The organism is Pseudomonas sp. BF-R-19 (assembly GCF_019956445.1).
In the GTDB taxonomy this organism is placed as follows: Bacteria; Pseudomonadota; Gammaproteobacteria; order Pseudomonadales; family Pseudomonadaceae; genus Aquipseudomonas; species Aquipseudomonas fluorescens_BH.
In genome coordinates this window covers 1-226499 of the sequence record NZ_JAHBDN010000048.1, presented here as the reverse complement: position 1 = coordinate 226499, position 226499 = coordinate 1, and the positions used below count along the sequence as shown (strand labels likewise).

The 226499-nt window shown below is 60.8% G+C and carries 206 protein-coding genes, 1 pseudogene and 1 riboswitch (1 of these 208 running past the window's edge); of the genes and pseudogenes, 94 read left to right on the top strand and 113 right to left on the bottom strand.

Features of this window, described 5'->3' with window-relative positions; translation table 11 throughout:
* The 7 genes from purU to KGB28_RS12720 all read right to left on the bottom strand — a co-directional run.
* Positions 1 to 353, bottom strand: the 5' portion of a protein-coding gene (gene purU / locus KGB28_RS12750) for a formyltetrahydrofolate deformylase (protein ID WP_223445533.1). 505 nt of this gene lie to the left of the window's left edge; the window shows 353 of its 858 coding nt (coding positions 1-353); its start codon is at positions 351 to 353; the stop codon falls past the left edge of the window.
* Positions 354 to 503: 150 nt separating this feature from the next.
* Positions 504 to 1136: a sarcosine oxidase subunit gamma gene (locus KGB28_RS12745; protein ID WP_223445531.1), complete on the bottom strand. Its 633-nt coding sequence runs from the start codon at positions 1134 to 1136 to the stop codon at positions 504 to 506.
* Positions 1137 to 1290: 154 nt separating this feature from the next.
* Positions 1291 to 4308 carry a sarcosine oxidase subunit alpha gene (locus KGB28_RS12740; RefSeq protein WP_223445529.1) on the bottom strand — a complete coding sequence of 1006 codons (3018 nt, stop codon included), beginning with the start codon at positions 4306 to 4308 and terminating at the stop codon, positions 1291 to 1293.
* Positions 4305 to 4634 (bottom strand): sarcosine oxidase subunit delta, encoded by a 330-nt coding sequence (locus tag KGB28_RS12735; RefSeq protein ID WP_046039383.1) that lies wholly within the window; start codon positions 4632 to 4634, stop codon positions 4305 to 4307. The genes KGB28_RS12740 and KGB28_RS12735 overlap by 4 nt, the downstream gene beginning before the upstream one ends.
* Positions 4635 to 4648: 14 nt before the next feature.
* Positions 4649 to 5899 (bottom strand): sarcosine oxidase subunit beta, encoded by a 1251-nt coding sequence (locus tag KGB28_RS12730; RefSeq protein ID WP_223445527.1) that lies wholly within the window; start codon positions 5897 to 5899, stop codon positions 4649 to 4651.
* A 23-nt stretch (positions 5900 to 5922) separates the two neighbouring features.
* Positions 5923 to 7176: a serine hydroxymethyltransferase gene (gene glyA, locus KGB28_RS12725; RefSeq protein ID WP_223445525.1), complete on the bottom strand. Its 1254-nt coding sequence runs from the start codon at positions 7174 to 7176 to the stop codon at positions 5923 to 5925.
* A 282-nt stretch (positions 7177 to 7458) separates the two neighbouring features.
* Complete coding sequence (locus tag KGB28_RS12720; protein ID WP_223445523.1) at positions 7459 to 8211, bottom strand: TraX family protein; 753 nt, start codon at positions 8209 to 8211, stop codon at positions 7459 to 7461.
* Positions 8212 to 8343: 132 nt separating this feature from the next.
* On the opposite strand from KGB28_RS12720, the gene KGB28_RS12715 reads away from it, so the two are divergent.
* The gene (locus tag KGB28_RS12715) at positions 8344 to 9384 is read left to right on the top strand and encodes a low specificity L-threonine aldolase (protein WP_056726578.1); all 1041 of its coding nucleotides are present in this window, start codon (positions 8344 to 8346) and stop codon (positions 9382 to 9384) included.
* Positions 9385 to 9584: 200 nt separating this feature from the next.
* The gene (locus tag KGB28_RS12710) at positions 9585 to 10409 is read left to right on the top strand and encodes an SDR family oxidoreductase (protein WP_223445521.1); all 825 of its coding nucleotides are present in this window, start codon (positions 9585 to 9587) and stop codon (positions 10407 to 10409) included.
* 143 nt (positions 10410 to 10552) lie between these two features.
* Here the strand turns inward: KGB28_RS12710 and gbcB are convergent, their stop codons facing one another.
* Positions 10553 to 11653, bottom strand: coding sequence for a glycine-betaine demethylase subunit GbcB (gene gbcB, locus KGB28_RS12705; RefSeq protein ID WP_223445519.1), 1101 nt, complete (start codon positions 11651 to 11653; stop codon positions 10553 to 10555).
* A 283-nt stretch (positions 11654 to 11936) separates the two neighbouring features.
* Here gbcB and gbcA point away from each other — a divergent pair, with 283 nt between their 5' ends.
* Together gbcA and KGB28_RS12695 are read left to right on the top strand one after the other, a co-directional pair.
* Complete coding sequence (gbcA, locus tag KGB28_RS12700; RefSeq protein ID WP_223445517.1) at positions 11937 to 13232, top strand: glycine-betaine demethylase subunit GbcA; 1296 nt, start codon at positions 11937 to 11939, stop codon at positions 13230 to 13232.
* A 147-nt stretch (positions 13233 to 13379) separates the two neighbouring features.
* On the top strand, positions 13380 to 13748 hold the full coding sequence (locus KGB28_RS12695; RefSeq protein WP_223445508.1) for a hypothetical protein: 369 nt from the start codon (positions 13380 to 13382) through the stop codon (positions 13746 to 13748).
* A gap of 261 nt (positions 13749 to 14009) precedes the next feature.
* Here the strand turns inward: KGB28_RS12695 and KGB28_RS12690 are convergent, their stop codons facing one another.
* From KGB28_RS12690 to KGB28_RS12660, 7 genes are all read right to left on the bottom strand, one after another.
* Complete coding sequence (locus tag KGB28_RS12690; RefSeq protein ID WP_223445506.1) at positions 14010 to 15155, bottom strand: retropepsin-like aspartic protease; 1146 nt, start codon at positions 15153 to 15155, stop codon at positions 14010 to 14012.
* A 299-nt stretch (positions 15156 to 15454) separates the two neighbouring features.
* A complete protein-coding gene (locus KGB28_RS12685; RefSeq protein ID WP_223445504.1) occupies positions 15455 to 16225 on the bottom strand; it encodes an electron transfer flavoprotein subunit beta in 771 nt (256 codons plus the stop codon).
* A 15-nt stretch (positions 16226 to 16240) separates the two neighbouring features.
* Complete coding sequence (locus KGB28_RS12680; RefSeq protein WP_223445502.1) at positions 16241 to 17461, bottom strand: electron transfer flavoprotein subunit alpha/FixB family protein; 1221 nt, start codon at positions 17459 to 17461, stop codon at positions 16241 to 16243.
* Positions 17461 to 19407, bottom strand: coding sequence for a dimethylglycine demethylation protein DgcB (dgcB, locus tag KGB28_RS12675; protein ID WP_223445500.1), 1947 nt, complete (start codon positions 19405 to 19407; stop codon positions 17461 to 17463). The genes KGB28_RS12680 and dgcB overlap by 1 nt, the downstream gene beginning before the upstream one ends.
* A 161-nt stretch (positions 19408 to 19568) precedes the next feature.
* Complete coding sequence (gene dgcA, locus KGB28_RS12670; protein WP_223445499.1) at positions 19569 to 21629, bottom strand: dimethylglycine demethylation protein DgcA; 2061 nt, start codon at positions 21627 to 21629, stop codon at positions 19569 to 19571.
* 15 nt (positions 21630 to 21644) lie between these two features.
* Positions 21645 to 22175 carry a DUF5943 domain-containing protein gene (locus tag KGB28_RS12665; RefSeq protein ID WP_008048169.1) on the bottom strand — a complete coding sequence of 177 codons (531 nt, stop codon included), beginning with the start codon at positions 22173 to 22175 and terminating at the stop codon, positions 21645 to 21647.
* 78 nt (positions 22176 to 22253) lie between these two features.
* Entirely contained in the window at positions 22254 to 23231 is a 978-nt protein-coding gene (locus tag KGB28_RS12660; protein WP_032829497.1) for a dipeptidase, read from the bottom strand.
* 235 nt (positions 23232 to 23466) lie between these two features.
* Here KGB28_RS12660 and KGB28_RS12655 point away from each other — a divergent pair, with 235 nt between their 5' ends.
* Positions 23467 to 23868: a lysozyme inhibitor LprI family protein gene (locus KGB28_RS12655; protein ID WP_223445497.1), complete on the top strand. Its 402-nt coding sequence runs from the start codon at positions 23467 to 23469 to the stop codon at positions 23866 to 23868.
* A 40-nt stretch (positions 23869 to 23908) separates the two neighbouring features.
* On the opposite strand, the gene KGB28_RS12650 is transcribed toward KGB28_RS12655, so the two are convergent.
* Positions 23909 to 24082 (bottom strand): hypothetical protein, encoded by a 174-nt coding sequence (locus KGB28_RS12650; RefSeq protein ID WP_223445495.1) that lies wholly within the window; start codon positions 24080 to 24082, stop codon positions 23909 to 23911.
* Here KGB28_RS12650 and KGB28_RS12645 point away from each other — a divergent pair.
* The 3 genes from KGB28_RS12645 to KGB28_RS12635 are packed head-to-tail and all read left to right on the top strand — an operon-like array spanning position 24081 to position 25092.
* A complete protein-coding gene (locus KGB28_RS12645) occupies positions 24081 to 24335 on the top strand; it encodes a type II toxin-antitoxin system RelE family toxin (RefSeq protein WP_223445493.1) in 255 nt (84 codons plus the stop codon). The genes KGB28_RS12650 and KGB28_RS12645 overlap by 2 nt on opposite strands.
* Complete coding sequence (locus tag KGB28_RS12640) at positions 24319 to 24642, top strand: helix-turn-helix domain-containing protein (RefSeq protein ID WP_056726566.1); 324 nt, start codon at positions 24319 to 24321, stop codon at positions 24640 to 24642. The genes KGB28_RS12645 and KGB28_RS12640 overlap by 17 nt, the downstream gene beginning before the upstream one ends.
* Before the next feature lie 33 nt (positions 24643 to 24675).
* A complete protein-coding gene (locus KGB28_RS12635; protein ID WP_223445491.1) occupies positions 24676 to 25092 on the top strand; it encodes a DUF3010 family protein in 417 nt (138 codons plus the stop codon).
* Between the two features lie 140 nt (positions 25093 to 25232).
* Here the strand turns inward: KGB28_RS12635 and KGB28_RS12630 are convergent, their stop codons facing one another.
* Positions 25233 to 26177 carry a GlxA family transcriptional regulator gene (locus KGB28_RS12630; RefSeq protein ID WP_150756180.1) on the bottom strand — a complete coding sequence of 315 codons (945 nt, stop codon included), beginning with the start codon at positions 26175 to 26177 and terminating at the stop codon, positions 25233 to 25235.
* A 225-nt stretch (positions 26178 to 26402) separates the two neighbouring features.
* Here KGB28_RS12630 and KGB28_RS12625 point away from each other — a divergent pair, with 225 nt between their 5' ends.
* The 6 genes from KGB28_RS12625 (at position 26403) to KGB28_RS12600 (ending at position 31888) form a co-directional block, all read left to right on the top strand.
* Entirely contained in the window at positions 26403 to 27347 is a 945-nt protein-coding gene (locus KGB28_RS12625) for a choline ABC transporter substrate-binding protein (RefSeq protein ID WP_223445489.1), read from the top strand.
* A gap of 95 nt (positions 27348 to 27442) precedes the next feature.
* Positions 27443 to 28330, top strand: a complete 888-nt coding sequence (locus tag KGB28_RS12620) for a 3-keto-5-aminohexanoate cleavage protein (RefSeq protein WP_223445487.1) — start codon at positions 27443 to 27445, stop codon at positions 28328 to 28330.
* A 141-nt stretch (positions 28331 to 28471) separates the two neighbouring features.
* Positions 28472 to 29437 carry an L-carnitine dehydrogenase gene (locus KGB28_RS12615; protein ID WP_095964145.1) on the top strand — a complete coding sequence of 322 codons (966 nt, stop codon included), beginning with the start codon at positions 28472 to 28474 and terminating at the stop codon, positions 29435 to 29437.
* A gap of 137 nt (positions 29438 to 29574) precedes the next feature.
* Positions 29575 to 30051: a thioesterase family protein gene (locus KGB28_RS12610; protein WP_223445485.1), complete on the top strand. Its 477-nt coding sequence runs from the start codon at positions 29575 to 29577 to the stop codon at positions 30049 to 30051.
* Positions 30052 to 30064: 13 nt separating this feature from the next.
* Positions 30065 to 31228: a gamma-butyrobetaine dioxygenase gene (locus tag KGB28_RS12605; RefSeq protein ID WP_223445483.1), complete on the top strand. Its 1164-nt coding sequence runs from the start codon at positions 30065 to 30067 to the stop codon at positions 31226 to 31228.
* A gap of 393 nt (positions 31229 to 31621) precedes the next feature.
* Positions 31622 to 31888, top strand: a complete 267-nt coding sequence (locus tag KGB28_RS12600) for a hypothetical protein (RefSeq protein ID WP_223445482.1) — start codon at positions 31622 to 31624, stop codon at positions 31886 to 31888.
* Positions 31889 to 31983: 95 nt separating this feature from the next.
* On the opposite strand, the gene KGB28_RS12595 is transcribed toward KGB28_RS12600, so the two are convergent.
* Positions 31984 to 33087 carry a GlxA family transcriptional regulator gene (locus KGB28_RS12595; RefSeq protein ID WP_007975492.1) on the bottom strand — a complete coding sequence of 368 codons (1104 nt, stop codon included), beginning with the start codon at positions 33085 to 33087 and terminating at the stop codon, positions 31984 to 31986.
* A 538-nt stretch (positions 33088 to 33625) separates the two neighbouring features.
* The gene (locus KGB28_RS12590) at positions 33626 to 35002 is read right to left on the bottom strand and encodes an L-serine ammonia-lyase (protein ID WP_223445480.1); all 1377 of its coding nucleotides are present in this window, start codon (positions 35000 to 35002) and stop codon (positions 33626 to 33628) included.
* Between the two features lie 435 nt (positions 35003 to 35437).
* Between KGB28_RS12590 and KGB28_RS12585 the strand changes: the two genes are divergently transcribed.
* From KGB28_RS12585 to choV, 3 genes are all read left to right on the top strand, one after another.
* Positions 35438 to 36382: a choline ABC transporter substrate-binding protein gene (locus KGB28_RS12585; RefSeq protein WP_223445478.1), complete on the top strand. Its 945-nt coding sequence runs from the start codon at positions 35438 to 35440 to the stop codon at positions 36380 to 36382.
* A 66-nt stretch (positions 36383 to 36448) separates the two neighbouring features.
* Positions 36449 to 37294, top strand: coding sequence for a choline ABC transporter permease subunit (choW, locus tag KGB28_RS12580; protein ID WP_102700684.1), 846 nt, complete (start codon positions 36449 to 36451; stop codon positions 37292 to 37294).
* Positions 37291 to 38469, top strand: coding sequence for a choline ABC transporter ATP-binding protein (choV, locus tag KGB28_RS12575; protein ID WP_223445476.1), 1179 nt, complete (start codon positions 37291 to 37293; stop codon positions 38467 to 38469). Before choW ends, choV begins: the two co-directional genes overlap by 4 nt.
* Before the next feature lie 212 nt (positions 38470 to 38681).
* On the opposite strand, the gene KGB28_RS12570 is transcribed toward choV, so the two are convergent.
* The gene (locus tag KGB28_RS12570) at positions 38682 to 40622 is read right to left on the bottom strand and encodes a BCCT family transporter (RefSeq protein ID WP_223445723.1); all 1941 of its coding nucleotides are present in this window, start codon (positions 40620 to 40622) and stop codon (positions 38682 to 38684) included.
* A 381-nt stretch (positions 40623 to 41003) separates the two neighbouring features.
* On the opposite strand from KGB28_RS12570, the gene betI reads away from it, so the two are divergent.
* The 9 genes from betI (at position 41004) to yccS (ending at position 54884) form a co-directional block, all read left to right on the top strand.
* Positions 41004 to 41597 (top strand): transcriptional regulator BetI, encoded by a 594-nt coding sequence (gene betI, locus KGB28_RS12565; RefSeq protein ID WP_223445474.1) that lies wholly within the window; start codon positions 41004 to 41006, stop codon positions 41595 to 41597.
* 62 nt (positions 41598 to 41659) lie between these two features.
* The gene (gene betB, locus KGB28_RS12560) at positions 41660 to 43132 is read left to right on the top strand and encodes a betaine-aldehyde dehydrogenase (protein ID WP_150725111.1); all 1473 of its coding nucleotides are present in this window, start codon (positions 41660 to 41662) and stop codon (positions 43130 to 43132) included.
* Between the two features lie 182 nt (positions 43133 to 43314).
* Positions 43315 to 45015 carry a choline dehydrogenase gene (gene betA / locus KGB28_RS12555; protein WP_223445472.1) on the top strand — a complete coding sequence of 567 codons (1701 nt, stop codon included), beginning with the start codon at positions 43315 to 43317 and terminating at the stop codon, positions 45013 to 45015.
* A 274-nt stretch (positions 45016 to 45289) separates the two neighbouring features.
* Entirely contained in the window at positions 45290 to 46732 is a 1443-nt protein-coding gene (locus tag KGB28_RS12550; protein WP_223445463.1) for a TldD/PmbA family protein, read from the top strand.
* On the top strand, positions 46732 to 48069 hold the full coding sequence (locus KGB28_RS12545; RefSeq protein WP_223445461.1) for a TldD/PmbA family protein: 1338 nt from the start codon (positions 46732 to 46734) through the stop codon (positions 48067 to 48069). Before KGB28_RS12550 ends, KGB28_RS12545 begins: the two co-directional genes overlap by 1 nt.
* Positions 48070 to 48238: 169 nt before the next feature.
* Complete coding sequence (mdtD, locus tag KGB28_RS12540; RefSeq protein WP_223445459.1) at positions 48239 to 49675, top strand: multidrug transporter subunit MdtD; 1437 nt, start codon at positions 48239 to 48241, stop codon at positions 49673 to 49675.
* Between the two features lie 105 nt (positions 49676 to 49780).
* On the top strand, positions 49781 to 51118 hold the full coding sequence (gene dbpA / locus KGB28_RS12535; RefSeq protein WP_263296697.1) for an ATP-dependent RNA helicase DbpA: 1338 nt from the start codon (positions 49781 to 49783) through the stop codon (positions 51116 to 51118).
* 141 nt (positions 51119 to 51259) lie between these two features.
* The gene (locus KGB28_RS12530) at positions 51260 to 52438 is read left to right on the top strand and encodes an NAD(P)/FAD-dependent oxidoreductase (protein WP_223445455.1); all 1179 of its coding nucleotides are present in this window, start codon (positions 51260 to 51262) and stop codon (positions 52436 to 52438) included.
* Positions 52439 to 52700: 262 nt separating this feature from the next.
* Positions 52701 to 54884 carry a YccS family putative transporter gene (yccS, locus tag KGB28_RS12525; protein ID WP_223445453.1) on the top strand — a complete coding sequence of 728 codons (2184 nt, stop codon included), beginning with the start codon at positions 52701 to 52703 and terminating at the stop codon, positions 54882 to 54884.
* A 155-nt stretch (positions 54885 to 55039) separates the two neighbouring features.
* Here the strand turns inward: yccS and KGB28_RS12520 are convergent, their stop codons facing one another.
* Positions 55040 to 55777, bottom strand: coding sequence for a substrate-binding periplasmic protein (locus tag KGB28_RS12520; RefSeq protein ID WP_223445451.1), 738 nt, complete (start codon positions 55775 to 55777; stop codon positions 55040 to 55042).
* A gap of 257 nt (positions 55778 to 56034) precedes the next feature.
* Here KGB28_RS12520 and KGB28_RS12515 point away from each other — a divergent pair, with 257 nt between their 5' ends.
* A complete protein-coding gene (locus KGB28_RS12515) occupies positions 56035 to 56487 on the top strand; it encodes a GNAT family N-acetyltransferase (RefSeq protein WP_223445449.1) in 453 nt (150 codons plus the stop codon).
* A 123-nt stretch (positions 56488 to 56610) separates the two neighbouring features.
* Here KGB28_RS12515 and KGB28_RS12510 read toward each other — a convergent pair whose 3' ends face one another.
* Genes KGB28_RS12510 through KGB28_RS12500 form a run of 3 tightly spaced genes read right to left on the bottom strand, consistent with a single transcriptional unit; the run spans position 56611 to position 59604 of the window.
* Positions 56611 to 56907 carry a helix-turn-helix domain-containing protein gene (locus tag KGB28_RS12510; RefSeq protein ID WP_090178776.1) on the bottom strand — a complete coding sequence of 99 codons (297 nt, stop codon included), beginning with the start codon at positions 56905 to 56907 and terminating at the stop codon, positions 56611 to 56613.
* Between the two features lie 36 nt (positions 56908 to 56943).
* The gene (locus tag KGB28_RS12505; protein ID WP_223445447.1) at positions 56944 to 57435 is read right to left on the bottom strand and encodes a YgjP-like metallopeptidase domain-containing protein; all 492 of its coding nucleotides are present in this window, start codon (positions 57433 to 57435) and stop codon (positions 56944 to 56946) included.
* Positions 57436 to 57480: 45 nt separating this feature from the next.
* Entirely contained in the window at positions 57481 to 59604 is a 2124-nt protein-coding gene (locus KGB28_RS12500; RefSeq protein ID WP_223445445.1) for a putative bifunctional diguanylate cyclase/phosphodiesterase, read from the bottom strand.
* Positions 59605 to 59927: 323 nt separating this feature from the next.
* Here KGB28_RS12500 and KGB28_RS12495 point away from each other — a divergent pair, with 323 nt between their 5' ends.
* Entirely contained in the window at positions 59928 to 60596 is a 669-nt protein-coding gene (locus tag KGB28_RS12495; RefSeq protein ID WP_223445443.1) for a polysaccharide lyase family 7 protein, read from the top strand.
* A gap of 193 nt (positions 60597 to 60789) precedes the next feature.
* Here the strand turns inward: KGB28_RS12495 and fba are convergent, their stop codons facing one another.
* From fba to tkt, 6 genes are all read right to left on the bottom strand, one after another.
* A complete protein-coding gene (gene fba, locus KGB28_RS12490; RefSeq protein ID WP_007981624.1) occupies positions 60790 to 61854 on the bottom strand; it encodes a class II fructose-bisphosphate aldolase in 1065 nt (354 codons plus the stop codon).
* Between the two features lie 234 nt (positions 61855 to 62088).
* Positions 62089 to 62418, bottom strand: a complete 330-nt coding sequence (locus tag KGB28_RS12485) for an MliC family protein (RefSeq protein WP_223445441.1) — start codon at positions 62416 to 62418, stop codon at positions 62089 to 62091.
* Between the two features lie 56 nt (positions 62419 to 62474).
* Positions 62475 to 62696 (bottom strand): hypothetical protein, encoded by a 222-nt coding sequence (locus tag KGB28_RS12480; protein WP_150725097.1) that lies wholly within the window; start codon positions 62694 to 62696, stop codon positions 62475 to 62477.
* A 35-nt stretch (positions 62697 to 62731) separates the two neighbouring features.
* Positions 62732 to 63895, bottom strand: a complete 1164-nt coding sequence (locus KGB28_RS12475) for a phosphoglycerate kinase (protein ID WP_150755134.1) — start codon at positions 63893 to 63895, stop codon at positions 62732 to 62734.
* A 12-nt stretch (positions 63896 to 63907) separates the two neighbouring features.
* Positions 63908 to 64960, bottom strand: a complete 1053-nt coding sequence (gene epd, locus KGB28_RS12470) for an erythrose-4-phosphate dehydrogenase (protein ID WP_223445439.1) — start codon at positions 64958 to 64960, stop codon at positions 63908 to 63910.
* 180 nt (positions 64961 to 65140) lie between these two features.
* A complete protein-coding gene (gene tkt / locus KGB28_RS12465) occupies positions 65141 to 67138 on the bottom strand; it encodes a transketolase (RefSeq protein ID WP_223445437.1) in 1998 nt (665 codons plus the stop codon).
* Positions 67139 to 67399: 261 nt separating this feature from the next.
* On the opposite strand from tkt, the gene KGB28_RS12460 reads away from it, so the two are divergent.
* The 4 genes from KGB28_RS12460 to KGB28_RS12445 all read left to right on the top strand — a co-directional run bounded on the left by KGB28_RS12460 (position 67400) and on the right by KGB28_RS12445 (position 72031).
* Positions 67400 to 68395: an ArsR/SmtB family transcription factor gene (locus KGB28_RS12460; RefSeq protein ID WP_223445426.1), complete on the top strand. Its 996-nt coding sequence runs from the start codon at positions 67400 to 67402 to the stop codon at positions 68393 to 68395.
* A gap of 18 nt (positions 68396 to 68413) precedes the next feature.
* Entirely contained in the window at positions 68414 to 69604 is a 1191-nt protein-coding gene (gene metK, locus KGB28_RS12455) for a methionine adenosyltransferase (RefSeq protein ID WP_008050251.1), read from the top strand.
* 255 nt (positions 69605 to 69859) lie between these two features.
* On the top strand, positions 69860 to 71539 hold the full coding sequence (gene ligB / locus KGB28_RS12450) for an NAD-dependent DNA ligase LigB (protein ID WP_223445424.1): 1680 nt from the start codon (positions 69860 to 69862) through the stop codon (positions 71537 to 71539).
* A 96-nt stretch (positions 71540 to 71635) separates the two neighbouring features.
* Positions 71636 to 72031, top strand: a complete 396-nt coding sequence (locus KGB28_RS12445; protein WP_057712960.1) for a DUF1090 domain-containing protein — start codon at positions 71636 to 71638, stop codon at positions 72029 to 72031.
* A gap of 159 nt (positions 72032 to 72190) precedes the next feature.
* Here KGB28_RS12445 and KGB28_RS12440 read toward each other — a convergent pair whose 3' ends face one another.
* Positions 72191 to 72640, bottom strand: a complete 450-nt coding sequence (locus KGB28_RS12440) for a c-type cytochrome (protein ID WP_150755131.1) — start codon at positions 72638 to 72640, stop codon at positions 72191 to 72193.
* Between the two features lie 128 nt (positions 72641 to 72768).
* On the opposite strand from KGB28_RS12440, the gene KGB28_RS12435 reads away from it, so the two are divergent.
* Positions 72769 to 73953 (top strand): murein transglycosylase A, encoded by a 1185-nt coding sequence (locus KGB28_RS12435; RefSeq protein WP_223445423.1) that lies wholly within the window; start codon positions 72769 to 72771, stop codon positions 73951 to 73953.
* Positions 73954 to 74098: 145 nt separating this feature from the next.
* Here the strand turns inward: KGB28_RS12435 and KGB28_RS12430 are convergent, their stop codons facing one another.
* Together KGB28_RS12430 and KGB28_RS12425 are read right to left on the bottom strand one after the other, a co-directional pair.
* On the bottom strand, positions 74099 to 74482 hold the full coding sequence (locus KGB28_RS12430) for an MAPEG family protein (RefSeq protein ID WP_008003453.1): 384 nt from the start codon (positions 74480 to 74482) through the stop codon (positions 74099 to 74101).
* Between the two features lie 49 nt (positions 74483 to 74531).
* A complete protein-coding gene (locus KGB28_RS12425) occupies positions 74532 to 75365 on the bottom strand; it encodes an EamA family transporter (protein WP_057712956.1) in 834 nt (277 codons plus the stop codon).
* Positions 75366 to 75680: 315 nt separating this feature from the next.
* On the opposite strand from KGB28_RS12425, the gene KGB28_RS12420 reads away from it, so the two are divergent.
* Positions 75681 to 76850, top strand: coding sequence for an MFS transporter (locus KGB28_RS12420; protein ID WP_223445421.1), 1170 nt, complete (start codon positions 75681 to 75683; stop codon positions 76848 to 76850).
* A 3-nt stretch (positions 76851 to 76853) separates the two neighbouring features.
* Here KGB28_RS12420 and KGB28_RS12415 read toward each other — a convergent pair whose 3' ends face one another.
* On the bottom strand, positions 76854 to 77750 hold the full coding sequence (locus tag KGB28_RS12415) for a formate/nitrite transporter family protein (protein WP_223445419.1): 897 nt from the start codon (positions 77748 to 77750) through the stop codon (positions 76854 to 76856).
* Between the two features lie 175 nt (positions 77751 to 77925).
* Positions 77926 to 78330, bottom strand: coding sequence for an acyl-CoA thioesterase (locus KGB28_RS12410; protein WP_046039304.1), 405 nt, complete (start codon positions 78328 to 78330; stop codon positions 77926 to 77928).
* A gap of 198 nt (positions 78331 to 78528) precedes the next feature.
* A riboswitch (S-adenosyl-L-homocysteine riboswitch) is annotated at positions 78529 to 78628 on the top strand.
* A 23-nt stretch (positions 78629 to 78651) separates the two neighbouring features.
* Between KGB28_RS12410 and ahcY the strand changes: the two genes are divergently transcribed.
* From ahcY to KGB28_RS12390, 4 genes are all read left to right on the top strand, one after another.
* Positions 78652 to 80061, top strand: a complete 1410-nt coding sequence (ahcY, locus tag KGB28_RS12405) for an adenosylhomocysteinase (protein WP_223445417.1) — start codon at positions 78652 to 78654, stop codon at positions 80059 to 80061.
* Positions 80062 to 80221: 160 nt separating this feature from the next.
* Entirely contained in the window at positions 80222 to 81067 is an 846-nt protein-coding gene (metF, locus tag KGB28_RS12400; RefSeq protein WP_223445415.1) for a methylenetetrahydrofolate reductase [NAD(P)H], read from the top strand.
* A gap of 193 nt (positions 81068 to 81260) precedes the next feature.
* Positions 81261 to 82076, top strand: coding sequence for a substrate-binding periplasmic protein (locus KGB28_RS12395; RefSeq protein WP_150725085.1), 816 nt, complete (start codon positions 81261 to 81263; stop codon positions 82074 to 82076).
* Positions 82077 to 82299: 223 nt separating this feature from the next.
* Positions 82300 to 84168 (top strand): DEAD/DEAH box helicase, encoded by a 1869-nt coding sequence (locus KGB28_RS12390; RefSeq protein ID WP_223445413.1) that lies wholly within the window; start codon positions 82300 to 82302, stop codon positions 84166 to 84168.
* Positions 84169 to 84356: 188 nt separating this feature from the next.
* Here KGB28_RS12390 and KGB28_RS12385 read toward each other — a convergent pair whose 3' ends face one another.
* From KGB28_RS12385 to KGB28_RS12375, 3 genes are all read right to left on the bottom strand, one after another.
* On the bottom strand, positions 84357 to 84944 hold the full coding sequence (locus KGB28_RS12385) for a YceI family protein (protein WP_150755123.1): 588 nt from the start codon (positions 84942 to 84944) through the stop codon (positions 84357 to 84359).
* Between the two features lie 32 nt (positions 84945 to 84976).
* Entirely contained in the window at positions 84977 to 85528 is a 552-nt protein-coding gene (locus KGB28_RS12380; protein WP_223445411.1) for a cytochrome b, read from the bottom strand.
* 263 nt (positions 85529 to 85791) lie between these two features.
* Positions 85792 to 87525, bottom strand: a complete 1734-nt coding sequence (locus KGB28_RS12375) for a flavin monoamine oxidase family protein (protein WP_223445409.1) — start codon at positions 87523 to 87525, stop codon at positions 85792 to 85794.
* A gap of 224 nt (positions 87526 to 87749) precedes the next feature.
* Here KGB28_RS12375 and KGB28_RS12370 point away from each other — a divergent pair, with 224 nt between their 5' ends.
* Both KGB28_RS12370 and KGB28_RS12365 read left to right on the top strand, forming a co-directional pair.
* Positions 87750 to 89156, top strand: a complete 1407-nt coding sequence (locus KGB28_RS12370) for an adenosylmethionine--8-amino-7-oxononanoate transaminase (protein WP_223445407.1) — start codon at positions 87750 to 87752, stop codon at positions 89154 to 89156.
* A 151-nt stretch (positions 89157 to 89307) separates the two neighbouring features.
* On the top strand, positions 89308 to 90027 hold the full coding sequence (locus KGB28_RS12365) for a 16S rRNA (uracil(1498)-N(3))-methyltransferase (protein ID WP_223445405.1): 720 nt from the start codon (positions 89308 to 89310) through the stop codon (positions 90025 to 90027).
* 106 nt (positions 90028 to 90133) lie between these two features.
* Here KGB28_RS12365 and KGB28_RS12360 read toward each other — a convergent pair whose 3' ends face one another.
* From KGB28_RS12360 to KGB28_RS12350, 3 genes are read right to left on the bottom strand one after another with little or no spacing between them, the layout of a single operon-like run.
* Positions 90134 to 91036 (bottom strand): transporter substrate-binding domain-containing protein, encoded by a 903-nt coding sequence (locus KGB28_RS12360; protein ID WP_223445403.1) that lies wholly within the window; start codon positions 91034 to 91036, stop codon positions 90134 to 90136.
* 32 nt (positions 91037 to 91068) lie between these two features.
* Entirely contained in the window at positions 91069 to 91419 is a 351-nt protein-coding gene (locus KGB28_RS12355; RefSeq protein ID WP_150755117.1) for a RidA family protein, read from the bottom strand.
* A gap of 27 nt (positions 91420 to 91446) precedes the next feature.
* Positions 91447 to 92688 (bottom strand): D-amino acid dehydrogenase, encoded by a 1242-nt coding sequence (locus tag KGB28_RS12350; RefSeq protein ID WP_223445401.1) that lies wholly within the window; start codon positions 92686 to 92688, stop codon positions 91447 to 91449.
* 109 nt (positions 92689 to 92797) lie between these two features.
* Here KGB28_RS12350 and KGB28_RS12345 point away from each other — a divergent pair, with 109 nt between their 5' ends.
* Positions 92798 to 93715 (top strand): LysR family transcriptional regulator, encoded by a 918-nt coding sequence (locus KGB28_RS12345; protein ID WP_223445399.1) that lies wholly within the window; start codon positions 92798 to 92800, stop codon positions 93713 to 93715.
* On the opposite strand, the gene trhA is transcribed toward KGB28_RS12345, so the two are convergent.
* The gene (trhA, locus tag KGB28_RS12340) at positions 93712 to 94329 is read right to left on the bottom strand and encodes a PAQR family membrane homeostasis protein TrhA (RefSeq protein ID WP_223445397.1); all 618 of its coding nucleotides are present in this window, start codon (positions 94327 to 94329) and stop codon (positions 93712 to 93714) included. The two genes, KGB28_RS12345 and trhA, sit on opposite strands and share 4 nt — an antisense overlap.
* A gap of 131 nt (positions 94330 to 94460) precedes the next feature.
* Here trhA and KGB28_RS12335 point away from each other — a divergent pair, with 131 nt between their 5' ends.
* On the top strand, positions 94461 to 95375 hold the full coding sequence (locus tag KGB28_RS12335) for a LysR substrate-binding domain-containing protein (protein WP_223445395.1): 915 nt from the start codon (positions 94461 to 94463) through the stop codon (positions 95373 to 95375).
* A 112-nt stretch (positions 95376 to 95487) separates the two neighbouring features.
* Here KGB28_RS12335 and madM read toward each other — a convergent pair whose 3' ends face one another.
* From madM to pilG, 15 genes are all read right to left on the bottom strand, one after another.
* A complete protein-coding gene (gene madM / locus KGB28_RS12330) occupies positions 95488 to 96252 on the bottom strand; it encodes a malonate transporter subunit MadM (RefSeq protein WP_223445393.1) in 765 nt (254 codons plus the stop codon).
* Between the two features lies 1 nt (position 96253).
* Positions 96254 to 96670, bottom strand: coding sequence for a malonate transporter subunit MadL (gene madL, locus KGB28_RS12325; protein WP_223445382.1), 417 nt, complete (start codon positions 96668 to 96670; stop codon positions 96254 to 96256).
* Between the two features lie 65 nt (positions 96671 to 96735).
* Positions 96736 to 97647 (bottom strand): malonate decarboxylase subunit epsilon, encoded by a 912-nt coding sequence (gene mdcH / locus KGB28_RS12320; RefSeq protein ID WP_223445379.1) that lies wholly within the window; start codon positions 97645 to 97647, stop codon positions 96736 to 96738.
* The gene (locus KGB28_RS12315; RefSeq protein ID WP_223445377.1) at positions 97644 to 98264 is read right to left on the bottom strand and encodes a malonate decarboxylase holo-ACP synthase; all 621 of its coding nucleotides are present in this window, start codon (positions 98262 to 98264) and stop codon (positions 97644 to 97646) included. Before KGB28_RS12315 ends, mdcH begins: the two co-directional genes overlap by 4 nt.
* On the bottom strand, positions 98258 to 99061 hold the full coding sequence (gene mdcE / locus KGB28_RS12310; protein ID WP_223445375.1) for a biotin-independent malonate decarboxylase subunit gamma: 804 nt from the start codon (positions 99059 to 99061) through the stop codon (positions 98258 to 98260). Before mdcE ends, KGB28_RS12315 begins: the two co-directional genes overlap by 7 nt.
* Positions 99058 to 99909, bottom strand: a complete 852-nt coding sequence (locus tag KGB28_RS12305) for a biotin-independent malonate decarboxylase subunit beta (protein WP_223445373.1) — start codon at positions 99907 to 99909, stop codon at positions 99058 to 99060. Before KGB28_RS12305 ends, mdcE begins: the two co-directional genes overlap by 4 nt.
* A complete protein-coding gene (locus KGB28_RS12300) occupies positions 99902 to 100201 on the bottom strand; it encodes a malonate decarboxylase subunit delta (RefSeq protein WP_007975424.1) in 300 nt (99 codons plus the stop codon). Before KGB28_RS12300 ends, KGB28_RS12305 begins: the two co-directional genes overlap by 8 nt.
* Positions 100201 to 101091 carry a triphosphoribosyl-dephospho-CoA synthase gene (locus KGB28_RS12295; protein ID WP_223445371.1) on the bottom strand — a complete coding sequence of 297 codons (891 nt, stop codon included), beginning with the start codon at positions 101089 to 101091 and terminating at the stop codon, positions 100201 to 100203. The genes KGB28_RS12300 and KGB28_RS12295 overlap by 1 nt, the downstream gene beginning before the upstream one ends.
* On the bottom strand, positions 101091 to 102761 hold the full coding sequence (mdcA, locus tag KGB28_RS12290; protein ID WP_223445369.1) for a malonate decarboxylase subunit alpha: 1671 nt from the start codon (positions 102759 to 102761) through the stop codon (positions 101091 to 101093). The genes KGB28_RS12295 and mdcA overlap by 1 nt, the downstream gene beginning before the upstream one ends.
* A gap of 232 nt (positions 102762 to 102993) precedes the next feature.
* Positions 102994 to 103455 (bottom strand): chemotaxis protein CheW, encoded by a 462-nt coding sequence (locus tag KGB28_RS12285; protein ID WP_223445367.1) that lies wholly within the window; start codon positions 103453 to 103455, stop codon positions 102994 to 102996.
* Positions 103448 to 109354 carry an Hpt domain-containing protein gene (locus KGB28_RS12280; protein WP_223445365.1) on the bottom strand — a complete coding sequence of 1969 codons (5907 nt, stop codon included), beginning with the start codon at positions 109352 to 109354 and terminating at the stop codon, positions 103448 to 103450. Before KGB28_RS12280 ends, KGB28_RS12285 begins: the two co-directional genes overlap by 8 nt.
* Before the next feature lie 37 nt (positions 109355 to 109391).
* The gene (locus KGB28_RS12275; protein ID WP_411740585.1) at positions 109392 to 111452 is read right to left on the bottom strand and encodes a methyl-accepting chemotaxis protein; all 2061 of its coding nucleotides are present in this window, start codon (positions 111450 to 111452) and stop codon (positions 109392 to 109394) included.
* Positions 111453 to 111620: 168 nt separating this feature from the next.
* On the bottom strand, positions 111621 to 112160 hold the full coding sequence (locus KGB28_RS12270; protein ID WP_223445356.1) for a chemotaxis protein CheW: 540 nt from the start codon (positions 112158 to 112160) through the stop codon (positions 111621 to 111623).
* A 10-nt stretch (positions 112161 to 112170) separates the two neighbouring features.
* Positions 112171 to 112536, bottom strand: coding sequence for a twitching motility response regulator PilH (gene pilH / locus KGB28_RS12265; protein ID WP_101209186.1), 366 nt, complete (start codon positions 112534 to 112536; stop codon positions 112171 to 112173).
* 57 nt (positions 112537 to 112593) lie between these two features.
* A complete protein-coding gene (pilG, locus tag KGB28_RS12260) occupies positions 112594 to 112998 on the bottom strand; it encodes a twitching motility response regulator PilG (RefSeq protein WP_223445354.1) in 405 nt (134 codons plus the stop codon).
* A 340-nt stretch (positions 112999 to 113338) separates the two neighbouring features.
* Here pilG and gshB point away from each other — a divergent pair, with 340 nt between their 5' ends.
* From gshB to KGB28_RS12225, 7 genes are all read left to right on the top strand, one after another.
* The gene (gene gshB / locus KGB28_RS12255; RefSeq protein ID WP_056726500.1) at positions 113339 to 114292 is read left to right on the top strand and encodes a glutathione synthase; all 954 of its coding nucleotides are present in this window, start codon (positions 113339 to 113341) and stop codon (positions 114290 to 114292) included.
* A gap of 64 nt (positions 114293 to 114356) precedes the next feature.
* Complete coding sequence (locus KGB28_RS12250) at positions 114357 to 115256, top strand: energy transducer TonB (protein WP_223445345.1); 900 nt, start codon at positions 114357 to 114359, stop codon at positions 115254 to 115256.
* Positions 115257 to 115436: 180 nt separating this feature from the next.
* Entirely contained in the window at positions 115437 to 116009 is a 573-nt protein-coding gene (locus KGB28_RS12245; protein WP_057712922.1) for a YqgE/AlgH family protein, read from the top strand.
* Complete coding sequence (ruvX, locus tag KGB28_RS12240; RefSeq protein ID WP_108229625.1) at positions 116009 to 116446, top strand: Holliday junction resolvase RuvX; 438 nt, start codon at positions 116009 to 116011, stop codon at positions 116444 to 116446. Before KGB28_RS12245 ends, ruvX begins: the two co-directional genes overlap by 1 nt.
* 79 nt (positions 116447 to 116525) lie before the next feature.
* Complete coding sequence (gene pyrR / locus KGB28_RS12235) at positions 116526 to 117029, top strand: bifunctional pyr operon transcriptional regulator/uracil phosphoribosyltransferase PyrR (protein WP_150725061.1); 504 nt, start codon at positions 116526 to 116528, stop codon at positions 117027 to 117029.
* A 27-nt stretch (positions 117030 to 117056) separates the two neighbouring features.
* The gene (locus tag KGB28_RS12230) at positions 117057 to 118061 is read left to right on the top strand and encodes an aspartate carbamoyltransferase catalytic subunit (RefSeq protein WP_007939362.1); all 1005 of its coding nucleotides are present in this window, start codon (positions 117057 to 117059) and stop codon (positions 118059 to 118061) included.
* The gene (locus tag KGB28_RS12225) at positions 118058 to 119329 is read left to right on the top strand and encodes a dihydroorotase (RefSeq protein ID WP_223445343.1); all 1272 of its coding nucleotides are present in this window, start codon (positions 118058 to 118060) and stop codon (positions 119327 to 119329) included. Before KGB28_RS12230 ends, KGB28_RS12225 begins: the two co-directional genes overlap by 4 nt.
* 114 nt (positions 119330 to 119443) lie before the next feature.
* On the opposite strand, the gene KGB28_RS12220 is transcribed toward KGB28_RS12225, so the two are convergent.
* On the bottom strand, positions 119444 to 119872 hold the full coding sequence (locus KGB28_RS12220; protein ID WP_150725059.1) for an NINE protein: 429 nt from the start codon (positions 119870 to 119872) through the stop codon (positions 119444 to 119446).
* A gap of 251 nt (positions 119873 to 120123) precedes the next feature.
* On the opposite strand from KGB28_RS12220, the gene KGB28_RS12215 reads away from it, so the two are divergent.
* Entirely contained in the window at positions 120124 to 120744 is a 621-nt protein-coding gene (locus tag KGB28_RS12215; RefSeq protein ID WP_223445341.1) for a C40 family peptidase, read from the top strand.
* A 131-nt stretch (positions 120745 to 120875) separates the two neighbouring features.
* Here KGB28_RS12215 and KGB28_RS12210 read toward each other — a convergent pair whose 3' ends face one another.
* On the bottom strand, positions 120876 to 121910 hold the full coding sequence (locus KGB28_RS12210) for a type IV pilus twitching motility protein PilT (RefSeq protein ID WP_223445339.1): 1035 nt from the start codon (positions 121908 to 121910) through the stop codon (positions 120876 to 120878).
* A gap of 56 nt (positions 121911 to 121966) precedes the next feature.
* On the opposite strand from KGB28_RS12210, the gene KGB28_RS12205 reads away from it, so the two are divergent.
* From KGB28_RS12205 to KGB28_RS12160, 10 genes are all read left to right on the top strand, one after another.
* Positions 121967 to 122653 carry a YggS family pyridoxal phosphate-dependent enzyme gene (locus tag KGB28_RS12205; protein ID WP_223445337.1) on the top strand — a complete coding sequence of 229 codons (687 nt, stop codon included), beginning with the start codon at positions 121967 to 121969 and terminating at the stop codon, positions 122651 to 122653.
* A gap of 34 nt (positions 122654 to 122687) precedes the next feature.
* A complete protein-coding gene (gene proC / locus KGB28_RS12200) occupies positions 122688 to 123506 on the top strand; it encodes a pyrroline-5-carboxylate reductase (protein ID WP_223445335.1) in 819 nt (272 codons plus the stop codon).
* A gap of 10 nt (positions 123507 to 123516) precedes the next feature.
* The gene (locus tag KGB28_RS12195) at positions 123517 to 124107 is read left to right on the top strand and encodes a YggT family protein (RefSeq protein WP_223445326.1); all 591 of its coding nucleotides are present in this window, start codon (positions 123517 to 123519) and stop codon (positions 124105 to 124107) included.
* Positions 124108 to 124111: 4 nt separating this feature from the next.
* Positions 124112 to 124405, top strand: coding sequence for a DUF167 domain-containing protein (locus KGB28_RS12190; protein WP_223445324.1), 294 nt, complete (start codon positions 124112 to 124114; stop codon positions 124403 to 124405).
* A 184-nt stretch (positions 124406 to 124589) separates the two neighbouring features.
* On the top strand, positions 124590 to 125729 hold the full coding sequence (metX, locus tag KGB28_RS12185; RefSeq protein ID WP_223445322.1) for a homoserine O-succinyltransferase MetX: 1140 nt from the start codon (positions 124590 to 124592) through the stop codon (positions 125727 to 125729).
* A 7-nt stretch (positions 125730 to 125736) separates the two neighbouring features.
* Positions 125737 to 126357: a methionine biosynthesis protein MetW gene (gene metW, locus KGB28_RS12180; RefSeq protein WP_223445320.1), complete on the top strand. Its 621-nt coding sequence runs from the start codon at positions 125737 to 125739 to the stop codon at positions 126355 to 126357.
* A 26-nt stretch (positions 126358 to 126383) separates the two neighbouring features.
* Positions 126384 to 126818 carry a DUF4426 domain-containing protein gene (locus KGB28_RS12175; RefSeq protein WP_223445318.1) on the top strand — a complete coding sequence of 145 codons (435 nt, stop codon included), beginning with the start codon at positions 126384 to 126386 and terminating at the stop codon, positions 126816 to 126818.
* On the top strand, positions 126815 to 127411 hold the full coding sequence (gene rdgB, locus KGB28_RS12170) for an RdgB/HAM1 family non-canonical purine NTP pyrophosphatase (RefSeq protein ID WP_223445316.1): 597 nt from the start codon (positions 126815 to 126817) through the stop codon (positions 127409 to 127411). Before KGB28_RS12175 ends, rdgB begins: the two co-directional genes overlap by 4 nt.
* Entirely contained in the window at positions 127408 to 128613 is a 1206-nt protein-coding gene (gene hemW / locus KGB28_RS12165; protein ID WP_223445314.1) for a radical SAM family heme chaperone HemW, read from the top strand. Before rdgB ends, hemW begins: the two co-directional genes overlap by 4 nt.
* Before the next feature lie 9 nt (positions 128614 to 128622).
* A complete protein-coding gene (locus KGB28_RS12160; RefSeq protein WP_223445312.1) occupies positions 128623 to 128946 on the top strand; it encodes a DUF3392 domain-containing protein in 324 nt (107 codons plus the stop codon).
* 131 nt (positions 128947 to 129077) lie between these two features.
* Here KGB28_RS12160 and trmB read toward each other — a convergent pair whose 3' ends face one another.
* The 4 genes from trmB to KGB28_RS12140 form a co-directional block, all read right to left on the bottom strand.
* Complete coding sequence (trmB, locus tag KGB28_RS12155; RefSeq protein ID WP_007975392.1) at positions 129078 to 129803, bottom strand: tRNA (guanosine(46)-N7)-methyltransferase TrmB; 726 nt, start codon at positions 129801 to 129803, stop codon at positions 129078 to 129080.
* Positions 129804 to 129812: 9 nt separating this feature from the next.
* Positions 129813 to 130607, bottom strand: a complete 795-nt coding sequence (locus tag KGB28_RS12150) for a thiazole synthase (protein WP_223445310.1) — start codon at positions 130605 to 130607, stop codon at positions 129813 to 129815.
* A gap of 190 nt (positions 130608 to 130797) precedes the next feature.
* Positions 130798 to 130998, bottom strand: coding sequence for a sulfur carrier protein ThiS (thiS, locus tag KGB28_RS12145; RefSeq protein ID WP_162184594.1), 201 nt, complete (start codon positions 130996 to 130998; stop codon positions 130798 to 130800).
* 178 nt (positions 130999 to 131176) lie between these two features.
* The gene (locus KGB28_RS12140) at positions 131177 to 131545 is read right to left on the bottom strand and encodes a DUF423 domain-containing protein (protein ID WP_223445308.1); all 369 of its coding nucleotides are present in this window, start codon (positions 131543 to 131545) and stop codon (positions 131177 to 131179) included.
* Positions 131546 to 131619: 74 nt separating this feature from the next.
* On the opposite strand from KGB28_RS12140, the gene mtgA reads away from it, so the two are divergent.
* Positions 131620 to 132342: a monofunctional biosynthetic peptidoglycan transglycosylase gene (gene mtgA, locus KGB28_RS12135; protein ID WP_223445305.1), complete on the top strand. Its 723-nt coding sequence runs from the start codon at positions 131620 to 131622 to the stop codon at positions 132340 to 132342.
* A gap of 162 nt (positions 132343 to 132504) precedes the next feature.
* On the opposite strand, the gene rpoH is transcribed toward mtgA, so the two are convergent.
* The 4 genes from rpoH to ftsY all read right to left on the bottom strand — a co-directional run bounded on the left by rpoH (position 132505) and on the right by ftsY (position 136687).
* A complete protein-coding gene (rpoH, locus tag KGB28_RS12130) occupies positions 132505 to 133359 on the bottom strand; it encodes an RNA polymerase sigma factor RpoH (RefSeq protein ID WP_007975386.1) in 855 nt (284 codons plus the stop codon).
* Positions 133360 to 133479: 120 nt separating this feature from the next.
* Positions 133480 to 134502, bottom strand: coding sequence for a permease-like cell division protein FtsX (gene ftsX, locus KGB28_RS12125; protein ID WP_223445303.1), 1023 nt, complete (start codon positions 134500 to 134502; stop codon positions 133480 to 133482).
* Entirely contained in the window at positions 134499 to 135170 is a 672-nt protein-coding gene (gene ftsE, locus KGB28_RS12120; protein ID WP_007975383.1) for a cell division ATP-binding protein FtsE, read from the bottom strand. The genes ftsX and ftsE overlap by 4 nt, the downstream gene beginning before the upstream one ends.
* Entirely contained in the window at positions 135167 to 136687 is a 1521-nt protein-coding gene (gene ftsY / locus KGB28_RS12115) for a signal recognition particle-docking protein FtsY (RefSeq protein WP_223445295.1), read from the bottom strand. Before ftsY ends, ftsE begins: the two co-directional genes overlap by 4 nt.
* A gap of 343 nt (positions 136688 to 137030) precedes the next feature.
* Here ftsY and KGB28_RS12110 point away from each other — a divergent pair, with 343 nt between their 5' ends.
* From KGB28_RS12110 to KGB28_RS12075, 8 genes are all read left to right on the top strand, one after another.
* A complete protein-coding gene (locus KGB28_RS12110; RefSeq protein WP_223445288.1) occupies positions 137031 to 138386 on the top strand; it encodes a M16 family metallopeptidase in 1356 nt (451 codons plus the stop codon).
* Complete coding sequence (locus KGB28_RS12105; RefSeq protein ID WP_223445286.1) at positions 138379 to 139869, top strand: M16 family metallopeptidase; 1491 nt, start codon at positions 138379 to 138381, stop codon at positions 139867 to 139869. Before KGB28_RS12110 ends, KGB28_RS12105 begins: the two co-directional genes overlap by 8 nt.
* On the top strand, positions 139869 to 140465 hold the full coding sequence (gene rsmD, locus KGB28_RS12100) for a 16S rRNA (guanine(966)-N(2))-methyltransferase RsmD (RefSeq protein ID WP_223445284.1): 597 nt from the start codon (positions 139869 to 139871) through the stop codon (positions 140463 to 140465). The genes KGB28_RS12105 and rsmD overlap by 1 nt, the downstream gene beginning before the upstream one ends.
* A 127-nt stretch (positions 140466 to 140592) precedes the next feature.
* On the top strand, positions 140593 to 141939 hold the full coding sequence (locus KGB28_RS12095; protein WP_223445276.1) for a M16 family metallopeptidase: 1347 nt from the start codon (positions 140593 to 140595) through the stop codon (positions 141937 to 141939).
* Complete coding sequence (locus KGB28_RS12090; RefSeq protein WP_223445274.1) at positions 141932 to 143383, top strand: M16 family metallopeptidase; 1452 nt, start codon at positions 141932 to 141934, stop codon at positions 143381 to 143383. The genes KGB28_RS12095 and KGB28_RS12090 overlap by 8 nt, the downstream gene beginning before the upstream one ends.
* 158 nt (positions 143384 to 143541) lie before the next feature.
* Entirely contained in the window at positions 143542 to 144813 is a 1272-nt protein-coding gene (locus tag KGB28_RS12085) for a M16 family metallopeptidase (protein WP_223445272.1), read from the top strand.
* Between the two features lie 196 nt (positions 144814 to 145009).
* A complete protein-coding gene (locus KGB28_RS12080) occupies positions 145010 to 145996 on the top strand; it encodes a hydrolase (protein ID WP_223445270.1) in 987 nt (328 codons plus the stop codon).
* A gap of 3 nt (positions 145997 to 145999) precedes the next feature.
* A complete protein-coding gene (locus tag KGB28_RS12075) occupies positions 146000 to 146839 on the top strand; it encodes a helix-turn-helix transcriptional regulator (protein ID WP_223445269.1) in 840 nt (279 codons plus the stop codon).
* Positions 146840 to 146960: 121 nt separating this feature from the next.
* On the opposite strand, the gene KGB28_RS12070 is transcribed toward KGB28_RS12075, so the two are convergent.
* Complete coding sequence (locus KGB28_RS12070) at positions 146961 to 147815, bottom strand: sulfurtransferase (protein ID WP_223445267.1); 855 nt, start codon at positions 147813 to 147815, stop codon at positions 146961 to 146963.
* A 35-nt stretch (positions 147816 to 147850) separates the two neighbouring features.
* Positions 147851 to 148522 carry a TetR/AcrR family transcriptional regulator gene (locus KGB28_RS12065; protein ID WP_223445265.1) on the bottom strand — a complete coding sequence of 224 codons (672 nt, stop codon included), beginning with the start codon at positions 148520 to 148522 and terminating at the stop codon, positions 147851 to 147853.
* Positions 148523 to 148667: 145 nt separating this feature from the next.
* Here KGB28_RS12065 and KGB28_RS12060 point away from each other — a divergent pair, with 145 nt between their 5' ends.
* From KGB28_RS12060 to KGB28_RS12040, 5 genes are all read left to right on the top strand, one after another.
* Positions 148668 to 150098 carry a coniferyl aldehyde dehydrogenase gene (locus tag KGB28_RS12060; RefSeq protein WP_223445263.1) on the top strand — a complete coding sequence of 477 codons (1431 nt, stop codon included), beginning with the start codon at positions 148668 to 148670 and terminating at the stop codon, positions 150096 to 150098.
* Positions 150099 to 150126: 28 nt separating this feature from the next.
* Positions 150127 to 150672: a twin-arginine translocation pathway signal protein gene (locus KGB28_RS12055; RefSeq protein WP_223445261.1), complete on the top strand. Its 546-nt coding sequence runs from the start codon at positions 150127 to 150129 to the stop codon at positions 150670 to 150672.
* 127 nt (positions 150673 to 150799) lie between these two features.
* Positions 150800 to 152395: a GMC family oxidoreductase gene (locus KGB28_RS12050; protein ID WP_223445259.1), complete on the top strand. Its 1596-nt coding sequence runs from the start codon at positions 150800 to 150802 to the stop codon at positions 152393 to 152395.
* Between the two features lie 115 nt (positions 152396 to 152510).
* Positions 152511 to 152990 (top strand): pantetheine-phosphate adenylyltransferase, encoded by a 480-nt coding sequence (gene coaD / locus KGB28_RS12045; RefSeq protein ID WP_046039203.1) that lies wholly within the window; start codon positions 152511 to 152513, stop codon positions 152988 to 152990.
* 206 nt (positions 152991 to 153196) lie between these two features.
* The gene (locus KGB28_RS12040) at positions 153197 to 153448 is read left to right on the top strand and encodes a YfhL family 4Fe-4S dicluster ferredoxin (protein ID WP_003195146.1); all 252 of its coding nucleotides are present in this window, start codon (positions 153197 to 153199) and stop codon (positions 153446 to 153448) included.
* A 144-nt stretch (positions 153449 to 153592) separates the two neighbouring features.
* Here the strand turns inward: KGB28_RS12040 and mutM are convergent, their stop codons facing one another.
* On the bottom strand, positions 153593 to 154405 hold the full coding sequence (gene mutM / locus KGB28_RS12035) for a bifunctional DNA-formamidopyrimidine glycosylase/DNA-(apurinic or apyrimidinic site) lyase (protein WP_223445257.1): 813 nt from the start codon (positions 154403 to 154405) through the stop codon (positions 153593 to 153595).
* Positions 154406 to 154447: 42 nt separating this feature from the next.
* Complete coding sequence (locus tag KGB28_RS12030) at positions 154448 to 155317, bottom strand: HDOD domain-containing protein (protein ID WP_223445255.1); 870 nt, start codon at positions 155315 to 155317, stop codon at positions 154448 to 154450.
* Between the two features lie 154 nt (positions 155318 to 155471).
* On the opposite strand from KGB28_RS12030, the gene KGB28_RS12025 reads away from it, so the two are divergent.
* The 4 genes from KGB28_RS12025 (at position 155472) to ilvD (ending at position 160954) form a co-directional block, all read left to right on the top strand.
* Positions 155472 to 156668, top strand: coding sequence for a class I SAM-dependent rRNA methyltransferase (locus KGB28_RS12025; RefSeq protein ID WP_046039197.1), 1197 nt, complete (start codon positions 155472 to 155474; stop codon positions 156666 to 156668).
* Between the two features lie 234 nt (positions 156669 to 156902).
* Entirely contained in the window at positions 156903 to 158099 is a 1197-nt protein-coding gene (locus tag KGB28_RS12020) for an MFS transporter (RefSeq protein ID WP_223445253.1), read from the top strand.
* 192 nt (positions 158100 to 158291) lie between these two features.
* The gene (locus KGB28_RS12015) at positions 158292 to 158750 is read left to right on the top strand and encodes an REP-associated tyrosine transposase (protein WP_223445251.1); all 459 of its coding nucleotides are present in this window, start codon (positions 158292 to 158294) and stop codon (positions 158748 to 158750) included.
* Between the two features lie 362 nt (positions 158751 to 159112).
* On the top strand, positions 159113 to 160954 hold the full coding sequence (ilvD, locus tag KGB28_RS12010) for a dihydroxy-acid dehydratase (protein ID WP_056726462.1): 1842 nt from the start codon (positions 159113 to 159115) through the stop codon (positions 160952 to 160954).
* A 178-nt stretch (positions 160955 to 161132) separates the two neighbouring features.
* On the opposite strand, the gene KGB28_RS12005 is transcribed toward ilvD, so the two are convergent.
* Complete coding sequence (locus tag KGB28_RS12005; RefSeq protein ID WP_223445249.1) at positions 161133 to 162188, bottom strand: haloacid dehalogenase-like hydrolase; 1056 nt, start codon at positions 162186 to 162188, stop codon at positions 161133 to 161135.
* 243 nt (positions 162189 to 162431) lie between these two features.
* On the opposite strand from KGB28_RS12005, the gene KGB28_RS12000 reads away from it, so the two are divergent.
* The gene (locus tag KGB28_RS12000; RefSeq protein ID WP_223445247.1) at positions 162432 to 163823 is read left to right on the top strand and encodes an L-cystine transporter; all 1392 of its coding nucleotides are present in this window, start codon (positions 162432 to 162434) and stop codon (positions 163821 to 163823) included.
* A gap of 117 nt (positions 163824 to 163940) precedes the next feature.
* On the opposite strand, the gene KGB28_RS11995 is transcribed toward KGB28_RS12000, so the two are convergent.
* Entirely contained in the window at positions 163941 to 164453 is a 513-nt protein-coding gene (locus KGB28_RS11995) for a dihydrofolate reductase (RefSeq protein ID WP_223445245.1), read from the bottom strand.
* A gap of 85 nt (positions 164454 to 164538) precedes the next feature.
* On the opposite strand from KGB28_RS11995, the gene KGB28_RS11990 reads away from it, so the two are divergent.
* Both KGB28_RS11990 and KGB28_RS11985 read left to right on the top strand, forming a co-directional pair.
* The gene (locus KGB28_RS11990) at positions 164539 to 165909 is read left to right on the top strand and encodes a DUF2868 domain-containing protein (RefSeq protein ID WP_223445243.1); all 1371 of its coding nucleotides are present in this window, start codon (positions 164539 to 164541) and stop codon (positions 165907 to 165909) included.
* Positions 165902 to 167266, top strand: coding sequence for a GTPase/DUF3482 domain-containing protein (locus tag KGB28_RS11985; protein WP_223445241.1), 1365 nt, complete (start codon positions 165902 to 165904; stop codon positions 167264 to 167266). The genes KGB28_RS11990 and KGB28_RS11985 overlap by 8 nt, the downstream gene beginning before the upstream one ends.
* 153 nt (positions 167267 to 167419) lie before the next feature.
* Here KGB28_RS11985 and KGB28_RS11980 read toward each other — a convergent pair whose 3' ends face one another.
* From KGB28_RS11980 to KGB28_RS11950, 7 genes are all read right to left on the bottom strand, one after another.
* On the bottom strand, positions 167420 to 167977 hold the full coding sequence (locus KGB28_RS11980) for a phosphonate degradation HD-domain oxygenase (RefSeq protein WP_223445239.1): 558 nt from the start codon (positions 167975 to 167977) through the stop codon (positions 167420 to 167422).
* Positions 167977 to 169110: a TIGR03364 family FAD-dependent oxidoreductase gene (locus tag KGB28_RS11975; protein ID WP_223445237.1), complete on the bottom strand. Its 1134-nt coding sequence runs from the start codon at positions 169108 to 169110 to the stop codon at positions 167977 to 167979. The genes KGB28_RS11980 and KGB28_RS11975 overlap by 1 nt, the downstream gene beginning before the upstream one ends.
* Positions 169111 to 169238: 128 nt before the next feature.
* Positions 169239 to 170264 carry a putative 2-aminoethylphosphonate ABC transporter substrate-binding protein gene (locus tag KGB28_RS11970; RefSeq protein WP_223445235.1) on the bottom strand — a complete coding sequence of 342 codons (1026 nt, stop codon included), beginning with the start codon at positions 170262 to 170264 and terminating at the stop codon, positions 169239 to 169241.
* Positions 170265 to 170303: 39 nt separating this feature from the next.
* Entirely contained in the window at positions 170304 to 172028 is a 1725-nt protein-coding gene (locus tag KGB28_RS11965) for a putative 2-aminoethylphosphonate ABC transporter permease subunit (RefSeq protein ID WP_223445233.1), read from the bottom strand.
* Positions 172028 to 173104, bottom strand: coding sequence for a putative 2-aminoethylphosphonate ABC transporter ATP-binding protein (locus tag KGB28_RS11960; protein WP_223445231.1), 1077 nt, complete (start codon positions 173102 to 173104; stop codon positions 172028 to 172030). Before KGB28_RS11960 ends, KGB28_RS11965 begins: the two co-directional genes overlap by 1 nt.
* 228 nt (positions 173105 to 173332) lie before the next feature.
* A complete protein-coding gene (locus tag KGB28_RS11955; RefSeq protein ID WP_223445229.1) occupies positions 173333 to 174196 on the bottom strand; it encodes a LysR family transcriptional regulator in 864 nt (287 codons plus the stop codon).
* A 16-nt stretch (positions 174197 to 174212) separates the two neighbouring features.
* The gene (locus KGB28_RS11950) at positions 174213 to 176474 is read right to left on the bottom strand and encodes a heavy metal translocating P-type ATPase (protein ID WP_223445221.1); all 2262 of its coding nucleotides are present in this window, start codon (positions 176472 to 176474) and stop codon (positions 174213 to 174215) included.
* 93 nt (positions 176475 to 176567) lie between these two features.
* On the opposite strand from KGB28_RS11950, the gene cadR reads away from it, so the two are divergent.
* Positions 176568 to 177017 carry a Cd(II)/Pb(II)-responsive transcriptional regulator gene (gene cadR, locus KGB28_RS11945; RefSeq protein WP_223445207.1) on the top strand — a complete coding sequence of 150 codons (450 nt, stop codon included), beginning with the start codon at positions 176568 to 176570 and terminating at the stop codon, positions 177015 to 177017.
* 141 nt (positions 177018 to 177158) lie between these two features.
* On the opposite strand, the gene KGB28_RS11940 is transcribed toward cadR, so the two are convergent.
* From KGB28_RS11940 to KGB28_RS11930, 3 genes are all read right to left on the bottom strand, one after another.
* Positions 177159 to 178130: a thymidylate synthase gene (locus tag KGB28_RS11940; RefSeq protein WP_007995514.1), complete on the bottom strand. Its 972-nt coding sequence runs from the start codon at positions 178128 to 178130 to the stop codon at positions 177159 to 177161.
* Positions 178131 to 178179: 49 nt separating this feature from the next.
* Positions 178180 to 178986 carry a prolipoprotein diacylglyceryl transferase gene (gene lgt, locus KGB28_RS11935; RefSeq protein WP_057712873.1) on the bottom strand — a complete coding sequence of 269 codons (807 nt, stop codon included), beginning with the start codon at positions 178984 to 178986 and terminating at the stop codon, positions 178180 to 178182.
* A gap of 97 nt (positions 178987 to 179083) precedes the next feature.
* The gene (locus KGB28_RS11930) at positions 179084 to 179866 is read right to left on the bottom strand and encodes a sulfite exporter TauE/SafE family protein (RefSeq protein ID WP_150725009.1); all 783 of its coding nucleotides are present in this window, start codon (positions 179864 to 179866) and stop codon (positions 179084 to 179086) included.
* A 134-nt stretch (positions 179867 to 180000) separates the two neighbouring features.
* Between KGB28_RS11930 and KGB28_RS11925 the strand changes: the two genes are divergently transcribed.
* Positions 180001 to 180747, top strand: coding sequence for an NRDE family protein (locus tag KGB28_RS11925; protein WP_223445205.1), 747 nt, complete (start codon positions 180001 to 180003; stop codon positions 180745 to 180747).
* 131 nt (positions 180748 to 180878) lie between these two features.
* Here KGB28_RS11925 and ptsP read toward each other — a convergent pair whose 3' ends face one another.
* A complete protein-coding gene (gene ptsP, locus KGB28_RS11920; protein ID WP_223445196.1) occupies positions 180879 to 183158 on the bottom strand; it encodes a phosphoenolpyruvate--protein phosphotransferase in 2280 nt (759 codons plus the stop codon).
* Positions 183159 to 183180: 22 nt separating this feature from the next.
* Positions 183181 to 183660 (bottom strand): RNA pyrophosphohydrolase, encoded by a 480-nt coding sequence (locus tag KGB28_RS11915; RefSeq protein WP_003229203.1) that lies wholly within the window; start codon positions 183658 to 183660, stop codon positions 183181 to 183183.
* Between the two features lie 143 nt (positions 183661 to 183803).
* Between KGB28_RS11915 and KGB28_RS11910 the strand changes: the two genes are divergently transcribed.
* Positions 183804 to 184460, top strand: coding sequence for an HAD family hydrolase (locus tag KGB28_RS11910; RefSeq protein WP_223445194.1), 657 nt, complete (start codon positions 183804 to 183806; stop codon positions 184458 to 184460).
* 122 nt (positions 184461 to 184582) lie between these two features.
* Here KGB28_RS11910 and KGB28_RS11905 read toward each other — a convergent pair whose 3' ends face one another.
* A complete protein-coding gene (locus KGB28_RS11905; protein WP_150755057.1) occupies positions 184583 to 185008 on the bottom strand; it encodes a DUF2269 domain-containing protein in 426 nt (141 codons plus the stop codon).
* Positions 185009 to 185048: 40 nt separating this feature from the next.
* Complete coding sequence (ilvA, locus tag KGB28_RS11900) at positions 185049 to 186563, bottom strand: threonine ammonia-lyase, biosynthetic (RefSeq protein WP_223445192.1); 1515 nt, start codon at positions 186561 to 186563, stop codon at positions 185049 to 185051.
* Positions 186564 to 186708: 145 nt separating this feature from the next.
* Here ilvA and rpiA point away from each other — a divergent pair, with 145 nt between their 5' ends.
* Positions 186709 to 187383, top strand: a complete 675-nt coding sequence (gene rpiA / locus KGB28_RS11895; protein ID WP_046039153.1) for a ribose-5-phosphate isomerase RpiA — start codon at positions 186709 to 186711, stop codon at positions 187381 to 187383.
* 161 nt (positions 187384 to 187544) lie between these two features.
* On the opposite strand, the gene KGB28_RS11890 is transcribed toward rpiA, so the two are convergent.
* From KGB28_RS11890 to KGB28_RS11875, 4 genes are all read right to left on the bottom strand, one after another.
* A complete protein-coding gene (locus KGB28_RS11890; RefSeq protein ID WP_223445190.1) occupies positions 187545 to 188462 on the bottom strand; it encodes an SdiA-regulated domain-containing protein in 918 nt (305 codons plus the stop codon).
* A gap of 106 nt (positions 188463 to 188568) precedes the next feature.
* On the bottom strand, positions 188569 to 189495 hold the full coding sequence (locus KGB28_RS11885) for an SdiA-regulated domain-containing protein (RefSeq protein WP_223445188.1): 927 nt from the start codon (positions 189493 to 189495) through the stop codon (positions 188569 to 188571).
* A gap of 271 nt (positions 189496 to 189766) precedes the next feature.
* On the bottom strand, positions 189767 to 190432 hold the full coding sequence (locus tag KGB28_RS11880; RefSeq protein ID WP_150755054.1) for a fumarylacetoacetate hydrolase family protein: 666 nt from the start codon (positions 190430 to 190432) through the stop codon (positions 189767 to 189769).
* 38 nt (positions 190433 to 190470) lie between these two features.
* Positions 190471 to 191865 carry an FAD-binding oxidoreductase gene (locus KGB28_RS11875; protein WP_223445185.1) on the bottom strand — a complete coding sequence of 465 codons (1395 nt, stop codon included), beginning with the start codon at positions 191863 to 191865 and terminating at the stop codon, positions 190471 to 190473.
* 206 nt (positions 191866 to 192071) lie between these two features.
* On the opposite strand from KGB28_RS11875, the gene serA reads away from it, so the two are divergent.
* A complete protein-coding gene (serA, locus tag KGB28_RS11870) occupies positions 192072 to 193301 on the top strand; it encodes a phosphoglycerate dehydrogenase (RefSeq protein WP_150725000.1) in 1230 nt (409 codons plus the stop codon).
* Between the two features lie 61 nt (positions 193302 to 193362).
* Here the strand turns inward: serA and KGB28_RS11865 are convergent, their stop codons facing one another.
* Positions 193363 to 193785 carry a DUF4399 domain-containing protein gene (locus KGB28_RS11865; RefSeq protein WP_150724999.1) on the bottom strand — a complete coding sequence of 141 codons (423 nt, stop codon included), beginning with the start codon at positions 193783 to 193785 and terminating at the stop codon, positions 193363 to 193365.
* A gap of 135 nt (positions 193786 to 193920) precedes the next feature.
* On the opposite strand from KGB28_RS11865, the gene KGB28_RS11860 reads away from it, so the two are divergent.
* A complete protein-coding gene (locus KGB28_RS11860) occupies positions 193921 to 194505 on the top strand; it encodes a transporter substrate-binding domain-containing protein (RefSeq protein WP_223445183.1) in 585 nt (194 codons plus the stop codon).
* A 141-nt stretch (positions 194506 to 194646) separates the two neighbouring features.
* On the opposite strand, the gene KGB28_RS11855 is transcribed toward KGB28_RS11860, so the two are convergent.
* Positions 194647 to 195132 carry a DUF523 domain-containing protein gene (locus tag KGB28_RS11855; protein ID WP_223445180.1) on the bottom strand — a complete coding sequence of 162 codons (486 nt, stop codon included), beginning with the start codon at positions 195130 to 195132 and terminating at the stop codon, positions 194647 to 194649.
* 2 nt (positions 195133 to 195134) lie between these two features.
* Positions 195135 to 195767 carry a 2OG-Fe(II) oxygenase gene (locus KGB28_RS11850; protein WP_150757513.1) on the bottom strand — a complete coding sequence of 211 codons (633 nt, stop codon included), beginning with the start codon at positions 195765 to 195767 and terminating at the stop codon, positions 195135 to 195137.
* Positions 195768 to 195875: 108 nt separating this feature from the next.
* Here KGB28_RS11850 and KGB28_RS11845 point away from each other — a divergent pair, with 108 nt between their 5' ends.
* Positions 195876 to 196628, top strand: a complete 753-nt coding sequence (locus KGB28_RS11845; RefSeq protein WP_223445178.1) for a DUF2059 domain-containing protein — start codon at positions 195876 to 195878, stop codon at positions 196626 to 196628.
* A 143-nt stretch (positions 196629 to 196771) separates the two neighbouring features.
* Here KGB28_RS11845 and KGB28_RS11840 read toward each other — a convergent pair whose 3' ends face one another.
* Complete coding sequence (locus KGB28_RS11840) at positions 196772 to 197719, bottom strand: alpha/beta hydrolase (RefSeq protein WP_223445162.1); 948 nt, start codon at positions 197717 to 197719, stop codon at positions 196772 to 196774.
* Positions 197720 to 197815: 96 nt separating this feature from the next.
* On the opposite strand from KGB28_RS11840, the gene KGB28_RS11835 reads away from it, so the two are divergent.
* Positions 197816 to 198397 (top strand): DUF6436 domain-containing protein, encoded by a 582-nt coding sequence (locus KGB28_RS11835; protein WP_223445160.1) that lies wholly within the window; start codon positions 197816 to 197818, stop codon positions 198395 to 198397.
* A gap of 103 nt (positions 198398 to 198500) precedes the next feature.
* Positions 198501 to 200900 (top strand): penicillin acylase family protein, encoded by a 2400-nt coding sequence (locus KGB28_RS11830; protein WP_223445157.1) that lies wholly within the window; start codon positions 198501 to 198503, stop codon positions 200898 to 200900.
* Between the two features lie 141 nt (positions 200901 to 201041).
* Here KGB28_RS11830 and KGB28_RS11825 read toward each other — a convergent pair.
* Positions 201042 to 202007: pseudogene (locus KGB28_RS11825) on the bottom strand (GlxA family transcriptional regulator).
* 291 nt (positions 202008 to 202298) lie between these two features.
* Here KGB28_RS11825 and KGB28_RS11820 point away from each other — a divergent pair.
* Entirely contained in the window at positions 202299 to 202940 is a 642-nt protein-coding gene (locus KGB28_RS11820) for an HD domain-containing protein (protein ID WP_223445155.1), read from the top strand.
* A gap of 142 nt (positions 202941 to 203082) precedes the next feature.
* Here the strand turns inward: KGB28_RS11820 and KGB28_RS11815 are convergent, their stop codons facing one another.
* The 7 genes from KGB28_RS11815 to KGB28_RS11785 form a co-directional block, all read right to left on the bottom strand.
* Positions 203083 to 203973, bottom strand: a complete 891-nt coding sequence (locus KGB28_RS11815) for an ABC transporter permease subunit (protein ID WP_057712854.1) — start codon at positions 203971 to 203973, stop codon at positions 203083 to 203085.
* Positions 203970 to 204851 (bottom strand): ABC transporter permease subunit, encoded by an 882-nt coding sequence (locus KGB28_RS11810; RefSeq protein ID WP_191622238.1) that lies wholly within the window; start codon positions 204849 to 204851, stop codon positions 203970 to 203972. The genes KGB28_RS11815 and KGB28_RS11810 overlap by 4 nt, the downstream gene beginning before the upstream one ends.
* Before the next feature lie 35 nt (positions 204852 to 204886).
* Complete coding sequence (locus KGB28_RS11805; protein WP_223445153.1) at positions 204887 to 206029, bottom strand: ABC transporter ATP-binding protein; 1143 nt, start codon at positions 206027 to 206029, stop codon at positions 204887 to 204889.
* Between the two features lie 72 nt (positions 206030 to 206101).
* Positions 206102 to 207199: a polyamine ABC transporter substrate-binding protein gene (locus KGB28_RS11800; protein ID WP_317853300.1), complete on the bottom strand. Its 1098-nt coding sequence runs from the start codon at positions 207197 to 207199 to the stop codon at positions 206102 to 206104.
* A 188-nt stretch (positions 207200 to 207387) separates the two neighbouring features.
* Positions 207388 to 208500, bottom strand: coding sequence for a polyamine ABC transporter substrate-binding protein (locus tag KGB28_RS11795; RefSeq protein WP_008048745.1), 1113 nt, complete (start codon positions 208498 to 208500; stop codon positions 207388 to 207390).
* 188 nt (positions 208501 to 208688) lie between these two features.
* Positions 208689 to 210053, bottom strand: a complete 1365-nt coding sequence (locus KGB28_RS11790) for an aspartate aminotransferase family protein (RefSeq protein WP_150755040.1) — start codon at positions 210051 to 210053, stop codon at positions 208689 to 208691.
* A gap of 58 nt (positions 210054 to 210111) precedes the next feature.
* Positions 210112 to 211470 carry a glutamine synthetase family protein gene (locus KGB28_RS11785; RefSeq protein WP_150755039.1) on the bottom strand — a complete coding sequence of 453 codons (1359 nt, stop codon included), beginning with the start codon at positions 211468 to 211470 and terminating at the stop codon, positions 210112 to 210114.
* A 667-nt stretch (positions 211471 to 212137) separates the two neighbouring features.
* Here KGB28_RS11785 and KGB28_RS11780 point away from each other — a divergent pair.
* Together KGB28_RS11780 and KGB28_RS11775 are read left to right on the top strand one after the other, a co-directional pair.
* Complete coding sequence (locus KGB28_RS11780) at positions 212138 to 213514, top strand: glutamine synthetase family protein (protein ID WP_150716318.1); 1377 nt, start codon at positions 212138 to 212140, stop codon at positions 213512 to 213514.
* Positions 213515 to 213659: 145 nt separating this feature from the next.
* Positions 213660 to 214298, top strand: coding sequence for a TetR/AcrR family transcriptional regulator (locus tag KGB28_RS11775; protein ID WP_150724984.1), 639 nt, complete (start codon positions 213660 to 213662; stop codon positions 214296 to 214298).
* Between the two features lie 176 nt (positions 214299 to 214474).
* On the opposite strand, the gene KGB28_RS11770 is transcribed toward KGB28_RS11775, so the two are convergent.
* The 9 genes from KGB28_RS11770 to KGB28_RS11730 all read right to left on the bottom strand — a co-directional run bounded on the left by KGB28_RS11770 (position 214475) and on the right by KGB28_RS11730 (position 223508).
* Complete coding sequence (locus tag KGB28_RS11770) at positions 214475 to 214690, bottom strand: molybdopterin-binding protein (protein WP_007967989.1); 216 nt, start codon at positions 214688 to 214690, stop codon at positions 214475 to 214477.
* Positions 214691 to 214723: 33 nt separating this feature from the next.
* Entirely contained in the window at positions 214724 to 215530 is an 807-nt protein-coding gene (ssuB, locus tag KGB28_RS11765; protein ID WP_223445150.1) for an aliphatic sulfonates ABC transporter ATP-binding protein, read from the bottom strand.
* The gene (gene ssuC / locus KGB28_RS11760) at positions 215527 to 216309 is read right to left on the bottom strand and encodes an aliphatic sulfonate ABC transporter permease SsuC (RefSeq protein WP_057712846.1); all 783 of its coding nucleotides are present in this window, start codon (positions 216307 to 216309) and stop codon (positions 215527 to 215529) included. Before ssuC ends, ssuB begins: the two co-directional genes overlap by 4 nt.
* A 9-nt stretch (positions 216310 to 216318) precedes the next feature.
* Complete coding sequence (ssuD, locus tag KGB28_RS11755; protein ID WP_223445149.1) at positions 216319 to 217467, bottom strand: FMNH2-dependent alkanesulfonate monooxygenase; 1149 nt, start codon at positions 217465 to 217467, stop codon at positions 216319 to 216321.
* Between the two features lie 25 nt (positions 217468 to 217492).
* A complete protein-coding gene (locus KGB28_RS11750; protein WP_223445147.1) occupies positions 217493 to 218473 on the bottom strand; it encodes a sulfonate ABC transporter substrate-binding protein in 981 nt (326 codons plus the stop codon).
* A gap of 90 nt (positions 218474 to 218563) precedes the next feature.
* Entirely contained in the window at positions 218564 to 219157 is a 594-nt protein-coding gene (gene ssuE / locus KGB28_RS11745) for an NADPH-dependent FMN reductase (RefSeq protein ID WP_223445137.1), read from the bottom strand.
* Positions 219158 to 219490: 333 nt separating this feature from the next.
* Positions 219491 to 220129: a peroxiredoxin gene (locus KGB28_RS11740; protein ID WP_223445135.1), complete on the bottom strand. Its 639-nt coding sequence runs from the start codon at positions 220127 to 220129 to the stop codon at positions 219491 to 219493.
* Between the two features lie 292 nt (positions 220130 to 220421).
* Positions 220422 to 221765 carry an OprD family porin gene (locus KGB28_RS11735; RefSeq protein WP_223445134.1) on the bottom strand — a complete coding sequence of 448 codons (1344 nt, stop codon included), beginning with the start codon at positions 221763 to 221765 and terminating at the stop codon, positions 220422 to 220424.
* Between the two features lie 411 nt (positions 221766 to 222176).
* Entirely contained in the window at positions 222177 to 223508 is a 1332-nt protein-coding gene (locus KGB28_RS11730) for an OprD family porin (protein WP_223445132.1), read from the bottom strand.
* A 362-nt stretch (positions 223509 to 223870) separates the two neighbouring features.
* Between KGB28_RS11730 and tauA the strand changes: the two genes are divergently transcribed.
* Positions 223871 to 224860 (top strand): taurine ABC transporter substrate-binding protein, encoded by a 990-nt coding sequence (tauA, locus tag KGB28_RS11725; protein WP_223445130.1) that lies wholly within the window; start codon positions 223871 to 223873, stop codon positions 224858 to 224860.
* 100 nt (positions 224861 to 224960) lie between these two features.
* Here the strand turns inward: tauA and argA are convergent, their stop codons facing one another.
* Positions 224961 to 226259, bottom strand: a complete 1299-nt coding sequence (argA, locus tag KGB28_RS11720; protein WP_223445120.1) for an amino-acid N-acetyltransferase — start codon at positions 226257 to 226259, stop codon at positions 224961 to 224963.
* Positions 226260 to 226499: the final 240 nt, after the last annotated feature.

The window sequence follows — 226499 nt, the reverse complement described above, 5'->3', positions numbered from 1 at the left end:
TCCATCGACAACTGGCCGATACGCTGGCGATAGAGCAAATCGTTGAGGCAGTGATCGGCCTTGGAGACCATGATCACCACTTTCGGCCGATAGTTCGGCGCGGTCAGTTCGAAGATCATGCCAAAGTCATCGCCGCGCTCGGCCAGGCCCGCGCGGAACGACTGCTCGTCGAAGCCGTCAGGCTGGCGGAATTCCACACGAATGAAGAAACGGCCCGAGAGCCGGTCATCGAAGGAGTGATGCTCGGTGACGTAGCAGCCCTGCTCGAACAGAAAGCGGGTCACCGCGTCCACGGTGCCGAGCACGCTGGGGCAGTCGGCGGTCAGAATCCATGTGTCTGGGGCGCGGCTCATAGTGCGGTGACTCCTGAGAAATCGGTGGATGCCTACTGTAGGAGCGAGCCCTGCTCGCGATGGAGGCCAACGATGACGCGTACTTTCTGATTCAACGCGTTGCCTTGAAGTCCATCGCGAGCAGGCTCGCTCCTACAGTGACGGTGGTGATCAGGCCTGCACGCTCAGGCCGTACTCGGCAGAAGCATCCTGCAACCACAGCCACCAGTAATCCGAGAAGCTGCGACGAATCAGCAGTTCCCAGGTGTCTTCGGCGGTGTGACGGATCATCAGTTGCGACTTGGCGAACACCGTGCCGACGGCTTTGCCCACCGGGAAGTTGTTCGGGTGCACGTCGTAGCTGGTGGACTTCATCAGCACCTGGCGCACGTTCGGGCCGCTCAGTTCGAGGACCTGCTGGCCGCCGCTGACGTTGACGATTGCAATGTGCAAATCGCCCAGTGCCTTGCGCAGTTTTTGCTCGGCGGCCAATTCTTCACCGGTCGGCACGATCAGCAGCCACTCATCCGGCCCCATCCATTGCAAACTGGTTTCGCCTTTGACGATGACAGTCAGCGCACCCGGCAACTCGATGCCCAGGGCCTTGTGCACGCCCGCGGCAAACGCGGCATCGTGGCCATCGCCACGAATGGTCAGGTGGCCGAGGAGTTTTTTCTCACGCACGGTCACGCCGGCGTTCTTGCGACCCTTGCCCACCAGGCTGGCGAGGTCGGCGTGATGCAGCGACGACTCGGCCTTGGCCCCGGAGGTTGGGCGTTGTTGGTAAACATTGGCTGCGGTCATAAAGCACCTTTCCTGAATTCTGTTGGTTCTAGCCTTGTGGTGGCTGAACTACCGCCTTCGCGAGCAAGCCCGCTCCCACATTTGACCGCATTCCCCTGTGGGAGCGGGCTTGCTCGCGAAAGCGGCAGCCAGCACACCACAGGACCCGAGGTCATTAAACGTTCTGGCGTTCGCCCTTCGGATCGAAGAACACCGAAGAAACAATCTCCGCCTCGATCACGCTGCCATCCGCCAGCGGTGCAAACACACGCTCGCCCATGCGGTTCAGGCCGCCCTTGACCACGCCCATGGCAAACGAATAGCCCAGGGAGTTGTGCAGGTAACTGGAAGTTACGTGACCAACCATGGTCATCGGGATCGCCTGCTTGGTGTTGAACACCAGTTGCGCGCCTTCCGGCAGCCATTTGTTCGGATCGATCGGCTTCAGGCCAACCAGTTGCTTGCGCTGATCACGCACGCAGTCTTCACGGTTCATGCCACGCCAGCCGATCCACGAGAACGGTTTGGTGCGACCGACACACCAGCCCATGTTCAGGTCGTCCGGGGTCATCGAGCTGTCAGTGTCCTGACCGACGATGATGAAGCCCTTCTCGGCCCGCAGCACGTGCATGGTTTCAGTGCCGTACGGGGTCAGGTTGTACTTCTTACCGGCGTCGACGATTTTTTCCAGCACGCCCATGGCGTAGTCGGCTTGCACGTTGACTTCGTACGACAGTTCACCGGTAAACGAAATCCGGAATACCCGCGCCGGCACACCACCGACCAGACCTTCTTTCCAGGTCATGAACGGGAAGGCTTCATTGCTCAGGTCGATGTCGGTGACTTCAGCGAGCAACTTGCGGCTGTTCGGCCCGGACAGGGTCATGGTCGCCCAGTGGTCGGTGACGGAGGTGAAGTACACCTTCATGTCCGGCCATTCGGTCTGATGGTAAAGCTCCAGCCACTGAAGTACGCGAGCGGCGCCGCCGGTGGTGGTGGTCATGACGAAATGGTTGTCGGCCAGGCAAGCCGTCACGCCGTCGTCGAAGACCATGCCGTCTTCTTTGCACATCAGGCCGTAACGGGCCTTGCCCACATCGAGCTTGGTCCAGGCGTTGGTGTAGACACGGTTGAGGAACTCGCGCGCATCCGGGCCCTGGATGTCGATCTTGCCCAGGGTCGAAGCATCCAGCAGGCCGACGCTGTCGCGCACGGCTTTGCATTCGCGCTTAACCGCGGCGTGCAGGTCTTCACCGGATTTCGGGAAGTACCACGGACGTTTCCACTGGCCGACGTCTTCGAACTCGGCGCCGTTTTTCAGGTGCCATTGATGCAGTGCGGTGTAGCGCACCGGCTCGAAGATGTGCCCACAGTGACGACCGGCCACGGCGCCGAAAGTCACCGGCGTGTAGTTCGGGCGGAACATGGTGGTGCCCATCTGCGGGATGGTCACGTTCAGCGAGCGGGCAGCGATGGCCAGGCCGTTGACGTTGCCGAGCTTGCCCTGATCGGTACCGAAGCCCAGCGCGGTGTAGCGCTTGACGTGCTCGACCGACTCGAAGCCCTCGCGGGTCGCCAGTTCGATGGCGGCGGCGGTGACGTCGTTTTGCAGGTCGACGAATTGCTTCGGCGCCCGTGCGGTGTTCTTTTCATGGGGCACCTGGAACAGCGCCAGGGTCGGCTCTTCGAGACGGCTCAGGGCTTTTGGCAGCACGCCTTCGACCGACTGGAAGCCGGCTTCGGCAGCAGCGCGAACGCCACCTTCAAAACCGTCGGCCAGGGAATCGCCAAGGCCATAGACGCCGTTGATGCCACCGACGCACACGCGTTTCTGCGGTGCTTCACCCGGTACGAAACCGAGGATGTCTTCGCGCCAGATCGGCTTGCCACCCAGGTGCGAAGCCAGGTGAACCACCGGACTGTAGCCACCGGAACTGGCTACAACGTCGCATTCAAGCCATTCACCAGGACTGGTCACGGTGTGGGCTTTGACATCGATTGCGGCCACACGGGCAGCGGTCACGTGCTTGCTGCCACGGGCCTCGATCACGGCGCTGCCGGTAAGGATGCGGATGCCTTTGGCGCGTGCTTCTTCCACCAGCGCACCACGCGGATTGCTGCGGGCGTCGGCGATGGCCACCACTTGCAGGCTGGCATCGAGCCAATCCAGGGCAACGCGGTAGGCATGGTCGTTGTTGGTCGACAGCACCAGCTTCTTGCCCGGTGCCACGCCGTAGCGGCGAACGTAAGTCGAGATGGCGCCGGCGAGCATGTTGCCCGGCACGTCGTTGTTGCCATAGACCAGTGGACGCTCGTGAGCACCGGTTGCCAGTACCACGCGATTGGCGCGGACCCGGTGGATGCGCTGACGCACCTGGCCAATCGGTGCGCGGTCGCCGAGGTGATCGGTCAGGCGCTCGTGAATGGTCAGGAAGTTATGGTCGTGGTAGCCGTTGACGGTGGCGCGCGGCAACAGCAGCACGTCCGGAGTGTTCTTCAGTTCGTCGATAACGCTGGCCACCCACTCCATCGCAGGCTTGCCGTCGAGGCTTTCGCGGGAGTCGAGCAGGCTGCCGCCGAACTCTTCCTGTTCGTCAGCCAGAATTACACGGGCACCGCTGCGCGCAGCCGCCAGTGCAGCGGCCAGGCCTGCAGGGCCGGCACCGACGATCAGCACGTCGCAGTGCTGGTTCATGTAGTCGTAGGTGTCCGGATCGTTCTCGGTCGGCGAACGGCCCAGGCCGGCAGCCTTGCGGATGTACTTCTCGTAGGTCATCCAGAACGATTGCGGATACATGAAGGTTTTGTAGTAGAAGCCCGGTGGCATCAGCTTGCCGCCGACCTTGCCGAGAATCCCCATCATGTCGTTGTTCACGCTCGGCCAGCCGTTGGTGCTGGTGGCGACCAGGCCTTGATACAGCGCCTGTTGCGTGGCGCGCACGTTCGGGATCTGCGTGGCTTCGGTGGCGCCGATCTGCAGCACCGCGTTCGGCTCTTCGGCACCGGCGGCGAAGATGCCACGCGGACGGGAATACTTGAAGCTGCGACCGATGATGTCGACGCCGTTGGCCAGCAGTGCAGCGGCCAGGGAATCGCCTTCGAAGCCTTTGTAGTTCTGGCCATTGAAGGTGAAGGTCAAGACTTTGTTGCGGTCGATCCGTCCGCCATTGGACAGGCGATTGATCTGGCTCATACCTTCTCTCCCAGAGCCGTGCTGGCCGCTTTCGGGCTATCGGTCTTGTCGGTGAATTGTGGCTTGGTGCCGATCTTGTAGGTTTCGAGAATCTCGTAGGTCACGGTGTCGCGGGTGACGTTGAAGTACTGACGGCAACCGGCGACGTGATCCCACAGTTCGTGGTGCAGACCGCGCGGGTTATCGCGGAAGAACATGTAGTCGCCCCACTCCTCGTCGGTGCAGGTGTTCGGATCCAGTGGACGCGGGATGTGCGCCTGGCCGGATGCATGGAATTCCTCTTCGGAGCGCAGTTCGCCGCAGTGAGGACAGAAGATATGCAACATGGGGATTTCTCCTGTTAGTGGGCAACCGCAGCAGCGCCGTGTTCATCGATCAACGCACCGTTGTGGAAACGGTCGATGGAGAAAGGTGCGGCCAGTGGGTGCATTTCACCCTTGGCCAGGCTCGCGGCAAACACGTTGCCCGAGCCAGGTGTAGCCTTGAAGCCGCCGGTGCCCCAACCGCAGTTGAAGAACATGTTCGGTACCGGGGTTTTCGAAATGATCGGGCAGGCATCCGGCGTGGTGTCGACGATGCCGCCCCACTGACGGTTCATGCGTACCCGCGACAGCACCGGGAACATCTCGACGATGGCCTGGATGGTGTGCTCGATCACCGGGTACGAACCACGCTGGCCGTAGCCGTTGTAGCCGTCGATACCGGCACCGATCACCAGGTCGCCCTTGTCGGACTGGCTGATGTAGCCGTGCACGGCGTTGGACATGATCACGCTGTCGATAATCGGCTTGATCGGCTCGGACACCAGCGCTTGCAGCGGGTGGGACTCGATCGGCAGGCGGAAACCGGCGAGCTTGGCCATGTGCCCGGAGTTACCGGCGGTCACTACACCGACGCGCTTGGCGCCGATGAAGCCCTTGTTGGTTTCAACGCCGATGCACACGCCGTTTTCCTTGCGGAAACCGATCACTTCGGTCTGCTGGATCAGGTCCACGCCGAGGGCGTCAGCGGCACGGGCAAAGCCCCAGGCCACGGCATCGTGACGGGCCACGCCGCCGCGACGCTGGACGGTAGCGCCCATCACCGGGTAGCGAGTGTTCCTGGAGCAGTCGAGGTACGGAATCTCGTCGGCAACCTGTTTGGCATCGAGCAGTTCACCGTCGACGCCGTTGAGGCGGTTGGCACTGACCCGACGCTCGGAATCACGGATGTCCTGCAGGGTGTGGCACAGGTTGTAGACGCCGCGCTGGGAGAACATCACGTTGTAGTTCAGGTCCTGGGACAGGCCTTCCCACAGTTTCATCGCGTGTTCGTACAGGTGCGCCGACTCGTCCCACAGGTAGTTGGAGCGAACGATGGTGGTGTTGCGCGCGGTGTTACCGCCGCCCAGCCAGCCTTTCTCGACCACGGCCACGTTGGTGATGCCGTGTTCCTTGGCCAGATAGTAGGCCGTTGCGAGACCATGCCCGCCACCACCGACGATGACCACGTCGTAGACCTTTTTAGGGGTCGGCGTGCGCCACATTTTCTGCCAGTTTTCATGATGGCTGAGAGAGTGTTTGAAGAGGCCGAAGCCCGAGTAGCGTTGCATAGTCATTTACTCCAAAACCGCACTCAGCGATAAACCGGGAAGTCCGCGCACAGGGCTGCCACTTGCTCGGCGACATTGGCCTCGACATCGGCGTCGCCGAGGTTGTCGAGGATGTCGCAGATCCAGCCGGCCAGCGTGACGCACTGGGTCACCTTGAAGCCGCGAGTGGTGACCGCCGGGGTGCCGAGGCGCAGGCCGGAGGTCACGAACGGCGACTGTGGATCGTTCGGGACAGCGTTCTTGTTCACAGTGATGTGGGCGCGACCGAGTGCTGCATCCGCCTCTTTGCCGGTCAGGCCCTGACGGATCAGGCTGACGAGGAACAGGTGGTTGTCGGTACCGCCGGACACTACATCGTAGCCGCGTTTGATAAACACGCCGGCCATGGCCTGGGCGTTGTCGATCACTTGTTGCTGATAAGCCTTGAAGCCTGGCTCCAGCGCTTCCTTGAAGCACACCGCCTTACCGGCGATCACGTGCATCAGCGGGCCGCCCTGGGCACCCGGGAACACTGCCGCGTTGAGCTTCTTCTCGATTTCTTCGTTGGACTTGGCCAGGATCAGGCCACCACGTGGACCGCGCAGGGTCTTGTGGGTGGTGGTGGTGACCACATCGGCGTAAGGCAGCGGGTTCGGGTACAGGCCGGCAGCGACCAGACCGGCAACGTGGGCCATGTCGACGAACAGCAACGCACCGACCTTGTCGGCAATCTGGCGGAAGCGCGGGAAGTCGAGGGTCTTGGAATAGGCCGAGAAGCCGGCAACGATCATCTTCGGCTTGCACTCAACAGCCAGGCGCTCGACTTCGTCGTAATCGATCAGACCGGTTTTAGTGTCGATACCGTACTGCACGGCGTTGTACAGCTTGCCCGAGGACGACACTTTGGCGCCGTGGGTCAGGTGACCGCCGTGGGCCAGGCTCATGCCGAGAATGGTGTCGCCGGCTTGCAGCAGGGCCAGGTATACGGCGCTGTTGGCCGAGGAGCCAGAGTGGGGCTGGACGTTGGCGTAATCGGCGCCGAACAGTTGCTTGGCGCGCTCGATGGCCAGCGCCTCAACCTTGTCGACGTGCTCGCAGCCACCGTAGTAGCGCTTGCCCGGATAACCTTCGGCGTATTTGTTGGTCAGGCCGCTGCCTTGCGCTTCCATCACGCGCTTGCTGGTGTAGTTCTCCGACGCGATCAGCTCGATGTGATCTTCCTGACGTTGCTCCTCGGCATTCATCGCCGCCAGCAGTGCATCATCGTAACCCTGGATCTGGTCTTGCTTGCTGAACATCGCGTCTCTCCCAGCGGCGGCGGTGCGCCATTCGTCTCGGTGAGGCACTGGCGTTTCGGCAGTGCCCTTTGGTAGCGATGGTATGACTGGCTTGGAGTCGTCAAATGCCTACGGGCGCCACGCAAAGGTGCGTTTACGACATGACGGGAAATGGCATGCCGAACACAAACCTCAAATCAGCATGGATCCCTTGTGGGAGCGGGCTTGCTCGCGAAGAACGATTACGCGGTCTGTCTGAAATACCGCAGTGCCTTTTTCGCGAGCAAGCCCGCTCCCACAGGGTCAGGCGATGACCTGTCGCACTGCGAGCAACACCAGGAAATGCAAGGGATACAGCGCATACGCCCAGCGCCGCATCGGTGGTGGTTTTACGCCCTTTGCATGTCGCAACAAGAACAGCCCGAGCCATGGCGCAATCAGACACATGACGATGGCCGGAATCGCCGCGACATTGCCTAGGCGAGTGGCGTGATACAGCACCTGCCACTGATTGGCCGCCAGGCATACCAACCCCGCCAACAGTGCGAAGTACCAGGGGCGTTGCAGTACCAGCAGCATCGCCAGCGGCAACAGCACGCCAAAGAACCCGAACATCAATCGCTGGGAGAAAAACCCTGCCAGCAACACCGCGCCAACGGCTAGCAGACGCGACGCCAGCACCGGCTGCTGCCAGCCACGAATCACCAGCAAGCCCAGGGCAAGGGTGGGCAGCACGTTCAAGGTGTCGGGATTGGGAATGTACATCCGGTAAGGAATTTCACTCACCGCACTAAACAGCAACAACCAGCCCAGATAGCGCCATTGCCCAGCGCTCACCACAACAGGCTTGCGCGCCAGATTGGCCGCCATCGCCAGGCAGAACCACGGAAACGCCAAACGCCCCGGCACATACAACAGATCGGCGGAATAACCGACATATCGCAGGTGATCGAGCACCATGCTGAGCAGCGCCAGCCACTTGAGCAGATCCAGTGCCCCGTCGCGCGGCTTTAAGTGCATGGCCTTGTGCATGATCTTGTACGTTGTCACGTGCATAATTGCCCTTCGACACTGTATTTTCCCGACAGCGACATCCTGTGCGCTCCACCTGACGATCTTGGGTACAGTGCGCACCCTCATTGACCACGGGACGCTTCACCATAGGCATCTCGACCACGGAAGCAGGCCATGACCGACAAGAGCCAACAATTCGCCAGCGACAACTATTCCGGCATCTGCCCTGAAGCCTGGGCGGCCATGGAACAGGCCAACCACGGCCACCAGCGCGCATACGGCGACGACGAGTGGACCGCACGCGCCTCCGACGGATTCCGCAAGCTGTTCGAAACCGACTGCGAAGTGTTTTTTGCCTTCAACGGCACCGCCGCCAACTCGCTGGCGCTGTCGTCGCTGTGCCAGAGTTACCACAGCGTGATCTGCTCGGAAACCGCCCACGTCGAAACCGACGAATGCGGCGCCCCGGAATTTTTCTCCAACGGCTCCAAACTGCTGATCGCCCGCACTGAAAACGGCAAGCTGACCCCGGAATCGATCCGCGAGGTCGCGCTCAAGCGCCAGGACATCCACTACCCGAAACCTCGTGTCGTGACCCTGACTCAGGCCACCGAAGTCGGCAGCGTCTACACCCCGGACGAAATCCGCGCCATCAGCGCCACCTGCAAAGAGCTGGGCCTGAACCTGCACATGGACGGCGCACGCTTCTCCAACGCCTGCGCCTTCCTCGGCTGCACCCCGGCTGACCTGACCTGGAAGGCAGGCGTCGACGTGTTGTGCTTTGGCGGCACGAAAAACGGCATGGCGGTGGGTGAGGCGATTCTGTTCTTTAACCACAAACTGGCCGAAGACTTCGATTACCGCTGCAAGCAGGCCGGGCAGCTGGCGTCGAAAATGCGCTTCCTGTCAGCTCCGTGGGTCGGGATCCTGGAAAACGACGCCTGGCTCAAATACGCCAACCACGCCAACCACTGCGCGCAATTGCTCGCCGAACTGGTCAGTGACATTCCCGGCGTGGAACTGATGTTCCCGGTACAGGCCAACGGCGTGTTCCTGCAACTGTCGGAACCGGCCATCGCCGCACTGACCGCCAAGGGCTGGCGCTTCTACACCTTCATCGGCAACGGCGGCGCACGCTTCATGTGCTCGTGGGACACCGAGGAAGAGCGGGTGCGGGAATTGGCGCGGGATATCCGTGAAGTGATGTCTCACTAACACCACAATCCCTGTGGGAGCGAGCTTGCTCGCGATGAGGCCAGCACATCCAACATTGATGTCGACTGACAATCAGCTATCGCGAGCAAGCTCGCTCCCACAAAAGCCAACCCAATCTCCTCTCATCGTACGCACCTGAAGACTTCGTCTACATTGTTTGTCGAGCCCGTGCTCACATAAAAACAATCAGGAGCGTCAGCATGTCATTGCAAGGCAAAACCCTGTTCATCACCGGCGCCAGCCGAGGCATCGGCCGCGAGATCGCGCTGCGGGCCGCACGCGATGGGGCCAACATTGTGATCGCCGCCAAAAGCGCCGAACCCCACGCCAAGCTGCCAGGCACGATTTTCAGTGTGGCCCAGGAAGTGGAAGCCGCAGGCGGCAAGGCGCTGGCCTTGCAGGTAGATGTGCGTGAAGAGGATGCCGTACGTGAGGCGCTGGCCCAGGCCAACGAACATTTCGGTGGCATCGATGCACTGATCAACAACGCCGGAGCGATCAAGCTCACCGGGGTCCAGCACCTCGAACTCAAGCGCTTCGACCTGATGCACCAGATCAACACCCGCGCCGTCCTGCTGTGCAGCCAGGCTGCGTTGCCGTACCTGAAGAAGTCCGGCGGCCACATCCTCAACCTGTCCCCGCCGCTGAACCTGGCCACCAAGTGGTTCGCCCAATACAGCCCCTACACCGTGACCAAGTACGGCATGAGCATGCTGACTTTGGGCATGAGTGAGGAATTCAAGAACTACGGGATCAGCGTCAACTCGCTGTGGCCACAGACGATGATCGCCACAGCGGCCATCGAGTTTCAGCTAGGGTCGAGGGAATCGTTCAAGCATGCGCGCCTGCCTTCGATCATGGCCGATGCCGCTCATGTGATTCTGAGCAGCACAAACCGCAGCCTGACCGGGCGCTTGCTGATTGATGAGGAGATTCTGCGGGAAAGCGGTGTAACGGAGTTCGAACACTATCGGTTCGCGCCCGACAGCAGCGACAAGCTAATGACTGACCTATTCGTTGACTGAAAAAACACTCTACCTGTGGGAGCGAGCTTGCTCGCGATTGCGGTCTGACACTCAGAATTGATGTCGACTGACACTCCGCTATCGCGAGCAAGCTCGCTCCCATAGGGGACCTCACTGCTTTCAGAGCTGCATTCCCACCCGGATCAATATTCGATCCGCACATCCCCCTTCGGCACGCTGCAGCACGACAGGATGAACCCTTCCGCTTCGTCCTCCTCGGTGATCCCGCCGTTGTGATCCATCTCCACTTCGCCACCCAGCTTCAGCACCTTGCAGGTGCCGCAAATCCCCATGCCGCAGGCTTTCGGAATCATCAGGCCGACCTTGGCCGCCGCGGCATGCACGGTCTCGCCCGGGGCCACGCGGATGCTCTTGCCGGAGGCGGTGAATTCCACTTGATGCAAGTCCGCGGCGTCGACTTCCGGTGCCTCGGCCGCTTGTTCGGCGTGTTCCACGGCGTCAGCGCGCGCCTCTGGCGGGGTCGCACCGAAGGATTCTTCGTGATAACGCGACATGTCGAAGCCAGCGGCTTCCAGCAAGCGTTTGACCGCATTCATATACGGTGTCGGGCCGCAGCAGAATACTTCGCGCTCAAGGAAGTCCGGCGCCATCAATTCAAGCATTCTGTGGTTCAGGTAACCGCGATAACCGGCCCAGGGCTCACCCATACCGTGCTTCTCGCAGATCAGGTGCAGGCTGAAGTTGTCGATCCGCGACGCCATGTGTTCCAGCTCACGGTGGTAAATGATGTCTTTAGGCGAACGGGCGCTGTGGATAAACACCATGTCGACATTGCCGTTGGTGTCGTAGAACCAGCGCGCCATGGACATGACCGGCGTGATACCAACGCCGCCGCTGAGGTAGAGCACCTTCGGCGCGGTGAAGTCCATGGCATTGAACAGCCCGACCGGCCCGTGCACCGCCAGCTCCTGGCCTTCGTGCAGGGTGTCGTGCAGCCAGTTGGACACCTTGCCGCCCGGCACGCGCTTGATGGTCACCGAAAAGCTGTACGGCACCGATGGCGAGCTGGAAATGGTGTACGAACGCATGATCGGCTGGCCTTCAATCTCCAGCTCCAGGGTGACAAACTGCCCCGGTTTGAAGAAGAACAGGATCGGCTGGTCGGCCATGAAGCAAAAGGTGCGCACATCCCAGGTTTCCTGGATGACTTTGACGCAACGGACGATGTGTCGACCATTGGCCCAGGTCTGGGTGGTTACCGGGTTCAGGAAGCTGTTGGACATGCTGATCTCCACGGCCGACTGCCGGCCTTCATGTTGGCGATTCTGCGTATAGCGCGAACCACCCATTTACCTATCTGCGACATTGACATGCTTATCGCGACCAGCCCCCAGCTACCGGGGCTTGCGCGTCGGGAACAGATTGCACCATGTCGCCCATGGATAAGGTTCCGGCCAGCGCCGGCCCCACACTCGCTTCAACAGATAACTGCTGTTTTTTGTCTTGCGTCGCACAACCGTAGCCACATTTCGCCGGCCACACAGAATGGCCATGAGGACTAAATCGATGGACGTCACTACTACCCTGAGCCTGGGCGATCCGCTGGAATCCGCACGCAAGGCCACCGCACAGATGCTGCAAGAGCGCGAGCGCACGTTCTCGCTGCCGCAGCCGTTTTACTCCGACGACCGCCTGTTTGATATCGACATGCAGGAAATCTTTCAGAAAGAGTGGTTGATCGCCGGCATGACCTGCGAAATCCCTACCAAGGGCAACTACCTGACCCTGCAAATCGGCAAGAACCCGATCATCGTGATCCGCGGCGCCGAAGGCGTGGTGCATGCGTTCCATAACGTCTGCCGTCACCGTGGCTCGCGCCTGTGCACCAGCGACAAGGGCAAGGTCGCCAAGCTGGTCTGCCACTACCACCAGTGGACCTACGAACTCGACGGCCGCCTGCTGTTCGCCGGCACCGAAATGGGCGCCGACTTCGACATGAAAGAGTACGGCCTCAAGCCAGTGAACGTGAAGACCGCCGGCGGCTACATCTTCATCAGCCTGGCGGAGAACCCGCCAGCCATCGATGACTTCCTGTCGACGCTCAACCATTACATGGAACCGTACGACATGGAGAACACCAAGGTGGCGATCACCACCACCTTGATGGAAAAGGCCAACTGGAAACTGGTGCTGGAAAACAACCGCGAGTGCTACCACTGCAACGCGTCGCACCCGGAACTGTTGAAAACCCTGCTGGAATGGGACGACGTTACCGACCCGCGCGCCGACCAGGCCTTCAAGGACCACGTCGCCGCCTCCGCCGCTGCCTGGGAAGCCGAGAAGATCCCTTACGCCCACGCCAGCTTCGGCCTGCGTAACCGCATCGTGCGCATGCCGCTGCTCAAGGGCACCGTGTCGATGACCATGGACGGCAAGCAGGGCTGCGCCAAGCTGATGGGCCGCATCCAGAACCCGGACCTGGGCTCGATGCGCATCCTGCACCTGCCGCACTCGTGGAACCACTGCATGGGCGACCACATCATCGTGTTCACCGTGTGGCCGATCAGCGCCCAGGAAACCATGGTCACCACCAAGTGGATCGTGCACAAGGACGCGGTAGAAGGCGTGGACTACGACGTGGAGCGCATGCGCCAGGTCTGGGACGCCACCAACGATCAGGACCGTCGCCTGGCCGAAGAGAACCAGCGCGGCATCAACTCCACCGCGTACCAGCCTGGTCCGTACTCCAAGACCTATGAGTTCGGCGTGGTGAACTTCGTAGACTGGTACAGCGAGCGTCTGCTGAGCAACCTCGGGGCCGAGCCTGCGCCGTACCTCAAAGGGGTTCCGGTTCAGGGTTAAATCAAAAGCAAAAGCTTCGCGAGCAAGCCCGCTCCCACAATGGATCGGTGGCGCACACAAATTCTGTGAACGCCTCGGTCATTGTGGGAGCGGGCTTGCTCGCGAAAGCGGCCTCACTTTCCCCGATCATTTAGAACTGTACGAAATATGACCTATCTCGTTCAGGCCTATGCCCGCCGCACCTCCCAGCCTTCCGCGAACAAGTTATCCACATCTCCACCCACAGCTATTGGGGACAACTGTGGAAAGGCTGCAAAATTTCTCCACAAAACCCAAAGAAAAACCGTGACTTATCCAGAAGCATACTTCCACGATCGAGCTGGTCATTTTTTGATCAGAAGCCTAGAAGGCACGGAATACAAGGCTTACAGAGGATGGCAAACACCTTATCCACAGAAGCGCCAACAGACTTTGGGGTTAACTTCGAAGGCTCTGTGGAAAACCGCTGCAACCCGTAAGAAACCGGTGTTTGCGTGGAATTCCATGGCTCAAATACACCAATTGATCGCTTTTTGATCGAAGCCATGAAAGCCGCTGTTTATAAGGCCCACAGCCGATAGCAAACATCTTATCCACAGAAGCGCCAACAGAGATTGGGGGCAAGTCTGCATCGACGGCAGCACTTATCCCCTTGAAAAAGCTTGGGAAAACCACGAACCAGACTGGTTGTTTTTTGAACGACGCCTCGCAAGGCTTGATTTGTATGGGGTGTAGCGAGGGGCGAACATGTTATCCACAGAACCACCAACAGGGATTGTGGGTAAACACCGAAGTTGTTCAGATTTTATTGAGGCATGAATGACCTGAATCCAGATCCAGGTTCAATTCAAAGTCTTTGAAAGCGCGCCATCCGAGCAATATCGACGGGACGTATTGCCCGCCGATCAGCGACGGCGGGATGGTAAAGCCCGGGTAGTATTTGTAGGTGACCGCCATGGTATTGCCTTGCAGGGCCAATACGCCGTCGAAGCGTTGGAAACGCTTGCTGTCGTTGGTGGAAACGCTCGAGCTTCCGGGTGTCAGCGCCTGCACAACGCTGAGCTGCCTGCCGGGCGACGAGGCCGTCAGGTAGTCGACATTTCCGGTATCGATGATGGCCTGCGTTGCCCGACGATCCAGTTGTGCGGCCACCACCAGCCGTTGATTGAGATCCAGGCGGCTAATGACAATCGACGCATCACAGCGTGTGGCAGGCGGCGGATTCAGCTCCAGTGTTCTGCTGGTGATCTTCAAGCGCCCCAGCTTGCTGATCAGATCCAGCCCCAACAGATTATCCCGGTCGCTGACAAAGACCAGGACGTTCCTGAACTCGCGGGTGCCGACTTTCAGCGACCGGAGAATTCCCAGCCTCGCGGCCAGGCCCTTTTCGCCATAAAACGTGCTGTAGCGATAAAAAGCATCGGGCAACAACTTGATGCCCATCTGTTTCGCAGTGTCGATGTTGACCCGGGTTTGCGGTGCGCCGGTGTCCAGTACAAAACGCGCCGAGACACCATTGGCCGCGCCGACCTCGATAAATGGCAGCACTTGTTCAGCGATGTAGAAGTCGTCGGCATACGGATGGAGCGGCAGCACCTCATGCCGCACCGAACCGCTGACCGAGAAATCGCCGGTCGCCGCCAGGACAGCCAGCGATTTGCTGCCAAAGGTGGAGAACAGAGGCTTCAGATAGGCGTTGGCCGCAATCGCCTGGGCATGCCTGGCCTTGATCGCCAGATAGTATTCGGGGAGTTGGTTGGCGGCCTTGGCTTCGAGCAATCTGGCGAAGACCGTCACCGAACAGCTGAGGTGTCTATCGGCATCCAGCACCTTGTCGCACTGTTGCCGCAGTTGCTCCAGGGACGCGCTACGGCCCTGTTCGGAGTCTATCCAGCGATAAAAATCCTGGTCAGTCTCAGACGCTTTTGTCTGGACGGCAGACATCAAGCCTGTGGATACCCACAGGCTTGATGTAAAGAGCGCCAGAAGAGCGAAAGTCTTCATATTCAGGCCAGTCATAAAAACAGGGTTTTATGAGTCAGCGCTGAATGTCTGAAAGCTCCCGAAAGCGTGCCGCACCCTTGATCAGCGCATAGAAAACTGTAGCTCACCGGGCTGACGGGTGTGGTGCGGGACGAAGAGATCCTGTGGGAGCGAGCTTGCTCGCGAAAGCGTCTTAATAGGCAACATTGATGTCGACTGACACACCGTCTTCGCGAGCAAGCCCGCTCCCACATTGATTGTTAGCGGACCACACCTTCTTCAATCAGCAATTTGAGGATGGCCTCGGCGCCGGCTTGCGCCGTCACGCCCTTGAGCACCTGCCCGCCTCCACCACTAGCCTTGGCCGTCGCGGCTTTCATGCGGTCGGCGCCGCTCTTGGCCTTGATCACCTTCAGGCGCTTGGGCCGTGGCTTGGCCGGCTGCAGGGTGGCGACCGCGAGCAGTTCATCGTCGATGACCTCGACGTCCTGCGCTTGCAGCACGCCGCGTCGAGCCGGGCCGTAAGCGCTCTGCCGAGGCTTGGGGGCGGCGTTATCCACCGTCGCGAGAAACGGCAGGCGCACCTTCAGCCGACGACGTTGACCGCGGGGCAAGGCTTGCAGCACCAGCGCCGAACTGCCATCGATGGACTCGACCTGCGCCAGCCCCACCACCAGCGGCCAGCCCAGGCTTTCGGCCAGCAGGAAGGGCAACATGCCCGAGCCTTCACCGGTTTCCGCCTGACTGCCGGTCAACACCACCTGCGCCCCGGCATCGCGCAAATAGTCGGTCAGCGCCGGTAGCGCGTCGGCGCCTTGGGGTTGTTCCAGCACATGCAGTTGCTCAAGCCCCATGCCCAGGTAAGCGCGCAAGGCAGGCTCGGCGATGTCGCCGGCATGCAACACCTGCAGGTTATCCCCAGCCAATTGCAGGCCCAGTTCCACCGCCCGCGCATCCTGCTCCGCGCGACGCGGCCGACCGGAGGTCGGGTGGGCGCCAATGGACACCAGGCTGATGATTTTCGTGCTCATAACCCTTTCCTTCCCTTAAGCCGCATCGCGCTTGGCGTCGTTGCGGTAAGCCTCTACCGCCTCGATCAAGGCTTGAAGAATCTCCGCGCTCTCGCCGATCACCGAGAGGTCCGCGCGCTTGATCATGTCGCAGCCGGGGTCAAGGTTGATCGCCACCACCTTGTCGCAGGCACCGATGCCCTGCAGGTGCTGGATCGCCCCGGAAATTCCCACCGCCACATAGACCCGTGCGGTGACCCAGGTGCCGGACGCGCCGACCTGACGATCGCGGGCCATGAAGCCGTCGTCCACCGCCACCCGCGAGGCGCCTTCGGTCGCGCCGAGGGCTTCGGCGGTTCTGTGGAAAAGTCCCCAGTCCTTGACCCCGTTGCCGCCGGAGAAAATGAACTCGGCTTCGGCCATGGGAATTGCCGCCGGATCGACGGCCACCGCGCCCAGATCTTCGATCCGCGACAGGCTGCGCGCCACGGTTGTGGATAACTCCACCGGCAAGGCTTCGTGTCGGGTTTCGCTGACTGGTTCGGCGCACTCGACAGCCGCCAGAATCAAACGCGCCAGCGGCCGGGCAAGGTCTTGCAGACCCGCGCCAGCGCGGCCGATGCACTCCTGATCCTTGACCTGCCAGACCCGCGTGGCCGGGCGCTCGCCCAGTGCCGCGGCAAAACGTCGGCCGAGTTCGCCACCACCACTGCGGCTGTCCGGCAGCAACCAGTGACGCGGGCTGAACTGGTTATCCACAGCCCGCAGGCCCTGGACCCGTTGTTCCGGTGCATAACCGTTGAATTCTTCGCCTTCCAGCAGCAGCAGGCGGTCGACACCCGCTGTGGCGAAAGCGCTTTCCTTGTGTTCGCCGAACACCACGGCCAGCACTGCGCCGTCTGTGCCGGCCAGTTGATGGGCCAGGCCCAGCAGGTCGCGGTCGTGACTGCTCAAGCGACCACCGACCATGTCCGGCACCACGCTGATGTAAAACGCTGGCGCGGCCACCTGATGCAGCGGCAATTGCACTTCGACGGCAGCCGAGCGTTTGGTCGCCCCGCCCTGCTGGGCGCCACTGCGGTCGATGCGCTTGATGCCGTTGGGGCCGATAAAGCCAATGCCATGGGGATTCTTGCGGATGACACCGTTAGGCCCCATCCAGCTGTGTTGCGCCGGCTGCATGGCTGCGTGCAGCGGGTGCAGACGGTTGCGGGCAATCCATTCGGCCCGAGGGTCGCGGCGGATAATGTCGCTCATCAGTGGGCCTCCGCAGGTTCACGTTGGGCCGGTGTAGAGGGCTTGGACGCGGCTTCTTCCAGCAACGCGTCGGCCACCAGTTCGGCAATGTCCTTGATCATCGGCCGGGGCTCGACCACGCCTTCGAGCATCGCGGTGCATTGTGGACAACCCACGGCCACCAGTTCGGCGCCGGTTTCGCGGATGTCTTCCATGCGCATGTCGGGAATGCGTTGTTTGCCGGGAATGTCGGTGATCGGCGCGCCGCCACCACCGCCGCAGCAGCGCGAGCGGAAACCGGAACGTTGCATCTCTTTCACTTCAATCCCGAGCGCGCGCAGGACCTGACGCGGTGCCTCGTATTCGCCGTTGTAGCGGCCGAGGTAGCACGGGTCGTGATAGGTCACGCTGTCGCCTTTGTGCTGACCGAGGTTCAGCGCGCCGGCCTGAATGATTTCCGCCATGTAGGTGCTGTGGTGCTGCACCAGGTAGTTGCCATCGAAGGCGCCGTATTCGTTTTTCAGCACGTGGAAGCTGTGCGGATCGCAGGTGACTATGCGGTTGAAACTGTATTTGGCCAGGGTCTGGATGTTGCGCTTGGCCAACAGCTGGAAGGTCGCTTCGTCGCCCAGGCGCCGGGCCACGTCACCGCTGTCGCGCTCTTCGAGACCGAGCACGGCGAAGTCTATTTTCGCTGCTTTCAGCACTTTGACGAAGGCGCGCAGGGTGCGCTGGTTGCGCATGTCGAAGGCGCCGTCGCCAACCCAGAACAGTACGTCGGTGGATTTCTTTTCGCTGAGCAGGTTGAGGTTCAGGTCAGCCGCCCAGTTCATCCGCCCGCCCGGCGCGAAACCGCCCGGGTTGTCGGTGGCGATCAGGTTTTCCAGGACTTCGGCACCCTTGTTCGGGGTCGCGCCTTTTTCCAGGGTCAGATGGCGACGCATGTCGACGATGGCATCGACGTGCTCGATCATCATCGGGCATTCCTCGACGCAGGCGCGGCAGGTGGTGCACGACCACAGGGTTTCGGCGTCCACCAGACCGTTGACGATCGGTTGATGCGGATTGCCCCCGTGTTCGCCTATCGGCTTGCCCGGATATGGGCTGCCAGCGAATTTTGCATCGGTGCCACCGGCCAGGCCGACGACCATGTCCTGGATCAGTTTTTTCGGGTTCAGCGGCTGGCCGGCGGCGAACGCCGGGCAAGCTGCTTCGCATTTACCGCACTGCACGCAGGCGTCGAAACCGAGCAACTGGTTCCAGGTGAAATCCTTGGGTTTTTCCACGCCCAGTGGCGCGGTCGGGTCGTTCAAGTCCAGAGGCTTGAGGCCCGTGGAACGACCGCCGCCGAAGCGCTCGGCGCGACGGTGCCAGGCCAGGTGCAAGGCACCGGCGAAGGCGTGTTTCATTGGCCCGCCCCATGTCATGCCGAAGAACAGTTCCGACACGCCCCACAACACGCCAACCCCGAGAACCGCCGCCAACAGCCAGCCACCGAAGTTTTCCGGAAGGATCCCGGCCACCGGCAGGGTCAACAGGAAGAACGAGGCCGAGAACGCCAGCAGGCTTTTCGGCAGGCGCATCCACGGGCCTTTCGACAGGCGCGCCGGCGGGTTGCGCCGACGCAGGTAAACAAAGATCGCGCCAACGAACATGATCGCCGTCATCAGCAACAGCGCATAGCCGAGGAAGCGGTTATGCAGGCCGAAACCATGCACCAGAATCGCCAGCACGATGGACGCCACCGCACCGCCAGCCGTGGCGACGTGGGTGTTGGCAATGTATTTGTCCCGCGCGACCACATGGTGCAAGTCGACCATGTAGCGCTTGGGCATGGCGAACAGGCCGCCGATCAGGTCGACTTTCGAAGCCCGGCCCCGGCGCCACATGGCCACCCGCCGCAACGCGCCCAGGACACCAAGGCCCAGGGCTGCGAACAACAGGATTGGAAGAAGGGTGTTCAACATAGGTGTTGCTCCCAAGACCTCGGGTCTTGCAGGTCGAGATGCCTTACTCGGTTCCTGTGGGAGCGGGCTTGCTCGCGAAAGCGGTGGGTCAGTCTATTCATGTGCGACTGACAAAATGCATTCGCGAGCAAGCCCGCTCCCACAGGGTCATGTGCAAGCCTTTAGAAGTCTTTGCACAACCGCAGCGCGTCATAGATCGCAGCGTGTGTATTGCGCTGGGCCACGCAGTCGCCGATACGGAACAGCAAGTAGCCGTCACCCGTGGTGCTCAGCGAAGGTTGCGGCTTGATCGCGAACAAGGCTTCGATGTCCATCTGGCCTTTGTTGCGCGAGCCTTCCTTCAACGAGTAGTAGATTTCTTCGTCCGGACGCACGCCGTTTTCCACCACCACCTGGTCGACCACCCGCTCCTCTTTGGCGCCGGTGTATTCGTTTTCCAGCACCGCCACCAGCTTGTCGCCTTCGCGGTAGACCTTCTCCAGCATCATGTCGCCGGTCATGATCACTTCTTTGGGGTACATGCTGCGGTAGTAAGTCGGGAACGACGTACCGCCGATGGCCACACCCGGCTTGATGTCGTCGGTGACGATCTCGACCTGGCTGCCCTTGTCAGCCAAGTAGTCGGCAACCGACATCCCGGTGAACTCGCAAATGGTGTCGTAGACCAGCACGTTCTTGCCCGGCGCCACCTTGCCGTCGAGCACGTCCCAGCTGCTGACCACCAGGCCTTCAGCCGCGCCCCAGTGTTCGTTCTGCTCCAGGAACGGATGACCGCCCACCGCCAGCACCACCACATCCGGACGCAGGTCCATGATGGTCGCCGCATCCGCCGCGGTACCCAGGCGCAGGTCGACTTTCAGCCGCGCCAGCTCCAGCTGGAACCAGCGGGTGATACCGGCGATCTGGTCCCGTTGCGGGGCTTTCGAGGCGGTGGTGATCTGCCCGCCGATGAATTCTTTCTTCTCGAACAGGGTCACGTCGTGGCCGCGTTCGGCCGACACACGAGCGGCTTCCATCCCGGCCGGGCCGGCACCGACCACCACTACCTTGCGTTTGACGCCGGTGGTTTTCTCGATGATGTGCGGCACGCCCATGTATTCACGGGAGGTCGCGGCGTTCTGGATGCACAGCACGTCCAGGCCCTGGTACTGACGGTCGATGCAGTAGTTGGCGCCAACGCACTGCTTGATCTGGTCGACCTGGCCCATCTTGATCTTGGCAATCAGGTGCGGGTCGGCGATGTGAGCGCGGGTCATGCCGACCATGTCGACGTAGCCGCCCTCCAGGATACGGGTGGCCTGGTTCGGGTCCTTGATGTTCTGCGCGTGCAGCACCGGGGCCTTGACCACTTCCTTGATACCGGCCGCCAGATGCAGGAACGGCTCCGGTGGATAACTCATGTTGGGGATAACGTTGGCCAGGGTGTTGTGGGTGTCGCAACCCGAACCCACGACACCGATGAAGTCGATCATGCCGGTGTCGTCGTAGTACTTGGCGATCTGCTTCATGTCCTCATGGGACAAGCCATCCGGGTGGAATTCATCACCGCACAGACGGATGCCGACACAGAAATCCGGACCAACTTCCTTGCGCACCGCCTTGATCACTTCCAGGCCGAAACGCATGCGGTTCTCGAAGCTGCCGCCCCATTCGTCGGTACGCTTGTTGACCCGCGGGCTCCAGAACTGATCGATCATGTGCTGGTGCACGGCCGACAGTTCGACGCCGTCCAGGCCACCGGCCTTGGCCCGCGCCGCAGCAGTGGCGTAGTTGCCGATCACCCGCCAGATTTCTTCCGGCTCGATGGTCTTGCAGGTCGCACGGTGCACCGGTTCACGGATGCCCGACGGCGACAGCAGGGTTGGCCAGTGCTCGCCGTCCCAACGGGAACGACGTCCCATGTGGGTAATCTGGATCATGATCTTGGCGCCATGCTTGTGCATGGCATCGGCCAGATTCTGGAAGTGCGGAATGATCCGGTCGTCCGCCAGGTTCACCGACTTCCACCAGCCTTGCGGGCTGTCGATGGCCACGCTGGAGGAGCCGCCGCAAATCGCCAGGCCGATCCCGCCCTTGGCTTTCTCTTCGTAATACTTGACGTACCGATCGGTAGTCATGCCGCCGTCGGTGGCATAGACCTCGGCGTGCGCGGTGCTGAGCACGCGGTTGCGGATGGTCAGTTTGCCGATCTGGATCGGCTGGAACATTGCTTCGAAAGCCATGGCGGGTTCCTCGACTTACAACGGCTTGACGGTGAACAAGCCGTCTTCGTGGCCCTCTTCGGAGCCACCGTAGACTTGTTCGGCCACGGTGCGGATCTTGCTGCCGCGAGCGGCGAGGATCTGGTCCATGGCCCCTGCAAACCAGCCAGTGAACATGTAGTCGACCTTGCGCCCGACCTTGCCGTACACATAGACGAATGCCGAGTGTTCGAGCTTGACGCTGGCGGTGCCTTTGTCGAGGTCGATGTCCTGGATCTTGAACAGGCCCCAGCCGCGCTGCGACAGGCGCTTCATGTAGTGTTCGAACACCGCGACGCCTTCCAGGCCGTGGCATTCGGCTTCTTTTTCACACCAGTGCCAGGCGGACTTGTAGCCGGCCTTGTAGAGGATTTCGGCGTAGGCTTCAGCGCCCAGCACTTCCTCGATGCCCATGTGGTTGTTGACGAAGAAATGGCGCGGCACGTAGAGCATCGGCAGGGCGTCGGAGGTCCAGACACCGGTTTCGCTGTCGACTTCGATTGGCAATTGCGGGGCGATCTTGGCCATGGAAACTTAACTCCAGAAAATTCGTTGTGTTGCCCGCTGCACGGACGGCAGCGGGAAAGGATTCAGAGATGCGGCGGCTTATTCGCCCCAAACGTCCTTGAGGACGTTCACCCAGTTCTCGCCCATGATTTTGCGCACCACGCGCTCGGAGTGGCCGCGCTTGAGCAGGGTCTCGGTCAGGTTTGGGAACTCGCCCACGGTGCGGATGCCCAGCGGGTTGATGATCTTGCCGAAGCTGGTCAGACGGCGGGCGTAGCCCTTGTCGTGGGTCAGGTATTCGAAGAAGTCCTGGCCGTGGCCCTGGGTGAAGTCGGTGCCGATGCCTATGGCGTCTTCGCCGACGATGTTCATCACGTACTCGATGGCTTCGGCGTAGTCGTCGATGGTCGAATCGATGCCCTTGGCCAGGAACGGCGCGAACATGGTCACGCCGACAAAGCCGCCGTGGTCGGCAATGAATTTGAGCTCTTCATCGGACTTGTTGCGCGGGTGCTCCTTGAGCCCCGACGGCAGGCAGTGGGAGTAGCAGACCGGCTTCTTCGATTCGAGGATGACTTCTTCGGAAGTCTTGGAACCGACGTGGGACAGGTCGCACATCACGCCAACCCGGTTCATCTCGGCGACGATTTCGCGACCGAAGCCCGACAGGCCGCCGTCACGCTCGTAGCAACCGGTGCCCACCAGGTTCTGGGTGTTGTAGCACATCTGCACGATGCCGACGCCGAGCTGCTTGAACACCTCGACATAGCCGATCTGGTCTTCAAAGGCGTGGGCATTCTGGAAGCCGAAAAGGATACCGGTCTTGCCCTGCTCCTTGGCCTTGCGGATGTCGGCGGTGGTGCGGACCGGAATCACCAGATCGCTGTTCTCGCGGATCAGCTTCTGGCTCGCGGCGATGTTGTTGACGGTGGCCTGAAAGCCCTCCCACACCGACACGGTGCAGTTGGCTGCCGTCAGACCGCCCTTGCGCATGTCTTCGAACAGCTCGCGGTTCCATTTGGCAATGATCAGACCGTCGATAACGATGCTGTCGGCGTGTAATTCGGCTGGGCTCATCAGGCTGTCCCCTATTAGCGATTCATGCGCCGAATCGTCTGCCGGCGCTTTGGGGCCAGCATATGCCTCGGTGCGGGGGCAGCCGGGTGCAAAAACGACAGGGGGTTTGCCGAAAGCGTCAATCCGCGACAAAGGGTCGTCGCCAGGCACAATCACCGACCTGTTCAAGGCCTTCGGCTTGGGCCAGAATTCGCCGCATCACTGGATGCTTCACTGGACAAGAGCGGCGACGATAATGAAATCGATCATTCTGGCAATGGCACTGATTGCGACCGGCGTACACGCAGCGGAGGTGTCCGACGACAACCCGTGCGACAAAGTCGAAAACGACGTCCAGACACTGGAATGCTCGGCCTTCAGCAAAACCTCCGCCGAAGACCTGCTCAAGGAGAACCTCCAGGGCCTGACCGAGCGCATGCAGTCGCAGTACGGCAAAACCCCGTCGCAACTGGCCGACATCACCGCCAAGATCAAAGCCGCCCAACAGCAATGGCTGAAGACCCGCGACGCAGACTGCGCCGTTGAAGCCTTCCCGGCAACCAACGGCAGCAAGGCGTTCAGCATTGTCCAGAACGATTGTGTGGCGCGGATGAGTGATGAACGGTCGGAGTTTTTGGAGTCGATTGGGCAGGAATAGTCCTGAATATCCCGCTGAAAGCTGGCACTACCACCAGCTTTCAATCGCCAAAAACCCTTTTCCCACAAAGCACTCTGATCTGACCTACAGCTTCTGTCCAAAGCCGCTGTTCTGCGGACTTTTCACGCAACATGCCGACAAATGTTGTTGATGGCCAACCATAAAAATATAAGTAAAGATTCGCAAATCTTATAAAAGACTTATATTCTTCCATGAACAGCATTCACTGGACTCGAAAGGCCGTTAAGCAACTCTTGAGATTGCATTCCGTTCACCAGATTCGGGTTCGTGATGCCATCACGGCGCTCGCTGGCATGCCTGAGGCAGGCAATGTCAAAGCACTGGTCGGTCATGACTACGCTTATCGGCTGCGTGTCGGTAATTACCGGGTCATGTTTGATTGGGATGGCGCGATCAAAGTGGTCAGTATTCAAGAGGTCAAAAAACGCGATGAACGCACCTACTGACATTCAAATCATCAACGACGCCGAAGGCAATCCAGCCTTCGTGGTCATTCCCTATGCACAATACGTGGCGCAAAAAATCGAGCCCGACTTGATCCCCCATGAGGTGGTGAGCCGTATCGTCGATGGCGCTACTCCTATCCGCGCCTGGCGCGAACACTTGAACCTTACCCAGGATGAAGTGGCCAAACGCATGGGCATAACCCAGCCTGCCTTTGCCCAACAGGAAACAGTCGCCAAGCCCCGTAAAGCCACTCGCGAAAAAATCGCTTTGGCGTTTGGCATCACGGCCAGCCAGCTTGAGCTGTAAGCTGCACACCCTCTGTCACTAATTGGATTGAACATGAAAGTCTGCGGCATCGAAATCAAAGGCAGCGAAGCGATCATCGCCGTGGCCACGCTGGACGGTCAGGCGCTGAGCCATGCCGCGCTCGCCACCAAAAAAATTGCCCTGGACGATGACGACGAAGCCGCCAACGTCAAAGTGTTCGCCGCTCAGGTCGCTTCGTTTGTCCGCGAGAACTCCATCGACCGCATTGCGATCAAGAAGCGCAGCAAGAAAGGCGAGTTCGCTGGCGGGCCGACGACATTCAAGATCGAAGGGGTTTTCCAATTGCTGGAGAATTGCGAGGTGATGCTGTTGTCACCACAGACCATTACCGCGCAGTGCAAGAAGTTCGCAGTTGAGCTGCCGGAGACGCTGAATAAATATCAGCATGAGGCGTACAAGGCGGCTTGCTCGGCGTTGTTGAAGAAGTAACCTGATCCTCCAAGCACCAAAGATCTTATGTGGGAGCGAGCTTGCTCGCGATGGCGGCCATTCAGTCGACGACTATGTTGAATGTGCTGGCCTCATCGCGAGCAAGCTCGCTCCCACAGGTTTCTCCAGTGTTTTCAGAATCATGCCTTGGCGGTACGCCGGTCCTCCCGCGGACAGCGCTCATACTTCGCCCGATAACTGCGGGTGAAGTACGACGGCGATTCAAATCCGCAGGCAATGCTCACTTCCAGCACACTCATGTCCGTCTGCCGTAGCAACTGCCGGGCCTTTTCCAGCCTTAATCGCAGGTAGAAATTACTCGGTGTGTCGTTCAGATGCAGGCGAAACAGGCGCTCCAGCTGTCGCCGCGTCACCTTGATCGATTCCGCCAGTTCCAGCGTGCTCAGCGGCGGTTCGCTGTGCTGTTCCATCTCGCCGATCACATGCACCAGTTTCTTGTTGCTGATGCCGTAGCGCGTGGCGACTTCCATGCGCTGGTGGTCTTTGCGCGGGCGGATGCGGCCAAGCACGAATTGCTCGCTGACCTGGATCGCCAGTTCGGGACCGTGGGACTGGGCGATCAGATCCAGCATCAGGTCAATGGAAGCGGTGCCGCCGGCGGAAGTGATGCGTCGGCGGTCGATCTCGAACAGCTCCTGGGTGACGCTGAGCTGTGGATAAGACTCCTTGAAGGCGTCAATGGCTTCCCAGTGCAGGGTCAGGCGATGGCCATCGAGCAGGCCGGCTTCCGCGAGGATGAAACTGCCGGTGTCGATGGCGCCGAGGGTCACGCCTTCGTTGTCCAGCCGGCGCAGCCAGTGTTCCAGTGCTGGGGTGGTGAATTTCAGGGGTTCGAAACCGGCGACCACCAGCAGTGTCGCGCCTTTCTTGAGCGGCTCCAGCGCCGCATCGGCGTTGACCGACATGCCGTTACTGGCCAGTACCGCCCCGCCATCCGCGCTCAGCACATGCCAGCGATACAGCTCGCCGCGAAAGCGATTGGCGACCCGCAACGGCTCGATGGCCGAGATAAATCCGATGGCCGAGAAACCCGGCATCAACAAGAAGTAGAAATCCTGGGACATGGAGCGCACTCGCTTAGCAGGTAACAAGAGGCAAGGTAACGAGAGGGCGGGCAGCGTAGGGATGTTGATACGCCAGTTGCGAGCGGCATTCAAGAGCACAGGTCGCTGCAGTGCAAGAGCTGGTCGCCGCAGTGCGCTTTCATCGGTGCTTTGCTGCGTAACTTGGCATCACCGGCGCATCAGACACCGGAACTCACAATAAACGACCTGCCGAGGAACCTGAGAATGAAACGACTGATCAGCAGCTGTGTTCTTGCACTCAGTGGTACCGCTTTGCTGAGCGCCAGTGTCATGGCCGCCGAACCCGCCGCGTGCCAGAACGTGCGCATGGGTGTAGTGAACTGGACCGACGTGATCGCCACCAGTGCCATGACCCAGGTATTGCTCGATGGCCTCGGCTACAACACCAAACAAACCAGCGCCTCCCAGCAAATCATCTTCGCCGGGATCCGCGACCAGCGTCTGGACCTGTTCCTCGGCTACTGGAACCCGCTGATGACCCAGACCATCACTCCGTTCGTCGATGCCAAACAGGTCAAGGTGCTTGATGCGCCAAGCCTGCAGGACGCCCGCGCGACCCTCGCCGTGCCGACCTACCTCGCCGACAAGGGCCTGAAAACCTTCGCTGACATCGCCAAATTCGAAAAAGAACTGGGTGGCAAGATCTACGGCATCGAGCCTGGCTCGGGCGCCAACACCCAGATCAAGGCGATGATCTCCAAGAACCAGTTCGGCCTCGGCAAGTTCCAGCTGGTCGAATCCAGCGAAGCCGGCATGCTCGCCGCCGTGGATCGCGCCGTACGTCGCAACGAAGCCGTGGTGTTCTTCGGCTGGGCGCCGCACCCGATGAACGTCAACGTGAAAATGACCTACCTCACCGGTAGTGAAAACGCCCTTGGCCCGGATGAAGGCAAGGCCACGGTATGGACCGTCACATCGCCGACATACGCCGAACAATGCCCGAACATCGGCCGCCTGCTGACCAACCTGACCTTCACCGCCGAAGACGAGAGCCGGATGATGCAGCCGCTGCTGGATCACAAGGACGCTTTCGAGTCGGCCAAGCAATGGATCAAGGATCACCCGCAGGACAAAAAACGCTGGCTTGAAGGGGTCACCACCTTCGATGGCAAACCGGCCGCTGAAAACCTGAAACTGACCAGTAAATAAACCCGAACGAACCACCGAGTCGCAGCCCCGACGGGCTGCGAACGGGATCACTACGCCTGGTCAAAACCAAAAACTCGCCTGTAAGGAACCGCCTCATGAACCACGACGTCATCATCACCTGCGCACTCACCGGTGCTGGCGACACGACCAGCAAGAGCCCACACGTGCCGGTCACCCCGAAACAAATCGCCGCTGCCGCCGTGGAAGCCGCCAAGGCCGGTGCCACCGTGGTTCATTGCCATGTGCGCGACCCGCAAACCGGCAAGTTCAGCCGTGACGTGGCGCTGTACCGCGAAGTGATGGAGCGCATCCGCGAGGCGGACGTGGACATCATCGTCAACCTCACCGCCGGCATGGGCGGCGACCTGGAGATCGGTGCCGGCGAGAACCCGATGGAGTTCGGCCCGAATACCGACCTGGTCGGCCCGTTGACCCGCCTGGCCCACGTCGAAGAACTGCTGCCGGAAATCTGCACCCTCGACTGCGGCACCCTGAACTTCGGCGACGGCGACACCATTTACGTCTCCACCCCGGCCCAGCTGCGTGCTGGCGCCAAACGCATCCAGGAGCTGGGCGTGAAAGCCGAGCTGGAAATCTTCGACACCGGTCACCTGTGGTTCGCCAAGCAGATGATCAAGGAAGGCCTGCTCGATAATCCGCTATTCCAGCTGTGCCTGGGCATCCCTTGGGGCGCGCCGGCGGACACCACCACCATGAAAGCCATGGTCGACAACCTGCCGGCCGACGCGGTCTGGGCTGGCTTCGGTATCGGTCGCATGCAGATGCCGATGGCGGCGCAAGCGGTGTTGCTCGGCGGCAACGTACGGGTCGGGCTGGAAGACAACCTGTGGCTGGACAAGGGCGTGCTGGCGACCAACGGCCAGCTGGTCGAGCGCGCCGGCGAAATCCTCAGCCGCCTCGGTGCCCGCGTCCTGACCCCGGCTGAAGGCCGGGCAAAAATGGGCCTGACCAAGCGCAGCTAATCAAACCTACGCATACCCCTGTGGGAGCGGGCTTGCTCGCGAAGAGGCCGGTACATCCGGCACATCTTCAGCGGTAGAACCACCGCTTTCGCGAGCAAGCCCGCTCCCACAAGGGATCACCGAACTCTTCAGGAAATTGCCATGAGCTTTATCACCGAAATCAAAACCTTCGCAGCGCTGGGCAGCGGTGTCATCGGCAGCGGTTGGGTGTCCCGCGCCCTCGCCCATGGCCTGGATGTAGTGGCCTGGGACCCGGCCCCCGGCGCCGAAGCCGCCTTGCGCAAACGCGTCGCCAATGCCTGGGGCGCGTTGGAGAAACAAGGCCTGGCGCCCGGTGCATCGCAGGATCGCCTACGCTTTGTCGCGACCATCGAAGAGTGCGTGCGCGATGCCGATTTCATCCAGGAGAGCGCCCCGGAACGGTTGGAGCTGAAACTGGACCTGCACAGTAAAATCAGCGCGGCGGCCAAGCCCAATGCATTGATCGGTTCCAGCACCTCTGGCCTGCTGCCGAGCGAGTTCTACGAGAGTGCCACGCACCCGGAACGTTGCGTGGTCGGTCACCCGTTCAACCCGGTTTACCTGCTGCCGTTGGTGGAAGTGGTCGGCGGCAAAAACACTGCCCCTGAAGCGGTGCAAGCGGCGATGAAGGTCTATGAATCCCTGGGTATGCGCCCGCTGCACGTGCGCAAGGAAGTACCGGGTTTCATCGCCGACCGTCTGCTCGAAGCGCTTTGGCGTGAGGCGCTGCACCTGGTCAACGACGGTGTGGCTACCACCGGCGAAATCGACGATGCAATCCGCTTCGGCGCAGGCTTGCGCTGGTCGTTCATGGGCACGTTCCTGACCTACACCCTGGCCGGAGGCGATGCCGGCATGCGCCACTTCATGGCCCAGTTCGGCCCGGCGTTGCAATTGCCGTGGACCTACCTGCCGGCGCCGGAGCTGACCGATAAACTGATCGACGACGTGGTCGATGGCACCAGCGATCAACTGGGCAAACACAGCATTTCGGCGCTGGAGCGCTATCGTGATGACTGCCTGCTGGCGGTGCTGGAGGCGGTGAAGACCACCAAAGAGAAGCATGGGATGGCTTTCAGCGAGTAACTCCCAGGCCTTGGGGCCAGCAACACTGGCCTCTTCGCGAGCAAGCCCGCTCCCACATTGGAATGCATTCCCCCTGTGGGAGCGGGCTTGCTCGCGAAAGCGGCAGTCCAGTCACCTAATTTCTTGGATCAGTCATCATGCCCACCCTCACCACCTACCAAACCACCATCATCCCCGACTGGGTCGACTACAACGGCCACCTGCGCGACGCCTTCTACCTGTTGATTTTCAGCTACGCCACCGATGCCCTGATGGATCGCCTGGGCCTGGACAGCAACAGCCGCGAGGCCAGCGGCAACTCGCTGTTCACCCTCGAACTGCACCTGAACTACCTGCACGAAGTGAAGCTCGACGCCCAAGTCGAAGTGCACACCCAAATCATCGCCCACGACAGCAAGCGCGTGCACCTCTATCACAGCCTGCACCTGGTCGGTGATGCCCAGGAACTTGCTGGCAACGAACAGATGCTGCTGCACGTGGATCTCGCCGGGCCGCGTTCGACGCCGTTCAGCGAACAGTCCTTGAGCCGCCTGCAAGCCATCATCGCCGAACAGGCGGACCTGCCAGCGCCCGAGTACATTGGCCGAGTGATCGCATTACCCCCAAAAAAATAACAAGGAGATCGCCATGAACACCGCCGCTGCATTTGCCGACTTTCGTACCTATCCGTTGATCAGCGCGTTGACTGGCGTGCAGACCTTGGCGGACCGTGTTCTGGTGAAGTGGGCCGACAATCGCGTCAGCCCTTTCCACCATCAATGGCTGCGGGATAACTGCCCGTGCCCGCAGTGCGTCTACACCGTGACCCGCGAGCAAGTGCTGGAAATCGTCGATGTGGCTCAAGACCTGACGCCTGAACAAGTGCACATCGACACCGAAGGTTGCCTGTCGGTTGACTGGCAGGACGGTCACAGCAGCCGCTTTGACCCCGGCTGGCTGCGCGCCCACGCCTATGACGACGAGTCCCGCGCCGAGCGTCAGGCACGCAAGCCGAAAGCCAGGCTCTGGCACAGCGATTTGCAGTTGCCGGTGTTCGAGTATCAAGCGCTGATGAACGACTCCGACGCCTTGTTGCAATGGTTGTTGGCGGTGCGGGATGTCGGACTGACCCAGGTCCGTGGCGTGCCCACCGAACCTGGTTCTCTGAAGCTGATCGCCCAACGCATTTCCTTCATCCGCGAGAGCAATTTCGGCGTGCTGTTCAACGTGCAATCCAAGGCCGACGCCGACAGCAACGCCTACACCGCCTTCAACCTGCCGCTGCACAGCGATTTGCCGACCCGGGAGTTGCAACCGGGGCTGCAATTTTTGCATTGCCTGGTCAATGACGCCGAGGGTGGCGAGAGCATTTTCGTCGACGGTTTTGCCATTGCCGACACCTTGCGCCGGGAAGACCTCGAATCCTTCAAAAGCCTCTGCGAAATCCCCGTGGAGTTTCGCAACAAGGACCGTCACAGCGACTACCGCTGCCTGGCTCCGATCATCGCCCTGGATGCCTTGGGGCAGGTGTCGGAAATCCGCATGGCGAACTTTCTGCGCGGACCGTTCGATACCTCGGTGGAGCAGATGCCCAAGCTGTATCAGGCCTACCGGCGCTTTATCGCGATGACCCGCGAGCCTCGATTCAGGTTGATGCAGCGGCTCAATCCCGGGGAGCTGTGGTGCTTCGACAACCGCCGCACCCTGCATGCCCGCAACGCCTTCGACCCCGCCACCGGGGCGCGGCATTTCCAGGGCTGCTATGTCGACCGGGATGAGTTGTTGTCGCGGATTCTGGTGTTGCAGCGCTAGACCGCGTCATCGTTCTTCGCGAGCAAGCCCGCTCCCACAGGTTTGGCGTCGTTCGACAAATCTGTGGTGCCCCCGATCCTGTGGGAGCGTGGCTTGCCCGCGATGGCGCCAGTCCAGACACCGCATATCTCCCGGACTCACAAACAAAAAAAAGCCCCGATCAAGCCGTGACAGGATCGAGGCAGAGGGTACTGTTGAGGAGCTGCCGTGCGAGGGTGACCAAACCTTCGTGAAGCGAGCTGAGTCCAGTGTGCCCACTCCCCCGCGAACCAGGTTAGCCGAAAACGACATGTTCATAACCAATTGAGCCATTGCGACAATTCGTCCTTGCCGACACCCGGCACCCCTACCAGAATCGAACCACGACACCGTTCCCTGAAGAAGGATTGCGTCATGATGCACGCCGATTTGATAGACCAGGAAGACCTGTTGGGCCAGCTCAAGTCGTTGGGATTCAACGTGCCCAATGGAGCCACTGCCGAGCAGGCTTGCGAGTGCGTGGTAAGGGGCTTGGACGATGCTCGAGCGTACGAACTTCGCAAGATGGTCAAGGAGATGTACACAAGCAGTGCGACGATCCTGCCGGCAGTGCGCCAGGCCATCGACAAACAATTGCTGCCAGCGTTGTCGGAGTACCAGCAAAACCACACCGCCCGATAAAACGCCTTCGCGAGCAGGCTCGCTCCCACATTGGTTCTGTGAACAACACAAATCAAATGTGGGAGCGAGCTTGCTCGCGATGAAGGCGCCTCGGTCTAGAGCCTTACACTGGCAAACGTCGACTCATTACGCGCCTGGCTCAGCGCCGACAACGGCCCGGACAACGGCGACAGCACCAGCGCTTGTGGCAAAGGCATCATCGCCACTTGCTGGGTGGTGTTGGACCCTACGCGCTCGTCACGCGGCGGAATGCCGAAGTATTCGCGGTAGCACTTGGAGAAGTGCGGCGTGGACACGAAGCCACAGACCGACGCCACTTCGATGATCGACATCGGCGTTTGCTTGAGCAGCTGGCGCGCGCGGATCAGGCGCAGCTTGAGGTAATAACGCGACGGCGAACAGTGCAGGTATTTCTGGAACAACCGCTCGAGCTGACGACGGGACACCGCGACATACACCGCCAGTTCGTCCAGGTCGATCGGTTCTTCGAGGTTGGCCTCCATCAACGCGACGATTTCCTGCAACTTCGGCTGGTTGGTGCCGAGCATGTGCTTGAGCGGCACACGCTGGTGATCCTGCTCGTTGCGGATGCGCTCGTAGACGAACATTTCCGAAATGGCTGCCGACAGCTCACGACCGTGATCGCGGCTGATCAAGTGCAGCATCATGTCCAGCGGCGCGGTGCCGCCGGAGCTGGTGAAACGGTTACGGTCGAGGGTGAACAAGCGGGTGCTCATCGCTACACGCGGGAAAGCTTCCTGCATCGCTGCCAGACATTCCCAGTGCACACTGCAATCAAAACCATCGAGCAGGCCGGCGCAGGCCAGGGCCCAGCTGCCGGTGCACACCGCACCGAGGCGGCGGGACTGGCGGGCCTGGCTTTGCAGCCATGACACGTGTTCACGGGTAACAGTGCGCTGGATGCCGATACCGCCGCACACGATGACGGTGTCCATTGGCGGGGCTTTGTGCATGGAGGCGTCGGGGGTGATCTGCAGGCCGTCACTGGCCCAGACCTGGCCGCCATCGACGGTGAGGGTGGTCCAGCGATACAGCTCGCGACCGGACAACTGGTTGGCCATGCGCAGGGGTTCCACTGCGGAGGCCAGAGAAATCAGCGTGAAATTGTCCAGCAGCAGAAAGCCGATGGATTGAGGCGCACGGTTCTGGGGTTGGGCCCCGGAGTTGAACGTCGTCATCGCGGTATCTCCTCACACAAAGCGGGTGATGGCCTCAGGCGGAGGCTCTTTTTATTGCCATCGTTCTCGCGTGGGAGACGGGCTTTGTAATGACAGAGCAATTGCCATGCCTAAATTTGAATGCGCGTTCAATAACTCCTAAAAACGACGTCGGAATGTGTCTATATATGTCTTGCAAGGCAGGGGGATTTAAATGGCCATCAGGACTGGCAAGCGCCTCGGCCCACAAGCCGTGAGCAATTCGGTAGCACTTGTGGGAACGGCGTTGCGCCGCGATGGAAAGGAGTGTCACCGCAAGCACGGGTGACAGGCGGTCGAAGGCCGGCTGGCCCCCGATCAGCGGCAAGGCGATTTATCTGTGAGCGACGCGCTAAAAGGTGGCGCGTTTTCGAGCGGGTGTTCACTTAGCGCGCAGTTTTGACTGGTCTGGCGCTATCGCGAGCAAGCTCGCTCCCACAGGGATTGAGGTGAACACAATTTTTGTGACCGACGCAAAACCTGTGGGAGCGAGCTTGCTCGCGATGAAGGCGACTCGGTCTCAGCACTCCACCGCACTCACCGCCAACCCACCCCGCGATGTCTCCTTATATTTGTCATGCATGTCGGCACCGGTATCACGCATGGTGCGGATCACCCGATCCAGCGAAATGAAGTGCTGACCATCACCGCGCAATGCCATTTGCGCGGCGTTGATCGCCTTCACCGCGGCAATCGCGTTGCGCTCGATGCACGGCACCTGGACCAGCCCACCCACCGGGTCGCAGGTCAGACCGAGATTGTGTTCCAGACCGATCTCCGCCGCGTTACACAATTGCTCTGGCGTGGCGCCAAGAATTTCCGCCAGCCCGGCCGCCGCCATGGCGCAGGCCGAACCGACTTCGCCCTGGCAACCGACTTCGGCACCGGAGATCGAGGCGTTCTTCTTGCACAGGATTCCCACCGCCGCCGCGCTGAGGAAATAGTCGACGACATTGGCGTCGGTCACGGCCTCGCTGAATTTCATGAAGTAGTGCAGTACCGCCGGAATGATCCCCGCCGCGCCGTTGGTCGGTGCCGTGACCATGCGCCCACCGGCGGCGTTTTCTTCGTTGACCGCCAGGGCGAACAGGTTGACCCATTCCATGGCGCTCAAGGTCGAGCCGATCACGTTGGGTTTGTTCAGTTCCTGCAGGCTGCGATGCAGCTTGGCCGCGCGGCGGCGTACGTTCAGCCCGCCGGGCAGGATGCCTTCGTGTTTGAGGCCCTGTTCGACGCAATCCTGCATGGCGCGCCAGAGCTTCATCAGGCCGCTGCGGATTTCCTCTTCGCTGCGCCACACCCTCTCGTTAGCCATCATTAATTCAGCTACGCGCAGATTGTGCTTTTTACATAGCTCCAGCAGCTCGGCAGCGCTGGAAAAGTCATAAGGCAGCACAGTGCGGTCGAGGTCGACGATACCGCTGGAGGCCTGAGCCTCATCGACGACAAAACCGCCGCCGACCGAATAGTAGGTGTCGCGATACAACTCGCCGTCATCACCCTCGACAATCAGGGTCATGGCGTTGGGGTGGAATGGCAGGTTCTCGTCGATCAGGCGCATGTCCCGGGCCCAGATGAAGGGCACCGGCAAGCGACTGTCGAGCAGCAGCGTATCGGTCTCGCGCAGGGTGGCGATACGAATGCCGATTTGCGACGGATCGATCGCATCCGGCCACTCGCCCATCAGGCCCATGATCACGGCATTGTCACTGCCGTGGCCGATGCCGGTGGCCGACAACGAGCCGAACAGCTGGACTTCGACACGCCGCACCTGCTCAAGCAGCCCGCGCTCGCGCAGGCCCTGCACAAACAACGCCGCCGCCCGCATGGGTCCCACGGTGTGTGAACTGGAAGGGCCGATGCCGATTTTGAACAGGTCGAAAACACTGATAGCCATTACTGCCGAACTCCTGGATGGACCCACTGCGCACGCAAAAGCGCACGGTGACGGAGCTGCTACGCTCAAGCTGCAATCCGCCGAGATGACCGCATCATCAAGCTTTTATCCAGTTGTTCGACGTCTCTAACCGACGCACTCATGCCCACCAGCGCCGCGTGTCTTTTACGCCGTGTTTTCGCCGTTTTTTTGCGGTTCAGAGGGAGAAAACGGGCTGAAAAAATCTGTAAACGACGTCACCGACACTGGATGCGACCATCCCTGTACTGGATACGACGCACCCTGTAGGCGTCAGATTTTCACTGGTACATGATCATATCGACTCGATTGCAAGGCGCCGCGGTAGAGCTGTCTCCAGAACGCCATCCAACCGCAACCTATAAGTGCGGTGGTCCAGTCGGAACACTGCCAAAAAAAACACCAAGGAGTCCATCCATGAAAGGTTCCCCGTCGTTGTTGTTGGCCGCCATGCTTAGTCTGCCGGTTCTGGCGCAAGCCGCAGAACCGGCCCAATGCAGCACCGTAAACTTCTCCGATGTCGGCTGGACCGACATCACCGCGACCACCGCGACTACCAGCGTCGTGCTCAACGCCCTCGGCTACAAGACCAAGACCACCATGATTTCCGTGCCCGTGACCTACAAGTCCCTGGCCGACGGCAAGAACATGGACGTGTTCCTGGGCAACTGGATGCCGACCATGGAAAACGACATCAAGGCCTACCGCGATGCCGGCACCGTGGAAACCGTGCGCACCAACCTCAAGGGCGCCAAGTACACCCTCGCCGTCCCTCAGGCGCTGTACGACAAGGGCCTGCATGACTTCGCCGACATCGCCAAATTCAAGAAAGAGCTCGACGGCAAGATCTACGGCATCGAGCCTGGCAACGACGGCAATCGCCTGATCCAGAGCATGATCGACAAGGATGCCTTCGGCCTGAAGAGCGCCGGTTTCAAAGTCGTCGAATCCTCCGAAGCCGGCATGCTGTCGCAGGTCGACCGTGCACAGAAACGCGACACCGCCGTGGTATTCCTCGGCTGGGCGCCGCACCCGATGAACAAGCGCTTCAAGATTCAATACCTGACCGGTGGTGATGACTTCTTCGGCCCGGATTTCGGTGCCGCCACCGTGGCGACCAACACCCGCAAGGGTTACGCCCAGGAGTGCAGCAACGTTGGCCAGTTGCTGAAGAACCTGGAGTTCACCGTCGACATGGAAAGCGAACTGATGGGCAACATCCTGGACGACAAGATGAAGCCTGACGCGGCCGCCAAGGCCTGGCTGAAAAAGAATCCACAGGTGCTCGATACCTGGCTCGCTGGCGTGACCACCATTGACGGTAAACCTGGCCTGGAGGCCGTGAAAGCCAAACTGCAGTAATCGTTTATGCCGGGCAGGTTCGCCTGCCCGGGCTGTTTATTTCCTTGCATGCGGACGTTCACTACCATGCTGATTGATCAGAAAATACCCTTAGGCCAGTACATCGCAGGCTTCGTTGAATGGTTGACGCAACACGGCGCCAACACCTTCGACGCCATCGCCGTGACACTGGAAACGATGATCCACGGCGTGACGTTTGCGCTGACCTGGTTCAACCCGCTGGCATTGATCGGCCTGATCGCACTACTGGCACACTTCATTCAACGCAAATGGGGCCTGACCGCATTTGTCGTTGCCTCCTTCCTGCTGATCCTCAATCTGGGGTACTGGCAGGAAACCATGGAAACCCTCGCCCAGGTGCTGTTCGCCACCCTGGTCTGCGTGCTCATCGGTGTGCCATTGGGCATCGTCGCCGCGCACAAGCCGATGTTCTATACTGTAATGCGTCCGGTACTCGATCTGATGCAGACCGTACCGACCTTCGTGTACCTCATTCCTACCCTCACCCTCTTCGGACTGGGTGTGGTCCCGGGCCTGATCTCCACGGTGGTGTTCGCGATTGCCGCGCCTATCCGCCTGACTTACCTGGGTATCCGCGATGTTCCGGAAGAATTGATGGACGCCGGCAAGGCCTTTGGCTGCTCGCGACGTCAGCTGCTCTCGCGAATCGAACTGCCCCACGCCATGCCAAGCATCGCGGCCGGTATCACCCAGTGCATCATGCTGTCCCTTTCGATGGTGGTGATTGCGGCACTGGTGGGCGCCGATGGCCTGGGCAAACCGGTGGTCAATGCACTGAACACTGCTGATATCGCCTTGGGCTTCGAAGCAGGCCTGGCGATCGTACTGCTGGCGATCATGCTCGACCGTATCTGCAAACAACCCGACGCCAAAGTAGGGGGTGACGCATGAGCATTATTCGCTTCGAGAACGTTGACGTTATCTTCTCCAAGGATCCACGCGAGGCGCTCAAGCTGCTGGATCAAGGCATGACCCGTAACGAGATCCTGAAAAAGACCGGGCAGATCGTGGGGGTCGAAAAGGCCAGCCTGGATATCGAAAAAGGTGAAATCTGCGTACTGATGGGCTTGTCCGGCTCCGGCAAGTCCAGCCTGCTGCGCTGCATCAACGGCCTCAACACCGTCAGCCGCGGCAAGCTGTTCGTCGAGCACGAAGGCAAGCAGATCGACATTGCCTCGTGCACGCCGGCAGAACTGAAAATGATGCGCACCAAGCGCATCGCGATGGTGTTCCAGAAGTTCGCCCTGATGCCCTGGTTGACCGTTCGCGAAAACATCAGCTTCGGCCTGGAGATGCAGGGTCGTCCCGAGAAAGAACGGCGCAAACTGGTGGACGACAAGCTTGAGCTGGTGGGCCTGACCCAGTGGCGCAACAAGAAACCCAACGAGCTGTCCGGTGGTATGCAACAACGCGTGGGCCTGGCCCGTGCCCTGGCGATGGACGCCGACATTCTGCTGATGGACGAACCGTTCTCGGCCCTCGACCCGCTGATCCGCCAGGGCCTGCAAGACGAACTGCTGGAACTGCAACGCAAGTTGCACAAGACCATCGTCTTCGTGAGCCACGACCTTGATGAAGCGCTGAAACTCGGCAGCCGTATCGCGATCATGAAAGACGGCCGGATCATCCAGTACAGCAAACCGGAAGAAATCGTCCTCAACCCTGCGGACGACTACGTGCGGACCTTCGTGGCCCACACCAACCCGCTGAACGTGCTGTGCGGCCGCAGCCTGATGCGCACCCTGGACAACTGCAAACGCATCAACGGTTCGGTATGCCTCGATCCGGGCGGCGATTCGTGGCTGGACCTGGCTGAAGGCAACACCATCAAAGGCGCACGCAAGAACGGTTCGAACATGGACCTGCAGAACTGGATGCCGGGGCAAGCCGTCGAAGGCCTGGAACGCAAGCCGACTCTGGTGGACTCCAGCATCGGCATGCGCGATGCGTTGCAGATTCGTTATCAGACCGGCAACAAACTGGTGCTGCACGATAACAACAAGGTGGTGGGGATCCTTGGCGACAGCGAGCTGTATCACGCACTGCTCGGCAAGAACCTGGGGTAAGGCAACAGATGCAAAAACGCCGCGAGAGATCGCGGCGTTTTTGTTTATGGGATATCGGGTAATGCAGCTTTGATGCTGATGACCCCTTCGCGAGCAAGCCCGCTCCCACAGGGGAATGCATTCCAAATGTGGGAGCGGCGGTGCGACGATTCGACTTGCTCGCGAAGAATGCGACGCGGTGCTTCAGACAGAAACACCGCGTCACTCACACCTTAGCTATAAACCCGGCCAAGGAGCTGCCGATGGCTTTCAAACTGATCGAGCACGTCACGGGTTATCTGATCCTGGGTGAAGCCCATCAAGTCGTAGTCCTGGCTGCCGTTGTGCAGGTACACCTCGGCACGATAGAAACGCTGACGCGCTTCATCGACCTGCGCCGACTCGGTCGGCGTGGCCAGGTAGCCGTCCAGGCTCACTTCGTAGACGAAAGGGTTGCCCTCTTCCATCTCCACCCGTACGCCCATGCAACGCTTGGACTTGCCCAGCAGTGTCTGCACTTGCAGGCCTTGAGCACGCATTTGCGCCGTCGCATCCTCCAGCGCCGGACTCACGTGCTTGTCCATGAAGCGCTGCACCACCGACTGGCTCGGTTGCAGGTCAAGCTGAGTCAAACGCTCGCTGAAACCACGACGACCGCGTGCCGCCAGTTCCGCTTGCTCCTGTTCGATCTGCACGTCCTGGCGCATGGCCTTGTGCAAGCCGAACATGAAGAACACCAGCACCACCGAGAACGGCAGACCGGCCAGCACCACCATGGTTTGCATGGCTTCGAAGTTGCCGGCGAACAGCAGACCGATGGTCACCAGGGTGATCACCGCCGACCAGAAAATCCGCAGCCAGTGCGGCGCGTCTTCGTCGACGTTGCCGCCCTTGCACGAAAGGTTGGCCATCATCACCGCGCCGGAGTCCGCCGGGGTCAGAAACAGCACGAAACCGACAAAGATCGACACGCCGATCACAACCTTCGATGCCGGGTAATGCTCAAGCAACTGGTAGATCGCCATGGACGGCTGTTCCAGCGCCGTCTTCCCGAGTTCCACCGCCCCATGGTTCATCACCAGGTCCAAAGCCGAGTTACCGAAGATCGACAGCCACGCCAGGGTGAAACCCAGCGGAATCAGCAGCACGCCGGCTACCAGTTCGCGCACGCTGCGACCACGGGAAATACGCGCGATGAACATGCCCACGAATGGCGCCCAGGAAATCCACCAGGCCCAGTAGAACAGGGTCCACAGGCCCAACCAGCGGTCAGACTTCTCACTGTCGCCTTCGTACACATACAGATCGAAAGTCTTCAGCACCACGCCATTCAGGTAGTCACCGACGTTCTGTACGAAGCCGTTGAGCAGGTGCAGGGTCGGGCCGAACAACAGGACGAAAATCAGCAGGCCGCTGAACAGTACGATGTTCAGGTTGGACAAACGACGGATGCCGTTTTCCACGCCCGACACAGCGGCGATGGTCGCCACGGTGCTCATCACGATGATCACGATCAGCAGGTTGGTGTTGCTGTGCTCCATGCCGAACAGGTTTTCCAGCCCCGATGACACTTGCAGCGAACCGATCCCCAGGTTGGTCACCAGCCCCAGCAGGGTCACGAACATGCCGAAGCCGTCTACCGCATGCCCGGCCGCGCCCTTGACCCAACGCTCGCCCACCAGCGGATACAACGCCGAACGCAACGCCAGCGGCTGGTTATGACGGTAAGCAAAGTAGGCAACGGCCAGACCAACCAGCGCGTAAATCGCCCAGCCGTGCAGGCCCCAGTGCAGGAACGTCAGCTGAACCGCCTGACGGGCGGCAAGGTTGCTACCGGCCACGCCTTCCGGTGGATTGAAGTAGTGGTCCAACGGCTCGGACGCGCCGAAGTACAGCAGCGAAATGCCGATACCCGACGAGAACAGCATCCCCGCCCAGGCGCCGTAGCTGAAGTCCGGGGTGTCGTCCTTGCTGCCGAGCTTGAGTTTGCCGTAGGACGAAAACGCCAGGCCAACGACGAAAATCAGGTAGGCGGCAATCACCACCATGTAGTACCAGCCGAAGCTGCGGGACAACCAGGCTTGCGCCGTACCCAGCATTCTGCCGGCCTCTTGCGGGGCGATGATCAGAATGGCGGTCAACAACAGAATCAACGCGGTAGAGGTGTAGAACACCCAACCGTTGACCGTCACCTTCTCGGGTGGGGTCTTTATTAGCGAGGCAGAACTCATGGCACAGATGCTCCGGGCAGTGCGAGAGAAGAACGCAAGACAAACGGGTTACCCGGCCAATCGGTTAGTGGGCAGCCGACCGGCGGGTGATATAAAGACAGCCCGAAAAAAGCCCGAAACCCCTGGAGCGCCGCAGCGCGTAGGTTTCGAGCAGTTTCGGAAGTCGTTTTTTCCGCCGCTACATGTAGGAAAAATCTGTAGGCAGCGACGATTTGTCGCAGATCTTATTCTTTGTTGATTGAACGTTCAATCAAAACAAAATAGACTGGCCTTCAACCCGGTAGCCGTCCTACGTCCACCGGAAGGCCTAAGGAGATGTGCAAGATGCCCAAGGTCGGTATGCAACCCATCCGCCGCCAGCAATTGATCGAAGCCACTTTGCAGGCGGTCGATCAAGTCGGAATGGGGGACGCCAGCATTGCGCTGATCGCCCGTTTGGCCGGTGTCTCGAATGGCATCATCAGTCACTACTTTCAGGACAAGAACGGCCTGATTGCCGCCACCATGGGGTACCTGATGACCGTCCTGAGCGAGAACGTCACCCTGCGCCGACAGGCGCTGAAAGATGACAGCCCGCGGGCGCATCTGCAGGTGATCATCGAAGGCAACTTCGACGCCAGCCAGGTCAATGGCCCGGCAATGAAAACCTGGCTGGCCTTCTGGGCCACCAGCATGCACCAGCCGTCTTTGCACAGGTTGCAGCGGATCAACGATCACCGTCTGTATTCCAACCTGTGCTGCCAGTTCCGCCGCGTGCTGCCGCTCAATGATGCGCGCAGTGCCGCCCGAGGCCTGGCTGCGTTGATCGACGGCTTGTGGTTGCGCGGCGCGCTGTCGGGAGATGCTTTCGACACCGGGCAGGCGCAACAGATTGCTTACGAATACATGGATACCCAACTGGCCAAGCGGGTGAGTTAGAGCACACATAAACGCTCAACCACCGAACCGCGCCAGCCACTTAATGCTCTTGCGAGGACTTTATGGCCCGTTTCGAACTGCAAAAACTCTACATCGATGGCGCGTACAGCGACGCCAGCAGCGACGCCACTTTCGAAGCCATCAACCCGGCTAACGGTGAAGTCCTCGCAAAAGTGCAACGTGCGACCCAGTCAGACGTCGAGCGCGCTGTGGTGAGCGCCGAAAAGGGCCAGAAAATCTGGGCCGCCATGACCGCCATGGAGCGTTCGCGCATCCTGCGTCGCGCCGTGGAAATCCTGCGCGAGCGCAACGACGAACTGGCCGCCCTGGAAACCCTGGACACCGGCAAGGCCTACTCCGAAACCCGCTACGTCGACATCGTCACCGGCGCTGACGTGCTGGAATACTACGCAGGCCTGGTACCGGCCATCGAAGGCGAGCAGATTCCGCTGCGCACCACTTCGTTCGTCTACACCCGTCGCGAGCCGCTGGGCGTCGTGGCCGGTATCGGCGCGTGGAACTACCCGATCCAGATCGCCCTGTGGAAATCCGCACCAGCCCTGGCGGCCGGTAACGCGATGATCTTCAAACCAAGCGAAGTCACCTCGCTGACCACCCTGAAACTGGCCGAGATCTACACCGAAGCCGGCGTGCCAAACGGCGTGTTCAACGTCCTGACCGGCAGCGGCCGCGAAGTCGGCACCTGGCTGACCGAACACCCGCGCATCGAGAAAGTCTCGTTCACCGGCGGCACCGACACCGGCAAGAAAGTCATGGCCAGCGCTTCGAGCTCTTCGCTCAAGGACGTGACCATGGAACTGGGCGGCAAGTCGCCGCTGATCATCTGCGACGACGCCGACCTCGATCGCGCTGCCGACACCGCGATGATGGCCAACTTCTACAGCTCCGGTCAGGTTTGCACCAACGGCACTCGCGTGTTCGTACCGGCTCACCTGAAGGCCGCTTTCGAAGCCAAGATCGCCGAGCGCGTTGCACGCATCCGCATCGGCAACCCGCAAGACGAAAACACCAACTTCGGTCCGCTGGTCAGCTTTGCGCACATGGAAAGCGTGCTGGGCTACATCGCCAAGGGCAAGGAAGAAGGTGCCCGCCTGCTGTGCGGCGGTGAGCGCCTGACCGACGGCGAATTCGCCAAGGGTGCGTTCGTGGCGCCGACCGTGTTCACCGACTGCACCGACGACATGACCATCGTCCGTGAAGAAATCTTTGGCCCGGTCATGGCGATCCTCTCCTACGAAACCGAGGAAGAAGTGATCCGCCGCGCCAACGACACCGACTTCGGCTTGGCCGCCGGTATCGTCACCAAGGACCTGAACCGCGCCCACCGCGTGATTCATCAGTTGGAAGCCGGTATCTGCTGGATCAACGCCTGGGGCGAGTCCGACGCGAAGATGCCGGTTGGCGGCTACAAGCAGTCGGGTGTCGGCCGTGAGAACGGCATCAGCTCGCTGAACAACTTCACCCGCATCAAATCGGTACAGGTCGAGCTGGGCGATTACGTCTCGGTGTTCTAAGACCCGAGACCTGTATTGCTCGCGAGGGCCTCTTCGCGAGCAAGCCCGCTCCCACAAGGGGCCAGTGGCGGACACAGATCCTGTGTACACCAGAGATCAAATGTGGGAGCGGGCTTGCTCGTGAATCGAGTGCGCAGCACTCGTCAGGCCAGACCTGACCAACATCAAAGAGGGTGCATTCAATGTCCCAAGAATTCGACTACATCATCATCGGTGCCGGCTCGGCCGGTAACACCCTGGCGACCCGTCTGACCGAAGACGCAGGCGTCACCGTCCTGCTGCTCGAAGCGGGCGGCCCGGACTACCGTTTCGACTTCCGCACGCAGATGCCGGCCGCTTTGGCGTTCCCGCTGCAAGGCCGTCGCTACAACTGGGCCTACGAAACCGATGCCGAGCCACACATGGACGGCCGTCGCATGGAATGCGGTCGCGGCAAGGGCCTGGGCGGTTCCTCGCTGATCAACGGCATGTGCTACATCCGCGGCAACGCCATGGACTACGACGGCTGGGCGAAACTGCCAGGCCTTGAGGACTGGTCGTACCTGGACTGCCTGCCCTACTTCCGTAAAGCGGAAACCCGCGACATCGGCCCGAACGACTACCACGGCGGCGACGGCCCGGTCAGCGTGACCACGCCGAAAGCCGGCAACAACCCGCTGTTCCACGCCATGGTTGAAGCCGGCGTGCAGGCCGGTTACCCGCGCACCGAAGACTTGAACGGCTACCAGCAGGAAGGCTTCGGCCCGATGGACCGCACCGTGACCCCGAAAGGTCGTCGTGCCTCCACCGCCCGTGGTTACCTGGACGTGGCCAAGAAGCGTTCGACCCTGACCATCGTCACCCACGCCCTGACCGACAAGATCCTGTTCGAAGGCAAGCGTGCGGTCGGCGTGCGTTACCTGGTCGGTACCGCTGAAGAGCGTGTTGAAGTCAAGGCGCGCAAGGAAGTGCTGCTGTGCTCCGGCGCCATCGCTTCGCCGCAGATCCTGCAACGCTCCGGCGTCGGCCCGGCCGAGCTGCTGAACAAGCTCGACATTCCGCTGGTCCACGACCTGCCGGGCGTCGGTGAAAACCTGCAGGATCACCTTGAGCTGTACCTGCAATACGCTTGCACCCAACCGGTCTCGCTGTACCCGTCGCTGCTCTGGTACAACCAACCGGCCATCGGTGCCGAGTGGCTGTTCAACGGCACCGGCATCGGCGCCAGCAACCAGTTCGAAGCCGGCGGTTTCATCCGTACCCGTCCGGAATTCGAATGGCCGAACATCCAGTACCACTTCCTGCCGGTGGCGATTAACTACAACGGCAGCAACGGTGTGAAAGAGCACGGTTTCCAGGCGCACATGGGCTCCATGCGTTCGCCGAGCCGCGGGCGCATCCAGGCCAAGTCCAAGGACCCGCGCCAGCACCCGAGCATCCTGTTCAACTACATGGCCACCGAGCAGGACTGGCAGGAGTTCCGCGACGGCATCCGCCTGACCCGGGAAATCATGCAGCAACCTGCACTGGACGCCTTCCGTGGTCGCGAAATCAGCCCGGGCATCGACGTGCAGAGCGATGAGCAACTGGACAAGTTCATCCGCGAGCATGCCGAAACCGCGTTCCACCCGTCCTGCTCGTGCAAGATGGGCACCGACGAAATGGCCGTGGTCGATGGCGAAGGTCGCGTGCACGGCATGCAAGGCCTGCGTGTAGTCGATGCGTCGATCATGCCGATCATCACCACCGGCAACCTCAACGCTCCAACGATCATGATGGCCGAGAAAATCGCCGACAAGATCCGTGGTCGCAAGCCGTTGCCGCGCAGCACTGCCACTTACTATGTGGCGGGTGAAGCGCCGGTGAAGGGCAAGCCGGTGCGGGAATTGAGCCAGATCGCTTAAGGCGTTACACCGCGTTACGGCTATTCGCGAGCAAGCCCGCTCCCACACTTGATCTCCAGTGGACACAGATTTTGTGAACACCCGGGATTGAATGTGGGAGCGGGCTTGCTCGCGAAGAGGCCCGACCAGACACCACACATCTCCCGGCAAGCCTTCTCGACACCGTCTTACCCTTGATCCTCCCCCCTCGCAAGCCTAATCTAGCGCCACGCAATCGTTTCACCCCCCCTCGCAGCACCGCTCCACCGCCACTCCATACCCAGGAGGTTCACGAATGTTCGATTTCTACCCCCAGCTCAAGCAGCGCTTCGCTGCCTTGCGCACGGGTGCCGAATTCTTTTCCCTGCGTTATGTGCGCGAATCCGGGCAGTACCTGTCGGTGCGCAAGAACGTCGCCGAACCGCCGAGCCTGAGCCGTGACGAAGGGGCGATGCTGACCGTGCGGGTCAATGGCGTCGAGGCCTATGCGGCCACCAACGACCTGTCGCAACAGGGCCTGCAGGCCGCCCTCGAACGCGCCGAACTCCAGGCCCGCCGGCTCAAACCCCACGCCCTGCTGGACCTGCGCGAGCAGGCTGTTTCCAGTGACCGCGCCGATTACTTTTCACCCAACCTCGACCAGGCCTTCCCGTCCCTGAGCGACTGCTTCCAGTTGCTCGGCACCGAATCCGCCGCCGTGCCCAAGGACGAGCGCCTGGTGAACTGGCAAGTCAGCCTCGGTATCACCCACGTCGAGCAGATCTACCTCAACAGCGCCGGCGCCGAACTGCGCCAGGCCCAACGTTTTGTCTACCCCGGCCTGGACGTCACGGCCTACGACGGCAACGACAGCCAGACCCGCAGCCTTGGCCGCGAGAACTTCGGCCAGCAAGGCGCGGCGGACGTCATCAGCCGCTGCGGCCTGATCGGTGCCGGTGCCCAGGTGGCCGATCAGGCCCTGCAATTGCTCCTGGCGCCGAACACCCCGCAAGGCCAGCGCGACCTGCTGCTGATGCCCGACCAGATGATGCTGCAAATCCACGAGTCCATCGGCCATCCGCTGGAACTGGACCGCATCCTCGGCGACGAGCGCAACTACGCCGGCACCAGCTTCGTCAAAGCCAGTGATTTCGGCCGCCTGCAATACGGTTCCGGCCTGCTCAACGTGACCTTCGACCCGGACATCCCCGAGGAGCTCGCCAGCTACGGCCATGACGACGACGGCACGCCCGCCAGCAAACAGTTCCTGATCCGTGAAGGCCTGTTGCTGCGCCCGCTGGGCGGTGCGTTGTCGCAATTCCGCGCTGGCATGGACGGCGTCGCCAACAGCCGCGCCTGCGGCTGGAACCGCCCACCGATTGACCGCATGGCCAACCTCAACATCGAAACGGGGGATCAGTCCATCGAGCAGTTGATCGGCGGTATCGAACACGGCGTGCTGATGTCGACCAACCGCTCATGGTCGATCGACGATGCGCGCAACAAATTCCAGTTCGGCTGCGAATGGGGCCAACTGATCGAAAACGGCGAACTCAAGGGGGTGGTAAAGAATCCCAATTACAGGGGCATCTCCGCGCAGTTCTGGAAAAGCCTCAGCGCCGTCGGCGATGCCAGTACCTTCAAGGTCCTCGGCACACCGAACTGCGGCAAGGGCGAACCGAACCAGGTGATCCGCGTCGGCCACGCGTCACCGGCCTGTGTATTCAGCAACGTTGATGTATTCGGAGGAGACGCCTGATGAATCCTTCAAACAGCCAGTCCGCGTCGTTCAGGGCGCTGGTCAACAGCCTGCGTGCAACGCTTCACGAGCCCGAGCAGTTCACCCTCAGCTACGCCGCCGAATCATCGGCCTTCGTGCGTTTCAACCACGCCAGGGTGCGTCAGGCCGGTCAGGTGCAGCAGGCCAGCATCGGCCTGAAACTGATCAACGAAGGCCGCCATGCCGACCTGAACATCACCCTGGCCGGCGATCCCCAGGTTGATCTGCGACGTTTGACCGAAGGCCTGCAACAGCTGCGGGAAACCTTGCCGCTGCTGCCTCAGGATCCTTATTTGCTGCTCAACCACAATGGCTGGCAGAGCAACAACGTGCAGTCGCATCCGCTGCCGGACACTGAAGAGGTGGTCGCGCAAATCACCCAGGCCGCCGAAGGCCTGGATCTTGTCGGTTTCTACGCTGCCGGCCCGATCAGTCGTGGCTTTGCCAGCTCTTCGGGCGCCTTCGGCTGGCATCAGGCCAACAGCTTCAACTTCGACTTCAGCCTGTTCCACGAGAACGGCCAGGCCGTGAAAGCCAGCTACGCCGGGCACGACTGGAACAGCGAAGGCTTTGCCAGACGTTTCCAGCAAGCCCGCGAGCAGCTTGAGTTTCTGGGCCGGCCGCTGCGCACTTTGCCGCCCGGCCAGTACCGCGCCTACCTGGCACCGGCGGCGCTGGAAGAAATCATGGGCATGCTGTGCTGGGGTGGTTTCTCGGCACAGTCGATTGCCAGCAAAAGCAGCCCCCTGCAAAAGCTCTACGGTGGCGACAGCGCCTTCAGCCCGCTGGTCTCGCTGGATGAAAAAGTCAGCGGCTCACTGAGCCCGGCATTTTCCGATGAAGGTTATCCGCGCAGCGATCTGGGGTTGATCGTCGACGGCAAGGCCGGGGCACGACTGGTCAGCTCGCGCAGCGCCGCCGAATACGGTTTGACCGCCAATGGCGCCAGCGGCGGTGAATCGCCGAGCGCGCTGAACATGAAAGCCGGGGCATTGCATGATGCGGACATCCTCAAGCAACTGGGCACGGGGTTGTACATCAGCAATCTGTGGTACCTGAACTTCTCGGATCAACCGGCCGCACGCCTGACCGGCATGACCCGCTTTGCCACGTTCTGGGTCGAGAACGGCGAGATTCAGGCACCGGTCAGCACCATGCGCTTCGATGACAGCGCCTTCAGCCTGCTCGGTTCGCAGCTGGAAGCGTTGACCGAGGAGCGGGAGTTGTTGTTGTCGGCGAGTACCTACAGCCAACGGGCGACGGCTTCGGCGTTGTTGCCGGGGGCGTTGGTCAGCCGATTGACTCTGACGCTGTAAACACAAGTCTCAAGTGCACAGCAAACCTGTGGGAGCGGGCTTGCTCGCGAATGCAATCTTTCAGCTGATCTATTTGGTGACTGATACACCGCTTTCGCGAGCAAGCCCGCTCCCACATGAATCTCGACCCACCATGACCTTGCATTAACTTCATCAATCCAGAGGTCCCATGCCCAACCGCCCACCTCTCGACGCTGTAACCGCCCGCTGGATACCCTGGGTCGTCGCCATTGCCTTCTTCATGCAGTCCCTCGACGGGACGATCCTCAACACCGCCCTGCCGGCCATGGCCCGCGACCTGGCCGAAGATCCACTGCGCATGCAGGGCGTGATCATCGCCTACATGCTCACCGTCGCCTTGCTGATTCCCGCGTCCGGCTGGATCGCCGACCGCTTCGGCACCCGGAAAATCTTCTTCAGTGCGATTTTGCTGTTCAGCCTCGGCTCGCTGCTCTGCGCATTGTCGACCAGCCTGACCCAGTTGATCGGCGCCCGGGTGATCCAGGGCCTGGGCGGCGCGTTGATGCTGCCGGTCGGGCGGCTGGTGGTGTTGCGCGCCTACCCGCGCTCGGAACTGGTGCGGATCATGGGCTTCATCACCATTCCCGGGCTGCTCGGCCCCTTGATCGGCCCGACCATGGGTGGCTGGATGGTGCAATACCTGACCTGGCACTGGATCTTCCTGATCAACCTGCCGGTGGGGCTGGTCGGTTGCTACGCCGTGTGGAAATTCATCCCCGACCTGCGCGGTTCCGAGCGCACCCGTTTCGATAGCCTGGGCTTCGTGCTGTTTGGCGCGGCGATGATTCTGATCACCATCGCCATGGAAGGCCTGGGTGAATTGCACCTGCCGCACCTGCCGCACCTGCGGGTGATGTTGCTGCTGTTCGGTGGCATGGCGTGCCTGGCGGCGTACTGGCTGCGCGCCGGGCATATCGAGAACCCGTTGTTCGCGCCGTCGCTGTTCAAGACCCGGACCTTTGCCGTGGGCATTCTCGGCAACCTGTTCGCCCGCCTCGGCAGTGGCGCCCTGCCCTTTCTGGTGCCGTTGCTGCTGCAAGTGGCGCTGGGCTATTCGCCGTCCCAGGCCGGGATGAGCATGCTGCCCCTGGCGGCGGCGGCGATGATCGCCAAGTGGGTGGCGCGACCGCTGATCGAGCGCCTGGGTTACCGCATCGTGCTCACCGGCAACACCCTGGCGCTGGGGATCATGCTGGCGAGCATGGGCCTGGTCAGCGAGCAGACGCCGTACTGGCTACTGCTGTGTTTGCTGGCGATCCTTGGCGCGATCAACTCCTTGCAGTTCACCGCGATGAACACCGTGACCCTGATCGACCTCGACGATGCCAGCGCCAGCAGCGGCAACAGTTTGCTGTCGGTGGTCGCACAATTGTCCCTGAGCCTGGGCGTGGCCTGCGCCGGTGCGTTGCTCGGTGGCTTTACCGCGGAAATTGGTAATGATGGCGTGGACACGGTCCTGGGGGCATTCCAATTGACCTTCGTGACCGTAGGAATCATGGCGATGCTGGCCGCTACGATCTTCTCGCAACTGTCAAAAAATGACGGACGGCGAGTTAAGCGTCCGGAAGAACACATAGAGCCTTAGGGCGAATGGCCACCGGACTGGTACACTGCGCGACATTTTGTTTTGCAGGCCAGTCCCGTGACCACCATCGCCACCGAATTTAATACTTTGCCGCTGTCCGCCGCCATGCTGGCTAACCTCGACTCCCTCGGTTATGCCCAGATGACGCCGATCCAGGCGCAAAGCTTGCCGGTGATCCTCAAGGGGATGGACCTGATCGCCCAGGCCAAGACCGGCAGCGGCAAGACCGCCGCCTTCGGCATCGGCCTGCTGAACCCGATCAACCCGCGCTACTTCGGTTGCCAGGCGCTGATCCTGTGCCCGACCCGCGAGCTGGCTGACCAGGTCGCCAAGGAAATCCGTCGCCTGGCCCGGGCCGAAGACAACATCAAGGTCCTGACCCTGTGTGGCGGCGTGTCCCTCGGCCCGCAGATCGCTTCGCTGGAACACGGCGCGCACATCATCGTCGGCACCCCGGGACGCATCCAGCAGCACCTGCGCAAGGGTTCTCTGGTGCTCCACGGCCTGAACACCCTGATCCTCGACGAAGCCGACCGCATGCTCGACATGGGTTTCTACGATTCCATCGAAGAAATCATCATGCAGGCCCCGGAGCGTCGCCAGACCCTGCTGTTCTCCGCCACCTACCCGGTAGGCATCAAGCAGTTGGCCTCCAAATTCATGCGCAACCCGCAGCAAGTGAAGGCCGAGGCGTTCCACGACGACACGCAGATCGAGCAGCGCTTCTACGAGATCTCCCCGGATGACCGCATGAGTGCGGTGACCAAGGTGCTTGGCCACTTCCGTCCGGCGTCCTGCGTGGCCTTCTGCTACACCAAGCAGCAAGTGCAGGAAACCGTTGATCACCTGTCCTCCAAAGGCATTTCCGCCGTCGGCCTGCATGGCGATCTGGAACAGCGCGACCGCGATCAGGTGCTGGCAATGTTCGCCAACCGCAGTACTTCGGTACTGGTGGCGACCGATGTCGCTGCGCGCGGCCTCGATATCGATTCCCTGGACATGGTGATCAACGTCGAGTTGGCCCGTGATTCGGAAATCCACATTCACCGCGTCGGCCGTACCGGTCGTGCCGGTGAGAAAGGCCTCGCCATCAGCCTGGTGGCGCCGTCCGAAGCGCAGCGCGCCCAGGCCATCGAGCAATTGCAGAAGACCCCATTGACCTGGGACCAGGTGGACAACCTCACCTCCAAGGGTGGTGGCCCGCTGTTGCCGCAGATGAGCACCCTGTGCATCGCTGCCGGCCGCAAGGACAAGGTTCGTCCGGGCGACATTCTTGGCGCACTGACCGGTGACGCCGGCATCCCCGGTGCCCAGGTCGGCAAGATCGCGATTTTCGACTTCCAGGCCTATGTGGCCGTGGAGCGCGGCGTCGCCAAGCAGGCCTTGCAGCGTTTGAACGACGGCAAGATCAAGGGCCGTTCGTTGCGCGTTCGCATTTTGTAAGAACAACGCACATCCCTGTGGGAGCGGGCTTGCTCGCGAATGCAATCTGTCAGTCGATCTATCAGGTGACTGATACACCGCTTTCGCGAGCAAGCCCGCTCCCACATTGGTTTTGTGGTGATACATCAAGAGGACACCGTTTTGCGCTCTACCGAAGTCGTGATCATTGGCGCTGGCGCCGCAGGGTTGATGTGTGCACTGACCGCCGCCGGGCGCGGGCGCAAGGTGTTGTTGCTCGACCATGCCAACAAGGCCGGCAAGAAAATCCTGATGTCGGGCGGTGGCCGCTGCAATTTCACCAACATGTACACCGAACCGAGCAATTTCCTCTCGCAGAACGCGCACTTCTGCAAATCCGCCCTGGCCCGTTATACCCAGTGGGATTTCATCGGCATGGTGGCCAAGCACGGCGTGCCGTACCACGAGAAAAAACTCGGCCAGCTGTTCTGCGATAACAAATCCAGCGACATCCTTGAGATGCTGCTCAACGAGTGCGATCAGGTCGGCGTCAGCCTGCACCTGGACACCTCGATCCAGACCATCGAGAAGCTCGAAAGCGGCTACCTGCTGGACACCACGCTCGACCAAATCACCTGCGAATCCCTGGTGATCGCCACCGGCGGCCTGTCGATCCCGACCCTGGGCGCCACCGGTTTCGGCTATCAAGTGGCCAGGCAATTCGGCCACGAACTGCTGCCGACCCGCGCCGGCCTGGTGCCGTTCACCATCACCGATCAGCTCAAGGCCTTGTGCACTGAGCTGTCCGGTACGTCGGTGGATTGCCTGGTGAGCTGCAACGACCAGAGCTTTCGCGAGAACATCCTGTTCACCCACCGTGGCCTGAGCGGCCCGGCGATTTTGCAGATCTCGTCGTTCTGGGAGTCCGGCGATACCGTCGAGATCAACCTGCTGCCGGATCACGACGTGCCGAGCTGGCTGCAACAGCAGCAGGCCGAACGTCCCAACAGCGAGCTGAAAACCCTGCTCGGGGAAATCTTCACCAAGAAGATGGCCAACCTGCTGGCGGACAACTGGTTCGTCTCCAAACCGATGAAGCAGTACACCCACGCCGAACTGGCCGATATCGCGGAAAAACTGGCGAGCTGGAAAGTCGTGCCCGCCGGCACCGAAGGCTACCGCACCGCCGAGGTGACCCTGGGCGGCGTCAACACCAATGAAGTGTCGTCCAAGACCATGGAATCGCTGAAAAGCCCTGGGCTGTACTTCATCGGTGAAGTGCTGGACGTGACCGGGCATCTGGGCGGGTTCAACTTCCAGTGGGCGTGGGCTTCGGGCTACGCAGCTGCGCAGTACGTCTGATTCAAAAATCAACACAACCCCCTGTGGGAGCGAGCTTGCTCGCGATGGCGGCCTATCAGTCAACATCTCTGTTGAATGTTATGGCCTCATCGCGAGCAAGCTCGCTCCCACAGGTTTCTCGACCAGCCACAAAACTTGTGATCAACCCTGATCACCAATGCCCAAAGGAACAGATTTTGCTGTCTGATGTGATCGGCGCCATTGCGTCGGCGTCATTAGTGGCTCAATTTAGCGTCATTGCCTCGGAAGGCCTTCGCATTTCATGTCATCGACTTCGTTCCGCCAGTCTCTGCGTCGCCTTTGGGCGCTAGATAAATTCAGCTACAGCGTGCGGGTATTCATTGCCCTGACCGGCACCATGGCGCTGTGTTGGTATCAGGATGAAATGGGCCTGCTGATCCCGTTGTTCCTGGGGATTATCGCCAGTGCCCTGGCCGAAACCGACGACAGCTGGCAGGGCCGTATCAACGCGCTGGCCGTGACGCTGGTGTGTTTCGCGGTTGCCGCCCTGTCTGTCGAACTGCTCTTCCCCTACCCCTCGCTGTTTATCATCGCCTTCGCCCTGGCCGCGTTCTGCCTGACCATGCTCGGTGCCCTCGGCGAACGCTATGGCGCGATTGCCTCAGCGACGCTGATTCTGTCGGTCTACACCATGATCGGCGTGGACCAGCGTGGCGGTGCGGTCAGCGACGTCTGGCACGAGCCGTTACTGCTGGTGGCCGGTGCTGCCTGGTACGGCTTGCTGTCGGTGGTGTGGCAGGCGCTGTTTTCCAATCAGCCGGTGCAGCAGAGCCTGGCGCGGTTGTTCCGCGAGCTGGGCTTTTACCTGAAGCTGAAATCCTCGCTGTTCGAGCCGATCCGGCAGATGGACGTGGAGGCGCGGCGCCTGGAATTGGCCCAGCAGAACGGCCGGGTGGTGGCGGCATTGAACGCCGCCAAGGAGATCATCCTGCACCGGGTCGGCAACGGTCGCCCGGGGTCGAAAGTCAGCCGCTACCTCAAGCTGTACTTCCTTGCCCAGGACATCCACGAGCGCGCCAGCTCATCGCACTACCCTTATAACGCCCTGGCCGACGCCTTCTTCCACAGCGACGTGCTGTTCCGCTGCCAACGCCTGTTGCGTCAGCAAGGCAAGGCCTGCCGGGCCCTGGCCGAATCGATCCAGATGCGCCAGCCGTTCACCTATGACGCCAGTTTCGCCGAGGCCCTGAGCGACCTGGATGCCTCTCTCGAACACCTGCGCATCCAGAGCAACCCGGCCTGGCGCGGCTTGCTGCGTTCACTGCGGGCACTGGCGGCCAACCTCGGTACTCTCGACCGCTTGCTCAGCGATGCCAGTAACCCCGACGCCCTGGCCGACGCCACCGACAGCAGCCTGCTCGACCGTTCGCCGCGCAGCCTCAAGGACGTGTGGCTGCGCTTGCGCACGCAGCTGACGCCGACCTCGCTGCTGTTCCGCCATGCCCTGCGATTGCCCCTGGCCTTGAGCATCGGCTACGCCATGGTGCATTTGATTCACCCGTCCCAAGGCTACTGGATCATCCTCACTACGCTGTTCGTCTGCCAACCGAACTACGGCGCCACCCGCCGCAAACTCGGTCAACGGATCATCGGCACCGCCATCGGCCTGACCCTGGCCTGGGCGCTGTTCGACCTGTTCCCGAACCCGCTGATCCAGTCGTGTTTCGCCATTGCCGCCGGGGTGGTGTTCTTTACTAACCGCACCACCCGCTACACCCTGGCGACGGCCGCGATCACCCTGATGGTGCTGTTCTGCTTCAACCAGGTGGGTGACGGTTACGGGCTGTTCCTGCCACGGCTGTTCGATACCTTACTCGGCAGCCTGATTGCCGGGCTCGCGGTGTTCCTGTTCCTCCCGGACTGGCAGGGCCGACGCCTGAACAAAGTGCTGGCCAACACCCTGGCCTGCAACAGCATTTACCTGCGCCAGATCATGCAGCAATACGCGGCGGGCAAAAGCGACGACCTGGCCTACCGCCTGGCCCGTCGCAACGCGCACAACGCCGACGCGGCGCTGTCGACCACACTGGCCAACATGCTGATGGAGCCGGGACACTTTCGTAAGGAAGCGGATGTGGGCTTCCGCTTCCTGGTGCTGTCCCACACGCTGCTCAGTTACCTGTCGGGCCTGGGCGCGCACCGGGAAACCCAACTGCCGGCGGACGTGCGCGAGCATTTGATCGATGGGGCCGGGGTGAAACTGGCCGCCAGCATCGACGAGATCGCCCAAGGGCTGGCGAGCAAATCTTCGATCGAGATTCAGAGCGATGAAGAAGAAGCACTGGCCAATGGACTGGAACAGATGCCTGATGAAATCGATGAGGGGCAGCGGTTGGTGCAGACGCAACTGGCGCTGATCTGCCGGCAGTTGGGGCCGTTGCGGACGTTGGCGGCGCATCTCATCAAGGACACCAGCGAGGATTGAGATCCCGGCTGAATGTACCGGCCCCTTCGCGGGCAAGCCCGCTCCCACAGTGGGCGAAGGTGAACACAAATCTTGTGACCATCAGATAACCCTGTGGAAGCGGGCTTGCTCGCGAAGAGGCCATCAGCAACAGCACAGAATCTGGATCAACTCACTTACATCCCATGCTGCCTCATCAACTTGTCATAACTCCCGTCCGCCTTCATCGCCGCGATCTCGCGGTCGAAACCGGCAACGATCCGTGCATGCTCGGGATTCTTCAGGCTGACCAGAATGTGCAGGCTGTTCTCGCTCAACGCCTTGGGCAGGAATTCCACGGCATTACGCACCTTGGGCGACTCGCGAGCCAGGTAATAGCGGGCGACGAACTCATCTTCCAGCGTCAGCTTGACCCGGTCAGCCGCGAGCATGCGCACCGCCATGGCGAAACTGTGCACAGGGATTTTCTGCAACGAATTGTCGTTGTCGAACGAGGGCGAATAGGCGTATCCACGCACGATGGCAATCGGATAAGTGTGCAATTGCTGCAGGTTATTGAATTCGATGGGCGCGTCCTTGCGCTTGAGAAAGCGCACGCGATTGAGCAGGTACTCGCCGGAAAACTGGCCAAGCCTGGTCCGCTCCTCCGAGTACCAGGCGTTGACCAGCACGTCGTATCGGCCCTCGCCCAATCCCATCAAGGCCCGTGCCCAGGGCACCTGCTCGAATTCACTGGCATAGCCGACCCTGGCGAGCGCGGTACTGACAATGTCCGTGGCCAAACCACCGTTGACGAGCGTGGCGTCGGTAAAGGGTGGCCAGGCATCAGCGACCAACCGCAGTTTTTCTGCCGCCGCTCCCTGAACCAGCAACAGCAACCCAATCAAGGCCAAAGCTCGATGCAACCGCGGCATGCCAGAAAATCCTTAGCGGGCGGGTTGCCCGACGTGTTTTCAGCTAAAACCCCAAGGCCCCTTACCGGCAGGACCCGGGTACTCAACATCAGCTCATCGAAGCCACAGCACAGCGCTTCGATCCAGATTACACAAAGAAGACATCCGCGCGAAAAATGAATGATGGCATTTTGGCCTATATCACAGACTCTTCCGCCATAAAGACTTCTGGCGTGAGTGCGCTTAGTATCGGAACGACGTTTTCAGGGAATCAAAACATGACAGTCGATTGGATCTGCAAACACCACAGCGACCTGGGCAAGGAGCAGCTGTACGCCATTTTGCAGTTGCGTGCGCAAGTGTTCGTCGTCGAGCAGCAATGCGCTTATCAAGACGTGGATGGCCAGGACCTGGAAGGTGACACTTGTCACTTGATGGCCTGGGACAGCAATCAACTGGTGGCCTATCTGCGGCTGCTCGACCCGGAACTGCAAGGCGGGGACGTAGTGATCGGTCGGGTGATCATTGCTCCACACGCACGAGGCGCCGGGCTTGGACATGAGTTGATGGACCAGGCGTTGAAGCAGATTGAAGAACGCTGGCCGCAAACGCCGATCTACCTCTCGGCCCAGACGCATTTGCAGGGGTATTACGGGCGGTACGGGTTTGTCGTGACGGGCGAGGAGTTTGTCGAGGATGGCATTCCGCATATCGGGATGCGTCGTCCGTAAGGGCCTCTTCGCGAGCAAGCCCGCTCCCACAGGTTTCCGGTTGGATTGAATAATTTTGATCCAACCGGAAACCTGTGGGAGCGGGCTTGCTCGCGAAGGCGTCAGTCAAACCACTGAAAGATTTCAGGGATACTCCAACACCGCCTTGATCTGCCGCAGATTACGCTCGATCCACCCGCGATCGATCGCCCCCCACTCGCGAATCCGATAGCGCCCCGCATGGTTACGCGCACCCTCTTCCTGCTCGAACTCACAAATGATATCCAGATCCGCCAACGCCGCGATGGTGTCCTGCGCCGTGCGCCGGGGCATGCCGGTCACTTCAGTCAGCGCCGGGACGCTGCTGGCCAGCCCGCTGTCGATCAGGTACGCCACGTACAACCGACGATAGAAGCTGCTCTTGGTCTTGCTCACGTCCATCTACACACTCCTTGTTGCGATTCTCGGCGGCGATAACTACTGCATGTCCCGCCACGTCAGGTACACCCGCACATCGAATTCCACCTGGTGATAACCCGGCAGCATGTGCTCGCACAGTTTGTAGAAGGCCTTGTTGTGGTCCGATTCCTTGAAATGCGCCAGCTCATGCACCACGATCATTTTCAGGAACTCGCAAGGCGCTTCCTTGAACAGCGAAGCGATGCGGATTTCCTTCTTGGACTTGAGTTTACCGCCTTGCACCCGGGAGATCGTGGTATGCAGGCCGAGCGCGCGATGAGTCAGGTCCAGGCGGTTGTCGAACAGCACCTTGTCGATGGCCGGGGCATTACGCAGGTATTCCTGCTTGAGGTCCAGGGCATAGGTGTACAGCGCCTTGTCGCTCTGCACCCCGTGCTTTTGCGGGTAACGCTGGCTCAGGTAATCGCCCAGCCGACCGTCGGCGATCAGCTGGCGCACCTGATCCTGCAAGGTGGCGGGATAGGCCTGGAGATATTTCAACACGGTCATCGGGGCGGCAATACAGGTCACTAAAAGTTCGCCAGTGTAGCGAATTCAGCGGGCCAGCGCGCTCCAGTCAAACGGTTGGACAAAGACCCCGGTGTCTTCGGCCATCATCGGCCGGGCCACCAGAAAACCTTGCACATATTCACAGCCATTGGCTTGCAGCCATTCATACTGCGCGACGGTTTCCACCCCTTCGGCAATCACCAGCATCCCGAACTGCTTGCACAGGTCGATCACACTGCGCACCAGCGCCGCATCCCGTACCGACTCCGGCAACCGGGCGATCAAATGGCGGTCGATCTTGAGGGTATCCAGCTCCAGGTCGCGCAAGTGCGTCAGGGAGCAGGGGCCGGCCCCGAAGTCATCCAATGCCACTCGTACGCCCAGATTGTGCAGCAGGCGCAATTGCTTGCGGGTTTCTTCGGGGTTGTGCATCAAGGCCTCTTCCGTGACCTCGACTTCCAGATGACGCGGTTGCAAGCCATGGCGCTCCAGCACCTGGCGCAACTCGGTGACCAGGTTGGGCATGCCGAACTGCGTACTGCTCAAGCTGACGCCGAGCACCAGGTCCTCGGTAAACAGAGCCCCCCAGGCTTTGCGCTGCCCGATGCTGCGATGGTAGATCCAGCTGCCCAGGCGACTGATCAGCCGCGCCTCCTCCAGCAATGGCAAAAACAGCCCCGGGGGGACATCGCCAACGCTCGGATGCTGCCAGCGCAACAAGGCCTCGAAGCCACGAAGCCGCCCGTCGGCAATCGCCACCTGAGGCTGATACACCAGATTGAAATCGCGGTTCTCGATGGCTGTGCGCACACTTTCTTCCAGCATCAGCCGCGTGCGCGCCCGGCCGTTCATTTCATGATCGTAGAAGCGATATTGCTGGCGGCCGGCACGCTTGGCTTCGTACATGGCGATGTCGGCCGCCCGCAGCATCCCGTCGAGGTTGGCGCCACAATCGGGGAACGTGGCGATGCCAATGCTGGCACCCAGCACGATATCGAGGCCATCGATCTGCTGACAGATCGACACTCGCTCGATGAGTTTCTCGGCAATCTTCGCCGCCTGCTCGGGGTACTCCAGATCCAGCAGCACAGTGAATTCGTCGCCGCCCATCCGCGCCAGAATGTCGAAGGGCCCCAGGCAAGCCTTCAACTGTTCGCAGACCCAGCGCAGCACCCGATCGCCAGCATCGTGCCCGAGCGAATCATTGACTCGCTTGAAGCCGTCGAGGTCCAGGTACATCAAGACCCAGGAACTGTCGGAACGCTCACCGCGCAACAGCAGGTTCTCTACGGTCTGGTAGAGCCCCCGGCGGTTGAGCAATCCGGTCAGCGGATCGGTGACCGCCTGAAACTCCAGTTGCTGATGCAGATGGCGCACCACCGACATGTCCAGCACGGTCACCACCATCGCCTGTTGCTCGGCGGGCAATGGCGCGCAGGACAAGGCCACCGGCACCTGCTGGCCGGGCGCCGTCCGTAGCAGGGCATCGTGCAGGCGCAGGGTTTCGCCGCGTTTGTATCCGGCCAGCAACTCGGAATCGGCCCAGATCGGGATATGTGGTTTTTGCAGGTAGTCCACAAACTCCTTGCCTTGCAGTTCCTGCACCGTGGCATTGAGCAACCGTGACATCGCCGGATTGGCAAAACGAATCAGACCGTCCTCCCCCAAGACCAGAATGCCTTCGGCTGCGTTATCCAGCACCGACGCATTAAAGGCACGAGCCGCTTCCAGATCATGACTCAGGCGCTGCAAGGCCCGGCGGTTACGCTGGTGCTCGAGCAACGCCTGGACCCTGGGCGTGAAGATCTGCGGGTCGAACGGCTTGAACAGGTAATCCACCGCACCACTGGCATAGCCCTTGATCACGGCGTCCCGGGACTGTTCGTTGGCGGTCAGGAAAATGATCGGTGTGAGGCGGGTCCGCTGGCTACCGCGCATCAGGCGCGCCACTTCATAGCCGTCCATGCCCGGCATCTGCACATCCAGCAGTACCAGGTCGATGTCGTGTTCAAGTAACAAGCCGAGGGCCTCGAAACCCGAGGCGGCAGTAATGACCCGCCAGTCCTGGCGCTGTAACAACGCGCGCATGCTGATCAGGTTTTCAGGGTAATCGTCGACGACTAAAAGGGTTGAGCCGCCGTCTACTGGCGTGGGTTGCGCGCATTCCATGCTGCTTCTCTAATTGCGGGGTGTCAGGCCGGCTTCTCGTGAAAACCGGACAAATACGGTGCCATCACTCTAGACCCGGTTCTGCAAAAGCAGAAGGTGTCAGTAGGCCACCATCTAATCATTGTGTCTTTTTACCGACTAACGGTCGATGGTTCAGCCCGGTGGAGCCCGGGAAAGATGGCATTTCGACAGGATGTTGACGTCAACCACCCGTCAGGCGGGCATTAACAAAATCCCCCGCTACGCTTATAAAGGCCGCCCCAAAGGTGCGATCTAGAGCTTCTGGCACGCCCATTCTGCATGATCCCAGTGGAAGAACCGACATGATCGACCTCGCAACCTGGAACCTCAGCGTCCCCGTTGGCAGCCCGCCGTACACCGTCGAAACCGCCAAACTGGTGGATGGCTTCAAGGATCAATACTTCCATTCAGATACCGGCACATTGTTTTTCTGGACGCCCGTGACCGGCTCCCGTACCGAAAACGCGATTTACCCACGCACCGAACTGCGTGAAACCTACAGCAACGGCACGTTGAAAAACTGGTATTACCCGGAGGCCGACAATTTGTTGTATGCCACTCTGGCAGTGAACCAGGTGCCGAGTTCCGGGAAGATCGTCATCGGCCAGATCCATGCCTATCAAAGCCAGAAACCTCTGGTGAAGGTCGAATACCAATACAAAACCAGTACAGGCACCGGCAATATCGTTGCCAAGGTCCGGATGCATCCCGATGACGATACAGGCCGGGTGATCATCGTTGCGACGGGGGTGAAACTCGACCAGGAGTTCAACTACCTCATTCACCTCAGCCCCGGTGGCGCCTTGGGCATCAGCGCGGCAGGTTATCAGTGGGATACGCAAATCAGCACAACCTGGCGCGACAAACCGCTGTACTTCAAGGCCGGGGTCTATGTGCAGGACAACACCGGGTACACCACTGAAGGCGGCAAAGTGACCTTCAGCAAGCTGGATATCGATCACAATCAATGATGTCGAGGCATCGTTGACACTGTGGGAGCGGGCTTGCTCGTGAAGGCGTAGTGTCAGATGACATTAACACTGAATGACACACCGCTTCCGCGAGCAAGCCCGCTCCCACACTGACCGCGCAGGCCTTAGATCATCGCCCACAAAAAACCCGCCTCTCGGCGGGTTTTTCATCAAGGCAGTTTAACGCTCAGGCTTAGTTGACCTTGGCGTTCAACTCACCTTTCAGGTAACGCTGATACATGCCTTCCAGCGAGATCGCCTTGATCTTCGAAGCATTGCCGGCAGTGCCGAAGGCTTCGTAGCGAGCGATACATACGTCGCGCATGGCGGTGACGGTGGCACCGAAGAATTTACGCGGGTCGAACTCGCTCGGGTTGGTAGCCATCAGGCGACGCATTGCGCCAGTGGATGCCAGGCGCAGGTCGGTGTCGATGTTGACCTTGCGCACGCCGTGCTTGATACCTTCGACGATTTCTTCAACCGGTACGCCGTAGGTTTCCTTGATGTCGCCGCCGTACTGGTTGATGATCGCCAGCCACTCTTGCGGAACCGAAGACGAACCGTGCATCACCAGGTGAGTGTTCGGAATACGCTTGTGGATTTCCTTGATGCGGTCGATGGCCAGCACGTCGCCGGTAGGCGGCTTGGTGAACTTGTAGGCGCCGTGGCTGGTACCGATGGCGATGGCCAGGGCATCCACCTGAGTGCGTTTTACGAAGTCAGCGGCTTCTTCCGGGTCGGTCAGCATCTGGCTGTGATCCAGAACGCCTTCGGCGCCGATGCCGTCCTCTTCACCGGCCATGCCGGTTTCCAGCGAACCCAGGCAGCCCAGCTCGCCTTCTACCGAAACGCCGCAGGCGTGAGCCATGGCCACGGTTTGTTGGGTCACACGCACGTTATAGTCGTAGTCAGTCGGGGTCTTGCCGTCTTCGCCCAGGGAACCGTCCATCATCACCGAGCTGAAGCCCAGCTGGATGGAGCGCTGGCAGACGTCAGGGCTGGTGCCGTGGTCCTGGTGCATGCACACCGGGATGTGCGGGAATTCTTCGATGGCTGCCAGGATCAGGTGACGCAGGAACGGTGCACCGGCGTATTTGCGAGCACCGGCCGAAGCCTGGACGATCACCGGGGAGTCAGTCTTGTCAGCGGCTTCCATGATGGCGCGCATCTGCTCAAGGTTGTTGACGTTGAAGGCTGGAACGCCGTAGCCGAACTCGGCTGCGTGGTCCAGCATCTGGCGCATGCTGATAAGTGCCATTGTGTATATCTCTCCCGGTTGAGGGTCGTTAATCGTGCCAGCCTGCCGTAGCGGCGGCGGCTATTCAAGTTTTTGCAGATCGGGGGTTGGCCCGGGCTGCGGATTCGGTGTTGCATCAACTCTAAAACGTCGGTCCCTCTGTGGGAGCGAGCTTGCTCGCGATGGTGGCCCAGACAATGCGGGCATTCAGGCACCCAGCGTCATCGTTAACGACCATCGCGAGCAAGCTCGCTCCTACAGGTGACAGCCACGGCCAATCAAATCATTGGTGGCGACCCAGTAAACCAGGCCTTCCTCACCTTTTATGTGAAACGCCAGCATGTCATTGCTATACAGCGAACCCGATGCACCCGGTTCCTGCTTCAGGCGGTAGACCTGATCGGCACCGCCCAGGCGCACGTCGACCTCCCTAAGGCTGTCGTCAGTGTAGCGCCACAGCACTTTGGCCTGGCTGTCGCAGGTCCAGGTGGTCCAGTTATCCACAGGCGCGGACGACTGGAACAGGTTCAACTGAGCACAACCCGCCAACAACGCCAATGCCGCAACTGCGATAAAACCTTTCATCCGTGCCCCTCGACTGACGGCGCACGCCGCCAGCCCTGAGTAAAGAGTCAGACCCGTCAAGGACATCCATGTTCCTTGGCGGGTGCCTGGGTCTCGTATTTGTCCAGGCCCTCGGGACCTGCGCGCTTGTTGAGCACCGGATTGGTTTCCGCCTGCCAGTCGGCCTGGTAGCAACCGCTCTGTGGCGCAGACGGCGCAGGTTCCGGCGTGGCTTTCGGATTACTCCCGCAAGCCGCCAGTGAACCTGCGACGATCAACAGCGCTAGCGTCTTGACCATTTCAACACTCCCTTGCCTGGTCAAACGGGCGACCCTCAGGCCTTGGCCCGGCTTTCCAGGACTTCAACGGCTGGCAACACTTTGCCTTCGACGAATTCGAGGAACGCGCCACCGCCGGTAGAAATGTAGGAGATCTGCTCGGCAACGCCATATTTGTCGATGGCCGCCAGGGTGTCGCCGCCGCCAGCGATAGAGAACGCTGCGCTGTCTGCGATGGCCTGGGCCAGCACCTTGGTGCCATTACCGAACTGATCGAATTCGAACACGCCGACCGGACCGTTCCACAGGATGGTTTGCGACGACTTCAGCAGCTCGGCGAAATTCGCCGCGGTCTGCGGGCCGATGTCCAGGATCATGTCGTCGGCAGCAACGTCAGCGATCAGCTTGACGGTCGCAGCGGCGCTTTCAGCGAACTCCTTGGCAACCACCACGTCCACTGGCAGCGGTACGCTGACCTTGGCGGCGATGGCGCGAGCAGTGTCCAGCAGGTCCGGCTCGTACAGCGACTTGCCGACCGGGTGACCGGCAGCAGCCAGGAAGGTGTTGGCAATGCCGCCGCCGACGATCAACTGGTTGCAGATCTGGCTCAGGCTGTTCAGCACGTCGAGTTTGGTCGACACCTTGGAGCCGGCGACGATGGCCGCCATCGGCTGGGCCGGGGCGCCCAGGGCTTTGCCCAGTGCGTCCAGTTCAGCGGCCAGCAGCGGGCCGGCAGCAGCGACTTTGGCGAACTTGGCCACGCCGTGGGTCGAACCCTCGGCACGGTGAGCGGTGCCGAAGGCGTCCATCACGAACACGTCGCACAGGGCGGCGTATTGCTGGGCCAGTTCGTCGGCGTTCTTTTTCTCGCCTTTATTGAAGCGCACGTTTTCGAACAGCACGATGTCGCCCGCTTTCACGTCGACACCGCCCAGGTAATCGGCCACCAGCGGCACTTCACGACCCAGAGCACGGCTCAGGTAGTCAGCGACTGGCTTGAGGCTGTTCTCGGCCGAGAACTCGCCTTCGGTCGGACGGCCAAGGTGCGAGCAGACCATCACGGCCGCGCCTTTTTCCAGGGCCAGCTTGATGGTCGGCAGCGAGGCCAGGATACGCGCATCGCTGGTGACAACACCGTCCTTTACTGGGACGTTGAGGTCTTCGCGGATCAATACGCGCTTACCTTGCAGATCGAGGTCGGACATCTTCAACACGGTCATGGGTCGCACTTCCTACGGTTTTTTTGAAATGGCTGTTTGCAGATAATGTTCTGCAACGTCCAGCATTCGGTTGGCAAAACCCCATTCGTTGTCGAACCAGGCCAGGATGTTCACCAGCCGAGGGCCGGAAACGCGGGTCTGACTGGCATCGACGATCGCCGAATGTGGGTCATGGTTGAAATCACAGCTTGCGTGGGGTAGCTCGGTGTAGGCCAGCAGGCCTTTGAGCGGGCCGCTGGTGGCGGCTTCGCGCAGGATCCGGTTGACCTCGGTGGCGTCGGTCGCGGTGGCGGTCTGCATCGTAATGTCGAGGCAGGACACGTTGACCGTCGGCACCCTCACGGCTTTGGCCTGAATTCGTCCGGCAAGTTCCGGCAGCAGGCGTTCGATACCACGCGCCAGACCGGTGGACACCGGAATCACCGACTGGAACGCCGAACGGGTGCGGCGCAGGTCTTCGTGGTGGTAGGCATCGATGACCGGCTGATCGTTCATCGCCGAATGAATGGTCGTGATCGACACGTAGTCCAGGCCAATGGCCTGATTCAGCAGGCGCAACAGCGGCACGCCGCAGTTGGTGGTGCAGGACGCGTTGGACACCAGCAACTCGTCGCCGGTCAGGCAATCCTGGTTCACGCCATAGACGATGGTCGCGTCGACGTCCGTCTCGCTGGCCATCGGCTGGGAAAACAGCACACGCGGGGCGCCGGCGTCGAGGAAACGCTGGCCGTCTTCGCGGGTGTGGTAAGCGCCGGAGCACTCCAGCACCAGATCGACGTCCAGGGACGCCCAATCGATGCCTTCGGGGGTGGCACTGCGCAGGACCTTCACGCAGTCGCCATTGATATGCAGACAATCGCCGTCGACCTTCACTTCGCCGGGGAACCGGCCATGGGTGGAGTCGAAGCGTGTCAGGTATTCGATGCTGGCCATGTCTGCCAGATCGTTGATCGCGACAATCTCGAACCCGGCCTTGTCGCCTCGCTCGAACAACGCACGCAAGACGCAACGACCAATCCGGCCATAGCCGTTGAGTGCAACTTTGTAAGGACGCGGTTGAGGCATGGGGTTCTCGATTACCGTGGTGAATCCGTTAGTGCGATGGCGCCTGGACCATCGCTTTCGCGAGCAAGCCCGCTCCCACAGGGGATTTGTTGTGAGACACAAATAGTGCTCACAACATTGACCCCATGTGGGAGCGGGCTTGCTCGCGAAGACGTCAGTCCAGACGACATCTTTTCTGGATCAGTCTTCCAGCAGCTCTTCAGCCTGACCCAGGATGTTTTCCAGGGTGAAGCCGAACTCTTCGAACAAGGCCGGCGCAGGCGCCGACTCGCCGTAAGTGGTCATGCCGATCACGCGGCCTTCCAGGCCCACGTACTTGTACCAGTAGTCCGCATGGGAAGCCTCGATGGCGATACGGGCGCTGACTTGCAACGGCAGGACCAATTGCTTGTAGCCGGCGTCCTGGGCATCGAACACGCTGGTGCACGGCATGGACACCACGCGAACCTTGCGGCCTTGCTCGGTCAGTTTGTCGAAGGCTTGAACAGCCAGACCGACTTCGGAACCGGTAGCGATCAGGATCAGCTCAGGCTCGCCCGCGCAGTCCTTGAGCACATAGCCACCACGGCTGATGTCGGCGATCTGGCCGGCATCACGGGTTTGGTGCTGCAGGTTCTGACGCGAGAAGATCAGGGCTGAAGGACCGTCCTTGCGCTCCAGCGCGTACTTCCAGCTCACCGCCGATTCAACGGCGTCGGCTGGGCGCCAGGTGTCGAGGTTCGGCGTGCAGCGCAGGCTGGCCAGTTGCTCGATTGGCTGGTGAGTCGGGCCGTCTTCGCCCAGACCGATGGAGTCGTGGGTGTAGACGTGGATCACACGCTGCTTCATCAGGGCCGACATGCGCACCGCGTTGCGCGCGTATTCCATGAACATCAGGAAGGTCGCGCCGTAAGGCACCAGGCCGCCGTGCAGGGCAACGCCGTTCATGATCGCGGTCATGCCGAACTCGCGCACGCCGTAGTACATGTAGTTGCCGCTGGCGTCTTCGGCGGTGACGCCTTTGCAGCCTTTCCACAGGGTCAGGTTGGAACCGGCCAGGTCAGCCGAACCGCCGAGGAACTCAGGCAGCAACGGGCCGAACGCGTTCAGAGCATTCTGGCTGGCTTTACGGCTGGCGATGGTTTCGCCCTTGGCGGCCACTTCGGCGATGTAGGCCGAGGCTTTTTCGCTGAAGTCAGCCGGCAGGTCACCGCTCAGACGACGTACCAGTTCGCTGGCTTCAGTCGGGAACGCGGCGGAGTAGGCAGCGAAACGCTGATCCCACTCGGCTTCCACAGCTTTACCTGCTTCCTTGGCATCCCACTCGGCGTAGATATCGGCCGGGATTTCGAACGGACCGTGGTTCCATTTCAGCGCCGCACGGGTCAGGGCGATTTCCGCGTCACCCAGCGGGGCGCCGTGGCAGTCTTCCTTGCCTTGCTTGTTCGGCGAACCGAAGCCGATGGTGGTCTTGCAGCAGATCAGGGTTGGCTGCTCGCTTTTGCGTGCAGTGTCGATCGCCGTCTTGATCTCTTCCGGGTCGTGACCGTCGACATTGCGGATCACTTGCCAGTTGTAGGACTCAAAACGCTTCGGGGTGTCGTCGGTGAACCAGCCTTCGACTTCGCCATCGATGGAGATGCCGTTGTCATCGTAGAAGGCAATCAGTTTGCCCAGGCCCAAGGTACCGGCCAGGGAAGCGACTTCGTGGGAAATGCCTTCCATCATGCAGCCATCACCCAGGAACACATAGGTATGGTGGTCGACGATGTTGTGGCCAGGACGGTTGAACTGCGCCGCCATGACTTTTTCAGCCAGGGCAAAACCCACGGCGTTGGCCAGGCCCTGGCCCAGTGGACCGGTGGTGGTTTCTACGCCCGGGGTGTAACCGAGTTCCGGGTGGCCCGGGGTGCGGCTGTGCAATTGACGGAACTGCTTCAGGTCGTCGATCGACAGGTCGTAGCCGGTCAGGTGCAGCAGCGAGTAGATCAACATCGAGCCATGGCCGTTGGACAGCACGAAGCGGTCACGGTCGGCGAACGATGGATTGCTCGGGTTGTGCTTGAGGTAGTCGCGCCAAAGTACCTCGGCGATATCCGCCATACCCATCGGGGCACCGGGATGGCCGCTGTTGGCTTTTTGCACGGCATCCATGCTGAGGGCACGAATGGCGTTGGCACGCTCACGACGGCTAGGCATCGCTGTTCTCCTGGGGGCTTGAATAAAACGAAACGGAAAAAAGGCGAGCATTTTCCCTCACCGGGACGCCTCGGGGCAATGACAGATAGTCATCTGAAGGCGTTTTTCCAATGGATAACGACGGTTTCGCTTGGTGAAACCTTTCCGCCGTCCGTTTGTTGACTGAAGCTAACGTTCAGAAGTGCCATCTATCGAGCAATATCAAAACTTTTTGATATTGCTCTTGCGATGCCTTCGACCCGTGACTAGACTGCCGGCCTTATGAATTTACGCGTGCCCTCCATTCAACATGACGATTGCGATGAGCTGGCGGCCTTGTGCAAGGCTGGCGGCGATCCCCTGCGTTTGAATGTTTTGCGCGCACTGGCCAACGACTCGTTCGGTGTGCTGGAACTGGCGCAGATCTTCGGCATCGGCCAGTCAGGCATGAGCCACCACCTCAAGGTACTGGCCCAGGCCGACCTGGTGGCGACGCGCCGCGAAGGCAATGCGATTTTCTACCGTCGCGCCCTGCCCCACACCGAACTGCTGGGCGGCAAATTGCACGCAGCACTGCTCGAAGAAGTGGACAACCTGACGCTACCGGCCGACGTACAGTCGCGCATCACCCAGGTTCATGGGCAACGGGCGGCCGCCAGCCAGGACTTTTTCTCACGGGTTGCGGAGAAGTTTCGCGCCCAGCAAGACTTGATCGCCGGCCTGCCGCAATACCGCGAAAGCGTGGTGGCCCTGCTCGACAAGCTGAGCTTCGACAAAGACGCCACGGCCATTGAAGTCGGCCCCGGCGATGGCGCATTCCTGCCGGAACTGGCGCGCCGCTTTGCGCAGGTCACGGCGCTGGATAACAGCAGCGCGATGCTCGAACTGGCGCGCCAGGTCTGCGAACGTGACAAGCTGACTAACGTTAGCCTGCAACTGGCCGATGCATTGAACGGCGTCAGCCTCAAGGCCGATTGCGTTGTACTGAACATGGTGCTGCACCATTTTGCCGCGCCGGCCGATGCGCTCAAGCACATGGCCAATTTGCTGCAATCAGGCGGTAGCCTGTTAGTGACAGAGTTATGTAGCCACAACCAGAGTTGGGCCAAGGAGGCCTGCGGTGATCTCTGGCTGGGGTTTGAACAGGACGATCTGGCCCGTTGGGCCACCGCTGCGGGACTCGTTCCCGGGGAAAGCCTCTATGTAGGCTTACGTAATGGTTTCCAGATCCAGGTCCGCCATTTTCAGCGGCCGGCTGGCGACACTCACCATCGGTAATTTCAGGAAAACATCGAGATGAGCGAATACTCCCTTTTCACCTCCGAGTCCGTGTCTGAAGGGCATCCGGACAAAATCGCCGACCAGATTTCTGATGCGGTGCTGGACGCCATCATTGCTGAAGACAAGTTCGCCCGTGTGGCGTGCGAGACTCTGGTGAAAACGGGCGTGGCGATCATCGCCGGCGAAGTCACCACTTCCGCCTGGGTTGACCTGGAGCAGATCGTTCGTGACGTGATCACCAACATCGGCTACACCAGCTCCGACGTCGGCTTCGACGGCGCGACCTGCGGCGTGATGAACATCATCGGCAAGCAGTCCCCCGACATCAACCAGGGTGTCGACCGTGCCAAGCCTGAAGATCAGGGCGCCGGCGACCAGGGCCTGATGTTCGGCTACGCCAGCAATGAAACCGACGTGCTGATGCCTGCACCGATCACCTTCTCGCACCAGCTGGTACAGCGCCAGGCCGAAGCCCGTAAATCCGGCCTGCTGCCTTGGCTGCGTCCGGACGCCAAGTCGCAAGTGACCTGCCGTTACGAAAACGGCAAGGTTGTCGGTATCGACGCCGTCGTTCTGTCGACCCAGCACAACCCGGAAGTGTCGTACAACGACCTGCGCGAAGGCGTGATGGAGCTGATCGTCAAGCACGTGCTGCCTGCCGAACTGCTGAGCAAGGACACCCAGTTCCACATCAACCCGACCGGCCAGTTCATCATTGGCGGCCCGGTGGGTGACTGCGGTCTGACCGGTCGCAAGATCATCGTCGACAGCTACGGCGGCATGGCCCGTCACGGCGGTGGCGCGTTCTCCGGTAAAGATCCATCGAAGGTTGACCGTTCGGCGGCCTACGCCGGTCGTTATGTGGCCAAGAACATCGTTGCCGCCGGCCTGGCCGAGCGTTGCGAGATTCAGGTGTCCTACGCCATCGGTGTTGCCCAGCCGACGTCGATTTCGCTGAACACCTTCGGCACCGGCAAGATCAGCGACGACAAGATCGTCAAACTGGTCCGCGAAGTGTTCGACCTGCGTCCATACGCGATCACCACCATGCTCGACCTGCTGCACCCGATGTATCAGGAAACCGCTGCGTACGGCCACTTCGGTCGCACCCCGGCAACCAAGACCGTGGGTGACGACACCTTCACCACGTTCACCTGGGAAAAAACCGACCGCGCCGACGCTCTGCGTTCTGCTGCCGGCCTGTAAGACTTCCCCGCAACACCCGAAGCCCCGCACGGTTCGCGCCTTGCGGGGCTTTTTATTGGGATTCGCTTTACACCGCGTCGCAGCCTTCGCGGGCAAGCCCGCTCCCACAGTTGATCTTTGAACTCCCTGTGGGAGCGAGCCTGCTCGCGATGAGGCCAGCACAGCCACCAGGAAATACCCGGCAAAATACCCCCTCTGCGCGCCACCCCATACTGACCTAGCCTTCACGCACCTCACCGAGCAAGGACGCTCAAGATGCTTCCCGACCTGCGCCTGTTTTTCGCCGTTCTACTGACCTTTGCCCACCTGACCGCCAACGCCGCCAAGTGCCCGGACTGGCCATCCGAACGCGCCCAGAACGAAGTCGGCAAACTGCAACAGCAAATCGACCTCTGGGACGACAGCTATCACCGTCAGGGACGCTCACTGGTCGCCGATGAACTCTACGACCAGTCCCGCGCGCGACTCACCCAATGGCGCCACTGCTTCAACCTGAGCCCGTCCGCAGACCCCTTGCGCACTGCGCGCGGCACGCTGCCCCACCCCATCGTCCACACCGGCCTGGACAAGCTGCACGATCGGCCCGCCGTGGAAAAATGGCTGCGTGACCGGGTGGACGTCTGGGTCCAGCCTAAAATCGATGGTGTGGCGGTGACCCTGGTTTATAGCAACGGTCTGTTGGCCCAGGCAATCAGCCGCGGCGACGGCGAGAGCGGTCAGGACTGGACGGTTCCTGCGCGGCAGATTCCGGCCATCCCGCAACAGCTATCGCAGACCCGGGACTTGATCGTGCAAGGTGAACTGTATTGGCGCCTGACCGATCACGTGCAGGCCCGGGCCGGTAGCCTCAATGCTCGTGCCTCGGTGGCCGGTCTGATGGCACGCAAGTTCTTGAGCGCCGAACAGGCCGCCGGCATCGACCTGTTTGTCTGGGACTGGCCCCAAGGGCCGGCGAGCGTGCCCGCGCGTGCCGCGGCGCTGACTACGCTGGGCTTCCCGAGTACCACGGCATACAGTCAGCCAATCGCCTCCGTCATCGATGCCGAACGCTGGCGCGAACACTGGTATAGCTCCGCCCTGCCCTTTGCCAGCGACGGCGTGGTCCTGCGCCAAAACCAGCGCCCGGCCGCCGAACGCTGGCAGGCCAAGTCACCCTACTGGGCCATCGCCTGGAAATACCCCTTCGCCCAGGCACTGGCCGATGTCCGCAAGGTTCATTTCAGGATCGGCCGGACCGGGCGAATCACTCCGGTACTTGAACTGACCCCGATAAAGCTCGATGACCGGCAGATCAAACATGTCAGCGTCAGTTCATTGCAACGCTGGCAGGCGCTGGACATACGTCCGGGTGATCAGGTTGCCATCAGCTTGGCCGGGCTGACCATTCCCAGGCTCGATAGCGTTGTATTGCGCAGCAGCGAACGCGCCGAATTGAACGTGCCGCTGGCAGCAGACTTCCATTTATTGAGTTGCTGGCAACCGACTCCGGGCTGCGAGAGCCAGTTTCTCGCGCGCCTGACCTGGCTCAGCAGCAAACAGGGTCTGGCGCTGCCCAATGTGGGTCCGGGCACCTGGGAAAAACTTCTTGCAACAGGTCGCCTGAACGGTCTGCTGGATTGGTTGACCCTCGATGCCCAAGAGCTTGCTACCATTGACGGTTTCGGCGAGCGCAGCGCGGCTCGCCTTGCAGACAGCTTCAACCGAGCCCGGCAACGCCCGTTCGCACACTGGCTGAAAGCCTTGGGATTGCCGCCGACAGGCCAGGCGCATCTCGGCGATTCATGGCAGGTACTGGCGCAGCGAGACATCGAACAATGGCGGGCCGAGGCCGATATCGGGCCAGGGCGCGCGGCGCAACTGAACGCTTTTTTCCGCGATCCGCAGGTCCAGGCCTTGAGTGAAACGTTACGTGATGCGGGAATTGACGGCTTTTAGCTGTCAGCCCTGCGCCCACCGGGAACCCCAGGGGACCGCTGGGCTCCAACAAGCCATTGCCACACCGGCTTGCTTGCTTTCCTACATGGAGCTTTTATGAAATTTCTTTCACCGCTCGCCCTGTTGACCCTTTGCAGCGTGCTGGCCACCCCGTTGATGGCGGACGAGGAAGCGCCGGGGCTGACCGGTTGCGCCGCCAAGAAGCAAGGTATCGTCAACCAGATCGAATTGGCCAAGGTCCATGGCAATGCCGACCAGCAGGCAGGCCTGGAAAAGGCCCTGAGCGAAGTCGAAGCGAACTGCACCGACGCCTCGCTGAAGAAGGAACGGGAAAACAAGGTGCTCGACGCCAAGCACGAAGTCAGCAAGCGTCAGGCGGACCTCGACAAGGCCATGAGCAAAGGCGACCCTGACAAGATCAACAAGCGCAAAGACAAACTCGCCGATGCCCGCAAGGAATTGCAGAACGCGCTGGATGAGCTGGATAAATAAGAACAGATAACGAACAAAGATCTTTGGTGTTGTCGAAGCAGTCTTCGCGAGCAAGCCCGCTCCCACATTTGACTCTCGGTTGACACAAATGCTGTGTTCACTGAAGAACCAATGTGGGAGCGGGCTTGCTCGCGAAGGCGTCAGACCGAGCAACACCAATCAATGATCCCGAAACGCCTTATGACAAGCACTGCAAGCATCTTCGACTTTCTGCACCGCCGGCCCCAGGTTGCTGGCCTTGTAGGGTTGAACCTGGCTGGCGATCACCAATTCACCGGTGGCGCTTTCAAGGTCGCGGGCCATTGCCTGAAAGCGTGTCTGTTGCTCCCAGACATCGCTCTTGGCGCTGGTGTGATCTTCCTCGCGCACTTGCGGAAAATGCTGCCACGGCTCACGGGACAACGCATCGAGTTTCACCGCGCCTTCGGCGAACTTCGGGCCATCGAACGCAATGCGCCCACGCAACATGCCGCCCAGGTCTTCGCCAGTATTGAGCATCTGCTTGAAAATCGCCTTGCGCTGGCCGAGCGGCGAGTTGGGGTCGATGCCGCCACAAGCGGACAACGTCAGGCAGGCCAGCAATACAACAGAAAGTCTTTTAAGAGTCATGGTGGCTTCAGGTCACGGGAAACGGCGGCCAGTATCCTCGCGTCATCGGCAAAGACCAATAGCCCTATTATCAACAAGGGTTGTTTGAACGCATGGAGCGCTCAGGCAACCGGCAAAGGAATCACTCCATGAACAGCCGTTTCAAGGCATGGCGTCACAGCCTGGCCTGGACCTTGCCGATGGTGGCCCTGCTCGCAGGCTGCACCGGCGGCGACAAACAACAACCGAAAACCCACGCCCTGGCCACCTACTCCAGCGCCACATGGGAAGCGCTGCCGGCGGTGTCCGACAGCGACCTGGTCGCCGGCTTCGGTTCGTGGCGCAGCGCCTGTACCCGACTCAAGTCCGACCCGGTCTGGGGTGGTACCTGTGCCGCGGCTGCCAACGTGCCGCAAACCGCCAGCGACATTCGCGGTTTCCTCAAACAGAACCTCGATGTCTATGGCCTGCGCGCCGCCAACGACAGCCCCAACGGCTTGATCACTGGCTACTACGAACCGGTCTATCCCGGGAGCCTGACCCAGACCGGCGTTGCCAATGTCCCGGTCTATGGCGTCCCCGAAGACATGATCATCGTCGCCCTCGACAGCATTTACCCGGAACTCAAGGGCAAACGCCTGCGCGGTCGACTCGAAGGTCGCGTGCTCAAGCCATACGACGATGCGGCAGCCATCGAAACCAAAGGGGTCAAGGCGCCGGTCGTGGCCTGGCTGACCGATCCGATGAACCTGCAGTTCCTGCAAATCCAGGGTTCGGGTCGTATCCAGCTCGACAATGGTCGCCAGTTGCGCATTGCCTACGCCGATCAGAACGGCCATCCGTATCGACCGATCGGCCGCTGGCTGGTGGAACAGGGCGAGTTGAAAAAAGAAGACGTGACCATGGGCGCCATCAGCACCTGGGCCAAGGCCAATCCGTCGCGGATTCCCGAACTGCTCGGCAGCAACCCCAGCTACGTGTTCTTCACCCGCAACCCGGACAGCAACGAAGGTCCGCGCGGCTCGCTGAACGTACCGTTGACCGCCGGTTACAGCGCGGCGGTGGATCGCAAGGTGATTCCGCTGGGCAGCCTGTTGTGGCTGTCCACCACCAAACCGGACGGCACAGCCCTGGTTCGCCCCGTGGCAGCACAGGACACCGGCGGCGCCATTGCCGGCGAGGTTCGGGCGGATCTGTTCTGGGGCACCGGCGATGCGGCCGGACAACTGGCCGGAGATATGAAACAGCAGGGGCAGATCTGGATGCTCTGGCCCAAAGGTGCTGCGCTGCCACAAGTACCGCAGGTGGCCGATGCGGTTAAAGCCAATCCTTGAGTCCCGCATCGCCTGACAGACAGCTTTCGTGAGCAAGCCCACTCCCACATAGGTTCACCGTCGAACACAAATTTTGTGTCCACTGAAAATCAAATGTGGGAGCGGGCTTGCTCGCGAAGAGGCCGGTGAGAACCCTGAAGATCTGTCAGACCGACACCACAAAGAAACTCACGATCAACGCCATCCCCACGAACCACACCAGCGACCGCAGCGTCGCCCAGTCCGCCAGGTAGCAAATGATGTAGAGCAGGCGGCTGGTAATGAACAGCACGGCCAGCACATTGATCGTCACCAGTTCGGCATTGCCGGCCAGGTGCGCCACGATCACCGCCGCGGCGAACGCCGGGGTCACTTCAAAGCTGTTCAGTTGCGCCGCATTCGCGCGCCTGCCCAAGCCGTCCAGCGAATCGAGAAAATCCCGGGGATCATGGTTGTCTCTCAACCTGAACCCGCCACTGATCTTGGCCACGCCCACACACACATACGGCAGGAAGATCGCGATCAAAATGCACCACAGAGCAACCGTCATTACGCAGTCCCTTCTTCAAGTTTTAGAAAATCGAATCCATCAACGGCGATCAAAACTTCATCACCAGTATGCCGATCAGCACCAGCCCACAGGCTAAGAGGCGCGGCCCGCCAAAAGGTTCTTTGAGGTAACGCATGCCAAACAGCACCACCAGAATTACGCTGATCTCTCGCAACGCCGCTGCCTCTGCAATCGAGCCCAACTGCATCGCCCACAGCACCAGAGCGTAGCTGAACAACACGCAGAACCCGACGGCCAGGCCCAGTCGCCACTGCTCGCGCCAGAACAACATGAACGCGGGTCGTTTGCGCACCAATGCCAACAACGGAAACGGCCAGGCACTGAGCAAGGTGACCCAGACCAGGTAATCCAGTGGATGGGACCAGCGCCGCAACGCCTGCCCGTCGATGTAGGTGTAGCAACCGATGCACAGGCCGATCAACGCCACCACCGGTAGCATCGACCATGGAAGGCGCGCTCCGCCGCCGCCCTGCCAGAGCAGGCACAGCATGCCGAACGGGATTAGCAGGATGCCGAAAATCTGCTGATGGGTCAGTACTTCCCCGGCAAAGATCAGCGTCAGCGCCAGCACCACCAAGGGTGACAGGCCGCGCATCAATGGATAGACCAGCCCGAGGTCGCCGACCCGATAGGCCTGGATCAGCAAATAGCGATAGAGCAACTCGAACGCCGCCGAGGCCAGGATCCACGGCCAGATCTCCAGCGGCGGTACGCTCAGGAACGGCAACATCAGCACGACAAAGAGCAGCGCCACGCTGTCCATGCAGGCCACCACCAACAGCCGCTCCGCACTGAACTTGATCAGGGTATTCCACGCCGCATGCAACAGCGCCGCCACCAACACCAACGCCGTCGCAAGCACGGCCTACTCCTTTTTTTGACCCTGCCCTTTGTAAGAGCGAGCTTGCTCGCGAAAAACGTGAGGGCACCGCAGCCAACCAGTGAATACACGTCTTCGTTCACGTCCATCGCGAGCAAGCTCGCTCCTACAGGGGCCAGGTACAGAATTGATTCGCCATATTTCAGTGGCTGTTTATACTGCAAGCGACCACGCCGCACTCAGTTGCGCACAGACTAATTCCTATAAAAATTCTGCCCGGCCCGCTCTCATCGAGAACGGTCGTCGGCCTGCGTATGCCTGATCACAGCGTCAAGACTACCGACAGAGACCTTGCGCATGCCACTCGCTTTGCTTGCCCTCGCTGTTGCCGCGTTCGGCATCGGCACCACTGAATTCGTCATCATGGGTCTTTTGCCCGATGTCGCCCGCGACCTCAGCGTGAGCATTCCCGATGCCGGATTGCTGATCACCGGCTACGCCCTGGGCGTGGTGTTCGGTGCACCCATCCTCGCGGTCGGCACCGCCAACATGCCGCGCAAGGCCACCCTGCTGGGCATGACGCTGATGTTCATCCTCGGCAACATGCTTTGCGCACTGGCACCTAACTACGCCACGCTGATGGCCGCGCGAGTGATCACGGCACTGTGCCACGGCGCATTTTTCGGCATCGGTTCGGTGGTGGCCGCCGGGCTGGTAGCGCCCAACAAACGGGCTCAGGCGATTGCCATGATGTTCACCGGCCTGACCCTGGCCAATGTGCTCGGCGTGCCCCTGGGCACCGCACTCGGGCAATACGCAGGTTGGCGCTCGACCTTCTGGGCGGTGTCGGTGATCGGGGTTCTGGCGGCGATTGCGCAATGGGTCTGGCTGCCGAAAAACATCGCGATGGATAAAGCCAACCTGGCCAGCGAGTTCAAGGTACTGGGCAAGGCCAATGTACTGCTGGCCCTGGGCATGAGTGTGCTGGCCTCGACCAGCCTGTTCAGTGTGTTCACATACATTGCGCCGATCCTGCAGGACATCACCGGTGTCAGCCCCCACGGCGTCACCATCATGCTGCTGTTGTTCGGCGTGGGCTTGACCGCCGGCAGCATGCTCGGTGGTCGTCTGGCGGACAGCCGCTTGCTGCCATCACTGGTGGGCATGGCGCTGGCGGTGCTGGTGGTGCTGGCGGCATTCACGCAAACCAGCCATTCGGTGATCCCGGCGGCAATCACACTGGTGTTGTGGGGGACGTTTGCCTTCGCCCTGTGCCCGATCCTGCAACTGCTGATCATCGATCAGGCCCACGAGGCACCGAACCTGGGTTCGACCTTGAACCAGAGCGCCTTCAACCTGGGCAACGCGGCCGGCGCCTGGATCGGCGGGCTGGTGGTGGCCAGCGGCGCCGACCTGTCAGACCTGCCTTGGACCGGCGCGCTGGTCAGCGGGCTGACCGTACTGACCGCGCTGTATTTCATCTATCGCCAGCGTCGCGGTGCGGCTGCGCTTGATGTGGCGGGCTGAGGATCAGCTTGATTGTTTTTTGATCACCTGCGGATCGGGCGCTTCGCTCTGATCCGCCGATTTCTTCGGCGGCCCGCTTTCGCTGCGAATCTGCGCATGGCTGATCAGCGCGAAAATAAAACTGCCGCCGATGATGTTCCCCGCCAGCGTCGGCCCGGCGAACACCAGCCAGAAATCACTCCACGGCAACTCGCCGGCAAATACCAGATACGAAACCTCCAGCGAACCGACCACGATGTGGGTGAAATCCCCCAGCGCCATGAGGTAGGTGATGAGGATGATGATCCACATCTTGGCGCTCTCCATGGACGGGATCATCCAGACCATGGTGGCGATCATCCATCCGGAAATGATGCCCTTGGCGAACATCTGGCTGGCGTGGTTTTCCATGACCTTGCGGCCGATGTCGAGGAACGCGACATCGGTCTTGCTGTCGAAAATCGGCAGCTCCAGCATCACGTACGCCACCAGCAAGGTGCCACAGAGGTTGCCGACCAGCACCACCGTCCACAGCCGTAGCAGCCGGCCGAAGTTGGCCAGCGTCGGCTTGGTCATCACCGGCAGGACAGCGGTCAGGGTGTTTTCGGTGAACAGTTGCTGACGGGCCAGGATCACCGCGAGAAAACCGGCGCAGTAACCGAAACTCGCGATCACCTTGAATCCTTCCCCATCCGGCAGACGCGAATTGAGCAACCCCATGCCCATCAGCGACAGGCCCATGGTCAACCCCGCCGCCAGCGCCGACCACCACAACGCGGCAATGCTGCGCTCCAGTTCCTGGTCGCCCTGGGTACGGATGATCTCGTGCAACACCGCGGCACGGGGTGGCTGGCTCTTTTCGACTTCGTGCTCTTCTTGCGCCGAAAGGTTCGGGGTCTTGCCGTCTTGTGCCGAGTTCATGGGATGCGCAACCGGTGGCGGGCTATTTAGCTACGACACGCGGGGTTCACGGCTGTTCAGTACTCAGACAATTCTTCGGTGAATACAGAACCGCTTTCGCGAGCAAGCCCGCTCCCACATGGACGGCGCTGTACCTGTGGGAGCGGGCTTGCTCGCGAAGAAAGCAACGTAGATGTTACTGACCGGCGTCATCATCCTTGAACTGATCCTTGACGTACTTGATCTCGGTCCGGCCGTGGGGCGCCGGCAAGCCGTCTTCACCGAGGTTCACGAACACCATTTTTTCAACGGTGAGGATGCTCTTGCGGGTGATCTTGTTGCGCACTTCACACGTCAGGGTGATCGAGGTGCGGCCGAACTCGGTCGCCGTGATGCCCAACTCGATGATGTCGCCCTGGCGCGAGGCGCTGACGAAGTTGATTTCGGAAATGTACTTGGTCACTACACGCTGGTTGCCCAACTGGACGATGGCATAGATCGCCGCCTCTTCGTCGATCCAGCGCAGAAGGCTGCCACCGAACAGCGTACCGTTGGGGTTGAGGTCTTCGGGTTTTACCCATTTGCGGGTGTGGAAATTCATGTTCACTCCTGAGCGTCTTGCCGAATGATGCTGACCATCATGGCAGAGCCCGACCTAGAGCTCTATCGAGCATCGTCTATGGTCTCGATTACCGTTCGGACATTGACCGACAGAAACGCTTTGGAAGATCGGCATAGCCCGCTATAATCGCCACCGTTTCAAAACGGTAACCTCTACTTGATACCGTTTTCCCGCCACCTGTCCGAGGGGCGCTGCAGCAGGTTCGACCTGTCAGGCTCGGATGGGGCGTTGTCTGGCCTTAAGCCAGACACTAAACGCACAACGGCGCCCATTCGCATACATTACGAATGGAGGCTCTTCATGAGCGCTGTTATCACGCCTGCAGATTTTAACGATTACAAAGTCGCCGACATGTCCCTGGCTGCCTGGGGCCGTCGCGAAACCATCATCGCCGAATCCGAAATGCCAGCCCTGATGGGTCTGCGTCGCAAGTACTCCGAAGAGCAACCGCTCAAGGGCGCGAAGATCCTCGGCTGCATCCACATGACCATTCAGACTGCCGTGCTGATCGAAACCCTGGTTGCCCTGGGTGCCGAAGTGCGCTGGTCGTCCTGCAACATTTTCTCGACTCAGGATCAGGCCGCCGCGTCCATCGCCGCTGCCGGCATCCCGGTTTTCGCCTGGAAAGGCGAGACCGAGCAAGAGTACGAGTGGTGCCTGGAGCAGACCATCCTGAAGGATGGCCAGCCTTGGGACGCCAACATGATCCTCGACGACGGTGGCGACCTGACCGAGCTGCTGCACAAGAAGTACCCACAGGTTCTGGATCGCGTCCACGGCGTGACCGAAGAAACCACCACCGGCGTTCACCGCCTGCTGGACATGCTGACCAAGGGCGAGCTGAAAATCCCGGCCATCAACGTCAACGACTCGGTGACCAAGAGCAAGAACGACAACAAGTATGGCTGCCGTCACAGCCTGAACGATGCGATCAAACGCGGTACCGACCACCTGCTGTCCGGCAAGCAAGCGCTGGTTATCGGCTACGGCGACGTGGGCAAGGGTTCGGCCCAGTCCCTGCGTCAGGAAGGCATGATCGTCAAAGTCTCCGAAGTCGACCCGATCTGCGCCATGCAAGCCTGCATGGACGGTTTCGAACTGGTTTCGCCGTTCATCGACGGTATCAACGCCGGTACCGAAGCAAGCATCGACAAGGCGCTGCTGGGCAAGATCGACCTGATCGTGACCACCACCGGCAACGTCAATGTTTGCGACTCGAACATGCTCAAAGCCCTGAAGAAGCGTGCTGTTGTCTGCAACATCGGTCACTTCGACAACGAAATCGACACCGCTTTCATGCGCAAGAACTGGGCATGGGAAGAAGTGAAGCCGCAGGTTCACAAGATCCACCGTACCGGCGCTGGCGATTTCGACCCGCACAACGACGACTACCTGATCCTGCTGGCCGAAGGCCGTCTGGTTAACCTGGGTAACGCAACCGGCCACCCGAGCCGCATCATGGACGGTTCGTTCGCCAACCAGGTTCTGGCTCAGATCTTCCTGTTCGGCCAGAAGTACGCCGACCTGTCGCCAGCCCAGAAGGCCGAGCGCCTGACCGTTGAAGTACTGCCGAAGAAACTCGACGAAGAAGTGGCCCTGGAAATGGTCCGTGGCTTCGGCGGCGTCGTGACTCAACTGACCAAGACCCAGGCCGACTACATCGGCGTGACCGTCGAAGGTCCGTTCAAGCCGCACGCTTACCGCTACTGATCGGATCTGCTGCCTGCTCTCCCTGTGGGAGCGGGCTTGCCCGCAAAAGCGATTTATCATTCAACATTAATGTCGACTGACCCACCGCTTTCGCGGGCAAGCCCGCTCCCACACGGGATGTGCAAGCCTCACAGGCTTACGCGTTTTCAAGGGTATTCCCATGTCCCAAGATCGTCGCTACAGCTTCGAGTTCTTCCCTACGAAGACCGATGCTGGGCAAGAAAAGCTGCTCGCCACTGCTCGCCAGCTGGCCGCCTACAACCCCGATTTCTTCTCCTGCACCTACGGCGCCGGCGGTTCGACCCGTGATCGCACGCTGAACACCGTGTTGCAGCTCGAAAGCGAAGTCAAAATCCCTGCCGCTCCGCACCTGTCCTGCGTGGGCGATAGCAAAGCTGACCTGCGTGGCCTGCTGGCCCAGTACAAGGCCGCCGGCATCAAGCGTATCGTCGCCCTGCGCGGTGACCTGCCTTCGGGCATGGGCATGGCCAGCGGTGAAATGCGCCACGCCAATGACCTGGTTGAATTCATTCGTGAAGAAACCGGTGATCATTTCCACATCGAAGTCGCCGCTTACCCGGAAATGCATCCGCAAGCGCGCAATTTCGAAGACGATGTTGCCAACTTCGTGCGCAAGGCCAACGCTGGCGCCGACAGTGCGATCACCCAGTACTTCTTCAACGCCGACTGCTACTTCTACTTCGTGGAACGCGTGCAGGCACTGGGTGTGAACATCCCGATCGTGCCGGGCATCATGCCGATCACCAACTACAGCAAGCTGGCGCGCTTCTCCGATGCCTGCGGTGCGGAAATCCCGCGCTGGATCCGCAAGCAACTGGAAGCCTACGGCGACGACACCCAGAGCATTCAGCGCTTTGGCGAACAGGTCATCACCGAGATGTGCGAACAACTGCTGCAGGGTGGCGCTCCAGGGCTGCACTTCTACACGCTGAACCAGGCTGAAGCGAGCCTGGCGGTGTGGAACAACCTGAAGTTGCCGCGTTGAAGCAGCTGCAAGTTTCAAGCTGAAAGCTACAAGCAAGATCAAAGGATCGCATTCTTCGGCAGCTCCTGTAGGAGCTTTCGCAGGCTGCGATCTTTTGCTTTCAACGCACTATTAATGTGCGGCAATCCACGGAGTTAGAGCATCTGCGGTCAGTTTCTGGCTCTTTCCGGATTCTCGTCGTAATCTCAAGCCCATGCCTTTGATCACGCAGTTAGTCGCCGCGCTTGTCTTCACTTGCCTGAGCTTCGCCGCCCGGGGCGAGAAGCTGCGCATTGTCACGGAGCCGTGGGCGCCTTATGTGTACGAAGACAACGGCAAATCCCTGGGCCTGGACTACGAAACCACCGCCATTGTCTTCAAGCGCCTGGGCATCGAAGTGGAGTGGCAGTTCCTGCCCTGGAAACGCTGCCTGTCGATGCTTGAATCAGGCCAGGCCGACGGCGCGCTGGACATCTTTCACAGCGACGAGCGCGATGCGACCCTGCTCTACCCCAGCGAACCACTATCTGAAGTCCAGTTCGTGATGTTCTACGCTAATGAACGGCCCCATCCGTTTCGCACCCTCGATGACTTGCAAGGCCTGACCATCGGCACCTCGCCGGGTTATCTGTACAGCAAGGATTTCAGCGATTCGACGCTGTTCACCCGCGAGCCGGCTCCCACCCATGAAGCCAACTTCGGCAAACTGGTACGCGGGCGGATTGACCTGTTGATTACCGACCGCCGGGTCGGCCAGCATTTGCTCGACGAGCTGGGCATCCGCGACAAGATCACCGAAAACCCCACGATCATCAGCCAGCAAAGCCAGTTTCTCGCGGTGCGACGCAATGCGGGCATGGATCTGTTGGTGCAGCGTTTCGGCGCCGAACTCAAACGCTTCAAGCGCGAGCCCGCCTACGCTGAACTGAGTGCCCGCTACGGCGCGGAACCGGCAGCCAGCGTGAAGACTGAAAAGACCACGGCCGCCACGGAAAAAACCGTTGAGCAGCAGGAAAGCGGCGCACAGTGATTGCTCTGTTATACTCCGGCCTTCCCGCCAGGCTCACGCCCGGACGCTCGGAATCGTTAAAGGCATCTCAACCCCGCTACTGCGCAGCTTTCAGCCCGCGCGAGCGCTTGCAGACGAGCCTTCGAGACCCAGCAGGACCGGACGGGATTGCGTCCTCTTAAACGCCATTCGCGCCAGGCAAGACTCCCATTGGGCCAAGCCCTAACTTAAAACAGGATTACTCATGTCCTTTGCTTCCCTCGGTCTCTCCGAGGCTTTAGTCCGCGCCATCGAGGCAGCGGGCTATACCGAGCCTACTCCGGTGCAACAGCGGGCCATTCCCGCCGTGTTGCAAGGTCGCGACCTGATGGTCGCGGCACAGACAGGTACTGGTAAAACCGGCGGCTTCGCCCTTCCGATCCTGGAGCGGTTGTTCCCCAACGGTCACCCGGACAAATCCCAGCGTCACGGCCCGCGCCAGCCGCGCGTACTGGTCCTGACCCCGACGCGCGAACTCGCAGCCCAAGTGCATGAAAGCTTCAAGGTCTATGCCCGTGACCTGAAGTTCGTCAGCGCCTGCATCTTCGGCGGTGTCGGCATGAACCCGCAGGTTCAGGCCATGGCCCGTGGCGTAGACGTGCTGGTGGCCTGCCCTGGCCGCCTGCTCGACCTGGCCGGTCAAGGCAGCGTCGATCTGTCCCACGTGGAAATCCTCGTACTGGACGAAGCCGACCGCATGCTCGACATGGGCTTCGTCCATGACGTGAAAAAGGTCCTGGCCCGTCTGCCGGCCAAACGCCAGAACCTGCTGTTCTCGGCGACCTTCTCCAAGGACATCACCGACCTCGCCGGCAAGCTGCTGCACAACCCGGAACGCATCGAAGTCACGCCGCCGAACACCACGGTCGAGCGTATCGAACAGCGCGTATTCCGTCTGCCGGCCAGCCACAAGCGTTCGCTGCTGGCGCACCTGATCACCGCTGGCGCCTGGGAACAGGTACTGGTGTTCACCCGCACCAAGCACGGCGCCAACCGCCTGGCCGAATACCTGGACAAGCATGGCCTGAGCGCCGTCGCAATCCACGGCAACAAGAGCCAGAACGCTCGCACCAAAGCCCTGGCCGACTTCAAGGCTGGCACCGTGCGCATCCTGGTGGCCACCGACATCGCCGCTCGCGGCCTGGACATCGACCAGTTGCCACACGTGGTCAACTTCGAGCTGCCGAACGTCGATGAAGACTACGTGCACCGCATCGGCCGTACCGGCCGTGCCGGTCGTTCGGGCGAGGCGATTTCGCTGGTAGCCCCGGACGAAGAAAAACTGCTGAAAAGCATCGAACGCATGACCCGGCAGAAAATCGCCGACGGCGACCTGATGGGCTTCGATGCGAGCGCCGTGGAAGCCGAGAAACCTGAAGTGCGCGAGCGTCCGGACATGCGTAACCCGCGCAATCCACGCGGCCCGCGCGGCGACGGCCCGAACGGCAGCGGTGGTGGTGGCGGTCGCAAGGACAAAGGCAAGGACAAGGGCAAGGAAAAACCGGCCGGCGAACGCGGCGAGCGCCCTGCCCGCCAGCAAAAGCCACGCGAAGGCACTCCGGCTCGCGAACAGCGTCCGTCGCAGCCTCCTCGTGCCGCCGCTGACCGTGCCCCGGACGAGTTCCTGGACGACGATATCGATAACTTCGGCAACCGCGTCGACTACGTGCCGCAGCAGAAACCCGCGCAAGGCCGTGGTCGCCGTCCGGGTGCTCCGGCACAAGGCACCGCGGCAGGTTCGGGCGCTCCACGCTCCGGCAAGCCACAAGGTCGCCAGAACGGTCCGCGCAACAGCGATGGCGCCAGTACCGGCACCCCACCGGCCAAGCGTAGCGGCCCTCGCAGTGGCGCACCGCGCGACGGCCAGGCTCGCCGCGAAGATTCGCGCAATCGCCGCCCGGCCCGTGACGACCAGCCGCGTTCGGAACCTGCCGTACAGAACCCGCGCGGCCCCGCGCCGAAGATCATGCACAAGGAGTCGAAGGCTGACCGCTTCCCGACACCTGAGCAGCTGGATCAACTGCCAAGCCGTCCTCGTGGTGAGAAACCAGCGCTGCTGACCCGCAATCGCTGAGTTATCGCTGCAATGAAAATGCCCCGGTTCGAAAGAGCCGGGGCATTTTTTTGTACGACGCAAAAACCTGTGGGAGCGAGCTTGCTCGCGATGAGGCCAACAAATTCAACATAGATGTTGAAGGTTAGGCCGCCATCGCGAGCAAGCTCGCTCCCACAGGGTTTGCGTTTTTGTGTCAGGCGCGAATGTTATTTCGCTTTGACACCTTCAAAGGTCACGTACATCTCAACCGCATCGGACGATGGGCCCAGGTCTTTCTGCTTGCCGAAATCGGAACGCTTGAGGCTGAAAGTACCCTCAAAGCCTGCACGGTAGCCGCCCCATGGATCCTTGCCTTCGCCCAGGAAAGTGGCCTTGACCACGATTGGCTTGGTTACACCGAGGATCGTCAGGTCGCCAGCTACGTCAGCAGTGTCCTTGCCAGCGGCGTTTTTGCCGGTGGGTTTGACGCTGGTGGAAACAAACTTGGCTTTGCTGGCGTTCAGGAAGTCTTTGCTGGCGATGTGCTTGTCGCGCTCGGCGTTGTTGGTGAACACGCTGGCGGTGTTCACGTTGAACTCGATCTTGCTGTCTTCAGGCTTGGCAGCGTCGAAGCTGAACTTGCCGTCGATGTCCTTGAAAGTACCGGTGATGAAGCTGTAGCCCAGGTGGCTGACCTTGAAGTCAACAAAGGCGTGCTGGCCTTCTTTGTCGACCACGTAGTCAGCGGCCATTACGTTACCGGCGGACAACAGGGCGGAGCCGATTGCCAGAGCGGCCAGAGTCTTTTTCAACATGCTTTGTTTTCCTTTGGAGTCGAGGTTGAACTTCAGGCTTTGCGACCCAGCATTCGCTTGAGGGTCACATCACGATCGATAAAGTGGTGCTTCAATGCTGCCAACGCATGGAGGCCGGAAAAAATTACCAGCACCCACGCCAGGTAGAGGTGAATCACGCCAGCGGTATCTGCCTGGTCCGGCAGTCCGGATACCAGCGCTGGGACTTCAAACAGGCCAAACACCGGGATACCGACACCTTCTGCGGTGGAAATCAGGTAACCGGCAATCAACACGGCAAACAGACTGAGATACAGAAAGCCATGGCCGAACCTGGCGCCGAGGCGCGTCATGCGGCTGTAGCTGGACAGGGTCGGTGGCGGTGGGCTGATGAAACGCCACAGCACCCGCAGCAGCATCACACCCAGCAACACCAGGCCGATGCTCTTGTGCAGGTCCGGCGCGTCTTTGCGCCAGGTACTGTAGTAGTCGAGCCCGACCATCCACAGCCCAAGCGCGAACAGACCGAAGACCGCCAGTGCCACACCCCAGTGAATGACGATACTGACCCAGCCGTAGCGGGAAGTAGAGTTACGTAGCTGCATTGCCTAGATCCTGTAAGTGCTGGCCCAAGACTATCGAGTTATCTATCGAATTAAAGCGGAAAAATTTGCTTTGAAATATCGAAAAATGCGATCAAGAGTCTGAAGCCTGCGAGTTAAGGAAAGATTAAAGTCGAAATTGTGAGAAAAAGTGAATACAAACCAGAGAACACCTGTATCAAAAGGTTTATTCGATTCTGGTCCCGGTTTTCTCCAGGCAAAAAAAAGCGCGGCCTTGAGCCGCGCTTTTTTACGCCTGAACGTTACTACGCCTTGGCATCCGTTGTCGGAGTCGCCGCGGGTTTAGCCACTGGCTTCTTCGCCGGCTCGGTTTTCTTGGCCGGGGCTTTTTTCGCCTCGGTCTTGGCAGCTGGCTTCGCCGGAGCCTTTTTGGCCGCCTCGGTTTTTACCGGGGTCGCAGGCTTCGGTGCTTCCACCGGGGCCGGCGCGACGGTCGGGGCTGGAACCGGAGCAGGCGGGGCAACGGGCTCAGGTGCCTTGACCGGCTCTGGTTTCTTCTCGTCATCCGAGCCGCCGAACAGGTTGCTGAAGAAATTGCCTTTCTTCGCCACCACCGCACCAACGCCCACCGCTGCGGCAGCCGGCCCCACTTTCGCCGGCTCGAACGACTTGCCCGCCGCCAGGTCTTCAACCTGGCTGGCTGCACGCTGACCGGTACGCAGCGCGCCTTCCAGGGTGCCCGGATACAGGGTATCGGTGTGTTCGCCAGCGAAGGTTACGCGCTGAATCGGGCGTTCCCACAGGCGCCAGAACTTGCTGATCTGGCCCGGACCGAAGGCCAGGTAGGCGCCGCCAGTCGACGGGTCGGTGCTGTAGCGACGGATTTCATAACCGGTGAACGAGCCACGCGCCTGTGGATAGAACGCGTGCAGACGGATCAACACCTGATCGACCATCTGCTTGTCGCCGAATGCCTGCATCACCCGCGCGTTGTCGCCGGACAGGTTGATCACCACGTTGGCGCCCCCCTTCAGGGCAGGCTCGACCCACAACATTCCCAGGCCGGCGTTGCTGTAGATCTCGCCGGACATGCGCGCCTTGCTTTCCCACACCGGCGTCTTGAACTTGAGCATGATCTGGTCGCGCCAACCGTAGTTGGTGCCCTTGATCGCCGCGAGGTGCTGGGCGTCAAACGCCGGGGTCATCTGGATCTTGTTCAGGGCGCGCAGTGGCACGGCCAGCACCACGTAGTCCGCCTGATAGCTGACGTTGTCGACTTTGACGGTCACGCCGTCCTTGTCCTGAATGATCGACGAGACCCGAGAATTGGTCTTGATGGTTTTCAGCTGTTTGACCAGGGCCTGGGCCAGCACCGGGCTGCCACCAACCAGGCGCGAAGCACGCAGGTCACGATCGGAGACGCCACGGTAAACGCGGCTCTGCTGCGCGAAGTACAGCAGCGACAAGCGCGAAGGTTCGTCGTAGCGGGTGCGGATCTGCTGGTTGATCAGCTGGCGAGCGGTGGCCGGCAGGTTCTGCTTGTCGAGCCAGCTCGACACGTTCATCTGGTCCAGCGCATGCAGCGTGTTGTTGGCGGCCGGGTTCTGCGGGTCGTCGATCGAGCGCGCCAGGTCGTCCACGGTCTTGTCGAAGCGCTTGAGCGCCTCGGCGGTGGCCGGCTGTTTGGTCGCCAGGTCGGCGGCGGAGAAATACTCGCCATCGATCAGGTAGCCTGGGGTCCGCACGAACTCAGGGGCCGGCGTGGTGCTCAGCTTGAAATTCGATACGTACTTGTTCAAAACCGGTTGGACCTTGTCGTTGCCGATCCACTCGCTGGTGGCCATGCCGGAACGGCCGCCCAGGCTCGACCTGGCTTCCAGCAAGGTGACCTGCCAGCCCTTGCTCTGCAGCTCATACGCGGCAGTCAGGCCCGACAGGCCGCCGCCGATCACGATCGCGGTTTTATCCTTGGCCAGCGCAGACACGCTGAACAGCCCCAACATCACCAGCGCACAGGCGCGCAGCCAACCGACAGACATTCAGCGAACTCCGGAATCACACGAGGAAAACAGTAGTTTTTTGCGAGCCAGACGGCTCAAGAACCGCGAAGGATACGTCAGCCTTCAGACGCCCGCCAGCAACGTCTATCGGCCTGTACAAAGTAGCTGATTCGACACAATGGGTTGTCCCCGTGGCACGCATTGCATAGGCTTGCGCGATTGTTTGTCCGCGCTGGTCACGGACCGTCTCCAGGAGAGTGAAAATGGGCCTGAATAATCAGTGGATGCAACGCGATCTCGCCGTGTTGTGGCATCCCTGCACCCAGATGAAAGATCACGAACAACTGCCGCTGATCCCGATCAAGCGCGGGGAAGGCGTGTGGCTGGAAGACTTCGAAGGCAAACGCTACCTCGATGCGGTCAGCTCCTGGTGGGTCAACGTGTTCGGTCACGCCAACCCGCGGATCAACCAGCGCATCAAGGACCAGGTCGACCAGCTCGAACATGTGATCCTTGCCGGCTTCAGTCATCAGCCGGTGATCGAGTTGTCCGAGCGCCTGGTGAAGATGACGCCGGAAGGCCTGACCCGGTGCTTCTACGCCGATAACGGCTCGTCCTGCATCGAAGTCGCGCTGAAAATGAGCTTTCACTACTGGCTCAATCGCGGTGCGCCTGCCAAGAAGCGCTTCGTCACCCTGACCAACAGCTACCACGGCGAAACCATGGCGGCGATGTCGGTGGGCGACGTGCCGCTGTTCACCGAGACCTACAAAGCGCTGTTGATGGACACCATCAAGGTGCCGAGCCCTGACTGCTACCTGCGCCCCGAGGGCATGAGCTGGGAAGAGCACTCGCGCAACATGTTCGCGGCCATGGAGCAGACCCTGGCCGAAAACCACGACACGGTCGCGGCAGTGATCGTCGAGCCGCTGATCCAGGGCGCCGGCGGCATGCGCATGTACCACCCGGTGTACCTCAAGCTGCTGCGAGAAGCTTGCGACCGCTACGGCGTGCACCTGATCCACGACGAAATCGCCGTCGGCTTCGGCCGTACCGGGACGATGTTCGCCTGCGAACAGGCCGGCATCCGCCCTGATTTCCTGTGCCTGTCCAAGGCCCTGACCGGCGGCTATCTGCCGCTGGCGGCGTGCATGACCACCGACGAGGTCTACAGCGCGTTCTACGACGACTATCCGACCCTGCGCGCCTTCCTGCACTCCCACAGCTACACCGGCAACCCGCTGGCGTGCGCGGCGGCCCTGGCGACCCTGGATATTTTCGAGGAAGACAACGTCATAGAGAACAACAAGGCCCTGGCCCAGCGCATGGCTTCGTCGACGGCGCACCTGGTCGATCACCCGAACGTGTCAGAAGTGCGCCAGACCGGCATGGTGCTGGCCATCGAGATGGTCAAGGACAAGGCCAGCAAGGAAGCTTACCCATGGCAGGAACGTCGTGGCCTGAAGGTGTTCCAGCACGCTCTGGAGCGCGGTGCTTTACTGCGCCCATTGGGCAGCGTGGTGTACTTCCTGCCGCCGTATGTGATCACCCCGGAGCAGATCGACTTCCTTGCCGAAGTGGCCAGCGAAGGGATCGACATTGCAACCCGTGACAGCGTCAGCGTGGCAGTGCCGAAGGACTTCCACCCGGGGTTCCGTGATCCGGGTTGATTTGATTTATTCAACATTTGTGGTGCCTGGACTGCCGCTTTCGCGAGCAAGCCCGCTCCCACAGGGAAATGCATTCCAATGTGGGAGCGGGCTTGCTCGCGAATGAAGTCGACACCGATTCATCTGATTCACATCTTTCCCGAGAACCAAAATGAGACTCTCCCGCTTCTTTATCGACGCCCCCCTGAGCATCGGCGAGCACGAGTTGCCCGAAGCCCAGGCCCATTACATCAGCCGCGTGCTGCGCATGGCCGAGGGCGATGCGTTGCAGTTGTTCGACGGCTCGGGCCAGGAGTTTCGCGCCGCACTGGTCGAAGTCGGCAAAAAACGCGTGGTGGTGCAGATCGATGAAAGCTTCGCCGGGCAGGTTGAATCGTCGCTGCAAATCCATCTCGGCCAGGGCCTGTCCCGGGGCGAGCGCATGGACTGGGCGATCCAGAAAGCCACGGAACTGGGCGTCACTGAAATCACCCCGATCTTCACCGAGCGCTGCGAAGTCCGGCTCAAGGACGAGCGCGCCGACAAACGCCTGCTGCACTGGCGCCAGGTGGCGATCAGTGCTTGCGAACAATGCGGGCGCTCGCGAGTGCCGGTGATTCATCCGCCGCTGTTGCTGACTGACTGGCTGAAGCAAACACAAGCCGAGTTGAAGCTGGTGCTGCATCCGGTGGCTGAGCCGTTGGTGAGCCATGCCAAACCTTCAAGCCTGGCATTCCTGATCGGTCCGGAGGGTGGTTTGTCCGATGCCGAAGTCGATCAGGCCAAGGCCAGCGGCTTCCACGCCGCCCGCCTCGGTCCACGGGTGCTGCGCACCGAAACCGCGCCGGTTGTTGCACTGGCGGTGGCCCAGCAACTCTGGGGTGACTTCTAGTGCCTCTTCGCGAGCAAGTCGGATCGCCGCACCGCCGCTCCCACAGGGGAATGCGTTCCAATGTGGGAGCGGGCTTGCTCGCGAAGGCAGCGCCTCGGTCTGCACACTACTGCACCGGATCACTCACCGGTTTGGCAATGATCGCCTTGAGTTCGCTGGTCATCGGGAACTCAAGGTTCAAACCCTTCGGCGGGATCGGCTGCTCGAACCAGCGCTTGTAGATGCCATTGATCTCGCCCGAACTGTACAGATCCGCCAACGCGCCGTTGACCAGCGCCAGGAACTGCGGATCGTCCTTGCGCACCATGCAGCTGTAGATCTCCCGCGATTGCTCCTCCCCGACCACCACCCACTTGTGCGGGTCATTGGCCTTGGCGCGCTCGCCGTAGAGCAGCGCGTCGTCCATGTAGAACGCCACCGCCCGGCCCGATTGCAGCATCTGGAAGGCTTCGCCGTGGTCCTTGGCGCTGATCACGAACATGTCGATCTTGTGATCGACGTTGTAGCTTTTCAGGAAGCGCTCGTTGGTGGTGCCAGCGGTGGTCACCACGTTCTTGCCGCGCAGGTCGGCGAAGCTCTTGATCCCGCTGTCCTTCGCGGTCAGCAACTGGCCTTTGACGTAGATGAAGCCATAGGAGAACGCCACCTGTTTCTGCCGTTCGGCGGTCACGCCGGTGGAGCCGCACTCCAGATCCACGGTGCCGTTCTGCACCAGTGGAATGCGGGTTTGCGAGGTCACCAGGTTGTACTTCACCTTCAAGTCCGGCAGCGCCAGTTGCTGCTGGATGCGCTCGACGATCTTGCCCGCCAGATCCACCGAGTAACCCATCGGCTTGCCGCTGTGATCGCCCACGTAGGAGAACGGCACCGAAGCATCGCGATAGCCCAGGGTGATGCTGTTGGCGCTGGCTATCTTGCTCAGGGTGCCGGTCAGCGGCACTTCATTGGCCTGAACCTGACTGCCAAGCAACAGGCCAAGCGTACAAGCGAGCAACGTGATTTTTTGCATTGTTATTCTCCGTTGTTGTGGGTGTTGGTTTATCAGACGCGTGCAGCGATGACGGTGATTTCCACCAGCACCTGCGGGCGGGCCAGTTCGGCCTGCACAGTGGTGCGGCTCGGTGCCTGCCCCGGCGATAGCCAGGCCGACCAGACCTCGTTCATCGCGGCGAAATCCTCGGTGATGTTCTTCAGGTAAATGGTCGCACTGAGCAGATGATCCTTGTCGCTGCCCGCCTCGGCCAGCAAGGTATCGATTTTCGCCAGCACTTCGTGGGTCTGGCCGCTGGCATCCCGGGCATCGCCCGGCACCTGCCCGGAGAGAAACACCAGGTCGCCAAAGGTCACGGCGCCAGACAGGCGCGGGTTGCTGTGCAGTCGGGTAATGGTCATTGCAGTGTCCTCTTCAGAAATCGGTGTTCAGACGGCCCGGTGGTTGAAACCACGCAGGTCAATGGAAGGCCGGCGCTCGCCGATCAGCTCACTGAGCAAGCGCCCGCTGCCGCAGGCCAGGGTGAAACCCAGCGCGCCGTGGCCGAGGTTGAGCCACAGGTTGCGATACGCCGTCGCGCCCAGCAACGGCACGCCGCTGGGGGTGGCCGGGCGCATGCCGGCCCACTCGACGGCTTCGTCATAGGCGCCGGCATTTGGAAAGGTGTCATGGGCCTGACGCTTGATCAGCGCCAGGCGCTTGGGGTCCAGCGCAGGGTCGAAGCCGACGATGTCGACCATCGCCGCCACTCGCAATTGCTTGCCGATGCGGGCATAGACGATCTTGCGGTCGTAGTCGGTGATGCTCATGTCCGGCGCCCGGTGACCGGCACCGATCGGCACGGTCAGGCTGTAGCCCTTGAGCGGATAGAGCGGCAGTTGCAGCCCGGGAAGCGCCAACAGCGGACTGCGGTGACCGGCGGCGATCACCAGTTGTTCGACCGGCAGCACGTGTTCGCCCAGTTCGATGGCATTGACACTGCCGTTGCTGTGGCGGATGCCGGTCACCGCTTGTCCGAGACGAAACTCGCAACGGCCGGACGCTTGCAGCCGGGCGGCCAGTTGCTGGCAAAAGCCGTGGCAGTCGCCGACCTCTTCGTCCGGGGTGTAGATCGCCCCGACAAAGGGCGCATCGAGCAGCGCCGGTTCCAGTTGCACGCATTCGGCCGGCGACAACACCTGCTGTTGCTGGGGATCGGCCAGGCCCTGGCGCGCATGCTCGAAGCTGTTGTTCTGGCGGAAAGTCACCAGTTTGCCATTGCGCCGCCACTGGAATCCCGCCAATCCATCGTCCTCGCGCCAGGACTTCAACGTGTCCTGGCTGAACAGCGCCAGACGCAGCAAGTGCGCGGCGTTCTCGCGGTTGACCGAGCGGCGGCAGGCGCCGAGGAACGACGCCATCCAGCGCCACTGGGCCGGGTCGAAGCGCGGGCGCAGCTTCAGCGGTGAGTCGCCGCGCAGCATCCAGCCGATAGCTTGCCAAGGCACACCGGCGTCGGCCAGGGGCGCGACATAGCGATAGGACAACTGGCCGCCGTTGGCGAAGCTGGTTTCGCTGCCCAGCGAGCCCCGCGCCTCGACCACCGTCACTTCGAAGCCGTCGCGCACCAGCGCATAAGCCGTTGCCAGGCCAATCACGCCGCCACCGATGATGCACACACGCTGAGCCATGTCCGTCCTTAAAACCGTTGTGAAGACGAGGCCAAGGTTAGAACCTGGTGACAGACCTTGAACAATGCATAAAGATGGCAAACCCATAAACAAAGGTTATGGACTTGCCATGCGCCTTCGCCATATCGAGATTTTCCAGGCCATCCGCCAGACCGGTTCGATCAGCGCTGCCGCGCAATTGCTGCACGTCTCGCAGCCGGCGGTGAGCAAGGTGTTGCAGCACGCCGAGCAACAATTGGGTTTTCCGCTGTTCCTGCGGGTGCGCGGCAAGTTGCAGGCGACGCCGGAAGCGCTGGAACTGGAGCGCGAAGTGGACAAGGTCAGCGAAAGCCTGCAAGGCGTGCGACGCCTGGCGCAGAGCCTGCGCCGCGAGCCTGGCCACAGCCTGCGCATCGGTGCCACCCCGGCGCTGGCCCTGTCATTGCTGCCGCCGGCCATTCACGAATGGACCGGGCGTTACCCGGACATCGTTTGCGAACTCTCCAGCGCCCACAGTCGCGAACTGGTGCAGAACCTGTTGATGCGTGAAGTGGATGTCGCCCTGACCCTGCAACGCCCGGATCACCCGGGGCTCAAGGCCCAGGCGCTGGCGTCCAGCGTGCTGGTGGCGCTGGCGCCGAGTGGTTACTGGCCTCAGGAAGAGGCAGGTAAACCGTTGCCGCTGATGGCGCTGGCGGATGCGCCGCTGATCGGTTTATCCAGCGCTGATCCGCTGGCCGCGCGACTCGACAGTTACCTGGAAGCGGTCGAACCGCCGCCCCGGGTACGCATCGCCGTGCAAACCTACTCACTGGCACGGGCGATGGTGGAATCCGGCGCGGGCCTGGCGGTGATCGATCCGTTCACCGCCCTTGGCGCCTCTTGCGCCAGCACAACCATCCGCCCTCTGGCACCGCCGCTACCCATCATCCTGTACGCAGTGACCCGCGCCGCCGAACCACCGCCCCACACCTTGAACGACCTGTTGCAGGTGTTCAGCCGTCGAGCCCGGGAGCAGCTGGATCGCCTGGTCCCGGTACAGCCTTAAAGGACATAAAAGAAAATCGCCACAAAGTGCAGCAAACTCCCGGCGATCACGAACAGATGCCAGATCCCGTGGGCATGGCGCAGGCGATGATCGAGGGCAAAAAAGATAATCCCCACCGTGTACAGCACCCCGCCCGATGCCAGCCACGCAAACCCGGCGGGGCCCAGCGCTGCGAGCAGCGGCTTGACCGCCACCAGCACGATCCAGCCCATCACCGCATAAATCACGATCGACAGAATGCGTGCTTCCGAACGCGGCTTGATCTCTTGCAGGATGCCGATCAGCGCCAGGCCCCAGACAATCCCGAACAACGTCCAGCCCCACGGCCCGCGCAGGGTCACCAAGCAGAACGGCGTGTAGCTGCCGGCGATCAACAGGTAGATCGAAAAGTGATCGACCTTCTGCATGATCGCTTTCTTGCGCCCGCGCACGCTGTGGTACACGGTCGATGCGCTGTATAGCACTAGCAAGGTAAGGGCGTAGATCGCCATGCTGACAATCTTCCACGGGCTGCCGTCGAGGCTGGCCAGCACAATCAGCCACACCCCGCCGACAAACGCCGCCACGGCCCCGACCAGATGCGTCCAGGCGTTCAGTCTTTCCCCGTGATACATGCGTTGCTCACCTCGAATTTCATTGTCGCAGAGCGCAAGGCTCAGGCTTGAAGCGTAAAAGCGCAATGTTTCTGTACGACGGGCCCGGCGTAATTGGGCACAATCGAATCATTCCAAAAAGAGTCCGCCCCATGCTGATCGATGAAGAGTTGACCCTGAAAAAACTCGAGGTGTTCCTGGCTTTCATGCGCACCGGCAACCTGGCGCGGGCCGCTGCCGAATTACAGACCAGCAACGTCAGCGTGCATCGGGCGATCCATTCCCTGGAAAGCGCCCTGCGCTGCCCGTTGTTCAAGCACGAAGGCCGCAGCCTGACGCCGCTGGAAAGCGCTTATGTGCTGGAAGAGCGGGCGCAGAAGTTGATTCAGGACGTGGTTGAAAGCGTGCGCCTGACTCGCGAAGCCGCCGGTTTCTCCGCCGAGCGCTTCAAGTTGGGTTCACTCTATTCGCTGACAGTGAAGACCGTGCCGCAGTTGATCATGGGCCTGAAGATCCGCCGCAGCGAGCTGAACATCGACCTGATACTGGGCTCCAATATCGACCTGCTCTACAAGCTCAAGAACATGGAAGTCGATGCGGCCCTGGTGTCGCTGGACGACACCGTCAACGATCCGGATTGCGAGCAGATCCCGCTGTTTTCCGACGACATCTTCCTCGCCACGCCCGCCGATTCGAAGTTTGCCCAGCGAACCGAAGTCGACCTGGCCGAGGTCCGCGACGAAACCTTCATCACCCTGACCCAGGGCTTCGCCACCCATCAGGACGGCAAGCGGGTATTCGAGCAGGCAGGGTTCGAGCCGAAGGTGGCGATGCAGGTCAACGACATCTTCACCCTGCTGAGCATGGTCAGTTCGGGCGTAGGTTATGCGTTGCTGCCGGGGCGGATTGCGGCGGTGTACGAGAACCGGGTGAAGCTGATCCCGTTGCAGGAAAAGTACCGCTTGCAGCAGCACATTGGCCTGGTGTTCCTGAAGGCCAAGGAGCGTGATCCGAATCTGCTGGCGTTGCTGGCGGAGTGTCGGATGTATGCCAATCGGCAGGTCTGAAACCGCGTCGCCTGCATCGCGGGCAAGCCACGCTCCCACAGGAACTGCGCTATCCCTGTGGGAGCGAGCTTGCTCGCGATGACGTCGGTACAGTCAGCGAAGATCCCGAGACTTACCCAACAATCCCGCGAACAATGAAGTACAACAGCGAAGGCCCCAACAAGCAGCCAAGCCCGGTGTGGAACGTCGCGGTCAACGCGCCATAAGGCACCAGACGCCGATCCGTCGCCGCCAAGCCAGCGGTCACACCGCTCACGGTGCCGGCCAGCCCGCCGAACACCATCGCCGAACGCGGGTTATCCAGGCCCATCCAGCGCGCCGCCATCGGCGTGCCGACCATCACCAGAATCGCCTTGATCAGGCCGGTAGCAATCGACAGCGCCATCACATCCGAAGTCGCACCGATTGCCGCACCGGTCACCGGCCCGACGATGTAAGTCACCGCACCGGCGCCAATGGTGGTCATGCTCACCGCATCGCGATAACCGAAGGCCCAGGCCATGCATGCGCCGACAATGAACGGCAGCACCGTGCCCAACAGCAGCGCGATCACGCCAATCAAACCGGCCTTTCTCGCTTCCGTGGCTTGTACCTCGAATGCCGTGGCGACGATGGCGAAGTCCCGCAGCATGGCGCCGCCCATCAACCCGATGCCGGAAAACAGCGTCAAGTCCGCCAGGCCTTTTTGCCCGCCAGTCATCGTGCCGCCGACCCAGGCCAGCACCAGGCCGATGACGATGGCAATCGCCGAGCCGTGGATACGCCCGAAGGTCAGGCGTTTGGAGATCAGCACTGACACCCACATGATCACGCCGACAAAGGCGAATGCGGTGACCAGACCGTTGTGTTCCAGACCGTTCTTGATGAGATCCCACATATCAGCGACCTCCTGCCGGTGCGCCAACCAACGTTACATCCACCGGTTCATCGGGCAAGGGTTCGCCTTTGTGGGTCCGGCTGATCAGGGCAATGGTGCAGCCGCAGATCACCACCGAACCGATCGCCGCCAACACCGCCACCGGACCACCGTGCAGCGCCGTGACCACGTTTTGTTGCGCCGCCATCGCCACCACCACCGGAATGTACATCGCGCCCCAGAAGGCGACGCCCAGCTCGCAATCCTTGGTCATGCCACCACGCCTGTGCATCCACAACCGTGCGCATATCAGCAGGATCATCGCGATCCCGACACCGCCGACGTTTGACTTCACTCCCAGCAACACACCGAGCATGTCACCCATGATCACCCCTGCCAGCGTACAGATCGCCAACAGCGCCACACCGTAAATAATCATTGTTGTAGTCCTCAAAGTGCATTTCGAATGTTGTTTTTGTTGTTCGAAGCCTTAAGTCGGGTGATTTAAAAGTGGCGACTTCCCTCCTCACGCATCAGCGCCTGCAAGGTATCGAGCCGGGAACCGTCGAAGGCAATCACGGTGCCCTGCTCGAACACCCGGCGCGCCAGCCCGGTCAACACCGCACCGGGCGGCAGTTCGATCTGTAGACGTACGCCGCGCTCGTAGGCGCTTTGTACCGTGCCGCGCCAATCGACGATGCGGCACATGTTGAAGGCCAGGTCGTCACGCAAGGCTTCAGGCTTGATCAGCGGGCGTGCACGACTGCCGCTCAGGTAACCCATCTTCGGGGTTTGCAGCGGTACTTTGGCGAAGGCTTCGGCCAACCGTTGCGCGGGTGCCTCAAGCAATGGGCAGTGGGACGGCACGCTCACTGCCAGACGCTTGGCCAGGCCAACCCCGCAACCTTTCGCCAACTCGGCCACCGCTTTCATCGCCGCGTCGCTACCGGCAATCACCACCTGGTTATCGGCGTTGATATTGGCCAGATAAACCGGCATTTCTGCGCTGTGCACCCGGGCCAGCAATCCTTCCACTGTGGCCAGGTCCAGACCGATGATCGCGGTCATACCGTAGCCCTGTGGATAAGCCTGCTGCATCAATTCACCGCGCAGGCTGACCAGATGCAACGCATCGCTGAAACCCAGGGCGCCAGCCACCACCGCAGCCGGATAAGCACCGATCGACAAGCCGGCCACATAATCCGGGGCCATGGCCAGTTGACGTGAAGCGGCGACACCGGCGATCAGCAGGCAAAGCTGAACCGCCCTTGTCGACTGCAACGCCTCGGCAGAATCCAGCTGCGTCACATCTTCACCGAGCAGGTCGCTCGCCTCGTTCAACGTTTCCCGAGGCAAACGCGCCAGCATCCCGGGTTGTTGCGCGCCCTGGCCGGGGAACACCAGCAAGCTACTCATGCTGCTTGCTCCTGTGGATTCCACGGATCAGTGACCAGGTTGGCCTGAGTGGCACTTTTCAACAGGACCCGCGACGAAGCACCGGCCCATTCGCGCAAGGCAACGGCACCCGACGGTGTCTGCAATTGCAGGTCCACGCGGCACACGGCGGCATCAAGAACGGCTACCAACGCCTGGGCGTCGACACGACTCAACGGACGCGGAGTACGCAGGATCAGGTCGAGGTCGCTGCCTTCGTGCAAAGCGGCAAACCCACTGGCCAACTCGAACCCGGCGCTGCCGCTGACACCCCAGACCCAACCACTGTCATCGAGGTGCGAGCGCAGTTGCGCCAAGGCCCGCAGCGCCGGAAAATCGCGCTGGCCTTGAACATGGCAGAGCTCTTCCGGCCGCACCCGCCGCGTGACGGCAGCGACTGCCATCACCGCTGCAAATCGCTGTTCGCGCAGCGGCCCGCGCACGCCCACCGCCACCTGCCCCGCCGCGCTCAAGGCACGACGGACCACCACCGGCTGGCCGGCACTGATCGACTCGATCACCCAGGCAGGCGCATCCGCAGGCAACTGCTGCGGGGTCATGCCCCACAGCAGGTCGTGAGCCATTAGCGTGCTCACCACTGCGCTCTCAGCAATTGGCGAACCTTGCTCGACGCCGCCCGATTGGCTGCCCCCAGGCGACAGCTCAGATCAGGGCCAACGGCGGCCACATCGCCAATCGCCTGATGCAGGCACTCGGTCACCCGCGCCAGATCCGCCGCCGTCGGCTGCTCGATCTGTTCCACCGACAAGGTTTCCCACAACAGCCCGAGGCTGGCGTAGCTGTCGATGTCATAGGCCATCGGCGGCACGCTGGCAGCCAGGGCTTCGAGCTCTTCGACGCTGCGCAAGGTCACCCGGGCCGCCGACGCCTTGCCCATGGCATGCACCATCACCCCCGGATCGCGCAGGGCGAGCAAGCGGTTGGCCTGATAGCCGTGGGCCAGAAATGCCCCGGACATTGCCTTGCCCACCAGCAAACCGATCACCGCATGCCCGGCCAGACGGGCACGGGCATAACTGCCCGCCGCAGCGGCCAGCGCCTGATGAATACCGAGGGCTTCCTCACGTCGACCGTAAGCCTGGCTCGGCACGTCGACGATGGCGATCAGGGCGCGTTTGTGTGCCTTGTTCTGATCGGCGGCGATGACTTCATCCACGGCCTTGGCCAGGCCCCAGCCTTCGAGCAAACCCACCTCGCCGTTGCGTGCACGGACGAAGCGGTTTTCCGGATCGGCCACCACCGCGATGAAACGCACAGGCTGATCGCCCAGCGAACCGTCCGCGACCTTCAGCGAAGCCGGCAAACCTTCGACCGCTTTCGCCCCGGCACTCAAGGCTTTGAACCAGTTCAAGCCTCGCAGGGAATACGAACTCATGGGCGTTCTCCTTGGTACAGATCGCGAACCACAGACGGCTCGATTTGCGGTTCGGCATCCAGACGCGCCAACCGTTGCAGGAACAGTTCGGCCTGTTGACTACGTGGTTGCGCCGGCAATCCTTGCTGGAGTAACTCGCCCACTTGCTGGCGAATCTGCGCCACGTCGTCGGCAACATAGCGATCCACCAGGCCACTGGCGAAACGCTGCTCGCCACCGGTCAAGCTCCAGATGAAGGGCCGGTCGCGGGAGTCGTACTCCTCGAGTCCGGCTTCCTGCTCGATCACCAGCGGACCGTTCAGGCCCAGTCGCGCCTCCTGGGTCACCAACAGATAGCTGCACAACCCGGCGGCAATCGACATGCCGCCAAAGCAACCGACGCTGCCCGCCACCACACCGACCACGGGTTGGTACTGCTGCAAATCGACAATCGCCGCGTGGATGTCGGCAATGGCCGCCAGGCCGAGGTTGGCTTCCTGCAAGCGCACGCCGCCGGTTTCCAGCAGCAGCACGGCGCGGGTCGGGATGCCGTTGCGGTTATCTTCGGCGGCCAGTTCCAGTGCGCCGGCAATTTTTGCTCCGCCGACTTCACCGAGGCTGCCGCCCTGGAACGCACCTTCGATGGCCGCGATCACCACCGGCAAACCATCGAGATTGCCCTTGGCGATCACCACGCCGTCGTCGGCTTGCGGCACCACGCCCTGGCGCGACAGCCACGGCGACATGATCCGTTGAAAGGGGTCGAGCAGTTCGCGGAAGGTGCCGGCGTCGAGCAGGGCCTTGGCCCGTTGCCGGGCACCGAGTTCGACGAAGCTGTGTTTGTTGAGCAGGGATGCGCTGTCAGTCATGGCCGATCTCCTCGAAGCCCTGTTCCAGACGCAGGCGCACCACGCCGGGGGTCGCGCCGAAATCGTGGATATCGATATCCATGGCCGGTGGCGTCTGGCCGTCGAACATCCGTGCGAACAGATGCTGCCAGCGTTGTTCGCTGCCATTGACCGAGGTCTGCACATTGATCGTCAGCTTGCCGGCCTGACCCGGTTCGATCAGCACTTCCAGATCACCCGAGCCGACACAGCCCACCAGAGTGCGACCGCGTGGCGGCTGCCCGGCGGGGAATTCAAAAGATAAGGTTTCCATCAAAACACTTCCCTTCTTGAATGGCAGAGGATGAGGCCGTCGCCAGACGCGATGCGGTCGATGAACAGGCAGGCGGCGAGCAGGTCGGCAGCGCCGCCGGGCGAGGCATTCAACGCGGTGAGTTGTTGGTCCAGCTCATACAGGCGGCGACGCCCACCGAGGCTGGCACTGCCACCGGCATCGAGCACCGCCCGGGCGCCCAGTTGCATGGTGTTCAGGCCTTCTTCACCGGCGCGGTAAAGCACGCAGGTGTCGGCCAGATTGGTCATGATCGCCAACAGCGCATCGAGCCGGGCGTTCTGTTCGCCATGACCAGCGGCGCGGCTACGCAGCAGTTGTGGCAGAGCACGTTGGGTCACCGCCGGAAAACCCAGTTGCGCTTCTTCACGGGCACCGCGAGCGCCGTAGCGTTGGGCCACTTGCGCACCGTGACTGAACGGACGTGGAGCAAAACGGTCGTCGAGCAGGGCCAGCCGCGCAGCCCGTAACGCCACGCTATTGGCGTTGCAAGATTGAGGCTCCAGCGCAGCGGCAGTGATCAACAAGCCCAAGGCCCAGATCGCCCCGCGATGAGTGTTCACCCCGCCGGTGGTGTCGAGCATCGCCTGCTCGCCTTTGCGACCGATGCGGCCCACGGCTTCGCGCAGGGGCAAGCCGATTTCGCCTAACTCGATGGCGGCTTCCGCCATTTCTTTAAAGGCCGGCCACAAGGACAGCGCCGAGGCGTGCATCAGCCCCAGGTGCAAATCGGTGTGGGCGCCATTGCCGCGACGATCGACCAGTGCCGGTTTTGGCGACAGATCAGCCTCATCGATCAGTGCGTCCACCGCCAGGTCCGCCAGCCGTTCGGCCAGGCTCAGGCTTTTTGCTTGCAGGTTAAGTGCGTGCATTACCAGCTCCTGAACTTGGCGGGCGGGTTGTAGAGGCCACCGGACCACTCCACCAGATCGGCCACGCTTTTCGCCGCGAGCAATTCGCGAGTGGCATCGGTGCGGCGGATGCCGAGGTCTTCGGGCAAGGCGATCAGGCCTTCGCGGCGCATCCGCGCGGTGTCTTTGGGGTTGTGGCGCAGGCCGATGGCGGTCACCCCGGCGACGGCGGCGATCATCGCCTGGCGTTCTTCCAGCGAGCGCGCCTTGTACAGGTAGGCAATGCCTTCTTCGGTCAACAGGTGGGTCACGTCGTCGCCGTAGACCATGATCGGCGCCAGTGGCATGCCGCTTTTCTTCGCCACATCGACCGCATCGAGGGTTTCCACGAAAGTCGGTTTGCCGCCCTCCTGGAAGGTTTCGACCATCTGCACCACGAGCTTCTTGCCACGTTCGAGCATCGGCTCGGCCACATCGGTATTACGCATGTCGAGCCAGGCCGGCGTGCCGTGGCGACGACCGCGCGGGTCGTGGCCCATGTTCGGTGCCCCGCCGAAACCGGTCAGGCGTCCGCGCGTCACGGTGGAAGAATGACCGTCGCCATCGACTTGCAAAGTCGCGCCGATAAACAGGTCCACGGCGTATTGCCCGGCCAGCTGGCTGAACATCCGATTGGAACGCAGGGAGCCGTCGCGCCCGGTAAAGAACACATCCGGACGCGCCGCAATGTAGTTTTCCATCCCCAGTTCGGTGCCGAAGCAATGCACGCTTTCGACCCAGCCACTTTCGATGGCGGGAATCAGGGTCGGATGCGGGTTGAGGGTCCAATTGCGGCAGATCTTGCCTTTGAGGCCGAGAGACTCGCCATAGGTCGGCAGGATCAGTTCGATGGCAGCGGTATTGAAACCGATGCCGTGGTTGAGGGATTGCACGTTGTGTTTTTCGTAGATGCCGCGGATCGCCATCATCGCCATCAGCACGTGCACGGGCTTGATGTGCCGAGGGTCGCGGGTGAACAGCGGTTCGATATAGAACGGCTTGTCGGCCACCACAACGAAGTCGACCCAGGAGGCGGGAATGTCTACCCGCGGCAGGTCGCTGACGTCGTCCACCAACTGGTTGACCTGGACGATGACGATGCCGTCGCTGAAGGCCGCCGGTTCGATCAGCGCCGGGGTGTCTTCGGTGCTCGGCCCGGTGTAGATGTTGCCGGCGCGGTCTGCCATGAACCCGGCCGAAAGCACGACGTTGGGAATCAGGTCCACCACCAGCCGTGCGTAGAGTTCGATGTAGGTGTGGATCGCGCCGACTTCCAGCAGGCCGTCTTCGAGCAACTGGCTGATGCGCAGGCTTTGGGTGCCGGCGAAGGAGAAGTCGAGCTTGCGGGCGATGCCGCGTTCGAACAGGTCCAGGTGCTCGGAGCGTCCGACGCTGGGCATGATCATGTGCAAGTCATGCAGCTTCGCGGGGTCGGCCTTGGCCAGGGAGCGCGAAAGGAAATCCGCCTGCTTCTGGTTGTTGCCTTCGAGCACAACGCGGTCGCCGGGCAGGATCAGCGCTTCAAGCGCCGCGACGATGTTGTCGGTGGGCAACACCACACCGTCGGCAAGACCTCGCACCAGCTCGAGGCGCCGCTGCTTTTCGCTGCGCCGCCGCGTCCATCGCGAGTCGGGGGATATTGTTGTTGTCATGACCACTCCACGGGTTCGCTGTCGTGGAGCTACCTTAGGAGTGTTGGGCGTAGCGTATCAATCAAGCAGAGTGGTGGATCGTTACGCTCAGGTTAATGATCGAGATCTGCGTCGTTCATGCTGGCCTCTTCGCGAGCAAGCCCGCTCCCACAGGGTTTTGTGTTCACCACAGATCAACTGTGGGAGCGGGCTTGCTCGCGAAGGCGTCAGTCAGATCACCGCTGAATCGGGATCAGTTGATTAACCCGGCATCCACTAACAATTCCTCCAGCGCCAACAGATCCGGCACCTTGGCCACCAGCTCGCCCACCTGCACCGCTGCCTGCTCCAGCGAACACAACGGCACATCCACGTAACTCAACTGACTATCGAGCTTGCAGGAGCGCGGAATCCCCTGCACCAGCAGCGCGATGAACTTCAGCTCGGGGCGCCCGCCGAGGGCGTTGAGAATGACGATCCGCGCGCGTTCGCCAATGACGATTTTCTGCGCGCATGCCGACTCGAAACTCAGCAGCGGAATCTGCCGGTCGCGCCACTTCACCAGGCCCAGGTACCACGGCGGTGTGTCGAGGTCGAACGTCCCCGGCGGCTGGTAATCGATCAGCTCGGCAACGGCGACGTTGGGCAGGATCAGGTTGCGGTCGACCAACGGCAGCAGCAGGCCGGTGAGGTTACTGGTGCGGTGCTCAAGCATGGGTCTTGCTCCACAAGGCGATGCTTTCGAGCAGCACCGATTCCTGGTACGGCTTGCCCAGGTAGTCGTTGACGCCGATGGCCATGGCGCGGTCGCGGTGTTTCTGGCCGGTGCGGGAGGTGATCATGATGATCGGCAGGTGTTGCAGGCGTTCGTCGTTGCGCACTTGGGTCGCGACTTCGAAGCCATCCATGCGCGGCATCTCGATGTCCAGCAGCATCAGGTCGGGCATGTGCTCCTCCAGCAGCAGCATCGCATCGACCCCGTCCTTGGCGGTCAGCACGTTCATGCCGTGCCGTTCGAGCAAGCGGCTGGTGACCTTGCGCACGGTGACCGAGTCGTCGACCACCATCACCAGCAGCGGGCGCTGCGGTTCGGCCTCGATCTCTTGCCCCGCCGGACGCTGGGGTACACGGGCCTGCATGGCGCGGATCGGCGCCAGCAAATCCAGAATCAGCACCACCCGGCCGTCCCCGAGAATCGTCGCCCCGGACACCCCTTGCACCGCCGCAAACTGCGGCCCCAGGCTCTTGACCACGATTTCGCGAGTGCCGGCCATGGCGTCCACCAGCACCGCGATGTGCCGTTCGTTGCACTGCACCAGCAACACCGGCAATGGCAGGCTCTGGCCCAACAGCTTCGGGCGCGGGCTGGTTTTCAGCAGCTCACCCAGGTAGCACAACTCGTAACGTTGTCCGGCGTATTCGTAGGTCGGCGAATCGAAACGGAAATACCCTTCGAGTTCATTGGGCAGGACCCGCACGATACCGTCGATGGTATTGAGCGGGATCGCGTATTGGTCCTCACCGCACTGCACCATCAACGCCCGGTTGACCGATACGGTAAACGGCAGGCGAATGCGGAAATGCACACCCTGCCCGGGCACCGAGTCGATGCTCATGGTGCCGCCCAGTTGCCGCACCTCTTCGTGCACCACGTCCATGCCGACGCCGCGCCCGGAGATCTGGGTGATTTTTTCGGCGGTGGAAAACCCCGGTTGCAGGATGAACTGCAACACGTCGTGATCGCTGATGACGCTGTCCGGGGCGAGCAGGCCGCGCTTGATCGCCTTGCGCCGCACCGCGTCCAGCGGCACACCGGCGCCGTCGTCGCGGATGTCGAAAATGATGTCGCCGCCTTCGCGCAGCAGATCGAGGGTGATCTTGCCCTTGGCCGGTTTCCCCGCCGCCAGCCGCACGTCGACGGACTCCAGGCCATGGTCGACGGCGTTGCGCAGCATGTGCTCCAGCGGCGCGGCCATGCGTTCGAGAACGTTGCGGTCCATCTCGCCTTCGGCGTTGTCGACGATGAAATCCACGTCTTTGCCCAGTTCACTGGACACCTGCCGGACGATGCGCTGCAAACGCGGGAGCATGCGCTCGAACGGCACCATGCGCGTGCGCATCAGGCCTTCCTGCAATTCGGTGTTGATGCGGCCCTGCTGTTGCAGCAGGTTTTCCGTGTCCTGATTGCGTCGCTCGAGGGTTTCCTTGAGGTCGAGCAAGTCAGAGGCCGATTCGAACAGCGCCCGGGACAACTGCTGCAACTGTGAGTGGCGGTCCATTTCCAGCGGGTCGAACTCCTCGTAGCCCAGGCGTTCGGCGTCGACTTGCTGGCGGCTGAGGATCCGCCCCTGGGTCTCGGTGTCGAGGCGGCGCAACTGATCGCGCATCCGCTCGATGGTGGTCTCCATCTCATTCAGGGCGATGTGCGCATCGTTGACCTGCTGTTCGATCCGGCCACGGAAGATCGAGGTTTCACCGGCCAGGTTGACCAGGTCGTCGAGCAGCTCCGCCGAGACCTTGACCATGTCTGCGCTGGCATCGGACGGCGGCGCCAGCGGCTCGGCCTTGGGAGTGACCGGTGTCGCAACCTGCGCGGGTGTTTCCGGCACGACCGGGTGGCTGAAGTTCTTGATCGCATCGATCAAACGGTCGGCCGGCGGCATCGGCTCACCGGCGCGGGCCGCATCGAGCATCTGCGCCAGGCGGTCATGGCTGCGCTGCAACAGCGCGAACAACGGCTCCGTCGGTTGCAGCACGCCGGTGGACAGGCCTTCGTAGAGGAACTCCAGTTCATGGGCCAGATCGCCAATCGCGGCGATTTCCACCATGCGCGCGCCACCCTTGAGGGTGTGCAGGTCGCGCAGCAGGGTTTCCACTTCCTGACGACTCGAAGGCTGGGCCTGCCAGCGCTCCAGCGCCGCCCCGGAGCTTTCGATGATGTCGAAACCTTCCTCGAGGAAGATCTCCAGCAATTCCGGATCGTGCGCAGCCGAGTCGTTGTCGGTTGCCTGCCGGGCCGCCTCGGCGACACCCGCATGCCCTTGGCGGTAGGCACGAATGGCTTCGATCAGCTCACGGGAATCGTCCAGCGGCTGGTTGAGCTGCAACTGTTCGAGGTACAACGCCAGTCGCTCATGGCTCTGTTGCAGCAGCAGCGCCAGTGAATCGCTGAAGGCATAACGACGGTCCACCAGGCCCTGGTAAAGGCATTCCAGTTCATGGGCCAGATCGCCGACCGGCCCGACCTCGGCCATGCGCGCGCCGCCTTCGAGAGTATGTATATCCCGTTGCAGGGACGACAGCGGCGCGGCGTTGTCCGAGTCGCGCAACCAGCGCTGCAAGGCCTGACCGGCGCTTTCGAGGATATCCACCGCTTCTTCAAGGAAGATCGCAACGATTTCATCGTCCAGCCCTGACGCCGCCGCACTCTGCTCAAGCTCGGCGGTGGCCGTGCCCAATTCGCGGATGCTCAGACTGCGGCTGCCATCGCTGCGGATCAGGCCCATGGCCGACGGATCAAGGCTCTCGTCGAGCAGCTCGCGCAAGGCCCTGATCCGTTGCGGCTGCGGGCTGACTTCCTGGCCGGCGGCCAGTTCGTCAAGCATGTTGATCAGCGCTTCGTGGGCACCCTGTGCTTCATGGAAAAACCGCTCGCTGACCGCCAGGCTGCTTTCTTCCACGGCACCGTAGAGATCGAGCAACGCTTCGCACAGCTCATCCACCTGGTGCAGGTCGGCCAGATGGGCGCCTTCGCCGAGGGTGGTCAATTCGTCCAGCAGCGCGCTGAGCTCCTGACGTTCGCCGGGGTGTTGCTGCCAGCGCTGCAGCAGGCTTTCGGCGTCCAGCAGGATGTCCATGCCCTGGGCGAGGAAGTTGTTGATCAGTTGCGGATCGCGCTTGATCCGCAACCCGGTGTTCGGCGTGCTCAGGAGGTTTTCCAGGCGCTCGGCCAGCAGCGCCCTGGCGCGCTCGGTCAAACCCCGGGCACCAGGAATTTCCGCCAGCGGATCTGTCTTGAGCTGGCGCAAGCCGAGGCGAAACAGTCCTTGCGCTTCCAGCAGCAATTCGACTTCGTCCAGATCCAGCGCGATCAGGTGCGCCTTGTATTCCCGGGCCAGTTGATCCAGCGGCGCGGCCAGTTCGGCAATCGGCAATACACCGGCCATGGAGGCACTGCCCTTGAGGGTGTGCAAGGCGCGCTGCAATTCGTCGCTGGCCTGCAACGGCACATGTTCGGCGGCCTGATCAAGGAAGCGATTGAGGCTGCCCAAGTGGGTTTCGGCCTCTTTGCGGAAGATCTCCAGCAACAGCGGGTCGAGGGCCGCGACATCTTGCGTATCCTCATCGAACACCGGCTCATCGCCCTTGGCCAGGGCGTGGGCACGGGCGACCAACTGATCGACATCGTTGCGCTGACGCTGGGCATTGGCGGCGTATTCGGCCACCAGCTCCGGCAGCAGGTGCAACACATCGCCGATCAGTTGCTGCACCGTAGCGCCCGGCTCCACGCTGTTTTCCAGTACACGGTTGAGCAGGTTTTCCACGGCCCAGGCCAGCTCGCCCAGCACCAGGGCGCGCACCATCCGGCCACTGCCCTTGAGGGTATGGAAGGCGCGGCGCAACTCACTCAGGGCCGAGCGGTTGTCAGGGTTGGCCGACCAGCGCGGCAAGTACTCGCGCAGGATGTCCAGGACTTCGTCGGTTTCTTCGAGGAACACTTCGCGCAGCTCCTCGTCCACCGGTTCTTCGCCTGCGGGCGGCGGCAGCAGGCTGCCCGGGATGCTCAGCGCGGGCGGGTTCAGCGTCGAAACCGGGCTGGCGAGCACATCGGCCAGGGTCTGGACGATCTGTGGATCATCCAGCTCCTGCATCATCTGCATGACCTGCGCTTCGCTCGGGTTGAGCACATCATCAAGCACGGGCACATGCTGCTCACTGGGGAAAAACCCGAGGCTCGCCAGGCTTTTTTCCGCGACATCGAGCAGGTTTTCGCCCTGCGTTTGCGGGTCATCATTGAGGCGCTCGAGGTAGTACTCGATGCTGGTGATCACGTCGGCCAGGCGGTCCAGTTCCTGCCAGCCCGGCTGACCCGGCTCGAGCAACAGGTGCTCGCGGATAAAGTGATTGCAGGTTTCGACCAGGCTCGCCACCCGGCTCAGCGGGATCATCGCCAGCGCACCGCGCACCTGGGTCAGCAAGGCCGGCAGCGCCTGCAAATGCTGGCGGTCCCAATCGGCGTCGATGTAATCGACGATCATGTCCTTGGCCTGCAGCAAACAGATGCGGGCCTCCTTGATCACGATCTGATGGATCTGCGTCAGATCGGTCGTCGGCAGGCGGTTGTCGTCCTGGCTCTCCGGCTCCACGGTTCCGACCATGCCGGCTAGCGTCGCTTCGACGTACAACAAGGCCCCGGCAACGTCCATGAGGATCGCATCGTTGGGTTCGCGCTGGCCCTGGGCGAGGCTGAGTACCACCGCCAATTGATCGATGATCACCTTGCGCGGCTGGCCGAACCCCAGCACCGCCAAGGTGTCGGCGATTTGCCGCAGCGGCGCCAGCAGGCTGTCGAGATCGGAGGTGTGCTGGCGGTCACTGCGCACGAACAAATCCAGGCGCTCCTTGACCCGCACCAGCTCTTCGCACAGCGCAGCCAGCACCGAGCGCATGGCGTCACGGTCAGGCCCGGCCAGCCGCGCGCGTTCTTCATCGACCATGGCGCTGTCGGGCAGCGCGTCGTCCAGTGAGTAGCGTTCTTTCATGGTCAGCATCTGCCCGGTGGGTTGTTCGGCCTTGGCAATGTAGAACAGCAAACTCTTGAGCAGCTCCGGCGGGGCCGGTTGATTGATGCCGGACATGCCTTGTTCGAGCAGGCGCTTGAGTTCCTTGTCGGCCTCCTTGAACAGGCTGCGCAAGGCCGGGCTGTTGGCGATCGCACCGCCCTGCATGCCTTCGACGAGCGCCGATGCCACCTGCCATAAGGGGCTCAGGGGTGCGCTGGCGCAGAGTGCTTCGAGGTGGGTGAAGACCTTGGCCAGGTAATCGAGGGTGGTGTCGTGGTCCTGTTCACGCAGGAATCCGACCAGCGCCATTTGCAGCATCTGCCGCAGCTTGCGCAGCACACCGGGCAATTCGGCCGGTTCCAGCTGCGCCAGCGTTTCTGCGTCCAGCGCCGGCAACTCGGGCAATTGCGGGCTGAACAGGCTGGTTTCCGACAGCAGGCTTTCGCCACGGGCGCTGCGCAGGTCGTTGATCAGTGGCAACACCACCAGTGGCAAGTCGCGGCGCGCGCCTTGCACCCGGTCGAGGTAGATCGGCAGCTGCCCGAGGGCCTGCATCAACAGGTGCAACGCCTCGTCGCGATGGCTGACACGGTTGCCCTGCAAGGCCATGGCCAGTTGTTCCATTTCTTCGGCGAGCAACGCCGCGCCGTAGAACTCGACCATCTGCAAACTGCCGTGGACCTGATGGATGCATGCCAGGCAATCATCCAGCGCATGCGTCGCCTGCGGGTCATCGAGCACGGTTTCGATCGCGTGATGAGCCTGTTTCAGCGTTTCGGCAATCTCGCCCTTGACCCACTCGAGGGCCACATAGTCGTGCCGATCACCCATAACCACTCCAATCACCATTCAGATACCCATGGGCGGTTCAAGCTTTGTCCACAACCTGCGCCTTGGCATCCGGCAAGGTGAAACCGGACACCGAACGACGCAACTGACTGGCCATTTTCGCCAGGTTACCGATGCTGTCGGCCGTGGCGGTGGAACCCGACGACGTCTGCGAGGTGATCTGCTGGATCACGTTCATCGTCAGGGAAATCTGACCGGCCGACGACGTCTGCTGTTGCGCCGCATTGGAAATGCTCTGGATCAACGCCGCGAGCGTCTTGGAGACACCTTCGATTTCTTCCAGGGCCACACCGGCATCCTGCGCCAGACGAGCGCCGCGCACCACTTCGGTCGTCGTCTGCTCCATTGAAATGACTGCTTCGTTGGTGTCGGTCTGGATCGCCCGCACCAGGGTTTCGATCTGCCGGGTGGCGGCGGACGAGCGCTCGGCCAGGCGCTGCACTTCATCGGCGACCACCGCGAAACCGCGACCGGCGTCACCGGCCATGGATGCCTGGATGGCCGCGTTGAGGGCCAGGATGTTGGTCTGGTCGGCAATGTCATCGATCAGGCTGACAATATCGCCGATTTCCTGTGAAGACTCGCCAAGGCGCTTGATGCGTTTGGCGGTGTCCTGAATCTGTTCGCGAATGTTGTCCATACCGTGGATGGTGTTGTGCACCACCTCGTTGCCCTTGTTGGCGATCTCCACCGAGCGTTCGGCAACCGCCGAAGACTCAGCCGCGTTGGCCGACACCTGGTCGATGGACTCAGCCATGTCGTTGATCGCCATCGACGCTTCGGAAATCTGCTGGGCCTGGTGCTCCGAGGCCTGGGCCAGGTGCATGGCAGTGGCCTGGGTTTCCTGCACGGCGGCGGCCACCTGGCCGGCGGTGAGGTTGATGGTCGCGACCAGATCGCGCAACTGGTCGACGGAGTAATTGATCGAGTCGGCGATGGTGCCGGTAAAGTCTTCGGTCACCGAGGCCGTCACCGTGAGGTCGCCATCGGCCAGGTCTTCGATCTCGTCGAGCAAGCGCATGATCGCGTTCTGGTTACGCTCGTTTTTCTCGGCGGTTTCGCGCAACTGACGATTGGTTTCGCGCACCATCACCATGCCGATCAGGATGATCGAAGCCAGCGCCAACAAGCCCAGCACATAACCGCCTATGGTGTCGGTGGTGCGCCCGCCGACCATGTTTTCGAAACCGCTGGCCAGGTGTGAGGCTTCGTCGAGCAGGGTTTGCGACAGGCTGAAAATGTTCGAGGCCGATTCGCGGACCTTGAACAGCTCCGGCGAGGTTTCGAGGATCTCGTCCACCGAGCCCGAAACGAACTCGAACAGCTCGGAGATTTCCGCGAGTCGCGCACGGGCGTCGCGGTCTTCGACCTGGCTGACCTTGAGCGCCGGGTCGCCCTGGAGCATGCCGTTGAGTACCTTGCCGAACTGCGTTGCGTCACGTCCGAACGCATCGGCGGCCTGCTGTGAATTTTCGTCGCCGGCCAACACCGTGTTGACCGCGCCGAGGATCCGTTCGGCCAGTAGCGATTGGCGCTGGGCCATGGCCACCTGGGCCGCCGGGGCGCCCCGTTGCAGCAGGATCTCAACGACTTTCTCGTACTCGACCTGCAACTGCGGCACGGTTTCGGCCAGGGTCGCGGCGACCTGATGCAGCGACAGTACGGTTTGCTCGCTGGAAAGAATCGCATCGGTGTTTTTCAGCAGGCGTTCCCAGTCCAGTTGCACCGCGCGCATCTCTGGACGCACGGTGGCGGGGGCTGGCGGCAGGCCGGTGACCGGGTCACCCTTTTTCAGATAACCCCAGCGCCGGGCAAAATCGTTGCGCGCATCGCTGAGCAACTTGAACGCGGCAGCCTTGCCAGCGGCGGCTTCGGTGGCGTTCTTGGCGATCCGCTGGGACAGCACGCGCAGCTCGCCAGCGTGGCCGATGTACTGTTTGTCGTAGATAGCCTGGGTGTTGAGGTACGCGAAGTTGGCGAACAGCAGCATGATGAAGACGATCAGCGCGATGAACAGCACAATAATCTGCGACCGGCTGCGCGACCCTTCCATTGGCTTGCCTGCTTTTGCTTTTATCATCGGTCCTCGCCTGTTAACCAACTTCTGCGCATACCCGAGACCCTGTGGGAGCGGGCTTGCTCGCGAAAGCGGTAGATCAGCCAATATCAATGTTGAATGGACTGCCGCCTTCGCGAGCAAGTCGGATCGCCGCACCGCCGCTCCCACATTGGCTCTCTGTTGTTGCGCTTACACCGCGACGCTCATGAACCCATGGGACTGCGTCAACGCAAACGGGCTGAACACCTGCCAGCACTGCTCGCGCTGAAACCGGCCTTTGACGAATGCCGCCACCGGCCCTTTCAACTCGTCTGCCGGCACCGGCTCCAGGCTGTCCTGGGCAAAGTGCTGGAGGCCGAAGACTTCATCGACCAGCAACCCGGCAAACACTTCTTCATGTTCCACCACCAACACCCGCCGCTGCCGGCGCACCGCCGAAAGCTCGTGCCCGAAGAAGCCGCACAGGTCCATGACCGGCAGCAAACGCCCGCGCAGGTTGGCGACACCCTTGACCCAGGGCTTGACCCCCGGCAACTGAGTGGAGCGCGGCTCGTGCAGGACTTCGCTGACTTCGCTCATGGGCGCGACATACCAGTGTTCGCCCAGGCGAAAACCGATGCCGCTCCAGCTGTCCCGCCGGGCCGGCTGGGACGGCAAGTCCGCCGCCAGCAAGCGACAGCGCTGGTCGATTTGCAGCAGCAGCTCGAAAGCCGTCAGCGACTCGTTCATGACCTGTCGATCAACCGGCCAGCACGTTGTTCAGAGTCTTGATCAGGGTGTCTTCATCGACCGGCTTGGTCAGGTAGTCCTTGGCGCCCTGGCGCGTGCCCCAGACCTTGTCGGTATCCTGATCCTTGGTGGTGATGATGATCACCGGGATGTGCCCGGTTTCCGGGTCCTTGGTCAACTGGCGGGTCGCCTGGAAGCCGTTGAGGCCGGGCATGACGATGTCCATCAGCACCGCATCGGGCTTTTCCTGGCGGGCCAGGGCCACGCCGTCGGCGCCGTTTTCGGCTTTCAACACTTCATGACCGTGCTTTTCCAGCATGCCGGTTAGTTTGTACATTTCGGTCGGCGAATCATCGACGATCAGAATACGTGCCATGGTCTTCCCCATTCTTGTCGACGCCGGGCCCGATGGCCGAGCGTCACTGTGCGTGTCCTACTGCGGCAAAACGGCGGCGAAGCCAGGAACATGGGCCTGGATCGCATCAAGCAATTCTTCCTTGCTGAACGGCTTGGTCAAAAACTGGTCGGAGCCGACGATGCGCCCCTTGGCCTTGTCGAACAGCCCGTCCTTGGACGACAGCATAATCACCGGCGTGGACTTGAACGCGCTGTTGTTCTTGATCAGGGCGCAGGTCTGATAGCCATCCAGGCGCGGCATCATGATGTCGACAAAGATGATGCCGGGATGGTTGTCGACAATCTTGGCCAGGGCATCAAAACCGTCGATGGCCGTGATGACCTCACAACCCACGCTCTTGAGCAGCGTTTCGGCGGTGCGACGGATCGTCTTCGAATCGTCGATCACCATGACCTTCAAGGCGCTGGGGTGCCGTTCCATAAAATGCTCTACCGTCGCCTTTGCGAAACAAATTGTCCGTTTGCCGGTTAACGCGGCTCGAAACCCTTGATGCTCAAGGGCCGGCACGACATGGCAGCCTTTTTAGCACAGTCTCCAAAACCAATCTATCGGCCGACCCGCAAGGTGGTTTTTCCTTGACCGGGAACACACTCAGCGCCACTCTGACGCCACTTTTATATGACCCTTTGGCCTGACTTGTGGGAGCGAGCCTGTTCGCGATGGTGTATCAGCTGCATAGGTGTCGACTGACACTCCATCGCGAGCAAGCTCGCTCCTACAGAAGATCAATATCCGGCCCCAAAATTTCGAGGAAAACCCAATGAGCGTTCGCGTCGGGATTGTCATGGACCCTATCGCCAGCATTTCCTATAAAAAGGATAGCTCGCTGGCCATGCTGCTGGCCGCGCAGAAGCGTGGCTGGGAACTGTTCTACATGGAACAGCGCGACCTGTATCAGGGCGAAGGCCAGGCCCGGGCGCGGATGCGTCCGCTGCAGGTTTTCGCCAACCCGGAAAAATGGTTCGAACTGGGCGCCGAAAGCGACGCGCTGCTGAGCGATCTGGATGTGATCCTGATGCGCAAGGATCCGCCGTTCGACATGGAGTTCGTCTACTCCACCTATTTGCTGGAGCAAGCCGAGCGTGCTGGCGTGCTGGTGGTCAACAAGCCGCAAAGCCTGCGTGACTGCAACGAAAAGCTGTTCGCCACGCTGTTCCCGCAATGCACTCCGCCGACTATCGTCAGCCGTCGCCCTGACGTGCTGCGCGAATTCGCCGACCATCATGGCGATGTGATCCTCAAGCCGCTGGACGGCATGGGCGGTTCTTCGATCTTCCGCCACACCGCAGGGCATCCGAACCTGTCGGTGATCCTCGAAACCCTCACCCTGCATGGTCAGCAGCAAATCATGATCCAGGGTTATCTGCCGGCCATCGTCGATGGCGACAAACGCATCCTGATGATCGACGGCGAGCCGGTGGATTATTGCCTGGCGCGGATTCCCGCCGCGGGCGAAACCCGCGGCAACCTCGCCGCCGGTGGTCGTGGCGAAGCCCGTCCGTTGACCGACAAGGACCGCTGGATCGCCGCGCAAGTCGGCCCGACCCTGCGTGAAAAAGGCCTGTTGTTCGTTGGCCTGGACGTGATCGGCGAACACCTGACCGAAATCAACGTCACCAGCCCGACCTGCATTCGCGAGATCGATAACGCGTTTGGTACCGACATCGGCGGCATGCTGATGGATGCCATCGATCAGAAGCTCAAGGCACGTTGATTAGCCAAACCAACATTGCGTTATCATGCGCGGCCTGTGAAAACGCGATGTTGGTTTTTTTGTCATGACCCTTCCGTCCGATCTGCCTGTCGAACTCGCCCATCGTGGCGTGCGCCCGGCTGATCGCCTCGGTTTTACCCTGTTTCTGGCGGTGCTGATCCACCTGGCCTTGCTGTTGGGTGTCGGGTTTGCAGTGGTCGAGCCCAAGCAGATCAGTAAAACCCTGGAAATCACCCTCGCCACCTTCAAAAGCGAAAAAAAGCCCGAGAAAGCCGATTTCCTGGCCCAGGAAAATCAGCAAGGCAGCGGCACCCTGGATAAAAAGGCGATTCCCAAGACCACCGAGGTCGCGCCATTCCAGGACATCAAGGTGCAAAAGGTCACGCCACCGCCGGCCGCCAAGCCTGAAGCGCAGGAAGCCCCGCCCAAGGCTGCCGTGACCACCGTGGCGCCGAAGCCGAAAAAAGCCCCCGCCAAGACCGAGGAGCCCAAGACCGAGGTCAAGCCTCAGGTCCAGGCGCCGACCTTCGACAGTGAGCAACTGTCCAGCGACATCGCCAGCCTCGAAGCGGAACTGGCCGCCGAACAACAGCTATATGCCAAGCGCCCGCGCATTCACCGTTTGAGCGCGGCCTCGACCATGCGCGACAAGGGCGCCTGGTACAAGGACGAATGGCGCAAGAAAGTCGAGCGCATCGGCAACCTCAACTACCCCGATGAAGCGCGGCGCAAACAGATCTACGGCAACTTGCGCTTGATGGTGTCAATCAACCGCGACGGCTCGCTGTATGAAGTACTGGTGCTGGAATCTTCAGGCCAGCCGCTGCTGGACCAGGCGGCGCAACGGATCGTCCGGCTGGCGGCACCGTTTGCACCGTTTACCGGGGATTTGTCGGATATCGACCGGCTGGAGATCATCCGCACCTGGAAGTTTGCCCGTGGGGACCGATTGTCCAGTAACTGATCACCGCAAATCCCCTGTGGGAGCGGGCTTGCTCGCGAAGGCGGTCATTCATTCAATATCGATGTCGACTGACACGCCCCCTTCGCGAGCAAGCCCGCTCCCACATTTGTTCAGTGTCGACAGCCAAATTGCGGCATCCCCAGCTTGTCAGTTCGCCCCTCGAACGCCACACTAGCGGTCATGAAAAACGTCAGCCCCAGCTACCTCAAGCATCAATTCCTGATCGCCATGCCACACATGGCCGACCCGAACTTTGCGCACACCTTGACCTACATCGTCGAGCACACGGCCAATGGCGCCATGGGGCTGGTGGTCAACCGTCCGCAAGATCTGAACCTGGCCGATATCCTCGAGCAATTGCGCCCGGAAATCGAACCGCCAGCGCTCTGCCAGCATGTGCCGATCTTCATCGGTGGCCCGGTGCAGACCGATCGCGGTTTCGTCCTTCACCCCAAGGGCCAGAGCTTCCAGGCGACCGTTGATCTGGAAGACGAACTGGCCCTGTCGACCTCCCAGGACGTGCTGTTCGCCATCGCTGACGGCGTCGGCCCGGCAAAAAGCCTGATTGCCCTCGGCTATGCCGGTTGGGAAGCCGGGCAGCTTGAAGCCGAACTGGCGCAGAACGCCTGGCTGAACTGCCCGTTCGACGCCGACATCCTGTTCAACACCAGCAGCGAACTGCGTCTGGAAGCGGCGGCCAAGCACCTGGGCGTCAACCTCAGCCTGCTGACCAGCCAGGCGGGGCACGCCTGATGGCTCTGCGGCTGATTCTCGGATTCGACTATGGCACCAAACAGATCGGCGTTGCGGTCGGCCAGGTGATTACCGGTCAAGCCCGCGAGCTGTGTACCCTGAAAGCGCAGAACGGCATTCCTGACTGGAACCAGGTCGAAGCCCTCATCAAAGAGTGGAAGCCCGATGCCGTGGTGGTCGGCCTGCCGTTGAACATGGACGGTACGCCCAGTGACATGTGTGCTCGCGCGGAAAAGTTCGCCCGGCGCCTGAACGGCCGCTTCAACCTGCCCTTCTATACCCACGATGAACGCCTGACCACCTTCGAGGCCAAGGGCGAACGCCTGGCTCGTGGCGGCCAGAAAGGCAGTTACCGCGACAACCCGGTCGATGCCATCGCCGCGGCCCTGCTGCTGCAAGGCTGGCTCGACGAAAATGGCGCACTGTTCGAGTCCTGAAGAGCCGTTGTGCGTCTCCATTAGCTACAAACCGAGCCATTTTGCGCACAAGCTGGCTCGAACCCAAGAAGGAGCAACCATGAGCCTGCCCAATCCCGCCGAACTGGTCAGCCAGATGGCAACCCGACTTGACGCTTATCTGGCCAAACGAGGCATCAGCGACCCGCGCTTCATCGGCATCCGTACCGGCGGCGTCTGGGTGGCCCAGGCCCTGCTCAAGGAGTTGGGCAGCAATGAGCCCCTCGGCACCCTGGACGTGTCCTTCTACCGCGACGATTTCAGCCAGAACGGCCTGCACCCGCAGGTTCGCCCTTCGGCGCTGCCGTTCGAGATCGAAGGCCAGCACCTGGTGCTGATCGACGACGTACTGATGAGCGGCCGGACCATCCGTGCCGCCATGAACGAACTGTTCGACTACGGCCGCCCGGCCAGCGTAACGCTGGTGTGCATGCTGGACCTGGACGCCGGCGAACTGCCGATCCGCCCGAACGTGGTTGGCGCGACCCTGTCGCTGGCGGCCCACGAACGGGTGAAGCTGTCCGGCCCCGAGCTCGCGCTCGAACTGCAAGACCTCGCCCTTTAATTCGCCCTATTGAGAGTCCCCCTCGCGATGACGCCTCTAGAAACCAAGCGCCCGCTGCAGCTCAATGATCAGGGCCAGCTGCGCCATTTCCTCTCGCTCGACGGCTTGCGCCGCGAGTTGCTGACGGAAATCCTCGACACCGCCGACTCCTTCCTTGAAGTCGGCGCCCGGGCCGTGAAGAAAGTCCCGCTGCTGCGCGGCAAGACCGTGTGCAACGTGTTCTTCGAGAACTCGACCCGCACCCGCACCACCTTCGAACTGGCGGCCCAGCGGCTCTCGGCGGACGTGATCACCCTCAACGTGTCCACGTCGTCGGCGAGCAAGGGCGAAACCCTGCTCGACACCCTGCGCAACCTGGAAGCCATGGCTGCCGACATGTTCGTCGTGCGCCACGGTGATTCGGGTGCCGCGCACTTCATCGCCGAACATGTCTGCCCGCAAGTGGCGATCATCAACGGCGGTGACGGCCGGCACGCGCACCCGACCCAGGGCATGCTCGACATGCTGACCATCCGCCGGCACAAGGGCGGGTTCGAAAACCTTTCGGTGGCCATCGTCGGCGACATCCTGCACTCGCGGGTCGCGCGTTCGAACATGCTGGCCCTGAAAACCCTCGGCTGCCCGGATATCCGCGTGATTGCGCCGAAAACCCTGCTGCCGATCGGTATCGAGCAATACGGCGTGAAGGTCTACACCGACATGACCGAAGGCCTGAAGGACGTCGACGTGGTGATCATGCTGCGCCTGCAGCGTGAACGCATGACCGGCGGCCTGTTGCCGAGCGAGGGCGAGTTCTACCGCCTGTTCGGCCTGACCACCGCGCGTCTGGCTGGCGCCAAGCCCGATGCCATCGTGATGCACCCGGGGCCGATCAACCGTGGCGTGGAAATCGAGTCGGCGGTGGCCGACGGCCCGCACTCGGTGATCCTCAACCAGGTGACCTACGGGATCGCCATTCGTATGGCGGTACTGTCCATGGCCATGAGCGGGCAGACTGCGCAACGCCAATTCGAGCAGGAGAACGCCCAGTGAAGCTCAGCATTCTCGGTGCCCGCGTGATCGATCCGGCCAGTGGCCTGGATCAAGTGACCGATATCCACATTGAAGCCTGCAAAGTCGTCGCCCTTGGCGCGGCGCCAGCCGGTTTTGTCGCCGTCGACACCATCGACGCCAAAGGCCTGGTGGCCGCTCCCGGCCTGGTCGACCTCAACGTTGCCCTGCGCGAGCCGGGCTACAGCCGCAAAGGTTCGATTGTCAGCGAAACCCGCGCGGCGGCGGCTGGCGGCGTGACCAGCCTGTGCTGCCCGCCAAAGACCAAACCGGTGCTGGACACCTCGGCAGTGGCCGAACTGATCCTCGACCGCGCCCGTGAGGCCGGCAACACCAAAGTCTTCCCGATTGGCGCCCTGAGCAAAGGCCTGGACGGCGAACAGCTCGCCGAACTCGTGGCACTGCGCGATGCCGGTTGCGTGGCCTTCGGCAATGGCCTGGAGAGCTTTCGCAACACCCGCACCCTGTGCCGGGCACTGGACTACGCAGCGACTTTCGACCTGACAGTGATTTTCAACTCCCAGGATCACGACCTGGCCGAGGGTGGCCTGGCTCACGAAGGCCCGACTGCCAGCTTCCTTGGCCTGCCAGGCATTCCGGAAAGCGCCGAGACCGTCGCCCTGGCCCGGGATCTGCTGCTGGTTGAACAGACCGGCGTGCGCGCACACTTCAGCCAGCTCACCAGCGCACGCGGTGTGGAGCTGATCGCCCAGGCCCAGGCCCGGGGCCTGAAGGTGACCGCGGATGTCGCCCTGTACCAGCTGATCCTGACCGACGAAGCCCTGATCGACTTCAGCAGCCTGTATCACGTCCAGCCGCCGCTGCGCACCCGCGCCGACCGCGACGGCCTGCGCGCAGCGGTGAAATCCGGTGTGATCTCGGCTATATCCAGTCATCACCAACCCCATGAGCGTGACGCCAAACTGGCACCGTTCGGCGCAACCGAGCCGGGCATCAGCAGTGTTGAACTGCTATTGCCACTGGCAATGACCCTGGTCGAAGACGGCTTGCTGGACCTGCCGACACTGCTCAAGCGCCTGAGCGCCGGCCCTGCCGAGGCCTTGCGCCTGCCAGCAGGCAAACTGGCGGTGGGTGGCGCGGCGGACATCGTGCTGTTCGACCCGGCGGCCTCGACCGTGGCGGGTGAAAGCTGGCTGTCCAAGGGCGAAAACTGCCCGTTCATTGGCCACAGCCTGCCGGGTGTGGTGCGTTACACCCTGGTGGATGGGCGGATCAGCCACCAGGCGTAACTCCGCGTCGCCTGCATTCGCGAGCAAGCCCGCTCCCACATAAATCTCCAGTAACCACATATTGTGTGAACACCAGAGATTAAATGTGGGAGCGGGCTTGCTCGCGAAGACTGACTAAAAGGCGCCGCGACTCTGCGCGTTACGCACGGAAACCTGGTCATTCAACGTCCAGAAGTCATACAGCACCCCGAGAAAGAACAACCCGCCCGTCAGCAGATACAGCAACCCACTGATCCATTTCCCCTGATACATCCGATGCACACCGAACACCCCGAGAAACGTCAGCAGGATCCACGCCACGTTGTATTCGATGGGACCCGCGGTAAACCGCAGGTCAGCCTCGCGATCCATCGCCGGGATCAGGAAAAGGTCGATCAGCCAACCGATCCCCAGCAAGCCCAAGGTGAAGAACCAGATCGTCCCGGTCACCGGCCTGCCGTAATAGAAGCGGTGAGCGCCGGTAAAACCGAAAATCCACAGCAGGTAACCGATCACTTTGCTGTGGGTGTCTTGCTGCTGAACAGCCTGTTGATAGGGGTTCATGAATGACCTCGATTCACACGATAGATAAATATTCTTTAATTCTTTGTGACTTTTTTACAGGCACCCGACGTATGGCAAATGCTACCTTCACTCCCGTCAAAGCCTTGTAACACCGGACTTCTGTCCGACAATTGCGCCATTTTGCCGCTTTTTTGCCACCATTGTCCCCCAGGTTGAATCGACCAACGGCCTCGGAAGCGACAAAAAAGCTGTTATAAAGTTGCGCGCTAACCTATTAAGAGCCTTGCCTAATGCGTTCATTTTTCAAGACATGGCTAACCATTTGCCTTTTGATGCCACTGGCCGCCCACGCCACCAATCGTGAGCAACGTCTTCCAAACGTTAATGGTTACACCCCAAAATCCCATGCCTCTGCTCCTTCGAGCAAAGACAAAAAATCCGCTAAATATGCTCCAAGCCTGGCCAACAGCAAAAGCGGCCTGGTTCCACCGATGGGCACCAAGGAAAGCAGCGACGTGCTGAGCCGCGCCGTGAACGTCCTTGGCACTCCCTATCGTTGGGGCGGCAGCAGCCCAAGCAAAGGTTTCGATTGCAGCGGCCTGGTGAAATACGCGTTCAACGACGCCACGTTCGACCTGCCACGCACCTCCAACGCCATGGCCAGTGGTCATGGGGAGAAAGTCGATCGCAACGACCTGAAGCCGGGCGACCTGATTTTCTTCAACATCAAGAGCCGTCGGGTCAATCACGTTGCCATTTACCTGGGTAACGACCGTTTCATCCACGCGCCACGTCGTGGCAAGTCGGTGTCCATCGACACCTTGAAGAAACCGTACTGGGAAAACCACTACGTGGTTGCCAAGCGGGTTCTGCCGAAAGAACAGAATGCGTTGCGGGTTGTTCAGCGCTGATTTCAGTGCCCTGAATCTGTATCGAACATGATGGCCCCATCGCGAGCAAGCCCGCTCCCACAGGATTGATGCAGTCCATGTGGGAGCGGGCTTGCTCGCGAAGAGGCCCTTGAAAGCACCACAAATCCTCCTCAAAAGCCATCCGGTGACCGCGCCTTCTCCCGCGCATGATCACGACTGATCAACCCCTTGGTCACCAGGTCCTTCAAGCTCATATCCAGCGTCTGCATCCCCAACGATCCTCCCGACTGAATCGCCGAGTACATCTGCGCCACCTTGTCCTCGCGGATCAGGTTGCGGATTGCCGATGTCCCCAGCATGATCTCGTGGGCCGCGATGCGTCCGCCGCCGATTTTCTTCACCAGGGTTTGGGACACCACCGCCAGCAGCGACTCGGAAAGCATCGAGCGCACCATCGACTTCTCGTCCCCCGGAAACACGTCGACTACCCGGTCGATGGTTTTCGCCGCTGACGTGGTGTGCAGCGTGCCGAACACCAGATGGCCGGTTTCGGCCGCGGTCAATGCCAGGCGAATGGTCTCCAGGTCGCGCATCTCCCCCACCAGGATCACATCCGGGTCTTCCCGCAGCGCCGAACGCAAGGCGGTGGCGAAACTACGGGTATCGCGGTGGACTTCACGCTGATTGATCAGGCATTTGCGCGACTCGTGAACGAACTCGATGGGGTCCTCGATGGTGAGGATGTGGTGATGACGATGGGTATTGAGGTAATCGATCATCGCCGCGAGCGTGGTGGATTTTCCGGAACCGGTCGGGCCGGTCACCAGCACCAGGCCACGGGGAGCGTCGGTCATCTTGTGGAACACGTCGCCCATGCCCAGTTCGTCCATGCTCTGCACTTTTGACGGGATTGTGCGAAACACGGCACCCGCGCCACGGTTCTGGTTGAACACATTGACCCGAAAGCGCGCCACGCCGGGCACGTCGAAGGAAAAGTCGGTTTCCAGATGCTTTTCGAATTCCACCCGCTGGGCGTCATTCATGACGGCATGGATCAGCGTCTGCACCTGTTGGTGATCCAGGGCCGGCAGATTGATGCGCCGCACATCACCGTCAACGCGAATCATCGGCGGCAGGCCGGCAGACAGGTGCAGATCGGATGCGCCCTGTTTGGCGCTGAATGCCAGCAGTTCGGTGATATCCATAGCGTCTCTCAATTCCAGTAGAATGCGGCGAACCTTCAGACCGCTGGCGCCTCTTGATGTCCACCATAGCAGACAACATTCTCGACGTTAGTTCGCGCATAAACGCCGCAACACTCGCCGCCAACCGCGCCGAAAACAGTGTCCGGTTGCTGGCCGTGAGCAAGACCAAACCCGCTCAAGACCTGCGTGAAGCCTACGCCGCCGGCCTGCGCGACTTTGGCGAGAACTACCTGCAGGAAGCGCTGGGCAAGCAAGTCGAACTGGCCGACCTGCCCTTGATCTGGCACTTCATCGGCCCCATTCAATCGAACAAGACTCGTGCTATCGCCGAGCACTTCGACTGGGTGCATTCCGTGGATCGTCTGAAAGTCGCACAACGCCTGTCCGAACAACGTCCCGCCGATTTGCCACCCCTGAACATCTGCATTCAGGTCAATGTCAGCGGTGAAGCCAGCAAATCCGGCTGCACCCCGGCCGACCTGCCGGCCCTGGCCAACGCCATCAGCAACCTGCCGTGCCTGAAACTGCGCGGGTTGATGGCAATCCCCGAGCCGACTGAAGATCGCGCCGCCCAGGATGCCGCTTTCGCTGCCGTACAAAGCCTGCAAGCCAGCCTGAACCTGCCACTCGACACACTTTCCATGGGCATGAGCCACGACCTTGAGTCAGCCATCGCCCAAGGCGCCACCTGGGTCCGTATTGGTACGGCCCTGTTTGGCGCCCGCGACTACGGCCAGCCGTAAACATGGCTGACACACTTCTGAATAAGGACCTGACATGAGCAAGACACGTATTGCCTTTATCGGTGCCGGCAACATGGCCGCCAGCCTGATCGGCGGCCTGCGGGCCAAAGGTCTGGAAGCCGCACAGATCCGCGCCAGCGATCCGGGCGAAGAAACCCGCGCCCGCGTGAGCGCTGAACACGGCATCGAAACCTTTGCCGACAACGCCCAGGCCATCGATGGCGCAGACGTCGTCGTGCTGGCGGTCAAGCCGCAGGCGATGAAAGCCGTGTGCGAAGCTCTGCGCCCAAGCCTCAAGCCCAATCAACTGGTGGTGTCGATTGCCGCGGGCATCACCTGCGCCAGCATGAACAACTGGCTCGGCGCCCAGCCAATCGTGCGTTGCATGCCTAACACCCCAGCGCTGGTGCGTCAGGGCGCGAGCGGCCTGTTCGCAACAGCCGAAGTGTCCGCCGAACAGCGTCAGCAGGCCCAGGAGCTGTTGTCAGCGGTCGGTATCGCCCTATGGCTGAATGAAGAGCAGCAACTGGATGCCGTCACCGCCGTTTCCGGCTCGGGCCCGGCGTATTTCTTCCTGCTGATCGAAGCCATGACGGCCGCCGGGGTGAAACTCGGCCTGCCGGCGGACATCGCCGCGCAACTGACCCTGCAAACCGCCCTGGGCGCCGCACACATGGCGGTCTCCAGCGACGTCGACGCCGCCGAGTTGCGCCGCCGTGTCACTTCGCCCGCGGGCACCACGGAAGCTGCAATCAAGTCGTTCCAGGCCAATGGCTTCGAAGCCCTGGTCGAAAAGGCACTCGGCGCTGCCGCGCATCGCTCGGCCGAGATGGCCGAACAACTGGGTCAATAAGGAGCTTTTCATGATTGGATTGAACACCGCAGCGGTCTACGTGCTGCAAACCCTCGGCAGCCTGTACCTGCTGATCGTGCTGATGCGCTTCGTACTGCAACTGGTGCGGGCGAACTTCTACAACCCGATCTGCCAGTTCATCGTCAAGGCCACTCAGCCACTGCTCAAGCCGCTGCGCCGGATCATCCCGAGCGTGTTCGGCCTGGACATGTCCTCGCTGGTGCTGGCGATCCTGGTGCAACTGGCGCTGATGGCCCTGACCCTGCTGCTGACCTACGGCACCACTGGCAACCCGCTGCAACTGCTGATCTGGTCGATCATCGGCGTGACCGCGCTGTTCATGAAGATTTTCTTCTTCGCCCTGATCATCAGCGTGATCCTGTCCTGGGTCGCTCCGGGCAGCCATAACCCGGGCGCCGAACTGGTGAACGACGTCTGCGAGCCGGCCCTGGCGCCGTTCCGCAAGTTCCTGCCGAACCTGGGCGGCCTGGATCTGTCGCCGATCTTTGCGTTCCTGGCACTCAAGCTGATCGACATGCTGGTGATCAACAACCTAGCCGCCATGACCATGATGCCGGAAATCCTCCGCGTGTTGATCTGACCCGGTGAGCTGGTTTCGCTGGGACGGTGACGACCTGATTCTGGAGTGCCACCTGCAACCGGCAGCCCGCAGTGATGATTTCTGCGGGCTGCACGGCGATCGCCTGAAGATCCGCCTGACCGCGCCGCCGGTCGAGGGCAAGGCAAACGCGTATCTGATGGCGTTTCTGGCCAAGGCCTTTGGCGTGTCCAAGAGCCAGGTGAGCCTGATCAGCGGTGAGTTGAACCGGCAGAAACGGGTGCGAATCTGCTCGCCGAAGAAGTTGCCGGATTTGCCAGATCTGGTGCGTCCAGTCTGATCCACCGAGTTGCCTCATTCGCGAGCAAGCCCGCTCCCACAGGGGAACGCATTCCAATGTGGGAGCGGGCTTGCTCGCGAATGGCGCACCTCGGTCTTACTGAATGAAATCAGGCCCGGCCTTTGCTTGCCGCTAACCCCAGCGGTCTTTAGACTTACGCCTCATTTCAATGAGAGCAGGGTCGATGCCAGCTGCCTTTCCCCCCGATTCTGTTGGTCTGGTGACGCCGCAAGTGGCGCACTTCAGCGAACCCCTGGCGTTGGCCTGCGGACGTTCGCTTCCGGCCTACGACCTGATTTACGAAACCTACGGCACGCTCAACGCCACGGCGAGCAACGCCGTGCTGATCTGCCACGCCCTGTCCGGTCACCACCACGCCGCTGGCTACCACAGCGCCGACGACCGCAAACCCGGTTGGTGGGACAGTTGCATCGGTCCCGGCAAGCCGATCGACACCAGCAAGTTCTTCGTGGTCAGCCTGAACAACCTCGGTGGCTGCAACGGTTCCACCGGCCCGAGCAGCATCAACCCAGAGACTGGCAAGCCGTTCGGCGCCGACTTTCCGGTATTGACCGTGGAAGACTGGGTGCACAGTCAGGCGCGCCTGGCCGATCGTCTCGGTATCGCCCAGTTCGCGGCCGTGATCGGCGGCAGCCTCGGCGGCATGCAGGCGATGCAATGGAGCATCACCTACCCTGACCGCATCCGTCACTGCCTGGCCATCGCCTCGGCGCCCAAGCTGTCGGCACAGAACATCGCGTTCAACGAAGTGGCACGCCAGGCGATTCTCACCGATCCGGAATTCCACGGCGGTTCGTTCCAGGAACACAACGTGATCCCCAAGCGCGGCCTGATGCTGGCGCGGATGGTCGGGCACATCACCTACCTGTCCGACGACTCCATGGGCGAAAAATTCGGCCGCGGGCTCAAGAGCGAGAAGCTCAACTACGACTTCCACAGCGTCGAGTTCCAGGTCGAAAGCTACCTGCGCTATCAGGGCGAAGAGTTCTCCGGGCGCTTCGATGCCAACACGTATCTGTTGATGACCAAAGCCCTCGATTACTTCGATCCGGCAGCGAACTTCGACGATAACCTGGCGAAAACCTTTGAAGGTGCAAAAGCCAAGTTCTGCGTGATGTCGTTCACCACCGACTGGCGCTTCTCCCCCGCCCGCTCGCGGGAACTGGTGGATGCGCTGATGGCCGCGCGCAAAGACGTCTGCTACCTCGAGATCGACGCTCCGCAAGGCCACGACGCCTTCCTGATTCCGATCCCGCGCTACCTGCAGGCATTCGGCAATTACATGAACCGCATTACGTTGTGAGAAAGCCATGAGAGCTGATCTGGAAATCATCCAGGAATGGATCCCCGCCGGCAGCCGCGTGCTTGACCTCGGGTGCGGCGATGGCGAACTGCTGACCTGGCTGCGCGATAACAAGCAAGTCACCGGTTATGGCCTGGAAAACGACGCCGACAACATCGCCGAGTGCGTGGCTAAGGGCATCAACGTCATCGAACAGGACCTGGACAAGGGCCTTGGCAACTTTGCCAGCAACAGTTTCGATGTCGTGGTCATGACCCAGGCGCTGCAAGCGGTGCACTACCCGGACAAGATCCTCGAGGAAATGCTGCGCGTCGGCCGTCAGTGCATCATCACTTTCCCGAACTTCGGTCACTGGCGCTGCCGCTGGTACCTGGCGAGCAAGGGCCGTATGCCGGTTTCCGAGTTCCTGCCGTACACCTGGTACAACACGCCGAACATTCACTTCTGCACCTTCGCGGACTTTGAAGCCTTGTGTCGCGAACGTGAGGCGAAGGTCATTGATCGGCTTGCCGTGGATCAACAGCATCGGCACGGGTGGGCCAGCAAGCTATGGCCTAATCTGTTAGGTGAGATCGGCATCTACCGGGTCAGCAGCCCGGGACTTGCCGACCACAAGGTCGCAGTCTGATCCACACTATTTCAAGGAGAACGATCATGGGTCGTCTAGCGTTGCTTCTACTCACTGCCTGCCTGAGCGTCACCGCCATGGCCGCCGACGCCATCAAGAGCGAACGCAAGGAAACCTTCGGCGACGTGACGGTGCACTACAACACCTTCAACTCCACCTACCTGCTACCGGACGTTGCCAAGGCCGCCCAGCTGACGCGCAGCAAGGATCAGGGCGTGATCAACATTTCGGTGATCAAGGCCGGCACGCCGATGACGGCCGAGGTCAGCGGCACCGTCAAAGACCTGACCAGCCAAAGCTACACACTGAACTTCAAACAGGTCACCGAGCAAGGAGCGATCTACTACATCGCCCAATACCCGGTACCCCAGCAGGAAATCCGCACCTTCGACATCAAGGTGCAGACCGGCGACAAGATCAACACCATCAATTTCAACCAAGAGCTCTTCCCTGGCCAATGATCAACTTCACGCAACTCGTATTGGCCAGCCATAACGCCGGCAAACTCAAGGAACTCCAGGCCATGCTCGGCGAGTCGGTGCATCTGCGCTCGATCGGCGAGTTCAGCAGCGTCGAGCCTGAAGAAACTGGTTTGTCGTTCGTCGAGAACGCCATCCTCAAGGCCCGCAATGCCGCGCGCATCTCCGGCCTGCCGGCGCTGGCCGACGATTCCGGGCTGGCGGTGGATTTCCTTGGCGGTGCGCCGGGTATCTACTCGGCGCGTTATGCCGACGGCAAGGGCGATGCGGCGAACAACGCCAAGCTGCTCGACGTATTGAAAGACGTGCCTGAAGCCGAACGTGGCGCGCAGTTCGTGTGCGTGCTGGCACTGGTGCGCCACGCCGATGATCCGTTGCCGATCCTCTGTGAAGGTTTGTGGCACGGGCGAATCCTGACCCAGGCCAGCGGCGAACACGGTTTTGGCTACGACCCGCTGTTCTGGGTGCCGGAGCGCAATTGCTCCAGCGCCGAGCTGGGTCCTGGCGACAAGAACCAGATCAGCCACCGCGCCCGTGCAATGGATCTGCTGCGCCAGCGTCTGGGCTTGAAATGACCCGTGAATCCTCCGCGTCGCCGCTGATCTTCGGCGGCGACGCTCAATCGCCTCGGGCAGCCCTGCCTGTGCTGCCGCCGCTGGCGCTGTATATCCATATCCCGTGGTGCGTGCGCAAATGCCCTTATTGCGACTTCAACTCCCACACCGCCAGCCCCGTGCTGCCGGAAGAAGAGTACGTCGACGCATTGCTGGCCGATCTCGATCAGGACCTGCACGCCGTTTATGGTCGTGAGCTGAGCTCGATTTTCTTTGGTGGCGGCACGCCAAGCCTGTTCAGCGCTGATTCGCTGGGTCGCTTGCTCAAAGGCGTCGAACAGCGCATCCCGTTTGCCAGCGACATCGAAATCACGCTGGAAGCCAATCCGGGGACGTTCGAGCAAGACAAGTTCGTGGCGTACCGGAAACTGGGGATCAATCGCCTGTCGATCGGCATCCAGAGCTTTCAACAAGAAAAGCTCGAGGCCTTGGGGCGGATTCACAACGGTGACGAAGCCGTACGCGCCGCCGGCATGGCGCGACAGGCCGGGTTCGACAACTTCAATCTGGACTTGATGCATGGCTTGCCGAATCAGTCACTGGACGATGCCTTGGCCGACCTGCGCACAGCCATCGCCCTGAAACCGACACACCTGTCGTGGTATCAACTGACCCTGGAACCGAACACCGTGTTCTGGAACCAGCCGCCGACGCTGCCGGAAGACGACACGCTGTGGGACATCCAGGAAGCCGGGCAAGCGCTGCTGGCTGAACACGGTTACGCGCAATATGAAGTCTCGGCCTATGCCCTGCCCGGTCGCCCGGCGCGCCACAACCTCAATTACTGGAGTTTTGGCGACTTCATCGGCATCGGTGCCGGCGCCCACGGCAAGCTCAGCCATCCGGACGGGCGCATCATTCGCACCTGGAAGACCCGCCTGCCAAAGGATTACCTGAATCCGGCGAAAAGCTTCAAGGCTGGCGAGAAAGCGCTGACCAACGATGAAATGCCGTTCGAATTCCTGATGAACGCGTTGCGCCTGACTGAAGGCGTCGAATCGCGGCTGTACCCGGAACGTACCGGCATGACGCTGGAAAGCCTTGCTGAAGGCCGCCGTGAAGCCGAACAAAGCGGCCTGTTGCAGGTCGAACCGTCACGCCTGGTAGCTACCGAGCGCGGACAACTCTTCCTCAACGACTTGCTGCAAAAATTTCTGACATAAGGAAATCGAATGGATTTGGTACTCGACCTGCTTGCCACCATGTCTCGCTGGAGCCGCAGCAACCTCTCGGAAATCGCCCTGGCCCTGGTGGGCTGCCTGCTGGTGCTGTTCGGTGCGGATTTCAAAGGCTGGGTCGAGCAGCGTCTGGGCAGCATCGCCGGCGCCTTGCGCGTGCCACTGATGTCCCTTCTGTGCCTGATCGGCAGCGGCGCGGCGCTGATCTACGCCACGCCGTGGGTCGTGCGCGGCTTGAGCCAGTTCAACAACTACAGCCTGGCGCCGGTGTTGCTGGTGGTGCTGGTGTTGATTGGCGTAGTAGCCGACCGCCGCTGATTTAAGCCACACCCTAAAACAACTGTGGGAGCGGGCTTGCTCGCGAAGAGGCCGTGTCAGTCGACATAAATGTTGAATGACACACCGCTTTCGCGACCAAGCCCGCTCCCACATTTTTTACTGTGTAAGTCTTAAGACTGTTTTTCGAACTTCAAATCCCACACGCCATGCCCAAGACGTTCGCCACGGCGTTCGAACTTGGTGATCGGCCGCTCGGCCGGGCGTGGCACGCACTTGCCGTCTTCAGCCAGGTTGCGGTAACCCGGCGCAACATTCATCACTTCCAGCATGTACTCAGCGTACGGTTCCCAGTCAGTGGCCATGTGCAGAATGCCGCCGACTTTCAACTTGCTGCGCACCAGCTCAGCGAAGGACGCCTGAACAATACGACGCTTGTGGTGACGGCTCTTGTGCCACGGATCCGGGAAAAACAGCATCAGGCGATCGAGGCTGTTATCGGCCACACAGCGGTTGAGTACTTCGATCGCATCGCAATCGTAGACCCGCAGGTTGGTCAGACCTTGCGTCAGCACGCCATTGAGCAGCGCGCCGACACCCGGACGGTGCACTTCCACGCCAATGAAGTCCTGATCCGGCGCAGCGGCAGCCATTTCCAGCAGCGAATGGCCCATGCCGAAACCGATTTCCAGCGAGCGCGGTGCCGAGCGACCGAACACCTGGTCGAAATCTACTGGCGCGTCGGCCAGCGGCAGCACGAACAGCGGAGTGCCCTGCTCCAGGCCCTTTTGCTGGCCTTCGGTCATGCGCCCGGCGCGCATCACGAAACTCTTGATGCGGCGGTGTTGGCGCTCGTCGCCTTCTTCCGTCTGGATTGGCGTGTCGTTCGATTCAGTCATCAATGGCTCTTACTTGATCAGACCATCCAGCGGCGAAGAGGCGCTGGCATAGAGTTTTTTCGGCATGCGGCCGGCGAGGTAAGCCAGGCGTCCTGCGACAATCGCATGTTTCATGGCTTCAGCCATCATGATCGGCTGCTGGGCATGGGCGATGGCCGAGTTCATCAGCACCGCATCACAACCCAGTTCCATGGCGATGGTGGCGTCGGAAGCAGTACCGACACCGGCATCCACCAATACTGGAATCTTGGCTTCTTCAAGAATGATCTGCAGGTTGTACGGATTGCAGATCCCCAGCCCCGAACCGATCAAACCAGCGAGCGGCATGACGGCGATACAGCCGATTTCCGCCAATTGACGGGCGATGATCGGATCATCACTGGTGTAAACCATCACGTCGAAGCCTTCCTTGACCAGCGTTTCGGCGGCCTTGAGGGTTTCGATCACGTTGGGAAACAGGGTTTTCTGGTCGGCCAGCACTTCCAGCTTCACCAGGTTATGGCCGTCGAGCAGTTCACGGGCCAGACGGCAAGTGCGCACGGCTTCGATGGCGTCGTAGCAACCGGCAGTGTTGGGCAGGAAGGTGTAGCGATCCGGCGACAGCACTTCGAGCAGGTTCGGCTCGCCCTCGATCTGGCCAAGGTTGGTGCGGCGCACGGCGAAGGTGACGATCTCGGCACCCGAGGCTTCGATGGCCAGGCGGGTTTCTTCCATGTCATGGTACTTGCCGGTACCGACCAGCAAACGCGACTGGTAAGTACGACCGGCCAGGACGAAAGGCTTGTCGCTGCGAACGATGCTCATGGGAAATCCTCTGTAGGGGTGAGGTTCTTGCAGAATTCCTTATTAACCAAACGCTGTGAAAACGTCGCAAGCGAAGGAAAGACAAGGCAAAAACAGGCGAGGAAGCGGAGTTTACGGGTTGTAAATGAGCATTCCGAGCCTGTTTTTAACGCAGTATTTCCGAGCGCAGCAGTTTTCACAGTGTTTGGGGCTAGCCGCCGCCGATGGCGTGCACCACTTCGACGTTGTCGCCGTCGTTCAACGCGGTGTCTGCATGCTGACTGCGCGGGACGATGTCCAGATTGAGTTCGACCGCCACCCGGCGTCCGGTCAGGTCCAGACGGGTCAGCAGGGCCGCAACGGTTTCACCGTCGGGCAGTTCAAGGGATTCGCCGTTCAACTGAATGCGCATGCCGGATGCCGCCATCATTTTTAGGGGCTGGCATTCTAGCCCGATCAGTCAGGCTGACCCAAGCCATTCGTCGCTATGGACCTTGTAGGAGCGAGCTTGCTCGCGATGGACGTCAACGATAACGCGAGTTTCCTGATTAAACGCGTTGCTCTGACGTTTTTCGCGAGCGAGCTCGCTCCTACAGTCGCCAGGCGGCAAGTCCGAGGCAAAACCAGCCCACCAGGAAGGCCAGGCCACCGAACGGAGTGATGATGCCGAGCTTGCTGATGCCCGTCAGCGTCAACACATACAGGCTGCCGGAGAACAGCAGGATACCGATGACAAACGACGCTGCGGCCCAGGTGGCGAGTCGACCGGGAATTTGCGTGGCCAGCGCGGCGACACCGAGCAACGCCAGGGCGTGCACCAGCTGATAGGTGACACCGGTATGGAAGATCGCCAGGTACTCGGCGCTCAGGCGGCTCTTCAGGCCATGGGCGGCAAAGGCGCCGAGGCCGACACCGGCGAAGCCGAAAAAAGCGGCCAGCATCAGAAAGCCACGCAGCATGCAGAACTCCAGTCAGTTTCGATCCAAAGGGTCTGTATAATGGCCCGCTCAACGGGTTCGGCCAAGCCATCTCTATGCTGCGTATCTATTTCCGTCATTTCTCCAAGGCCGTGCTCTGGTTCATGGGTGGCAGCGTATTGTTGGTGCTGATCTTTCGCGTGGTGCCGCCACCGGGGACGACGCTGATGGTCGAACGCAAGATCGAATCCTGGTTTGACGGCGAACCCATCGACCTGCAACGGACCTGGACACCCTGGGACGAGATCTCCGACGACCTGAAAGTCGCGGTGATTGCCGGCGAAGACCAGAAATTCCCGGAGCACTGGGGCTTCGATATCGGCGCGATTCAGGCGGCGTTTGCCCATAACGAGCGCGGCGGTTCGATCCGTGGCGCCAGCACCCTCAGCCAGCAAGTCTCGAAAAACCTGTTCCTGTGGTCTGGTCGCAGCTGGCTGCGCAAAGGCCTGGAAGCCTGGTTCACCGGACTGATCGAAGTGTTCTGGCCCAAGCAGCGAATTCTTGAGGTGTACCTCAACAGTGTCGAGTGGGATGACGGCGTGTTTGGCGCTGAAGCGGCGGCTCGGCATCACTTTGGCGTGAGCGCCAAAGGCCTCAGCCGCCAGCAATCGAGCTTGCTGGCGGCCGTTCTGCCCAACCCGCGAGTATGGAGTGCGAGCCATCCAACCGCTTACGTGGCGCGGCGGGCAGGCTGGATTCGTCGGCAGATGAGCCAACTCGGTGGCGACAGCTATCTGGTCGGACTGAACGATTCGCGCCGGGCGCCTTGGGCCGAATAACTGATCCCAATTTTTCAGACCCTGAAAACCACTGTGGGAGCGGGCTTGCTCGCGATGACGGCCTGACATTCAACTTTTATATTGAATGTTCGGACCTCATCGCGAGCAAGCTCGCTCCCACAGGATCAATGACCGGGGCGTTTTTTATTACCTGCTCGCCGGTTACGCAGCGATCGACAACTTGAGCTTGTTCATCGCGCTCTTCTCGAGTTGGCGAATACGCTCGGCCGACACGTTGTACTTCTGCGCCAGGTCGTGCAGCGTGGCTTTTTCTTCCGCCAGCCAGCGCTGGTAGAGAATGTCACGGCTACGGTCGTCCAGCACTTCCAGGGCTTCGTGCAGGTTGTGGTTGGAGTTGTCGCTCCAGTCGGCATCTTCCAGTTGACGGGCCGGGTCGTACCGGTGGTCTTCCAGATAGTTGGCCGGCGACTGGAAAGCACTGTCGTCGTCCGCTTCGGCAGCCGGGTCGAAGGCCATGTCATGGCCAGTCAGGCGGCTTTCCATCTCGCGCACTTCCCGAGGCTCTACACCCAGGCTTTCCGCCACACGGTGGACTTCCTCGTTGTTCAGCCAGGCCAGACGCTTCTTCTGGCTGCGCAGGTTGAAGAACAACTTGCGCTGGGCCTTGGTGGTCGCGACTTTCACGATGCGCCAGTTGCGCAGGATGAACTCGTGGATTTCCGCCTTGATCCAGTGCACGGCAAAGGACACCAGGCGCACGCCCATTTCCGGGTTGAAGCGCTTCACGGCCTTCATCAGGCCGACGTTGCCTTCCTGGATCAGGTCAGCCTGAGCCAGGCCGTAGCCGGAATAGCTACGGGCGATATGTACGACAAAACGCAGGTGGGCGAGCACCATCTGCCGAGCCGCCCCCAAATCCTGCTCATAATAGAGACTCTCGGCCAGTTCACGCTCCTGCTCCGGCGACAGCAATGGAATGCTGTTGACGGTGTGCACATAGGCCTCCAGGTTCGCACCCGGGACCAGAGCATATGCAGGTTGCAAAGAATTGGTCATACGAAAAAACCTCCGACTTACAAACTCGTGCAGTTCAGCACTGCGAAAATTGACCGGAAACCGAAAGACAAGTTCCCAAAAACCCAAAAACGCTGAAAGGTCAATACGAGCAAAATGATACTACTTAGGCGCAAGCTCCCTCAGGTGGCGTGCGACTGCAATCCATGCACCGATATACCCCAACAGCACCGCGCCAAGCAAGAGAGACAGACCGTCGGCAACTGGCACTCCAGCCAGCGCAAAATCACTGCCGTACAAACCGGCCAGCCCCACCACCGCGTCGTTCAGCCAGTCAAGGCCGAACGCCAGTACGCCCCAGGACAAAATCCCCGCACCGAAGCCATACAGCGCCCCCATATACAGAAAGGGCCTGCGTACATAGCTGTCAGTGCCGCCGACCAGTTTAATCACTTCTATCTCTGTGCGGCGGTTTTCAATATGAAGACGAATGGTATTGCCTATCACCAAAAGTAATGCAGAAACCAGAAGCACGGTCAGACCGAAGACAAAACGGTCACCCAGCTTGAGGATGGCTGCCAGACGCTCGACCCAGACTAAATCAAGTTGCGCCTGTTGTACCTTCGGCAGCTCGGATAGTTTTTGTCTTAATGCTTCAAGGGCCGGCTTGTCGACTTCGCTCGGCGTCACCAGGACCACGCCCGGCAGCGGGTTCTCCGGCAACTCCTTGAGCGCCTCGCCCAGACCGGACTGTTGCTGGAACTCTTCCAGCGCCTGCTCCCGGCCAACATATTCGGCATCGGCGACGCCAGGCATGCCCTTGATCTGATCGCGCAGCGATTCGCCTTCGGCCGGTTTAGCCTCAAGATCCAGATACAGGGAAATCTGCGCCGCGCGCTGCCAGGAACCGCCAAGGCGCTCGACGTTACTTAGCAAAAGTGACAGCCCCATGGGCAAACTCAGGGCTACCGCCATCACCATGCAGGTGAAAAAACTGCCGATGGGCTGCTTGCCCAGGCGGCGCAGGCTGTCCACCAGACTGGCGCGATGGCTTTCGATCCAGGCGCGGAACAACGTGGCAAAGTCCGGCCCGTCGTCATCATCGCGTTTTTTCTTTTGCGGCTGCGGATCGGCGGCCTTCGGGGCCACACGCTCGGAAACCTTGGGGCTACGTGTTGCACTCATACCGCGGCCTCCCCGTCACCGATCAATCGACCGCGTTGCAGCGTCAGCATGCGGTGGCGCATGCGGGCGATCAGGGCCAGGTCGTGACTGGCGATCAGCACGCTGGTACCCAGGCGATTGATGTCTTCGAACACGCCCATGATCTCGGCGGCCAGACGCGGGTCGAGGTTACCGGTCGGTTCATCCGCCAGCAGTAAGGCCGGACGATGAACGATGGCGCGGGCGATGCCGACGCGCTGCTGCTGACCGGTGGACAGGTCGCCCGGGTACAAGTCGGTTTTATCCGACAGCGCCACGCGCTCCAGTGCCGAGTCCACGCGCTTGGCGATCTCGGCCTTGGACAGCCCCAGGATCTGCAAAGGCAACGCGACGTTATTGAACACCGTGCGATCGAACAGCAACTGGTGATTCTGGAACACCACGCCGATCTGCCGGCGCAAGAAAGGAATCTGTGCGTTGCTGATGGTGCTCAGGTCTTGCCCGGCGAGCAGCAGCTTGCCGCTGGTCGGGCGCTCCATCGCCAGCAACAGGCGCAACAGCGTGGATTTACCGGCGCCGGAATGGCCGGTGACAAACAAGAACTCGCCACGACGGACTCGAAAGCTCAGCTCATGCAAGCCGACGTGACCGTTCGGGTAGCGCTTACCGACCTGTTCGAAACGAATCATGAACGCTCCCGCTCGGCAAACAATGCCTGGACAAAGGGTTCTGCTTCAAAGGTACGCAAATCGTCGATGCCTTCGCCGACGCCAATGTAGCGAATCGGCAGGCCGAATTGCTTGGCCAGGGCGAAAATCACCCCACCCTTGGCGGTGCCGTCGAGCTTGGTCAGCGCCAGGCCGGTCAGTTCGACGGTCTGGTTGAATTGCTTGGCCTGGTTGATGGCGTTCTGGCCGGTGCCGGCGTCAAGCACCAACAGCACTTCGTGAGGAGCGTCGGCGTCGAGCTTGCCGATCACCCGGCGAACCTTTTTCAGCTCTTCCATCAGGTTGTCTTTGGTGTGCAGGCGGCCGGCGGTGTCGGCGATCAGCACATCAATGCCACGGGCCTTGGCGGCCTGCACGGCGTCGAAGATCACCGAGGCCGAGTCGGCGCCAGTGTGCTGCGCGATCACCGGGATCTTGTTGCGCTCACCCCAGACCTGCAATTGCTCCACCGCCGCGGCACGGAAGGTGTCGCCAGCGGCGAGCATGACTTTCTTGCCTTCCAGCTGCAGCTTCTTCGCCAGCTTGCCGATGGTGGTGGTCTTGCCGGCACCGTTGACGCCGACCACCAGAATCACGAACGGCTTGTTCTGCGAGGTGACTTTCAGCGGCTGCTCGACCGGTTTGAGCATCGCCGCCAGCTCGGCTTGCAGGGATTTGTACAGGGCATCGGCGTCGGCCAGCTCCTTGCGCGCAACCTTCTGCGTCAGACGCTGAATGATCACCGAGGTGGCTTCGACACCAACGTCGGCGGTCAGCAATCGGGTTTCGAGGTCTTCGAGCAGTTCGTCATCAATGACCTTTTTGCCCAGGAACAGGCTGGCCATGCCTTCGCCGATACTGGCGCTGGTCTTGGACAGGCCCTGCTTGAGGCGGGCGAAGAAACCGGCCTTGGTTTCTTCGGTGCGTACCGGCTCGACCGGGGTTTCGACGGGTGCCGCGATCGGCTCAGCAATCGGAGCGGGTGCAGGTGCTTGAGCAACCGGAGCAACCGGAGCAACCGGAGCAACGAATACCGGAACCTCAGGCTGGCTGACAACGGGCACAGGCTCGGCCACGACGACCGGTTCAACAATCGGTTCGACCACAGGCGCGTGAGCCGGTGCAGGCGTAAACGTTGCCGGAGCCGGAATCGGTGGCGTCACGTGAGGAGCCAAGTCATTTTCGACCAATGCCACCGGCTCCTCCGCCACGGGCAAGGTCAGCCATGGCTCGGCAGTCGGAGTCAGCGGCGCTTCGATAATTTCGCTGACAGGCTCAACAACAGTTTCAGCCTGCGCTTGCAGTACCGGCTCGGAAACCGGCAGAACAACCGGCGCGGGCGCTTCTTCTATTACCGGGACCGGCATCGGCGCTGGTTCAGGAATGGCTTGTGGCTGTTCGACGACGGGTTCCTGCGGCTTTTTGCGCAGCCATCCGAACAGGCTTTTCTTCTCGCCAGCCGCAGCTGGGGTCTTCTTGTCGTCGTTGGAACCAAACATGGAGGACGGCTATCTCACGGTAGCGACGCGCCAATGGCGCCCCGGCAAATAAATATTCGATGCAGAACAGACTGTGTTTCACCCAGCTTGTTCACGCGCAACATTTTGTCGAGGTGCTCGTCGGCGCCTCAAGGAATCGATTTCTCATAGGACTAAAGCAGCAAAATCGGCGAAAACGCGGAATTCAGTTGATAAACATCCACCTTCCGTCGCAAACCCATTCAACCTGATCAAGCATAAAGGCCTGATAGGCGTGGCCGCCGCTAAAACGGATCAGTATCCTAGCACCCTCTCGCCCGCTGACGCTAAGAACAAGCGGGCAGCCCCAAAGGTTTGAAAACGAATGAATGCTCTTGCCCGCCGCGCCGCAGGCCTGCTGCTCAGCACAGTTTGCCTGCCCCTTTCGGCCCTGGCTGCCGACCCGCAACCCACCCACGAATTCACTCTCGACAATGGCTTGAAGGTGGTTGTGCGCGAAGACCATCGTGCACCTGTTGTGGTTTCCCAGGTCTGGTACAAGGTCGGCTCCAGCTACGAGACGCCGGGCAATACCGGCCTGTCCCACGCCCTGGAACACATGATGTTCAAGGGCAGCGAGAAAGTCGGCCCCGGCGAAGCGTCACTGATCCTGCGTGACCTCGGCGCCGAAGAGAACGCCTTCACCAGCGATGACTTCACCGCGTACTACCAGGTGCTGGCCCGGGATCGCCTGGGCGTGGCTTTCGAGCTGGAGGCCGACCGCATGGCCAGCCTGCGCCTGCCGGCCGACGAGTTCGCCAAGGAAATCGAGGTCATCAAGGAAGAACGTCGCCTTCGTACCGACGACAAGCCAATGTCCAAGGCCTACGAGCGCTTCAAGGCCATGGCCTACCCGGCCAGCGGCTATCACACGCCGACTATCGGCTGGATGGCCGACCTTGAGCGGATGAAAGTCGAAGAGCTGCGCCACTGGTACGAAACCTGGTACGTGCCCAACAACGCCACGCTGGTGGTGGTCGGCGATGTCACCCCGGACGAAGTCAAAACCCTGGCCCAACGCTATTTCGGCCCGATCGCCAAGCGTGATGTGCCGGCCGCGAAAAAACCGCTGGAACTGGCCGAACCGGGCGAGCGCCAGATCACTCTGCACGTGCAGACCCAACTGCCTAGCCTGATGCTGGCCTTCAACGTGCCGAGCATCGCCACCACCGACGACAAACGCCTGGTCAATGCCCTGCGGCTGATCTCGGCACTGCTTGACGGTGGCTACAGCGGACGCATCCCGACGCAACTGGAGCGCGGCGAAGAACTGGTGTCCGGTGGTTCGTCGAGTTACGACGCCTACACCCGTGGCGACAGCCTCTTCACCCTGTCGGCATCGCCAAACTCACAGAAACACAAGACCATCGCCCAGGCGCAAGCCGGTTTGTGGAAGCTGCTCGACCAGCTGAAAACCACCGCGCCAACCGCTGAAGAGCTGGAACGGGTCCGCGCACAAGTCATCGCCGGCCTGGTCTTCGAGCGCGACTCGATCACCAGCCAGGCCACGGCCATCGGCCAACTGGAAACCGTCGGCCTGTCATGGAAACTGATGGACACCGAACTGGCCGATCTGGAAAGCGTCACACCGGAAGATATCCAGAAAGCCGCCAAGCTTTATTTCACCCGCGAACGTCTCAGCGTCGCCCATGTACTGCCTCTGGAGACGACTCATGAGTGAGCGTAAACCCTCCCGCCTGGCCCTGATCGGCCTGGTCGCCGTCGCCGTTATCGGTTCCGCCGCGTTCTATCTGTCGCGCTCCGGTGAAACCAATGCCAGCGAAGCCCTGGACAAGGCCAGGGCCAGCCAGAAACTGCAATCGCTGACCGAGCTCAACGGCAAGGCACCGGAACACCGCAAGCTGGACGTGCAGACCTGGAACACCGCCGAAGGCACCAAGGTGCTGTTTGTCGAAGCCCATGAGCTGCCGATGTTCGACATGCGCCTGATCTTCGCCGCCGGCAGTAGCCAGGACGGCGATGCACCGGGCGTGGCGGTGTTGACCAACGCCATGCTCAACGAAGGCGTGGCCGGCAAAGACGTCGGTGCCATTGCCCAGGGCTTCGAAGGCCTGGGCGCCGATTTCGGCAACGGCGCGTTCAAGGACATGGCAATCGCTTCGCTGCGCAGCCTGAGTGCCAAGGACAAGCGCGAGCCGGCCCTGAAACTGTTCGCCGAAGTCATCGGCAAGCCGACTTTCCCTGCCGATTCGCTGGCCCGCATCAAGAACCAGATGCTCGCCGGTTTCGAATACCAGAAACAGAACCCCGGCAAACTGGCGAGCCTGGAACTGATGAACCGCTTGTACGGCGATCACCCGTACGCACACGCCAGCGACGGCACGGCGAAAACCGTACCGGCGATCACCCAGGCACAGCTCCGTGCTTTCCACGAGAAAGCCTACGCAGCCGGTAACGTGGTGATCGCACTGGTCGGCGATCTGCCCCGCGCGGAAGCCGAAGCGATTGCCGCACAGGTTTCCAGTGCCTTGCCCAAAGGCCCGGACTTGCCGAAAATCGCGCAGCCCGTCGAACCCAAGGCCAGCGTCGGCCATATCGAGTTCCCGTCCAAGCAGACCAACCTGATGCTCGCGCAATTGGGCATCGACCGCGACGACCCGGACTACGCGGCGTTGTCCATGGGTAACCAGATTCTCGGTGGCGGCGGCTTCGGCACCCGCTTGATGAGCGAAGTGCGCGAGAAGCGTGGCCTGACTTACGGCGTGTATTCGGGCTTCACCCCGATGCAGGTACGCGGCCCGTTCATGATCAACCTGCAAACCCGCGCCGAGATGAGCGAGGGCACCCTGAAACTGGTGCAGGATGTACTGGCCGACTATCTTAAAACCGGCCCGACCGAAAAAGAGCTGGACGACGCCAAGCGCGAACTGGCCGGCAGCTTCCCGCTGTCCACCGCGAGTAACGCCGATATCGTTGGCCAGCTTGGCGCCATCGGTTTTTACAACTTGCCGTTGAGTCACCTGGAAGACTTCATGCAGCAGTCCCAGGCCTTGACCGTCGAGCAGGTCAAAGCAGCCATGAACAAACACCTGAGCACGGACAAGATGGTCATCGTCAGCGCTGGCCCGACCGTGCCGCAAAAGCCGTTACCGGCCCCTACTGATAAACCTTCCGAGCAGCCGCTCGGGGTTCCGGAGCATTAATGGCCCATCCTAAAAAACCCGCCAAAAACGTCCATAACGGCGTGAACCAGCTACGCATCATCGGCGGCGAATGGCGCAGCCGGAAGCTGAGCTTCCCCGATGCCCCGGGCCTGCGTCCGACGCCGGACCGCGTGCGTGAAACCCTGTTCAACTGGCTCGCACCTTACGTGCCGGGCGCCAAGGTGCTCGACCCGTTCACCGGCAGCGGCGCGCTGTTCCTCGAAGCCTTGTCCCGTGGCGCGGCCATGGGCCAGGCGCTGGACGCCAGCAATATCGCGGTATCCAGCCTGAAAGAGCACCTGGGGACGTTGCGATGCACCAACGGCCACGTCCAGACCGCCGATGCCCTGCGCTACCTGGAAACCCAGACCGCAACGGCCTACGACCTGGTATTCCTCGATCCGCCGTTCAACCAGGACCTGTTGCCCGCCGTTTGCAAGTTGCTCGAAGAGCGCCAATGGCTGGCCGAAGATGCCTGGGTGTACACCGAAAGCGAGTCCGCGCCGTCGACCCTGAGCCTGCCGGAGAACTGGCGCCTGCACCGGGAGCAGAAATCCGGACGCGTGTATTACTCGTTGTGGCAGCGCAGCGCCTGACATTTCGACGAGACGACTGCCCCAAACCTGGGTTGTGAGGTGCACTACATAGTTACCGCCTGACATCCTTACGGATCATCCACAGTGGTTTGCGCAATTACCTGCAAACCACTGAGGATGAACACGGATGAACATCTCCCGCAGCCTATTCATGCTGCCCTTTATCGCCTGGCTACCGCTCATGGCCAGCGCGGCGACACCCCCTGCGACGCAAGACTTCGTGCTGGATAACGGCCTCAAGGTTGTCGTGCGCGAGGACCACCGCTCCCCCATCGTCACCGCCCAACTCTGGATCAAGGTCGGTTCAAGCTACGAACCACCCGGCCAATCCGGCCTGTCCCACGCCCTCGAACACATGGTCTACAAAGGCAGCAGCAAGGCCTGCGCCGGCGAGTTCGCGGCGATACTGGATAAACTGGGCGCCCGCCAAAACGCATCTACCGGCACCGATTTCACGGTTTTTTACCAGACACTGCCTTCCGGCCGCACGGGCGTCGCGTTCGAAATACTGGCCGACCTGATGAGTACGGCCGAGCTGGATGCACAGGACTTCACACCGGAGCTCAAGGTCATTCAGGAGGAGCGCCGGATGCGCGTTGATGATGAAATCACCGTGTCCGCTCATGAACGACTGAACAGCATCGCCCACCCGGCCAGCGGCTACCGCACCCCGACGATTGGCTGGATGCACGATCTGCAACGCATGAACGCCGTGCAATTGCAGCAGTGGTATCAGGCCTGGTATTCGCCAAGCAATGCGACGCTGGTGGTCGTTGGCGATGTTGCGCCTGAGCGGATCAAGGCCTTGGCACAAAAGCACTTCGGCCATCTTGAGCGGCGCGCGACTCCCGTGGCGCCTGCCCCCGTCGAGCTGGCTTCTGCCGGTGAGCGGTCACTGACCCTGCACGCGCCGGTAGCGTCCCCGCGCCTGATCATGAGCTTCAACGCGCCCAGCCTGGCCACGGCACCGGATCGTCGGACCGCTCATGCCCTGCGTTTGCTCGATATGTTACTGGCCGGATCCAGTAGCGCGCGGATCAAACAGCAACTGCAACTGAGCGAGGCGATATTCACTGAGGCCCACTCAGAGTACGACGCCTTCAATCGCGGCGATTCGTTGCTGACCATCAGCACCCAGCTCAACCCGGACAAACTCAATGACTCTGACGAAGCCCTCGCCCGTCTGTGGCAAGTGATCGAATCACTGAAGAGCAAGGCACCGGAACCGACAGAACTGGTGCGCGCGAAAAACCTTGTGATCGCTAACACGGTTTATGCGCAGGATGATCTGGAAGGGCAGGCCCACACCTTGGGCCTGCTGGAAACCATCGGCCTGGACTGGCGGCTGGCCGATCAGGATACGGATGAGCTGAACAAGGTCACGCCCCTGGATATTCAACAAGTCGCCAAGACGTACCTGACGCGCGAGCGCCTGAGTACCGCGAAAATCTTGCCGGAGAAAAACAATGGATAAGCTCAAAGGCCTCATCAATGGATTGATCCTGGCCGGCATTCTGTTGAGTGCACAGGCCACTGCCACTGCAACCACGGCGCCCCAGAAGCCAGTGCTGCAATCGCTCAACGAACCACAGACGCCGGCGACCCACCGCACACTGCCGATCAAGGGTTACAAAACCCTCAGCGGTACGAAGATCCTGTTCATCCGCACCCCTGGCCTGCCGATGTTCGATGCCCTTGTGAGCTTTGCCGCCGGCAGCGCCCGCACCCCGCATCAACCCGGCCTGGCCGCGGTCACCTATAGCCTTTTGAATGAGGGCGTAGCTGGCAAGGACGTCAATGCCATACGGGCGACGTTCGATAATCTGGGGGCAAGGATGGATATGGGTATCAGCCAGGACCGGACCTGGTTTTCCCTGCGTAGCCTGAGTGACGAATCACGGCGTACTCCAGCCCTGGAGCTGCTTGCCCAGGTACTCGGCAAGCCGCTGTTGCCGCAAGAGTCCCTGCCTGCGGTGAAATCCCAATTGCAGTACTTTCTGGACCGTGAAGATCAGTCCCATACCGCTCAAGCCCGAGAAGTGAACCTCAGTCAGCTGTTTCCCGACCACGGTTATGCTCAGTCCCTCTACGGAACCCGGGCCGGGCTTGCCTCCATCACCCGCACCCAGGCGCAAGACTTTCATCGCGAGGCTTATGCCGCGGGCAATGCCCAGATCACACTGGTCGGCGACCTCACCGAGGAAGAAGCCCAGCGCATCGGTGCGCAGATATCCGCGGCCCTGCCCATGGGACCGGCCACTGCCGCGATCCAGCCAGTGACAAGTCCAGCCGCCCCGAATCTGCTGCGTGTAGAGCGACCATCAACCCAGGCTTACCTGCGCCTTGCCCAGCCAAGTGTCCTGCGAAGCAGTCCGGACTATGTCGCCCTTCACATGGCCAAGTGGATTTTCACCAACCGACTGATGAATGAACTTCGTGAACGCCGAGGCCTGACCTACGACGTTGAAGCGGACCTTTCAGTTCTTCAGGCACAAGGGTTGCTGACCGTTGAATTGCAGACTCGACCAGAGCAGGCCGATGCCGTGCTGTCCCATATCAAGACGATGTTCAGCGACTTTCTCGCCCAAGGGCCGACCCAACAGGAACTCGACGACATCCAACAGCAGCTGGCCGGTAGCGCGCCGTTGAACAGCGCTACCAATATGCAGATTCTGAGACGGTTGCACGCCATCAGCGTACACAATCTGCCGCTGGACCTCGATTTTTCCACGCAAGCGGCCTTGAAGCTGAACCTTGTATCAATCAAAAACGCACTCAGCCGGCATTACCACGCCGAACATTGGCGCGTTGTCATCCTGGGGCCTAAGACAGCTCAACAACCGCTGCCGGCTCCGAGTGAAGGCGCAACCAATTCAATGTGTCGCGTACCGGACATGCAGCAACAAAGTACAACTTGAAAGTCCACTTCGGGAAACATTCATAAGGCCAAGGGAACACGCCGTAACCGCACCCATTGTTCTTAAAACGCAATACATCTGTGTTGGCTGGATCCGCGGCTTTTAGTTCATTGTGTGCGTGCGAAACGACTCGCATGGACGCAATGGACTATTAACGGATGAACATACCAACAAGTAAAATTCCAACTCTACCCACACATGAGTTCTCCCTCGACAATGGCCTCAGGGTCATTGTCCGCGAGGATCACAGAACCCCTCAGGTCGGACTCACACTGGCTTTTGCCGTAGGATCCGATGACGAGCGCCCCGAAGACTTCGGGGTCACTGGTGTATTACAAAATGCACTGATGCCTGACTACGAGGATTTCATCAAAGAAACCGGAGCCATTCATCTAAACCTCGGCGCCCCTGAAAGGCTGAGCGACTGTCTACTGATCGCCACCGAACACCTGGAAAGCGCTCTCAAAATCCAGTCGACCATCATGACGAGCGAACTATCGGATAAATGGCTGCGCACTTGGCTGGACGAAGAACTGCTGCCTAACAAGGAAAAGTCCCTGTTCATATCCGCGATCAGCTTCAGTCCGGAAATCGACGCCCTGATAAACACCGGAAACAGTTACTACAGACCTAACGAAGCGATTGCCGCCAATCTTGAACGCATGACCTTTGAACATCTCAGAAACTGGCGTCAGAGCCGGTATTGCCCCGGCAATGCATGCCTGGTGATTGTCGGCGATGTCGAGATCGAGGAGGCAAGACAATTGGTCGAGCGTCACTTCGGATCGAAAGACCAGCATGTCGCCCCCTTCAGGCCCTTGATAAAAGGACCGTCAGAGCCCGGTTACCGCCAGATAACGCAACGTCTGGAAACCGAATACCCGCTGATGCTCGTCATATTCAACACACAGGGGATGGCAAACGCCCCCGATCCACAATCCGTCAGGGCACTGGAAATACTGGATTCCCTGTTTGAGTCCTCGGCACGTCTGAAGTCATTCGGGAATGACAACCGCTCGACAATTATTGCGACCACCTTTCGACTCAGTCGAGCCAATAACCGATTCATCCTTGCGTTCCACTTCGAGGGTAATCCGCACAAAGCCGAAGCCGATCTGTGGGCATTGCTGGATGACGTCAAGCGCGTGCCGTTCACTCCCGAGGAAATCGAGCCCGCCATCATGCAGGAAAGCTCCGCCCGGCAGGCACTCTATGACACCCCTATTGGACAGTCGGGCGGCATCGGCCATCTTGTTGCAACTGCTCAGCCATGGCAGTTGATCGATCTTGAGGTCGCGCAATTACGCAGCGTCACTACGCAGGATATTCAGCGGGCAGCCAACGCCTACTTCACCCGCGAACGCGCAACCGTCGCTCATGTGTTTCCCATCGAGAAAAATACCCCCGACGTAACCGGGACCCCTGCCTGATCATCAGTTCCGGAAAACCGGCCCCGGTGCTCCCACCGCACAGGGGCCGACTTTCATCGGTCGCGAATCCACCTGGTTTGTGGCAAGTTAGCAACTTGCGGCGCGCACGATACGCCCCATGAATTCCCCTACATTTCGCAAGCAGCGGTCTGCAATTGAACAGCATGCCTCACTACACGCCGCACCCCGATTTCCGATGAAAACCTTCACCCCCGCCTTCGGCCTCGGCAATCCGCACTTGCAAACCTTGTGGGGGCCGCTGTGGCGTAAAACCGTGCACATCGGCCGCGAACGCGAACGTCTTTGGCTTGAAGACGGCGACTTTCTCGACCTCGACTGGCATGGCCCGCACAGCGCCGACGCACCCTTGGTGCTGGTGTTGCACGGACTCACGGGTTCGTCGAATTCGCCTTATGTCGCCGGCATGCAAAAAGCCCTGGGTGACCGAGGCTGGGCCAGCGTTGCGCTGAACTGGCGCGGTTGTTCGGGCGAACCCAACCTGTTGCCGCGCAGCTACCATTCCGGCGCCAGCGAAGACCTGGCCGAAACCATCAGGCACTTGCGGGCCAAACGACCTCTCGCGCCACTGTATGCGGTGGGTTACTCCCTGGGCGGTAATGTCCTGCTCAAGCATTTGGGCGAAACCGGCAGCGACAGCGACCTGACGGGCGCCGTGGCGGTGTCGGTGCCGTTCCGCCTGGACCAGTGCGCCGACCGCATTGGCCAAGGTTTTTCCAAGGTTTACCAGGCGCATTTCATGCGTGAGATGGTCGCCTACATCAAGAACAAGCAGCGACAGTTCCAGCACGACGGACGCGAGGAGGGCCTGGCAGCCTTGGCGGCACTTGGCTCGCTGGAAAACATGCGCACGTTCTGGGACTTCGATGGCCGGGTTACCGCACCGCTGAACGGCTTTGTCGATGCCGAGGATTACTATCGTCGCGCCTCAAGCCGCTATTTCCTTGGCGAAATTCGTACGCCGACCTTGATGATTCAGGCTGCCGACGACCCCTTCGTGTTTCCCCACAGCCTGCCGCACGTCGATGAGTTGTCCGCTTGCACGCAATTCGAACTGCAAGCCAAGGGCGGGCATGTCGGCTTCGTCGACGGTACGCTCAGGCAACCGGGTTACTACCTGGAACGACGCATCCCCGAGTGGCTGGCCGCCACAGGGCGCACTTGAATCATGGACGCTGACCAAGGCGAGTCGATCCACTTCTGGCAAACCCCGCCGCTGGCCGGGGTCGAGTTGTTGTCCGCCCGCTACATCGATCATCGCTTTGCCCCCCATGTGCATGACGGCTATGTGATCGGCATGATCATGGCCGGTGCCCAGCGTTATCGCTATCGCGGCGCCGAACACCTCGCGGGCAGCGGCACGCTGGTGCTGATCAACCCCGATGAACTGCACACCGGCCACAAAGGCACCGAGGATGGCTGGCTTTACCGGGCGTTTTATCCGGACAGCGGGCAGATAACTTCGCTGCTGGCCGAACTCGAACTGCCGACCCATCGCTTGCCGACCTTCGGTGCCACGCTGTATCGCGATCAGGACCTGGTGAACGGTTTCTGCCAGCTTCACCACTTACTGGAAAGCCCCGCCACCGCATTGCAGCAACAAACGGTCTGGCGCGAACTGATGCTGTCGCTGTTGCAGCGTCATGCGGCGGTGCCCGATGCCGGCAAACCTGGCAAGGAACACCGGGCCGTGAGCCTGGCCAAGGAATTGCTGCTCGCGCAATTGGCAGCACCGCCCTCATTGGAAGCGCTGGCGGCGGCGGTCAACCTCTCACCATTCCATTTCGCCCGGGTGTTCCGCCGGACCACCGGCATGCCGCCGCATACCTGGCTGATGCAGCAGCGCATCGCCCGGGCGCGGGCGTTGCTGCAAAGTGGTTGTCTGCCGCTGGAAGTCGCGATGCAACTGGGGTTTGCCGACCAGAGCCATCTGAGTCGGCAGTTCAAGCAAGTGTATGGGGTTGGACCGGGGGCGTATCGCACAGCCCGGCAGTTACCCGGATCTTGATGACAACGAAAAACCATTGTGGGAGCGGGCTTGCTCGCGAAAGCGGTGGTTCAGTCAACATCTTCTTTGACTGTCACACTGCTTTCGCGAGCAAGCCCACTCCCACAGGGTTGTGTGGTGTTTATTCGCCGGTGGCAATGCCCCGCGCAGGCTCGTTGATCCACTCGCTCCACGACCCGGCATACAACGAACCCAACGGATAACCGGCCAGGCACAACGCAAACAGGTTGTGGCACGCCGTCACGCCGGAACCGCAATACGCCACCAGATCATTCGCCGAACGATCGCCCAGTTTTGCGGCAAAACGCTGCTTGAGCTGATCGGCCGGCAGGAAGCGCCCGTCACTGCCCAGGTTCTCGGTAAACGCCGCACACTGGGCGCCGGGAATGTGCCCGGCAATCGGATCGATCGGTTCCACTTCACCCTTGAAACGCGGCAATGCACGGGCATCGAGCAAGGTCAGTTCCGGCCGCGCAAGGCACTTTTGCAGCTGCTCGGCACTGATCAGCAACGCCGTGTCAGGGCTGCCGGTGAAAGAACCACGGGTAATCGCCGGCGCATCCAGGCTCAGCGGCAAACCGGCCGCGTGCCAGGCCTTGAGACCGCCATCGAGGATGAATACACCGTCGCGCTTGCCCAACCATGCCAGCAACCACCAGGCCCGCGCCGCATAGGCCCCCGGACCGTCGTCATACAGAACCACTTCGCTATCGGCATTGATGCCCCAGGCTTGCAGGCGCTCGATCAGTTGCGCCGGCTCGGGTAACGGATGACGCCCGGTCACGCCCTTGACCACCGCGCCACTCAGATCACGCTCAAGGTCGGCATAGCTCGAACCGGCGATGTGCCCTTCGGCATAGCTGCGCTGGCCGTAATCCGGGTCTTCGAGGGCAAAACGACAATCCAGAATCACCAGCCCCGGCTGGTCCTTTTTCAGGTCCAGGGCTTGCGGGCTGATCAGTTGCGCAATGGGCATAGCGGGCTCCTGTGATTTTTTATCGGATTTCGATCCTACGACACTTCCTCAAGCGCCTGGGCCAAGGGCACGTAAAACTCTTCGAACAAGGCGTTGACCGCATCGCGGGCCTGATCCGTGACGAACCCGGCTTCCAGCACCAAAACCTGATACACACCACGTTTAATGGCCTGCTCGCTCAAGTGGCTGGAGTTCTCCCGCGTGGTGCACAGGAAACGTACCCAGGACGTGAGGATGATCCAGGCATTGAGCGTCAGGGATTCGATCTGCACCTTGTCCATCTTCAGGATACCGGCGGCAACGAAACCTTCGTAGATTGCTGAACCCTGGATCAGGCAGCGCTGGGAAAAGCGTCGATAGCGGTCGGCCAGGTCCGGATCGCTGTCGAGCAGATGTTCGAGATCGCGATGCAGAAACCGGTAGCGCCACATCGCCGACAACAGCTCCTTGAGGTAGAAGCGCTTGTCTTCCACCGTGGCGGCACGGCCCTGGGGCGGGCGCAGGAAGCTGTCCACCAGGCTTTCGTACTCGCTGAACAGCACGGCGATGATCGCCTGCTTGTTCGGGAAGTGGTAGTACAGGTTGCCCGGGGAAATTTCCATGTGGGCAGCAATGTGGTTGGTGCTGATGCTGCGCTCGCCCTGCTGGTTGAACAGCTCCAGGCTGTTCTGCACGATGCGCTCGCTGGTTTTGATCCGTGGGGCCATGGCTTGAGCTTTAATTCAGAGTGCGTTGACGGGCATCTTAGATCTATCCGCGAGCGGATAAAACAAAGCTGTTCCAGGATGTCATTTGACTTTTTAGAGTATAGGCTCTAAAAAGTGCTTCATTACAATAAATCCGGAGCCGACCATGACTGCTGAAATTTCCTACCTGCAGAACCTACAGCAGCCGCTGGAAGAGCTTCAGGCCCTGTTCGACGCCCAGCGTGCCGCCTATGCCGCCAACCCGATGCCACCGGCTGCGCAGCGCCAGCAATGGCTCAAGGCGCTAAAGGATTTGTTGAACAATGAACGCCAGGCCCTGATCGATGCGATCAGCCAGGACTTCAGCAATCGCAGCGCCGATGAAACCCTGCTCGCCGAACTGATGCCCAGCCTGCATGGCATCCATTACGCCAGCAAACATCTAAAGGGCTGGATGCGAGCCTCGCGACGCAAGGTGGGCGCAGCCTTCCAGCCGGCTTCGGCCAAAGTGGTTTACCAACCGCTGGGCGTGGTCGGGGTCATCGTGCCGTGGAACTACCCGCTGTACCTGGCCATCGGCCCGTTGGTCGGCGCGTTGTCGGCGGGCAATCGGGTGATGCTCAAGCTCAGTGAGTCGACCCCCGCGACCGGCCTGCTGATGAAGCAACTGCTGGCGCGAATCTTCCCCGAAGACCTGGTTTGCGTGGTGCTGGGCGAGGCGGATATGGGCGTGGCGTTTTCACGCCTGCCGTTCGATCACCTGCTGTTCACCGGCGCCACCAGCATCGGCAAACACGTGATGCGCGCCGCCGCGGAAAACCTGACCCCGGTGACCCTGGAACTGGGCGGCAAGTCCCCGGCCATTGTTTCTCACGACGTGCCGCTCAAGGACGCCGCCGAGCGCATCGCCTTCGGCAAGACCCTGAACGCCGGCCAGACCTGCGTGGCTCCGGACTACGTGCTAGTGCCTGAGGATCGCGTCGGAGGTTTCATCGAAGCCTATCGCACAGCCATCCGCGGGTTTTATCCGACGCTGGCCGACAACCCGGACTACACCGCGATCATCAATGAGCGACAACTGGCGCGCCTCAACGGCTACATCAGCGACGCCACCAGCAAGGGTGCGCTGCTGATGCCGCTGTTCGACCAGGGCCAGGGCCGCCGCATGAGCCATAGTCTGCTGCTCAATGTCACTGACGAGATGACGGTGATGCAGGACGAGATCTTCGGGCCGCTGCTGCCGATCGTGCCGTACAAGGATCTGGACCAGGCATTTGCCTACATCAACCAGCGCCCTCGCCCACTGGCGCTGTATTACTTCGGCTACGACAAGCGCGAACAACAGCGCGTGCTGCACGAAACCCATTCCGGCGGCGTGTGCCTGAACGACACCCTGCTGCACGTCGCCCAGGACGACATGCCGTTTGGCGGTATCGGTGCCTCGGGCATGGGCCACTACCACGGCCATGAAGGGTTCCTGACCTTCAGCAAGGCCAAGGGCGTGTTGATCAAACAGCGGTTCAACGCCGCGAAGTTGATCTATCCGCCGTACGGCAAGTCGATTCAGAAGCTGATCCAGAAGCTGTTCATACGCTAACGATCATCACCGTCGGGTAATAACAATAATGAACCCCAGCCTGTCCGATTCACCCGCGCTGTCACGGCGCGGGCTGCTTAAATTCAGCCTCGGCGCCACAGCTTTCCTTGCCACCGCCGGGCTCGGAGCCAGCCTCAGCGGTTGTTCGTCGAGCGTGCCGGCCAATGGTTTCGTCACGTTACGCAGCGGCGACCTGCTGTTTTTGCGGGCGTTGCTCCCGGTCATGCTCGAAGGTGCCGTGACCGTCGAACGGATACCCGAGGCTGTCGAGGGCACACTGAAAAGCCTGGATTACAACCTCGCTCACCTGTCGCCGGAAATGCTCAAGCTGACCCAACAATTGTTCGATGTGCTGGGCATGGCCGTGACCCGCGGACCGTTGACCGGGGTCTGGGGCAGCTGGGAGAACGCCAGCTCCAACGACATCCGAGCTTTTCTCGATCGCTGGGAAAACAGCTCGTTGAGCCTGTTGCGCATGGGCCACAGTTCCTTGCTGCAACTGGTAATGATGGCCTGGTACGGCCGCAAGGAATCGTGGGCGCATTGCGGGTATCCCGGGCCGCCAACGGTCTGAAACCGTGGCGCCCCCATCGCGAGCAAGCTCGCTCCCACATTGACCGCATGACCCTGTGGGAGCGGGCTTGCTCGCGAAGGCGCCAGCCGCCACACCACATCCCCAACAATAAAAAGAGAACCCGAAGATGCCCGTACCCGATCCGTTCCGCGAAGGCATGGCCCGAGGCTGGAAAACCTACAACGGCTCGCAACTGACCCAGGACCTGACACTCGAAGCGGACGTGGCGATCATCGGCAGCGGTGCTGGCGGCGGCACCACCGCCGAAATCCTCAGCGCGGCCGGCTACAAGGTGCTGCTGATCGAGGAAGGCCCGCTCAAGACCAGCAGCGACTTCAAGATGCTCGAAGACCAGGCCTACGCCAACCTTTACCAGGAAGGCATCGGCCGCATGAGCAAGGACGGCGCGATCACCATCCTCCAGGGCCGGGCGGTGGGCGGCACCACATTGATCAACTGGACCTCCAGTTTCCGCACTCCGGAGCCGACCCTGGAACACTGGGCCAAAGAGCACAACGTCAAGGGCCACAGCCCGGCGGAAATGGCGCCGTGGTTCGAAAAAATGGAGCAACGCCTGGGCGTCGCACCGTGGATGGTGCCCCCCAACGCCAACAACGAAGTGATCCGCAAGGGCTGCGAAGCACTGAATTACTCATGGCACGTCATCCCGCGCAACGTTCGTGGCTGCTGGAACCTCGGCTACTGCGGCATGGGCTGCCCGACCAACGCCAAGCAATCGATGATGGTCACCACCATTCCAGCAACCCTGGAAAAAGGCGGCGAGCTGCTTTACCTGGCCCGCGCCGAAAAACTTAACATCAGCGGCGACAAGGTCACCGGCCTGCAATGCTCGGCGATGGATGAACGCTGCGTCGCACCGACCGGACGCACCATCACGGTCAAGGCGCGGCATTTCGTGCTGGCCGGAGGCGGCATCAACAGCCCGGCCTTGCTGATGCGCTCCGGGGCGCCCGACCCGCACAAGCGCCTGGGCAAACGTACGTTCCTGCACCCGGTGAACATGTCTGCCGCGTTGTTCGACGAAGTGGTCAACCCCTTCTACGGCGCGCCGCAGTCGATCTATTCCGACCATTTCCAATGGCAGGACGGCACCACAGGCAAGATGTCCTACAAACTGGAAGTCCCGCCCCTGCACCCGGCGCTGGCCACCACATTGCTCGGCGGTTTCGGTCAGGAAAACTCGCAGCACATGGCCAATCTGGCTCATACCCACGCCATGCTGGCGTTGCTGCGGGACGGTTTTCACCCGGACAGCCCCGGTGGCAGCGTCGAATTGCGCAGCGATGACACGCCGGTGCTGGATTACCAGCTATCACCCTACGCCTGGGATGGATTGCGCCGGGCGTTCCACACCATGGCCGAAATCCAGTTTGCCGGTGGCGCCAAGGCCGTGATGCCGATGCACGCCGACGCCCGATACGTGAAGACCCTCGCCGAAGCGCGCACGCTGATCGACAGCCTGAGTATGGAGTTGTATCGCACACGCCTGGGCAGCGCCCATGTGATGGGCGGTTGCGCCATGGGTGAAGACCCGACAATCGCGGTGACCGACAGCCTCGGTCGGCATCATCAACTGGGCAATCTGTCGATCCACGACGGCTCGCTGTTCCCCACCAGCATTGGCGCCAATCCGCAGTTGTCGGTCTACGGACTGACGGCGCAACTGGCGACATCCCTGGCCGAACGTTTAAAAAACCCATGAAAATAACGATAATTCCCATCGTCTATAGTGCTTTCTTACCCAACAGGCGACTTGGCCGACCGGGAAGGCTGCGATACCATCCGACTCCCCAACGGATTCCCGCCAGGACGACGCGATGAACCGAGTGTTGTACCCAGGTACCTTCGACCCTATTACCAAGGGCCATGGCGATCTGGTCGAACGCGCCTCGCGCCTGTTCGATCACGTGATCATTGCCGTTGCCGCGAGCCCGAAGAAAAACCCCTTGTTTCCTCTGGAACAACGGGTAGAACTGGCGCGCGAGGTCACTAAACATCTGCCGAACGTTGAAGTCGTCGGCTTCTCGACGCTGTTGGCGCACTTCGCCAAAGAGAAGAACGCCAATGTGTTCCTGCGTGGATTGCGCGCGGTGTCGGACTTCGAATACGAATTCCAGCTGGCCAACATGAACCGCCAGCTGGCGCCGGACGTGGAAAGCCTGTTCCTGACCCCGTCCGAGCGTTATTCGTTCATTTCCTCGACGCTGGTCCGTGAAATCGCAGCCCTGGGCGGCGATATCACCAAGTTCGTGCACCCTGTGGTGGCGGACGCACTGACCGAACGTTTCAAGAAGTAACCCCCGCAAACTGTAGGAGCGAGCCTGCTCGCGATGGACGTCAACGATAACGCGGAAAACCTGACACCCCGCGGCGTTCTCGGGTTCATCGCCAGCAGGCTGGCTCCTACAGTACGTCGCACCTACGTGCAACGCAGGCGCCAATGCGGCACAATTGTGTGCATTGGTTTATTGCGCCCGGGCTTGCCGCCCCGGCTGGAGTTAGCATGTCCCTGATCATCACCGACGATTGCATCAACTGCGACGTCTGCGAACCCGAGTGCCCGAACGCCGCCATTTCCCAAGGCGAAGAGATCTACGTGATCGACCCGAACCTGTGCACCCAGTGTGTCGGCCACTACGATGAACCGCAGTGTCAGCAGGTCTGCCCGGTGGATTGCATTCCACTGGACGAAGCTCATCCGGAGACTGAAGAGCAGTTGATGGAGAAGTACCGGAAAATTACCGGTAAGGCTTAAGCCATTCGGCGCCTGTCAGACCGCATTCGCGAGCAAGCCCGCTCCCACAGGGGTTTTGGGAACGACGCAGATCCAGTGTGGGAGCGAGCTTGCTCGCGATGAGGCCATCAGCCACGCCGAATCTCTAACGGATTGTCGCGCGTATCAGCTCTGACAACGCGGGCAAAAAACGCTGGCGCGCTGCCCGAGTTTCACTTCCCGCAGCCCCGTGCCACAGACCTTGCAGTGCTCACCGCCACGGCCATACACGAACAGTTCCTGCTGGAAATAACCAGGCTGACCGTCACCACCGATAAAGTCCCGCAACGTGGTACCGCCGCGCTCGATGGCGGCCGCCAGGATGCGTTTGATCTCGATGGCCAGCTTCAAGTAACGCGCACGGGAAATGCTCTTGGCTTCGCGGCGCGGGTCGATCCCGGCGGCGAACAACGCTTCGGTCGCGTAGATATTGCCCACGCCCACCACCACCGCGTTATCCATGATGAACGGCTTGACCGCCATCGAACGGCTACGGGACTGCTGAAACAGGCGCTCGCCATCGAACAGGTCGGTCAGCGGTTCCGGCCCCAGGCGAATCAGCAATTCGTGATTGAGCGGGTCGAGGCTCCAGAGCATTGCGCCGAAGCGCCGCGGGTCGGTGTAACGCAATGCCAGGCCCGACTCCAGTTCAATGTCCACATGCTCATGCTTGGCCGCCGGCAGCCCGGCCTCCACCAGCCGCAAATTGCCTGACATGCCCAAGTGGCTGATCAAGGTGCCGACTTCGGCATTGATCAGCAGGTATTTGGCGCGCCGCTCCACCAGCACGATGCGCTGCCCGGACAACCGCACATCGAGGTCTTCGGGAATTGGCCAGCGCAAGCGCCGGTCACGCACGATCACCCGGCTGACTCGCTGGCCTTCCAGGTACGGCGCGATGCCGCGACGGGTGGTTTCGACTTCTGGCAATTCAGGCATGGTGCTCTCGGATCAGGCGTATGGCCTGGAAAGGTCCGACACTCAGTGATGAGTGCCGAGGTCGCGGATCGTCTGCTTGAGGGTCTCGAAGTCGTAGTCCGAGAGGCCGACATAATCGAGCACCAGCGGCGCGATGCTGTTCCACTCGTGATCTTCGGTCTGATTGCCCAGCACCCGGTACGACGCGCAAATGTGCTCGGCCATCTTCAGGATCGCCAACAGGTTCTTCAACGAACTGTTGCGCGAAGATTCATCGCTGAATATCGCCAAGGCATTGTGGTGATTGGCGATCGCAGCGCCCACGTGTTCCGGCAGACGCCAGGACTTGGCGGTGTAATACCCGACCACCGAGTGATTGGTATTGAACACCTGGTTCTCCGTGTCCACCACCCGACATTCGGCGCTGGCGTTGGCATAGGCCTGCTCCAGAACGCCCATGTAGTCGGGGAAACGCTGGAGCATCAAGGGCACGCCGCAGTCGTGGAACAGGCCCAGGGCATAGGCTTCATCGCCATTTTCAACACCGATGCGCTTGGCCAGTGTCAGGCAAGTCATGGCCACGTCCTGCGCGGTGTCCCAGAAACGGTTCAGGGTGACAATGGTGTCGTCATTCATCTCGCCCTTGATCGACTGCGCATTGATCAGGTTGATGACCGAACGGCTGCCCAGCAGATTTACCGCGCGCTGGATCGAGGCAATCTTGTTGCTCAGCCCATAATACGGCGAATTGACGATCTTCAGCAGGGAACCGGAAAGTCCCGGATCCTGGGAGATCAGTTTGGCAATGACTTCCAGATCCGGGTCGGGCATGTACTGCTCCATCTGCAAATCCACCATGATTTGCGGCTGGGCCGGTACGCTGATGCCCTGCAGGGCTTGTTGGATCTGTTCGGAAGTCAGCTCTTGGGACATTTGTGCACCACTCTGGGTCAGACGATGATTCTAACCTTTATGAAGTTGGATCCGACATACCAAATCGCAAGACAACCCTCGCCACATGTCCACTTGCAGGCCAATCCTGGGGCTCAACACGCTATACTCCCGCTCTTTTTTCCGGAGCGACGACATGTCCCTGCCTAGCCTGCGCCTCAAAGCCAACGCCGACCGTCGTCTGCGCAACGGTCACTTGTGGGTCTACAGCAACGAAATCGATGTAGCCGCTACGCCTTTGCACGGTTTCAAGGCCGGCGACCAGGCGATCCTCGAAGCCGCCGGCGGCAAGCCGCTGGGCATCGTTGCCATGAGCCCGAACAACCTGATCTGCGCCCGTGTGCTGTCGCGCGACATCAAGCTGCCGCTGGACAAGTCGCTGCTGGTACACCGCCTGAACGTGGCCCTGTCGCTGCGCGATCGCCTGTTCGACAAGCCGTTCTATCGCCTGGTCTACGGCGACTCCGACCTGCTGCCAGGCCTGGTGGTCGACCGTTTCGGCGACATCCTCGTGGTGCAGATCGCTTCGGCCACCATGGAAGCCCATAAAGACGACGTGATTGCAGCGCTGACCCAAGTGCTCAAGCCAAGCGGCATCCTGTTCAAGAACGACTCCGCTGCCCGTGACGCCGAAGGCCTCACCCGCTACGTCGAAACCGTGTTCGGCCTGGTGCCGGAGTGGGTTGCCCTCGAAGAGAACGGCGTGAAATTCGAAGCGCCGGTCATCCAGGGTCAGAAAACCGGCTGGTTCTACGACCACCGCATGAACCGCGCACGCCTGGCGCCGTACGCCAAAGGCAAACGCGTGCTCGACCTGTACAGCTACATCGGCGGCTGGGGCGTGCAGGCTGCCGCGTTCGGCGCCAGTGAAGTGTTCTGCGTCGACGCTTCGGCCTTCGCCCTCGACGGCGTCGAGCGCAACGCTGCACTGAACGGCTTCGCCGAGAAAATGACCTGCATCGAAGGCGACGTGTTCGAAGCCCTCAAAGAGCTGAAAGCCAGCGAAGAGCGCTTCGACGTGATCGTGGCCGACCCGCCGGCGTTCATCAAACGCAAGAAAGACATGAAGAACGGCGAAGGCGCCTACCGCCGCCTGAACGAGCAAGCCATGCGCCTGCTCACCAAGGACGGCATCCTGGTCAGCGCATCGTGCTCGATGCACCTGCCGGAAGACGACCTGCAAAACATCCTGCTGACCAGCGCCCGCCACCTGGACCGCAATATCCAGATCTTGGAACGTGGCGGTCAGGGTCCGGATCATCCGGTGCATCCGGCGATTGCCGAAACGCGGTATATCAAGAGCATTACTTGCCGGTTGCTGCCTAACAGCTAAAACGCAAACCACTGTAGGAGCGAGCTCGCTCGCGATGGTCGTCAACGATAACGCTGGCAGCCTGACGCCCCACGGCGCTCTCAGGCTCATCGCGAGCGAGCGCTCCTACAGAGGTTCCCGGCATCAAAACAGGAAGCCTCCTACAGCGCTTTTGATTGAACTCCCTGCGTCCCAGACTAGTATCGGTTTCTGGTTTCAAGCATGAACACTTGATCACTCCGGAAAACAAAAACAATGTCTGGGTCCTCTTACCCAGCTCTAAGTGGCGACCTGAAACGCCAACGAGTCTCCCGCTTTATCCTGATTACCAATATCTCGCTAATCAGTTTTTTCCCGCTGAACATCCTCCTGCCTTCTTTTCCTGCCTTGGCCGCGAAGTTCGACAGCTCAACCGCTGACATCGCCCTTTCCATCAGTCTGTTCACGCTGGTTTTTGCGTTTTCTCAATTAATAACCGGCCCGCTTTCAGATAAGTGGGGGCGCAAGGAAGTTCTTCTTGGTTGCATCGTTGTTTCTACCCTCGGCTCGATAGGCTGCGCGCTGGCGACGGACTTCCCAAGCTTCCTGGCGTTTCGTGCAGTCCAAGCCATCGGGTGTGGTTTTTTTGTGCTGGGTCATGCACTGGTGGAGGATCTGTTCGATGAACAGGATAGGGCCCGGGTGCGCATTTATTACATGACGCTGAGCGGTTCCTTTGTTGCACTGGCACCGCTGTTAGGCTCTTGGCTACAAACCACTTTCGATTGGCAGGGTAGTTTTTATGGTTTTGCGCTCATGGCGCTCGGCATGCTGATCCATGCCCAACTGATACTGCCTTCCAAGGCAGCTCTCCCAGAAAAAACACCCGTTTCTGTCATCCGTACGCTGAAATCCATCGCTGGAAATCAAGACTTCATCCGCTATTGGTGGATAGCCGCGTTAGTGTTCGCTTGTTATTTCGCGTTGATCAGCGTGACACCGCTGATTTTCATGGATGAGTTGAAACTGTCCGAGTACCAGTACGCATGGGTACTTATGGTGTACGGGGTCGCCTATTTCCTGGGTGGAGTCGTTGCTACCACCGTGCAGAAACATATCTCCCTCTCTGTGCAAATCAACATCGGCCTTGGATTACTGGGTGCCGCCGGCCTGTTGTTGATGTTAATCATCCGTTATGAGGCGATGACAATCATCACCCTGCTCATACCGATGGTGATCAGTGCTCTGGCGGTCACCCTGGTACGGCCTGCCGCCATTTCCGCAGCCATGTTGCTGTTCTCAAACAGCGCCGGGACGGCAGCATCCGCAGGCAACAGCATCATGTTCATTACTGCCGCCGTCAGCAGCGCCGCCCTCGCACAAACAGGGGACAATTTGCTGATGACCATTGCTGTCAGCTACATCGTGTTCAGTCTTTGGGGTTTGCTGACGAACACCAGGATCGGGCGCTGACTGTAGGAGCGAGCTTGCTCGCGAAGAACCTCAACGATGACGCAGCGCATCTGGTAGCCAGCGTTGTCTGTGGGCTCATCGCGAGCAAGCTCGCTCCTACAGACATAAGACACATCTGGAACTACTGTCGAACCACCTATCTCCCCTTCCTCACCTACCGTTTCTCTTCCAATCGCAGAAGAGGACCAAGGAATGTCCAACGCACCCCATACCCATCACTTACGCACCGGCCGCTATTCGGAAACCGGCCGGATTTATTTGCTCACAGCTGTCACCCACCAGCGACAACCCATCTTCAAGGACTGGCATATGGGTCGTGTGGTGGTAAGCGAATTCAGGAAGGCATCTGAGGACGGCCAAGCCTCCTCTTTTGCCTGGGTGGTCATGCCGGATCACTTTCACTGGCTGGTCGAGTTGCATAGCGGTGATTTGCCGAAACTGATGCAAGCCACCAAATCTCGAAGCGCCCGCGCTATCAACAAGGCGAGAGGTTGTCACGAGACGCTATGGCAAAAAGGTTATTTTGACCGGGCGTTGCGTCGCGAGGACGATCTGAAAGCGATGGCCCGATATATCGTTGCCAACCCATTGCGAGCAGGGCTAGTCGACCATATCGGCGAATATCCGCTATGGGACGCCATCTGGCTCTGAAACGCAGCCAACTGTAGGAGCGAGCTCGCTCGCGATGGTCGTCAACGATAACGCTGGCATCCAGGCACCCCGCGGCGTTCTCTGGTTCATCGCGAGCTCGCTCGCTCCTACAAGGATTGCGCCCGCACGTCTTGTGAATGCTACCTCCACGCTTGCAGCCATTCCCTCCAGCCGCCAGCCGTGTAGAATCGCGAACATTCATCGCCAGTCATCCCCGGCGGGTTTATGAGCTCAAGCTGAAGCGCGCGGCGATCCCGCAAAGTTATCGGCAACTTCCGGACACGCGGCCATTTCTGAGTGTTCCAGACGTCAATAGAAGCTCACTTCCCTTTTGATACCTGATTAGCCGCCCGGAGTGCTTCATGCCTGATTACCGCTCGAAAACATCCACCCACGGCCGCAACATGGCCGGTGCCCGCGCACTGTGGCGCGCCACGGGGATGAAAGATGACGACTTCAAGAAGCCGATCATCGCCATTGCCAACTCGTTCACCCAGTTCGTACCGGGCCACGTGCACCTCAAGGACCTGGGCCAACTGGTCGCCCGCGAGATCGAACGCGCTGGCGGCGTGGCGAAGGAATTCAACACCATCGCTGTCGATGACGGCATCGCCATGGGCCACGACGGCATGCTCTATTCGTTGCCGAGCCGCGAGATCATCGCCGACTCCGTCGAGTACATGGTCAACGCCCACTGCGCCGATGCGATCGTCTGCATCTCCAACTGCGACAAGATCACCCCGGGCATGCTGATGGCGTCCCTGCGCCTGAACATCCCGGTGATCTTCGTCTCCGGTGGCCCGATGGAAGCCGGCAAGACCAAACTCGCCTCCCACGGCCTCGACCTGGTCGACGCCATGGTGATCGCCGCCGACTCCAGCGCTTCTGACGAGAAAGTTGCCGAGTACGAGCGCAGCGCCTGCCCGACCTGCGGTTCGTGCTCCGGCATGTTCACCGCCAACTCGATGAACTGCCTGGTCGAAGCCCTGGGTCTGGCATTGCCGGGCAACGGTTCGACCCTGGCCACTCACAGCGACCGCGAGCAGCTGTTCCTGCAGGCCGGCCGCACCATCGTCGAGCTGTGCAAGCGTTACTACGGCGAGAACGACGAGTCGGTACTGCCGCGCAACATCGCCAACTTCCAGGCGTTCGAAAACGCCATGACCCTGGACATCGCCATGGGCGGTTCCACCAACACCATCCTGCACTTGCTGGCCGCAGCCCAGGAAGCCGAGATCGATTTCGACCTACGCGACATCGACCGTCTGTCCCGTCACGTGCCGCAACTGTGCAAGGTCGCGCCGAACATCCAGAAGTACCACATGGAAGACGTGCACCGTGCCGGCGGGATCTTCAGCATCCTCGGTTCGCTGGCCCGTGGCGGCTTGCTGCACACCCAGTTGCCGACCGTGCACAGCCGCAGCATGGAAGAAGCCATCGCCAAGTGGGACATCACCCAGACCACCGACGAAGCCGTCCATCACTTCTTCAAGGCCGGTCCGGCGGGCATCCCGACGCAAACCGCGTTCAGCCAGTCGACCCGTTGGGAAACCCTGGACGACGACCGTGAAAACGGCTGCATCCGCAGTGTCGAGCACGCTTACTCGCAAGAAGGCGGCCTGGCCGTGCTCTACGGCAACATCGCCCTGGACGGCTGCGTGGTGAAAACCGCTGGCGTCGACGAATCGATCCACGTATTCGAAGGCAACGCCAAGATCTTCGAAAGTCAGGACAGCGCCGTACGCGGCATCCTTGCTGACGAAGTGAAGGAAGGCGACATCGTCATCATTCGCTACGAAGGCCCGAAAGGCGGCCCGGGCATGCAGGAAATGCTCTACCCGACTTCGTACCTGAAATCCAAAGGCTTGGGCAAAGCCTGCGCCCTGCTCACCGATGGACGTTTCTCCGGCGGTACCTCGGGCCTGTCCATCGGCCACGCTTCGCCTGAAGCGGCTGCCGGCGGCGCGATTGGTCTGGTGCAGGACGGCGACAAGGTGCTGATCGACATTCCGAACCGCTCGATCAACCTGTTGGTCAGCGACGAAGAACTGGCCGCACGCCGAGTGGAGCAGGACAAGAAAGGCTGGAAACCGGTGGAAGTGCGTCCACGCAAAGTGACCACCGCGCTGAAAGCCTACGCCCTGCTGGCCACCAGTGCCGACAAGGGTGCTGTGCGTAACAAGGCGATGCTTGACGGGCTGTAAGCGTTAACCATCGACATAAAAATGCCCCGCCAAGTGCGGGGCATTTTTGTTTGCATCGATCTCCTGTAGGAGCGAGCTTGCTCGCGATGGGTGCAAGGACGACGCGCTGCACCAGAAAGCACGCGTCATCGTTAACGACCATCGCGAGCAAGCTCGCTCCTACAGTAGCAACCCGGTCTTACTGAATGTCTTCAGGCTTGACGATCACCCAGTTCTTGTCAGCCGTCACCGTCAACCCTTCCTTGGCCTGGGCCGCGGCGTTCTTGGCCATCATGCCGTTGATCTGGGTCATGTACTTGTCCTTGCGGTTGACCCACAGGTGGATGCCGCCCTTGGCCACGTCAACACTGTGGAACAGCATGTAACCATCGCTGCTCGGGGTATCGCCGCCAACCAGCACCGGTTTTTTCCATTCATCGATGTAGGTCAGGATCGCCGCGTGCTTGCCGGCCATCCAGGTTGCCGGGGTCCACAGGTACGGGGTCAGCTCGAGGCCGAGGTTGGCCTTCTCGTCATATTTGCCGGCGGTGACCTGCTTGCGCGCGGTGGTCAGTTCGCCTGTCTTCGGATCCTTGAGCAGCAGCGACACGCCGATCACGTTCTGCGGCTTGACGTTGTAGCCGTACTTCGGATCGGCCGCAACCATGCGCACCAGTTCTTCGGAGGCGGCGGTCATCACGTAGACCTCGATGCCGTTCTCCATCAACTTGTTGTACAGCTCTTGCTGGCCGGTGAAAATCTTCGGCGGGTTGACGTCGAGTTTCTTGACCGCGTCGCCTTCGTAATAAGTCGCTGGCACCGGTTTGCCCGACGCCATCATCTCGTCGACGTAGCCCTTGAGTTCCTTGAGCGTAAAGCCGGAGAACACCTGGGCGACCCATGGATAGCAGACCATGTCGTCGACTTCGCAGAGGCGGTAGTAGTAGCTGAACAGGCTTTCCTTGTGGTCGGCGGTGTCCTTGAACGGCATCAGTTTCAGGGAGGGATCGAGCTTGTCGCGGGTGATCAGGCCCTTGTTCTCCATGAACGGCAGCAACGACTCTTCGAGGTCGTAGCGGTAACTGGTGTTGTCCATGTCGAACACCGCGTAGTTACCCTTGTTGGCGTTGGCGGCGATCATCGCGTCCAGCGCCTTGGCCTGATCGGCGGGCCAGTGTTTCAGATCCGTTGCAAGCACCTGGCCGGCAAGGCCCAGGCAAAGTGCTGCTGCCAGCAATTTCGGTGCGAACTTCATTGGCATTTCTCCCTGAATGTGAAAGAGATCGACGCTAACAAATAAGTGTGACAGTCCTCGCCTGTCAGCGACCGCCTGTGTCCCTTTCGCGCCAGTTGCATTTCTGACAGCGACATCCGCTTATTCCAAAAACGACGGAAATCATGCGTTTTTGATATTAATTCATTAGTTTTCAAGCTGTTAGGCTTGCCGGTTCGCAGCTGCCCCGGATGGTAGCTGGCACAAGTCTCACTCGGAGTTCTCATGAATCTGCCGCTGATCCTCAATCTGCTGGTGTTCCTCGCCTTGCTCCTGGGCCTGGCGCAAACTCGTCACACCTCATGGAGCCTGGCGAAAAAAGTCCTGCTCGCGCTGGTGCTGGGCGTGGCGTTCGGCGTGGCCTTGCACACCGTTTACGGTGCCGGCAACCCGGTACTCAAAGCCTCGATCGGCTGGTTCGATCTGATGGGCAACGGTTATGTGCAACTGCTGCAAATGATCGTGATCCCGCTGGTGTTCGCCTCGATCCTCAGCGCCGTGGCCCGCCTGCACAACGCATCGTCGCTGGGCAAGATCAGCTTCCTGACCATCGGCACGCTGCTGTTCACCACGGCCATCGCAGCCCTGATCGGTATCGGCCTGACCAACCTGTTCGGCCTGACCGCCGAAGGCCTGGTGGCCGGCACCCAGGAAATGGCGCGCCTGCAAACCATTCAGACTGACTATGCCGGCAAGGTTGCGGACTTGAATGTGCCGCAGCTGTTGCTGTCGTTCATTCCGCAAAATCCGTTCGCCGATCTGGCGCGGGCCAAGCCGACGTCGATCATCAGCGTGGTGATTTTTGCGGCGTTCCTGGGTGTCGCGGCCCTGCAATTGCTCAAGGATGATGCCGAGAAAGGTCAGAAAGTGATCAACGCCATCGACACCCTGCAAGCCTGGGTGATGCGCCTGGTGCGCCTGGTGATGAAGCTGACCCCGTACGGCGTGCTGGCGCTGATGACCAAAGTGGTCGCCGGCTCGAACCTGCAAGACATCATCAAGCTCGGCAGTTTCGTGGTGGTGTCCTACATCGGCCTGGGCCTGATGTTCGTGGTGCATGGCGTGCTGGTGTCGGCCGCCGGGATCAACCCGCTGCGTTTCTTCCGCAAGATCTGGCCGGTGCTGACGTTTGCCTTCACCAGCCGTTCCAGCGCTGCGACGATTCCGTTGAGCATCGAAGCGCAGACCAGTCGCTTGGGCATTCCGCAGTCCATCGCCAGTTTCGCCGCTTCGTTTGGCGCAACCATTGGCCAGAACGGTTGTGCCGGCCTGTACCCGGCGATGTTGGCTGTGATGGTGGCGCCGACTGTGGGCATCAATCCGCTGGACCCATTGTGGATCGCGACGCTGGTGGCGATTGTCACGCTGAGTTCGGCCGGTGTGGCCGGGGTGGGCGGCGGTGCTACGTTCGCCGCGTTGATCGTACTGCCGGCGATGGGCTTGCCGGTTTCGCTGGTGGCGTTGCTGATTTCGGTCGAGCCGCTGATTGATATGGGGCGTACGGCGTTGAATGTCAGTGGGTCGATGACGGCGGGGGCGATTACCAGTCAGGTGATGCAGCAGACTGATAAAGAACTGCTGGATGCGGATGAGCATTCGGCGTTGGCGCACGCGTGATCGGCGTCTGATAGACCGCTATCGCGAGCAAGCTCGCTCCCACAGGGATCTTTGGTGTTCACACAATTTGTGATTCACCTCAAACCCTCTGTGGGAGCGAGCTTGCTCGCGATGCTTTTAAGCCTTTTCCCAGACTTCGAAGTTGTACGCCGGTTTTTCGCCTTCGGCCGGATTCGGCACATTCGACACCAGCTTCCACTGGCCCAAATCAAACTCCGGAAACCACGCATCCCCTTCCGGGCTCAGCGCCACGCGGGTCAGGTATAACCGATCAGCCTGCGCCAGCCCTTGCGCATACAACTGCGCACCACCAATCAGCATCAACTCATCAACGCCCTGTTCCTTCGCCCATTCTTCAGCACGAACGACGGCGGCTTCCAGCGACGGATAAACCTCCGCGCCTTCGAGCACCAGATCCGCCTGACGGCTGACCACGATGTTCAATCGGCCCGGCAGCGGGCGACCGAGGGAATCCCAGGTCTTGCGGCCCATGATGATCGGCTTGCCGAGCGTGGTGGCCTTGAAATATTTGAAGTCCCCCGGCAAGTGCCAGGGCATGCTGTTGTCGACGCCGATCACACGGTTTTCACCGAGGGCTGCGATCAGGCTGAGGGGGAGTGATTTAGTCATGCCGGCGAGGATACCAGAGCCGCGCTTTCGCCGATAAGCGCCACAGCGGTTATGCTCACAGCTCATTTAAGCGACGGGATGCCGCGTGACTGAACTCAATACCCTCTGGCTGACAGAAACCATCCGCCTGCGCGAAGAGTACGCCGGCCCTCTGGAAGACCTTGAAGCCAACCGACTGGCCCGCAGCGCCGGCGGCGATTTGCCGTCGCGCATTCAACGCCGGGCCCTGTGGCTGGCCGAACGCGATGGACTGGCCGATGCTCTCAAACACTGGCTGCAAGGCGCGCGACTGGCGCTGATCGTAATGGCGGTGCTGGCGGTGATCAGCGGCGCCGGCCTGGCCTTTGCTGCAATGGGCGACGGCCTGCACCCGGTGAATGTGTTCTGGGCCTTGGGCAGCCTGCTCGGGCTCAATCTGATACTGCTGCTGAGCTGGGGCCTGGGCCTGGTGTTCGCTGGCGAACAAGGCGCCAGCCTCGGGCGCCTTTGGCTGTGGCTTAGCGAAAAGCTCGCCCGGGATGCCAAAGCCGCACAACTGGCACCGGCCCTGCTGCTGTTGCTGCAACGCCAGAAACTCAATCGCTGGGCCATCGGCGTGCTGGTCAACGGCTTGTGGTTGCTGGCGATGCTCAGCGCACTGGTGATCCTGCTGACGTTGATGGCAACCCGACGCTACGGCTTCGTCTGGGAAACCACGATCCTCAGTGCCGACACCTTTATTGCCGTAACCCAGGCCCTTGGCGCGCTGCCGGCCCTGCTCGGTTTCAGCGTGCCCACCGAGGAGATGATTCGCGCCAGTGGCGACGCCGCCCTGAACATCGAAAGCGCCCGCCAGGCCTGGGCCGCCTGGCTGGTGGGCGTATTGCTGGTCTACGGCGTTTTGCCGCGCCTGCTGCTCGCACTGTTTTGCCTGTGGCGCTGGAAGACGGGGCAAACGGCGTTGTGTCTGGATTTGAACCTGCCCGGTTATGCGCAACTGCGCGAACGCTTGATGCCCACCAGTGAGCGTCTCGGCATCAGCGATGCGGCGCCTGAGCAATTGCATCGAGTGGAAAGCGGCGTCAGCGAACAACAAAGTGATGGTGCTCTATTGGTCGCCATCGAGCTGGACGACGACCGTCCGTGGCCACCGCAATTGCCGAAAAACGTGAACAACGCCGGCATTCTCGACAGCCGCGAATCGCGGCACAAACTCCTCGAACAACTGAGCCGCTTTCCCCCGGCACGCCTGGCCATTGCGTGCGATCCACGGCGTTCGCCGGATCGCGGCAGTTTGGCCTTGATTGCCGAACTGGCCCGCAGCGCCAGCGCCACCCGCGTGTGGTTGTTGCAGGCGCCCCCCGGTGAAGCGCTGGACGCCGAACGCCTGGGCGACTGGCACGTGGCGCTGCAACAGCTTGAGCTACCCTTTGCCGATTGTGCGCCGATGAACTGGCTGGAGACGGGTCATGACTAACCCTCTGAAACTCGCCGTCGTCGGCCACACCAACGTCGGCAAAACCTCGCTGTTGCGCACCCTGACCCGTGACGTGGGTTTCGGCGAGGTGTCCCACCGTCCCAGCACCACACGACACGTCGAAGGCGCACGGTTGTCGGTGGACGGCGAGCCCTTGCTCGATCTCTACGACACTCCCGGCCTGGAAGACGCCATCGCCCTGCTCGACTACCTCGAACGCCTGGAGCGTCCCGGCGAACGCCTCGACGGCCCGGCGCGGCTGGCGCGCTTCCTCGATGGCAGCGAAGCCCGGCAACGCTTCGAGCAGGAAGCCAAGGTGCTGCGCCAGTTGCTGGCGTCGGACGCCGGGCTCTACGTGATCGACGCCCGAGAGCCGGTGCTGGCCAAGTACCGCGACGAGCTGGAAGTGCTGGCCAGTTGCGGCAAACCCTTGCTGCCAGTGCTGAATTTCGTCAGCAGCGCCAACCACCGTGAACCGGCATGGCGTGAAGCGCTGGCGCGGCTGGGCTTGCATGCCCTGGTGCGCTTTGACAGCGTCGCGCCGCCGGAGGATGGCGAGCGTCGACTCTATGAAAGTCTCGCCCTGCTGCTGGAATCTGCCCGGCCGCAACTGGAACGCCTGATCGCCGATCAGCAAGCCCAGCGTCTGGCTCGCCAGCAAAGTGCGGCGCGGTTGATTGCCGAACTGTTGATCGATTGCGCGGCCTGCCGACGCAGCGTGGTCAGTGAAGCCGAGCAGGAACAACAGGCAATCAACGAACTGCGCAAAGCCGTGCGCCAACGTGAGCAGCGTTGTGTCGAGGCCCTGCTCAAGCTCAATGCCTTTCGCCCACAGGATGCCGCTGCGAGTGATTTGCCGCTGCTCGACGGCCGTTGGGGCGACGATTTGTTCAATCCGGAAACCCTGAAACAACTGGGCGTGCGGGTCGGTGGCGGAATCGCTGCCGGTGCGGCTGCCGGGGCCGGGGTCGATTTACTGGTGGGTGGCATCACCCTGGGCGCGGCGGCATTGGCCGGAGCGATTGCCGGCGGCGCCCTGCAAACCGCCCGCAGTTATGGCAGCCGCCTGCTCGGCAAAATCAAGGGCCAGCGCGAACTGACGGTGGATGACAACGTGCTGCGGCTGTTGGCGCTGCGTCAGCGGCAATTGCTGCAAGCGCTTAATGCCCGTGGGCATGCGGCGATGGACAGCATTCAGGTGGCCACGCCACAGGATAAAACCTGGCGCGAAGGCAAACTGCCCGAGGCGCTGAACAAGGCGCGGGCGCATCCGCAGTGGTCGTCGTTGAATCCGCATCCCAAATTGAATCAGGCGGAGCGGCAAGAGCAGGTTGAGGTGTTGGCGCTGCAGCTTTAGTGGCCTGACCGATGATTTATGGTGTCAGCGCTGGCCTCTTCGCGAGCAAACCCGCTCCCACAGGGTTTTGTGCTGGAACATCAATCTGTGACCAGACACAAATCCAATGTGGGAGCGGGCTTGCTCGCGAAGGCAGCCACTCGGTGCCGAGACTTACACCGCCAGCAAACGCACCGCTTTACCCTTCAACACCGCCAGATCAATCACCGGCACATGCATCTCTTTCGCCATTTCATCCCACTGGCGCATGCGCAAGCTCACGGCACACAACGGGTCTTTCTCGAACGCCTCAGCCTCTTCAGCGGTCATCACCCCGCCCTGATATTCCAGGGTTCGGCGACTGGCCTCACTCAAACGCTCGTAGTATCCCGCCTCTTTCAGCGTCAGATAACGCTTGGCCTGCACGTGGTATTCGACCAGCCGCGCCATGCGCTCGCTGAATCCGGCGCGGCGCAGATAATCCGCGCCCAGACGCTCATGGCTGACCACGCCGAAGCCACCCATGTTCTCCGCGCTTTCGGTGCAGATATGCCCGATGTCGTGAAAGAACGCCGCCAGAATCACTTCATCGTCGAAGCCTTCGGCCATGGCCAGCTCCGCCGCCTGGGACATGTGCTCGATCTGCGAAACCGGTTCACCGATGTAATCGCTGTCGCCAAAGCGCTCGTACAGACTGAATACTTCAGCGACGACTTGTTCGTTGCGCTCCATCAGATTTCCCCCAACACAGCTGCGATGTTTCGTTCAGCCATCGCCGGGCCGACGCTCATGCCGACACCGGTGTGCATCAATGCCACGCTCAGGCCCTTTGCCGGGCGCAGGAACGAGAACGGTCCCGGCCCCCGTGAACCATAGACCCCCTGCCAGCGTTCGACCACTTGTACCTTGCAGCCCAGGGTCTGCTCGGCCAGTTCGATCATCCAGTCGTCGACCTGCTCGGCATTGAAGGGTGACGGATCGCTGCCGTAATGGTGCGAATCACCAATGATCAATTCGCCATGGGGTGTCGGGCTGATCAGCAAGTGGATACCGTTTTCATGCAGGTGCGGTGCGTGCCGCAGAATCTCGGCCTGTACCGCGGCGGCTTCCGGCAAATCCGCAAAGGCGCCGTAATGCACGCAGCTCAAACCAGTGAGCAACGCGTGTTGCAGATTGAGGTTGATTTGCGGGCGCGCGCGGAGCATTTGCAGACGACAGATTTGCGGCTCGAGCTCGGCGATCTGTTCGGCCAGCAAGGTCTGATAATCGTGTCCGGAGCAGACGATGATCTGCTCGGCACTGAAGCTGCCGGCGGTGCTGTGCAGGCGACCCGGCTCGATATCGCGTACCAGGGTAGAGAAGTGAAACTTGACGCCCAAGTCGCGGCGCAGGAAGTCGATCAGCGCCGGAATCGCTTCGCGGGAATACAGTTGCTGGTCGTCCATGCCATGCAAGGCTGCGCGGTGATGGCGGAACTGACCGCCGTACAAATCGCGCAGCGCGGCGCCGCGCAGCAGGTCGACGCGGTAACCGTGTTCGACGGCGCGGCCCTCGCAGAAGGCTTCCAGCAGTTGCTCTTGCGCTTCGGTGCGGGCGAACAGGTACGAGCCATTGCGCTTGAGTTGCAGGCCGGCGAGCTGCGCCCAATCGCCCCAGATTGCGCGACTGGCGCGGGCGAGTTCCAGCATCGGTCCCGGTGGTTGGCCGGTGACCAGTGCCTGGCCGAAGTTACGCACCGAAGCGCCAACAGGCGTTTCGCTGCGCTCGAAAACCGTGACCTTCAGACCGCGCTTGGCGGCGGCATACGCGTGGGACAAACCCAGGATGCCGGCGCCGACGATCAGCATGTCGTTGTGTTGTGTCATCTAGAGATGCCCTGAATTTGAATCCGCTATCGCGAGCAAGCTCGCTCCCACATTGGTTTTGTGTTCGACGCACATCCCCTGTGGGAGCGAGCTTGCTCGCGATGAGGCCCTGTCAGCCGATAAAGACCTTACTTGGCCGCCACTTTCTCGGACTTGCCGTCATAGCGCTTGCGCCATTCGGTCAGGATCTGGTCGCGGTTCTTCGAGGCCCAGGCGAAGTCGTTCTTGATCAGGCGCTGTTCGTAGTCGGCCGGCAGTTCGGTCTGCGGCTTGGCGATGCCAGGCTGGGCGAGCACGGCGAAGTTTTCCTTGTAGAGCTCCATCGCCTCGGGGCTGGCGGAGAAGTCAGCCAGTTTCTTCGCCGCTTCTTCATGGGCAGTGCCCTTGATCACCGCAGTCGCTTCGATCTCCCAGCCCAAGCCTTCCTTCGGCAGGATGATGTCCAGCGGTGCGCCCTGACGTTTCAGCTGAACGGCCGGGTACTCGAAGGAAATACCGATCGGGAATTCACCAGCCGCCGCCAGTTTGCAAGGCTTGGAGCCGGAGTGAACGTACTGGCCGATGTTCTGGTGCAGGCCGTCCATGTAGGCCCAGCCCTGCTTCTCGCCGAAGGTTTGCAGCCAGGCGCTGACGTCGAGGAAACCGGTACCGGACGAGGCCGGGTTCGGCATGACGATCTTGCCCTTGTACTCAGGCTTGGTCAGGTCTTGCCAGCTCACTGGCTTGGTCAGTCCCTGTTTTTCGGCTTCGACGGTGTTGAAGCAAATGGTCGCGGCCCAGACGTCCATGCCGACCCAGGCTGGCGGGTTGGCCGCGTCGCGGTAGTTGGCGCCGATCTTGCCCAGGTCTTTCGGTGCGTAGCTTTGCAGCATGCCTTGCTGATCGAGAATCGCCAGGCTCGAAGCGGCCAGGCCCCACACGGCGTCAGCCTGCGGACGGGCTTTTTCCGCCAGCAGTTTGGCGGTGATGATGCCGGTGGAATCACGCACCCATTTGATTTCGACGTCCGGGTTGGCCTTTTCGAAAGCTTCTTTGTAGGTCTTCAGTTGTTCGGCTTCGAGGGCGGTGTACACCGTCAACTCGGTTTTCGCCGCATAGGCGTTCAGGCTGAAAGCGGTAAGGACAGCAGCGGCCAGGGCCATAGGCTTGAACATGATCTTTTCCTGTTTTTTGAGTTGAGGGGTTGTGCAGATTCAATGACCGGGCGCGGTCTGCCGCCAGGCCTGGGAGCGCCGCAGCAAACCGCGCGAGGCCCAGGCCAGCAGCAGGGACACGCCCGCCGAGGTAATCAGGATCAGGGTCGACATCGCTGCCGCACCGCCGACGTTGCCGGCGTCGTCCATGTTCAGCACCGCCACCGCCGCGAGGATGGTGTCGGGGCTGTAGAGGAAGATCGCCGCCGAAACGGTGGTCATGGCCGAGACGAACAGGTAGCGCACGATGTCCAGCAGCGCTGGCAGGCAGATCGGCACGGTGACCCGCAGGTAATGGCGGTACAGCGGCGCCTTGAGCGACAGCGCGGCGGCTTCGAACTCGGCGTCGAGTTGGCGCAGCGCGGTGGTGGCGGTCATTTGTGCGGTGGTCAAATAGTGAGCAATGGTGCAGACGATCAGCAGGGTCATAGTCCCGTAGAGCACGTGCAGCGGGTTTCCGGCGAGATTGAAGAAGAAGACGTAACCCAGCCCCAGCACCAGGCCCGGCACCGCCATCGGGACGAAACTGAGCATGCGCAACGTCAGGTTCAGGCCACGTTGGCCCTTGGTTTTTTCCATCAGGTAGGCGCCGGTGAAAATCAGCAGGCTGCCGATCAGCGCCGTGCCCAAGGCCATCTTCAAGCTGTTGCCGTAGGCCAGCCAGCCACCGCCGGCGGTTTCGTTGAACTGATAATGGTTAAGCGACAGCGACAGGTTGTACGGCCAGAACTTCACCAGGGACGAGAACACCGCCATGCCGAACACCAGCAGCAGCGCGGCGCAGATCAGCAGGACGATGGCCAGGTAGCAGCTGTCGCGCAGCTTCGAAGGCGCGGGTTTGAACACCTGGGCGCGACCGCTCATGGAGTCACCGTGACGACGACGCAACCAGGCATCGACCCCGAAACTGAACAGCGCTGGCAGCAACAGCACCATGCCGATCAACGCACCACGACCGAACTGTTGCTGGCCGACCACCGCCTTGTAGGCTTCCAGCGCCAACACCTGATAGTCGCCACCGACCACCACCGGCACACCGAAGTCAGTGATAGTCAGGGTGAACACCAGACAGAATGCAGCGAACACGGCCTGACGGGTCGCCGGCCAGGTGATGCTGCGGAAGGCTTTTGCAGGACTCGCGCCCATGCTGGAGGCCGCGTCGAACAGTCGTGCATCGGCCAGGGACAGGGCCGACAGAAGAATCATCAAGGCGTGCGGGAAGGTGTAGATGACTTCACCAAGCACAATGCCCCAGAAGCCGTAGATGTTGTCCGAGAGCAGGCCACGCAGCATGCCCTGGTTGCCGAACAGATAAACCAGCGCGATGCCGGGCAGCATCGATGGCGCCATCAATGGCAGCAGCGAAATGCCACGCCAGATGCCTTTGGCCGGAATCAAGGTGCGTTGCAGCGCGTAGGCAAACAGGTAAGCCAGCGGTACGACAATGGCCGCGACGCTGAGGGAAACCTTCAGGCTGTTACCGAGCAACCAATGGAAGTTTTCGCTGGTCACCAGTTCTTTCGCTGCGACCCAGCCACCGCCCTGCCCGGCTTCGGCGCTGAAACCGCGCCAGAAGATCGCCAGCAACGGCATCAGTACGGCAACGCCCAACAACACCAGCATGAGGACTTTGCCGCCGACTACGAACAACCGGTCACCGACCTCGGCGCGGGTGGTTTGTCGAACCTGCTTGTGCGGCAGCGGCAGCGCGATGTTCGCGCTCATCAGGTAAACACCTGCAGGCTGCGCGGCGGCAAGGCGACCATGATCTGCTGGGCGCCAAGGCGCGGCATGGCTTCCGGTGCCAGCTCCGCCAACAGCGCATGCCCCGGCAACTGATCGAGTTCGAAGCTCATGCGGCAGCGGTTGCCGAGGAAGGTGATTTCACGAACCTTGGCCGGGAACAGGTTTTCCTCGTGCACCAGCGGGTTGACGTTGATCGCTTCCGGACGGCAGAACAATCGGCCCGACGCTGTCTTGGCGCCGCCATCGGCCAGACGCATGCTCATTCCACCGACCTGGGCGTGGCTGTCGCTGCTGCGCTGGAACGGCAACCAGTTACCTTGGCCGACGAACTCCGCCACGAATGGCGTGGCCGGGCGGTTATAGATTTCCTGCGGTGTGGCGTATTGCTCGACCTTGCCGTTGTTCATCACGGCGATGCGGTCGGCCATCAGCATGGCCTCGTCCTGATTGTGGGTGACCATCAGGGTGGTGATGCCGAGGTTGCGTTGCAGTTGGCGCAATTCGGTACACAGATGCTCGCGCACCCGGGCATCGAGGGCCGACATCGGTTCGTCCAGCAACAACAGCGAAGGTGCCGGTGCCAGGGCGCGAGCCAGTGCCACACGTTGCTGTTGACCGCCGGACAACTGGCCCGGGTATTTTTTCTCGCTGCCGGTCAGGCCGACCAGTTCCAGCATCTGGCCGACACGACGGCGCACCTCGTCGCGACCGCTGCCGGCGAGGCCGTAGGCAATGTTCGCTTCGACGGTGAGATTGGGAAACAACGCGTAGGACTGGAACAGAATGCCGTAGTCCCGCGCCTGGGGCGCCAGGTGGGAAACGTCACGATCACCCAGGTACAACTCGCCGCTGTCCTGTTTCTCCAGACCGGCGATGCAGCGCAGCAAGGTGGTCTTGCCACAGCCCGACGGCCCCAGCAGACACACCAGTTCACCGGCTGCCACGTCGAGGGAGACGTTATCCAGCGCCGTGAAGGCGCCAAAACGTTTCTGTACGCCGCGCACTTTCATCGGTGCGCCGGGGTTGGTCAGGGCAGTTGCGATCGAGTTGTTCATGGACGGACCTCATCTAGCAGATGGGGCCATCCTAGAGTTGTAATGAGTCCGTCATGTGGCAGTAAGGCAAAAACTGCCGATAGTGGTATTCGGGATTTTTGGTTAAGCCTTCAAGCCCTGTGTTGTTTGATCTGGCGCCTTCGCGAGCAAGCCCGCTCCCACAGTTGATCGCGGTCCCCTGTGGGAGCGGGCTTGCTCGCGAAGAGGCCAGGACAGGCACTACAAATCTCAGGCTGGAGCCATTTCCTGCGCCAACCCCAGAAACGCTGCCGGCAGTCGCGCGTTTTTACGCTCCTTGAGGCAATACAGGTATTCAGGAATCTGCGGCGCATTTTCGATGGTCAGCACTCGCAGTTGCGGATCATGGGGCACTTCCTGCCGGGCAATGATGCTGATGCCGATGTTGCGCAGCACCGCTTCGCGGATCGATTCGCGGCTGCCGATTTCCAGCAGCGGACCGAAACACACGCCGGCGCTGGCCAGCAACTCTTCGGTCAAACGACGGGTGGTCGAGCCCGGTTCGCGCATCAGCAGGGTGTGCCCGGCCAAGGCGCCGAGCGGCACGTGATCGTGAACCGCCAGCGGATGATTGCGATGCACCGCCAGCACCAGCGGATCACTGCCGAGCACCCGGCGAACCAGTCGCGCGTCATCGAGCAACTGCGACGACGCCGCGACATCGACCCGGTAATCCTCCAGCGCTTCGAGCACCTGTTGGGAGTTGCCGATTTCCACCGACACCTCAACCTGCGGCAGGCGTTCACGGAAGGTTTTCACCAGGTCGAGAATGTAATACGGCGCCGTGGCGGCAATGCGCAACGTGCCCTGGACCTGGCCGCAGTTACGCAGGAAGAACTCGATGTCGGCTTCCTGTTGCATCAGCACCTTGACCATCGGCAGCAGCCGCGCACCCTCCTCGCTGACGCTGAGACGCCGGCCGCCGCGGTAGAACAATTCGACCGAGTACTGACTTTCGAGGTTGCGGATCTGCGTCGTCACCGTCGGCTGGCTCAGGCCGAGCTTTTTGGCAGCCTGGGTAATGCTGCCCAGGCGGGCCACCATGTAAAACGCCTTCAGCTCCGCACTCAGCACAAACGTCCCTCATCCTTTACTTGCGCAGCAGGCGCAAACCGTTGAATACCACCAGCAGACTCACGCCCATGTCGGCGAACACCGCCATCCACATGGTAGCGACCCCGGCGAAGGTTACCCCAAGAAAGATCGCCTTGATGACCAAAGCCAGGGCGATGTTCTGTTTGAGGATGCTCGATGTCTGCCGCGACAGGCGAATGAATGCCGGGATTTTGCGCAGATCGTCGTCCATCAGGGCGACATCGGCGGTTTCGATAGCGGTATCGGTGCCTGCGGCGGCCATGGCGAAACCGATCTCGGAACGCGCCAGCGCCGGGGCGTCGTTGATGCCATCGCCGACCATGCCGACCCGATGCCCCTGGGCATAAAGAGCCTCGATGGCCTGCAATTTGTCGCCTGGCAACAGGTCCCCCTTGGCCTCGTCGATGCCGACTTGCGCGGCAATGGCCTGCGCGGTGTGGACGTTATCGCCGGTGAGCATCAGGGTTTTGATACCCAGGTCATGCAGCTGCAGGATGGCTTCGCGGCTGGACGCTTTTACCGTATCGGCAACAGCGAACAGCGCCAACGGGCCAGATGAATCAAGCAGCAGCACCACCGACTTGCCCTGCTTTTCCAGGGCAAACAGCTTTTCTTCCAGCGCCGGCGAACACAGGCCCAGATCCTCTACCAGTCGATGGTTGCCCAAATGGTAGAGCTGGCCGTTGATCTCGCCGCGTACACCGCGCCCGCCCAGCGCTTCGAAGTTATCCACAATCAGCATTGCGGTCTGGTTATCCACAGCCGCTTTGGCGATGGCCAGGGAAACCGGGTGATCCGAGCGCCCGGCCAGCGCGGCGGCAATGGCGGGCGCCGAGTCGTCGGCGGTCGGGTCCAGCGACAGGTAATCGGTCTGCACCGGCTTGCCGTGGGTGATGGTGCCGGTCTTGTCCAGGGCCAGGTAGTCGAGCTTGTAACCGCCCTCCAGATAGACGCCGCCCTTGACCAATATACCTTTGCGCGCCGCCGCCGCGAGGCCGCTGACGATGGTCACCGGCGTGGAAATCACCAGCGCACACGGGCAGGCCACCACCAGCAGCACCAGCGCCCGGTAGATCCAGTCGAACCACAACGCGCCCATGAACATTGGCGGGATCACCGCCACGGCCAAGGCCAGGATGAACACTGCCGGGGTGTAGATTTTCGAGAAGCTGTCGACGAAACGCTGGGTCGGCGCCCGCGCGCCCTGAGCCTGCTCGACGGCGTGGATGATGCGGGCCAGGGTCGAGTTATCCGCCGCGGCGGTCACCGCGTACTCCAGGGAGCCGGCCTGATTGATGGTCCCGGCGAAGACTTTGTCGCCGACGGTTTTTTCCACCGGCAGGCTTTCACCGGTGATTGGCGCCTGGTCGATGGTCGAGCGACCGGACAGCACTTCACCGTCCAGGCCGATGCGCTCACCGGGACGGACCCGTACCCGCGCGCCGAGCCCAATGGTTTTTACATCCTGCTCAAGCCAGCTCCCGTCAGCCTGCAACACCGTTGCCGTGTCCGGAGTCATCTGCATCAGGCCGCCGATGGCATTGCGCGCACGGTCAAGGGACTTGGCTTCGATCAACTCGGCCACGGTGAACAGGAACATCACCATCGCCGCTTCCGGCCACTGGCCGATCAGCACTGCGCCGGTCACGGCAATGCTCATCAGGGCATTGATGTTCAAGTTGCGGTTTTTAAGGGCGATCCAGCCTTTTTTGTAAGTGCCGAGTCCACCACTGAGGATCGAGACCAGCGCGATAACCGCCACCACCCAGTTCGGCGCGAAACCGGTGAAGTGGATAACCTCTGCCAGCAATGCACCAACACCGGACAGCGCCAAGGGCCACCACGGCTTTTTCCGGGGCGCCGGCGTCGGGGTTTCAGCACCCTGATCCATCGGTTCGGCCTGCATGCCCAAGGACTTGATGGCCTCGACGATCGGCTCGATACCGGGCAAATCGTGGGTCACACCGAGCACCCGATTAATCAGATTGAACTCCAGCTGCTGCACGCCGGTCAGTTTACTTAGCTTGTTTTGAATAAGTGTCTGCTCGGTCGGGCAGTCCATTGCCTCGATACGGAAACTACTCAGCCTAGCGCCAATCGTCGGCGATTCGCTCAGTTTTACCAGCGCAGGCGCTGCCGCTTTAGATGAGCAACAGGTGTCGCCGTGACCGCCGTGGCCATGTTTTTGCACGGGTTTGAGCTTGTGGCTGTGCTCGTGTCCAGCCCCGGGTTTGTGGGAGTGCAGTGAATCGCTCATTGGTTGCATCCATAAGAGTGCCTGTTGCCAAGTAAAGACCCTGTAGCCACTATAGGGTCAAGCACCCTTTCTGGAGTTTTGGAGATTGGCGTCATGAAAATTGGAGAATTGGCGAAACTCACGGACTGCGCCGTGGAAACGATCCGCTACTACGAGCGCGAGAACCTGCTGCCGGAACCGGCCCGCAGTGATGGCAATTATCGCGTCTACACCCAGGCCCACGCCGAGCGCCTGACCTTCATCCGCAACTGTCGCACCCTCGACATGACGCTCGAAGAAATCCGCAGCCTGCTGGCGTTTCGCGACAGTCCGCAGGACCAGTGCGAAAGCGTCAACGCGCTGATCGACGAGCACATCCACCACGTCAAGGCGCGGATCGACGGCTTGCTGGCCTTGCAGACACAACTGCTCGACCTGCGCCAACGCTGCAACGAGGGGCCGGGGGTCGATCAATGCGGGATTTTGCAGCGGCTGGAAGTGAGCGGTGGGGTTGTGGCGACGGAGGTTGAGCATTCCCATGTTGGCCGTAGTCACGGCCACTAAGAACACCGCAAAACCAAATGTGGGAGCGGCGGTGCGACGATTCGATTTGCTCGCGAATACGGTTGTTCATTCAACATTGATGTCGACTGATCCACCGCTTTCGCGAGCAAGCCCGCTCCCACAAGGGTTCGGTGTCGTGCTTCAGACCGCCATCGGCGCGGTCATCGGCGCGTGGTGTTCGTAGCCTTCCAGCGAGAAATCGCCCGGCTCCACCAGCTCCAGCCATTCCGGCTGGTAAACACCCGTCTTGGCAAACTCCGGCACACGGTCGGAAATCACCAGTTTCGGCATCGGGAACGGTTCGCGCTTGAGCTGCTCGTTGAGCATATCCAGGTGGTTTTCGTAGACGTGCGCATCACCGATGAAATAGGTGAACCAGCGCGGCGTGTAGCCGGTCAGGCGACCGATCAGGCTCAGCAGCGCAGCACCTTCTGTGAGGTTGAACGGCGTGCCCAGACCCAGGTCGTTGGAGCGGATGTAGAGGGTCAAGGAAATCTCCTTGGTCTCGACATTCGGATGGAACTGGTACAGCAAGTGGCACGGCGGCAGGGCCATTTCATCGAGCTGGGCGCAGTTCCAGCCGTGGAACAGGATGCGGCGGCTGCCCGGGTCCTTGATGATAGTGTCGACGCACTGGCGAACCTGGTCGATGGCCTTGTACAGCACTACGTAGGCCTGGCCGTCCTCCTCGCCTTCGGCAATCTGGCGGTAGCCTTGCTTCAGGGTCTGCTCGATGGCAGCCGGGTTGCTGACCGGGATCTGCTTGTACGCCGGCCATTTGCGCCATTGCACGCCGTAGATTTCGCCGAGGTCGTCTTCGCCCTGGCGGAACGGGTTGGCCAGCCACTGGGCGTTTTCGTTGGCGTTCTGGTCCCAGACCTTGCAGCCCAATGCGCGGAATTCGGCAGCGTTGTTCACGCCACGCAGGAATCCGCACATTTCGCCGATGGCCGATTTGAACGCCATCTTGCGCGTGGTGATCGCCGGGAAACCTTCCTGCAGGTCATAACGCAGCATCGCACCGGGAAAGCTGATGGTGTTCACGCCGGTACGGTTGGCCTGTTTGGTGCCGTTCTTGATGACGTGGGCGACCAGTTCGAGATATTGCTTCATGAATTACCTGTGTCCTTGAACCCGCAACCATCGCTGCGGGGTTCGAATTTTATACGGCTGCCGCTGGAGTCGCCGGGGCGCGGTGATACGCCAGCCAGATCAGGAACAGCCCGCCGACGATCATCGGCACGCACAGCACCTGGCCCATGGTCAGCCAGTTCCAGGCCAGATAGCCCAGCTGGGCGTCCGGTACGCGGACGAACTCGACGATGAAACGGAAGATGCCATAGAACAGCGCGAACATCCCCGATACCGCCATGGTCGGCCGCGGCTTGCGCGAGAACAGCCAGAGGATCAGGAACAGTGCCACGCCTTCGAGGGCGAACTGGTACAGCTGCGACGGATGACGCGCCAGTTGCGCCGGATCGGTCGGAAATACCATCGCCCACGGCACATCGGTTGCCTTGCCCCACAACTCGGCGTTGATGAAGTTGCCGATGCGCCCGGCACCCAGGCCAATCGGCACCATCGGCGCAACGAAATCCATCAGCTGGAAGAACGACTTGTTGTTCTTCTTGCCGAACCACAACGCCGCCAGCATCACACCGATGAAACCGCCGTGGAACGACATGCCGCCCTTCCACACTTCGAAAATCAGCGTCGGGTTGGCCAGGTAAGCGCCCAGATCGTAGAACAGCACATAACCCAGACGTCCACCGACGATCACCCCCATCGACATCCAGAACACCATGTCGGAGAGTTTCTCCTTGGTCCAGGTCGGGTCGAAGCGGTTCAACCGGCGGGACGCCAGCAGCCAGGCGCCGCCAATGCCGATCAGGTACATCAGACCGTACCAGTGGATTTTCAGCGGACCGATGGCCAGGGCCACCGGGTCGATCTGCGGGTAAGGCAGCATTGCGACTCCTCGTTAGAGTTCAAATCTTAAAAATTCCCGGGCGACGCTGCCACCTCAGGATTAAGCCAGGATTGCGCTGCCCGTCAGAGCAGATGCTTCAGACTAGAAAGTTCAGACCGACGCAGAACAGCAAAGCGGCAAACAGCCGTTTCAGCAACTTAGGCGACAAATTGTGGGCCAGTCGCGCACCGAAACGGGCGAACACCATGCTGGTCAGGGCAATGCCCAGCAACGCCGGCAGATAAATGAAACCGAGACTATGGGCCGGGAGCAATGGATCGTGCCAGCCCAGGATCATGAAACTTAATGCACTGGCCAAAGCAATCGGCAGACCGCAGGCCGATGAAGTGGCCACCGCTTGCTGCATCGGCACACTGCGCCAGGTCAGGAATGGCACGGTCAACGAACCACCGCCAATGCCGAAAATCGCCGAAGCCCAGCCAATCACGCTGCCGGCCACGGTCAGACCGAGTTTGCCCGGCACGGTTCGGCTGGCCTTGGGTTTGACCTCCAGCGCCAGCTGAGCGGCGATCACCAGGGCGAATACACCAATGAGCTTCTGCAGGTTGGGGCCGGAAATCGCTTCGGCCGTCAGCGCGCCGAACCCGGCACCGACCAGAATGCCGACGGTCATCCACATGAAGATCGGCCAACGCACGGCGCCACGGCGGTGATGCTCACGTACCGCGTTGACCGAGGTAAAGATGATCGTCGCCAGGGAGGTGCCCACTGCCAGGTGCGTGAGGATCGACGGATCGAACCCCTGGGCCTTGAAGCTGAACACCAGCACCGGGACGATGATGATCCCGCCGCCCACGCCAAACAGCCCGGCGAGTACACCTGCACAGGCGCCGAGCGCCAGATAGAGCAGAAATTCCATGGTCGTCCCGCCCGTATCCCCAAAACCGGAGCGGCATGGTAACGGATGCATGGCCTCAAGCTCCACTGCGCAAGGCGATGGATCGATGAGCGATGTCTGCGTAGAGTGAGCAAAAAACACACAAGGACAGCCTGATGTGCCTGATTGTTTTTGCCTGGCGACCGGGTCATGCCCTGCCGCTGGTCGTGGCGGCCAATCGCGATGAGTTCTACGCCCGCCCCAGCCTGCCGCTGGCGCCATGGCCCGAAGCGCCGCACGTGCATGCGGGGCGCGACCTCGAGGCCGGTGGCACCTGGCTCGGTGTCGGTGCCAACGGACGATTTGCGGCGTTGACCAACATCCGCGATCCCCATCGACCGCCAGGGCGCAAGTCTCGTGGGGAACTGGTCGCGCGATTCCTCGAGGGCGACTGCTCGATTGACGACTATTTGGCCGACGTTGTCAGACGTTCGCCTGAATATGGCGGTTTCAATCTGTTGGTTGGCAACAGGAACGAGCTCTGGCACTTCAATGCCCGGGAGACGGAAGCCGTGATGCTGCAACCGGGAGTCTACGGCGTGTCGAACGCCGGGCTGGATACGCCGTGGCCGAAGCTGCTCAAGGCCAAGGCTGCATTGAGCGAGGTGCTGGATGATCCGCAGCCTCAGGCGCTTTTGGCATTATTGAGCGATGCGCAGACCGCGCCGTTTGCCGAGTTGCCGGATACCGGTGTCGGGCTGGCTACCGAAACATTGCTGTCGAGCGTGTTCATTGCCAGCCAGAGTTATGGAACGCGGGCGAGTACGGCGTTGATTGTGCAGGCGGATGGGGCGCTGCATATGGTCGAAAGGAGTTTCGGGCCGTATGGCGGGCATCTTGGGGAAGTGGAGATCAGGTTGTAGTTGTGTGTTGTCTGGACTGGCCCCATCGCGAGCAAGCTCGCTCCCACAGTGGGCTTGTGTAGTTTCACTGCTTTGTGAACAACACAAAACCCTGTGGGAGCGAGCTTGCTCGCGATGGGGCCGTCAGCGTTTTAGAGAGGCTTGATTGCTGCCGGATTGATCATCCGCGCCAACCCGAGGTTCTTCAGCGCCAGCTGCAACGAGCTGTGAATCACTTGCGGGTTGTCGATGGTCATTAGTTCCGCCAGCAATTCCTTGGCCTTGCTCAGGTTGATCTGGCGCAGCATCCACTTCACTTTCGGCAAGTTGGTGGCGTTCATCGACAGGCTGTCGAAACCCATCGCCATCAACAGCACGGCCGCCGCCGGATCACCGGCCATTTCGCCGCAGATACTCACTGGTTTGCCTTCGGCGTGGGCATCACGCACTACGTTCTGCAGCGCCTGAAGCACTGCCGGGTGCAGGTAATCGTAAAGGTCGGCGACCCGCGGGTTGTTGCGGTCCACAGCCAACAGATACTGGGTCAGGTCGTTGGAACCGACCGACAGGAAGTCCACTTGCCGCGCCAGCTCCTTGGTCTGGTACACCGCCGCCGGAATCTCGATCATCACGCCAATCGGCGGCATCGGTACGTCGCAGCCCTCGTCACGCACTTCGCCCCAGGCACGGTGGATCAGGTGCAGGGCTTCCTCCAGCTCGTGGGTGCCGGAAATCATCGGCAGCAGAATGCGCAGGTTGTTCAAGCCTTCACTGGCCTTGAGCATGGCGCGGGTCTGCACCAGGAAAATTTCCGGGTGATCAAGGGTGACGCGAATACCGCGCCAGCCGAGGAACGGGTTGTCTTCCTTGATCGGGAAGTACGACAGCGATTTGTCGCCGCCGATGTCCAGGGTTCGCATGGTCACCGGTTGCGGGTGGAACGCGGCCAACTGCTCGCGGTAGATCGCCAGTTGTTCCTTTTCGCTCGGGAAGCGCTGGTTGATCATGAACGGCACTTCGGTGCGGTACAGGCCCACGCCTTCGGCACCGCGCTTCTGCGCGCGCGCCACGTCCGCCAGCAGGCCGGTGTTGACCCACAGCGGCATGCGGTGGCCATCGACCGTCACGCACGGCAGATCGCGCAGCGCATCCAGCCCGAGGGCCAGTTGCTTCTCTTCCTCGACCACTTCGGCGAACTGCTTGCGCAGCACATCACTCGGGTTGGTGTAGACCTCGCCGTGGTAACCGTCGACGATCATCTGGATGCCGTCGACCTTCGAGTACGGCAGGTCGACCAGGCCCATCACCGTCGGGATACCCATGGCGCGGGCGAGGATGGCGACGTGGGAGTTACCGGAACCGAGTACCGACACCAGGCCGGCCAGCTTGCCTTCCGGCACCTCGCCGAGCATCGCCGGCGTCAGCTCTTCGCTGACCAGAATGGTGTTGTCGGGGTAGACCAGGGTTTGCTGGCGTTCTTCCTGCAAATAAGCCAGCAAGCGACGGCCGAGGTCCTTGACGTCGGATGCACGCTCACGCAGGTAAGCGTCGTCCATCAATTCGAAACGGTTGACGTGATCGGTGACCACCTGGCGCAACGCGCCCTGAGCCCACTGGCCGGTCTTGATCACGGTGGTGACTTCGCTGCCCAGCGCGGCATCGTCGAGCATCATCAGGTAGACGTCGAACAAGGCCCGCTCTTCCGGGCGCAACTGTGTGGCGAGCTTGGCGGACAAGGTGCGCATGTCGGCGCGTACGCCTTCGATGGCGGTCTTGAACAGCCCGAGTTCGGCGTCGATGTCGCTGATGGCCTTGTCCGGCACCACGTCCAGATCGGCCGGCGGCAGCATGACCACCGCCGTACCGACTGCCGCACCCGGCGAGCCCGGCACGCCGACGAACTTGGCTTCCTGGATACCTTTGCCCTGACGACCGAGGCCACGGATCGAACCGGTGGCTTCGGCGTGGGCGATAACGCCGGCGAGCTGCGCGCTCATGGTCACGAGGAAGGCTTCTTCCCCTTCATCGAACTGGCGACGCTCTTTTTGCTGGATGACCAACACGCCGACGACGCGACGGTGGTGAATGATCGGCGCGCCGAGGAACGACGCGTAGCGCTCTTCACCGGTTTCGGCGAAGTAGCGGTAGCGCGGGTGATCCGCGGCGTTTTCGAGGTTCAGGGGTTCTTCACGCGTGCCGACCAGACCCACCAGACCTTCGTTGGGGGCCATGCTGACCTTGCCGATCGAGCGCTTGTTCAAGCCCTCGGTGGCCATCAGCACGAACCGGTTGGTCTCCGGGTCAAGCAGGTAGACCGAGCAGACCTGGCTGCCCATGGCCTCTTTGACGCGCAACACAATAATCCCCAACGCCGCCTTGAGATCCTTGGCGGAGTTAACTTCCTGGACGATCTTGCGCAGCGTATTGAGCATGGCTCGGGGTCGAACTCCGTCGTCAGTCGCGCGCTAAAAGGCGCGGGGCAAGCTCTTTGAGAGCGCGTCGATACACCTCGCGCTTGAATGTCACCACCTGGCCCAACGGATACCAATAGCTGACCCAGCGCCAGCCATCAAATTCCGGTTTACCGGTCAAATCCATCCGCACCCGCTGCTCGTTGGAGATCAGGCGCAGGAGAAACCATTTCTGTTTCTGGCCGATGCACAGCGGTTGGCTGTGGGTACGTACCAGACGTTGCGGCAAACGATAGCGCAACCAGCCCCGGGTGCAGGCGAGAATTTCAACATCTTCGCGCTCAAGGCCCACTTCTTCGTTCAGCTCGCGGTACAAGGCGTCTTCCGGCGTCTCTTCGGGGTTGATTCCCCCCTGCGGAAACTGCCAGGCATCTTGATTGATTCGGCGAGCCCATAGCACCTGGCCGGCGTCATTCGTCAGAATGATCCCGACATTGGGGCGAAAACCATCGGGGTCGATCACGGCAACAACCTCGCAAACGCATGTCGCCGCATTGTTCCACAAAGGTTGTGAAGGCGGCAACGAAGGTTCCTACCTTATGTGCACTCTTGTGAAAAGACCGTATTCTTGTCGCCTTTTTACTGACTTTTCAGCGGGTAACTGCAATGCGCCTGGCTTTATTCGATTTGGACAACACCCTTCTGGGCGGTGACAGCGATCACGCCTGGGGCGATTACCTGTGCGAGCGCGGCTTTCTCGACGCCGTCGCCTACAAGGCACGCAACGATGAGTTCTACCAGGATTACCTGGCCGGCAAACTGGATAACGCTGCTTACCTGAACTTCTGCCTCGAAGTCCTCGGCCGCACCGAAATGGCCACGCTGGATCAATGGCACAGCGACTACATGCGCGACTGCATCGAACCGATCATGCTGCCCAAGGCTATCGAGTTGCTGGCCAAGCACCGCGCGGCCGGCGACAAACTGGTGATCATCACCGCGACCAACCGCTTCGTCACCGGGCCGATTGCCGAGCGCCTGGGCGTCGAAACCCTGATCGCCACCGAATGCGAAATGCTCGACGGCCGCTACACCGGGCGCAGCACCGACGTGCCGTGCTTCCGCGAGGGCAAGGTGACGCGCTTGAATCGCTGGCTGGAGGAAACCGGGTTTACGCTGGAAGACAGCTACTTCTATAGCGACTCGATGAATGATTTTCCGTTGCTGGAGCAGGTGACCCATCCGGTGGCGGTCGATCCTGATCCGAACCTGCGGGCCGAGGCCGAGAAGCGGGGTTGGCCGGTAATCAGTCTGCGCGGCTGATATTGCTTTCGCGAGCAAGCCCGCTCCCACACTAGATATTCAGTGAACACAGATTTTGTGAACGACGCCGATCAAATGTGGGAGCGGGCTTGCTCGCGAAGAGGTCGACGCGGTCTCAAGCCTTAAACCGGCTTGGCCCCCATCAGCCCGGCAATGGCCACAAGACAGACAAAACTGAACAACGCCAAGGCAAAGGTGAATTTCCCCACGCCACCCGGCGTCTTGCGCAGTTTGTTGAGCCGCACCAGCAGCCAGAACCACGCCAGTGCCGCCACCGTGTAAAGCACACTGGAGGCCAGCAGCCAGGTCTGCCCCAGCGGCCAGCCCATCAGGTGCACCATCCACCAGCCGGTAAACGGCATGCTCAGCAGCGCCAGGCCCATCAGCAGCCAGATGAACACCCTTGGCCGCTGCAAGGTACGACTACCCGCCGTCGCATCACCCTTGCGCCGCGCAAGAAAAACCCAGACTCCCAGCCCCAGCGCACAAGCCAGCAGTACAACAGTTGCCACCATGTGCGCCGCTTTCAGGGCAGTTAACGTTTCCATTGTCAGATTTCCTTATTGCCTTGCCCGTCAGCGTAGCCGCTCAGCCAAGAAACAGCTGATAGGCCGGGTTGTCGCTTTCGTCCCAGTACGGGTAACCGATTTCCTCCAGCGCCGCCGGCACCAGGTGGCGCTCGTCGTGGGGCACTTGCAGGCCCGCGACGACACGGCCATCGGCCGCGCCATGGTTGCGGTAGTGGAACATCGAGATGTTCCAGCGCCCGCCAAGCTTGTTGAGGAAGTTGAACAGCGCCCCCGGACGTTCCGGGAATTCGAAACGCAGGATCACTTCATCGACCACATGCGCCGCACGCCCGCCCACCATGTGGCGGATGTGCAGCTTGGCCAACTCGTTGTCGGTCAGGTCCAGCACCGGGAAACCTTGCTCGCTCAGGCTGGCGATCAGCGCGCTGCGCGGGTCGTTTTCCGGGTGGGTCTGCACGCCGACAAAGATGTGCGCTTCGCTGCCGGTGTTGTAGCGGTAGTTGAATTCGGTGATCTGGCGCTTGCCGATGGCCTCGCAGAACGCCTTGAAGCTGCCCGGTTTCTCGGGAATGGTCACGGCGATGATCGCTTCGCGGCCCTCGCCCAGCTCCGCACGCTCGGCGACGTGGCGCAGGCGATCGAAGTTGACGTTGGCCCCGGAGTCGATGGCCACGAAGGTCTGGCCGCTGACGCCGCGCTGCTCGACATACTTCTTGATCCCGGCCACGCCCAAGGCGCCGGCAGGTTCGGTGATCGAGCGGGTATCGTCGTAGATATCCTTGATAGCGGCACAGATTTCGTCGGTGCTGACGGTAATCACCTCATCGACATAGTCTTTGCAGATATCGAAGGTGTGCTGACCGATCTGGGCCACCGCCACGCCGTCGGCGAAGAGGCCCACGGTCGGCAGCACCACTCGCTCGCCGGCCGCCATCGCCGCTTGCAGGCAATTGGAGTCATCCGGCTCGACGCCGATGACCTTGATGTCCGGGCGCAGGTACTTCACGTACGCCGCGATGCCGGCGATCAGGCCGCCGCCGCCCACCGGGACGAAAATCGCATCCAGCGGCTGCGGGTGCTGGCGCAGAATCTCCATCGCCACGGTGCCCTGCCCGGCAATGGTGTGGGGATCGTCATACGGGTGAATGTAGACGTAGCCTTTTTCGTCGACCAGTTTCAGCGAGTAAGCCAGGGCTTCCGGGAACGAATCGCCATGCAGCACCACTTTGCCGCCACGGGAGCGCACGCCTTCGACCTTGATCTCCGGGGTGGTCTTGGGCATGACGATGGTCGCTTTCACGCCCAACACCTTTGCCGCCAGGGCCAGGCCCTGGGCATGGTTGCCCGCCGACGCGGTGACCACGCCGCGAGCGCGTTCTTCGTCGCTCAACTGGGTCAACTTGTTGTAGGCGCCGCGAATCTTGAACGAGAACACCGGCTGCAAGTCTTCGCGCTTGAGCCAAATGCTGTTGCCCAGCCGCTCGGAGAGCTGGCGGGCAGTCTGCAGCGGGGTTTCTACGGCAACGTCATAAACGCGCGAGGTGAGGATCTTTTTGACGTACTGTTCAAGCATCGGAAAGCATCACTGAGCGGGTTGGGCAGGACCAAGGAGTCTAACCCGGCTTTCAGCTGTACGACCACACGAATGCAGAGGTTTCAGCCCCGCTTAGGGCTATAATGCCGGCCTTTCGTCCCCTCCTCGGCACCCCGGAGCCCGCATGAACCAGGATCAACTCAAACAGGCAGTGGCTCAGGCCGCCGTCGACTTCATCCTTCCGAAACTCGACGACAAGAGCATCGTCGGGGTCGGCACCGGCTCCACCGCCAATTGCTTTATCGACGCGCTGGCCAAGCACAAGGGCGCATTCGATGGCGCCGTCGCCAGTTCCGAAGCCACCGCCGCGCGCCTCAAGGGCCACGGGATTCCGGTGTATGAGCTGAACACCGTCAGCGACCTGGAGTTCTATGTCGACGGCGCCGATGAAAGCGACGAGCATCTGAACCTGATCAAGGGCGGCGGCGCGGCCCTGACCCGCGAGAAGATTGTCGCGGCCGTGGCCAAGACCTTCATCTGCATCGCCGACGCGAGCAAACTGGTGCCGGTCCTCGGTACATTCCCGCTGCCGGTGGAAGTGATCCCGATGGCCCGCAGCCATGTGGCCCGCGAGCTGGTGAAGCTCGGCGGCGACCCGGTTTACCGCGAAGGCGTGCTGACCGACAACGGCAACATCATCCTCGACGTGTTCAACATGCAGATCACCAATCCGGTGGAACTTGAAACGCAGATCAATGCGATCGTCGGCGTGGTCACCAACGGTCTGTTCGCGGCGCGTCCGGCGGATCTGTTGTTGCTGGGTACGAGCGAAGGCGTGAAGACACTGCGCGCCGAGTAAGCCAATCTGCCCACCTGTTTGCGGGCAGACGAAATACCTGTGGGAGCGGCGGTGCGGCGATCCGACTTGCTCGCGAAGGGGTCGTGTCAGTCGATAGAGATGTCAACTGACAGATTGCCTTCGCGAGCAAGCCCGCTCCCACATTTGTTTTGTGGTGTTGGTTAGAGTTGCGTGGGTTTCTTGAACACGTAGAACAGGTTCGGCTCACTCACCAGGTAAAGCGTACCGTCGTCGTCCACAGCGATCCCCTCCGCTTGCGGCACGGTTTTTTGCAGGCCATGGCGCCCCTTGCTCAATGACATTGTGCTCAGCGGACGCCCGTCCACATCCAGTTCCAGAATCAATCGCGACTCATCCGACAGCGCCAGCAAATGCCCGCTGCGCTCGTCGTATTGCAGGCTCGACAGATCCCGCACGAACATCCCGGCATCACGCTTGGGGTCGTTGATCACGTGCACCGAGTAGGATTCTTCAGGGTTGAAGCGCGGAAAACCGTGCACCTCGTAGATCAGCATCGGGTTGCGCTCCTTGGCGACGAACAGGCGCTTGCCCACCGAATCGTAAGCCAGACCCTCGAAGCCCTTGTTGCCGCCCATGTGTACGCCAATGGTCATCTGCTCGGCGTCTGCCGCATCGACGAAAGTGGTGTCCTGCTCCAGACGAATCTTGATCAGCCGCTGCTGGCTTTCGTCAGTGACCACGTAGATGTCCTCACTGATGAACTCCACCGCCTCCGGATCACCGAAGCCAACCAGCGCCACACGACGCAGGATCCTGCCGTCGAGGGACAACTCGATCAGCTCGCTCCGTTTATTGGTGACGGTGAACAGGCTTTTGCGCACCGGGTCGTAGGTCAGCGCTGAAACGTTGTCAGCCAGGCCATCGATCACCTGCGCTTCGGTCACGACCTTGTACTGGTCCAGCCCCATGGACCGGGAACTCACCGGCTGCCACAGCGTATGCAGATTGAACCAGGTGCGCTCGAACAGACGCATGTACTGAGCGATCGCTATCAACGCGATCAGCAAGATCACCGACAGGATCAGAATCAGGGATTTGGGGCGGGCAAATCGACGCATTCGGGTGGGCTCGGGTCAAAACAGGCGGATGAAATATCACGCCCGTCTGAACTGAAGCTTAATGGCCGCTGGCCTTTTACGTACAGGCAATCAGCGCAGGCGTTGGTTACTTCTGTTTTTCGAAGCGATAAAACAGGTTCGGCTCACTCACCATGTACAGCGTGCCCACTTCATCCATGGTTACGCCTTCGGCACGCGGAATGGTATTTTTCAGGCCGTTGAAGCCACGCAGCAGAGTGATGAAACTGACCTGCTCACCCTTCTTGTCCAGTTCCAGCAACAGGTGCGAGTCGGCGGACAGCACCAGCATGTGGCCGGTCCGCGGATCGACGGCCAGGGCAGACAGGTTGCGCATGTCCAGTGCATGGCTGGCCAGCTTCAGCTTGTCGCCGGTCAGGACCTTGCCATCACCTTTCCAGGCAAACAATGCCGGCGGGCGCTCTTCGCCCAGCAGCAGTTGCTGATTGCTCGAATCCCAGGTGACACCCTCGAACGCTTTGTTCTGGTCTTTGGAAGGCCCGAGGTCGTATTTCGGGAAGTCGGCCATATTCAATTCGCGGGTCTCGGCATCGACCTTGACGATAGCAATCAGATGCTCGCGCTCATCGACAATGGCCAGTCGGCCGTCACCCAGCACGGTGATACCCTCAGGGTTGCTCCAGCCGACCAATGGCATTTTGCGCAGCACATCGCCCTGCAAGTTCAATTCGACCAGGAACGGGTTCTTGCCCATGACCGCAAACAGAGTCTTGGTCTGAGGGTCGTAGGCCAGGTCCGATGCTTCGTCCTTCTCCATGCCCGGCAACGGCTTGGCATCGATCACCGCCCGGTAGTCCGGGAGCCAGATACTGGCCTGACGCTCGGCCGGGCTTTTGAATTGCTCTTTCACCCAGAGCACGCCCCGAGAATCCCAGTGCATGGCAAATGCGACGCCGTAGGCAACAACGGCCACCAACAGCAGCCAGGTGTGCCAACGCAGGGCGAAGCGCGAGCGGCGGACAGGTTCAAGCGTGGAAAGCGGAGGAGTGGCCATCGGGGAATGCGTTCCAGAAATTCAGGCTAGGGGTAATAGCACAGTTTGGGGCCGGCTCAGAGGCCGAAGACCCTGAAATTTTATCCAGACTGGATGTGAAAAAAACGGGAAATGACAGGATGGAACTGTGTGGAATCCGGACTTCAGTCCACCAAATACTACTGTGGGAGCGGGCTTGCTCGCGAAAGCGGTGTGTCAGGCAACGCTTATGTCGACTGACACGCCCTCTTCGCGAGCAAGCCCGCTCCCACAGGGTTTTGCAGTGTCCGGACTAGCGAACGCTACTGGTGAAGCTGCTTACGCCCGGCAATTCCAGGACGATCTCGTCACCGACATTCAGCGGACCAACGCCCACTGGCGTGCCGGTGAGGATCACGTCCCCGGCCTGCAGCGAGAAGCAGCCGGCCATGTGCTGGATCATCGGCACGATCGGGTTGAGCATTGCGCTGCTGTTGCCGTCCTGGCGCACTTCACCGTTGATGGTCAGGCGGATGCCGATGTCGGTCAGGTCGGCAAACGAGCTGCCGGACACGAACGGAGCCAGCACTGCCGCGCCGTCGAAGGACTTGGCGATTTCCCAGGGCAGGCCCTTGGATTTCAGCTCGGCCTGCTTGTCGCGCAGGGTCAGGTCCAGGGCTGGAGCGAAACCGGAGATGGCGTCGAGCACTTCTTCGCGGCTCGGCTTGGTCGACAACGGCTTGCCGATCAACACCGCGATTTCCGCCTCGTAATGCACCGAACCGCGCTCGGTCGGAATGCTGAAACCGCCTTCCAGCGGCACCACGCAACTGCCCGGCTTGATGAACAGCAGTGGCTCGGTCGGCACCGGGTTGTCCAGCTCCTTGGCGTGTTCGGCGTAGTTACGGCCGATGCACACCACTTTCCCCAGCGGGAAGTGAATGCGCGTACCGTCGACATACTGGTGCTGATAGCTCATTACCGACTCCTGCTTCGTTGGCTCTTAAAGTTCGAAAATCAAACAGCGAAAATCTTGCCCGGGTTCATGATGCCGTTCGGGTCGAACACCGCTTTGACCGCTTTCATGTACTCGATCTCGACCGGTGAACGGCTGTAGGTCAGGTAGTCACGCTTGGTCATGCCCACGCCGTGCTCGGCGGAGATCGAACCGTTGTACTTCTCGACGGTTTCGAACACCCACTTGTTGACGGTCGCGCACTTGGCGAAGAACTCATCCTTGCTCAGGTCATCCGGCTTGAGGATGTTCAAGTGCAGGTTGCCGTCGCCGATGTGGCCAAACCAGACAATTTCGAAGTCCGGGTAGTGTTCGCCGACGATCGCGTCGATTTCCTTCAGGAATGCCGGGACTTTCGATACGGTGACCGAGATGTCGTTCTTGTACGGCGTCCAGTGGGAAATGGTTTCGGAGATGTATTCGCGCAGTTTCCACAGGTTCTGCAACTGGGTTTCGCTCTGGCTCATCACGCCGTCCAGTACCCAGCCCTGCTCAACGCAGTGCTCGAAGGTTTCCAGGGCATGGTTGGCTACTTCTTCGGTGGTCGCTTCGAACTCCAGCAGCGCGTAGAACGGGCAATCGGTTTCGAATGGCGCCGGTACATCGCCACGGGCCATGACTTTGGCCAGTGCCTTGTCGGAGAAGAATTCGAAGGCGGTCAGGTCAAGCTTGCTCTGGAAGGCATGCAGTACCGGCATGATCGAGTCGAAATCGGCGGTGCCGAGAACCATCGCGGTGAGATTTTTCGGCGCGCGGTCCAGACGCATGGTCGCTTCGACCACGAACCCCAGGGTGCCTTCGGCGCCGATGAACAGCTGACGCATGTCGTAGCCGGTGGCGTTCTTGATCAGGTCGCGGTTCAGTTCCAGCACGTCGCCCTTGCCGGTGACCACTTTCATGCCGGCGACCCAGTTACGGGTCATGCCGTAGCGAATCACCTTGATCCCGCCGGCATTGGTGCCGATATTGCCACCAATCTGGCTCGAACCCGCCGAAGCGAAGTCCACCGGGTAGTACAGGCCCTTTTCTTGCGCGACGTTCTGCAGGTGCTCGGTGACCACGCCCGGCTGGCAAACGGCCGTGCGGTCAGTGAGGTTCACGTCGAGGATCTGGTTCATGTAGTCGAAGGACACCACGACTTCACCATTGGCCGCCACCGCTGCCGCGGAAAGACCGGTGCGACCGCCGGAAGGCACCAGCGCCACCTTGTGTTTGTTGGCCCACAGGACAATGGCCTGGACTTGCTCGGTGGTCTTGGGGAACACGATGGCGGTCGGGGCCGGGGCGAAATGCTTGGTCCAATCCTTTCCGTAAGCATTCAGGGAGTCGGCATCGGTCAGCACCTTGCCAGGCTCAACCAAGGTCTTCAGCTCTTCAATCAGGGCAGGATTGGTCATCGACAGAACTCTCGAACAATTCATGGTCATCCTGAGAACGCTTCACGTCGCAGGAATGAGTGTTTAGCGGGGTGCATATGCTAGCATAACGACCCCGCAGGATAGTGCCCAAGGGCTGTTCTGCGGTGACGGCTTTCCTGCCGTGCGGGTCAGCTCCGGGCTGCTCCCTTTCCTGCCATTTTTCTCCGGGATACAGGTTTACGCAGATGAGCAAGACTTCTCTCGATAAGAGCAAGATCAAGTTCCTTCTTCTCGAAGGCGTCCACCAATCGGCTGTCGACGTCCTCAAGGCGGCGGGCTACACCAGCATCGAGTACCTCACTGGTTCTCTGCCGGAAGCCCAGCTCAAGGAAAAGATCGCTGATGCTCACTTCATCGGCATTCGTTCCCGCACTCAACTGACCGAAGAGATCTTCGATCACGCGAAGAAGCTCGTGGCTGTAGGGTGTTTCTGCATCGGCACCAACCAGGTCGACCTGGACGCCGCCCGCGAACGCGGCATTGCGGTGTTCAACGCGCCGTACTCCAACACCCGTTCCGTAGCGGAGCTGGTGCTGGCCGAAGCGATCCTGCTGCTGCGCGGCATCCCTGAGAAGAACGCTTCCTGCCACCGTGGCGGCTGGATCAAGAGCGCGGCCAACTCCTTCGAGATCCGCGGCAAGAAGCTGGGCATCGTCGGCTACGGCTCGATCGGTACTCAACTGTCGGTCCTGGCGGAAGGCCTGGGGATGCAGGTGTACTTCTACGACACCATCACCAAGCTGCCACTGGGTAACGCCACTCAGGTAGGCAACCTGCACGAGCTGCTGGCGATGTCCGACATCGTTTCGCTGCACGTACCGGAAACCGCCGCCACCCAGTGGATGATGGGCGAGAAGGAAATCCGCGCCATCAAGAAAGGCGGCATCCTGATCAACGCCGCCCGCGGCACCGTGGTCGAACTGGACCACCTGGCGGACGCGATCAAGGACAAACACCTGATCGGCGCGGCCATCGACGTATTCCCGGTGGAGCCACGCTCCAACGAAGAAGAGTTCGAAAGCCCGCTGCGTGGCCTGGACAACGTGATCCTGACCCCGCACATCGGTGGCTCCACCGCTGAAGCCCAGGCCAACATCGGTCTGGAAGTGGCGGAAAAACTGGTCAAGTACAGCGACAACGGTACTTCGGTATCGTCCGTGAACTTCCCGGAAGTGGCCCTGCCGGCTCACCCTGGCAAGCACCGCCTGCTGCACATCCACGAAAACATTCCGGGCGTGCTCAGCGAGATCAACAAGGTCTTCGCCGAAAACGGCATCAACATCTCCGGTCAGTTCCTGCAGACCAACGAGAAAGTCGGCTACGTGGTAATCGACGTCGACGCCGAGTACTCGGACCTGGCGCAAGAGAAGCTGCAACACGTCAACGGCACCATCCGTAGCCGTGTGTTGTTCTGATCACGACCTGAGCGACAAAAAAGGGAGCCTTCGGGCTCCCTTTTTCATTCACGCAACAACGTTACTTGACGTTGACAGTGATCTTCTCGGAAACGATCGGCGGATCGAACGGCATGTGGTTGCTATCGCCCAGTTCCAACTGCAAGGTGTGTTCGCCCGGCGTGAGCGTTACTTCAGCCTGGGTCTGCGCGTTGCCGAAATGCTGGTGGTTGGCATCTTTGGGAATCGGCGCACCGGCGGCTGGCAGTTCGTCGACGTCGATCAGCAAGTGGTGATGACCGGTGTTCTTGGTGGTATTGCCCGCCGGTGCCAAGGCAACGTTCTCGACCGCGAACTTGACCACGACTGTCTGTGGAACCGTCGCGCCATCCTTGGGAGACACGATGGACACTTCGGCGCCTTTCGGAGCCGGCGTTGCACTGGCCAGCACCGAAACACCCATCAACAGGCCAGCCAAAGCAGCACGTGACATAAAGGTTTTCATTCTCTTCTCCAGTTTTTCCGTAAAATTCGCGTGACCATGACAACTTCATGGCCATTCGTTGTCGAAGGCACTCGACAACCATAGCAAAGCGAGCCTGAATCAGAGGGTCGCGATAATAAATTCAAAGGAGTGACCATGCGCTTTCTGCCTGGCCTGATCTGCCTGCTACCCCTTCTGAGCCCTTTGGCTCACGCCGAACTGATTGATGACATCAACGACCGGGGCGAATTGCGCATTGCCGTTGAAGCCAACACTCCCCCGTTCAATTTCAAGGATGACGACAAGCTCACCGGCTTCGAAGTTGAGCTGGGCCAACTGCTGGCAAGTGAACTCGATGTCCGGGCCGACTTTGTCGTCACCGACGGCAGCGATCTGCTGACCGGCGTCGAAAGCGGCAAATACGACATCGCTATCAACCACATAGCAGTGACCCCGGATCTCAAGGATCGTTTCGACTTCAGCGAACCCTACATTCAAACCAGCGCGCAACTGATCGCGCAGAAAGAAGAGCCGCGCTCCATTCTGCTGGTGCAGTCGCTGACAGAAGAGAAGCCCAAAACCAACCCGGTCGTGAGCTTGGCGATTCCGTTTCAGAAGGGTAATCCGGCGTTCCATGCCAGCCTGGAGAACGCGTTGCAGCGGATCAAGGATGATGGGCGACTGCAAGCGCTGGAGCAGAAGTGGTTGGGGGCGGATGCGGGCGAAGTGCCGAAGCCTTGAGCCCACTTTGGAGCCCAAGTGAATGCAAAACCTGTGGGAGCGGGCTTGCTCGCGAAGGCGGTGTGTCAGTCAGCATCTCTTTCGACTGACATTCCCCCTTCGCGAGCAAGCCCGCTCCCACATTTGGTTTTGTGTCGGTTGTCAGTTCAGCGTTGCCAATGCCTGTGCCGCTTGCGGCAGCTCCAGCTCGCTGAACACCTGCACCCCATGGCGCTTGAGTAGCGCCGCCGTCACGCCCTCGCCACTGACCTTCACGCCGCTGAACGTTCCGTCATAGGTCAACAGATTGCCGCAGGACGGGCTGTTGGCCTTGAGGATGGCGATGCGGATGCCGTGCTTTTGTACCAGCTCCAGTGCCTGATACGCCCCCGACAGAAACTGCGCACTGACGTCCTCGCCCTCGGTGGTGATCACCAACGCCTGGCCATCGAGGACTTGCACGCCCTGCCCGCCTGGAATTTCCGCCGCCGCCCGAGGTGTTGGCAATCCACCTGCAACCTCCGGGCACAACGGCACGACCCGCCCCTCATCAAGCCACTGCTGAAGCTGATCGAACGGCCCGCTGGCCCCGCCGTCGTAACGGACGCGGTGGCCCAACAGGCAGCGGCTGACGAGAATTTTCTGCATGATCAGAACGGCTCGTTGCCGCGCCGGCGGAACCAGCCGGTCAGCGACAGGCGATCCCGGGTCGCAGGCAGGACTTCGTGGGGAACCTCTCCGGAGAGAAACACCACCAGGCAGCCGCCGATAGGTTGCACGTCGTGGACACGATCATTGTCGAGGTACATGCGCAACTGGCCGCCGTGTTCGGGAAGCCAGGCGTCATTGAGGTAAACCACCGCTGAAACCATGCGCCGGTCGTCATCGCGAAAGCGGTCGACGTGCTTCAGGTAGAACGCCCCGGGCGGGTACATCGCAAAATGGCTTTCGAAATCCTCCAGGCCGAGAAACAGACCGCGATTGATCGCCTCGCGCAGGCTGTCCATCAAACTCAGGTAGCTGTCGCAAGCCTCGGCCTGGCCGGGGTCGATCCACTGGATATGGTCGCCACGAATCCCTTCGCGGATCTCCGATGACGGCCCACGGCCTACGGCGGCCGGAGCCAGCTCACCTTCGGCAGCACGTTTGCGACACTCGCCCGCCAGCGCTCGGGTCAGATCCAGGGGCAGGAAAATATTCTGCTGCGACCAGCCGTGCTCAGCCAGGTCATCGACGATTCGTAACAGCAGCGGGTGATCAGAGGATATTTGCATGCCGCGCATAGTATTCCTGTGTCCGAAAATCCGACAGAGCCGCGCAGCGGGTTGATACGAATTCTCGACAAGCAGGGATGCCGCACGGAGAATAGTCGCCTGCTGACTGGAGTCCCTATGCGCCGTTTGCTTTTATCACTGCTGATGTTCTGCGTTTTGCCCGCCTGGGCAGACGGCCACGACCAGTTGTACAAGGTCGCCGGCTGGCCGGAACAACGCGCGCATTTCAACGACGCCCTCTCGGCCGCTCAGCAACGCTACCAGGGCAGCCTGCCTCCGGCGGTGTTTCAGACACTGGTCAATAACAGCAATCAGCGTTTTTCTGCCCGAGCCGTGGACCAGCGCGCCGAAGCGCAATTGCGCAAGAACCTCGCCGACCCCAAACCCGCGCTGACGTTTTTCCAGTCGCCCCTGGGTAAGAAAATCGTTGCCGCCGAGCTGCTGGCGACCCGACGCGACCAACTGGCGAAAAACGCCAAGGGCCTGCCGAAGATGCAGGCCAGCGATAGCCGCATGCTGATCATCGGCCACTTGGCACAAGCCCTGCCCGCACGCGAGGCCGGCGCGGAAGTCAGCCTGGCGATTGCTGGTGTCGCCGCCGATAGCTTGAGTTCGATGATCCCGGGGTTGCTCGGTGCCGGTCAGGCCCAGGGCATGCTCAACGGCCAGCGCCAGCGCCTGATGGACCAGATCGGCAGCGACCTGAACAACACGCTGCTGTATGTCTATCGCGACCTGTCGGACAACGAGTTGGAAGAGTTCGCGACCTTTGCCGAATCGACGGAAGGCCAGGCTTATTATCAGGCGGCGCTGGCGGCGATTCGGGCGGGGTTGGCGGTGGGGCAGAGCAATTCGAACCTGACCCAGTGATCTTCGGCACCTGACAGACCGCTATCGTCGGAACGCCGCCCGGAGCAAGCTCGCTCCCACAGTGTTATGAGTCAACCCACAACTTTGTGATCACCGCAAAACCTGTGGGAGCGAGCTTGCTCGCGATGGGGCCGGAACAGGCACTAGGGATTGCGCCCCTTGATCCGCCTGGTCAAAAACCCGAAATACTCCTGCCGCATCACCAGCGTCTCATTCGCCAGATGATGCCGTGCCTCGGGCAGCATCAGCACCTGCGGCCGATCAAACTTGCCCCGCAACACCTCCAGGTTGTGTTCCCAATCCACCGTCATATCGGCCTGCCCCTGCACGATCAGCGGCCGGCGGGTACTCATGGGGGCGGCCTCGATGCGTTTGATCCAGCGCGCCAACGCGCCCACCCAGGCTGTCGGCAGGCGCAGCGGCTGCAGCGGATCGGCCTGCAGGAACGGCAGAAAAGCCGGGTCGTTGGAGTTCTCGCTGAAACGCCGGGCGATGGCTTTGACGAAAGGCTTGAGCAGGTAGTAACTCAGTTGCGACCAACCCCACGCCCGCGGCCGCACCAGCGGCGACAGCAGAATCACCTGACCCTGCGCCGGGCTGTCCCCCCCCGCATTCAACACATGATCGATCACGATCGCCCCGCCTGTACTCTGCCCGCACAGGTGCCACGGCTGCGGCAAGTCGAGAGATTGCGCCTCGCTGAACAAGCCTTGCAGCGTGTCTTGGTACTCAGCGAAATCCTTGATGCTCGCCCGCTCGCCGCTGGACAGGCCATGCCCCGGCAAGTCGCAGGCAATCACCGCAAAGCCCTGGTCAAGCGCCCATTCGATCACATGCCGGTAGAGCCCGGTGTGGTCGTAGAAACCGTGGATGACAAACAGCGTCGCCTTGGCTCGCTCAGGCCACCAGAACTGGCTCACCAGCTCATAACCGTCGACCTCGAATCGCCCAAGGCCACTGCGCACCTGACGCTGCGCAAAATCCAGCCCGTAGAATCGCTGGTAAGCCTGCGCCTGCGCCGACAACGGCTGCCCGGCCGCCAGTGGCAGCAGGCTTGCGCGTAGAAGATCGGGGTCGAAAGTAGCCGGCATGAACGATTCCAGAGCGTGAAACGGACTTAATAGGCCTGCGATATTCATCTGTCGCGGCAAGCATGGCAAGCTAGCCGCCCTTCGAGGATTGAACCGATGCGCTCGCCCCTTCGCGCCACCCTGTTTGCCAGCCTGCTCGCCGTGGTGTGTGCCGGCGCATTGTGGGCGGCCTACGACTGGTTCCAGGGGCGCTACCTGCGGGCGTTCAGCGAGCACACGGCGCTGTTTTCCGGCGATCCGCTGCGCCTTCCCGAATCCCTCGCCGGCCCTGGCGCCATCCGCCTGGTGCATTTCTGGGACCCGGCCTGCCCGTGCAATGTCGGCAACCAACAACACCTGACCGAACTGGTCGAGCGCTACGTTCCCCATGGCGTGGAATTCTATGCCGTGCAAAAACCCGGTAGCCACGGCCAATTGCCGGGCACCTTGAGCAGCCTGAAAACCATCGACATCCTGCCCGGTTCCGAACAGATCCCCGCCAGCCCGGCCGTGGCGATCTGGGATCGCAGCGGCAAACTGGCGTACTTCGGCCCCTACAGCGAAGGCCTGACCTGCAACTCCAGCAACAGCTTTATCGAACCGATCCTGCAAGCGCTCGATGAAGGCCGTGCAGTGAGTGCCACGCACACACTGGCCGTGGGGTGTTATTGCCCGTGGCCTGTCGATCCAGCGAAGTAGGCAAAGACCCGCCAATACGAATCCCTCCTACGGGCGATGCGCCAAATCGGCGCGCCGTGTTACACAGTGACGCCAGGAATCACAATAACAACAAGGAGTCTCCATGAAACGCAGCCTGACCGCTCTCGTGCTGTTGATCGTCGTGCTGGCCGCCGGGGCCGGCGGGTACCTCTACAGCAAGCAGCCGTCACGCCAGGGCATGGTGGAACTGCAACACCTGCAAGGCTCCGTCACCGTGCGCTACGACGAGCGCGGTGTCCCGCACATCCGCGCCGACAACGAAACCGACCTGTACCGCGCCCTCGGCTATGTGCATGCCCAGGATCGCCTGTTCCAGATGGAAGTCCTGCGTCGCCTGGCCCGGGGCGAACTGGCTGAAGTGCTCGGGCCGAAACTGCTCGACACCGACAAACTGATGCGCAGCCTGCGTATTCGCGAACGCGCCGAAACCTACTTCGCGAATCTCGACAAACAGTCGCCCTCCTTTATCGCCATGCAAGCCTATCTGGACGGCATCAACCAGTACCAGGACAGCCACGCAAAACCCATGGAGTTCGATGTGCTGGGCATTCCAGAACGCCCGTTCACGGCCCAGGACACCATCAGCATCGCCGGCTACATGGCCTACAGTTTTGCCGCGGCATTTCGTACCGAACCCTTGCTGACATTCGTGCGCGATCAACTGGGGCCCGAATACCTGAACATCTTCGATCTCGACTGGCAGCCCAAGGGCGTGCTCAACGGGACCGGCACCGCCTTGGCCAGCGCCGACTGGAAAGACCTCAACGCCCTCGCCCGCCTGAGCGAACAAGCCCTGGCCGACAACGGCCTGCCACAGTTCGAGGGCAGCAACGCCTGGGTCGTCGCGGGCAGCCGGACCCAAAGCGGCAAGCCGCTGCTGGCGGGTGATCCGCATATCCGTTTTTCCGCGCCGTCGGTGTGGTACGAAGCGCACCTCTCGGCGCCCGGCTTTGAACTCTACGGCCACTATCAGGCCCTGATGCCGTTTGCGTCGCTGGGCATGAACCGCGACTTCGGCTGGAGCATCACCATGTTCCAGAACGACGACCTCGACCTGATCGCCGAGAAGGTCAACCCGGACAACCCCAATCAGGTCTGGTATCGCGGCAAGTGGGTGGACATGACGACAAGCGAACAGCAGATCGCGGTCAAGGGCCAGGCGCCATTCACCCTGGTGTTGCGTCAATCGCCCCGCGGCCCGATCGTCAACGATGCCTTGGGCAGCGGCGCCGGCAAGACGCCGATTGCCATGTGGTGGGCGTTTCTCGAAAGCCAGAACCCGATCCTGGAGGGTTTCTACCAGCTCAATCGCGCCGACACCCTGGCCAAGGCCCGCGGCGCCGCGGCAAAAATCCAGGCCCCGGGCCTCAACGTTGTCTGGGCCAATGCCAAGGGTGACATCGGTTGGTGGGCGGCGGCGCAATTGCCTAAACGCCCGGCGGGTGTACGCCCGTGGTTCATCCTCGACGGCAGCACCGCCGAGGCGGACAAGGATGGCTTCTACCCGTTCACGGCCAACCCCCAGGAAGAAAACCCGGCCCGGGGCTATATCGTCTCGGCCAACTTCCAGCCGGTGTCGCCGACCGGCATGGAGATTCCCGGCTACTACAACCTTGCCGATCGCGGCCAGCAGCTCAATCGCCAGCTCAGCGACAAAGCGGTCAAATGGGACCTGGAAAACAGCCAGAAACTGCAACTGGGCACCACCACCGCCTACGGCCCGCGCCTGTTGGCACCGCTGTTGCCGGTGTTGCGCGAAGTGGTGAGCGATCCCGCCGAACTCAAGCTGGTGGAGCAACTGGCCCAGTGGACAGGCGATTACCCGCTCGACTCGACCAGCGCCACGCTGTTCAACCAGTTCCTGTTCAACCTGGCTGACGCGACGATGCGCGATGAGCTGGGTAACGACTTCTTCGAAACGCTGCTCTCGACCCGGGTGATCGACGCCGCGCTCCCCCGCCTGGCCGCCAGCGCCGATTCACCGTGGTGGGACAACCGCAGCACCCTCGGCAAGGAAACCCGTGCCGACACGGTGAAGGCCGCCTGGCAAGCCAGCCTCGCGCACCTCAAGAGCACCCTCGGCGCAGACGCCTCGCAATGGCAGTGGGGCAGCGCACACACATTGACCCATGGCCATCCGCTGGGGCAGCAAAAGCCGCTGGACCTGTTCTTCAATGTCGGCCCCTTCGCCGCACCCGGCACCCATGAAGTACCGAACAACCTCTCGGCGAAAATCGGACCGGCACCCTGGCCCGTCACCTATGGCCCCTCGACCCGACGCCTGATCGACTTCGCCGACCCGACCCACAGCCTGACCGTCAACCCGGTTGGCCAGAGCGGCGTACTGTTCGACAGTCACTACGATGATCAGGCCGAGGCCTACGTCGAGGGGATGTACTTCCAGGCACATTTCAATGACGAAGAAGTCACGGCTAATACGCGCAGTACGCTGAAGCTGTTGCCGGCGCGGGCTGCGCCTTAGATTTTTGCTGGCCGGGCTGGCCCCTTCGCGAGCAAGCCCGCTCCCACAGGTTTCTCTGGCGTTCACAACATTTGTGTTCAACAAAGATCCTTGTGGGAGCGGGCTTGCTCGCGAAGGGGCCCTGAAGAGCAACACAAAAATTCAAACCATCGCCGCAAAATTCAGCCTGAACTGCTGCGGCGTCACCCCCAGTCTGCGATTGAACACACTGCGCATGTGCTGGGCATCGCGAAATCCGCATTGATAGGCCACGGTCTTGAGCGGCGCGCGGGTGCTTTCCAGCAGCGTCCGCGCCGCATCCACCCGTGCACGCTCGACGAACTCGGCCGGGGTGATTTTCGCTTCCCTGGCGAACACCCGGGAGAAGTTGCGCGCGCTCATGTTGGCGGCATTGGCCAGGTCGGCGATGGTCAGGTCGCCCGTCAGGTTGGCCAGCACGTAATGCTGCACCATTGCCACCGCCGAATCCGGTTCGGCGTGGGGCGTGAGGAACGGGCTGAATTGCGACTGCCCGCCCGAACGCTGGGTGAACACCACCAGCCGCTTGGCGACATTCAGCGCCACTTCCGGCCCGTGATCCCGGCCCAATAGATACAACGACAGATCGATCCCCGCCGTGACCCCGGCCGAGGTGAACAGCTCGCCGTCCTCGACTTATAGCCGATCCGCTTCCACCCGGGACGAGGGACACAGCGCCGCCAGATCCGATGCGTCCTGCCAATGCGTGGTGACCCTGCGCCCCTCCAGCAATCCGGCCCTGGCGAGCATGAACGCGCCGTTGCAGATCGAGCCAAAGCGCTTGGCCCGCGCACAGGCATCACGCAACCAGCCATCGAATGCCATGCCGAAATCCATGAACGGCAACTGCGGCCCGCCAGCCACCAGCAACAGGTCATACGGCTCCAGCGCTTCGCCGAAATGCCGATGGGCATTGAGTGCCAAACCGTTGGAGCACGCCATCATCCCGCGCTCGACGCCGATCACCTCAAGACGATAGTGATCCTGCGGGGCAAGGAAGCGATTGGCCTCGGAAAACACATCCATGGGACCGGTGACATCCAGCGACTGGACGCCGGCGAACACCACGATGGCTACGGTTTTACTCATGGTTCAAAACGTCTCTGATGGCATTGAATGGCAACGCACACCTGTAGGAGCGAGCTTGCTCGCGATGTGTGTGAGGTCGCCTCGCTCATCCAGACAGCCGGCGTCATCGTTGACGACCATCGCGAGCAAGCTCGCTCCTACAGGGTCTGCATGCACCCTAGCCAATCCAGGTCCAACAAGCGAGGTTGGCGCGATATGCACGCTCATTGGCCGGGATCGCAGCCATGGATCGATTGTCCGGTTTCGGGGGCCGGAACAGACTGAAACCCTCATCACGACGAGGAAAACTCCATGAGCACCACCATCGCCGGCATCAAGATCCCCGACAGCGCACTGGCCAAGGCCACCACCGAATACATCCGCGACATCGAGTCCGACCTGCTCTACCACCACTCGCGCCGGGTATTCCTGTTCGGCGCACTGAGCGGCGAGCGCAAGCAACTGGCCTACAACCCGGAGTTGCTGTACGTCGGCGCGATGTTCCATGACCTGGGCCTGGTGCAAGGTCATCGCAGCGACATCGAGCGCTTCGAAGTCGATGGTGCCAACGCGGCAGCAGCGTTCCTCAAGCCTTACGGATTGAGCGATGACGACATCGAACAGGTCTGGCTATCGATTGCCCTGCACACCACGCCGGGCGTGCCTCAGCACTTGCGACCCACCGTGGCGCTGGTCACGGCTGGCGTCGAGATGGACGTGCTGGGCATGGACTACGCGGCGTTTTCCAGCGTGCAGCGCGAAGCGGTGGTGCATGCGCATCCACGGGGCGAGGGTTTCAAGGAGTGCATCATCTGCGCGTTTGCCGACGGCTTGCGCCATCGTCCGCAGACCACGTTTGGCAACGTGAAGACTGATGTGCTGGTGGATCAGGAGCCGGGGTTCAAGCCGATGAACTTCGTCGAGGTCATTCGCAAATCGCCCTGGGTCGCATGAGCAAATGTGGGAGCGGGCTTGCTCGCGAAAGGGTCGTGTCAGTCGACATCAACATTGACTGACACACCGCTTTCGCGAGCAAGCCCGCTCCCACATTTTGAATCGGGGTGACCACATTGTTGTGGTCACCCCTGGTTCAGACTCAAGCCGCTTCCGGCGCCTGTGCGCGACGCACGTCCGGTTGCTTCCACGAGTCGGCTGCCGCTTCTTCGATCGCCTGCTGGATCGCACGACGACGGCTTTCTTCGGCGCGACGGCTGAAGAACCAGACCAGGAAAGTCACGATCGACACCGCCAGCAGGATCAGGCTGGCCACGGCGTTGATCTCGGGCTTGACCCCCAGACGCACCGCCGAGAACACTTCCATCGGCAGGGTCGTGGAACCCGGGCCCGACACGAAACTCGCCAGCACCAGGTCATCGAGGGACAATGCGAAGGACATCATCCCGCCCGCCGCCAACGACGGTGCGATCATCGGGATGGTGATCAGGAAGAACACCTTCCACGGCCGTGCACCGAGGTCCATGGCCGCCTCTTCGATGGACAGGTCCAGCTCGCGCAAGCGCGCCGAGACCACCACCGCCACATAGGCCGCACAGAACGTGGTGTGGGCGATCCAGATGGTGACGATGCCGCGTTCCTGCGGCCAGCCGATCATCTGCGCCATGGCCACGAACAGCAGCAACAGCGACAGACCGGTGATCACCTCAGGCATCACCAGTGGCGCAGTCACCAGGCCACCGAACAGGGTACGGCCCTTGAAGCGCGTAATGCGCGTCAGGACGAACGCCGCCAATGTGCCCAGCGCCACCGCTGCAATCGCCGTGTAGCAGGCGATTTCCAGCGAGCGCACCACCGAGCCCATCAGTTGGCTGTTGTCGAGCAGGCCGACGTACCACTTGATCGACCAGCCGCCCCACACCGTTACCAGTTTGGAGGCGTTGAACGAGTAGATCACCAGGATCAGCATCGGCAGGTAGATGAACAGCAGACCCAGTACCAGCATCAGGCTGGAGAAACGGAAGCGCTTCATTCTTTACCCTCCATTTCCTTGGCCTGACTGCGGTTGAACAGGATGATCGGCACAATCAGGATCGCCAGCATCACTACCGCCAGGGCAGACGCCACCGGCCAGTCACGGTTGTTGAAGAACTCTTGCCAGAGCACTTTACCGATCATCAGGGTTTCCGGACCGCCGAGCAGTTCCGGGATCACGAACTCGCCCACCACCGGGATGAACACCAGCATGCAGCCGGCGATGATGCCGTTTTTCGACAGCGGCACGGTGATTTTCCAGAAGCTGTTGAAGGTGCTCGAACCCAGGTCCGACGCAGCTTCCAGCAGGCTCTGGTCGTGCTTCACCAGGTTGGCGTACAGCGGCAGGATCATGAATGGCAGGTAGGAATAAACCACTCCGATATACACGGCGAGGTTGGTGTTGAGGATCTGCAGCGGCTCGTCGATCCAGCCCATGCTCATCAGGAAACCGTTGAGCAGGCCGTTGTTGCTGAGAATACCCATCCACGCATAAACGCGGATCAGGATCGCGGTCCAGGTCGGCATCATGATCAGCAGCACCAGCACCGTTTGCACTTCCTTGCGGGCAACGGAGATGCCGTAGGCCATCGGGTAGCCGATCAGCAGGCAGAGGATGGTGCTGAAAAGCGCCATCTTCAACGAGCCGAGGTAAGCGGCGATGTACAGCTCGTCACCGGCCAGCATCGCGTAGTTGCCCAGATTAAGCAGCAACTGCAGCTTCTGCTCGGCGTAGCTGTAGATTTCGGTGTAGGGCGGAATGGCCACGTCCGCTTCGGCGAAGCTGATCTTCAGTACGATGAAGAACGGCAGCATGAAGAACAGGAACAACCAGATGAAGGGAACCCCGATGACCATCTGACGGCCACCGGGAATTATTCGATTGAGTCGACGTTTGAACTTGCGCATGTTCATGAGCGGAGCACCACGCCGCTGTCGTCTTCCCAGTATACGTAGACCTGATCACCCCAGGTCGGACGCGCGCCGCGCCGCTCGGCGTTGGCCACGAACGACTGCACCAGCTTGCCGCTTGGCAGTTCGACGTAGAACACCGAGTGCCCGCCCAGGTAGGCGATGTCGTGCACCTTGCCGCTGGACCAGTTGTACTGGCAGGTCGGCATGTCGGCGGTGACCAGCAGTTTTTCCGGACGGATCGCGTAGGTGACCGACTTGTCCTGCACCGAAGTGCTGATGCCGTGGCCGACGTAGATCTGACGATCCAGGTCTTTGCAGGTAATGATCGCGTGGCCTTCGGCGTCGTCGATCACTTCGCCTTCGAAGATGTTCACGTTACCGATGAATTCGCAGACCAGGCGGCTGGTCGGGGTTTCGTAGATGTCAATCGGGCTGCCGATCTGGGCGATCCAGCCCAGGTGCATGATCGCGATGCGCTCGGCCATGGTCATGGCCTCTTCCTGGTCGTGGGTCACCATGACGCAGGTTACGCCGACGCGCTCGATGATCTCCACCAGCTCCAGCTGCATTTGCGAACGCAGCTTCTTGTCCAGCGCGCCCATCGGTTCGTCGAGCAGCAACAGCTTCGGACGCTTGGCCAGGGAACGGGCCAGGGCCACGCGCTGACGCTGACCGCCGGACAATTGATGCGGCTTGCGCTTGGCGTACTGGCTCATCTGCACCAGCTTGAGCATGTCGGCCACGCGGGCATCGACTTCAGCGGCCGGCAGCTTGTCCTGCTTGAGGCCGAAGGCGATGTTTTGCGCCACGGTCATGTGCGGGAACAGGGCGTAGGACTGGAACATCATGTTGATCGGCCGCTCGTAGGGCGGCATGTCAGTGATGTCTACGCCATCGAGGAAAATGCGCCCCTCCGTGGGCCGTTCGAAACCTGCGAGCATGCGCAGCAAAGTGGATTTGCCCGATCCCGAACCGCCGAGCAGGGCGAAGATCTCGCCTTTCTTGATTTCCAGGGACACATCGTCCACGGCAATCGTCTCGTCGAACTTCTTCGTGACCCGGTCGATTTTGACCAGCACCTGTTTAGGTGACTGGTCGCCCTCGAGGGCTTTCTTATAGGCGCCGGAGGCAACTGCCATTTACGAAACTCCCAGAAAAAAAGAGTGCAGTTCGCTCAAGGTGAGCCAACCTGGATAGTTTGAGCCTTGAAACTATTTACCCGACTTGACCTTGGTCCAGCTGCGGGTCATCAAACGTTGAATGTTCGGCGGTAACTCGACCGACACGTAGGTCTTGTCGAGCACCGCTTGCGGTGGATAAACCGCTTCGTCGGTGCGAATGGACTGTTCCATCAGTTTGTCCGAACCCGGGTTAGGGTTGGCATAGCCGACGTAATCACTGACCTGGGCAATCACCTCAGGCTTCAGTAAATAGTTGATGAAAGCGTTGGCCTGCTTGACGTTGGCCGAGTCCTTCGGAATCGCCAGCATGTCGAACCAGAGCGCACCGCCCTCTTTCGGGATCGAGTAGGCGATGTTCACGCCTTTCTTGGCTTCTTCGGCGCGGTTCTTGGCCTGGAAGATGTCGCCGGAGAAACCGATCGCCACACAGATATCGCCGTTAGCCAGATCCGCGATGTACTTGGAGGAGTGGAAGTAGGTCACGTAAGGCCGCACTGCGAGCAACTTGGCGGTGGCCTTTTCGTAGTCCTTGGGGTCGGTGCTGTTGGCGTTCAGGCCCATGTAGTTGAGCACTGTCGGCATCATTTCATCAGCCGAATCGAGGAACGCTACGCCGCAACTTTGCAGCTTCTTGATGTTCTCCGGTTCGAACAGCACGCCCCACGAATCAATCGTATCGACGCCCAGCACAGCCTTGACCTTGTCGACGTTGTAACCGATGCCGTTGGTGCCCCACAGGTACGGCACGGCGTACAGGTTGCCAGGATCGTTCTGCTCCAGACGCTTGAGCAGCACCGGGTCGAGGTTCGAATAGTTCGGCAGCTGCGACTTGTCGAGTTTCTGGAATGCCCCAGCCTTGATCTGTTTGCCGAGGAAGTGGTTCGACGGCACGACCACGTCGTAGCCGGTACGCCCGGCCAGTAATTTACCTTCCAGGGTTTCGTTGGAATCGAAGACGTCATAAACCGGCTTGATACCGGTCTCTTTCTGGAAATCGGCCAGGGTGGTCTCGCCGATGTAGTCCGACCAGTTATAAATATGCACGGTACCGGCGGCCTGGACACTGACAGCCAGCGTCAACCCGGCGCCCACCAGCATGGCATTGCGCAACAAAGAAAAAATAGGCAAGTGGAGGTCCTCTGAAATTAGTTGGGCCCAAGTTGCCCCGCGCTACATGACAACCGTGGTTGCCCGGCAACAAAACCGGCGCGCAACTTACCCTCGAAAAACCGTTCCAGCAAAACTTTCTGTCATTTAATTACACCTGTTGTCGCCACCGCGCGGGTGGCGACAACAGGTTGTTGCATCAAACCGGCTTATTTACCGGATTTGATCTTGGTCCAGCTGCGGGTCATGATCCGCTGGGTCGCGGCCGGCAAGTCGGCAATCGCGTACAACTTGGCCAGCACGTCCGCCGGTGGGTAAACGCCCGGGTCGCTGGTGATGTCTTTATCGACCAACGCAGTTGCAGCCGCGTTACCGTTCGGGAAACGCACGGCGTTGGTGATTTCAGCCATGATTTCCGGCTTCTGCAGGAAGGTCATGAACTTGTAGGCGCCTTCGACGTTTTCGGCATCTTTAGGGATGGCGACCATGTCGTAGAAGCTGCCGGCACCTTCTTTGGGAATGTTGTAGCTGACTTTCACCTTGTCACCGGCTTCTTCCGCGCGGGACTTGGCCTGGTAAATGTCACCCGAGTAACCCACGGCCACGCAGATGTTGCCGTTGGCCAGGTCGGAGATGTACTTGGACGAGTGGAAGTAACCTACCGAAGGACGGATTTTCAGGAACAACGCTTCGGCTTCGGCCAGTTGTTTCTTGTCCTGGCTGTCGGTTGGATAGCCCAGGTAGTGCAACGCCACCGGAATCATCTCGGTTGGCGAATCGAGGAAACTGATACCGCACGACTTCAACTTCGCGGCGTTTTCAGGTTTGAACAGCAGGTCCCAGGAGTTGGTCGGCGCGTCGGCACCCAGCGCAGCCTTGACCTTCTCGGGGTTGAAGCCGATACCGATCGAACCCCACATGTACGGGAAGGCGTGCTCGTTGCCCGGGTCGCTCACGGAAACGGCCTTGAGCAGGTCGGTATTCAGGTTCTTCCAGTTAGGCAGCTTGGACTTGTCCAGCTTCTGGTAGACGCCAGCCTTGATCTGCTTGGCCAGGAAGTTGTTCGACGGTACAACGATGTCGTAACCGGACTTGCCTGCGAGCAACTTGGCTTCCAGAGTTTCGTTGCTGTCGAAGACGTCATAGACAACCTTGATGCCCGACTCGTCTTCAAACTTCTTGACGGTATCCGGTGCGATGTAGTCGGACCAGTTGTACACGTGCAGTACTTTGTCATCGGCCTGAACCGCGCCCGCCATCAAACCCATCACGGACATGGCAAGGAGGGTCTTGCCAGCGAGCTTTTTACCTAGTGCCTTCATGCGTAATGCTCCAAATTTTTCTTTTTTGAACCACTTGTTCAGCAACCGAACCCGGGCAGCTGGAACCGCGGCTAGTCTGGCAAGATCCACATCGGTCTTTCAAGGAAACGGCCACGCTTTCTGACAGTTCCGAGCGAAAGTTCCTACTTCATTTGCAGAACTTTGGACTTCCGCTCAGAGCCTAGCACTTAGCCCTGCAATGCACTCAGGGTCAGGTCAAGACACTTGCGAGCCTTGGTCACCAGCTCATCGATTTCCGCCGGTGTAATCACCAGTGGCGGAGCGATGATCATGGTGTCGCCGACGGCGCGCATGATCAGGCCGTTATCGAAGCAGAACTGACGGCAGATCATGCCGACGCCCTTGCCCTCGTAACGCTTGCGCGTGGCCTTGTCCTGGACCAGTTCGATGGCCCCCAACAGACCCACCCCACGAACTTCACCCACCAGCGGGTGATCGTTCAGTTCCCGCAGGCGCTTTTGCAAATACGGTGCCGTTTCTGCATGAACGCGCTCGATAATCTTCTCGTCGCGCATGATGCGGATGTTTTCCAGCGCCACCGCGGCAGCCACCGGGTGACCGGAGTAGGTGAAGCCGTGATTGAAGTCGCCGCCTTCGTTGAGCACGTCCACCACTTCATCACGCACGATCAGGCCGCCCATCGGGATGTAGCCCGAGGTCAGGCCCTTGGCGATGGTCATCATGTCTGGCTTGAGGTCGTAGAAATCGGCACCGAACCACTCGCCGGTACGACCGAAACCGCAAATCACTTCGTCAGCCACGAACAGGATGTCGTACTTGGCGAGGATTTCCTTGATGCGCGGCCAGTAGGTCTCTGGCGGAATGATCACGCCGCCGGCGCCCTGGATCGGCTCGGCAATAAAGGCACCGACGTTGTCGACGCCGACTTCCAGAATCTTTTCTTCCAGCTGGTTGGCCGCCCAGATACCGAATTCTTCCGGGGTCATGTCGCCGCCTTCGGCGAACCAGTACGGCTGGGCAATGTGAACGATGCCCGGGATCGGCAAGTCGCCCTGTTCGTGCATGTAGGTCATGCCGCCCAGGCTCGCGCCGGCCACGGTGGAGCCGTGATAGCCGTTCTTGCGGCTAATGATGACTTTCTTCTTCGGCTGGCCCTTGATCGCCCAGTAGTGACGAACCATACGCAGCATGGTGTCGTTGCCTTCGGAGCCGGAACCGGTGAAGAACACATGGTTCATGCCTTCTGGCGCGATGTCGGCGATGGCCTTGGCCAGCTCCAGTACCGGCGGGTGCGCGGTCTGGAAGAACAGGTTGTAGTAAGGCAGCTCGCGCATCTGTTTGCTGGCGGCATCGGCCAGTTCATCGCGACCATAACCAATCGCGACACACCACAGGCCGGCCATGCCGTCGAGGATCTTGTTGCCTTCGCTGTCCCAGAGGTAAACACCCTTGGCGTTGGTGATGATCCGCGGGCCTTTCTCTTTCAGCTGCTTGAAGTCGCTGAACGGAGCCAGGTGGTGGTCATTGCTCAGGATTTGCCATTCACGGGTTTGCGGATTGTTGCTGGTCATACGAATCTCCTAAAAAATCAGGTGAAGGCGCCGCCAGGCAGCGGCGGCGCCCGGCGTATCAGACGGCAAAGAGCAGGAATTCCCTTTCCCACGAACTGATCACGCGCTTGAAGTTTTCATGCTCGGCTCGCTTGACCGCAACGTAGCCAGTGATGAAATTTTTGCCCAGGTACCGCTCGATGGTCGCGCTGTGTTCCATACGCTCCAGCGCGTCTTCGATGGTCAGCGGCAGGCGCAGGTTGCGGCGTTCATAGCCACGCCCCACCACCGGCGCACTCGGGTTCAGGCCTTCGACCATGCCGATGTAACCGCAGAGCAGGCTCGCGGCAATCGCCAGGTAGGGGTTGGCATCGGCGCCCGGCAGGCGGTTTTCCACCCGACGGTTTTGCGGCCCCGCATCCGGAACCCGCAGGCCCACGGTGCGGTTCTCTTCGCCCCACTCCACGTTCACCGGCGCCGAGGTATCCGGCAGGAAGCGGCGGAACGAGTTGACGTTGGGTGCGAACAGCGGCAACAGCTCGGGAATGAGTTTCTGCAAGCCACCGATGTGGTGCAGGAACAACTGGCTCATGGTCCCGTCTTCATTAGAGAAGATGTTCTTGCCGGTCTCGATGTCGATGATGCTCTGGTGCAAGTGCATGGCGCTGCCCGGCTCGCCGGTCATCGGTTTGGCCATGAAGGTCGCGGCCACGTCGTGCTTGAGCGCGGCTTCGCGCATGGTGCGCTTGAACACCAGGATCTGGTCGGCCAGGGACAGGGCATCGCCGTGACGGAAGTTGATTTCCATCTGCGCCGTGCCGTCCTCGTGGATCAGCGTATCGAGGTCCAGGTCCTGCAGTTCGCACCAGTCGTAGACGTCTTCGAACAGCGGATCGAATTCGTTCGCCGCTTCAATGGAGAACGACTGACGACCGGTTTCCGGGCGACCGGAGCGGCCGATTGGCGGTTGCAGCGGGTAATCCGGGTCGTCACTGCGCTTGGTCAGGTAAAACTCCATTTCTGGCGCCACGATCGGCTGCCAGCCTTTGTCGGTATAGAGTTTCAGGACTTTCTTGAGCACGTTGCGTGGCGACAACTCGATTGGGTTGCCTTGCTTGTCGTAGGTGTCGTGGATGACGATGGCGGTCGGCTCGATGGCCCACGGCACCAGGTACACCGCGCTCTGGTCGGGACGGCAGATCATGTCGATGTCGGCCGGGTCGAGCAGTTCGTAATAGATGTCGTCTTCGACGTAATCGCCGGTCACGGTCTGCAACAGCACACTTTCTGGCAGGCGCATGCCTTTTTCGGCGATGAATTTGTTGGTCGGCGAAATCTTGCCCCGGGTAATCCCGGTCAAGTCGGCGATCATGCATTCGACTTCTGTGATCTTGTGGTTTTTCAACCAATCGGTGAGCTGGTCGAGGTTGTTACTCATAAATGCCTCTAGGCTTGAGTTGTCTGACCCTTGTAAGGTCAGGCGTTGTTTGACGCATCGGCGTCGCGTTGTAGAGCGTTTGCGCGGCAGATTATCGTGCTTGCCGACACGGCAGCGGAGGCCGGGCGTGCAGAATCGCGAGCGGTGCCCTGAACGATGGTCAGGCCGCTATTGTGAATCGGTTCTATATTGAATGGAGTAACCGTAATGGGGGTGCCATCGCAACCGTCCAGAATATCGGACGGGGACGGTCGAACCGTCACGGATGGGAGGATCACCAGAACCGCTGGGGCCACGGAACGGACGGACGTGTCATCACTGATGTGATAAACATGCCGACCGACCTGTCTTGAGCAGTCGGTGACGCCGATTATCGGCAGGCGAGACATGAAGCACCCCGGTATTATTGCTGTTATGGGTTTGATTCGAGCTTAGCCTTGTTCATTTTTTTACACAACACCCCCGTAAAAAATACAACACGGCCCGCTCAAGCCTGCGGGCGCCATAGAGGCCAAAGGCATAAAAACGCCCCAAAGTGCCTCAAAAAAGCCACACGGGCGCTTTTTTAGGGCAAAAAAGGCCTCGCTTGACTTCGGCATGCCGTTCGGGTTGACTGGAATCTGAAAAGATCAATGATTGATATTTTTAACAACAAAGGTGTTGCATCATGTCGGTACCCCCGCGTGCCGTTCAGCTTAACGAAGCGAACGCGTTCCTTAAGGAACATCCTGAGGTTCTGTACGTTGACCTTCTGATTGCGGATATGAATGGTGTGGTGCGCGGCAAGCGCATCGAACGCACCAGCCTCCACAAGGTTTACGAGAAAGGCATCAACCTGCCGGCCTCTTTATTTGCTCTGGATATCAATGGCTCGACGGTGGAAAGCACCGGCCTGGGCCTGGACATCGGTGATGCTGACCGAATCTGCTATCCAATCCCCGATACCCTATGCAACGAGCCATGGCAGAAGCGCCCGACCGCGCAACTGTTGATGACCATGCACGAACTCGAAGGCGAGCCATTCTTCGCCGACCCGCGTGAAGTGCTGGCCAATGTGGTGCGCAAGTTCGACGAAATGGGACTGACTATCTGCGCCGCGTTCGAACTGGAGTTCTACCTGATCGACCAGGAGAACGTGAACGGTCGTCCGCAACCACCTCGCTCGCCGGTTTCCGGCAAACGTCCGCACTCGACTCAGGTCTACCTGATCGACGACCTCGACGAATACGTCGACTGCCTCCAGGACATTCTGGAAGGTGCAAAAGAGCAAGGCATTCCGGCCGACGCCATCGTCAAGGAAAGTGCCCCGGCGCAGTTCGAAGTGAACCTGCACCACGTGGCCGACCCGATCAAGGCCTGCGACTACGCGGTCCTGCTCAAGCGCCTGATCAAGAACATCGCCTACGACCATGAAATGGACACCACCTTCATGGCCAAGCCTTACCCAGGCCAGGCGGGTAATGGTCTGCACGTCCACATCTCGATTCTCGACAAAGACGGCAAGAACATTTTTGCCAGTGAGGATCCCGAGCAGAACGCCGCACTGCGTCACGCGATCGGCGGTGTGCTCGAGACCCTACCGGCGCAGATGGCTTTCCTCTGCCCGAACGTCAACTCCTACCGCCGTTTCGGCGCACAGTTCTACGTGCCGAACTCGCCGTGCTGGGGCCTGGATAACCGCACCGTGGCGATTCGCGTACCGACCGGTTCCTCCGACGCCGTGCGCATCGAGCATCGTGTAGCCGGCGCCGATGCCAACCCGTACCTGCTGATGGCTTCGGTCCTGGCAGGCGTGCACCACGGCCTGGTCAACAAGATCGAGCCTGGCGACCCGGTTGAAGGCAACAGCTACGAGCAGAACGAGCAAAGCCTGCCGAACAACCTGCGTGATGCACTGCGCGAGCTGGACGACAGCGAAGTCATGGCCAAGTACATCGATCCGAAATACATCGATATCTTCGTGGCCTGTAAAGAGAGCGAGCTGGAAGAGTTCGAACACTCCATCTCCGACCTCGAGTACAACTGGTACCTGCATACCGTTTAATCGGTTGCAGTAAAAAAGAAACGCCGCTGGCTGTAAAAGCCTGCGGCGTTTTTTTATGGCCGCCTGCGGCGTTCCGACGATGGCGGCCAACGAGACAACGCACAACCCGACTCGTACAATGCCCGCTGCCCCGCAGGAGACTCCAATGACACGCGTAGCCACCCCCCGCAAACCCCGCGCACGCAGCCAGGCCCGGATCGATTCGATACTCGATGCGGCCCGCACGCTGCTGGCTGCCGAGGGTGTGGCCAGCCTGTCGATCTACAGCGTCGCCGAGCGCGCGGAGATTCCACCCTCCTCGGTCTACCACTTCTTCGCCAGCGTGCCGGCGTTGCTCGAAGCCTTGACCGCCGACGTCCACGCGGCCTTCCGCGCCTGCCTGCAAGCCCCCATCGATCACCTCGCCTTGAATGGCTGGCGCGATCTGTCGCGACTGGTGGAGCAACGCATGCTCGACATCTATGCAGAGGACGCCGCCGCCCGCCAACTCATTCTGGCCCAGCACGGCCTGACCGAAGTCACCCAGGCCGACCGCCAGCACGACATCGAACTGGGCGACCTGATGCACAAGCTGTTCGACCATCACTTCGAGCTGCCGACATTGCCCAGTGATGTCGATGTGTTCGCCTTGGCCATGGAGCTCGGCGACCGGGTGTATGCGCGCTCGGTGCAACAGCACGGGCAGATTACGCCGCGCATGGCCGAGGAAGGGATGCGGGTGTTTGATGCGTATGTGGGGTTGTATTTGCCGCCGTATCTGCCCAAACGCAGCGTTCCAGCCTGAGATCTTTATTGATCACACCGGCCTCTTCGCGAGCAAGCCCGCTCCCACATTTGGAATGCATTCCCCTGTGGGAGCGGGCTTGCTCGCGAAGGCCGCGCCGCGAATCTCGCTGATACACACGCACAAAAAACCCCGAAGGGCTCAAACCCTTCGGGGTTGTTGTTTACGCATGCGCCTTACAACTTGGCGATCGACACCTCGGTGGATTTCACAAACGCGATCACTTCACTGCCGACTGCCAGCTCCAGCTCTTTCACCGAGCGCGTGGTGATCACCGAAGTGACAATGCCGGACGCGGTCTGCACGTCGATTTCCGAGAGCACGTCGCCGAGGACGATTTCCTTGATGGAGCCTTTGAACTGGTTGCGAACGTTGATGGCCTTGATCGTCATGATGTTGATTCCTGTCGTTGGGTAAGACTCGAGTTATTGAGCCCAGCGCAATTGCGTAGGCAAGGGTGAAACAGGTTCCGGTTCCGGCGGTTGGCCGGGCAGCGCCAGCACGCGATTGAGCACTTCGGTTTCCAGCGCCGCCAGCCGATGGGAGCCACGAACCCGAGGGCGCGGCAGTTCCACGTGCAGGTCGAGGCCGACTTCGCCGTCTTCGATCAGGATCACCCGATCGGCAATCGCCACCGCTTCACTGACGTCATGGGTCACCAGCAACACGGTGAAGCCGTGCTGCTGCCAGAGCCGTTCGATCAGTTGCTGCATTTCAATTCGGGTCAGGGCATCCAGCGCACCCAAGGGTTCGTCGAGCAACAGCAGGCGCGGTTGATGAATCAACGCACGGGCCAAGGCCACGCGTTGCTTCTGTCCACCGGACAGCGCAGCAGGCCACTCGTGGGCGCGATCGGCCAGGCCCACCGCTTCCAAGGCTTCAAGCGCTTGCGGCCGCCAGTTGCCCTTGAGGCCCAGACCGACGTTGTCGATGATCTTTTTCCAGGGCAGCAAACGCGCTTCCTGGAACATCAGCCGCGTGTCTTCCCGCGCGTCACTCAATGACGCGGCACCGGCGAGTAACTCGCCGCCGGTTGGTTGATCGAGGCCGGCGAGCAAGCGCAGCAAGGTACTTTTGCCACAGCCGCTGCGACCGACCACGGCGACAAACTGGCCCGCCGGAATGTGCAGGTCGATCTCGCGCAGCACCTGCCGCGAGCCAAAGGTTTTTTGCAGCTTGCGCACCGCCAGCGGAATCCCGCGCAGCAGTCGCGGAGGTTGCTCTGCGATCATGCCGCACCTCCCTTGGCAACCTGGTAGGCCGGGTGCCAGCGCAGCCACACTCGTTCAAGTCCACGGGCTGCGAGGTCGGCCAGTTTGCCGAGCACCGCGTACAACAGAATCGCCAGCACCACCACGTCGGTCTGCAAGAACTCCCGGGCATTCATTGCCAGATAGCCGATGCCGGAACTCGCGGAAATGGTTTCCGCCACGATCAACGTCAGCCACATGAAACCCAGGGCGAAGCGCACGCCGACCAGGATCGAAGGAAGTGCCCCCGGCAGAATCACCTGCCAGAACAGGCTGAAACCGCTCAGTCCATAGCTGCGCGCCATCTCCACCAGGGCCGGATCGACGTTGCGGATGCCGTGATAGGTGTTGAGGTAGATCGGAAACAACGTGCCCAGCGCCACCAGGAAAATCTTCGCCGACTCGTCGATGCCGAACCACAGGATCACCAGCGGAATCAGCGCCAGGTGCGGCACATTGCGGATCATCTGCACCGAACTGTCGAGCAGGCGCTCGCCCCACTTCGACAGTCCGGTGATGAAGCCAAGCGTCAGGCCGATGCCGCCACCGATGGTGAAGCCCAGCGCGGCACGCCAGCCACTGATCGCCAGATGTGTCCAGATTTCGCCGCTGCGCACCAGGCTCACGCCGGCCTCGATCACGGCGATGGGTGCCGGCAGTATCCGTGTCGACAACCAGCCCGCCGACACACTCAATTGCCATACCGCCAGCAGCAGCACCGGCAACGCCCAGGGCGCCAGGCTGTGGATGATTTTCTTCATGACCGCGCCTCAGCTCTGGGACGCGGCTTTGGGTAGAATGTCGTTGGCGACCATCTCGCCGAACGGGCTGACGTAGCCGGCGCTTTTCGGCAGTTCAGGACGCTCGACATCGAGGTGCGGGAACAGCAACTCGGCCACCCGGTACGACTCTTCCAGGTGTGGATAACCGGAGAAGATGAAGGTATCGATGCCCAGGTCCGCGTACTCCTTCACGCGGGCAGCCACGGTCGGACCATCGCCCACCAGCGCCGTACCGGCACCGCCGCGTACCAGGCCGACGCCGGCCCACAGGTTAGGGCTGACTTCAAGATTTTCGCGGTTGCCGCCATGCAATGCTGCCATGCGTTGCTGACCGACCGAATCGAAACGCGCCAGCGAAGCCTGGGCACGGGCGATGGTCTCGTTGTCCAGATGCGAGATCAGTTTATCCGCCGCTTGCCAAGCTTCGGCGTTGGTTTCACGCACGATCACATGCAGGCGAATGCCGAAGCGCACGGTGCGTCCGAGCTTGGCGGCCTTGGCACGGACCTGTTCGATTTTTTCCGCAACGGCGGTCGGTGGCTCGCCCCAGGTCAGGACCATTTCCACCTGTTCGGCGGCCAGGTCTTGCGCGGCCTCCGAGGAACCGCCGAAGTACAGCGGCGGACGCGGTTGCTGGATCGGTGGATAGAGCAATTTCGCTCCCTTCACGCTGATGTGCTGACCGTCGTAATCGACGGTTTCACCTTCCAGCACCCGGCGCCAGATGCGAGTGAATTCCACCGAGGCCTGATAGCGCTCTTCGTGGCTGAGGAACAGCCCATCGCCCGCCAACTCTTCCGGATCACCACCCGTCACCAGATTGAACAACGCACGACCACCAGACAGTCGATCCAGGGTCGCAGCCTGACGCGCTGCCACCGTCGGGGAAATGATCCCGGGGCGAAGGGCGACAAGGAACTTCAAGCGCTGGGTCACCGGAATCAGCGATGCCGCCACCAGCCACGAGTCTTCGCAAGAGCGACCGGTAGGGATCAGCACCCCGCCAAAACCCAGGCGATCCGCTGCCTGTGCGACTTGTTGCAGGTAACCGTGATCGACGGCGCGTGCGCCTTCGGCGGTGCCAAGGTAATGGCCGTCGCCGTGGGTAGGCAGGAACCAGAAAATATTGAGGCTCATGGAGTGGTCTCCTTGGGGAAGCGATTTATTGGGCTTTGGTTACTGAGCTTTGGGCAACGGCAGCCGGCGGCGTCCAGATCACGTCTTTGATGCTCAACTGCTTGGGAATCAGCTTGAGCTGATAGAAGCTGTCGGCGATTTTCTGCTGTGCGGCGACCACTTCCGGGGTGAGGAACAGCGCGCCATAACCCTGGCGTTTCACCGAGGTCAGGGTGATGTTTGCAGGCAGGCCGAGCAGCGGCGAAACCTGTTCGGTCACCTCTTGCGGGTTAGCCCTGGACCACTCGCCCACCGCGCGCACTTCTTCCACCAGGGTCTTGATCACCTCGGGATTTTTCTGCGCATAAGGCTTGGTTGCCAGGTAGAACTGATGGTTGTCGACGATGCCCTGGCCATCGCGCAGGGTGCGCGCTTGCAGCTGTTGTTCGGCGGCGGCCTGGTACGGGTCCCAGATCACCCAGGCGTCGACGCTGCCACGCTCGAACGCGGCGCGGGCATCGGCTGGCGGCAGGAATACGGTCTGGATGTCGGTGTATTTGAGGCCGGCGTCTTCCAGCGCACGCACCAGCAGGTAGTGCACGTTGGAGCCCTTGTTGAGCACGACTTTCTTGTCCTTGAGCTCTGCTACCGATTTGATCGCCGAGTCCTTCGGCACCAGGATCGCTTCGCTGTGCGGCGCTGGCGGTTCATAGGCGACGTAGAGCAAATCGGCACCCGCTGCCTGGGCAAACACCGGAGGCGTTTCGCCAGTGACGCCGAAGTCGATGGAGCCGACGTTCAGGCCTTCAAGCAGTTGCGGGCCACCGGGAAATTCAGTCCATTGCACGTCCACGCCTTGGGCGGCGAGGCGTTTTTCCAGGGTGCCTTTGGCTTTGAGCAGCACCAGGGTGCCGTATTTCTGATAGCCGATTCGTAATGTCTCGGCCTGAGCTTGAGTAATGGCGCCGAAGGTGACAGCCGCAGCAAACAGAGCGACCAGACCACGACGCAAAATGACAGGGCGCATGGCGCTCTCCTTTTTGCAGTTGGGTTTTGGCTGCACCTGCTTGCCCGTTGGCGGGCGAGTAAGGCCAGTACTTCAATTTTTCGGTGAGGCTCAAATGCTCCAGCGAGCACTCAACAAGCGATCATTCAACAGGTTCGGGTCGAGCGGCTTGGGCCGTCGCGCCATGGCGCTGAAAAACAGCTCCAGCGATTCATTCAGTCGTTGCTCCAGCTCCGGCGCCAATTGCGCCAGGGCGCTGCCTTCGCCGTAGGCGATCTGGCTGTCGACGGCGAAAATGCCTTGCAGCATTTCCTGGGCCTTCAATGCCGACAGCACCGGCTTGAGCGCGTAGTCCACCGCCAGCATGTGAGCGATGCTGCCGCCCGTGGCCATCGGCAGAACCACCTTGTGGCTCAAGGCGCGTTCGGGCAGCAGATCCAGCACGACTTTCAGTGTTCCGGAAAACGATGCCTTGTAAACCGGTGTGGCGATCAGCAGGCCATCGGCGTTTTCAATCTGTTGCAGCAGGTCGATCACCTTGGGGCTGTCGAAGCGTGCGTGCAGCAAGTCCTCGGCCGGGAAGTCCCGTACCTGATAACTCACCACTTCCACGCCCTGCCCTTGCAACCAACGCTGGGAGCGATCCAGCAGCACCCCGGAACGAGAGCGCTGACTGGGACTGCCACCGAGTGAGACAACCAACATTCAGACGATTCCTTGCACGGTGTTGACGATTCGCGGCTTGCGATCTCGCTTTGATGGAGTGACCTTAACAGTTGATTTATATATCCATAAATCATATTTATTCATTTGGTTATTCGTTAAAGAAATATGAAAACCGGTTTCTTCCAGGCAAAAAAACAGGCCGTCGAAACGGCCTGAAAATCCCCTGCTTTGTGGGTGCTGTTAACTGTGAGGTCTGTGGTGTCTGACCCGACGCCTTCGCGAGCAAGCCCGCTCCCACAGAAGGACGCGGACAAATGTGGGAGCGGGCTTGCTCGCGAAGACGGCATCAGCCACACCGCCGATGCCGGCGACTTACCGGTTCGGCTGCGGCGTCAGGCGCAGGTAAGGCTTGACCGCCCGATAGCCCTTGGGAAAACGCTGCTTGATTTCATCCTCATCCTTGAGCGACGGCACGATCACCACCTCATCACCGTCCTGCCAGTTGGCCGGTGTGGCCACCTTGTAGTTATCGGTGAGTTGCAGCGAGTCGATCACCCGCAGGATTTCATTGAAATTGCGCCCGGTGCTTGCCGGGTAGGTAATCGTCAGCCGGACCTTTTTGTTCGGGTCGATCACGAACAGCGAGCGCACGGTCAGGGTGTCGTTGGCGTTGGGGTGGATCAGGTCGTAGAGGTCCGAGACCTTGCGGTCGGCGTCATCCAGGATCGGAAAGTTGACCACGGTGGCCTGGGTTTCGTTGATGTCCTCGATCCACCTGTGGTGCGACTCCACCGGGTCCACCGACAAAGCGATGGCCTTGACGCCGCGCGCTGCGAACTCATCCTTGAGCCTGGCGGTAAAACCCAATTCCGTGGTGCACACCGGTGTGAAGTCCGCCGGATGGGAAAACAGCACGCCCCAGCTATCGCCCAGCCACTGATGGAAACGGATGGTGCCGGCGCTGGAGTTCTGTTCGAAATCGGGGGCGATATCGCCAAGTCTGAGACCCATGGTGCTGCTCCTTGTGAGTGCTTGATGGGTTCAACTGTGCCTGTGTTTTTTATCTATTAAAAAGAATAAATATCGATTTATTTAGATCATAAAGAAATATTAAATATCTGTTCACTGGACGTGCCCGCACAACCGGCCGAACATCGGCCCCAAGGTTCGAGAAGGCCTTGAGTTGCTGCAAAGAGGGAAGTTCAAGGCGGGATTACGGGGGTGAACCCGTCTTGAAAACGCAAAAGCCCCGCCCGGTGCAATACCGGGCGGGGCTTTTTTTGTCTCGGTTACGCGAGCGCTATTACAACAGCGGGATCGAGTAGCTGAGGATCACGCGGTTTTCGTCCTGCGAACGCGTGTTCGGCAGGTCGGTGCGCCAGGTCGCGTTTTTCCACGCCAGGCCCAGGTTTTTCAGCGGACCTTCCTGAACGACGTAAGCCAGGCTCAAATCGCGCTCCCACTCGGAAGCACCATTGGCCGCTTCGCCACCCTTGGCGTTAACGGTATCGATATCGTCACCGTGCAGGTACACCAGGCCCGCCGTCAGGCCAGGTACGCCGACCTTGGCGAAGTCATAGGAGTAGCGTGCTAGCCAGGTACGCTCGCCGGCACGGCCGAACTTCTGGATTTGCGAGTCGGTGATGGTGTAGTTCGACGAACCGTCGCCCTGGTTCAGCCAAGGGAAGTCACTGCTGCCGTTGCTGACCTGGTAACCGCCACCGAAGGTGTGACCGGCAACGGTGTACAGGAACAGGCCGCTGTACAGGTTGTTGTCGACCTTGCCTTTGCCGTTGGCTGCACCGCTGTAGTTGCCGGTGGTGAAGTACAGAGGGTCGTGACCGTTGGCACCGTCGTCGGAGCTGTTGAAGTAACGCAAGTCAGACTTCAATACGCCAGGGCCGATTGCCCAGTTGTGCACCAGGCCCAGGAAGTGTTGCTTGTAGAACTCTTCCAGGTTGCCGTAGTAGTACTGGGCTGTCAGGTCCTTGGTGATCTTGTAGTCGCCACCGGCATAGATGAACTTGTTGCTGTCGCGGCCTGTAGCGGAACGGCTGTTGGCGCCGGAGATAGACAACTGTTCGTTGTTGCTCGAGTTACGACCTTTTACCTGCTCGATCTGACCGCCGATCAAGGTCAGGTCCTTGATGTCGCTCGAGGCGAGCTGGCCGCCCTGCCAGGTTTGCGGCAACAGACGACCGTCGTTGGTTACGATCACCGGCAGCTTTGGCTGCAAGGTACCCAGCTTCAGCTCGGTCTGGGAGATCTTGGCTTTGGCAGTCAAACCCAGGCTGGAGAAGTCATCAACCGCTTCGCCGTTGGACTTGCTCGGGAACACGGTGCCGCCGTACGAGTTGTTGCTCGCGCCGTTGGTGCCGCCACCGGAATCCAGTTTGACGCCCAACAGGCCGATCGCATCGATACCGAAGCCGACGGTGCCCTGGGTGTAACCGGAGATGAAACGCAGATCGAAGCCTTGGCCCCATTCTTCGTTTTTGTTCGGGCCAGTACCGTCTCGGTAATCGGTGTTGATGTAGAAGTTACGCAGCCCCAATGTTGCCTTGCTGTCTTCGACAAAACCCGCGGCGCTTGCCTGCTGGGTCAAAACCCCGACGGCCACAGTCATGGCCAAGGTGGACTTGTTCATGTTTCGCTCCTCTCGTTTCTAATTCTGATGTTCCTGGTCCCGAATCGATTGCCCGGGATCCTGAATGCATAAATTCGCGGCAAACCGTCTGAGCCGGTCATTTGGCGGGCCGCAGGATACATGGCCTTAAAGCCAAAAAGAATTTCTTGATGCTTTTTAATATCGTCTCGGAATATGACTTCCCACGACAGATCCGAGGTATCGGCGGCTAGGCCAATTCCTGAACCTGATCAATGGTCGAGGGACGAAACTGCTAAATCCGAGCTCAGGGATGAGTGCCGGACAGGCGCACTTTAAGCGGGATGAATAAAAACCAAAAAGAATAAAAAATAATCAATAAAGACCAAAATGGAATAATAAAAAACAGACAAAAAAACCTCGCCATCAGGCGAGGTTTTTTCACAAGGCTTGTTACAGGAAGCTGTAGGTGTAGTTGAAGATCAGACGAGTCTGGTCAACATCAGGGTTGTTGGAGACTTCACTGCCACGGTAAACGCCATTACGCAGCGTGACGCCGAAACCTTTGAGAGCGCCCTGTTGGATGGTGTAGTCGATCCGCATGTCGCGTTCCCACTCGGAGCTATCAGGGCCGCTGCCGTTGGTAGCCTTGATGTTGTCGCCATGCAGGTAGGCGATCGAAGTTTTCAGGCCCGGCACGCCCAGTCCGGCGAAGTCATAGGAGTACTGACCGAAGGTAGTGTTTTCACCGGCACGAACAAAGCCGTTGATCATGGCGTCGGTGAACAGGTAGAAGCTGGCGCCGCCGTTCCCTTCCGGACGGCCATTGCTATCAACCACGTTGCCCTGGTTCAGGAAAACAAAACCGCCGTCATCGTTGACGCGCTGATGGCCGACCAGGAAGGCGTTGCCACCCAGGGTGTAGGTGAACATGGCGCTCCAGGTCTTGTTATCGACCTCGCCCGGGGTCTTGGCGAAACCGTTGTTGTTGTTGAAACGGAAACCCGGATCACCGTTCCTGCCGTCGGAGCTGCTGTCGAAGTAGCGAATATCAGTCTTGAAGGACTGCTTGGCGTCGATCGGAAACACGTGGATCAAGCCAAGGAAGTCCTGCTTGTAGTAGTCCTTCAGATTCGAGTGGTAGTACTGCAGGGTCAGGTCCTTGGTGACCTTCCAGTCAGCACCACCGTAGTAGAACTTGTTGCTGTCCTCTGTACCGCCAGCCACGGCCAAGCCGGTGGAGTTCGAAGAGGCGCGACCTGCCGAGTGCTCCAACTGACCTGCGTTGAAGGTCACGTTGTCGATTTCTTTCGAGGTGATGGTGCCACCGTCAAAGGTCTGTGGCAGCAGACGACTGTCGTTCGCGACCAGAATCGGCAAGTTGGGTGCCAGAGCGCCACCCAGGTGGGCCTCGGTCTTCGAGAAGCGCGCCTTGACGTTGGCCGCCGCACGGCTCCATTCGTGTACGGCCGAACCATCGGTGTCGCTTGGGAAAAAGGTGTTGGCATCCGGATGGTGCCCCTTGCCGCCATCCAGGTGGATACCCAGCAGTGCCTGGGCGTCGATACCGAAGCCGACAGTACCTTGGGTGAAACCGGACAGATAATCGAATTTCAGGCCTTCCGCGGACTCTTTCTGATCCGCACCGCCTTCACGGTTATCGTTGTTGTAATACATGGTCCGGGAACTGATGGACGCCTTGCTGTCTTCCAGGAAACCTGCGGCGCCTGCCTGCTGCGCCAAAACCCCTACGGCCACGGCCAAAGCCAAGGTGGACTTGTTCATTGTGTAGCTCCTCTCGATTCTAATTCTTGTATTCCTGGTCTCGAGTCGTCGCCCGAAATCCTAAGATGCACGATTAGCGCCAGACCGTGACCTACAAGTCAATCGTAACCATGTGTGTCTACGACCATAGTCTAACCCCCGATTTTTTGGTCCCTGCCGGGTCATGAATTCGTCATGAACCTGAAAAGAATTACCCGCTTCTTTTCTAATACCGTTTAGGAATTTAGCGCTCAATTTCCAGATCCCCCAGAACAGAGGGTCCGGCCCATAAGCTAATTCCTAAACGGTATTTATTTTTGCTTTTTTAGATCGATTAGTTTCTTACGCAATTCGGAAACAAATCCTTACCGAAAGGCAGCCCCATGACGACCAAACGCGCACTATCCGGAGCAATTGTTACAGTTTGTGTATCTCTCGCATTTTCTTTCACCGCCCAGGCGGCGAACCTCACCGTCGGCTATCAAACCGGAGTCGACCCCAGCAAAGTCCCCCAGGCCGATGGCCTTTATGAAAAAACCATCGGCCAGCCCATCGACTGGCGGCGCTTCAACAGCGGCCCGGAAGTGGTCACGGCGATTGCCTCCGGCGATGTGCAAATCGGCAATCTCGGCTCCAGTCCGCTGGCCGCTGCCGCCTCGCGCAACCTGCCGATTGTCGCGTTCATCGTCTCGGCCCAGATCAATGCCGCCGAAGCGCTGGTGGTGCGCAATGGCAGCGGCATCGAAAAACCGCAAGATCTGATCGGAAAGACCATCGCTACACCTTTCGTTTCAACCTCCCACTACAGCCTGCTTGGTGCGCTGAAGCACTGGGGCCTGGACAGTTCGAAAGTCAAAGTGGTGAACCTGCAGCCGGCGGAAATCGCAGCAGCCTGGAAGCGTGGTGATATTGATGGCGCGTTTGTCTGGTCGCCCGCCCTGGGGGAAATCCGCAAGAGTGGCAAGACCCTGACCGACGCTGCGCAGGTAGGCCAATGGGGAGCACCCACTTTTGAGGTCTGGGTGGCGCGCAAGGATTACGCCGAGAAGCACCCGGAGGTGGTGGCCAGATTCGCCAAGGTCACCCTCGATTCCTTTGCTGATTACGCTGCACATAAAGCCAACTGGACGGTCGACTCGGAGCCCGTGCAAAAAATCGCCAAACTGACCGGTGCCAATGCCGCCGATGTGCCGGAGTTACTGGCCGGTTCCGCATTCCCGGATGCCAAGGCGCAACAGAGCACCGCGCTGTTGGATGGCGGCACGGCCAAGGCCATTGGCGAGACGGCGAAATTCTTGAAGGAGCAAGGGAAGGTGGAGACGGTGCTGCCGGATTATTCGCCGTATGTCAGTGCGAAATTTGTCACTGAGTAATTGCTGAAGGCTGCTGTGCGCCCATCGCGAGCAGGCTCGCTCCCACAGGGATACTCGGTCAACTGTGGGAGCGAGCTCGCTCGCGATGAAAGCGACGCGGTCAGAGGGCTTTTTCGAAGATCTTCGAATTACGCTGATAGTTGTACAGCGACGCCCGCGCCGACGGCAGGCGGTCAACGCTGCTCGGCACAAAACCACGCTCGCGGAACCAGTGAGCGGTGCGCGTGGTGAGAACGAACAAGTTTTTCAATCCCTGAGCCCGTGCGCGGTTTTCAATGCGCTCCAGCAGCTCATCGCCACGACCGCCATGGCGATACTCCGGGTTCACCGCCAGGCACGCCAGTTCACCGGCATCCGAATCGGCAATCTGATAAAGCGCCGCACAAGCGATGATCATGCCTTCACGCTCGACCACGCTGAACTGTTCGATTTCGCGCTCCAGCACCTCGCGGGAACGGCGCACCAGGATGCCCTGCTCTTCCAGCGGGCTGATCAAGTCCAGCAATCCACCGACGTCTTCGATGGCCGCTTCGCGCACCACTTCGAACTGCTCCTGCGCCACCAGCGTACCGCCGCCGTCACGGGTGAACAGTTCGGTCAGCAGTGCACCGTTCTCGGCATAACTGACGATATGACTACGGGCCACACCGCCACGACAAGCTTCGGCAGCGGCATCCAACAGTTCCGCCTGATAGTTACTGCCCAGGCGCTGCAAATGCGCCGGCACCTGTTGCGGACGCAATTCGCGCACCAGACGCCCGTTTTCGTCGATCAAACCCAGTTCGGCGCCAAACAGCAGCAGCTTGTCCGCCCCCAGCTCGATGGCTGCCCGCGTGGCGACATCTTCACAGGCCAGGTTGAAAATCTCCCCGGTCGGCGAGTAGCCCAGCGGCGACAGCAGCACAATGGAGCGCTCGTCCAGCAGACGGTTGATGCCCTTGCGGTCGACCCGGCGCACTTCGCCGGTGTGGTGATAGTCGACGCCTTCAAGCACGCCGATAGGCCGTGCTGTCACCAGGTTGCCGCTGGCCACCCGCAGGCGCGAGCCCTGCATCGGCGACGAAGCCATGTCCATCGACAGACGAGCCTCAATGGCAATGCGCAACTGGCCAACCGCGTCGATCACGCACTCCAGGGTCGCGGCATCGGTGATGCGCAAGCCGTGGTGGTAATGCGGGGTCAGGCCACGGGCCGCGAGGCGCGCTTCGATTTGCGGGCGGGAGCCGTGAACCAGCACTAGACGCACACCCAGGCTGTGCAACAGCACCAGGTCGTGGACGATATTGCCGAAATTCGGGTGTTCAACGCCGTCGCCGGGCAGCATGACGACAAAGGTGCAATCGCGGTGGGCGTTGATGTAAGGCGAAGCGTGACGAAGCCAATTGACGTATTCGGGCATGAACCTGGGCCTGTAATAAATAGCAGCCGAAAAAAGGGCGAAACTGAAAACGCACAGCGGGCTGATGGTTATCGTCGGAACAGGCTTGGCGACACGCGCGCTCTCCTCATGAATACGGGTTTGGGTACCGGCAATTTATACGGCTTGTCAGGCAAATCACAGACCCTGTGGGAGCGGGCTTGCTCGCGAAGGCGGTGTGTCACTCAGTATTGAGGTGGCTGACACGACGCCTTCGCGAGC

What these genes read in the sequence shown, in the direction of transcription:
- KGB28_RS12745 (WP_223445531.1), bottom strand. Translation starts at nt 1,136, where the DNA reads ATGACCGCAGCCAATGTTTACCAACAACGCCCAACCTCCGGGGCCAAG.
- KGB28_RS12740 (WP_223445529.1), bottom strand. Translation starts at nt 4,308, where the DNA reads ATGAGCCAGATCAATCGCCTGTCCAATGGCGGACGGATCGACCGCAAC.
- KGB28_RS12735 (WP_046039383.1), bottom strand. Translation starts at nt 4,634, where the DNA reads ATGTTGCATATCTTCTGTCCTCACTGCGGCGAACTGCGCTCCGAAGAG.
- KGB28_RS12730 (WP_223445527.1), bottom strand. Translation starts at nt 5,899, where the DNA reads ATGCAACGCTACTCGGGCTTCGGCCTCTTCAAACACTCTCTCAGCCAT.
- glyA (WP_223445525.1), bottom strand. Translation starts at nt 7,176, where the DNA reads ATGTTCAGCAAGCAAGACCAGATCCAGGGTTACGATGATGCACTGCTG.
- KGB28_RS12720 (WP_223445523.1), bottom strand. Translation starts at nt 8,211, where the DNA reads ATGCACGTGACAACGTACAAGATCATGCACAAGGCCATGCACTTAAAG.
- KGB28_RS12715 (WP_056726578.1), top strand. Translation starts at nt 8,344, where the DNA reads ATGACCGACAAGAGCCAACAATTCGCCAGCGACAACTATTCCGGCATC.
- KGB28_RS12710 (WP_223445521.1), top strand. Translation starts at nt 9,585, where the DNA reads ATGTCATTGCAAGGCAAAACCCTGTTCATCACCGGCGCCAGCCGAGGC.
- gbcB (WP_223445519.1), bottom strand. Translation starts at nt 11,653, where the DNA reads ATGTCCAACAGCTTCCTGAACCCGGTAACCACCCAGACCTGGGCCAAT.
- gbcA (WP_223445517.1), top strand. Translation starts at nt 11,937, where the DNA reads ATGGACGTCACTACTACCCTGAGCCTGGGCGATCCGCTGGAATCCGCA.
- KGB28_RS12695 (WP_223445508.1), top strand. Translation starts at nt 13,380, where the DNA reads ATGACCTATCTCGTTCAGGCCTATGCCCGCCGCACCTCCCAGCCTTCC.
- KGB28_RS12690 (WP_223445506.1), bottom strand. Translation starts at nt 15,155, where the DNA reads ATGTCTGCCGTCCAGACAAAAGCGTCTGAGACTGACCAGGATTTTTAT.
- KGB28_RS12685 (WP_223445504.1), bottom strand. Translation starts at nt 16,225, where the DNA reads ATGAGCACGAAAATCATCAGCCTGGTGTCCATTGGCGCCCACCCGACC.
- KGB28_RS12680 (WP_223445502.1), bottom strand. Translation starts at nt 17,461, where the DNA reads ATGAGCGACATTATCCGCCGCGACCCTCGGGCCGAATGGATTGCCCGC.
- dgcB (WP_223445500.1), bottom strand. Translation starts at nt 19,407, where the DNA reads ATGTTGAACACCCTTCTTCCAATCCTGTTGTTCGCAGCCCTGGGCCTT.
- dgcA (WP_223445499.1), bottom strand. Translation starts at nt 21,629, where the DNA reads ATGGCTTTCGAAGCAATGTTCCAGCCGATCCAGATCGGCAAACTGACC.
- KGB28_RS12665 (WP_008048169.1), bottom strand. Translation starts at nt 22,175, where the DNA reads ATGGCCAAGATCGCCCCGCAATTGCCAATCGAAGTCGACAGCGAAACC.
- KGB28_RS12660 (WP_032829497.1), bottom strand. Translation starts at nt 23,231, where the DNA reads ATGAGCCCAGCCGAATTACACGCCGACAGCATCGTTATCGACGGTCTG.
- KGB28_RS12655 (WP_223445497.1), top strand. Translation starts at nt 23,467, where the DNA reads ATGAAATCGATCATTCTGGCAATGGCACTGATTGCGACCGGCGTACAC.
- KGB28_RS12645 (WP_223445493.1), top strand. Translation starts at nt 24,081, where the DNA reads ATGAACAGCATTCACTGGACTCGAAAGGCCGTTAAGCAACTCTTGAGA.
- KGB28_RS12650 (WP_223445495.1), bottom strand. Translation starts at nt 24,082, where the DNA reads ATGGAAGAATATAAGTCTTTTATAAGATTTGCGAATCTTTACTTATAT.
- KGB28_RS12640 (WP_056726566.1), top strand. Translation starts at nt 24,319, where the DNA reads ATGAACGCACCTACTGACATTCAAATCATCAACGACGCCGAAGGCAAT.
- KGB28_RS12635 (WP_223445491.1), top strand. Translation starts at nt 24,676, where the DNA reads ATGAAAGTCTGCGGCATCGAAATCAAAGGCAGCGAAGCGATCATCGCC.
- KGB28_RS12630 (WP_150756180.1), bottom strand. Translation starts at nt 26,177, where the DNA reads ATGTCCCAGGATTTCTACTTCTTGTTGATGCCGGGTTTCTCGGCCATC.
- KGB28_RS12625 (WP_223445489.1), top strand. Translation starts at nt 26,403, where the DNA reads ATGAAACGACTGATCAGCAGCTGTGTTCTTGCACTCAGTGGTACCGCT.
- KGB28_RS12620 (WP_223445487.1), top strand. Translation starts at nt 27,443, where the DNA reads ATGAACCACGACGTCATCATCACCTGCGCACTCACCGGTGCTGGCGAC.
- KGB28_RS12615 (WP_095964145.1), top strand. Translation starts at nt 28,472, where the DNA reads ATGAGCTTTATCACCGAAATCAAAACCTTCGCAGCGCTGGGCAGCGGT.
- KGB28_RS12610 (WP_223445485.1), top strand. Translation starts at nt 29,575, where the DNA reads ATGCCCACCCTCACCACCTACCAAACCACCATCATCCCCGACTGGGTC.
- KGB28_RS12605 (WP_223445483.1), top strand. Translation starts at nt 30,065, where the DNA reads ATGAACACCGCCGCTGCATTTGCCGACTTTCGTACCTATCCGTTGATC.
- KGB28_RS12600 (WP_223445482.1), top strand. Translation starts at nt 31,622, where the DNA reads ATGATGCACGCCGATTTGATAGACCAGGAAGACCTGTTGGGCCAGCTC.
- KGB28_RS12595 (WP_007975492.1), bottom strand. Translation starts at nt 33,087, where the DNA reads ATGACGACGTTCAACTCCGGGGCCCAACCCCAGAACCGTGCGCCTCAA.
- KGB28_RS12590 (WP_223445480.1), bottom strand. Translation starts at nt 35,002, where the DNA reads ATGGCTATCAGTGTTTTCGACCTGTTCAAAATCGGCATCGGCCCTTCC.
- KGB28_RS12585 (WP_223445478.1), top strand. Translation starts at nt 35,438, where the DNA reads ATGAAAGGTTCCCCGTCGTTGTTGTTGGCCGCCATGCTTAGTCTGCCG.
- choW (WP_102700684.1), top strand. Translation starts at nt 36,449, where the DNA reads ATGCTGATTGATCAGAAAATACCCTTAGGCCAGTACATCGCAGGCTTC.
- choV (WP_223445476.1), top strand. Translation starts at nt 37,291, where the DNA reads ATGAGCATTATTCGCTTCGAGAACGTTGACGTTATCTTCTCCAAGGAT.
- betI (WP_223445474.1), top strand. Translation starts at nt 41,004, where the DNA reads ATGCCCAAGGTCGGTATGCAACCCATCCGCCGCCAGCAATTGATCGAA.
- betB (WP_150725111.1), top strand. Translation starts at nt 41,660, where the DNA reads ATGGCCCGTTTCGAACTGCAAAAACTCTACATCGATGGCGCGTACAGC.
- betA (WP_223445472.1), top strand. Translation starts at nt 43,315, where the DNA reads ATGTCCCAAGAATTCGACTACATCATCATCGGTGCCGGCTCGGCCGGT.
- KGB28_RS12550 (WP_223445463.1), top strand. Translation starts at nt 45,290, where the DNA reads ATGTTCGATTTCTACCCCCAGCTCAAGCAGCGCTTCGCTGCCTTGCGC.
- KGB28_RS12545 (WP_223445461.1), top strand. Translation starts at nt 46,732, where the DNA reads ATGAATCCTTCAAACAGCCAGTCCGCGTCGTTCAGGGCGCTGGTCAAC.
- mdtD (WP_223445459.1), top strand. Translation starts at nt 48,239, where the DNA reads ATGCCCAACCGCCCACCTCTCGACGCTGTAACCGCCCGCTGGATACCC.
- dbpA (WP_263296697.1), top strand. Translation starts at nt 49,781, where the DNA reads ATGCTGGCTAACCTCGACTCCCTCGGTTATGCCCAGATGACGCCGATC.
- yccS (WP_223445453.1), top strand. Translation starts at nt 52,701, where the DNA reads ATGTCATCGACTTCGTTCCGCCAGTCTCTGCGTCGCCTTTGGGCGCTA.
- KGB28_RS12520 (WP_223445451.1), bottom strand. Translation starts at nt 55,777, where the DNA reads ATGCCGCGGTTGCATCGAGCTTTGGCCTTGATTGGGTTGCTGTTGCTG.
- KGB28_RS12515 (WP_223445449.1), top strand. Translation starts at nt 56,035, where the DNA reads ATGACAGTCGATTGGATCTGCAAACACCACAGCGACCTGGGCAAGGAG.
- KGB28_RS12510 (WP_090178776.1), bottom strand. Translation starts at nt 56,907, where the DNA reads ATGGACGTGAGCAAGACCAAGAGCAGCTTCTATCGTCGGTTGTACGTG.
- KGB28_RS12505 (WP_223445447.1), bottom strand. Translation starts at nt 57,435, where the DNA reads ATGACCGTGTTGAAATATCTCCAGGCCTATCCCGCCACCTTGCAGGAT.
- KGB28_RS12500 (WP_223445445.1), bottom strand. Translation starts at nt 59,604, where the DNA reads ATGGAATGCGCGCAACCCACGCCAGTAGACGGCGGCTCAACCCTTTTA.
- KGB28_RS12495 (WP_223445443.1), top strand. Translation starts at nt 59,928, where the DNA reads ATGATCGACCTCGCAACCTGGAACCTCAGCGTCCCCGTTGGCAGCCCG.
- fba (WP_007981624.1), bottom strand. Translation starts at nt 61,854, where the DNA reads ATGGCACTTATCAGCATGCGCCAGATGCTGGACCACGCAGCCGAGTTC.
- KGB28_RS12485 (WP_223445441.1), bottom strand. Translation starts at nt 62,418, where the DNA reads ATGAAAGGTTTTATCGCAGTTGCGGCATTGGCGTTGTTGGCGGGTTGT.
- KGB28_RS12480 (WP_150725097.1), bottom strand. Translation starts at nt 62,696, where the DNA reads ATGGTCAAGACGCTAGCGCTGTTGATCGTCGCAGGTTCACTGGCGGCT.
- KGB28_RS12475 (WP_150755134.1), bottom strand. Translation starts at nt 63,895, where the DNA reads ATGACCGTGTTGAAGATGTCCGACCTCGATCTGCAAGGTAAGCGCGTA.
- epd (WP_223445439.1), bottom strand. Translation starts at nt 64,960, where the DNA reads ATGCCTCAACCGCGTCCTTACAAAGTTGCACTCAACGGCTATGGCCGG.
- tkt (WP_223445437.1), bottom strand. Translation starts at nt 67,138, where the DNA reads ATGCCTAGCCGTCGTGAGCGTGCCAACGCCATTCGTGCCCTCAGCATG.
- KGB28_RS12460 (WP_223445426.1), top strand. Translation starts at nt 67,400, where the DNA reads ATGAATTTACGCGTGCCCTCCATTCAACATGACGATTGCGATGAGCTG.
- metK (WP_008050251.1), top strand. Translation starts at nt 68,414, where the DNA reads ATGAGCGAATACTCCCTTTTCACCTCCGAGTCCGTGTCTGAAGGGCAT.
- ligB (WP_223445424.1), top strand. Translation starts at nt 69,860, where the DNA reads ATGCTTCCCGACCTGCGCCTGTTTTTCGCCGTTCTACTGACCTTTGCC.
- KGB28_RS12445 (WP_057712960.1), top strand. Translation starts at nt 71,636, where the DNA reads ATGAAATTTCTTTCACCGCTCGCCCTGTTGACCCTTTGCAGCGTGCTG.
- KGB28_RS12440 (WP_150755131.1), bottom strand. Translation starts at nt 72,640, where the DNA reads ATGACTCTTAAAAGACTTTCTGTTGTATTGCTGGCCTGCCTGACGTTG.
- KGB28_RS12435 (WP_223445423.1), top strand. Translation starts at nt 72,769, where the DNA reads ATGAACAGCCGTTTCAAGGCATGGCGTCACAGCCTGGCCTGGACCTTG.
- KGB28_RS12430 (WP_008003453.1), bottom strand. Translation starts at nt 74,482, where the DNA reads ATGACGGTTGCTCTGTGGTGCATTTTGATCGCGATCTTCCTGCCGTAT.
- KGB28_RS12420 (WP_223445421.1), top strand. Translation starts at nt 75,681, where the DNA reads ATGCCACTCGCTTTGCTTGCCCTCGCTGTTGCCGCGTTCGGCATCGGC.
- KGB28_RS12415 (WP_223445419.1), bottom strand. Translation starts at nt 77,750, where the DNA reads ATGAACTCGGCACAAGACGGCAAGACCCCGAACCTTTCGGCGCAAGAA.
- KGB28_RS12410 (WP_046039304.1), bottom strand. Translation starts at nt 78,330, where the DNA reads ATGAATTTCCACACCCGCAAATGGGTAAAACCCGAAGACCTCAACCCC.
- ahcY (WP_223445417.1), top strand. Translation starts at nt 78,652, where the DNA reads ATGAGCGCTGTTATCACGCCTGCAGATTTTAACGATTACAAAGTCGCC.
- metF (WP_223445415.1), top strand. Translation starts at nt 80,222, where the DNA reads ATGTCCCAAGATCGTCGCTACAGCTTCGAGTTCTTCCCTACGAAGACC.
- KGB28_RS12395 (WP_150725085.1), top strand. Translation starts at nt 81,261, where the DNA reads ATGCCTTTGATCACGCAGTTAGTCGCCGCGCTTGTCTTCACTTGCCTG.
- KGB28_RS12390 (WP_223445413.1), top strand. Translation starts at nt 82,300, where the DNA reads ATGTCCTTTGCTTCCCTCGGTCTCTCCGAGGCTTTAGTCCGCGCCATC.
- KGB28_RS12385 (WP_150755123.1), bottom strand. Translation starts at nt 84,944, where the DNA reads ATGTTGAAAAAGACTCTGGCCGCTCTGGCAATCGGCTCCGCCCTGTTG.
- KGB28_RS12380 (WP_223445411.1), bottom strand. Translation starts at nt 85,528, where the DNA reads ATGCAGCTACGTAACTCTACTTCCCGCTACGGCTGGGTCAGTATCGTC.
- KGB28_RS12375 (WP_223445409.1), bottom strand. Translation starts at nt 87,525, where the DNA reads ATGTCTGTCGGTTGGCTGCGCGCCTGTGCGCTGGTGATGTTGGGGCTG.
- KGB28_RS12370 (WP_223445407.1), top strand. Translation starts at nt 87,750, where the DNA reads ATGGGCCTGAATAATCAGTGGATGCAACGCGATCTCGCCGTGTTGTGG.
- KGB28_RS12365 (WP_223445405.1), top strand. Translation starts at nt 89,308, where the DNA reads ATGAGACTCTCCCGCTTCTTTATCGACGCCCCCCTGAGCATCGGCGAG.
- KGB28_RS12360 (WP_223445403.1), bottom strand. Translation starts at nt 91,036, where the DNA reads ATGCAAAAAATCACGTTGCTCGCTTGTACGCTTGGCCTGTTGCTTGGC.
- KGB28_RS12355 (WP_150755117.1), bottom strand. Translation starts at nt 91,419, where the DNA reads ATGACCATTACCCGACTGCACAGCAACCCGCGCCTGTCTGGCGCCGTG.
- KGB28_RS12350 (WP_223445401.1), bottom strand. Translation starts at nt 92,688, where the DNA reads ATGGCTCAGCGTGTGTGCATCATCGGTGGCGGCGTGATTGGCCTGGCA.
- KGB28_RS12345 (WP_223445399.1), top strand. Translation starts at nt 92,798, where the DNA reads ATGCGCCTTCGCCATATCGAGATTTTCCAGGCCATCCGCCAGACCGGT.
- trhA (WP_223445397.1), bottom strand. Translation starts at nt 94,329, where the DNA reads ATGTATCACGGGGAAAGACTGAACGCCTGGACGCATCTGGTCGGGGCC.
- KGB28_RS12335 (WP_223445395.1), top strand. Translation starts at nt 94,461, where the DNA reads ATGCTGATCGATGAAGAGTTGACCCTGAAAAAACTCGAGGTGTTCCTG.
- madM (WP_223445393.1), bottom strand. Translation starts at nt 96,252, where the DNA reads ATGTGGGATCTCATCAAGAACGGTCTGGAACACAACGGTCTGGTCACC.
- madL (WP_223445382.1), bottom strand. Translation starts at nt 96,670, where the DNA reads ATGATTATTTACGGTGTGGCGCTGTTGGCGATCTGTACGCTGGCAGGG.
- mdcH (WP_223445379.1), bottom strand. Translation starts at nt 97,647, where the DNA reads ATGAGTAGCTTGCTGGTGTTCCCCGGCCAGGGCGCGCAACAACCCGGG.
- mdcE (WP_223445375.1), bottom strand. Translation starts at nt 99,061, where the DNA reads ATGAGTTCGTATTCCCTGCGAGGCTTGAACTGGTTCAAAGCCTTGAGT.
- KGB28_RS12305 (WP_223445373.1), bottom strand. Translation starts at nt 99,909, where the DNA reads ATGACTGACAGCGCATCCCTGCTCAACAAACACAGCTTCGTCGAACTC.
- KGB28_RS12300 (WP_007975424.1), bottom strand. Translation starts at nt 100,201, where the DNA reads ATGGAAACCTTATCTTTTGAATTCCCCGCCGGGCAGCCGCCACGCGGT.
- KGB28_RS12295 (WP_223445371.1), bottom strand. Translation starts at nt 101,091, where the DNA reads ATGCACGCACTTAACCTGCAAGCAAAAAGCCTGAGCCTGGCCGAACGG.
- mdcA (WP_223445369.1), bottom strand. Translation starts at nt 102,761, where the DNA reads ATGACAACAACAATATCCCCCGACTCGCGATGGACGCGGCGGCGCAGC.
- KGB28_RS12285 (WP_223445367.1), bottom strand. Translation starts at nt 103,455, where the DNA reads ATGCTTGAGCACCGCACCAGTAACCTCACCGGCCTGCTGCTGCCGTTG.
- KGB28_RS12280 (WP_223445365.1), bottom strand. Translation starts at nt 109,354, where the DNA reads ATGGGTGATCGGCACGACTATGTGGCCCTCGAGTGGGTCAAGGGCGAG.
- KGB28_RS12275 (WP_411740585.1), bottom strand. Translation starts at nt 111,452, where the DNA reads ATGATAAAAGCAAAAGCAGGCAAGCCAATGGAAGGGTCGCGCAGCCGG.
- KGB28_RS12270 (WP_223445356.1), bottom strand. Translation starts at nt 112,160, where the DNA reads ATGAACGAGTCGCTGACGGCTTTCGAGCTGCTGCTGCAAATCGACCAG.
- pilH (WP_101209186.1), bottom strand. Translation starts at nt 112,536, where the DNA reads ATGGCACGTATTCTGATCGTCGATGATTCGCCGACCGAAATGTACAAA.
- pilG (WP_223445354.1), bottom strand. Translation starts at nt 112,998, where the DNA reads ATGGAACGGCACCCCAGCGCCTTGAAGGTCATGGTGATCGACGATTCG.
- gshB (WP_056726500.1), top strand. Translation starts at nt 113,339, where the DNA reads ATGAGCGTTCGCGTCGGGATTGTCATGGACCCTATCGCCAGCATTTCC.
- KGB28_RS12250 (WP_223445345.1), top strand. Translation starts at nt 114,357, where the DNA reads ATGACCCTTCCGTCCGATCTGCCTGTCGAACTCGCCCATCGTGGCGTG.
- KGB28_RS12245 (WP_057712922.1), top strand. Translation starts at nt 115,437, where the DNA reads ATGAAAAACGTCAGCCCCAGCTACCTCAAGCATCAATTCCTGATCGCC.
- ruvX (WP_108229625.1), top strand. Translation starts at nt 116,009, where the DNA reads ATGGCTCTGCGGCTGATTCTCGGATTCGACTATGGCACCAAACAGATC.
- pyrR (WP_150725061.1), top strand. Translation starts at nt 116,526, where the DNA reads ATGAGCCTGCCCAATCCCGCCGAACTGGTCAGCCAGATGGCAACCCGA.
- KGB28_RS12230 (WP_007939362.1), top strand. Translation starts at nt 117,057, where the DNA reads ATGACGCCTCTAGAAACCAAGCGCCCGCTGCAGCTCAATGATCAGGGC.
- KGB28_RS12220 (WP_150725059.1), bottom strand. Translation starts at nt 119,872, where the DNA reads ATGAACCCCTATCAACAGGCTGTTCAGCAGCAAGACACCCACAGCAAA.
- KGB28_RS12215 (WP_223445341.1), top strand. Translation starts at nt 120,124, where the DNA reads ATGCGTTCATTTTTCAAGACATGGCTAACCATTTGCCTTTTGATGCCA.
- KGB28_RS12210 (WP_223445339.1), bottom strand. Translation starts at nt 121,910, where the DNA reads ATGGATATCACCGAACTGCTGGCATTCAGCGCCAAACAGGGCGCATCC.
- KGB28_RS12205 (WP_223445337.1), top strand. Translation starts at nt 121,967, where the DNA reads ATGTCCACCATAGCAGACAACATTCTCGACGTTAGTTCGCGCATAAAC.
- proC (WP_223445335.1), top strand. Translation starts at nt 122,688, where the DNA reads ATGAGCAAGACACGTATTGCCTTTATCGGTGCCGGCAACATGGCCGCC.
- KGB28_RS12195 (WP_223445326.1), top strand. Translation starts at nt 123,517, where the DNA reads ATGATTGGATTGAACACCGCAGCGGTCTACGTGCTGCAAACCCTCGGC.
- metX (WP_223445322.1), top strand. Translation starts at nt 124,590, where the DNA reads ATGCCAGCTGCCTTTCCCCCCGATTCTGTTGGTCTGGTGACGCCGCAA.
- metW (WP_223445320.1), top strand. Translation starts at nt 125,737, where the DNA reads ATGAGAGCTGATCTGGAAATCATCCAGGAATGGATCCCCGCCGGCAGC.
- KGB28_RS12175 (WP_223445318.1), top strand. Translation starts at nt 126,384, where the DNA reads ATGGGTCGTCTAGCGTTGCTTCTACTCACTGCCTGCCTGAGCGTCACC.
- rdgB (WP_223445316.1), top strand. Translation starts at nt 126,815, where the DNA reads ATGATCAACTTCACGCAACTCGTATTGGCCAGCCATAACGCCGGCAAA.
- hemW (WP_223445314.1), top strand. Translation starts at nt 127,408, where the DNA reads ATGACCCGTGAATCCTCCGCGTCGCCGCTGATCTTCGGCGGCGACGCT.
- KGB28_RS12160 (WP_223445312.1), top strand. Translation starts at nt 128,623, where the DNA reads ATGGATTTGGTACTCGACCTGCTTGCCACCATGTCTCGCTGGAGCCGC.
- trmB (WP_007975392.1), bottom strand. Translation starts at nt 129,803, where the DNA reads ATGACTGAATCGAACGACACGCCAATCCAGACGGAAGAAGGCGACGAG.
- KGB28_RS12150 (WP_223445310.1), bottom strand. Translation starts at nt 130,607, where the DNA reads ATGAGCATCGTTCGCAGCGACAAGCCTTTCGTCCTGGCCGGTCGTACT.
- thiS (WP_162184594.1), bottom strand. Translation starts at nt 130,998, where the DNA reads ATGCGCATTCAGTTGAACGGCGAATCCCTTGAACTGCCCGACGGTGAA.
- KGB28_RS12140 (WP_223445308.1), bottom strand. Translation starts at nt 131,545, where the DNA reads ATGCTGCGTGGCTTTCTGATGCTGGCCGCTTTTTTCGGCTTCGCCGGT.
- mtgA (WP_223445305.1), top strand. Translation starts at nt 131,620, where the DNA reads ATGCTGCGTATCTATTTCCGTCATTTCTCCAAGGCCGTGCTCTGGTTC.
- rpoH (WP_007975386.1), bottom strand. Translation starts at nt 133,359, where the DNA reads ATGACCAATTCTTTGCAACCTGCATATGCTCTGGTCCCGGGTGCGAAC.
- ftsX (WP_223445303.1), bottom strand. Translation starts at nt 134,502, where the DNA reads ATGAGTGCAACACGTAGCCCCAAGGTTTCCGAGCGTGTGGCCCCGAAG.
- ftsE (WP_007975383.1), bottom strand. Translation starts at nt 135,170, where the DNA reads ATGATTCGTTTCGAACAGGTCGGTAAGCGCTACCCGAACGGTCACGTC.
- ftsY (WP_223445295.1), bottom strand. Translation starts at nt 136,687, where the DNA reads ATGTTTGGTTCCAACGACGACAAGAAGACCCCAGCTGCGGCTGGCGAG.
- KGB28_RS12110 (WP_223445288.1), top strand. Translation starts at nt 137,031, where the DNA reads ATGAATGCTCTTGCCCGCCGCGCCGCAGGCCTGCTGCTCAGCACAGTT.
- KGB28_RS12105 (WP_223445286.1), top strand. Translation starts at nt 138,379, where the DNA reads ATGAGTGAGCGTAAACCCTCCCGCCTGGCCCTGATCGGCCTGGTCGCC.
- rsmD (WP_223445284.1), top strand. Translation starts at nt 139,869, where the DNA reads ATGGCCCATCCTAAAAAACCCGCCAAAAACGTCCATAACGGCGTGAAC.
- KGB28_RS12095 (WP_223445276.1), top strand. Translation starts at nt 140,593, where the DNA reads ATGAACATCTCCCGCAGCCTATTCATGCTGCCCTTTATCGCCTGGCTA.
- KGB28_RS12090 (WP_223445274.1), top strand. Translation starts at nt 141,932, where the DNA reads ATGGATAAGCTCAAAGGCCTCATCAATGGATTGATCCTGGCCGGCATT.
- KGB28_RS12085 (WP_223445272.1), top strand. Translation starts at nt 143,542, where the DNA reads ATGAACATACCAACAAGTAAAATTCCAACTCTACCCACACATGAGTTC.
- KGB28_RS12080 (WP_223445270.1), top strand. Translation starts at nt 145,010, where the DNA reads ATGAAAACCTTCACCCCCGCCTTCGGCCTCGGCAATCCGCACTTGCAA.
- KGB28_RS12075 (WP_223445269.1), top strand. Translation starts at nt 146,000, where the DNA reads ATGGACGCTGACCAAGGCGAGTCGATCCACTTCTGGCAAACCCCGCCG.
- KGB28_RS12070 (WP_223445267.1), bottom strand. Translation starts at nt 147,815, where the DNA reads ATGCCCATTGCGCAACTGATCAGCCCGCAAGCCCTGGACCTGAAAAAG.
- KGB28_RS12065 (WP_223445265.1), bottom strand. Translation starts at nt 148,522, where the DNA reads ATGGCCCCACGGATCAAAACCAGCGAGCGCATCGTGCAGAACAGCCTG.
- KGB28_RS12060 (WP_223445263.1), top strand. Translation starts at nt 148,668, where the DNA reads ATGACTGCTGAAATTTCCTACCTGCAGAACCTACAGCAGCCGCTGGAA.
- KGB28_RS12055 (WP_223445261.1), top strand. Translation starts at nt 150,127, where the DNA reads ATGAACCCCAGCCTGTCCGATTCACCCGCGCTGTCACGGCGCGGGCTG.
- KGB28_RS12050 (WP_223445259.1), top strand. Translation starts at nt 150,800, where the DNA reads ATGCCCGTACCCGATCCGTTCCGCGAAGGCATGGCCCGAGGCTGGAAA.
- coaD (WP_046039203.1), top strand. Translation starts at nt 152,511, where the DNA reads ATGAACCGAGTGTTGTACCCAGGTACCTTCGACCCTATTACCAAGGGC.
- KGB28_RS12040 (WP_003195146.1), top strand. Translation starts at nt 153,197, where the DNA reads ATGTCCCTGATCATCACCGACGATTGCATCAACTGCGACGTCTGCGAA.
- mutM (WP_223445257.1), bottom strand. Translation starts at nt 154,405, where the DNA reads ATGCCTGAATTGCCAGAAGTCGAAACCACCCGTCGCGGCATCGCGCCG.
- KGB28_RS12030 (WP_223445255.1), bottom strand. Translation starts at nt 155,317, where the DNA reads ATGTCCCAAGAGCTGACTTCCGAACAGATCCAACAAGCCCTGCAGGGC.
- KGB28_RS12025 (WP_046039197.1), top strand. Translation starts at nt 155,472, where the DNA reads ATGTCCCTGCCTAGCCTGCGCCTCAAAGCCAACGCCGACCGTCGTCTG.
- KGB28_RS12020 (WP_223445253.1), top strand. Translation starts at nt 156,903, where the DNA reads ATGTCTGGGTCCTCTTACCCAGCTCTAAGTGGCGACCTGAAACGCCAA.
- KGB28_RS12015 (WP_223445251.1), top strand. Translation starts at nt 158,292, where the DNA reads ATGTCCAACGCACCCCATACCCATCACTTACGCACCGGCCGCTATTCG.
- ilvD (WP_056726462.1), top strand. Translation starts at nt 159,113, where the DNA reads ATGCCTGATTACCGCTCGAAAACATCCACCCACGGCCGCAACATGGCC.
- KGB28_RS12005 (WP_223445249.1), bottom strand. Translation starts at nt 162,188, where the DNA reads ATGAAGTTCGCACCGAAATTGCTGGCAGCAGCACTTTGCCTGGGCCTT.
- KGB28_RS12000 (WP_223445247.1), top strand. Translation starts at nt 162,432, where the DNA reads ATGAATCTGCCGCTGATCCTCAATCTGCTGGTGTTCCTCGCCTTGCTC.
- KGB28_RS11995 (WP_223445245.1), bottom strand. Translation starts at nt 164,453, where the DNA reads ATGACTAAATCACTCCCCCTCAGCCTGATCGCAGCCCTCGGTGAAAAC.
- KGB28_RS11985 (WP_223445241.1), top strand. Translation starts at nt 165,902, where the DNA reads ATGACTAACCCTCTGAAACTCGCCGTCGTCGGCCACACCAACGTCGGC.
- KGB28_RS11980 (WP_223445239.1), bottom strand. Translation starts at nt 167,977, where the DNA reads ATGGAGCGCAACGAACAAGTCGTCGCTGAAGTATTCAGTCTGTACGAG.
- KGB28_RS11975 (WP_223445237.1), bottom strand. Translation starts at nt 169,110, where the DNA reads ATGACACAACACAACGACATGCTGATCGTCGGCGCCGGCATCCTGGGT.
- KGB28_RS11970 (WP_223445235.1), bottom strand. Translation starts at nt 170,264, where the DNA reads ATGTTCAAGCCTATGGCCCTGGCCGCTGCTGTCCTTACCGCTTTCAGC.
- KGB28_RS11965 (WP_223445233.1), bottom strand. Translation starts at nt 172,028, where the DNA reads ATGAGCGCGAACATCGCGCTGCCGCTGCCGCACAAGCAGGTTCGACAA.
- KGB28_RS11960 (WP_223445231.1), bottom strand. Translation starts at nt 173,104, where the DNA reads ATGAACAACTCGATCGCAACTGCCCTGACCAACCCCGGCGCACCGATG.
- KGB28_RS11950 (WP_223445221.1), bottom strand. Translation starts at nt 176,474, where the DNA reads ATGAGCGATTCACTGCACTCCCACAAACCCGGGGCTGGACACGAGCAC.
- cadR (WP_223445207.1), top strand. Translation starts at nt 176,568, where the DNA reads ATGAAAATTGGAGAATTGGCGAAACTCACGGACTGCGCCGTGGAAACG.
- KGB28_RS11940 (WP_007995514.1), bottom strand. Translation starts at nt 178,130, where the DNA reads ATGAAGCAATATCTCGAACTGGTCGCCCACGTCATCAAGAACGGCACC.
- lgt (WP_057712873.1), bottom strand. Translation starts at nt 178,986, where the DNA reads ATGCTGCCTTACCCGCAGATCGACCCGGTGGCCCTGGCCATCGGTCCG.
- KGB28_RS11930 (WP_150725009.1), bottom strand. Translation starts at nt 179,866, where the DNA reads ATGGAATTTCTGCTCTATCTGGCGCTCGGCGCCTGTGCAGGTGTACTC.
- KGB28_RS11925 (WP_223445205.1), top strand. Translation starts at nt 180,001, where the DNA reads ATGTGCCTGATTGTTTTTGCCTGGCGACCGGGTCATGCCCTGCCGCTG.
- ptsP (WP_223445196.1), bottom strand. Translation starts at nt 183,158, where the DNA reads ATGCTCAATACGCTGCGCAAGATCGTCCAGGAAGTTAACTCCGCCAAG.
- KGB28_RS11910 (WP_223445194.1), top strand. Translation starts at nt 183,804, where the DNA reads ATGCGCCTGGCTTTATTCGATTTGGACAACACCCTTCTGGGCGGTGAC.
- KGB28_RS11905 (WP_150755057.1), bottom strand. Translation starts at nt 185,008, where the DNA reads ATGGAAACGTTAACTGCCCTGAAAGCGGCGCACATGGTGGCAACTGTT.
- ilvA (WP_223445192.1), bottom strand. Translation starts at nt 186,563, where the DNA reads ATGCTTGAACAGTACGTCAAAAAGATCCTCACCTCGCGCGTTTATGAC.
- rpiA (WP_046039153.1), top strand. Translation starts at nt 186,709, where the DNA reads ATGAACCAGGATCAACTCAAACAGGCAGTGGCTCAGGCCGCCGTCGAC.
- KGB28_RS11890 (WP_223445190.1), bottom strand. Translation starts at nt 188,462, where the DNA reads ATGCGTCGATTTGCCCGCCCCAAATCCCTGATTCTGATCCTGTCGGTG.
- KGB28_RS11885 (WP_223445188.1), bottom strand. Translation starts at nt 189,495, where the DNA reads ATGGCCACTCCTCCGCTTTCCACGCTTGAACCTGTCCGCCGCTCGCGC.
- KGB28_RS11880 (WP_150755054.1), bottom strand. Translation starts at nt 190,432, where the DNA reads ATGAGCTATCAGCACCAGTATGTCGACGGTACGCGCATTCACTTCCCG.
- KGB28_RS11875 (WP_223445185.1), bottom strand. Translation starts at nt 191,865, where the DNA reads ATGACCAATCCTGCCCTGATTGAAGAGCTGAAGACCTTGGTTGAGCCT.
- serA (WP_150725000.1), top strand. Translation starts at nt 192,072, where the DNA reads ATGAGCAAGACTTCTCTCGATAAGAGCAAGATCAAGTTCCTTCTTCTC.
- KGB28_RS11865 (WP_150724999.1), bottom strand. Translation starts at nt 193,785, where the DNA reads ATGAAAACCTTTATGTCACGTGCTGCTTTGGCTGGCCTGTTGATGGGT.
- KGB28_RS11860 (WP_223445183.1), top strand. Translation starts at nt 193,921, where the DNA reads ATGCGCTTTCTGCCTGGCCTGATCTGCCTGCTACCCCTTCTGAGCCCT.
- KGB28_RS11855 (WP_223445180.1), bottom strand. Translation starts at nt 195,132, where the DNA reads ATGCAGAAAATTCTCGTCAGCCGCTGCCTGTTGGGCCACCGCGTCCGT.
- KGB28_RS11850 (WP_150757513.1), bottom strand. Translation starts at nt 195,767, where the DNA reads ATGCGCGGCATGCAAATATCCTCTGATCACCCGCTGCTGTTACGAATC.
- KGB28_RS11845 (WP_223445178.1), top strand. Translation starts at nt 195,876, where the DNA reads ATGCGCCGTTTGCTTTTATCACTGCTGATGTTCTGCGTTTTGCCCGCC.
- KGB28_RS11840 (WP_223445162.1), bottom strand. Translation starts at nt 197,719, where the DNA reads ATGCCGGCTACTTTCGACCCCGATCTTCTACGCGCAAGCCTGCTGCCA.
- KGB28_RS11835 (WP_223445160.1), top strand. Translation starts at nt 197,816, where the DNA reads ATGCGCTCGCCCCTTCGCGCCACCCTGTTTGCCAGCCTGCTCGCCGTG.
- KGB28_RS11830 (WP_223445157.1), top strand. Translation starts at nt 198,501, where the DNA reads ATGAAACGCAGCCTGACCGCTCTCGTGCTGTTGATCGTCGTGCTGGCC.
- KGB28_RS11820 (WP_223445155.1), top strand. Translation starts at nt 202,299, where the DNA reads ATGAGCACCACCATCGCCGGCATCAAGATCCCCGACAGCGCACTGGCC.
- KGB28_RS11815 (WP_057712854.1), bottom strand. Translation starts at nt 203,973, where the DNA reads ATGAAGCGCTTCCGTTTCTCCAGCCTGATGCTGGTACTGGGTCTGCTG.
- KGB28_RS11805 (WP_223445153.1), bottom strand. Translation starts at nt 206,029, where the DNA reads ATGGCAGTTGCCTCCGGCGCCTATAAGAAAGCCCTCGAGGGCGACCAG.
- KGB28_RS11795 (WP_008048745.1), bottom strand. Translation starts at nt 208,500, where the DNA reads ATGAAGGCACTAGGTAAAAAGCTCGCTGGCAAGACCCTCCTTGCCATG.
- KGB28_RS11790 (WP_150755040.1), bottom strand. Translation starts at nt 210,053, where the DNA reads ATGACCAGCAACAATCCGCAAACCCGTGAATGGCAAATCCTGAGCAAT.
- KGB28_RS11785 (WP_150755039.1), bottom strand. Translation starts at nt 211,470, where the DNA reads ATGAGTAACAACCTCGACCAGCTCACCGATTGGTTGAAAAACCACAAG.
- KGB28_RS11780 (WP_150716318.1), top strand. Translation starts at nt 212,138, where the DNA reads ATGTCGGTACCCCCGCGTGCCGTTCAGCTTAACGAAGCGAACGCGTTC.
- KGB28_RS11775 (WP_150724984.1), top strand. Translation starts at nt 213,660, where the DNA reads ATGACACGCGTAGCCACCCCCCGCAAACCCCGCGCACGCAGCCAGGCC.
- KGB28_RS11770 (WP_007967989.1), bottom strand. Translation starts at nt 214,690, where the DNA reads ATGACGATCAAGGCCATCAACGTTCGCAACCAGTTCAAAGGCTCCATC.
- ssuB (WP_223445150.1), bottom strand. Translation starts at nt 215,530, where the DNA reads ATGATCGCAGAGCAACCTCCGCGACTGCTGCGCGGGATTCCGCTGGCG.
- ssuC (WP_057712846.1), bottom strand. Translation starts at nt 216,309, where the DNA reads ATGAAGAAAATCATCCACAGCCTGGCGCCCTGGGCGTTGCCGGTGCTG.
- ssuD (WP_223445149.1), bottom strand. Translation starts at nt 217,467, where the DNA reads ATGAGCCTCAATATTTTCTGGTTCCTGCCTACCCACGGCGACGGCCAT.
- KGB28_RS11750 (WP_223445147.1), bottom strand. Translation starts at nt 218,473, where the DNA reads ATGCGCCCTGTCATTTTGCGTCGTGGTCTGGTCGCTCTGTTTGCTGCG.
- ssuE (WP_223445137.1), bottom strand. Translation starts at nt 219,157, where the DNA reads ATGTTGGTTGTCTCACTCGGTGGCAGTCCCAGTCAGCGCTCTCGTTCC.
- KGB28_RS11740 (WP_223445135.1), bottom strand. Translation starts at nt 220,129, where the DNA reads ATGGGTCTCAGACTTGGCGATATCGCCCCCGATTTCGAACAGAACTCC.
- KGB28_RS11735 (WP_223445134.1), bottom strand. Translation starts at nt 221,765, where the DNA reads ATGAACAAGTCCACCTTGGCCATGACTGTGGCCGTCGGGGTTTTGACC.
- KGB28_RS11730 (WP_223445132.1), bottom strand. Translation starts at nt 223,508, where the DNA reads ATGAACAAGTCCACCTTGGCTTTGGCCGTGGCCGTAGGGGTTTTGGCG.
- tauA (WP_223445130.1), top strand. Translation starts at nt 223,871, where the DNA reads ATGACGACCAAACGCGCACTATCCGGAGCAATTGTTACAGTTTGTGTA.
- argA (WP_223445120.1), bottom strand. Translation starts at nt 226,259, where the DNA reads ATGCCCGAATACGTCAATTGGCTTCGTCACGCTTCGCCTTACATCAAC.